Here is a 218344-nt window from a genome sequence, read left to right on the forward strand (position 1 = left end):
GGAGCGGTGGCCGAGTGGTCGAAGGCGCTCGCCTGGAAAGTGAGTATACGTCAAAAGCGTATCGAGGGTTCGAATCCCTCCCGCTCCGCCACCACCTTAGTGAAAAGCCTAGAAGCGAAATGTGATCCTGTTGGACAACCCGTTCTTGCGTGGATTTATCAGGCTGCCCGAGTTACCCTGTCGTTGCCGGACATATCGCGGTCAGGCGCTCTTTTGGGTCCTTGGGGCGCTGCTGGGACGACACGCGTGGTTGCGCTTAATTTCTCGGGCGCCGGATTTCTGTCGGCGATACGGGAATGTATTTCAGGGGTCCGAAGATCCGCCAGCCAGAGGCGTTTGACGACAGCCAGAGCAGCGGCGGCGGCGGACGGACGAACGGCATTGATCCGGATTTCGTTCGTGAACAGCGCGACGATCAGCCGGTCACGGATTTCCTCTGAATGAAAGTCGAATTCAATGCCAAGGCGCCTGCCCGAACGGCGTACAAATCCGCGCAACAGGCCGACGTCCGGTAACACGACCTCGACGCGCTCGCCGACACTCAGCTCCGCCGGTTCAGCAAGCTCCAGCCCAAGACCGGAGATGGAAATGTCGCCCTTGTCTGACCGGATCATCTGCCCCTGCGCGCTCAGGATCGTCACGACCTGTCGCAGCGCGAAGCGCTCCTCACCCCGGACACGCGGCTTTTCCAGGCACATCATGGCAACCAGCAGCAAGATGAACATGTTCACGATCGTCCAGAAAGTCACCATGGGCAGCAGGCCGACCTGCGACACGACCCTATATTCCGGAGTAACATTGATCATCAGGCCAGCGAAACTGAGCGCGAGGAGGCCGAGCGCTACGAACAATATCGTTCTTTCCCATGGATTTCCGCCCGCGTCCGACCCTTTGGGCGTGACCTTGAAGACAAGACCTTTTGGACGGAACAATGTTTGCAGGGCAACCGGCAGAATGCGGAAGGTCTGGAACAACGACAAAATTTGCGCGGCAAGCGGGTAATAGCGCCCCGGTGCCAGAAGCGTGATGCCGCTCAGCATGGCGACGATCAGCGGCAGGACATAGTGAATGACCGCTTCCAGATCGATGCCGACCATCGGAGCCAGATTGAACAACATGAAGCAAATGGGCGTCAGCACGGTGAACATGGATTGGAAGCCCTGCGTGATCCATGCGCTGGGCAGGAACAACAGGCGATAGCGCAGTTTCAATCCTGGCCCCAAAGGGCCTTCTTTCAGATACAGTATCTGGATCGCACCCTGCGCCCAGCGTTGACGCTGAACAAAGAAGGCGGTCGTGCTTTCCGGAGCGAGGCCAAAGGCCAGAGGCTCATTCAGATAGCGAGTGACATAGCCCTGCCGCAAACTGGCCAGCGTCAGCAACATGTCTTCGGTGATCGATCCTTCCGGCAGCCCTCCGCCGATCGATTCAAACAGAGTCCTGCGCGTCACGGAGTTCGATCCGCAGCAAAAGGCGGCGTCCCAGCCGTCTCGCCCCGGCATGATCGCTTCGAAGAAAAATCGCTGATCGTCCGGCATGGCCTGTTGCAGGCCCAGGTTGGTCTGCATGGGATCATGATTGTAGAAGCTGTGCGGAACCTGGACGATGCCGATCCGCTCAGACTCGAAAAAGCCCATGGTCCGTAGCAGGAAGTCTCGGCGTGGCACGAAGTCGGCGTCGAACACCGCCACGAACGGCGCGTCCGTGACCGTCAGCCCGTGATTGATATTGCCGGCCTTCGCGCCCTTGTTGTCCGGCCGGTTAATATAGCCAGCCCCCTTTGCCATGCACAGATCGCGCACCCAGGGTCGTCGGCCATCGTCCAGCACCCATATGCGCGCGTCCGGCCAGTCGAGGGCGAGACAGCCGAGGATGGTTTTTTCCAGCACTTCGCGCGGTTCATTATAGGTGGCTATGAAAACATCCACCGGGGGTAAATTCAGTGGTTCTTCTTCCCATGCAGCGCGCAGCCGTGCCTCGCCCGCATCAGCCTCCGCCGACCGGTCGCGCGGCCGGGAGAGGATCGCCAGCAAGATCGCGCCATCGAATAGCGCGGCGCTTTCCACCAGCAGACAGGTCAGAGGCCACCATAGCTTGCCCGCCCCCTCACCCCAGGGAATCGTTTGTGAGATCCGCCACTGCAGATAATAGACAATGGTGCACCCAATCGTCGCGACCAGCCCGGCGCGCCACGGCCATATCTTGCCGAAAAGCAGCAAGAAGCCCACCAGCAACGCCAGAGGCGCGAAGGGCGCGATGGTGGCGATGCCGGACATGTGCCGTCAGAGCCTGCGGCTGAACCGGACCTCGGCCAAACGCCCAACATCGCATTTGCGCGCGGCATCGACCCGCCGGGGTTCGGGCGCCGGCAATGCGACGTCGACCAGAATTTCTCGATCTTCCGGCAATGAATAGGTGGATGCAGCCAGCAATTCCTCTCTGCGCCGCCCCGCCGCGCCGGTGATGTTCACGACCTGCCCTTTAAGCCACTGATCGGAACCGATCATACGGACGTCTGCGGGCGTGCCGGGACCGATCACTTCAGCCTTCCGTTCTGGAAGGGCGACCTGGACGAAGCGCCGTCGGCAATCGATCAGGTCGAGCACCGGCTCGCCTGCGCGAATGGCGGCGCCGGGACTGGCGGCCGCCGCCCACACCAAAGTTCCCGCCGGGGCACGATAGCCCGCCCGGGCCAGTGCGTCCTTCAATCTCAGACTGGCCTGACGGTAACGGGCAGTCGCGTCGCTCAACGTCTTTTCGACCGCCTGCTTCTGCAAGAGCAGACGATCACCCTGCTGCACCGCATAGGGCGCATCATTATAACTGTCGCCGATAAACACCCCGGCTTCCGCCGCGCTACGCGTAACCTGAATGGCCCGCAGCCTGGCGGCGGCGCTGCTGCAATTGCTGTTCTTGAGCGATGCGGCGGCTTCCGCCTTCTGCACCCCGGCGGGCGATATGAAGCCCCGCGCCGCCAGAACGCGCGTGCGGGCAAGATTGGCGGCCTGCTCTGCGCGTTCGGCCTGGCATCCCGCGAGATCTGCCTGCGCGGAGTCACGATCAGCGGTAAGACGCGTTGCCATCGCGCCGGAAAAAAGCGTCGCGCGCTGTTCCAATCGCTGACCTTGGCCGTTCAGTTCCGCCAATTGCCGTTCGCTGAGCGCCATTTCCGTCTGCGCCATCTCGGCTTGAGCCTTCAATTCGGCGACCTCGCCCGTATCCTGCGACAGGTCCAACAAATGTATTCCGGTGGCTTTGTCGAAATAGTGGCCGTTCGCCGGGAGATTGGCGACTGTCCCATCGGCGGCGGCCGTCAGCCTGATCAGCGGAGCGTTGATCGCGGCCTGGGTGGAAACGTCGTTCAACACATAGGGCGCGAAACCCATGGCCCCGCCCCCGATCAGGGCGGTCGCCAATATGATACGCGTCATCCGCGCGCGCAAAAGATTTTGAATCTCAATCATTTTCGCCGCTAACCCGCTGCCTTTTTAACAATCCTCCGAAGCGTAACATCGGATGGTTAGCGGCGCGTTAATGACATCTCGCAGCGCCCTCTTGCGCCGGTTCGCTCTCAGCACCATCGATTTGCGATCGCTATTGAACCAGTCGAGCCGTCTGGAGGGCTGTGGAGAATAGTTGCAGCAGAGCCGTGGTGATACTGTCATCGGCTGTCACTGTTTGCACCAACGGTGAACCATTGACGCCGGATGACGCGCAACTTTGTAGCGCGGTCAGAACCTGATCGGAGTTCCCGGCGTTCCCAGCCGGATATGGCGAGGGAGGACGCGGCAGAAACGGAGCGATATTCGTCTGCGACCAGCTGTCGCCGGAAAGAGATTCCGGCAGATATTGCGTGTAGAGGATCGCGATCTTGATACCCTTGGCCTTGATGGCCGTGCATTCAGTCAGGTCGCTGCTCCGCATTGGTCCGAAATAACGGCCGCCGCCATTTGGCTGATCCAGCATACCGTCAGTAATAAGGAACAATATCTTTTGCGGCGTCGTTCCGGGAGCACCCGTTCCCGCATTGGGGATGAGGTTTTTCATCGTAGTGAGCATGTTCGTAACTTCGGTCGCTTTATCGTCTATATTGCTCCCACTCGTCGGCATCGAGTTTTTCCACCAATAATCATCCGCCGGAAACAGGGATGTTGCCGAAAACCCGCTGCCGTAGGACGCGACATTGTTCAGACTATTGAGCGTTCGGACGGGCGAAGTATTGCCGGATCGCGTCCAGTCGAATGAAAACATCTGTGCCCGATAAGTGACCTGATATTGCGATGCCTGGTTGGCCGCGAAAGGGATCAACTGCGATGCGGCCGAAACCATGTCGTCCTTGCGCAGGGTAATGCTGGCGGGACTGCCATAGATCCGCCCGTAATTATGTGTGAGCCAATAACCGTCAGCCCAGTATCCCGTGTCGTAGGTAGTAATCGCTGGCGTGCTCGTAGTTGTGGTCACAGTTGTGGTCGAGGTGCCACCGCTGGTCGGCGTGGAAACCACTGTCGTGGTCGTGGTCGGCGTCACTACCTTGTTGACGGTAGACGCGCCGCTGGAACTGGACGTAACGGTATAAGTGGTTACGTTATAAGTACTGACAGTGGTGTCGATGTTCCGCCTATTGCCGTTCGATCCGGCTGTCGTCCGCGTAGGCCCCGTAACCGTCGGTGTCGAGGATGACGTCATGAGATTACCCGCGCTGTCATAGACCAGATTGGCAGATGAATCCCACCTGTAGAAGACATTCTGGGTCGTGGAACCAGACGTATAATATCCTGCCGATAGTAATATATGGCGGGTCTGCTGATCCTTGACGTAAATATTGTCGGTTTTCGGAAGCATCGCATGGCATGCAAAGGCGCAGCCGTTCGCATTTTCGGCCGTCTTGGTGGCCGCGATAATCTTGCTCACTCCATCCGACGTCGCAGGCAGGAGCATTGATGGCGAATTGTCCATCGCAAGGTAAAAATCGACATTGGGCGGTTGCGCGGCGCTAGCGGAGGACGTTCCGCTCACCGTCAGGGTGCCTGCTCCCAGAATACCACCAAATACATTGACCGACTTGGCCGTGTAGCTGACGGTAGCCTTGCGCAGATAGCCCAGTGCGCCGCTGCCGCCGGACGTGCCGTCCGTAATCGTGGGGGTCACCTGAAGGTTCTGGTAACCGCTCAGGAGACTGGCCTGGGCACTGAACATAGTACGCGCGGCAGCAGTCGCGTCGCTGTTCGACTGAAGGATCATGGAGGGTCCGACAGCCGCGAGCGCCGCTGCGTCGGCAGCGGCGTTCAGATGCGTCTGGAGGCTCATGGCGCGGGAATAATCGATGCCAAACCCGGTGACGAAGGTCAACGGGATGAGCGAAAATGCCATGATCATCATGGCCCCGCCTCGCTGATCGGCCTTTAGACGAGCAGCGAGGCTGGCCATCGCAGCCGAAGAACGGAGACAAGAGAGTTTTGTCATCGGTCAAGCACCTAGTAAAGACGAGGAGTCATGTAGATGGTGTGGGTGAGCGCCGTGGTCCGGATAGGTATATAACTGACCGATGGCGTGAAATTGTAAGTGATCTTGCCCATGTACAGCCAGCCGCCGGCAGTGCCGACCTGGGTCTTGTTGGCGACGCCGGGAACAAGATTTTGACAAACATTCGATCCGTCCGGCGACGTCGGCACCATAGTGGAATTGATCATATCTGCCGGGATCGAGATGACGGCGTTAGCCGACTGCGTCTCGACAGTTGGAAGCGTGCCCGCAGTGTGTTCTGAAGTTGTGGGCGTGACGACGCTGCCATCGACATTCTGCGTCTGCGCCTGTGTCCATACGACATAGGCATGCGTGGCGTCGCAGATCCGAAGCAGCGAGACCTGCTCGGTCGCATTGTTGAGCTTGTAAGGCGCCAGGACAACGGCACTGGCGCTGAGATAGGATTTCGCATTGGCGCTCTGCGGCGCGTTATAGATGACCGTGGGGGACATGGTTCGGCTGGTGAGGTCGACCAGCGAACGGGTCGCTATCGTCACCTTGCGATTGCAGGCGATCATGTCCGACAGGCAAACTCCGCCCGTGTACATGAGCACAAGCACCGGCAGACAGATCGCAAATTCCACGATGACTGCGCCGCGCGCATCCTGCCTGAAGCGCTTCAGCATGAGCTTTGCGACGCGTTGCATGAATAATCTTCCGTCGTGAACACCGACGTTGCCACAAGCTGGCGATTGCCATTGGGCTGATTTATCAGGTTCAAGCCTAGCGGCCCTTTTCCTGTCGGCCACAGATACACCAGCTGAAGAACGACGATACGGTTTTTGCCGCTACCGCCCGACTGGTAGATGTAGCCCGTCCCCGTCGAGGTCAGCACGCCATTGCTGTCATAAGTGAATGTCGGCGCGGACGTGCTGCCCACATTATAGCCACTTGCGGTGGCAACGTTGACCGTTAGCCGAGAGCAGGTGAGCATCGCGGGCAGGAGCGATGGAACGCTGACGGCCTGCCCGCTCGAATTGGTGCCGGAGTACCCGTTGCAGATGGCGTCTTTAAAGTCGTCGGATGTCATGCCCATGTGACCATTGGCCAGCTGGGTCGTTTGGGCTGAGCCAGTCAACAGCAGGCGCCCTGCGCTTTGGGCGGCAGTCTCCAGCATCTGTTGCGCCAAATATATCATCATCGTGTACAGGATCGCGAACAGCAGCGCGAGCAAAGCCGGTGCGATGATGGCGAATTCCAGGGCAGCCGTACCCTTCCTGTCTTTCGACAGGTTCGTACCGAAGCGGCGAACCGCTTTCAGTGGGTAAAAGATACTGCGTAAAATCGCCACGCGGCGGCATCCTTAAAGCTATATCAAAGGCTATATCGCCGATCAGCGTTCAAATTTAGTAAACGGCCTAGGCGGGTGGGCGTGATCGAGATCGGCACTCCGGGCGGGCAGCAGCCCTGCATGGCCTGCCTTCACGGAGGGACGATTCCTTCGCGCCACCCATGTGCAGGTGCTGATGCGCTTCGACGATCGAGTTACCGTAGCGGATGCCGACCGGACGGCTGACCCGAGGACAAGGTGAGTTTCTACCCGGTGCGGGTTGAAATAGATGAGACGCAACTTGCGGAACATCCCGAACTGAGGCTGAAGCCCGGCATGCCTGCGAAACTGTTCATTGAAACCGAAAATCGGACGATGATTTCCTACCTGACAAAGCCTTTGAGAGACCAGTTCGCGCGGGCATCCGGGACGAGTGAAGGGTGCGCCAGATGGGCAGGCCAGGTTCAGTCGCCGGGGAAGCGCGGAACGATGCCATTATCCTCGAAGAAGGTGGGCGCCTGGTATAGCGTGGGTCCGGCATAGGCTGGCGCGTCCGGAGAAGCCATCATCCAGGCGACCGTGCGTCCGGTATCGGCGGGCGTATAGCACGGCAATCCGCCGCCAAACCCCTTGGCGGCTTCGCCATACTGCGCCGTCATGGCTTCAGTGATGGTCAGGCCGGGCTGTATGTGGAAGCTCGCAATCCCCTGATCCCGATATTCCAGATCGACAAACTCCGCGAGTTTGCTGAAAGCGGCTTTTCCCGCCGCATATAGCAGGCCCCAGCCTCCCTCGGTCAGCTTTCGTTCGCAGAGCATGCTGCCCGCGCCGCTGGTGATGAAGACGATGCGTCCGCCACCCTGTTTCAGCATGGGTTCAAGCGCGCGCTGCGTGATGTGCAGCTGATTGACCATCATCCCGCGCATGGCCATCTCCGCAGCGTCCGCTTCGATTGCGGAGATGGGCGACATGATGGCGGGCGACTGATAGATGGCGTTGTTGAACAGGCCATCTATCCGGCCCCATTTGGCAAGCACCGCATCCACCGCGGCATCAATGGACGCGCGGTCCAATATGTCCATCGGGATGCCCAGAGCCTCGCCGCCAGCGTCTTCGACCTCATGTACGGTAGCTTCGATGCTGCCGGGTACGGCAATAGCATCCAAAGCCCCTGGACTTGCCAGTCGTCCCTCTCCTTCCCGCCGGGTGCGGCCGGTAACCGCGACCGCGAAACCGCACTTTGCAAGTTCAAGTGCGGCTGCCTTGCCGATCCCGCGCGTCGCGCCCGTTACTATTGCTACCTTGCGCATCCCCAAAGCTCCTGATGATCGTAGGACGTCAGGCTTTTGCCGACCGCCAGCCGCCGTTGTTCCGGGAAATCCACTCCGTCGCAAGCCAGATCATGATGTCTTTCAGCATCGAGCGATGCTCGAAACGGTGCTTTTTTGAAACGCCTCGAACCGGAATTGCTTCTACCACTTGACAAAGGTTGATATTCGTCAACTATTAGGAGCAGATGGCCGGGGTAGGTGTGCCTTAGCAGATGATCTGCCGTGGGCACCGCTGGCCACCGTTTGAAAATGCTAATGAGATAAACCTTAGAGAGAGTATCAGGCTATGGCCCACACGAAGTTCCACCTTGGCTATTTCACGAAGTTCGGCGCGACTTCCTGGCCGGGCGATGGCAAGGAGTTTGGCTCACAGTGGGCGGATGGTTCCTATCACAAGGAACTGGCCAAGATGCTTGAGGCGGCTAAGTTCGACTTTGTCTTCTTCGAAGACAGCCTGATCGTTGGCGATCGCTACGGTGGCTCGATGGAGCTGGACCTCAAGAATGCTACGCTGTCGCCCAAGCTCGACCCCATGCCGCTGCTGCCGGTGATGGCGCAGGAAACATCACACATCGGCCTGATCGCGACGGCTTCGACCACCTTCTATCCGCCCTATATCCTCGCGCGGTTGCTTTCGACGATCGACTCCCTGACCAAGGGGCGTGCGGGCTGGAACATGGTGACGTCGAGCGAGAAGAACGCGGCGTTGAACTTCGGCATGGAGAAGCTGCTGCCGCCGAACGAGCGGTACGACATTGCCGATGAATTCGTCGAGCTGGTCAAGAAACTGTGGGATAGCTGGGAAGAGGGCGCGCTGGTCGCGAACACCGAAACCGGCGTCTATGTCGATCACACCAAGGTTCACACCGTCAATTTCGAGGGCAAGCATTTCCGTTCACGCGGACCGCTGAACACGTTGCGGTCGCCGCAGGGCTATCCGGTTCTGGCACAGGCGGGCGCGTCCGAGCGTGGCCGCCAGTTTTCGTCCAAGAATGCCGAAGTCGTGCTGGGCATGATGACCGGCGGTGTTCCGGGCATGAAAGCCTATCGCCAGGACATTCGGGATCGTGCCGAAGCGCAGGGGCGCAATCCCGACGACATCAAGGTCTTCTTCCTGACGCCGGTGGAAATCTTCCCCGAAGGCGGCGAGCGGCCCGAAATGACCGAGGCCGAAAAGCAGGCTTCTTTCGAGCATAATATCGTCATGGCTTCGTCGTCGCTCGACGTCGACTTCTCGCTTTATGATGTGGACGCGCCCGTGCCCCAGGACATCGTGGCAGGCGGCCACACCAGCGCCCTTGAGTTCATGAAGAAGGCCGGCCGGGAAGAGGGCAAATCCCTCCGCGACCTGTTCTCCGTCGGGAAGGGTGCGAGCGGCATGGACTTCAGTGGCACCGTGGAACAGGTTGCCGAAAAGATGATGGCGGTGATGGACGAAGTGGGCGGCGACGGGTTCCTGATCGAAGGATCGGGCTACAACCATCAGCTTGCCGATCTGGTCAACGGCGTCATCCCTACCCTTCAGAAGGCAGGCGCGGTGCGCACCGAATATGAGGGCACGACGCTGCGCGAAATCCTGCGCGAATTCTGACGCGGTTGGCGTGGAGCGGTTACCCTGCTCCGCGCCTTCCTCAATCTTGAAGCTGGAGCGCGCCCGCACATAGCGGCGCGCTCCAGTTGTTTTGGCATCCCCACCGCGTTGGTTCACGCGGAGCCACAGCCGCGAGCCGCCGTTGGCGCGGCCGCAAAAGGCTCGCTTGGACTGCGGCGCCCCCCGCGTTAGGGCCCCTTCCAGACGGCCAGGAAGTCGTGGGCAGATGGAGAGGACAGCTTGACTGAAACCGACAAGATCGCTGCGACTTTAGCGATATATGCCCTGAAGGCGCGTTACTTCCGGTCCATGGACAATAAGGATTGGGCCGCTCTGGAGGCGGTCTTTGCGCCCAACCTAGTCGCCGATTTCCGCGATGCCGCCGGGGAACGGGACGAGAACATGCTGATCCACGGCGCTGCGCCTTATCTGGCGCGCCTGGCGCCCATGCTGGAGCGGGTCACAACCGTTCACCACGGCCATATGCCCGAGATTCACATCGAAACCGACAGCCAAGCCAGCGGTATCTGGGCGATGGAGGACAAGCTGTGGGTGCAGGAAGGCTCACCCCTGCCCTTCCGCTGGATGCATGGCTATGGCCATTATCACGAACGCTATGTGCGGCTGGCCGATGGCTGGCGCATCAGTGAAATCCGCCTGACACGCCTGCGTATCGATGCGGGCTGACGCCTTATAGCTCCTCCAGCGCCGCGCTCGCTTCGATCCAGCTTTCCTCGATCGTACCCAGCTTCTTTTCGACCGAGGCGCGGCGGACCATGAGGTCGGTCGTGGTCATTTTCGCTTCGGCGCCCGTCGCTGCCTTCGGGTCGAACAGCGCCTGGTCGATGCGGCTGCGTTCGGCCGAGAGCGTCGCCATCTCCTTTTCTGCCTTGCTGATTGCCGATTTCAGGCTCTTCTGCTTTTCGCGCCATTCGGCTGCATTACGCTTTTCCGCCTTGCGGTCCTTGGGCGCGTCACCGCCGCTGTCGGCTTTGCGCAAAATGATGTCGGTATAGTCCTCCAGACTGCCGTCGAAGGGCTGAGCCGTGCCGCCGTCCACCAGGACGAGGCGATCGGCGACCAGTTCGATCATGTGGCGGTCGTGGCTGACAATGACGACCGCGCCGGAATATTCATTGAGCGCCTGCACCAGCGCTTCGCGGCTGTCGACGTCCAGATGGTTGGTCGGTTCGTCGAGGATCAGGAGATGCGGGGCATCACGGGTGATCAGCGCCAGCGCCAGTCGTGCGCGTTCGCCACCGGACATGGAGCCGACCTGCTGCGTTGCACGCTCGCCCGAAAAGCCGAAGCGGCCGAGTTGCGCGCGGACCGCACCCGGCGTCGCGCCCTTCATGACGCGGGTCATATGCTGGAGCGGCGTGTCGGAGATGTCGAGTTCTTCCACCTGATATTGGGTGAAATAGCCGACATTCATCTTGGCCGAGCTGTTCATCGACCCTTCCATCGGCGCCAGCTGCGCCGCGATCAGGCGCGCAAGGGTCGTCTTGCCATTGCCGTTGCGGCCGAGCAGCGCCAGCCGGTCGTCTGGATCGATGCGCAGGTTCACCCGGCGCAGCACTGGCGTGTCGCCATAGCCGACCGCCGCCATGTCCATGGTGATAAGCGGCGGGCGCAGTTCGGGCGGACTGGGGAAGGCGAAGGACAGCGACGGGTCCTCGATCGCGGCGGCGATGGGCTGCATCTTCGCCAACGCCTTGGCGCGCGACTGGGCCTGCTTTGCGGTGGAGGCGCGAGCGGAGTTGCGGGCGACATAGTCCTGCAATTTCTCGCGTTCGGCCTGCTGCTTCACGCGCGCGGCCTCCTGCTGGGCGAGGCGTTCGGCGCGCTGCCGTTCGAACGCATCGTAGCCGCCCGGATAAAGGGTGATCTTCCCGCCTTCCAGATGCAGGATATAATCAACCACGTTATTGAGCAGATCGCGTTCATGGCTGATGACGACCACGGTGCCGCGATAATTTTTGAGGAAGCTTTCCAGCCACATCGTCGCTTCGAGATCGAGGTGGTTGCTGGGTTCGTCGAGCAGCAGCAGGTCAGGTTCGGAAAAGAGCAGCGCGGCGAGCGCGACACGCATTTTCCAGCCCCCCGAATAGCTGTCGAGCGGGCGTCCTTGCATCTCTTCGTCAAAGCCCAGACCGACCAGAATACGCGCGGCGCGGGCGGGCGCGGTATAGGCGTCGATCGCCATCAGCCGCTCGTAAATATGGCCAAGGCGATCGGGGTCATGGGTCGCTTCACTCTCCGCCATCAGGGCGGCGCGTTCCTTGTCGGCGGCCAGCACGGTCTCGAAAGGCGTCGCCGTGCCAGTGGGCGCTTCCTGCGCGATATAGCCCAGGCGCGTGTCGCGCGGCATGTCGCAACCGCCATCGTCGGGATCAAGTTGCCCGATCATGACCTTCATCAGCGTGGACTTGCCCGCGCCGTTGCGGCCGATCAAACCCACGCGGCTGCGCGGCGGCAGTGCGGCACTGGCGCGGTCGATGATGGTACGGCCACCCAGCCGCACGGTGATATCCCTGATATTCAGCATGGGACGCCCTCTAGCAGAGCCGCGCAGGGTGGTGAAGGTGCAGGCAGGGAGTTTTGCAGTCACGCAAGACGTTGCGAAGTTCACACCGTTGTGGCCGACGCATTTGCGCGGGTACGGACGGGTGGCGTCGATTTCGCAATAGGAGAATTTTTGCGAAATGACACCCCGGCCCCATGGGGCGCGGAAGGTTCACGGTGGGAAAGAGCCGATAGCACCATGCCATGGACCAGCCCCTGTAGGAAAGCGCGTTGGTGCGGCGCGGTGCCTGCCCGACCTTCGCCGAGACGGGCTTATCGGGCGGACGCGGGCGTGGCTTCCTCCGCATAGAGGGTGAACTGGCTGTGCAGGCCACCCTCGGACGATTGCCCGAGCCACAGGTCGAACAGGCCGGGTTCCGCAATGATGCGATTGCCCGATCCGACAAATTGCAGGTCGCTGCGGGACAGGGAGAAGCGCACGGTCTTGCTCTCTCCCGGCCCGAGCGTGACGCGTTCGATGCGCTTTAGCTCGCGCACGGGACGGGTGCGGCTTGCCACGCGATCGCGGATGTAGAGTTGCACCACCTCACTGCCGCGCCGGTCCCCCTTGTTGGTGAGCCGGGCCGTCACTTCGATCGCCCGGTCCCAGCGCAAGGCGGTGTCGGACAGCTTTAGATTGTCGAGCGCGAATGTCGTGTAGCTGAGACCATGGCCGAAGGGATAGCGGGCACTGTTGTCCGTGGTCATATAGCGCGCGCGATATTCAGTGCGATTGTCGATCACCGGACGGCCTGTGGACTTACGATCGTAGAAGAAGGGCTCCTGACCCGATTCCCACGGAAAGCTGACCGGCAGCTTGGCGGAAGGGTCGACCCGGCCGAACAGGATGTCGGCGATGGCATGGCCAGCCTCCGATCCCAGGAACCAGGTGGCGAGGACAGCTTGCGCGCTCGCGACGGACCCATGCAGCGCAAGAGCGCGGCCATGGCGCAGTAGCACGATGACAGGCTTGCCCGTGGCCGCCACAGCATCGGCCAGCATCTGCTGGGGCGGCGGCAGTTCGATCACGGTGCGCGACTGCGCCTCCCCCGACATGTCCTGCGATTCGCCAAGCGCGAGCAGGATGATGTCGGCTGCCTTCGCCGCCTTGACCGCCTGAGCGATGCCGCCGTCGATCGGCGTCATGATGTCGCAGCCCTTGGCTATGCTCAGCAGAGCCGGGTCCGGCATAGCGGCACGCAACCCGGCGGCAATGTCCACGCCCTTTCCCTTCTCACCATAAAACGCCCAGGGGCCGTAGATATTGGCGCGGTCCTCACCGAACGGGCCGATCAGCGCGATCTTTTGGCGTTTGGCGGGATCGATCGGCAGGATGCCGCTATTCTGGAGCAGGACGATCGAGCGTCCGGCCGCCTCCCGCGCCAGTGCCCGATGCGCGGGCGTGGCGATGCGGGTCCGCTCCGCCTCTTCGCTGATGGAGCGGTAAGGATTGTCGAACAGGCCGATCGCCATCTTCACATAGAGGATGCGGCGCACGGCAACGTCGATCGTCCCCATCGGCACCGCGCCGCTCTTCACCAGATCGGGCAAATGGCGGATATAGAGGCCGCTTTGCATCGACATGTCGACGCCAGCCAGCACCGCCAGGCGCGCTGCGTCCCGCTCATCCTCCGCAAAGCCATGCGCGATCAGTTCTTCGTCGGCGGTATAGTCGGAGAAGACGAAGCCGCGAAACTTCATCTCGCCGCGCAGCAGGTCGGTCAGCAATTCGCGGTCGGCGGTAGCGGGGACGCCGTTGATCTCGCTGAACGCCGCCATGGTGGTGAGCGCGCCTGCCGCAAAGGCAGAGCCGAAGGGCGGCAGGTGCGTTTCTCGCAATGTTTCGTCGGAGATATCCACGCTACCATATTCAAGGCCCGCCGCGACCGCGCCATAGGCGGCGAAATGCTTCGGGCAGGCAAGGAGCGAGTCATCCCGCCGCAGATCGCGGCCCTGAAATCCCCGGACGCGGGCGGCGGCGAACAGGCTGCCCAGATAGACATCCTCCCCTGCCCCTTCGACCACCCGGCCCCAACGCTGGTCGCGCGCGACATCGACCATGGGCGCGAAGGTCAGATGCAGGCCAGCGGCGCTCGCCTCCTGCGCCATGGCACGGGCCGTACGTTCGGCGAGCGCGGGATCGAAGCTCGCGGCCTCCGCCAATGGCACGGGAAAGATGGTCTTCAGCCCATGGATCACGTCGCCCGCCAGCAGCAAAGGGATACCAAGGCGGCTTTCCTTGACGGCGATCTCCTGCGCACGGCGCGCGCCTGCCACGCCGATGCCGTTGAAGAGGCAGCCTACCCGACCCTTGCGCACCTCTTCCGCCAGCCGCTTTTCATCCTGAATGCCGACTTGCGGATTGGGTGGGTTGTAGGGACGGAAGCTGTCGGTAAGGCATGTCATCTGCCCCGCCTTTTCCTCCACGGTCATGCGGGCGATCAGCGCGTCTACGCGTTCCACTTCGGTCGCGGCGAACGCCCGGCGCGCAAAGGGGAAAGCGAAGGAGCCGGACATGGCGGCAGCCAGAAAGGCGCGACGGTCGATGGTCATTGGACGACAGCGTAACGGATGATTGTTGCCGGGCCAACGCCCTGCTCCGCCATATGTTGCGGGTGCGGGATCAGCCGGGCGCGAACAGCTTCGTGCCCATGACGCCGATGACGATCAGCGCCATGAAACCCGCCTGCACGGGTGCGATGCGGTCGCCGAACAGGATCATGCCGCCGATGATGACGCCAACCGCGCCAAGGCCGGTCCATATCGCATAGGCGGTCCCGGCAGGAATACCCTTCATCGCGAGCGCCAGCAGGCCCATGTTCAGGAAGCTCAAGGCGATCGGCAGGGACGAAGCCTGCCAACTGCCGATGGTCGCCGCCCATTTGAGGCTGAGCGCCCAGCAGATTTCGGTGAATATAGCGATGCCAAGCACGAGCCACGCCATGACGAGCGGTCCTTCTTCAGACGGGCTCGGATGGAAAGCGCGCAGGCCGGAAACCCGAAAGAGGCGGCGCGCCCGCGATGGGGCAAAAGCCCGAAGGCCAAAAGCCCGAAGGGTGGTGGACAGGGCTGGATTCGAACCAGCGTACGGGAAACCCGGGCAGATTTACAGTCTGCTGCCTTTAACCACTCGGCCACCTGTCCAGTGCCCTTACGCGGCAAGCAAAAACTGCCTTTTACCGCGCTGGAGGCGCGCTCAATGGCGAATGGAGGCTTGCCTGTCAATGGCCGGATGTGAAAAGAGCACTTCCATGAAAAAAGGACATCGCAGCGCAAAGCCCAAGGGCAACTTCCCCCGCTTCTACGGGCGGCATGCCGTCATCGCGGCTCTCGCCAATCCGAACCGGGTGGTCCGGAAAATCTGGGGCACCCGCGACGCGCTTAACGCGCTCGACCTGCCGCCAGTGCTGCCCATCGTCTATGCCGATGTGGCGGACCTTGGCCGCATGGTGCCGTCCGATGCTCCCCATCAGGGCATTGTCGCAGAAGTGGAGCCGCTGGATGACGTATGGCTTGGCGACGCACTGGAAGCGGGCCAGGATGACAGGCGGCCCGTGCTGGTACTCGATCAGGTGACCGATCCGCATAATGTGGGCGCGATCCTTCGATCGGCGGCGGCGTTCGACGCGCTGTGCATCGTGACGCAGGACAGGCATGCGCCGCCTGAATCGGGCGTGCTTGCCCGATCCGCATCCGGCGCGCTGGAGATCGTGCCGTGGGTGCGCGTCGTGAACCTTGCCCGCGCGCTCGATGAGATTGCAGAGGCTGGATATTGGCGCATTGGCCTGGATGGCGAGGCGGACACGATATTGGGCGAGGCGATCGGCGAATCGCGCGTCGCGCTGGTGCTGGGCGCGGAGGGTGAAGGCCTTCGCCACAACAGCATGGCCCATTGCGATATTTTGGCTAAACTGCCGATCAGCCCGCGGATGGAGAGCCTGAACGTCTCCAACGCGGCTGCGATCGCCCTGTACGCCGCCGCGAGCCGGTAACGGGGCACAAGGTGCGCCGCCCTCCATCGGCGCATGGGAACGGGGGACGATATGGCCGCAATTCTTCGCACCGCTGGCGCGTTAGCCTGCTGCCTGATGCTGGGCGCCTGTCTGGTGACGCCGGGCAAGTTCGAATCGACCCTCGATATCCGGGCGGATCGGCAGTTCAGCTTCACCTACAAGGGCGAGATATTATCGTCCGACATGAAGGGGCTTGGCTCCTCCTCCGGCACACCCGGCGACAGTCCCGTCGGCGACGGCGCGCCGGAAAAGAAGGATAGCGCCTTGCACAAGACCGCGATGCAGCAGGGCAACGAGGAACGCTTCGATCGGGGCAACGCACCGGGTGACGAGGCGCAGATGCAGGCGATCGCGACGGCCCTGTTGAAGGAGAAGGGGTTCCGGTCAGCCCGTTACATGGGCAATCACAAGTTCGAGATTGACTATGCGATCAGCGGGCGGCTGACCCACAACTTCCTCTTCCCCTTCAACAGCGATGCGGAAATCGTCCTGCCCTTCGTCGCGATCGAGCTGCGCGGCGACGATCGGGTACGAGTGAAGGCTCCGGGCTATTCCAACGGGTTCGACAAGAGCCGGGAACCGATGGGGCAGACCGGATCGGGCGAGGACGCGTCAAAGGCGCTCGACGGCCACTTCACGCTGACTACCAACGCAGAAATCGTCAGCCAGAATCAGGAGGACGGCGCGCAAAGCACCGCGACAAGCAAGCGGATCGTCTGGCGGATCACCCCGCTGACGAGCGAGGCGCCCATGGCGACGCTGCGCGTCAGCCGGTAACGGGCGCCCCGATCGAGAGGATCAGTCTTCCGGCGCGATCGTAACGCGCAGGCCGTCCAGATCGTCGTTCATCACCAGCTGGCACGACAGGCGGCTGCTCTCATTGCGATTATCGGAGCTGTCGAGCAGATCGTTCTCGTCTTCGCCGAGCGCAGGCAGCTTGCTCGCGAAGGCGGGATCGACATAGACATGGCAGGTAGCGCAGGAGCAGCAACCGCCGCACAGCGCCAGAAGCTCGTCGAAACCGTTGTCACGGATGACTTCCATCACGGACAGGCCGCTGTCGCCCTCGACAGCCTGCTCTTCACCCGCACGGTTGACCACTATCAGTTTAGGCATGTACCTCGATCCCAAAATTTTCCACCGCCGCTCATAGGCGGGGGCGCCGATAAATCAAGAGCCGGAAACAAGCAGAGCATGGTCACCACCCCGGAACAGCTGCGCGAAAGCCTGGATGCGATCGCCGTCCTTGAACCCGGTTTTGCCGCCGCATTGGCGCGGGTCGGCTATCCCCTGCCGCGCGTGCGGGAGCCGGGTTATGAGACGCTGCTCCGCACCATCGTCGGTCAGCAGGTGAGCGTCGCGGCGGCTGCCGCCGTCTGGCGCAAGCTGGAGGCGGAACTGGGCGAAGGATGCGCGCCGGAGCAGCTGCTCTCCCGCGATCTCGACGCGCTGCGGGCCTGCGGCCTGTCCCGTCAGAAGCAAGGCTATGCCCGAAGCCTCGCCGAACTGGTCACAAGCGGGCAGGTTGACCTTCACGCCCTGCCCCCGGATGACGAGGAAGCCATCGCCCTTCTCACGCAGATCAAGGGCATTGGCCGCTGGTCAGCCGAAATCTACCTGCTGTTCGCCGAAGGGCGGCCCGACGTCTGGCCTGCGGGTGACCTGGCCGTACAGATCGAGGTGGGCCGCATCCTCGGCCTGCCCGAACGGCCCAGCGAGCGCGAGACGCGGGCGCTTGCCGAACGGTGGCGGCCCCATAGGGGCGCTGCCGCGATCATGGCCTGGCATCATTATAATACGGAGGTACTCTAAACCCATGTCCCTGCCCCATGCCCGCTACATCGTCCTGGAACATGAGGGCGTCTGGAAGATCAATCTCGACAACCGCTATTATGGCCCCTTCGCCACCCGCGAAGCCGCTGTCGAAAACGCGACCGAGACGGCGCGCAAGGCCGGGGATGGTGGCTACCCCGCGAGCGTCCTGCTGATGCAGGGAACCAGGTTCGATACGCTCTGGACGAACCAGCAAGACGCTGCGTCTTCCTGACTTTTTTCAATTTTTGCGGAACCAGATGGCGAACTGGACATTATCGGCTCCAGTTTCGCGGGCAGAGGCATGAATAAGAAGGTTCTAATCGTCGAAGACGAAATTTTCGTCGCACTGGAGATCGAGCAGATCGTGGAGGACGCGGGTTTCGCGGTCAGCGCCATTGCCGCCGACCGTGAAAGCGCCCTTATGGCCGCTAATGACTGCGATATCGCTTTGGTGGATCTGAACCTGCGCGACGGGCCTACCGGGCCGGGCATCGGCATGGAGCTTGCCGCCCGATATGGCGTCCGGGTCATCTACGTGACCGCCAATCCCGCGCAGATCGGTGTCGCGGCCGAAGCCGCGCTGGGGGTCATAACCAAGCCGTTTCGCCCGCACAGCATTGCCGAAACGCTTCGCCTCGCAGCGTCTGAACAAAGGGATTTGGAGACGGCCGATATTTACGGCTTCACGCCATTTCAGCCACGCCCCGGCTCATGGAACGGGATGGAATCCACAGGCTGATCACCAGCCCTTCGGGTCGCCAGTCGCGCTGCATCCTTCCGCCCAGTTGCCGCTCGGCACTTAGCGCCATGAGGCGGCTGCCGAAGCCTTCATGGCTCGACTGCTTCACTGGTGGCCCGCCTTCTTCCCGCCATTCGATGCAGATGTCCGCGTCCTCGTGCCGCACGTCGATATGGACACGCCCCGAAGGCACGGAAAGCGCCCCATATTTGGCCGCATTGGTCGCCAGCTCATGGAAAAGCAGCGCGAGCGGCGTGGCCGAGCGGTCATCTATCGCGGGATCTTCGCCGGAAAACACGATGCGGCTTTCCCCCGCATCCCCATAGGGCGCGAAAATTTGCTCCAATATGCCGCGCAAGCGGCTCTGCCGCAGATATTCGTCGCCCTCCGCACTATGCGGACGGATGAAGTCATGCGCGCGACCCAACGCCATGATCCGGTCGCGCAGATCATCCGCCACTACGCGGATCGCCGGATTCTGACGCGCCGATAGCCCGATCAGCCCCGCGATCACCGAAAAGATATTCTTGATCCGGTGCGACAGTTCATGCGCGATGATCTCGCGCTCTTCCATCATCAGCTTCTGCTCGTGAATTTCCGTGCAGGTGCCGATCCACCGGGTGATCCTGCCTTCATCGTCGCGGATGGGCAGGGCGCGGCCCAGCGTCCAACGATATTCGCCGCTGTGATGGAGCAACCGATATTCTATCTCATACGGATCGCCGGTTTTCAGCGAATGGCGCCAGCACTGCCATGCGCGTTCGCGGTCGTCCGGGTGAAAGTTGCCGTTCCAGCCGTCGCCATCCGTCGAATGTTCGGCCACGCCGGTATATTCATACCAGCGCGCGTTGTAATAGTCATGATAGCCATCGGGCAGCGTGGACCAGACCATTTGCGGCATGGTGTCGGCCAATGTGCGGAAAAGCCTGTCGCTTTCCGCCACCGCCTCGGCATCCTTGACCTGTTGGGCAATGATATCCTGATCGCGACGGCGGCCCTCCAGTTCCATCATCACCTGGCGCGCGAGGAGGGAGAGGCCCTGGCGCTGAAGCGATGTAAGATCATCGCGCGGCTTATCATCGATGATGCACAGGGCGCCGAGCGGCACGCCTTCGCCATTGAGCAAGGGCGCCCCGGCATAGAAACGGATATGCGGCGGGCCGGTCACCAGAGCATTGGTGGCAAAGCGTGGATCGGCGCTGGCGTCGCGCACGACGAAGATCGCTCCATCCTGCATGGCATGCGCGCAGAAGGACAGGTCACGCGGCGTTTCTTCCGCATCCAGCCCGCTGCGAGCCAGGAAGCGCTGGCGTTCGTCCTCGACAATGCTGACCAGAGCGATCGGCGCTTCGCAAAGCGCGGAGGCGAATTCGGTTATCTGGTCCAGCGTGCGAAAGCCGCCGGCATCCAGATCGTAGCGCGCCAGAACGGCCGCGCGATCCGTCTCCAGCCCCCTGCCGTCAGCCATCGCTGACCCGTTCAATGTCCGCGCCCACGGCCGACAATTTTTCCTCCAGCCGCTCATAGCCCCGGTCAAGATGGTAGACGCGGTTGACCTGCGTCTCCCCTTCGGCGGCAAGCCCGGCGAGGATAAGGCTCATCGACGCGCGCAGGTCGGTCGCCATCACCGGCGCGCCCACCAGACGGTCGACGCCCCGCACGACGGCGGTGCGACCATTGACCCCGATGTCCGCGCCCATGCGCGCCAGTTCGGGCACGTGCATGTATCGGTTTTCGAAGATGGTTTCGGTCAGCACGGATGCACCGTCGGCCTTGGTCAGCATGGCCATGAACTGCGCCTGCATATCCGTCGGGAATGCCGGGAAGGGCGCGGTGGACAATGTCAGCGGCTTCAGCTTGCCGTCCGCCGACACCCTGATTCCGTCCTTCAGCTCATCGACCTGCACACCCGCGTCGCGAAGGGCGGCGAGAATAGCGTGCATGTCGTCGGCGCAGGCGCCCGCCAGCTCAAGCGAGCCGCCAGTGATCGCCGCCGCACATGCGTAGCTGCCTGCTTCGATCCGGTCGGGCATGACGCTGTAGGTTGCGCCATGCAGACGGTCGCGGCCGTGGATGATCAGCTTGTCGGTGCCAACACCCTCGATGTCCGCGCCCATCGCGATGAGCAATTTACAGAGATCGACAATCTCCGGCTCGCGCGCGGCATTTTCCAGAATGCAGGTGCCCTTTGCGAGAACGGCGGCCATCAGGGCATTTTCCGTCGCGCCCACGGACACCACGGGGAATGTGTAGATGCCGCCGGGCAGCCCGCCATCGGGAGCAGAGGCGCGCACATAGCCCGCAGTGATCTCTATCACCGCACCGAACGCCTCCAGCGCCTTCAGGTGCAGATCAATCGGCCGATTGCCGATGGCGCAGCCGCCGGGCAGCGAAACCCGCGCTTCACCCGCCCGGGCGAGCAAGGGGCCAAGCACCAGGATGGAGGCCCGCATCTTGCGTACGATGTCGTAGGGCGCTTCGGTCGAGGTGACCCGGCCAGCGCGCAGCGTCATGACGCGGCCGAAATCCTCCGGCCGCGCGCCTTCGATCATGGTGGACACGCCTAGCTGGTTCAGCAGGTGACCGAAGCTGTCGACGTCCGCCAGGCGCGGCAGGTTGCGCAACGTGACCGGCTCATCCGTGAGCAGCGCGCAAGGCAACAGGGTCAACGCAGCGTTCTTGGCGCCGGAGATGGGAAGGCGGCCGCTGAGCTTTTTGCCGCCGCGTATTTGAATGCGGTCCATCGACTGGGTTCTTAACGCTAATTGCGTCTGGCGCAAGGCGCGAGCGATCATTGCGGTTAACGCTACCGTGCTTCCCGGGATACGCTCGCGAAACATTTACACTTTCGGGTCGCCGAAATTGATCGAGTTTAGTGCGCGGCGCGCAAATGCAGCCAAAAGGCGAAAGGGGCGTTTTGCCACCGTAACGACAAAATTTATTAAAGGTGCTGTGGGTGGCGACAGGTTGTTTCGCGGACAGGCTCGCAAAGCACGTGCCCTTGTCCGACGAGGAGAGGAACGCGCTGACCAGACTGGAGGAAAATCCGCGCAAGATAAGGCGCGGAGCGATGATCCAGCGCGTCAATGATACCGTGACCGAATTGTTCGTGTTGCGTGAAGGGCGAGTGATGAGTTTCGTCATCCTGCCCGATGGCAGCCGCCAGATTCTGCGCGTCTATTTCCCTGGCGATTTCATCGGTTCCGCCAGCACGATCTACAACAAGGCGCCCGAATCGCTCGTCGCGCTGTCCGACGCCATTGTCTGCCCGTTCGACAAGCACGCCTTGCGCCGGTTGCTGGAGGAATATCCCCGGGTCGCAGCGCTGCTGTTCCTGCTATCCAGTGCAGAGAAGGTCGCCCTGACGGATCGGCTCGCATCGCTGGGCCGCACATCGGCCAAGGCGCGCGTAGCCTCGTTCCTGCTCGACATTTTCGACCGGCTGCGCGTCACGGATGACGGCGTTACCGACAGTTTTGACCTGAAGCTGACGCAGGAGGAGATTGGCGACGCCATCGGGCTGACGTCCGTCCATGTGAACCGCATGGTGCGGCAGATGGAGCAGGAAGGGCTGATCAGCCGGGCGAACGGCCGCATCACCCTGCTGAACATGGCGAGGCTGGAAGAGATTGGCCATTACACGAATCGCCACAAGGATATGGATCTGGACTGGATTCCCGGCCTCAGCTGAGAGGCTGGCGGATATCAGGCCAGCAGTTCGACATCCCAGTACAGCCAGTCGCGCCAGCTTTCATGCAGATAGTTGGGCGGAAAGGCGCGGCCATGTTCCTGCAACTGCCAGCTTGTCGGCCGGATCGGCGGGACGTGCAGCCGCATGCCCGCTTCCTTCGGCGTGCGCCCGCCCTTCCGCAGATTGCAGGGGGAGCAGGCCGTGGCCACATTCTCCCACGTTGTCCGGCCACCCGCGCGGCGGGGGACGACATGGTCAAAGGTCAGGTCACTGGGCGACCCGCAATATTGGCAGGTGAAACGGTCGCGCAGGAACAGGTTGAACCGGGTGAAGGCGGGATGTTCCGACGGCCTCACATATTGTTTGAGCGCGATCACCGACGGGATCTTCATCTGCAAGCTGGGGCTGTGCACCTCCCGCTCATAGCTGGCGACGATGTCCACCCGTTCCAAAAAAACCGCCTTGATAGCGGTTTGCCAGGGCCAAAGGCTGAGCGGATAATAGCTTAACGGCGTATAGTCCGCGTTCAGGACCAGCGCCGGACAGTTTTCCGGATGTCGTATCAGGTCGGGATGGTACATAAGAACCCTCGAACCCCCATTTGCCCCGTTTCTGATCAATCAGGAACGTGACGGCAACATGACAGCATTAACCACCCCGACCCGTCAAGGGCCTGTATGATCCAATCGCCGCCGCCACAGCATGTGGTAACCCGCTTCGCTCCAAGCCCTACCGGCAGGCTGCATATCGGCCATGGCTGGTCCGCCCTGATGGCCATGGATTTTGCCCGCGCGAATGGGGGCTCGTTTCACCTCCGCATCGAGGATATCGACGGCACCCGCAGCCGCCCCGAGCATGTCGCGGGCATAGTGGAGGACCTCAACTGGTTGGGGGTGGTGTGGGATGGCGAGATCGTCTTCCAGTCCGATCGGCTCGATCATTATGAAACCGTGCTGGAAAGATTGCGGCAGATGGGCCTTCTCTACCCCTGCTTTTGCACCCGCGCCGACATCGCGGCCAGCACAAGCGCGCCGCACGGGCCAGAGGGGCCTGTTTATCCGGGCACCTGCCGCGCATTGCCTCCGTTCGAGCGCGAACGGCGCATCGCGGCGGGCGAACCCCATGCATGGCGGATAGACATGGCGAAGGCGGTTGCGGCCGCCGGGGAACTGCACTGGACGTCTGCTCCCCTCCTCACCTCCGCGCTGCCCCTCTGCGAACAGGTGGTAGAAGCGAGGCCCCAGGCCGCAGGGGATGTGGTCCTTGCCCGCAAGGATGCGCCCGCAAGCTACCATCTTTCCTGCACCCTAGATGATGCCGCGATGGGCGTGACCCATGTGCTGCGTGGGGAAGACCTGTTTGCCGCCACGCATGTACATCGGTTGCTTCAGGCGCTGCTCGGCCTGCCGACACCCCTTTACTGTCACCATCCCCTGCTCGTCGGCGCGGATGGCAAGCGTCTTGCCAAGCGCGATGGCTCGATCGCCCTTGCGGACCTGCGCACGCAAGGCGTCGATCCCGCCACCCTCGCCGCCGATCTGCGCGGCGGGCGCTTTCCGGTTGGCATTTCATTGGCCAGGGCCTAGATTCACCGCATGAACACCGTTCTCGTCATCGCCCTCATCCTTGCCATGGCCGCTACGCTCTTTGCGTTGATCCGGGGCATCATCGCCTTTCTTCAGACGACGAAGGAGCAGCTCAACGCGCCGGACGGCACGCCCAGCCCTTCCAGCCTCAAGCAGAACAAGATGATGATGAACCGCATCCTGTTTCAGGCGGCGGCCATCATCATCGTCGCGATCCTGCTGCTGATGAAGGGCAACGGCTGATCCCCTGATGGTGAAGCTGAACAAGATCTACACCCGCACGGGCGATGCGGGCACGACCGGCCTTGTGGACGGGTCACGCCTGCCCAAACATGCGCCGCGCATGCAGGCGGTGGGCGATGTCGATGAAGCGAACAGCGCGATCGGCCTTGCCATCCTTGCCATTGGCGAACGGCCCGAAGCGGGCTGGCTGACGACGATCCAGAATGATCTGTTCGATCTGGGCGCCGACCTTGCGACGCCAGTGCCGGAGGGGCAGGATGAGCCCTGGGCGTTGCGTATCATCGCCACGCAGGTCAGGCGGCTGGAAGACCAGATCGACGCCATGAACGCCGATCTGCAACCGCTGGACAGCTTCATCCTGCCCGGCGGGTCGCCCGCCGCAGCCGCCGTCCATCTCGCCCGCGCCGTCACGCGCCGGGCCGAACGCAGCGCTACGGCAGCGGCCACGGAAGTTGCGCTCAACCCTCAGGCGCTCGCCTATCTCAATCGGCTGTCCGACCTGCTCTTCGTCCTGGCCCGTCGCCTGAATGGCAATGGGGCGGACGATATCAAATGGGTTCCCGGCGCCTCTCGTTAAGGGGCGTGGGTCAAAGGCGCCGCAGCCTTATTGCACGACCTTAGCCGACCAAGTGGTAATCCAATGCCACGCGCCACGGCATTCGCCCATGGCGCTTGCGGATACCAGCCGGAACCTGACGCCGTCCCAGACATAGCTTTCGCTGCTGCCGCAATCGCCCAGGCCCCGGCCCTTGGCATAGCTTTCCAGCGAAGCACTTTCGGGAGTCCAGGATGCGTTGACCAGCATGGGCTTGGCTGCATTCTCGCTCCATCCCGGTTGGTAATCGAAAGACGCGTAGCGGAAGCTGCGCCGTCCCGGAATGCCGGTCGCGATCACGGGAACAGCGGAAAAATTATAGGCACCCGCACCGCAGGGGACCAGCACCAGCGTCTCGGTTCGGGAAAGGCGGTAAAGTTCCGGCGGGGATGCGTCGCGCATCTCGTCGGCGCAGGCGGTGAACTTGCCGAGCGCCGCCAGTTCCTCGCGCCACAGCGTCACCGGAGCGGCGCCTGCGGGGATGAGCGCCCGGCGTATCGTAACCATCGGCGGCGCGGCACGCACGGCGCTGGCGGCCAATGGACCTGTGGCGACCAGCGCCGCCATCGTGCCCGCGCGCCCCTGCCTCGCATCCATATAGCGCATGGCGGCGGCAGCACCGGCCAACGAGGGGCGCGCGATCAGCGTGCCAGCCGACTTTAGCTCCAGCTTCGATCCCCGTGCCATTGCAATGGCCAGCGCCGACGCCTGCGGTCCTTGCAACCGGGCTTCCCCATCCCTGCTCGCGGCCGTCGCGATTTTCCGGCCATCGACCAGGAAAATGACTTCTTCCTGTCCCCGCGCGTCGCGGCTTATCGAGATTTCCGGTTCGGACGCGCCACCGGCATCCCGTTGAATGCCCAGCATGACCGGCTTGTCCGGCCAGTCGGCCCCTTCCGGCAACAGGGACACAGCTTCGCATCGGCTGCGATTGTCGCAACCGATGGTCCAGTCCTTGTAGGTTTCCAAAGTGCCGGGCCGAGGCGTCTGAGCCGAAAGCGGCGCCGATGCGATGAACGCGCACAGCATCGCTGCCAGCGCGGTTAAGCGTTTGTCCCCCATGGGTTAACTATAACTTAATTCATAGGCGAACGGTAGTAGCTTCCTTCGTGCCGTCAGGACGACCTTTGGCCAACCGCCAGTGTCAGGCCGAACCCCATAATGAAAAAAGGCCGGTGTCCCTCGACACCGGCCTCTTCGATCAAGCCGCCTTGGCGCGCGACATGCGCTTGCGCTCGTTCGGATCGAGATAGCGCTTGCGCAGGCGGATATTCTTGGGCGTCACTTCGACCATTTCATCATCGTCGATATAGGCGATCGCCTGTTCCAGCGTCATGCGCTTGGGCGGGGTCAGGCGGACGGCGTCATCCTTGCCGCTGGCGCGGAAGTTGGTGAGCGCCTTCGACTTCATCGGATTGACTTCAAGGTCTTCGGGCTTGGCATTCTCACCGATCACCATGCCTTCGTACAGCGCTTCGCCCACGCCCACGAACAGGATGCCGCGTTCTTCCAGCGGACCCAGCGCATAGGCATTGGCTTCGCCCGCACCGTTCGAGATCAGAACGCCGTTCTTGCGACCTTCGATCTTGCCCTTGTGGGGGCCATATTTCTCGAACAGGCGATTCATGATGCCGGTGCCCCGCGTGTCGGACAGGAATTCACCATGATAGCCAATCAGGCCGCGTGAAGGCGCCGAGAAGGTGATGCGGGTCTTGCCGCCGCCCGAGGGACGCATGTCGGTCATCTCGGCCTTGCGGATGTTCATCTTGTCCACGACCGTGCCGGAGAATTCATCATCCACGTCGATTACGACGGTTTCATAAGGCTCGGTCTTGTTGCCGTTCTCGTCTTCGCCGAACAGCACGCGCGGACGCGAGATGCCGAGTTCGAAGCCTTCACGGCGCATGGTTTCGATAAGGACGCCCAGCTGCAATTCACCACGGCCAGCGACTTCGAAACTGTCCTTGTCGTCCGATTCCGTCACCTTGATCGCGACGTTCGATTCCGCTTCGCGAGCGAGGCGATCGCGGATCATGCGGCTCGTCACCTTGCTGCCTTCACGGCCCGCCATCGGCGAATCGTTGACAGCAAAGCGCATCGACAGGGTCGGCGGATCGATCGGCTGCGCCTGGATCGGCTCGCTGACCGTGGTGTCGCAGATGGTGTTGGCGACGGTCGCGACAGTGAGGCCCGCGAGGCTGATGATGTCACCCGCCTTGGCTTCATCGACCGGCACGCGGTCGAGGCCCTGGAACGACATGATCTTCGACGCGCGGCCGGTTTCGATGACCTTGCCGTCCATGTCGAGCGCGTGGATCGCCTGGTTCACCTTGACCGTGCCGGACTGGACGCGGCCAGTAAGGATACGGCCGAGGAAGTTGTCGCGGTCGAGCAGCGTCACGAGGAAGCTGAACGGCGCGGCCTGCTCCAGCGACGGCGGCGGCACATGGTCGACGATCTTCTGGAACAGCGGCTCCAGCGTGCCTTCGCGGCGCTGCGGGTCTTCGCTGGCATAACCGTTGCGGCCCGAAGCGTAGAGGACGGGGAAGTCGAGCTGTTCGTCATTGGCTTCGAGCGTCACGAACAGGTCGAACACCTCGTCCAGCACTTCCTGGATGCGCTCGTCGGGACGATCGACCTTGTTGACGACGACGATGGGACGCAGGCCCAGCGCCAGCGCCTTGCCGGTCACGAACTTCGTCTGCGGCATCGCGCCTTCGGAAGAGTCGACCAGCAGGATGACGCCGTCGACCATGGAGAGGATGCGCTCCACCTCGCCGCCGAAGTCGGCGTGGCCGGGGGTGTCGACGATGTTGATGCGAGTGCCGTTCCATTCGACCGAGGTCGGCTTCGCCAGAATGGTGATGCCGCGCTCTTTTTCAAGGTCGTTCGAATCCATAGCCCGTTCTTCGACCCGCTGGTTGTCGCGGAAGGTGCCGGACTGGCGGAAAAGCTGATCGACAAGGGTTGTCTTGCCATGGTCGACGTGCGCGATGATCGCGATATTACGCAGGGACATGCATGTGCCTTTGGGATTTTGGTTTTCCCGGCCGGCACCACGCCTGACCAGATGTATCGCGCGCGCCCCTACAGGAAATGACGCGTTGCGGCAAGGGCGAGGGCCGCATTTGCATCGGCCGGAACGCAAGACCATATTCCACATTGAAGCGCCACTGTTATAGTTACATATAACAGCTTGAAGGAGACGTTATGGCCAGCACCGCGCCCACCACGGCGACCGCCGACACGCTCAACCTGACGCCGCCCGATCCGGTGCCGCCCGTCGCGCCGGAAAAGGCGTCGGGCCTCGTTCCGATCGATGAGGAAAAGCGGACAAAGCTGGACGAGAAGGTCGATGCCTTTATCGACGACCTTGTCGCGCAGGACGCCAATTCCCCCGAATTCGGGCAGCGGGTGGACCAGCTGACCAATATGGGCCGCAAGGAAATCGCCGAAGCGGCGGGCCATTCCAATCGCTTCCTCGACCGGCCCGTCCGCGCGATGGACAGTGATGATAAGGTGGGCGCGGACCTTGCCGAGTTGCGCCGCACTGTCGAGGATCTCGATCCGGGCAAGCGCGGTAGCCTGCTCGCGCCCAAGAAGCTGTTCGGCATCATCCCCTTCGGCAACAAGCTGCGGGACTATTTCGACGGCTATAAAAGCGCGCAGGGCCACATCAATTCGATCCTTGGCTCGCTAGCGAGCGGCAAGGACGTGTTGATCAAGGACAATGCCGCCATCGATGTCGAGCGCCAGAATATGTGGGCGACCATGGGCCGTCTGGAGCAGATGATCCACATCTCCAGGACGCTCGACGCGCGGCTGGAGGCGAAGGCGCTGGAACTCGACTCCGCTGATCCGGCCAAGGCCAAGGCGATCCGGGAAAGCGCGCTCTTCTATATCCGCCAGCGCACGCAGGATTTGCTGACACAGATGGCCGTGACCGTGCAGGGCTATCTCGCGCTCGACCTCGTCAAGAAGAACAATGTCGAGCTGGTGAAGGGCGTCGACCGCGCCAGCACCACCACCGTTGCCGCGCTGCGCACCGCCGTCACCGTGGCGCAGGCGCTGGCGGGCCAGAAGCTGGTGCTCGAACAGATCGCCGCGCTCAACACGACCACCGCGAACATGATCGATTCGACCGGCGAGATGCTGAAGAACCAGACCGCGCAGATTCATGAGCAGGCCGCGTCCAGCACGATCCCCATCGCGACGCTGCAACGCGCCTTCCAGAATATCTACGACACGATGGACAATATCGACACGTTCAAGGCCAAGGCGCTGGAGAATATGAAGACGACGGTCAACACCCTGACGAACGAGGTCGAAAAATCGAAAGGCTACATCGCCCGCGCCGAAGGTCAGGCGCAGGCCGCGCAACAGGCGCGCGCCGACAATCCGCTGCTGAGCGCGATCGAGGCGTAAGCCGTGAGCAGGTCCGACCGTGTCCTTGCCGATGCCGAGGCTGTCCTTCAGCGCCACGGCGACCGTAGGCAGAGCCTGTCGGCCCGGGCGCGGCAAAGGCGCGGCGCCGCGCTGATGCGGAAAGCGAAGTGGGCCTTCTGGTCAGTGCTTGCCATCCTCATCGGCAGCATGGTCGCGGGCTTCTTCATCCCGCTCGGCACGACCGGCGTGATGATCGTGCTGGGCCTGATCATCGCGGCGCTGCTGCTGATCGCCCTTATCCCCTCCGAACCGCGCGTCCGGACGCAGGCGCTCGCAGCCGCCCCCATTTCCGCCCTGCCGCTCCAGACCGAAATCTGGCTCGACAATCAGCGCAAGGCATTGCCCGCCCCCGCCGTTGCTCTGGCCGACAGCATCGGCGTCAAGCTGGAAACGCTCGCGCCCCAGCTTGAACGCCTCACCGATCAGGAACCCGCCGCGCAGGAAATCCGCAAGCTGCTGTCTGATCACCTGCCCGAACTGGTCACTGGCTATGAATCCATTCCCGTCCCACTGCGCCGCCAGGAACGCAACGGCCGCATTCCGGAGCAGCAACTGGTCGAAGGTTTGAACGTCATCGATACCGAGCTTGCGCGGATCAGCGAGACCTTGGCGAGTGGGGACATCGACAAGCTGGCAGTGCAGAATCGCTTCCTGGAACTCAAATATCAGGAAGCAAAGGAACTGGGCCGCTAGGCCAGTGGTCCTTCTGTCATGATCCACCTGACGCTGATCATCGTCGATTTTCTGACCGGCCTGCTGGCCGCTGGTGCCTGGGCGCTGGCGTCCGCCGGCGGCGTCATCGCCGCATTGCTGGGCGGCGGATTGGTCAGCGCATCGCTGTTCCGAAGATGGCGCAAGCGGGGCTGAACCTCAACTTCCGCGAATAAGGGTGTCGATCGCCTCATCGGCCAGGAGCTGGCTGAACTGAATGCCGAAGCGCTTGCCCCGCGCCCACATGACCCGGCCGCTTGTTTCCACGCCAATCGCTTTTATCGCCACATAACTGCCCGCAGCAGGCGGCGTTTCGCAGTGCGCCAACGCTCCCGATGTGGACAGGTCGAGGAAATGACCGCGCATCTCCGCATTGCCGACGCATAGAGTGACAGGGCCGAACATCTTGTGTCGTGCAGTGTGCCGCCGCTGTTCGGCATTGCCCGTCAGGAATTTGCTTTGGTCGATCATACCGAGCTTCTCCCCCCGGCCACTCAATCACAAAAAGGTCAAGGCCATCCACAGAATCATGGTTAACTCGCCATTAGCTACCTTTTCCCCTAGGAAAACCGCTAATTTGTATCAGCCGTGCTTTTGATCGCACAGGGCACGATGCTTTGAGGGGACGGCCGGGCCGTGATTCTGCGAAAGCGGGCAAAATAGCCTCCCGCCGTTGGCTTGGGCACCAGTTCCTCCAGCCGGAAACCAACCGATGCGAGTTCACAGATCAGCAGGCGGGGCGGCGTGCCATGCTGCCCGGTCGGGCGATCCGCATCGACGACGATCAACTCGCCATCCTTCTTGAGCGCGGGGCTAAGGTTCCACAGAAAGGCATAGGGTTCCGCAATCTCATGATACATATGGACCATGAGGATTCGGTCGAAGCTGTTTTCCGGCAGCTTGGGGTCTTCCGGCGCGCCCAGCCGCACGCTGACATTGCGCCAATCCTCCCGCGTGATGCGGCGGGACAGGGCCTCGATCACTTCGGGCATGATGTCTTCGGCCAGCACGCGACCCTTGGCACCCACCCGGTTTGCAAGGCGCACGGTATAATAGCCTTCGCCAGCGCCGATATCCGCGACGGTCATGCCCGGCCGGATGCCCGCGCGGTCCATGATGTCGTCGGCTTCGTTGACGCGATCGCGCGCTTCTTCGCTGGACCAGCGGGTCGAAACGATGGGCGCGACCGGCCGGTCGGCTCGCGGAAAATCGCGCGCGGCGGCGGGCCGGTCATCCTGCTTGGCGGATGACAACAGGCCGCAGCCTGCCAGCAGGAACAATGATCCCGCCAGCGCGCCCCGCATCATCAGTCGACATCCTCCACATCGACCTTCTCGCCCGTCACCTTCTGCGACAGGGCGGCGGCCATGAACGGGTCGAGCGCGCCGTCGAGCACGTCGTCGGGAGAGGTAGAGGTAACGCCGGTGCGCAGGTCCTTCACCAGCTGATAGGGCTGGAGGACATAGGAGCGAATTTGATGGCCCCAGCCGATCTCGGTCTTCGCCTGATATTCGCCAGATGCCGCCGCCTCGCGCTTCTGCAACTCGGCCTCATAGAGGCGCGCCTTCAGCATGTTCATCGCCGTCGCGCGGTTCTTGTGCTGCGACCGGTCATTCTGCGACGCGACGATGATGCCCGACGGAATGTGCGTGATGCGAACGGCGGAGTCGGTCGTGTTGACGTGCTGCCCGCCCGCGCCCGACGCGCGATAGGTGTCGATCTTGAGGTCGCCTTCATTGACCTCGATCTCGATATTGTCGTCGATCACCGGATAGACCCACACGGACGAGAAGCTGGTGTGCCGCCGCGCCGAGCTGTCATAGGGGCTGATCCGCACCAGCCGATGCACGCCGCTCTCCGTCTTGGCATAGCCATAGGCGTTCTCGCCCTTGAACAGGAAAGTCGCGGACTTGATGCCTGCCTGATCACCGGCCTGATAGTCGACCAGTTCGACCTTGTAGCCGCGCCGTTCGGCCCAGCGGCGATACATGCGGCTGAGCATTTCGGCCCAGTCCTGGCTTTCCGTGCCGCCCGCGCCCGCATGGATTTCCAGATAGGTGTCGCTGGCGTCGGCTTCGCCCGCGAGCAGCGCCTTGATCTTGTCCTCGTCCGCGCGATCGGCCAGCGCCTTCAGGGACGCGACGCCTTCATTGACCATGTCCTCATCGCCTTCGGCCTCGGCCATTTCGATGAGTTCGGCGGTGTCGGTCTTTTCGCTATCGATAGCCCGGGTCGCGCCGATCGCGGCTTCCAGCCGCGTGCGTTCGCGCATGACTTCCTGCGCCATCTTCTGATTGTCCCACAGCGTCGGGTCCTCGACGCGCGCGTTCAACTCGTCGAGGCGGCGCAGCGCGCGGTCCCAGTCGAGGAAGCGGCGCAGCAGGTCCAGCGCGGCGTCGATACGGTCGATATATTGCTGCGCTTCGGCGCGCATGGGAACTCTCCAGACAATTCGGGGCGCTCCCCGGCATCGGGCAGGAAACGCACTAAACGCCTGCCCCTATCCGAGGGCAGCGGATTTGGGAAGATTCAATCCTCCAAGCCATGTCCGCGCAGTCTCCCAGGCCAGGCCAAACCTTGTCCCTCCAGACGCTATGCCATACACCCTCTGCCACGCCCAAAAGAGGCGCAAGGAGAGGAACGACATCTTGGCTGAACGACAATCTACCCATCCCGCACCGGCGCAAGCCGTTCTCGTGATACTCGCGCTCGTACCGATTATCGGCATTTTCTACGCCATCGGCTCCGCCCTGGGCGTGGCGAGCTTCCTTTTCTTCGGTTTTATCTTCGTGCTTTATTGGGCGGGTATCAAAGGCATGAATCCTGCGGAGTTCGCACCCGCGCTGTGCGGTTCCCTTGGCGGACTAGGCATGGCATTTCTGCTGCACAGCCTGCCGACGGTTCTGGGCATGGCCGGAATGGCCATCGCGGTGACTGGCGTGGTCGTCGCGATCTATCTACTCATTCGCGGCCAGGCCAGCCTGATCGTCAACAACGCCTTCATGCTGCTGCTGACGCTCGGCAACCCTATCATTTTTGAAAAGGACGCCGATTTCGCCGCTGCGGCGATCGCCATCGTGACAGCAGCAGCCTATGTCGGGGGCCTCGCATTTCTAATGAAGCGCTTCTCCGGCGGATTGCGCGCGAAGCCGCAATAATGGGCCAGCAAAGGCGGGAGGTTAGTAAATCCCGCCTTGATCCTGCAGGAAGTCGCTATCCGTACGCTGCCGCGTCTGCGACCCTGCCTCGCGCCGGGCGGCGGCCTGTTCCTGAGCGGCCACCTCTTCCTTGCGGATCGATCGGCGCGGTTCCGTCTCGGGCTTGAACGCTTCCCAGATCACCGCTGGCTTGGGTTCGTCGGTGGGCCAGACGCCATAGACGCGCTTGCCTGAACGGCGGTCGATCGTGACCATGCGGATGCCCGCGGGGGCGACGAAGGGCGTCTTGGGCATGGTTTCCAGCACGGGCGCCATCGCCGCCTTCCAGATCGGCGCGGCGATGCGGCCGCCCTGCGCCCAACCGCCCAGGCTGCGCGGCTGGTCATAGCCCATATAGACGCCCGCGACGATGTCGGGCGATCCGCCGACGAACCACACATTGGTCGGCCCGTTGGTGGTGCCTGTCTTGCCAAACAGCGGCCGTTTCAGGTCGGCCAGGACCGTCGCGGTGCCGCGCTGGATCACGCCTTCGGCGATATGCACGACCTGATAGGCGGTCATCGGATTCATCACCTGCCGCCCTTCAAAGCCGAAGCGCGGCATGGGTTTTCCATCCCAGTTCGCCATGTTGCAGCCGTCGCAGGCGCGCCAGCGCAGCGGCCAGATCACCTTGCCGCGTCGGTCCTGCACATAATCCATCACCTTGGGCGAAAGCTGGCGGCCCTGATTGGCGAGCATCGCATAGGCGTTCACCATCCGCTCGACCGTGGTTTCGCCCGCGCCCAGAGCGAAGGAGAGATAGGGTTGATAATCGCCGATCCCCATCGCCTTGATGGTGCGCACGACGCGATCCATGCCGGTCTGGCTGGCGGCGCGCACCGTCATCAGGTTGCGCGACTGCTCCACGCCCCAGCGCATCGTCTGCGGCCCCGCGCTGCCGCCGGTGAAGTTACGGAAACATTTCTGCCCCAGCCCCGCACCCTGATAAACGCATAGCGGTCCATCAACGATGATGGAGGCTGGCGTCATCCCGCCGTCAAGCGCGGCGGCATAGACGAACGGCTTGATGGTCGAGCCCGGCTGTCGCATTGCCTGCGTCGCCCGATTATAGGAGGACAGGCGACTGTCGAAGCCACCCTGCATCGCCAGGACGCGTCCGGAATGGACCTGTTCGGCCATCATCCCGCCGGACACTTCAGGCACGTTGCGCAGCGCCCAGGTCGATCCGTTGCGGGCTACCGCGATCAGGTCTCCCGCCTTCATGCCGTTGAAGGCGGGGCCGCCCACGCGGCGATAGGGCATCTGCGCGGCGCTGGCAGGCAGCGTCCCGGTCGATCCGTCGGAAAAGCCGATCTCGGCGCCCGAAGAATTGCGGTCGATAACCGCCGCTATGCGCCAGTCTGCATAATCGATCCCGATATAGCTTGCCGCCAGTTCGCGCTTCCATCCACGGGCCATGTCGATCTTGCCCAACGGACCGGACCAGCCCTTGCCCGCGTCGAAACGTAGCAGGCCGTTGCGCAATGCCGTCGAGACGCCTTCCTGCAACTTGGGGTCATAGGGGCTGCGCACCCAGAGGCCGCCTGCATAGACGCTGTTGGGGCCATCCTCCGCCTTTTCGCCGAACAGGCCGATCAGGCGGCGGCGCACCTCTTCCATATAATAGCCGCCCGCGCGCGCGTCGAAGCTGGACCCATGCGGCGGCACCGTGCCGAGCGGCTGCGCCTGCGCTTCGTCCAATTGTGCCTGGCTGATCCAGCCGTTTTTGAACATTTCGCCCAGCGCCCAGTTGCGCCGGTCGAGCGCGCGTTCGTGGCCGGTCGGGCTTTCGGGGCGATAATTGGCCGGACCCTTGGGCAGGATGGCGAGATAAGCCATCTCGTGCAGCTTCAGATCGCCCACATCCTTGTCGAAATAGGCGCGCGCCGCCGCCTGCACGCCATAGGCGTTCCGGCCGAGGAATATCTGGTTGAAATAGAGTTCGAGGATCTGCTGCTTGGTCAGCACACCTTCCATGCGATAGGCGAGGATCATCTCCTTCACCTTGCGCGTGGGCGAATATTCATCGCCGATCAGCAGGTTCTTGGCGACCTGCTGGGTGATGGTCGACCCGCCCTTTGCGCGCTGGCCCGAGCCGATCTTCGTCACATAGTCGAACACGGCGCCGAAAAAGCCCGGAATATCGACGCCATGATGTTCGAAGAAAGTCTTGTCCTCCGCCGCCAGATAGGCGCGGATCAGCAGTGGCGGATAGTCGCTATATTGCAACTGGACCCGGCGTTCGCGCGCATAGCTGTGCACCGGCTGGCCATCGATGTCGCGCACGATCGTGGGCAGCGGCGGCTCATATTCAAGCAGCGTCGCCGCGTCGGGCAGGCCGCGCGCGAAGATGATCCAGAACAGCAGGAAGGCGAGAAAAAGTCCGCCGAGCGCGATCGCCGCCCAGCGGAACCAGCGCCGCTGCCAAAGCGGGGAAAGCTTTTCCCGGAACGCGCGCCCACCCCCGCGCAAACGGTCGACAAAGGACAAGCGGGCGGTGTGGGGACGGGCCTCTTCCATGACGAGAGGAGGCTCTAAGGTCAAAATGCGGCCAGCGCCAGTGCGGATCGTCGGGCCGCGCGCCGGTCAGCCGCCGCCAAGGGGCAGTCGGCGGGCGAAATATATCTCGACGGCCTTGGCAACGCCCTTCGCTATGCGGCTGCGCCCTTCGGGTGAGGCCAGGAAGGCTGCATCCTGCGCATTGCTGAGATAGCCGGTTTCGAACAGGACCGATGGCGTGTCCGGCGCCTTCAAAACCATGAGTGAGGCATAGCGGTGGAACGTGGTGCGGAACGGCAGGAACGGCGCCCCCTCCCGCTGAAGAAGGCGAGCGAAATTCGCTGATTCCTTCATTGTTTCGCGCTGAGTAAGGTCGATCAGTATAGACGACACCTGATCAGTCTGTGCGCCCAGATTGACGCCGTTCAGAACGTCCGCCCTATTCTCCCGCGCGGCCAGCCGCGCCGCTTCCCGATCCGACGCCACTTCCGACAATGTATAGACCGTCGCGCCCCGCGCCTCATGATTGTCCGCCGAATCGGCATGGACCGAAATGAAGAGGTCCGCATTCATCTTCCGCGCGATGCCATAGCGTTCCTGCAGGACCAGAAAGCGGTCGTCATCCCGTGTCAGCGCGACGCGAAGTCGGCCCGACTTCACCAGCTGATCCCGGATCGCCTGCGCGATCGCGAGCGTCAGATCCTTTTCGCGCTCGCCGGTTTCCGCGTTGATCGCGCCGGGATCATGCCCGCCATGCCCCGCATCGATGACGATCAGCGGACGGGACGCGTCGGTTGATCCTTCCACCCTTGGTAGCGAGAGGCCGCGCGCCACCGGCGGGATCGGCACGGTGATGCTGTGCAACCGCTTGGCCGGACGGGGCGCCATGGAGGCTGGCTTGTCGAAGCTGATGCGCGCCGCCCCCTGAGGACCGGCCAGAAAAGCAGTTGCCAGGGCAAGGGCGTGGAGCATGGCGCGCTTGTGCCCCGCACCGCCCCATGCCGTCCAGCCCCATTTCAGCGGCGGCCATTCGCCGTCGCGTTTACCTTTGCTTCACCATGTTCGGCGATTAGACGCAGGAAGGGCAGCATTCGTCCTGGACCAAACAATTTTGCGGGGGACGTTGCTAGGCTGGCCTTAGGCTGCTACCCATTCACATTCCTGAAAGAAACGCCCACATTAGGCCCGGTTCTTCATCAGGAACTTTCACGGCAGCATCGGCGAGCACCAACCGCTCAGACCCGATGCGACGAACAGGTTGACGCTGCATGAGGCATGATTTCCATTCCACGCTGAGCCCGATAGCGGGCGATGCGGCGTGGATGGAGCGGACCGGCGATTTGCCCGGCCCTGCCGATGCAGCAGAAGCGCAGTTTTTCCTGTCAAACCGGACGATAGCAACACCCGCGCCGCTGGCGGCGCGACTGCGTTCGTCCCCCCACTATCGCGTGGCAGCCCGGCCCAGTGCCGCTGGCAGCCTTCGCCGGAGAATAATAAATGACAATGCGTATGCTGATCGATGCGCGCCACCGGGAAGAGACCCGGGTCGCGGTCGTCAAAGGTAACCGGATCGAGGAGTTTGATTTCGAATCGGCCGAGCACAAGCAGCTCAAAGGCAATATCTACCTCGCCAAGGTTACCCGTGTAGAACCCTCGCTCCAGGCAGCGTTCGTCGATTATGGCGGCAACCGCCACGGCTTCCTGGCGTTCAGCGAAATTCACCCCGACTATTACCAGATTCCGCGCGAAGACCGCGAGGCATTGCTGCGCGAAGAACGCGAGCATGCCGAGGAAGAGGCCGCGCTGCGTGCCGATTTCGAGGATGACGATGATCATCATGGCGACGATGGTCTGGAACTGGTCGAAGCCACGCATCATGAAGAGGATGAGGGCGAGGCCACCGAAAGCAGCGAAGGCCCCGCAAAGGGCGGCCGTCGCAAGCGCGGTGGCGATGAAGCCGCCGACGAACTGCGCCGCAAGCGCATGGCTCTGCGCCGTCGCTACAAGATCCAGGACGTCATCAAGCGCCGCCAGGTGCTGCTGGTCCAGGTCGTCAAGGAAGAGCGCGGCAACAAGGGCGCGGCCCTTACCACCTATCTTTCGTTAGCCGGTCGCTATTGCGTGCTGATGCCGAACACGTCGCATGGCGGCGGGATTTCGCGCAAGATCAGCAACGCCGCCGACCGCAAGCGGCTGAAGACGATCGTCGCGGAGATGAACCTGCCCTCGACCATGGGCTGCATCGTGCGCACGGCCGGGCTCCAGCGCACCAAGCCGGAGATCAAGAGGGACTTCGACTATCTCGCCCGCCTGTGGGACGAGATCCGCGAAAAGACGCTGAAGTCCGAAGCGCCCGCGCTGATCCACAATGACAGCGACCTCATCAAGCGCGCGATCCGCGATATCTACAACAAGGATATCGAAGAGGTCATCGTCGAGGGCGAATATGGCTACAAGGCCGCCAAGGACTTCATGAGGCTGCTGATGCCGAGCCATGCGCGCCGGGTACAGCAATATGCCGACGCCGTATCGCTGTTCCAGCGCGCGGGCGTCGAGGATCAGCTGGCCGCGATGTACAATCCGGTCGTGCAGCTCAAGTCGGGCGGCTATCTGGTCATCAACCCGACCGAGGCTTTGGTGTCGATCGACATCAACTCGGGCCGGTCGACCCGTGAGCATGGCATCGAGCAGACCGCCGTCGCCACCAACCTGGAAGCTGCCCGCGAAATCGCGCGTCAGTTGCGCCTGCGCGACATGGCTGGCCTCGTCGTCATCGACTTTATCGACATGGAGATGAACTCCAACATCCGTAAGGTCGAGAAGGCGATGAAGGAGGCGCTGAAGGACGATCGCGCCCGTATACAGGTCGGCCGCATCTCGGGCTTTGGCCTCATGGAAATGAGCCGCCAGCGCCTGCGCACCGGTGTGCTGGAAGCATCGACCCGCCAGTGCCCGCATTGCGAGGGCACCGGCCTTGTCCGCACGGCATCGTCGGCGGGCCTTTCCGCGCTGCGCATGTTGGAAGAGGAAGCGGCGCGTGGTCGCGGCAACCTGGTCACCCTGCGCGCCAGCCAGGAAGCGGCCTTCTACGTCCTCAACAACAAGCGCCGCGAACTGGACGAGATCGAACAGCGCTATGGCGTCACCATCGCCATCTTGCCGGACGGCGAGGTCGAAGGCGCGCGCATGTCGGTGGAAGCCAGCGGCCCCCGTCCGGAACGGGTGGTGAGCTATGCTCCGATCGTCGAGGAAGAGGATGACCTCGATATCGTCGAGGAGCTGGAAGAAGAGGAAATCGAGGAAGTCGAGGCCGCTGAGCGCGAAGAGCGCGGCGACCGGGGCGAGGATCGCGAAGGTGGCCGCCGCCGTCGTCGTCGCCGCCGTCGTCGTGGCGGCCAGCGTGACGATCACCACGCCGAGGGCGAAGCAGAGGCTACCGACTCCCCGGCCGAGGACGCTGGCGAAGAAGCCGAATCGACTGACGAAGAAACGGAAGAACAGCCTGTCGAGGCCCATGGCGAAGGCGAAGAGGCCAGTCGCCGTCGTGGCCGTCGCGGTCGCCGTGGCGGACGCCGTCGTCGCGAGGGCGAAGCGGTTGCCGACGAAGCTGCGAGCGAAGCCGCTGAGACTTCCGAGCCCGCCGCTGTCGAAGCTGTCGCCGAGACGGTAGCAAAAGCAGCGCCCGAAGCGCCTGCGGAGGAAGAGGCGCCAAAGACGCGCCGTCGCCCCCGTGCTCGCAAGGCAAAGGAAGTCGTAGAAGCGCCCGTGGAGGCCCCCGAGGCTCCGGTCGAAGCCGCAGCCGAGGAAGCGCCCGCCAAGCCCAAGCGCACTCGGCGCAAGAAGGCAGAGGCCGCTCCCGAAGCCCCTGCCGAACCGGCCGTGAGCGTGGAACCGGAAGCCGAGGCACCCGCCAAGCCCAAGCGCACTCGGCGCAAGAAGGTTGAGGCCATTGCCCAGGACGCGGCGGAGGCTCCCGCGATCGCAGGAGCCGTGGCACCGGAAGCTGGCGCAGCAGCGGCAGCAGCTGGTGAGAGCGCGGTCTCGACGGCTGATGGCGAAGAGACGAGCGACGACGATAGCGCACCGCGCCGTGGATGGTGGCAGCGCACTTTCGGTCAGTAAGGACGTCCGCCCGATGAGCAACGCCGCCGCCTTGCCGGTTTTCCGGAAAGGTGGCGGCGTTCTCGCTTCAGGCGGAGTTCATGGCGATGCTGGCAGGCGCGCGGACATGCTGCGTTCGTCCCTGCTCCATGGTGATTGGCCATGATGCGCCGCTGGCTGCGTCCCGCCGCGATTGCCGCTGCGTCGCTGGCATTCATGGTCCAGCCCGCGATAGCGCAGCAGATCCTGCGCGACGCCGAAACCGAAGCCTTCATGGCTGACATGTCCGGCCCGCTGGTCAGCGCAGCGGGGATGGAGCCGCGCAATGTTCAGGTGCTGGTTCTCAACGATCCGGAAATCAACGCCTTCGTCGCAGGCGGCCAATATGTCTGGGTTCATAGCGGCCTGATCGCCGCGGCCGACAATGTGAACCAGCTGCAAGGGGTCGTCGCGCACGAACTCGGCCATATCGAGGGCGGCCATGTCATCCGGTCATCCGAAGGCATGAAAGCCGCGACCGGCATCACCCTGCTCAGCCTGGTCCTGGGCGCCGCCGCGATTGCCGCAGGCGGCGCGGAAGCGGGCATGGGCATATTGGGCGTGGGTCAGCAAGCGGCGATGGGCAAATATCTCGCCTTTTCCCGCGCGCAGGAAAGCTCGGCCGACCTTGCGGGTGCGCGCTATTTGAGCAAGGCGGGCCTGTCGGGCAAGGGTAGCCTGGAATTTTTCAAGAAGTTGCAGAACCAGGAATATCGTCTCGCCATCCCTCAGGAAGATAGCTACGGCCGCACGCATCCGCTGTCCGGCGAACGCATCAATGTCCTGCGGGAAGTGTATACGGTCGATCCCGCGTGGGACAAACCCATCGACCCGAAGCTGGAATCCCGGTTCGAGCGTATCAAGGCCAAGCTGGTCGGCTTCGTTTCCGAACCCACCCAAACATTGCAAAGATATCCCGAGAGCGATCAGTCTCTCCCGGCGCATTATGCGCGCGCCTATGCCTGGCATAAAAGCGCCTATCCCGACAAGGCGATCGCCGAAGTGACCGCCCTTCTGACAGCGCAGCCGCATGACCCTTATTTCCTGGAACTCAAGGGTCAGGTGCTGCTGGAAAGCGGCAAGCCTGCCGACGCCATCCCGCCGCTGCGCGAAGCCGTGAAACTGACGCAGCAGCCCTTGATCGCCACGATGCTGGGCCATGCGCTCATCGCGACGGAGGATGACAAGAACTTCGCCGAGGCCGAACAGGTGCTGCGTAATGCTGTAGCGCGCGACCGGGAAAATCCGTTCGCCTGGTATCAGCTTGGGGTCGTCTATGAACGGCGGGGTGACACGCCCCGCGCGGCGCTGGCCACGGCGGAACGCTATGCCCTGATGGGCGACGACCAGATGGCGCTGCGCAGCGCGGACGCGGCCATGCAGGGATTGAAGCCCGGCACGGTTGACTATCTGCGGGCGCAGGATATCGCCATGGTCTCCCGCGCAGCCGTCGAGCAGAAGCGAAAGAAGAAATGACCGAAACCTCTCGACCCGGCTTTCGCGCCGCCCTTTCCAACAGGACTATCCAGATGACGATCGGCGCCATCGCCTTCATCGCCGCCACTGCCGCTGGCGCGGCTCTAGGCATGCAGAGTAGCGGCAGCGTCGCCGCCGGAGACAAGGCTGCGATCGAGAAGATCGTGCGCGACTATATTCTGGAGCATCCGGAAATCATTCCCGAAGCTGTCGAGCGGCTGCAGGCGAAACGCGTGTCGGACAGCATCGGCGAAAGTCGCAAGGCCATCGAAACGCCCTATGCGGGCGCGTGGGAAGGCGCGACCAACGGGGACGTGACGGTGGTCGAATTCTTCGATTACGCATGCGGCTATTGCCGCGCATCCCTGCCCGACCTTGCCAAGCTGGTGGGCGAGGACAAGGGGGTGAAGGTCGTCTACCGCGAATTGCCCATCCTGTCTGACGAGAGTGCCGATGCGGCCAAGGTGTCGCTGCTGGCGGCAGAAAAAGGCCAGTATATGCCTTTCCATCGGGCGTTGTATGCGAGCGGGCAGGTTACGCGGGAAAGCATTCTGGGCGCCGCCGCCAAGGTCGGTATCGATGGCAAGGCTGCGGAGGCCGCCATGGCCAACAGCAAATATAATGGCGAAATCCAGTCGAACATCGCGCTGGCGCAAAAGCTGCGCGCCACGGGCACGCCGACTTTCGTCGTGGGTGATCAGGTGCTGAACGGCGCGGTCGGTTATGATGCGCTCAAGCAAGCGGTAGCGGCGGTACGGGCGAAGTAAGAGGGGCATCACTCCCTCTCTCCTTCAGGGGAGAGGGGGCGACTACAAGGCGCTCTCACGCCATTTCCCCTCTCCCGCCTTCGCTTACGCTCGGCACCCTCTCCCCTGAAGGGGAGAGGGGACATGGTGAGCATATCCCTCCTCCTCCGCCATTGACTCATCTACAGCTTTTGCCTATCGGACGCCCCCTGACATGCGGTCGCCCATCGGCGGCCCTTTTTTGTCACGCCCGATTTTGACGTTTTGCTTTGAGGAATGAACGATGAAGCGCACCTATCAGCCGAGCAATCTGGTTCGGAAGCGCCGTCACGGTTTCCGCGCTCGCATGGCGACCCCTGGCGGCCGCAATGTGATCCGCGCCCGCCGTTCGCGGGGCCGCAAGAGCCTGAGCGCCTGAACGACGCGCCGCCGGATCGCGCGCCAGCCATGATGCGGCGGCGCGCTGATTTCCTGGCGGCGAATCGTGGGCGGCGCGCGCCGATGCCAGGCTTTGTCCTGCTGGTGCGCGAACGTGGCGATGGCAATCCGGCGATGCGTATCGGCATCACGGTTACGAAAAGGATTGGCGGCGCTGTCATCCGCAACCGGATGAAGCGCCGTTTTCGCGTCTTGGCGCGGGACTTGTTGCCCATCCACGGAGTCGCGGGCGCCGACCATGTGCTGATCGGCCGTTCCGAAGGCATAGAGCGCGACTTCGCCTTGCTCCGGTCGGAACTGGAAAAGGCCCTGGGCAAGGTGATGAGCCGCCCTGCTGGCACCCATCGAGGGCCTCCGCGAAAGAAGCCTTCCCGCGAACAGAGCGCTCAGGAGCAATGATCGCTCGCTTGCTCATCCTGATCGCGCGCTTCTGGCAGCTTGGCCCTTCGCGCATATTGCCCCCCAGCTGCCGCTATGCGCCATCCTGTTCGCAATATGCCATCGAAGCCATCCGCAAATATGGTGCGGTGAAGGGTAGCTGGCTCGCCACGAAGCGGCTAATGCGATGCCACCCTTGGGGCGGTTCGGGTTACGACCCGGTCCCTTGATACGAATTTTCACAAGACACGGCGGAGCCGACAAGCGTGGACGACAAGAAGAATATTGTTCTGGCGGTGCTACTGACCGCGGCGATCCTGTTCGGCTGGCCCTATATTGCCAAGCATTTCTTCCCTGCCGCGAACCCGCCCGCGACGAAGATCGAAGGCGGCAAGACCACGCAGGTGGCGCAGGGATCAAGCCCGGTAGCGAGCAGTCCGTCCGCGATTCGCGATCGCGCTCTGGTTTTGAAAGAAAGCCCGCGCGTCGCGATCCGGACGCCGAAGCTGACGGGCTCCATCAACCTGAAGGGCGCGCGCATCGACGATATCGTGCTGCCCACCTATGGCGAAACGATCGCGAAAAATTCGCCCGCGATCCGGCTCTACAGTCCTTCGGGCACGAACGACGCCTTTTTCGCTGGCTTCGGCTGGCAAGGCGAAGGGTTGAAGGCCCCTGACGCGAGCACCGTCTGGACGGCCGACGCGCAGGAACTGACGCCGACCAGCCCCGTGACCCTGCGGTGGGACAATGGTGCCGGCCAGGCCTTCGAAATCCGCCTGTCGGTCGACGAGAATTACATGATCACCGCGCAGCAGAAGGTCGTGAACAGCGGCACAGGCATGGTCGCGGTGAAGCCTTATGGTTACATCAACCGCACCGGCATCCCCAAGGACCCGGACACCTGGACCATCCATATCGGCCCGATGGGCGTGTTCAACGGCGCTGCCAACTATGATGTGAATTACAAGGATCTGAACAAGGGTCCTTCCAGCCAAAGCTTCCAGTCCACAGGCGGATGGCTCGGCTTTACCGACAAATATTGGCTGTCGGCGCTGGTCCCCGACCAGAAGGCTGCCTTTGAAGGCCAGTTCCGCAAGGGTGCTGGCACGCAGTATCAGGCCGATTACAGCTTGGCTCCGACCATGCTGGCGCCGGGCAAGGCCGTCACCCAGACGGTGCGCCTGTTCGTGGGCGCGAAGGAAGTAAAGACGCTCGAAGCCTATCAGGATACGGGCATTCCGCTGTTCGACCGGGCGATCGACTGGGGCTGGTTCTACTGGTTCGAAAAGCCGATCTTCGCGCTGCTCCACTGGCTGTTCGAGCATATCGGCAATTTCGGCGTCGCCATCATCTGCCTGACCTTCGTGGTCCGCGCGCTGATGTTCCCAGTCGCCCAGCGCCAGTTCGCCAGCATGGCGGCAATGCGGGCGGTGCAGCCCAAGATGAAGGCGCTGCAGGAGAAATATAAGGACGACAAGCCCAAGCTGCAGCAGGAGATGATGGAGCTGTACAAGCGGGAGAAGGTCAATCCACTCGCTGGCTGCCTGCCGATCTTCATCCAGATTCCGATCTTCTTCGCGCTGTACAAGGTGTTGCAGCTGACGATCGAAATGCGTCATCAGCCCTTCGTCCTGTGGATCAAGGATCTGTCCGCACCCGATCCGCTGCATATCCTGAACCTGTTCGGCCTGCTGCCCTTCACCCCGCCGTCCTTCCTGGCGATCGGCGTGCTGGCGCTGCTGCTGGGTATTTCCATGTGGCTGCAGTTCAAGCTGAATCCGGCTCAGATGGACCCGATGCAGCAGCAGATTTTCTCAATCATGCCGTGGATGATGATGTTCATCATGGCGCCGTTCGCAGCGGGCCTGCTGGTCTACTGGATCACCAACAATTGCCTGTCGATGCTGCAGCAGTGGTGGCTCTACAGGCGCCACCCCGTGCTGAACGCGGCTCCGGCGAAATAAGGCGGATATCCAAGTGGACGAGCAGGAACAGGCAGAGCTGATCGAGGAAGCGCGCAAGGTGTTCGCCGGGCCGATCACCTTTCTCAAGTCAGCGCCGGATTTGAAGTTCCTGCCCGACATGTCGGTCAACGAGGTGGCGTTTGCGGGCCGTTCAAACGTCGGCAAATCATCCCTGCTGAACGCGCTGACGGGCCGCAACGGGCTGGCCCGCACGTCGAACACGCCGGGACGGACGCAGGAACTGAACTTTTTCGATGTCGGCGACCCGCTGCGTTTTCGCCTCGTCGACATGCCTGGTTATGGGTATGCGCGCGCGCCCAAGGATATGGTGCGCCAGTGGCGCTTCCTTGTGAACGACTATCTGCGCGGGCGGGCGAAGCTGAAGCGCGCACTCGTGCTGATCGACAGCCGCCATGGCATCAAGGATGTCGATAATGAGATTTTCGACATGCTGGACGCAGCGGCCGTCAGTTACCGCATCGTCCTGACAAAAGCGGACAAGGTAAAGGCCAGCCATCTCGCCGAAGTGATACAGGCGACTGGCGATGCCGTCCGGAAACGGTCCGCTGCCCATCCGGAGATTATTCCGACCTCAAGCGAAAAGGGCATGGGGATAGCGGAACTTCGGGCGGCCGTTCTGGCCAGCGTTACCGAAGGGTGACAAGAGCGGGGCAGTTGACGCTGCCCCCCCTCCGCTGATGCTTTAGAGTCTTTCCGATGTTGAATGAATCGTTGGGGATTTCCAGACGGTTGGAAGTGTGATTCAAGGTGGCCACTGGTGAGGAGGCCAGCATGGATGAGGCCATTATCACAGGATTTGCGGGTTCGGTTTTGTCGGGCTCTGGATCGAGGCATGTCGGCGCGGGGGGCTGCGCGGTTGCTGGAGGTGAGCCCGGCCACGGGGGTTCGCTGGGCGCAGTCATGGCGAACGCGCGGGTCTGTTGAGCCGGGCAAGGTCGGCGGTCACATGCTCCCGTTGCTGGCGCGTGAGCGCGAGTGGTTGCTTGCGCGGATCGAGCAGAAGAAGGACCTGACGCTGCACGAGTTGCTGGCCCAGCTGCGTGAAGAGCGTGGTGTGGTGGTCTGCTGCGACACGCTGTGGCGGTTCATGGGCCGCTTGGGCAAGACGTTTAAAAAAAGACGCTCTTCGCCAAGGAACAGGACCGGCCCGACGTCATCCGACGCCGCAACCGCTGGCGCTGGGTCCAGCGCTGGGTAGATCCCAAGCGCATGGTCTTCATCGACGAGACCTGGGCGAAGACCAACATGACCCGCACCCATGGCTGGCATCACCGGGGCGAGCCGCTGATCGACAAGGTGCCGCATGGCCACTGGAAGACGCTGACCTTCATCGCTGGCCTCAGGCATGATGGCATCGTGGCCCCTTGCGTCCTCGATGGCCCGATAAACGGCGAGAGCTTCACCGCGTGGGTCGAGCAGTTCCTGATCCCCGCGCTGGAACCCGGCAGCATCATCGTGGTCGACAATCTCGGCAGCCACAAAGGCAGCCGCGTGCGCAAATTGCTCAAGGCGGCGGGCATCAGGCTGTTCTTCCTGCCGCCCTACTCGCCCGACCTGAACCCCATCGAGGAGATGTTCTCCAAGCTCAAGCGTCTGCTCCGCAAGGCCAACGAACGCACCGTCGAGGCAACATGGCGACGCATCGGAAAACTGCTCGACCACTTCCCGCCCGCAGAATGCGCCAATTACATCCGTGGAGCCGGATATGCCTCAATCTAAGTCAGAAAGACTCTAAGCTATCACATTCGCCAAATAGCCAAGGCCGGGATCAGAACAGTTCATATTGCCCGTCTCCTTTGAGCGTCCAGGTGCCAAGAATATCGTGCCGTGTGCGGCCCACATGGCTGCAAACCAGGACAAACTGATCGAGCGACCACAGGAAGCCGTCGATACTTTGCTGCGCCGGAGGGCCATCCCTGTAGAATAGCGTCTGGTGCGGGCTGAAGGTCCAGCCGGGGCGCAAGGCCACGCCTGCCCCCCGCATCGCGTCGATGATCGACTTCTGTAATTGATTGAGCAGCGGCAGGGAGCGCGAAGGGCGCAGGGCGGGGGAGCGGTTGCTGAAGCTCAGTCGGTCGAGCCTCATGTCAAAAGGTTCAGCTTCGACCATAGTCCCTGCCCGCAGCAATGCCTTGATCACCGCATAGGGATATTCGACATAGTCGGCGGTCACGGCCAGCGTGACATGCTGATGCTCCGGCCGGATGCGGCGCTCCCCGCCGCCCAGCGTCTCTGCCAAATGATCGGTCTGGCGCGCGATGATCGCCGACGGCTTAAGCGCGAAAAAGAGACGATATTTGGTGTCGGCGCGCATGTCATGGCGCATGGCTGATCCTTTCGAGTCGATATGTTCACTATATGTTCCTATAGCGCTGATAGCGAGTCCCGGGAGCCGATCCCCCATTCGGACGTTGAGCATGGTCTCAACCAAGGAGTGTCCGATGGCCCACCTCACGCTGCCGCAGCTGGCGAAGAAGATGAAGGATATCGACTTCGCGATGCTTTCCACCCGCGCTGAAGGTGGCCAGATCGCCGCACGGCCGATGAGCAACAATCGTGATGTCGATTATGATGGTGACAGCTATTATTTCACCACCGACGACACCGTCATGGTCCACGATATCGAGCGCGACCCGAAGGTTGGCTTGTCCTTTCAGGGCTCGGCCGGGTTGTTGAAACAGCGACCGCTATTCGTGGCGATAGAGGGACGCGCCGATCTTGTCCGTGACAAGGGGGCGTTCAAGGCGCATTGGAACAGCGACCTTGACCGCTGGTTCGACGCAGGCATCGACACGCCGGGGCTGGTGATGATCAAGGTGAGCGCGGAACGGGCGCATTATTGGGATGGAGAGGATGAAGGGGAGGTCCAGCTCTGATCTTGACGGATGGGCGGGCAAGCAAGACCGTGTCCGGACGGCGTCACGCTGGATATTGTCCCTATTTTATCTGATCGCGGGGGTCGCCCATCTCACCCGGCCCGGTGGCTTCATCGCCATCACGCCAAATTGGGTGCCCCACCCCGCTGACATCATCGCACTGACCGGCGTGGCGGAAATTGCGGGCGCTGCGGGATTGCATATCCCTAGACTGCGCAAGGCCGCCGGGATCGGCCTTGCGCTTTATGCGCTGTGCGTGTGGCCCGCCAATCTGAACCATGCGCTCAACGATATTCCATTGAGCGGCGTGCATTTGAGCTGGTGGTATCACGGCCCGCGCCTGCTGTTGCAGCCGGTGATCATATGGTGGGCCTTGTGGTCCAGCACAGCGGTCGAATGGCCGTTCGGGCGGAAACGTGACGTCCCATATCAATGATTGTCTTTGAAATGGGCGGCCCTACTGTGGCGCCCGCATTCCACGAACAAAGATAGAGAGAGTGATGACCCGGCACATCCCCTGGATCCTGACGGCCATAGTCGGGGCGATTGCCTTGTCAGTGGTTGCGATATCCCGGGGCGAGGCGGTCAATGCGCTCTGGATCGTCGTGGCGGCAGTCAGCAGCTTCCTGGTCGCCTATCGCTATTACGCGCTCTACATTGCGCGGCATGTGATGCGGCTTGATCCTGCACGGCCCACGCCCGCGCTAAGGCGAGCCGACGGCCTGGATTATGTCGCAACCGACCGCGTGGTCCTGTTCGGGCATCATTTCGCGGCGATCGCGGGCGCCGGGCCTCTGGTGGGGCCGGTCCTTGCCGCGCAGATGGGGTATCTGCCCGGCACCATCTGGATCATCGCGGGCGTGGTGCTGGCGGGCGCGGTGCAGGATTTCATGGTCCTGTTCATTTCCATGCGCCGCGACGGCAAGTCGCTGGGCGAGCTTATCCGCATGGAGATGGGGCAAGCGGCTGGGACGATCGCGCTGTTCGGCGCCTTCATGATCATGGTGATCATCCTGGCCGTGCTGGCGTTGATCGTGGTGAAGGCGCTGGCGGAAAGTCCATGGGGCATGTTCACCGTTGCCGCCACGGTGCCGCTCGCGCTGCTGATGGGCGCCTACACGCGCTGGATAAGGCCGGGACGAATTGGCGAGGTCTCGCTGATCGGCCTCATCGGCCTGCTGGCGGCGATCATATATGGGCAGTCCATCGCACAGTCGCCGCTATGGGGGCCGGTCTTCACCTTCACGCCGGTGCAATTGTGCTGGATCCTGATAGGCTATGGCGCGGTGGCATCGGTGCTGCCCGTGTGGCTTCTGCTGGCACCGCGCGATTATCTTTCGACCTTTCTCAAGATCGGCGCCATCGCCGCGCTTGCCATCGGCATCGTCATCATGGCGCCACCGCTCAAAATGCATGCCGTGACGCAGTTCGTGAACGGCAATGGTCCGGTCTGGTCGGGAGGGCTCTTCCCCTTCCTGTTCATCACCATCGCTTGCGGGGCGGTGTCGGGATTTCACGCCCTGATCGCCAGCGGCACAACGCCCAAGCTGATCGCGAGCGAGAGCGACGCGCCGCTGATCGGCTATGGCGCGATGTTGATGGAAGCGTTCGTCGCGATCATGGCGCTGGTGGGTGCGTCGATCCTCGATCCCGGCATTTATTTCACGATGAACAGCCCGGCGGCGGTGATTGGCACCGACGCGAGCAGCGCGGCCGCCGCCGTCAGGGCAATGGGCTTTCCCATCACGCCTGACCTTATCGCGCAAACCGCCCGAGATGTGGGCGAACATACTATAATCTCTCGCGCGGGCGGCGCGCCCACTCTGGCCGTGGCCATGGCGGAAATCTTTTCCCATGTGATTGGCGGCCCGGCGATGAAAGCCTTCTGGTATCATTTCGCCATCTTGTTCGAGGCGCTGTTCATCCTGACGGCGGTTGACGCGGGCACGCGCGCGGGCCGTTTTATGTTGCAGGATCTGATCGGACTGGCCGTGCCGCGCTTCAAGGATACAGCGGGTATCGTGCCGGGGCTGGTGGCCACTGCGCTGACGGTTTCGGCCTGGGGCTTCTTCCTTTATCAGGGCGTCACGGACCCGCTGGGCGGCGTGAATACGCTATGGCCGGTGTTCGGCATTTCCAACCAGATGCTGGCGGCGATCGCGTTGATGCTGGCGACGGCGGTATTGTTCCGGATGAAGCGGAACCGCTATGCCTGGGTGACGATGATCCCGACCGCCTGGCTGCTGGTCTGCACATTATCGGCCGGACTGCTGAAGCTGTTTTCGGCCGACGCGAAAGTCGGCTTCCTTGCCCATGCGGCGAAATTTTCGGCAGCGGCGAATGAGGGCAAGTTGCTCAGCCCCGCCAAGTCCATGGTGGAAATGCAGCAGATCATCTTCAACGACCGGGTGGACGCCGGGCTGGTCGCCATTTTCCTGATGGTGGTGCTTTCGCTGCTGTTCTTCACCGTCCGCACCTGCCTTGCCGCGCGGCGGGCCGATGCGCCGACGGCGCGCGAAATCCCCGCGTCTCTGGTGCCAGCAGAATGATCGGCCTGCTCGACAGGATGCGCCGGATGGCGATGATGATGGTCGGTGTCCCCGATTATGAGGGCTATGCCCGGCATATGCACATGCATCATCCCGGCGAGCCGGTCATGACACCCACCGAATTTTTCCGCGATCGGCAGGAGGCGCGCTATGGCGGGAAGAATGGCGGCAAATGCTGTTGAAGACGCCGGTCAACTGCGGGCGTTGAAGCCTGCGATCATGCCCGCTGCGATGGACAAGGCGATCTCAGCCGCGCCAACCGCGCCGATGTCGAGCCCAGCCGGGCCGTCTATTCGCTCAAGTTGCTCTGCGGAAAAGCCCATTGCCGACAGGCGCTCAAGCCGCGCCGCATGGCTCTTTCGCGATCCCAGCGCAGCGACATAGCCGGTCGCGCCGCGCAGGGCAGCGGCCAAAGCCGGATCGTCGATTTTGATATCATGGCTGAGCGTCACGACTGCCGTCGCTTCGCCGGGGCGGCGCGCCCTGATCGCCTCGTCGGGCCAACGATCGTCCAACTCGACGCCGGGAAAGCGTTCCTCCGTCAGGAATCGGCCGCGCGGATCAATCACCACGGGTCTGACGCCCATGGCTTGGGCCAGCGCGCACAAGGACTGAGCGATCTGCACCGCGCCGACAATCAGCAGCTGGCGCGGCGGATCGTAGCGGTTGTGGAATTGACCCTCGATCACTGCCTCGCGGGTGATGCCTGTACCAAGGTCGGTGGAAAGGGTAAGGGAGCGCCCCTCATCGCGGGCATCAGCAATCCGGTCGAATAACTCAGGCGCGAAGCTCCCCTCCTCCACAGGCTGGACCAGCACGCTGATCTCGCCTCCGCAGGGAAGGCCAACGGACCAGGCGTCATCATCGGCAACGCCATAGCGTTCCAGATGCGCCGGGCGGCCCGTGATCACCTCCTCCGCCCGTTGCAGGACATCAGCCTCAACGCAGCCTCCCGAAATGCTGCCTTCGAAACGTCCGTCGCGATGGACGATCATGTGGCTGCCGCGCGGCCGGGGGGCCGATCCCCATGTCGATACGACCGTTGCGAGCGCCATGGGCGCGCCACGCCACTCGATCGCCTTGCGTATCACCGCGTCATTGTCGTTCAATCCCGGCCTCCTTGCCCAACGCACATAGGAGGCCGCCAACGTCTCGCCAAGCTAGGGCCGATACGACATTCAGTTCTGGCGGCCTGCAAATGGCGGTTCTCCGCGCTTCCGGTGCTCACGTACTTTGAGTACGCTGTGCTCCGGGTCACGGAAAACCACCATTTTCGGCTCGCCATCTCCTGAATGTCTATCGGCCCTAGACGAGCCGCCGCCCCGTCCATACGACCCGGCCGACGATCGCCACCAGTGATGGGTCGATGTCCACCCAGTCGGGATAATGGACATTGTCGCTGCGGACACTGAACAATCCTCGGCGTGGCCCCATCGCGATACGCTTCACCATCAGCACACCGTCCAATCGGAGCACATATACCCCATCGCGAAGCCGTATCGCGTCATCATCATGGTCGACCATGATCTCGTCACCATCATTGAGCGTCGGCGCCATCGATTCGCCATCCACCCGGATGATGGAAACTCTTTGAGGCTTCACGCCCAGATGGCGCAACCAATTGGCATCGAAAGCCAGGACGCCCGCCGCCCGCTCATCCTCATCAAGCGAACCCGGTCCGGCCGACGCGCCGAGCGACAGGCGCGGCACAGGCACCACTGCAGGCAGAGGCCGCGATTTCCTTTCCACCGGGGCCTGGCGCCCCGGCCCACCCAGCAGGTCTTCGGCAACGCCAAAATAACGTGCCAGCACCCGCCGGTCCTCCTCATCCAGCTTGCGGGGCGTGCCGCGCTTGATGAATTGCTGAACATAGGCCGGGTTACGCTTCAGCAGGCGGGATAGATCGGCATAATTCTCCCCCCTCTCGGCAATCAGCCGTTCCAGCACCACGCGCGGATCTTCTCCATTACCGACCATGATTCATCCATAATGATAGGAATTTTCCTAGACAAGTAGGAAATAGGAGAAGAAATAGGAAAACACTTAGAGATTCGCAGGGGGCGAATCGCATCGAAGAGGGAGATTGAACCGCATGCTGATTCGCGCCGTAGAGAAGTTCCTGCGGGACAACGGCATTCCGGCAACACGCTTTGGCCGTGAAAGCGTTCGCGATCCCCGTCTGGTGTTCGACCTGCGTCAAGGTCGCGAACCGGGGGAACGGATCAAGAGACGTATAGAACATTTCATGAACACATATCGCAGGAGCGCGGGTCAATGACAAGTCTGGATCATCTCCGCCAAGGCCGGAAACTGGTCGAAAATGAAGGAAGGCGGCTAAGCGGACAGGATCCCCTGCCCCGACTGCTCGCCCAATTGATCGAGCGTGCAGGCGAACCGGCGAGCATCGAAAGCGCCATGAGCCGTCCCTGGGCCAGCGCATTGTTCCAGGGGAGGCAGCACGTCATCACGCTGCGGATTAAGGGGCCGGACGCCAGAGGTCGACGAGCCCGGTTCGTCGAGGGGCTGGAAGAAGTGGAATGGAGGCTGCCCAGACATTTCGTTGCCGACATCATAATTGATGGCGGCAGGTCGGATGCGGATGACGAATGGGTCGAGCTGTCGGCGCTCACCATCGAAGATTGGTGAGCGGCGGTTCTCAGCGCGCCCGATCCGCCATGGCCCGCAATGTGCCAAGCGCCGCGCGCAGCGCCTGATCGACGTCATCCTCGACCCGATCCCGCACCGGGACCGGCTGTTCGGTCGGCATGTCAGCGATGACTCCGTCGGCGGCGGCAGTCCTGGTGCCGCGCACACGATCGGTGAGGCCTTTTTCGAATCGCGCGGTGAGTTCGGCCAGCGAAGGCAGGCTGGGAGTTGGCGGAATGTCGTTGGACAGAGATGCGGGGGCGGGATCGGTGGCAATGACGCTCACCGCTTCAAATTCGGCATCGACCGCTGAATGAATGTCCGGGGCTTCTGCTAGCGTCGGCGCGCCGGGCAAGATTACCGCCTCCGCTTCCGGTTGAGCCGATTCGAACTGTTCACCGCGCGCGGGGCCAATCCGGGGGAAAATCTCCAGGCCGCCAAAGTCGCGGCTCGCAAAGATGGGGGCTCGCGCCGGGGCGTCAGGATGCGCGTCGGCGCGGCGCATCAGCGGACGCGATATTCTGGAGGCTCCCGAGGTCCGGCCGCGAGACAGCCAGTTCAGCTTCGGCAATGCAAAACCCATATCACTCACTCCTGTAACGCCGCGAGAGCGTTGATCCTTTTTCATCGGCACGGGCGTCGCGTTGAAACTTACAAAACCCATCGCCATCAGCGCGCCGAAGCCTGCGACAAGCAGGCGCGCCTTCAACCCCAATGGCGGCGCGGCGGCGGGCAAGGCTTCGCTCAGTCCGCTCGACGCGACCATTGTTTCGACCAGTCCCACGGGCATCGCCAACAGGATCAGCGCGAACGCCAGCCCTGCCAGCACGGCCGGGGTCATCGCCCTATGAAGTCGAACCGCCGCCATGTTTCAGTTCAGGCAGCGGCGCGAATGCGCGCCATCCGCTGCGCCAGTAACCGCTCATAGACAGGCCCATAACGCAGAATATTTGACGACCAGTTACGCTCGCGCTCGACAAAGGCGCGGGCCGTTGCCCGCCGATCGTCCCAGAAACCACGATCAGCGAACATCTCCGCTAAAGCGGCCGCAATGGCCGCCGGATCGCCGGGCGCGAACAGCGTGCCGGTCACGCCATGTTCGATCAGTTCACGATGACCGCCTACATTGGAGGCAGCCACCAGCCGCCCCTGCGCCATCGCCTCCAGCGGTTTGAGCGGGGTCACAAGATCGGTGAGCCGCATCGCCTTGCGCGGGTAGGCGAGGACATCGACCTGCGCATAATAATGCTCGACCTCATCATGAGGGACGCGCCCTACGAAAACGATATGGTCGGCGAAGGGCGAGGCCGTCGCCTGGTCGCGCAGCGCCTGTTCGCGCGGGCCGCCGCCTACCAGCAGCAGCTTGACCTTGGGCCGCGCGCGCACCAGCCGGGGCATCGCGGCGATGAGGTCGTCCAGACCTTCATAATCATAAAAGCTGCCGATGAAGCCGATCACGTCGGCGCCCTCAAGCCCCAGCCTTGCGGTAAGCGCCGGATCGCGGCGCACTGGCGTTCCGAATTGCTCCATATCCACGCCGTTGGGCGAGACGATGATCTTGGCCGGGTCGATCCCGCGCGCAACCAGATCGTCACAAAGTCCTTCGCAGATGACCGCGACGGCATCGGCCGCGCGCACCGCATGGGTTTCCAGCTGCCGGGTCAGCCAATAGCGGGGGCTGCCTTCGGTGCCGGTGCCGTTTCCGACCGCTGCATCCTCCCAGAAGGCGCGGATTTCGTAGATCATGGGAATGTCGTGCCGTTTGGCCGCGCGTTGCGCCGCCATGGCGTTCAACACGGGCGAATGGGCGTGGATTACATCCGGCCGCCACCGAGCGATCAGCGAATCGATGGCATCCGCATGCGCCGCGATGTCTCGCCATTCGCGCAGCAACGGATTGCCGGTTGCCGGTATGCCCGGCGTACGATGAAAATGAAGGCCGTCCACGACCTCTTCTGCTGGACCTTTGGCGCCGTGGCGCAAGCCGGTGATTCCCCGCACGTCCCAGCCCTGCGCCATTTGCGCTCGCAGGATCGCACGCGTGCGGAAGGTGTAGCCGCTATGCATCGGCAGGCTGTGATCGAGCACATGGAGTATCCGAGTCATGACGCTTCTTGTGCCGGAAAAGGTTTAACGGCCCGTCAACTCTGCCGCGCTAGGGAAAGGCCGTGGCCATGGAAGAACCCTTCGCGCGATGATTGACGCCCTGTCCCTGCTGATCAGCCATGGCGTCATCATGCTGGCGGCCTGGCGCCTGCTGCCGCGCGCCGATCTGGATGACGAATCGCAGGTGGAGCGATCGCGCGATGCGTGACCTGTTCTTCCTCGCCTTCCTCGGTGCCTTCTTCCTGCTGGGGCTGCGGCGTCCATTCCTGCTGATCGCCGTCTACGCCTATATCGACATCGTCTCGCCGCAGCGGCTGTCCTATTTCCTGCTGAACCGCATTCCGATTTCCGCGATAGCCTTTGCTCTGGCAGTGGGCGCGTGGCTGCTGGTGGACAAAAAGACGGACTGCCGCTTCTCCATGCGCCAGCTCTTGTTGCTGATCCTGCTGGCCTGGTGCGGCTATACGACCGCGAGCGCCGACTTCCCGCTCAACGCGCATACCAAGTGGGAATGGGTGTGGAAGGCAATGATCTTCGCGATCTTCCTGCCTCTCACCCTGCGAACCCGGCTGCGGCTTGAGGCACTGGCGCTGTTCATGGTGCTGTGTGCAAGCACGATCATCATCAATGGCGGCATGAAGACGGCACTGTCGGGCGGCGGCTATGGCGTGCTCAACCTGATGGTCGATAATAATAGCGGCCTTTATGAAGGCAGCATCATAAGCTGCGTCGCCATCTCGCTAATCCCGCTCATCCTGTGGCTGGCAAAGCATGGGACGATCTTTCCGCCGGACTGGCGCGTGCGCGGCTTCGCCTACGCGCTCTGCCTTGCCTGCCTGCTGATGCCGATCGGGACTGAGGCGCGCACCGGCCTCGTTTGCATCGCCATCCTCGCTGGCATGATGCTGATGCGGTCGAAGCGGCGCTTTATCTACGGCCCGATCATGGCCCTTGCGGCGCTTGCCGCCATCCCCTTCCTGCCCACCAGCTTCACCCAGCGCATGTCGACCATCGAGAATCATCAGGGCGATGAAAGCGCCTCCACGCGCCTTGCCGTATGGAAGTGGACGCTGGACTATGTGAAGGAGCATCCGGGCGGCGGCGGCTTCGACAATTACCTCCAGAACAGCTTCACTTATTCCATGCAGGAACGGGTGATCGACAGCGGCGGATCACGCATGGAGCGGCGGCTCGTCACCGACAAGGGCCGCGCCTACCACAGCGCCTATTTCGAGATGCTGGGCGAACAGGGCTATTTCGGCTTCGCGCTGTGGCTGCTGATCCACCTCATCTGCTTCATCCGCACCGAAGCAATTCGCCGACGCTATCGGGGCCGCGATGGTCCGGGCGAGGCATGGATCGCGCCATTCGCACTCGCGCTTCAACAAGGCCATGTCATTTACATGATCGGGTCGCTGTTCGTGGGCATCGCTTACCAACCCTTCATCTTCATGATGCTATCGCTGCAAATCGGCCTCGACACCTATCTCACGCGCAAGCAGCGGGAGGGTGCGCGAGCCCCGGCCATTCCGTTGCGGCCCTTAAAGCCGATCACAGGGGGAGTATGATGAGCGGAGAACTCCGCATTCTGGGCGTCGCCCATGGCTTGTTGCTGGGACTGGTGCTGGCGTCGCCCATGATCGGCAGGGCATTCCTGCCATGGGGCGTGGAAGCGCTATTCATCATCGCCGCTTTCCAGCTGCGGCTTGCCGACCGGCGATGGGAAACCCGCGCGGGCCTGCGCGGCTGGGTCAGCCATATTCGCATGGCGCCCGAACGCCTCGTCCCCTGGGCCGCCACGGCAGTGGTGGCGGTCATCGCGGGGCCAGAGCAGGCGGCGCTCGCCGGATCGATATTGGCGGCGGTGCTGATGGCGGAGCTGCTGCTTTATCCTGCCGCAGCCTATCTGCTTGGCCGCCTGCCCCGTGCCGGAATCGCGCTCCTCATCCTTCTGCTGCTCATCGGCTGCGGCCTTGCGGGACAGGGTCAGCCTGCCCGGCTCGCCATGGCTTTCGCGCTGGGGGTGAGCGGCTGCATATTCTGGATGCGCGGGCCGGACGGTGAAGCACGGTCCACCATGATCGCCGCAGCCACAGCCCTGGGCTGCTTTGCGATCGCGCTGCTGCTGCCCAATATGGCGATGATCGCCATGCCCGCCGGGATATTGGCCGCGACCCTGACCCTCGCGCATCTATCGGTCATCCGCCGCCATCCAGAGCATTGGCGGTTGCGCAGTAGTGGCACATTTCGTTGGCGCTTGACCGGCTCTCAGCCCGGCCGATCCTGACGCCATGCTTTAAGGCCGGGGAACGCAAGCGCGGTAAGGCGGGTTAATGGCTCTTGAGAAGGAGCCAAATGCCGCAACGCCTCGTCCACGCCAATGACAGCCTGCCGGGAATAGCGCGCCGCCCATTGAAACGGGGATGGGCCTATTTCCTTGCTGACGGCACGCGGATCACCGACCGGGACGAAATCGACAGGCTGAACGCCATCGGCATGCCGCCCGCTTACCGTGATTGCTGGTTCTGCCCGCTGCCGCATGGCCATATCCAGGCGACCGGCTATGACGACAGGGGCCGCAAGCAATATCGCTATCATCCGGAGTTCCGCGCCGCGCGCGAAGCGGAAAAATATGGCGGATGTGCCTTGTTCGGCCGCGCGCTCCCCCGCCTGCGCGCGCGCATAGAGGCGGACCTGTCGATCCGGGGCCTGCGCAAGGAAAGGACCCTGGCCGCGGTCGTGCGCCTGCTCGACCTTGCCAAGGTGCGCGTGGGCAACGAACAATATGCAGCAGCGAACAAGAGCTTCGGCGCCACGACGCTACGCCGCCGCCATGTCGACCTTACCGGGCAGAAGCTGCGGCTGCGCTATCGTGCCAAGTCGGGGCGCGAACATGACCTGACGATCAGCGACCGGCGCCTCCTCCGCTTCGTGCGCGCGATGCAGGACCTGCCGGGGCAGCATCTGTTCCAATATCTGGACGAGGAAGGGATCGCCCGGCCGATCACTTCCGGCGACGTGAACGCCTATATCGCAGAAGCCATGCGCCATGACTTCACGGCCAAGCATTTCCGCACATGGGGCGCTTCGGCCGTCGCGTTCGAAGCGCTAGCCTCCGGCCCCGTATCGCTCGCACAGATGGTCGCGCCCGTGGCCGAAGCGCTGGGCAACACGCCCGCCATCAGCCGTAAAAGCTATATCCATCCAGCGCTGATCGAATTGTGCAAATCGGGACAGGATGAATGGCGGGCAGGGCTTCGCTTGCCGCGCAGTACGCGCTATCTCACCCGCTACGAACGCGGACTGATCGCCTTTCTGGAAGAATGCGGAGCAAGCTCCTCTCTTCCTCTGGCGGCCTGACCGCTTAGATTTTTTCAGGGATCCCCATGGCTGCAAAGAATGAACCTGCCCTCACGGTTCGCGCTCCCAACCTTTCGGAAATGTGGCACGCCACGGCGAACTGGTTTGCCATTCACTCCTTGCAGATAGTGATTGCCGTCGGGACAGGCATAGCCATCTATCTAGCCCTCGCCGCGCTGCGGCAATTCGGAAAGCGGTTCAGGGGCAAGCCGGGCAGCACACTCGGCGTTTCCAACGTCGTTGGCCGTGCCATCGCCCGGACCACCCACTTCTTCATGGCCCTGGTCGCCGCGAGGCTGGTGGTCAGCTACGCCAATCCTCCGCAGATGGTGTTGAAGACGGTGGCCTTCCTCTTCACCATTGCCGCCGTTTTCCAGGCCGCCATCTGGGCGCGCGAGATCATCCTGGGCCTTGTTGAACGCAAGACCGTGGGCGAAGACGCTCATGGCGAAACCCTGGCCAACGCCATGGGGTTGATCCGCGTCCTCGTGACCTTCGGCCTGTTCGCCATCGCCTTGGTCGTCGTACTCGACAATCTGGGCGTCAACGTAACGGGTCTGGTCGCGGGCCTTGGCATCGGCGGCATCGCCATCGGCCTCGCGGCGCAAGGCATCTTCTCGGACCTGTTCGCTGCGCTGTCGATCATCTTCGACAAGCCTTTCCGCCGGGGCGAGGTGATTACCTATGACCAGACCACCGCACGGGTCGAACGCATCGGTCTCAAGAGCACGCGCCTTCGGGCGATGACGGGCGAGAAGAAGGTCATTTCCAACGCCAACCTCCTGCAAAAGGAGATCACCAGCCTTCAAACGCTGGAGCAGCGCCGGGTGACCTTTGCCATCGGCATCATCTACCAGACGCCGGATGAAAAGGCCGATGCCATCCCCACCCTGCTTGAGAAGATCGTAACGGCGGAAGGCATGCACTTCGTCAACGCGGGGCTGGTGCGCTTCGGCGCGAGCTCGCTCGATTACGAACTCAATTTCGATGTGCCCTACCCCGACAAGCATGATTATTTTCAGTCGCGCCATCGCATCGGCCTTGCGATCTGGAAGCGATTCAAGGCGGAAGGCATTGAATTTGCCTATCCCACCCAGACGAGTTTTACCGCAGCGCCGGACGGGCGGACGATCATGCCTTATCCCGATCCCATCCACATCGATCATGAAGGGACTGCGCGGCTCACCTGATCCGGTTTTCGATTCGCTTCACCTTCCCCTTGCTTGCCTCGGCCCTGTCAGCCGGTCAGGCAGCAGCATCGCTGATTGGGGATTGAAGATGATTTCACGCGCCAAACTCGCCGCCGCTGCACTGGCAAGCTTCCTCGCCATCACTCCTGCGGCGCATGCCGAAGGACTTGGAGCCGAAGTCAATTACGGCCGGGCGAATGGTCATTGGGGCACCGAAATCGGCGCTGGCTACGCACTGGACGTGGCGGGTTTCAGCCTGACCCCCGGTGCGGGCGTCTACCTGCGCGATGGTGAGGCAAAGCTGTATGGCCGGGTCGAGGCGACCTACCACCTGCCAGCCTTTGCGACGATCGGCGCGGGCATTCGGTTTAGCGGTGACGACAGCCGACCCTATGCCACCGTCGCGATGCCGATCGTCCCGAAGCTGCGCGTGAAAGGCAATGTCGGTCCCAAATATTATGCCGTGGGCCTGACGCTCGGTTACTGACCCGTGCCCCAAAGCGTGCCCGGCTGCAGCATGCCGTCCCGCAAGGCGAGGGCACCATCCCTGTCCTTGGCCAGCAGCAGGGCACCATCCAGGTCTATCCAGTCGGCGCCCTGCGCGACCAGCGCCGCAGGGGCAATCCCGAGCGACGTGCCGAGCATGCAACCAACCATGATGCGGAAGCCCCGCGCCCGTGCCGCGCGGGCGAGAGCCAGCGCCTCGGTCAAGCCGCCCGCCTTGTCCAGCTTGATATTGACCGCGTCAAAGTCCCCCAGTCGATCAAGGTCCGCGCGCGTGTGGCAACTTTCGTCCGCGCAAAGGGGGAGCGGCGCCTTGACGCCTGCCAGCCTGTCCTCACGCCCGTGAAAAACCGGCTGCTCCACCATTTCCACGCCGAGTTCGGCAAGAGCGCCCGCTTCCGCCGCAATGTCGAGATCATGCCAGCTTTCATTGGCATCAACGATCAGCCGCGCACCGGGCGCCCCGACGCGAACCGCCGCGATCCGTTCCCTGTCCCCCTCACCCGTCAGCTTGCATTTCAACAGGGCAAAGCCCCTGCCCGCTGCAGCACGGGCGTCGGCTTCCATCTGGTCCGGTTCATTCAGGCTGATGGTAAAGGCAGTAGGCAGCGGCGCAGGGGGTTGAACGCCTGCCAGTTGCCAAACGGGAATGCCCGCCTGCCTGGCCTCCAGGTCCCACAACGCGCAGTCAAGCGCGTTGCGCGCCGCGCCTCGGGGCATCGCTTCCAGCAGTGCCTCGCGATCCAGCGGCCCCTGATAGGCGTTGATGGCGGCGGCACAGCCTTCGGCGGTTTCTCCCTCATAATAGATGGGCGTGCCTTCACCCCGGCCCTCATATATTCCGTCGCTCACGGTACAGACGACGACGTCCACGCAGGTTTTGGCGCCCCGGCTGATAATGAATGCGCCTGCTACCGGCCAGCGTTCGATGGTAGCGGAAATTATACGGGTCATCGACGTTTCCTGAGCGGCAAGTTAGGGACCGGACACAGGCTCTATGCGAGAATCGCGGGCCGCCGCATAGTCCCGCCAGATCTTATATAAGGATGGGTGCATCGTGACTTCCCGCGAATTGACCGGCTTTCTTTCCCTGGCCGAACAGGAGGACGGTGCGGCACAACGTCGGCTGTCCGACCTGGCATGGCGCATCGGTTTTGGGGCGATCAGTTGGCCGTGGCTGCTCGCCAGCCTTTCGGGTGGGCGCAAAGCCGACAAACGCGCCCTGATGGATGAGTTGAACCTGCCCCATGATGCGCTTCCCCATCTTGGCAGCTGGAAGGCGGACGTCGGCTTCCTGCGCCATATCGTGCGGGAGATTGCGCGCTTGCGGCCTGCGCAGGTCGTGGAACTGGGCGCAGGCGCTTCCACATTGGTTGCGGCCAAGGCCTTGGCGATGCATGGCGGAGGCCGCCTGACCAGCTTTGACCAGCATGGCGGCTTTGTCGATGCTACCCGCAACTGGCTCTGCGATCATGGTCTGCAAGCCGACCTGCGCCATGCGCCGCTGGCATCGGAGAGCAGCGATTGGCCGGGGCGCTGGTATGCGCTAGACGATCTGCCTGAGCGCATCGACCTGCTGATCATCGATGGGCCGCCATGGTCGGTTCACCCACTGGTGCGAGGCGCAGCGGACAGCCTGTTTGCACGGCTGTCGCCCAATGCCGTTGTCCTGCTGGATGACGCGGCGCGGCCTGGCGAGCGAATCGTGGCGCAACGCTGGCGTCAACGTTGGCCACACATCGACTTTCGGTTGATGCATGACGGCACCAAGGGCACGCTGGTAGGGCGCAGGCGTGACATGTCGATCCCGGTCGCCAACGATAATGAAAGCGGGCGCGGCTGGCAGCATTTGCGCCGGACAGCCTTGATCGCGGGGATGCTAGCGATCGGCTGGGTTGCCCGGGGCGCGCTGGGCGAGTTTCCGCAGGCGGCGCAGGCCAGTCCCTTTCTCGACGAAGCAGCGGCGTCCCACCGCGCCGGGCTGTTGCGGCAAAATATGGCGTCTCAGGTGGAAAGCGCGACGCTCAACAGCGAGGAGATCCGCCGTTCAACCGGGATCATCCTGCCGTCCTTTCCCCGCAGCTGGCGTGTTACCGACGTTCAGCTCTTTCCGACGCCCGACAGCCCGGCCATAGCCATTTCGATCGTTACTCCGGCTGGCGAACAACTCTCCTTCTTTGCGGATAAAGCCGAAACGCCTGCAGAGGGACATCCCCTGATCGCCCGGCGCGCAGCCGACATCATCGCCTATTGGGAAGCTGGCGACATGGCCTACGCGCTGACCGGACGCACGGCCGCACGCCGCATCATGACGCTGGCGGCGGAGATTACACCTTCCAGCTGACGCCGCGCCGCTGATCCTCGTTGAGGCTTGCGCCGGGGGCTGCTAAGCGCGCGCCCATGCAAGATGCGGAAAAGTCCATGCCGCGCGGCGGCGCGCGTTCGTCCCTTGGCAGCCTCGCCATGCTGTGGCGCTTCGCCACGCGCTATCCCGGACGGATCGCCGCCGCGCTCGCCGCGCTCATCGTCTCATCCGCCGCGACACTCGCCATCCCCAGCGGCTTTCGACTCGTCATCGACCGGGGGTTCATGGGCGGCGGGGATATCAGCCGGTGGTTTCAGTATCTGCTGCTGATCGTGCTGATCCTTTCCCTGGCAACGGCCGCACGCTTCTACTTCGTGTCCTGGCTTGGGGAGCGGGTGGTGGCCGATATCCGATCGGCAACGCAGGCCAATCTGCTGCGCCTCGAACCCCGCTTTTTCGAAGAGAACCGACCGTCTGAAATCGCGTCGCGCATGACGGCGGACACCGCCATCATCGACCAGATCGTGGGTTCCACCGTGTCGGTCGCCCTGCGCAACCTCGTCACCGGGGTGGGTGGCCTTATCTACCTCTTCGCGCTCGCGCCCAAGCTCGCGGGCCTTCTGGTGCTTGGCATCCCCATCATTCTGGTCGTGATGATCAGCCTCGGCCGCCGCGTACGGCTTCTCTCCCGCGCCAGTCAGGACAGGCTGGCCGCCGTCGGCAGCGTAACGTCCGAAGTGCTGGGAGCCATGAAGATCGTTCAGGCATTCGGGCAGGAAGCGCGGGAATCCGCTCGGTTCGACACCACGGTGGAAGCAGGATTCGCGACAGCCCGGCGCCGCATCCTCCTCCGCGCGGCGATGACGGCGGTTGTCATCGCTCTGGTCTTTGGATCGATCACCGCCGTGATGTGGCAAGGTGCCCTGGATGTCGCGGCGGGCAGGCTTTCTGGCGGCAGCATCGCGGCATTCGTTCTCACCGGTGGCCTTGTCGCGGGGGCATTTGGCGCGTTGTCCGAAACCTGGGGCGACCTGCTCCGGGGAGCTGGCGCGGCGAGCCGCTTGCATGAGCTTATGACGGCACAGCCGGAAATCCTCGCTCCTGCTTTGGCCAAGCCGATTCCCCAGCTTCCGCATGGCGCGAACCTCCAGTTCGACGAAGTGCATTTCAGCTATCCGACGCGACCGGGCGAAGCCGCGCTTCACGGCATTTCGATCGATATTGCGGCAGGCGAAACCGTGGCAGTCGTCGGGCCGTCAGGCGCGGGCAAATCCACGCTGATACAGCTCGCGCTACGCTTCTATGATCCTGACACCGGGGCCATCCGGCTGAATGGCGTCGATCTGAGGGATGCCGACCCGGCAACCGTTCGGAACATGATGGCGATGGTTCCGCAAGACAGCGTCATCTTTGCTGCATCGGCGCGGGACAATCTGCGCTTTGGCCGCTGGGACGCGTCGGACGAGGAGATTTGGGGAGCAGCGCGTGCAGCCAATGCAGAGACGTTTCTGCGCGCCCTTCCCGAGGGGCTGGATACATTTTTGGGCGAAGGTGGAGCGCGACTGTCCGGCGGACAAAGGCAGCGCCTTTCGATCGCGCGCGCCCTGCTCCGCGATGCGCCGATCCTGCTGCTGGACGAGGCGACCTCTGCTCTTGACGCGGAATCGGAGCGGCTGGTCCAGGACGCACTGGCGCGCCTGATGCAAGGGCGGACGACAATCGTCATTGCTCACCGGCTGGCAACGGTTCGCGCCGCTGACCGGATCATCGTACTCGATAATGGTCGCGTGGTGGAACAGGGCAATCATGCCGCACTGATGACCGAAAAGGGTCTGTACGCGCGTCTGGCGACCCTTCAGTTTCAGGATGCGCCAGCGGCCTGAGGCAAATCCGCCTTCAACGCTATATTATCCGCTGATCCTGACAATATGATCAAGGATGGCGGGGTGTAGGGGCCGTTCGAACCGGCAACCTGCTTCATGGCCCCGTGTCCAGAGAACCTGAGCGCGACGTCCTTCGAATCCAGGCAGCATGACCCAGAGGGAATCACCGGCGGCCAGCTTCATGAAGCTCTGCAGGAGGAAGCCATGAACAGACAAGTCGGCGACGCTGCTCTTGAACCAGCTCTCGCTTGGCCGCCTCACCTTGACGGGCACCTGAATATAGCGCCGATCAGTCTGGCGACCGCGCTTTTGATTCAGGTCCATGTGCAATTCAGCGCCCATGATCAGATGCATTCCTTTGGGCGGAAAATCTCACATTACGGTTAAGGAACCGTTGAGACAGAGACCAAAAAAAGGGCCGCCGAAGCGACCCTTTAGATAGCCAAAAGCTGATTGCGTCACCCCAGCCCGCGCCCGGAAACGGGAAGTCGAACATTCCCGGCCAGACAGCGGCGGCGTAGCCAGCTCTTAGAAGTTTCCATATTGTTCATTGCCCACGAAGCCGAGCTTCGTGACGCCAGCGCGCTTGATCTCGGCCAGAACCTGATCAACGACGACATAGCGGGTCGCGGCATCGGGCTGGAACTGCAATTCGGGTTCGACCGGCAACCGCAGCGACTGCTGCAGATACTGACGCAGGGTCAGAAGGTCGATGGCCGAACCGTTCCAGGTGATGATGCCGCCAGCATCAATCGCAACCTTGTTCTTGACAGGGTCGATGACGCTGTCGGTCGGTGGCGCGTTCTGCGGCAGGTCGATTTTGACCGCGTGGGTTTGGATCGGGATCGTGATGATGAACATGATGAGGAGAACGAGCATGACGTCGATCAACGGCGTCGTGTTCATGTCCATCATCGGCTCGCCATCATCTTTTCCGGCGCTCATTGCCATGGGGCGATACTCCTAAAAACTTAGAGCCGCTGCACCGACGAACCCGGTTCGGGTTCGGAGATGAAGCCGACCTTCGGGAAACCGGCGCGCTGCATCGTGTAGATGGTGCCACCGATGCACCGATAGGGGGTATTGATGTCCCCACGAATGTGTACTTCCGGCAGATCCTCAGGCGTCATGTTTTCGACGCCACCCGCCTTCTTGATGTCCGCCTCGAGCTTCGCGACCGCGCGGTCGAGCAGTTCGTTTGAAGACACCCTGGTCAGGTTCCAATAGACCGCACAGCTGCCATCTTTGGCCTGCGTGATCGATAGCGAAACATTTTCCGGCTTCGTGGTCGTGGGCTCGAAAGCGACCTTGGGGAGCTGCAGCTGAACCGTCTGGACGACGACCGGAATCGCGATGAGGAAGATGATGAGCAACACCAGCATGACGTCGACGAGCGGCGTCGTGTTGATGTCGGACATCGGCTTGTCTTCACCGCCGTCGGAGCCAACACTCATTGCCATTGATAATTTCCTAACATGCGTGTCGATGGCGCCCCGTTATTCGGGACCCATGGCCGGTGGGGAAGCAGCGGTCGCAGCCGTCCACTAACCCCCACACCGGCTCCTTGACCCAATCAGGCCTTGGTCGGAGCAGCAGCCGTCTTGGCGGCAGGCGCAGCCGGGGCAGTCGCGAACGAAGGCTTAACGGCGCCGTTCGACACCAGGTGAGCCAGCAGATCGACGGTGAAGCCATTCAGCTGTTCGGCGATCGACTTGTTGCGACGCTGCAGGAAGTTATAGGCAAGCACGGCGGGAACGGCCACGGCCAGACCCAGCGCAGTCATGATCAGAGCTTCACCGACCGGGCCGGCAACGGCGTCGATCGAGGCCTGACCGGCAGCGCCGATCTTGATGAGCGCACGATAGATACCGATAACCGTACCAAACAGACCGATGAACGGCGAAGTCGCACCGACGGTCGCGAGGAACGCCAGACCACCGCCCAGCTTCGAGTTGATCGAGGCTTCCGAACGGGCGAGCGAACCGTGCAGCCAGTCATGGGCTTCAACCGGATCGGTCAGCTTGGTGTGTTCTTCCTGAGCCTTGATGCCGTCATCGACGATCTGCTTGTAGGCCGAGTTCTTTTCGAGCTTGGCCGAACCTTCCTTGAGGGTCGGGGCACGCCAGAAGGTTGCACGAACCTTCTTGCCCTGATTGAGGACCTTCTGCTGTTCTATCAGCTTGGTGAACAGGATGTAAAATGTGCCCACCGACATGGCGCAAAGGATGAGGAACACGGTCCAGGCGATGGTGCCGCCCTGCTGCAGGGCCTCCATCAGGCCATAAGGGTTCTCCGATTTCGGCGCGGCCGCGGCTGCGAGATACATCAACATTTTCAAGACTTCCCTCTCAAAAGGATCAATAAAAGGGGAAGGCGGCAGCAGCGCCAGCCTTCCCGTTACAATTATTCAGGCAGTCGCCAGGTGATGCGACCATTATAGGTGTCCGACATCGGACCGCCCCCGGCTGCCGTGGCCGGCTTGAACTTCGCACGGCGCGGCAGGAGACGGCAGGTCGCCTCATCGAGATCGGCATGACCGGTCGAAGAGGTGATGGTGCAGCTCGTGACGCGGCCGTCAGGGCCGATCTCAAGCCGGAACCCAGCGGTACCCGAACGTTCCTCGCGCTGCGCGCGGCTCGGATAGTCCGCATCGCTGAGCCAGCTGCCGGGCGAACTGCGCGGCGTAGCGCGCGAAGCAGGCACTGCGGGCGGCGGCGGCGGTGGTGGCGGTGGAGCAGCAACCGGAACCGGATTGAAAACCGGCGGCGGCGTACGCACCGTGGCAATGGCCGGCGCGGGGGCCGGCGTCTGGACGATCGGCGGGGGCGCGACCACTGGCGGCGGCTCGACCGGCTGGTCTGGCGGCGGCGGCGGCGGCTCCTCATCCGGTGGCGGTGGTTCCTCCTTCACGTCGATCACGTTCAGCTGTTCCGCCGCCTTTTTGACATATTTCATGCCAAGGCCGGTAACAAAGGCATAACCCAGAACAGCGTGAATCAGGGCGACGATGACGATCGAGATCGTACGACTCGATCCTTGCGAGTGGTCAGCATAGGCCATTCGGCAACGACACTCCTTAACTCAACTTACCATTGTTATAAGCAAACAAGCCAAAAATAGCCCTAGTTGACCAGGTCGTCCCTGGCCACCTTTGGCCCCCTTCCGCGCATTTGCTACCGCGCAAACTCCTATCGCGGCGCATCGTGGCACGCAAACGCTTTATCGATAGGATCATTTCCGATTAGGATTTTAATACAGAATGACTTGCCTGTGACAACATTGTCACGGATGACTTTAGGCAGGACGAACATGCAAAGAAAATCCTCCATGACCTTCAGAACCGCTGCCGCAACATGCCTCATTTTCGCCGCATCTCCGCTAGTTTCAGCGGCCCAGACGAGTGATGGCACAAAGTCCGCCACCCTTTCCTATGCCGATCTCGCGGATTTAGCAGACGCGGCTCCGCTGGTAGCCGTGACACGCATCAACAGCATAATTGCACTACCCGAAAAAACGGTCCAAAATGTGCCTACCGGTCAAAAACGGGTCTTTGTGGAGGCCGAAGTCACGTCACTGATTCGCGGTGAAGGGGGAATCAGTCCACGCGTCCGCTATCTTTATGATGCGCCATTGAATGCTCGCGGAAAGCTTCCCAAGCTGAAGAAAACGCAGGTCATCCTGTTTGCTCGTCCAGGAGGACGGCCGGGAGAAATCCAGTTGGTGGCGGGCGACGCGCAAATTCCTGCCACGACTGCGGCGGTCGAGCAGGTGAAGGCCATTCTGTCTGAACTGGTAGCTTCCAGCGCACCGCCTCGCATCATCGGACCTGGCGACGCCTTCCACGTGGCAGGCACGGTCGCGGGTGAAGGCGAGACACAGATTTTCCTGCGAACGGCCACGGGGGATCCGGTATCCCTTTCCATCCTGCGCCGCCCAGGGCAGCAACCGAAATGGGCCGTTGCCTTGGGCGAAATCGTCGATGAAGCGGCGCGGCCGCCTGCGCCGGGGAGCCTTCTCTGGTATCGTCTGGCTTGCAGCTTGCCACCCACCCTGCCGGCCTCCTCGGTTCGCGCGCTCGCTCCTGTCGATGCGGAGGCGGCTCGGATCGATTATGCCTTTGTCATCCAGTCACTCGGGAATTGCGGCCGCACCCGTTCCGCGCGTTGAGGCCGTCGAACGCGCCGTCCTTGTCCTTTTTCTTGGACAGCGGCGCGTTGGCGGCTATCAGCGCGGCATAATATCAGCCTGAGGACAGCCACTATCATGACCAATCTTCACCGCCATGCCCCGCTGCGCGTCGCGCTTGTCGGCCTTGGCACGGTGGGCGGTGGCGTGATCCGGCTGTTGCAGACAAATGCGGACCTGATCGCACGGCGCGCAGGCTGTCCGATTCAGATCGTCGCCATTTCCGCGCGTGACCGCAACAAGGACCGGGGCGTGGACCTGTCGCCCTATGAATGGGTGGACGACATGACCACCCTGCCCGGCCGCGACGATATAGATGTCGTGGTGGAACTGATCGGGGGCGCCGACGGCCCAGCGCTCACCCTCGCCCGGCAGTGCCTTTCGGCGGGTAAGCCGTTCGTCACGGCCAACAAGGCCATGCTGGCCCATCACGGCCTTGACCTCGCCACGCTGGCGGAGAAAGCCGGCATCGCCCTCAAATACGAAGCGGCCGTTGCCGGGGGCATTCCGGTCATCAAGGGCCTGCGCGAAGGCGCTGCGGCCAATGAGATCAGCCGGGTTTATGGCATCCTCAATGGCACCTGCAACTACATCCTGACCACGATGGAGAAGGAAGGGCGCGGTTTCGACGATGTGCTCAAGGAAGCGCAGGAACTGGGCTATGCCGAAGCGGACCCGAGCTTCGACATCGACGGTGTCGATGCCGCGCACAAGCTGACAATCCTCGCAAGCCTCTCTTTCGGCACGGAACTGGACTTTGGCAGCGTCGCGGTAACGGGCATCCGCCACGTCATCGCCGCCGACATCGCCGAAGCGGCGGCTATGGGTTATCGCATTCGCCTGGTCGGGATGGCCGAAAATGGGCCGGGTGGGTTGTTCCAGCGCGTTCATCCCATGCTCGTCCCCCTCGACCATCCGCTCGCTCACGTCGATGGCTCACTCAACGCCGTTGTGGCCGAAGGCAATTTCGTCGGCCGCCTCTTCTTCCAGGGCCGGGGGGCAGGCGATGGTCCTACAGCATCGGCCGTGGTCGCAGATCTGATCGATGTCGCGCGCGATGAATATGGCGATGCCCTTGCGATGCCGGTCGCGGCATTGGCACAGCAACCGGCTGCGGACGCAGGCGCGCGGATCGGCCGTAGCTATCTGCGCTTCAAGGTACAGGACCGTCCCGGCGTCCTTGCCGAGATCGCCGCTGCGACGCGCGACGCCGGTGTGTCGATTGAAAGCATGATTCAGCGCGGCGCAAGCCATGATGACAGCGTGCTGATGGCGATCGTCACCCATGCGGGGGAAGAGCGCTGCGTCCTCGATACGCTTCGGCGGCTCGCGGGATCGGACAGCCTGCTCCAGGCCCCGATGGTCATGCATATTCTCGACTGAAAAGGGCTGCCGTTTAACGGGACGCGAAGCTGCGCATCAATGTCTCGCGCAAAGGTTCGCCAAGTTTGAACAGGCGCAGACGGGCTTGCTTGGGGCAACCCATGTTTCCGATTATCCGACAAGGCCGCGCGTCGAAATGATAGGCGCTCATCTTGTTGTCCGCGCGTGTTGCGCTGCCTTCCAACGGCAGGCGGCTCGAAGCAGCAATCAGCGCGGCGATCATCATTTCGCCCCCTTGTCATTGTTGGCGTTTTAGCGCCACAGACGACCTTCCGTTGCATTGGCGCCGCGAAAAGCAGGCTGAGGCGGGGTGGATGGCTCGACAAGGCGGGGATGACCTCCTATCGCGCTGATCACAAAGAGACAGCAGAGGGATTATCATGGTGCAGGCTAGCTCAGTTCTCGATCGTGTCCTGGTGCTTGAGATGGTGCGTGTCACCGAAGCGGCCGCCATCGCCGCCTCGAAGCTGATTGGACGCGGCGACGAAAAGGCGGCTGACGCTGCCGCTGTCGAAGCGATGCGCATGGCATTCAACGACCTCTATATGGACGGCACCGTCGTCATCGGCGAAGGCGAACGCGACGAAGCCCCGATGCTCTACATCGGTGAGAAGGTCGGCAACGCGATCGGATCAGGCCCGAAGATCGACATCGCTCTCGATCCGCTGGAAGGGACGACGATCACGGCCAAGGCCGGTCCCAACGCACTCGCGGTTCTCGCCATTTCGGAAGAGGGCGGCTTGCTGAACGCCCCCGACGTTTACATGGAAAAGCTGGCCGTGGGTCCGGGCTATCCCGATGGCACCATCGACCTCAACCGGCCGGTGAAAGAGAATGTCGAAGCCGTCGCGAAGGCAAAGGGCGTTCATCCCCATGAGATCATCGTCTGCGTTCTCGACCGTCCCCGGCATGAAAAGCTGATCGCTGAACTGCGCGCAATCGGATGCGGCATCATGCTGATCCCTGACGGCGACGTCGCCGGTGTGATCGCGACCACCAATCCGGAAACGAATATCGATATCTATATGGGTTCGGGCGGCGCGCCAGAAGGCGTGCTGGCGTGCGCGGCACTGCGCTGCGTCGGCGGTCAGTTCAAGGGCAAGCTGCTGTTCCGCAATGACGATGAACGCGCGCGCGCGTTCAAGTGGGGCATCACCGATCTCGACAAGGTTTATGACCTTAAGGAGTTGGCCAAGGGTGACTGCATCTTCGCGGCGACTGGCGTCACCGACGGCTCCCTGCTAGCAGGCGTCAAGCGGCTGCCCGGCGGCAAGCTGACCACGGACAGCGTCGTGATGCGTGCCAGCACCGGAACGGTTCGCTGGGTGAAGGGCGATCACCATCTGGACCGGAAGCATTCCTGACCAGAATATAAGCCGATAACGAAAAAAGGGGGCGACAAGCCCCCTTTTCTATGCGCTCCGGTCAGGCCGCCCTATCGTCCAGCCCGGTGATTGAGATCATGCCCCAGGGCCAGCGTCACCACGCCAAACAAGGTGTAAGCGCTTTCCTGCCATCCATGGTCCAGGGTCATGGCACCCGCCATGATGCCCAGACCCAGCGAGCCGACGGCCGCTGGCATCATGAAGCCATGTTCCATGGCCCCCTGCCCCAGCGCCACCGCCCCCAGCAGGATAGCGAGCACGAGCCCAACTTCATGGAAGAGAGGATTCTCAAAAATCCCGCCCGCCGACGCAAGGACGCCAAGCAGGACCGCCGTGCCGATGCAATGCGCGACGCACATGCCCGACAACGCAATCGCGATGCGATCAATGCGGCCGTTTGATAGGCGAGAGCGGATGCTGGTGGACATGGTGGCCACTACATAGGCCAGAGCAGATGAAGTTACAACATATCATCTGACATATTCGCTCGGATCAACGATGCATTTTCTCGAAGCCGACAACCGGTTCAGGCGGCGAGCCGCAAGCAGTTACGCCCGCTATTCTTGGCGCGGTAAAGCGCCTTGTCCGCCGCGTCGAGCAGATCCGCCCTGCTCGCCAGCCCGTCAAGTTCGACAAGTCCCGCGCTGAAGGTAATGGCGATCGATTCGCTGCCGACGGCGCTGATGCGCTGCGCGGACACCATGTTCCGTAATCGTTCGCACACCATGCTCGCGCGCTGGATATCGGTGCCTGTCAGAAGGATCGCAAACTCCTCTCCGCCAAGCCTTCCGATACTGTCCCCGCCGCGCAAGCCCGGACGCAGGCGCTCGACGAAGCTGGAGAGCACCTTGTCCCCTACCCCGTGGCCGTAGCGATCATTGACCGATTTGAAATGATCTATGTCGATCATCAGCAGACAGGCATTTGCCCCTCGCGCCACCCGCTTGATTTCCTGATCGAGCTTTTCGACGAAGGCCCAGCGGCTGTCGGCACCGGTCAGCGTATCCACGGCCGCGACGCGCTGCAACGCCCTCTGCCGCGCCTTGTGCCGCGACATATCTCTGATCGTGCTGATCACTCCGATAGGAAGGCCCTGTTCATCCAGCACGGCACGCGTGACCATCTCGCACCAATCCACCCCATCGGTGAAAGCTGCCGGGCGGAACTCTACTGTCTGCACGTCGCCCGGCCGTGCCAGAGCGCGCTGATGAGCCACGCGAACCTCCCCGCGATCCTTGGGATCAACCATGATGTCCGTCGAGCGGCCGATCAGCACCGCGGGCGCGCAGCCGATCTGCTCGGCCGCTGAAGGCGAAGCATATTGGATGATGCCATCAACGCTGACGTTCAACACCAGGTCGCCACTATGTTCGGTTATGGCCCGATATCGAGCCTCGCTCGCCTGCAGCATCTGGAACAGGCGGCGCCGCCCGTTCAGTTCGGCTGCAACTGGCATGGACAGAAGAAAACAGGAGGCGAGGAAGAACTGGAACAACTGGGTGCGTTCACCCACGCTACTGGCCACCATGTTCACCGGCCCATGGCCCGTCATCGTCGCCGTCCCGCCGATCAGGGCGAGCAGCACAATGGCGGCGGCCGTTCCCAATGAACCGATGCGAAAGGCGATCGCGACCAGCGGCAACAGCAGCAGGAACAGCATCGGATATCGAGCGAAATAGAATAGGTGGACGATCACGGCCGCAAAAATGGCCAGAAGCACCAAAGCCTCCAGCTTCTGCCTACCGGACGTCTCTCGAAGCCATGCGCCAACCTGCCCCTGCAACAGCATCGTCAGGATTGGCGTGCAGACCAGGCCGCCCAGCACATGGCCGCTATACCATTGCAGCCATGAAGGGCCGAAGGACACGGGCGTAAGGGTCGAGGCGACAAGCGCCGCACCGGTGGCCGCGATGATATTCGCAGGGACACAAAGTGCGAGGATGAATACGAGGAGGGAGCGCTTCGATCCGTCACTCAGGTGGACGGGAATGAACCGACGGCACAGGATCGCGACGATCAGCGACTCAGCGATGTTGATGAACGCCATGGGCAGCGCCGCCCAAGGCCCCATACCAAACAGCGTCGTCGATATGATGCTGGCAATACCGCAAGCCACGATTACGCGCGGCCAATAGCTGGTTTCCGATGTCTGCAATTCCGCCATCAGCAACGCGTTGGCGGCCCATACAAAAGCGAGCCCCCCTTCGAACCGCGAGCATAGCATCGCCAGCGTCGCCATCATGAAATAGGCAATGCCAGCAACCAGCGGCGTCAGTCTGGAAGAAGGAGAACGGAGAATGGCAGGCATGACGCCCTCTGCCTAAGCAACCATCCTTAATATATAATAACCATGAGGGGCGCCGGACGACGACAAAAGCATGGCTTTCATCATCTTACAATTTGGGCAGGCTTGCTTTCGGCAGTTCAGGCCTTTTCCAGCGTACATTGAAGCGGATGCTGGTTCTGCCGGGCGAAGTCCATCACCTGGTTCACCTTCGTCTCCGCCACTTCATAGCTGAAAATGCCGCAAACGCCGACGCCGCGTTGGTGCACGTGGAGCATCACGCGGGTGGCCTCTTCCATGTCCATGCGGAAAAACTGCTGAAGGACATGCACGACGAATTCCATCGGCGTGTAGTCGTCGTTCAGCATCAATACCTTGTAGAGAGACGGCTTCTTGGTGCGGGCGCGGGTGCGCGTCGCGATGCCGACATTGGGACCGCCAGGGCCTTCACCCTGATCATCCTGGTCCCGGCCCGCCATCTTCTCCCGATATGTGCTGATGCTGCTCATGACGGGGGAGGATATGGCGATTCCAGCTCTTAAGGCAAGGGGCGCAGATTGCGGGTCATCGCGCAAGGGAGGGCGGCAACCAAGAATAGCGGCTCCCACCCCATGGATGAGAGCCGCCTCATTCTTTCAAGTCTTTTAACCGACGATCAGGCGGCGAGCGACTTTACCTTGTCCGTGACAACGGTAACGCGTGCGGTCAGCGGCTGGGCGACTTCGCCAGCCAGCTTGATCAGCGCTTCGCTGCTCTTCGCGGCTTCCTTGGTCAGCTCGTCAAAGCTGCTCGAGAAAAGCTGGCTCTGCAGCTGGAAGAATTCCGTCGGCGTCTTGACCGTCGAGAAGCTCTTGAGCGAGGCAGTCGCCTTCTCGAAGTTCTTGCGGCTGTAATCGACAGCTTCCTGGCCCAGGGTTTCAATGCCCTTGGCAGCGATCTTGCCCGATTCGACCAGCGCTTCGACATTGCCCTTGGCGATGTCGCTCAGCTCTTCGATGGCCTTGGTCGACTTTTCGACGCCAGCCTTGGCCTTCTCGTTCAGACCGGCATAGGCCGTCTCAAACTTGGCCTTGGTCTCTTCAGCGAACTTCTTTCCGGTTTCGATCACGTCGTTCATCATCTTGGTTCCTTCTGTGGCAGGCAGCATGGTGGGCTCTACCGGCCCGGCCTCGGACGAAAGGCTCTTGGTTTCTTCGACTTCGATGGCTACCTCTTCGACCAGCGGCGCTGGTGCATGAGGGGCAGGTTCAATTGCTGGCGGAGCAGCCGGTTCGGGCGCTGCATCGACCGCCGTGGTGGCGGCGACAATCGCGACCGGATCAGGCTTTGCGGCTTTAACCGCAGCCTTCTTGACCGCCACGGCCTTCCGCGCTGGCGCAGCCTTCGGGCTGACGCTCACCGCTTCTTCCGCAGCCTTCAATGCTTCGGCCGCCGACAATGTCGAGCCGGGCGTCTTGACCGCTGCCTTCCGGCGAGCAGGCTTAGGAGTCACTGGCATAAAAGGTTCTCCGTTGCTGCAGTGCACAATATATAATTCAAAGCGCAAACGCAAGAATTTTTGTGCAGTGCAGCAAAACAAGATTGGCGGAGAAATCGGTCCTTGTTTTACCTGTCTAAAATCAGTGTATTTTGTAAGGCTTAGCGCTCTCTCACATAGCGGCCGGGCGCATCCTCTATGGCCTTCAGGGAACCGGCGCCAGGCATCCGCCCACCGGTTTTGGCAGAGACCATCGAATCACCATGAGAGCGAATCCATTCGATCCAGTCCGGCCACCAGCTTCCCTTCGTCTCCTTCGCGTTCGCCACAAAGTCGGGCAGGCTGGCAGGCAGTTCATCGCAGGACCAATATTGATACTTCCCCGCCGCCGGCGGATTGACCACGCCCGCGATGTGGCCCGATCCAGCCAGCAGGAACCGGATCGGCCCGGCGAAGTGGGATGTGATCTTCCACACGCTTTCGGGAGGGGCGATATGATCTTCCCGTCCAGCCTGAACATAGGCGGGCGTTTTGACCTTGCTCAGATCAAGCGGCGTTCCGTCGATGGTCAGCGCCCCCGGCACCACCAACTTGTTGTCGCGATAAAGCTGCGTCAGGTAATTTTTGTGCCAGCACGCGGGAAGATTGGTGGTGTCGCCATTCCAATATAGCAGGTCGAAGGGCGGATAATCCTGCCCGAGCAGGTAATTATTGACCACATAGTTCCAGATGAGGTCGCGGCCACGCAGCAGGTTGAACGTCGCGGCCATATATCGCCCATCCAGGAAGCCCCCGCTCGAAAGCTGGTCAACCAGTTTCATCTGCTCATCATCGACGAACAGGCCAAGATCGCCTGCCTCGCTGAAGTCCACCTGCGCCGTGAAGAAGGTCGCGCTCGCCACCTTGTCCGCTTCGCCACGTTCAGCAAGATAGGCCAGGGTCGCGGCGAGGGTGGTGCCAGCCACGCAATAGCCGATCGTATGGACGCTCGGCACGCCGAGCAGTTCGCGCACGGTGTCGATCGCATCGATCTGACCCCGGACGATATAATCGTCCCACAGCAGGTCCTTCATCGACGCGTCGGCCGATTTCCAGGACAGCAGGAAGACGCTGATCCCCTGGTCGGTTGCCCATTTGACGAAGCTTTTTTCCGGTGACAGGTCGAGTATGTAGAAGCGGTTGATCCATGCCGGGAAGATGACAAGTGGCGTTTCCAGCACCTTGTCCGTGGTCGGCGCATAGTGGATCAGCTGGTAAAGCGGCGTTTCCTTGATCACCTTGCCGGGGGTGGTCGCGATGTTCCGGCCAAGCTCAAAGACCGCGCCGTCCGTCTGGGTCAGCTGACCTTTTTCCATGTCCGCCAGCATGTGCTGGAGGCCCTTGACCAGATTTTCGCCCCCGCTTTGCAGGGTCTTTTCCATGACGAGGGGGTTGGTCAGCGGAAAGTTGCTGGGCGCCACCGCGTCCAGCATGCCGCTGGTGGCGAAACGCAGCTTTGCCTTTTGCTTGGGATCGACCCCATCCACCGCGTCCGTCAATTTCAGCAGATAGTCCGACATCAGCAGATAGCTTTGCCGGATCAGGTCGTAGAAGGGATGCTTGGTCCAGGCGGGGTCAGCGAAGCGGCGATCCTTGCGCGCTGCAGGGCTTTCGGAAGGCGGAGCGTCTGGCTGGTCGCGAAGCATGCCGCCCGCGTCAAGAAATCGCTGCCACAGGGCCAGACCTTCATTGGCAAAGCCTGTCTGAATGCGCGCCACCGCATCTGGATCGAACGGCATCGCACTGCCAGTCGCACCGGCTGCCTGCTCCAGGATGAGCTGCTGCGCCCGGCCGACGACTTCGGTCCACTGCTGCATCTGTTCCAGTGTCGGCAAATGAGGCTCGTTGAGGTTCTGCGCTTCCATGGCCACCTTCCTCCTCCTGGCATCCTTTATGTCCGCCGCTTTCGCTGGCGTGAGCCAATCTGGCGGGCTATAGCCAGAGCGCATCGCGCGAAAGTGCGTGCAGCACTATTCCCCATGGAGACCTTTCAGGAAAGCCCTATAATGTCCGAAGAATTTTACCGCATGAAGCGCCTGCCACCCTATGTCATCGCTGAAGTCAACGCGATGCGGGCCGCCGCGCGAGCCGCGGGCGAGGACATTATCGACTTGGGCATGGGCAATCCTGATTTGCCGCCACCCGACCATGTCATCGCCAAGCTGTGCGAAGTCGCGCAAAAGCCGAGCGCTCATGGCTATTCCCAGTCGATGGGCATTCCCGGACTGCGCAAGGCGCAGGCCAATTATTATGGCCGCCGCTTCGGCGTAGACCTCGATCCCGAGACCGAGGTCGTCGTGACCATGGGGTCGAAGGAAGGGCTTGCTAGCCTCGCGACCGCGATCACCGCGCCCGGCGACGTCGTTCTGGCGCCCAACCCCAGCTATCCGATTCATATGTTCGGCTTCATCATCGCGGGCGCGACCATTCGCTCGGTCCCGACGACGCCGGACGAAAATTACTGGAAGTCACTGGAACGCGCGATGGCCTTCACCGTGCCGCGTCCCTCTATTCTGGTCGTCGGCTATCCCAGCAATCCTACCGCCGAAACGGTCGATCTTGCCTTTTACGAGCGGCTGGTCGCCTGGGCGAAGGAGAATAAAGTCTGGGTCCTGTCCGACCTTGCTTATTCCGAGCTATATTATGACGGCAACCCGACGCCTTCCATCCTGCAGGTTCCGGGAGCCAAGGATGTCGCGGTAGAATTCACCTCGCTCAGCAAGACCTATTCCATGGCGGGCTGGCGCATCGGCTTTGCGGTCGGCAACCGCAAACTGATCGCGGCGCTCAAGCGGGTGAAGTCCTATCTCGATTATGGCGCATTCACGCCGATCCAGGCCGCGGCCTGCGCGGCGCTGAACGGGCCGCAGGACATCGTCCAGAAGAATCGCGAACTCTATCACAAGCGTCGCGATGTAATGGTCGAGGCGTTTGGCCGCGCTGGCTGGGAAATCCCGGCGCCCAAGGCGTCGATGTTCGCCTGGGCTCCACTGCCCCCCGCGCTCAAGGACATGGGCAGCCTGGAATTTTCCAAGCAGCTGCTCACCCATGCCAAGGTCGCGGTAGCCCCCGGCGTCGGTTATGGCGAGGATGGCGAGGGTTTCGTCCGCATCGCCATGGTGGAAAATGAACAGCGGCTGCGGCAGGCGGCGCGCAACATCAAGCAATATCTGAAGTCCATGGGCATCAACACGCCCGCCAAGGGCGCGGCCTGACGGAAGCGGCGCCGGGTTAGAGGCGTGGCACTCCACTCGACCATCCCCCTGCCCCAGGTTTCGCAGGTCGCGCAGACGATCCAGCTTGCTTTGGCGCCGGTGTTCCTGCTCGCGGGCATCGGCGCCTTCCTCAGCGTCTGTGCGGGGCGCCTTGCCCGGATTATCGACCGCGCCAGGCTGATCGAAGGAAAAATACTGACGTCGCGCGGCAAGGAACATGACCGCATGGTGGGCGAGATCCGCGTGCTGGACCGGCGTATGAACGTGGTCAATGTCGCGATCTTCCTTTCGGTGGCCTCCGCATGCGCGGTTTGCCTGGTCGTCATCCTGCTATTTGCGGGCAACCTGTTCGGCGCGCACCTTGGCACACTCATTGCCATCCTGTTCAGTCTGGCGATGTTGCTTCAGGCGGGCGGTTTTGCGACGTTCATTCAGGAAATCCGCCTGGCATCGCGCACCATCCGCATCCGCAACGAAGTCCTCTATCACCAGGCAGAGGGGGAAGAGGAGGCATGACCAAATTCACGGTCAACGACCGCCCGGTCCAATATCGGATGGACCCCGACACGCCACTCCTCTGGGCGCTGCGCGACGCATCCAACCTGACAGGCACTAAATATGGTTGTGGGACGGGTGATTGCGGCGCGTGCACGGTCGATATCGACGGGCAGGCGGTGCGCTCATGCCAGGTCAGCATTAGGGATACCGAAGGACGCTTCGTCACCACCATAGAGGCGCTTTCCCCCGATCGCGGTCACCCGCTGCAACAGGTCTTTGCGGCCGACAATGTGTCGCAGTGCGGCTATTGCATCCCCGGCGTCCTTATGGCGGCATCGGTTCTGCTGAAGCGCAACAACGATCCGAGTGATGAAGATATCGACGCGGCCATCACCAACATATGCCGTTGCGGCATCTACCCCCGCCTGCGTGGCGCCATCAAGCGCGCCGGGAAAGTGATGCGCGGCGAGGAACAGGTTGAGGCAGCCCCACCCCCCGGCGTGTCGCCCGAAGAGGCTGCCCGCGCCGTTCCGGCACTCCGCCGCCCCTAGCCGAATCGATAGGCCGATACCGGCCACCCGCGCACGGCGTCGTCATAGTCAACCTGCGCGACATCATCGCCGCCGGCGCCCAGCGCCACCATCAGCGGCAGCAGATGCTCTTCACGAGGATGGGCGAAGCGCGCCTCCGGCAGAGTCTCCCACGCGGCAATACGTGCCGATCGCCGCTGCGGGTCCGGGTCCGTCACCGCGTCAGTCAAAGCCTCATGCCACAATAGCGACGGTGTTCGCGCCTGCGAATCGTGAACGCGCATATTGTGGAAACTCATCCCCGACCCGATGATCACGACCCCTTCATCCCGCAATGGTTCAAGCGCTCGGCCCGCCGCGATATGCGCCTGTGGGTCGAGGTCTTTTCTCAGCGACAGTTGAACGACGGGAATGTCGGCCTGCGGCCGCGCGACCTTCATCGGAATGAAGACACCGTGGTCCCAGCCGCGTTCATGCTCTTCCGCGACGGGGAAGCCAGCTTCGCGCAGCAGTTGGGCGGCGCGGCCGGCGACGGCGGGCGCTCCCGGTGCATCCCATTTCAGCGAATAAGTGTGCGGCGGGAAATTATAATAGTCGAACAGAAGGTCCGGACGATCCCCGTTGTGCACGGTAAGGACCGGCTCCTCCCAATGCGCCGACACGATCAACATCGCGCGCGGTCGTTCGGGCAGGCTCTCGACCAGTTGCGTCAGATAATCCTGCATCGTCTGCCACATGGGGTCGCTATAGGGACGATCGGGATCTGCGGGGTCCATGAAGAAGCAAGGACCGCCACCGTGCGGGATATAAAGGCTGGGCTGTTTCATAACCGTTAGATCGCCCGCCGCCCCTGACCATGCAAGTGCGCGGGGTGAAACAGTGCGTTTCGCAGCCCCCTAAGCCTCGCTAACCTCGATAATGGGAGCGATGGCCTGCGCCAGCGTGGCGCCGGAATAGGGCTTCTTCAACAGGGTGATACCGCTGAACCGCTCGGGCAGATCAAGACCATCGCCATAGCCCGTCGCGAACAAAAAGCTGACGCCATTTTCCGCGAGCATGTCGGCGATCGGGAGACTCGTTTCGTTGCCCAGATTGAAATCCAGGACGGCAAAATCGATGGCGTGCAGATCGATGGCTTCACGCGCTCGCCCGACGCTGGCGGCCGTGACGACTTCCGCGCCCAGATCGCGCAGCGCATCCTCACCATCCATCGCGATGATCATATTATCCTCGACCAGAAGGACGTTGCGCCCCTTGAGCAAGCCGGGAGCGGGCGCGGGCGCCGGCTTCGATCTTTCCCCAACGGTAACATCGGGCAGGACCGTCACGATATGCTGGGACGGGATGCAGAAATGCGCCTCCAGCCCGGAAAGACGGTAAGTAATCTCCGCCTTGCCATCCAGATCATAAGGGATCGACCGTTCGATGACGGTGGACCCGAAACCCCGGCGGGTCGGGGCGACGACGGCCGGGCCGCCGCTTTCATTCCAGTCGAGCAGCAGGCTGCCATCCGCATCGACACGCCAGTCGATCGCAACCGTGCCGCCATCCGACAGCGCGCCATATTTTGCGGCGTTGGTCAGAAGCTCATGTATCACCAGTGCCAGCACGGTGAAGGCCGACGGCGTCAACAACACGTTGGGGCCGGTCTGTTTGACCCGGTCACGCCGCTCGCCCAGATAGGCCCCGGCCTCGACCTCGATCAGGTCCTGCAACCGTGCCGGTGCCCAGCGGTCCGCTGTAATCTGGTCATGAGCGCGGGCCAGTGCGTGCACACGGCTTTCCAGCGTGGCGATGAATTCGTCCACCGAACGGGCACTGTCGCGCGTCTGGGACAGCAGCCCGCGGATCAGCGACAATATGTTGCGGACCCGATGGTTCAGCTCGGCAATCAGCAGTTCCTGCTTTTCATGCGCCTTCTGCCGTTCCTCGTTGGCGGAATCGGAAAGGCGCAGAACCACTTCCAGCAGAGCCGTCCGCAATGCCTCAGCGACGCGCAATTCCGCCGGAGTGAAAGGCACCGACGTACCCTTCACCAGTTGCGACCATTCCTCGAAACTCTTGCGCGGGGTCAGGCGCGGCCCATTAGGGCCATATTCGATATGCTTTTCCTGATTGCCCGCCCAGCGCACCGAACGCATCTGCTCCGCGCGGAACAGCACGACATAGTCGCGCGGTCGCCGTGACAGCGGAATGGCGAGCAGGCCCGCAGCGCGATCCGCATAGGCTTCCGCCTCCGGCATCACCCGGCCGAGGCAGTCGGTCGCGAACACCTGGCTTGCCGCCGTCCGATTGAGCATAGAGACGATCGCCGCAAAGGCGGACCTGTCCGGCGTCAAACCGGCCAGCGTCACGTCCCCGTCAATATACACGCCGACGCCATCCGCTGGCACGGTGTCGAAAATGACATCGCCCAGCCAACGGGCGTTGGACAGCAGATCATGATCCTGGGCCACGGCGGACATGAGGCGGTCGGCGACTTGCCGCGCCTTCCCCTCATAATGCGCCGTTTCCGCACGCTCGCGGCTTTCAAGCATCATGGAGAAAATCTGCCCGAACAGCTCAGCCGCGCTACGCTGCGCGAAGGTCGGCAGGCGCGGACCATAATGGTGACAGGCGAACAAGCCCCACAAGCGCCCCTCGACGATGATCGAGATGGAGAGCGAAGCCCCCACGCCCATGTTGCCGAGATATTCGATGTGGATCGGCGAAACCGCGCGCAGCAGGCACAACGACATGTCGAGCGCCGCGCCGGTGGGATCAAGCACTGGGATCACCGGAACCGGCTCTGCCCCAACGTCCGCGATGACGCGGAAGATGTTGCGCAGGTACAGCGCCCGGGCCTGCGTCGGGATGTCCGAAGCAGGGTAATGCAACCCGAAAAAGCTGTCGATGCCGGGCCGCAGCGCTTCGGCCACGACTTCGCCGTCGCCACCGTCGGCAAAGCGGTAAACCATGACGCGGTCGAATCCGGTCAAGGCCCTCACCTGCCTCGCCCCATCGCGCAGGAAGGCGGCCATGCTATCCGTTTGAGCAAGCCGCGCGACCATGGAGCGCACCATGCTGGTCGCCTCGATCTCGTCCGCGAAAGCCGGTTCAGCCTCGATCACCACCAACGAGCCCGAAAAATGAACGGCGATGTCAAAGGGCTGAACGCCATCGATCAGCACCAGCGAGAACATCCGCTCGACCGCGTCGGGGCCACGCAGCAACGTGATCCGGTTCCGCAGCGAATGAATGGCATCATCCCGGAACAGACCGCTGATCGGCTTGCCCAGCATCTGCTCAGGCGTCAGTCCGATGAACTGTTCACAATTGGCCGAGACGCGGGAAACCAGCCAGTCGGCGGTCAGCGCAACCAGAAAGCCGAAAGGCTGTATGGTGCCCGGCACATGAATCGGTTCGCGATCGCAATTGCTGATGTCGACGGCGAAGTCAGCCATCTCCTGTCCATCGCGTTCAGCCATGAGTGCTCACCCGTTCCGCCGCGGCACCTGCCGCGAACAGAGCGAAGGCGGCTTGCGCTCCCTCTATCGCGTTGTCGATCCAATCCTGGCCACCGCCATCCGACGCCTCGTCCAGCGCTTGCTGAAAGGCGATCCAGCTTCCCTGGCCGTGGACAGACTTGAGATAGGCCCTGGGCAACCCGGCAGGCACGCGCCGCTCCAGCATGGCGCCACCCAGCCGCGAACCTTCCAGGGCGTAGAGCGCGCCCCATCGAAACCCTTCGCCCGCATGCGGCGTTGTTTCCAGTGGCTCCGGCAGCGTTTCGCCCAATGATGCAAGGTCTTCCATCAACTGGGGCAAGCGCGGAGAATCGGGCATCGCCAACTGTTCCAGCGGCATCAGCGCGCGTGCATGCGCCTTCAGAAAAGCACCATATCCCGCAGGAGAATCCAACGAAAAGCCGGAAAAAAGATCATCCACCCGCTGATGGTTTTCCATCGTCGCTTTTCTTAAGGCCTGTCGAACTCGGCCGGCGTTGGACGTTCTTTTCACTCGTCGTTCCTAAAGGCTGTCACCAAGGCGCGCACTGATCTAGATCAGCTTTTAAATCCGACGGCGGCGGTTGGTCGATTTTCTACCGAAATAATCGATTTGTGTACGCCAAGTCCAATGACCATCTTTACCCTGTGAGATTCTTTCAAATCGCTGACGAACGAGTTCAGCGTCGCGACATGGCGGCAGACATAAAAGGGAAATCATGCGGGGCATGGCGCCCCTTTTGGAAAGAAAAGACCATGTTGAGGAAAATGATGTTGGCGGGGCTGATGACCGCGACAGTTTTGGGCGGCGTGGCCCCTGCCTATGCGCAACGCGGACAGGACGGATGGCGCGATCGCGGCGGTGAGCAGTCTGGGCGGAACGACGGCCGGGCATCCCGAGGCGGCGGGCAGGATGGCGATCGCGGAAACGTCCGCGTACGTGATCAGGCTTCCACGCAGCGGTGGCAGGAACGCGTGAATGATCGCGCGCGGGTACAGGCCGCTCCGGCACAACCCGATCGCCAGTCGCGTGGTGCGGAATCGCGCCCGGTCGCTCCTCGCGATGCGTGGCGCAACGATGCGCGCGTCAGGGAACGGGCCGTTGGCGATCGTCCGCAGTGGCGGGATGACCGCCGGGACAACAACCAGGCAGAGTGGCGCGGCAATCGCGACGACCGCCGTCAGGACTGGCGTGATGATCGTCGGAATGGACGTCCGGAAGGGCGGCTCGACAGCGGCAACAACTGGCGCGGCAGTCTGGCGGGCAATCGCCGGTTCGACGACCGCACCCGCTGGAACGGCCAGCGCCGTTGGGACAATGATTGGCGGCAGGACCGCCGCTATGACTGGCGCAGCTATCGCTCACGCTATAGCGACCGCTACCGGATGGGCCGTTATTATGCGCCGCGCGGATGGAGCTATGGCTATAGAAGCTTTTCGACAGGCATCTTCCTGAACAGCTTGCTGTTCGCGAACAACTATTGGATCGATGATCCATGGTCCTATCGCCTGCCGCCTGCCTACGGCACGCTGCGTTGGGTGCGCTATTATGACGATGCCCTGCTGGTCGATATCCGGGACGGCTATGTCGTAGACGTGATCCACGACTTCTTCTGGTAAGCGGAGGATCATATCCGCTGATTTCATCTGGGCTTGGCGCCATGTGCGTCAGGCCCTTTTCATTTGCACCGGCGGGACGACGGCGGCAGGAAGCGGGCATGACGGACGTGATTGATGATGGCGGCATCGCTTCGGCCACTCGGGCGAAGATCGGCGATGCGGTGCGCGCAAAGCTGGACCGCAACCCCTTGGTCAGCCGGATCGACGCCGCAAACCTTGAAATCTACGGCCGCCATGACTTCCTTAGCGCCGAGGAATGCAAAGGATTGCGCGCGCTGATCGACGCCGACGCGCAGCCCTCCACGCTGTTTTCCGGCAGCGCGAACGCCGACTACCGCACCAGCCACAGCTGCAACCTTAACCCCTGGGACCCCCTGGTCGATGGCATCAGCCGCCGGATTTGCGCGCTGACCGGCTTGCCGCCCGAAAATGGCGAAACCTTGCAGGGTCAACGTTATGCGGTGGGTCAGGAATATAAGGCGCATTGCGACTATTTCCCGGTCACCGCCAACTATTGGCCCGCGATGATGAAAAAGGGTGGGCAGCGCAGCTGGACGGCGATGATCTATCTGTCGCCCGTCGCGGCGGGCGGGGAGACGCATTTTCCCCATTGCGAGTTCATGGTGCCGCCCGTTGAGGGGATGATCCTCATCTGGAACAACCTGAAGGCCGACGGTTCGCCCAATCCGATGAGCCTGCATGCCGCCCGGCCGGTGGACAGCGGCGTCAAATATGTCGTGACCAAATGGTTTCGGGAGCGACGCTGGGTACACTGACCGCAAGCGCGCTTGTTCATAGCCGTGATACAAGTTGCGACATAAATGACTGATTCCTGACAGTGCCGTTCCCCACAGGTTCAGCGGCCGGAATGCATAACCCCATTGTTGGTCACGGAACCGGTCCAGGGGATGAAAGTTTGATCCCCACCGGTTCAGGCCGCCAAGCTGATGGGAGAAAATATATGCGTAAGTTGATCATCCTCGGCCTTATCGCAGCGACAGCGATGCCAAGCGCGGTCATGGCCCAGTCTCGCGGCGAAGTGCGCGACAGTGCGCGGGACCTTCGTCAGGATCAGCGCGAACTGCGCGACGCGCAACGCCATGGCTCGCGCCATGATGTACGCGAACAGCGCCGCGACGTCCGCGACGCCCGGCAGGAACTGCGCGAAGATTGGCGCGACTATCGCCGTTCGCACCGCGACGTTTATCGCGGCGGCAACTGGCGCGCGCCCTTCCGCTACAATCGCTGGGAAGTCGGGTCTCAATTGCGCCCGGGATTCTATAATTCCCGCTACTATATCAGCGATCCCTATCGCTATCGCCTGCCCCGGCCCGCGAACCGTAACCTGCGCTGGGTAAGGCATTATAATGACGTGCTGCTGGTCAACGTCCGCAGCGGGCGCGTGATGGAGGTCCATCGGGGCTTCTTCTGGTAATAGAGAGTTAAGGACAATGGGCGGCTCCGGACTTCGGTTCGGAGCCGTTTCTCTATTTCTTAGGACACAGAATAGCGGTCACGGTGCGACCCCCGCTACTGCCTCAATTTTGGAAATCCCCTTGGCCGCGCCGCCCGTCTCCGAGCGGGCGCGGCCGATGGTACGCACAGGGCGCACCATCAGTCCGAAAGGGGGTGGACCGGAATAGGAACGCTTAGGGGCGGCTAATGTTCCCCTGCGTCAACCCAGCGCTTCAGCGATCAGGCGGCGGCTGTTTGCCACGCCATACAGGGCGATGAAGCTGCCCATCCGAGGCCCCTGATCGGCCCCCAGCAACGTCTGATACAGCGCCTTGAACCAGTCACGCAGTTCAGCAAAGCCAAAGGCCTCGTCCTTGCCGATCGCATATACGATATTCTGGATATCTTCGGCGGTGGCATCATCGCCCAGCGCCGCCAGTTCCGCGTCCAGCCTGCGCAGCGCCTCGGCTTCGTTGGCTTCCGGCGCGCGACGCTTCAGCGTGGGCGCCACAAAGTCGCGATGATAAGCGAGCGCATGCCCGATCAGCGCATCCAGTTCAGGGTAGGTCTGCGCGCTCGCTTCAGAGACATAATTTTGCAGATATCCCCACACCTGTTCCCGGCTGGCGTCGCCCATCACGCCGACCAGGTTGAGCAACAAGCCGAAGGTCACCGGCAGCTTGCCGTCGGGCAGCTTTCCATCATGGATATGATGCACCGGATTGCCAAGCTGCTGCTCGACCTGCTGGTTGGGATAGTTGACCCGGAACTGCCAATATTCGTCCACCGCGCGCGGGATCACGCCCATGTGCAGCTGCTTGGCCTTCTTCGGCTCACGATAGGCGTAAAAGGCCAGGCTTTCCTGCGGCCCATAGGTCAGCCACTGTTCAAGGCTCAGGCCATTGCCCTTGGACTTGGAGATCTTTTCCCCCTTCTCGTCCAGGAACATCTCATAGTTAAAGCCTTCGGGCGGGCGGGCGCCCAGCGCGCGGCAGATCTTGGACGACTGAGTCACCGAATCGATCAGATCCTTGCCCGCCATCTCATAATCGACGCCCAGCGCTACCCAGCGCATCGCCCAGTCGACCTTCCATTGCAGCTTTGCACCCCCGGACAGGATCGACTGTTCGACAATCTCCCCCTCATCCTCGAACCGGACGAGCCCGGCGTCGGCGTCCAGCACCTCGATCGGCACCTGAAGGACGATGCCACTCTTCGGGCTGATCGGCAGGACCGGTGAATAGGTCGCCTGCCGTTCCTTGCGCAGCGTCGGCAGCATGATGTCCATGATGTCCTGATAATGACGCAGGACATTCTTGAGCGCATCATCGAACGCGCCGGACTTGTACCGGTCGGTCGCGGACACAAACTCATAATCGAACCCGAAGCGGTCCAGAAATTCGCGCAGCATCGCGTTGTTATGATGCGCGAAGCTTTCGAACTTCTCGAACGGATCGGGTACTTGGGTCAGCGGCTTGCCGAGATGCTCGGCCAACATCGCCTGGTTCGGCACATTATCCGGCACCTTGCGCAGCCCGTCCATATCGTCGCTGAACGCGATCAAGCGCGTGGGTATATCGGACAGCGCATGATAGGCGTTGCGCACCATCGTCGTGCGCAACACTTCGTTGAAGGTGCCGATATGGGGCAGGCCGGACGGGCCATAGCCGGTCTCGAACAGGATATAGCCTTTGTCGGGAGCGCCGTTCTGATAGCGCTTCAGCAGCTTGCGCGCTTCTTCATAGGGCCAGGCCTTGGACGCCTGAGCGGCGGTGCGGAGGATATCGGACACGGTCATGATGCACACGCCCCTAGCCTTGGAAGGCCGGAAATGGAACGCCTTTCCGCACAGCCGCGCGCGTACCGGCGGCACTGCCGAGAGATTATGTTTAACCTTGATTAACCTCAATACGGCACATTTATCCTTGATAGCCGCCGGAAAGGGGATAGCGGGCACCATGCAGATACCACGTAGCCGTCAACGCATTGGGGTCGATATCAGCGTTGTCGTCACAACCGTGCTCGACAGCCTGGAGGGGACCATCGTCGATCTGAGCGAAGGAGGTGCCCAGATCCGCGGCTGCACCCTGCCCGCACGAAGCCAGTGCCAGATCGGGTTTGAAGGGCAGATTGTTTTCGGAACGGTGCAATGGTCCGAACCCGACCGCATCGGGGTTCGCTTTCCCTATGAACTGGTCGATGGCCCGCTGTTCGACTTGCTGGAGATGGCGCGCACCCGCCTGTGTCTGCCGCTGGTGCATAAGCATGGCGGGCGCGGCCTCGCCCCGCGCGCCTTTTCCCCGCAGCCAACCGGATTTGGCCGCCGCACAAGCTGAGTTGAGCCTTTTTCCGGTTTCCCTTTTGTTCCCGGTCGCCTAAGCGATTGGAGTGATCGACCCCACTGCCCTGCCCGCCCTTCATGCCAGCCATGGTGGGATCTGGTTGCGCGAGGGTGAAGACACCCGCGCGGTCGCGAAGGGAGCGGCTATCTCCTGCGCCGCAGAGACGCCCACTTTGCTGCTCAATGCGCCGCTGACGGGGCAAAGGCTCGGCTATCCTGAACTCAATGGCCTGGACCTGCTGGAACTCTGGGCTTTCGTCCACCCGGCCCGCTTCCTTGTCCCCACGCCCAAGGGCCTTGCGGAAGCGCTCGGCCTGGGACGGCCGGGCAGCGAAGCGGACATTCCGCAGCTGCTGCAAGCCGCCACCTCCGCGCTGCTGGACATGCTCGGATCGCCTTCATGGACCGAGCGGGAAGGCGGCTGGACTTCCGCCCAGACGCTGCACCGCCTCCGCTGGCCGTGGGCGCCACTCATCGCGCCCCGGATAAGCCGACCGCCCGAAGCAGAGCGCTGGCTTTTCTCCCGCTTGCCCGAATGGGAGGAAACACCGCCGCGTCCAGCGCCGCGCACCATCTCCCTCGATGAAGAGGCGGTGTTGGCGCGGCTGGCGCATCTGACCGGCAGCGCGGCGGAAGCCCGGCCGGGGCAGCGCGCCTATGCGGCGGCAGCCGTGGAAAGCTTCCGTCCGCGCCAGCATCGGGATCAACCCAATATGCTGCTCGCAGAGGCTGGCACCGGGATCGGCAAGACATTGGGCTATCTCGCCCCGGCCTCGCTTTGGGCATCGGAGGCGCAAGGCACGGTATGGATATCGACCTATACCAAAGCGCTCCAACGGCAGCTTGACCGCGAAAGCCTTCGCCTCTTCCCCGATCCGGCAACGGCAGCGCGGCGGATCGTCGTACGCAAAGGGCGCGAAAATTACCTCTGCCTGCTGAACCTTGAGGATGCGTTGCAGGGCGGCTTTTCCGGACGAGCGGCTATCCTCGCCCAACTGGTCGCGCGCTGGGCGGCGTTCAGCAAGGATGGCGACATGGTGGGTGGCGATCTGCCCGGTTGGCTGCCGACATTGTTCCGCCGCAATGGATCGACCGCGCTGACCGATCGCCGGGGCGAATGCATCTACGCGGGCTGTCCGCATTACCGCAAATGCTTCATCGAACGGTCGGCGCGCGCCTCGGCCGACGCGGACATCGTCATCGCCAATCACGCCCTCGTCATGATCAACGCCGCGCGCGGGCGGGAAACAGGCCAGCGACCACAGCGCATCATCTTCGATGAGGGCCATCACCTCTTCGATGCCGCCGACTCCACCTTTTCCGTCGCCTTGTCAGGTCAGGAAGCGATCGAGCTGCGCCGCTGGGTCATGGGGCCTGAAGGCAATTCGCGTGGCCGTCGGCGCGGTCTTGCCGCCCGCCTGTCGGATCTGGCCAGCTATGATGAGGAAGGCGGCCAGGCGATCCGCGCGGCGGCGGACGCCGCGCGCGCTCTGCCAGCCGATGAATGGCTGAAACGGATCGTCGCGGGAGAACCCTTCGGACCACTCGAACAGCTGCTCGCGGCCGTGCGCGGCACGGTCTATGCCCGCGCCGCCGATGTGGGCGAGGCGGACGCAGGCTACGGACTGGAAACGGAAGTGGCTGAACCCGACGGCCCGCTGGTCGAAGCCGCGCAGGAAGCCGCGCTCGCCCTCGACGCTTTGCTGCGGCCGCTGAACCGGCTCAGCAAACGGCTGGAGGCGGTCATCGAGGACGCGCCCGATTGGCTCGACGGCGCAGCCCGCGCACGGATCGAAGGGGCGATTGCCTCGCTCGGCTGGCGGTGCGACCTCATCGCCGCTTGGCTCGCGCTGCTCGCGCGGATTGGCGGCCCGGCTGATGCGGATTTCGTCGATTGGATGACGGTCGATCGCATCGAAGGCCGGGAATTCGACATCGGCATCCATCGCCATTGGCTGGACCCCACCCGCCCGCTCGCTGAAACCGTGCTGAAACCTGCGCAGGGCGTGCTGGTCACATCCGCAACGCTCAAGGGCGGCGGCGACTGGAACAATGCGGAAAGCCGCAGCGGGGCGAGCCATCTCCCGCACGGTGTCCAGCGGTTCGAAGCAGCAAGCCCGTTCGACTATCCCGGCCGCGCCGAGGTGCTGGTCGTCACCGACATCAAACGCGGTGACATTGCAGCACTGTCAGGCGCCTATGGGCGGCTGATCGAGGCGGCGGGCGGCGGGACGCTCGGCCTGTTCACGGCGATACGGCGGTTACGTGCAGTCCATGCGCGCATCGCCGATCGTCTGGCACGGGCAGGCCTGCCCCTCTACGCCCAGCATGTCGATCCAATGGACACCGGCACGCTGATCGACATATTCCGCGACGACCCACGAGCCTCGCTGCTCGGCACCGACGCCTTGCGCGACGGGGTCGATGTGCCGGGCCATTCGCTGCGGCTCGTCGTGATGGAGGGCGTTCCCTGGTCGAAGCCCACGGTGCTGCACGCCGCCCGCCGTCTCGCCGGAGGTGGCGCCGCCTATGACGACAGGCTGATCCGCGCGCGCCTTGCCCAGGCCTTTGGCCGCCTGATCCGCCGCGCCGAAGATCGGGGCAGCTTCGTCATATTGTCGGCGGCGATGCCCAGTCGGCTGCTCAGCGCCTTTCCGCCGGGGACGCCCATTCGCCGCCTTACCCTTGACGAAGCGATCATTGCGGTCAGCGCTCATTCCCACGCTGGCCTTGGCGACGGCATGCCGCTAGGGCAACGAGGACACGAATCCGGCACCCACGACCTGGAGCAAAGATGAAGCGGTTGACCCTGTTGCGCCACGCCAAGTCCGACTGGGACGATCCGGTAGAGCGGGATTTCGACCGGCCGCTGAACCGGCGCGGCGAAAGGGCGGCGCTGCTGATTGGTCAATATGCCCGCAGCCGGCAGATGCAGTTCGACTTTCTCGTCGCTTCTCCCGCAGTCCGGGTCGTGCAGACGCTCGACACCTTTCTGGAAGGCTATGGCCAGCCGCTCGATCCTCATTGGGATCGCCGCATTTATCTGGCGTCCGTGGCAACGCTGCTGGATGTGCTGCGCGATCTGCCAGACACTGCAAGCAACGTGATCCTGGCGGGACATAATCCCGGCCTGGAAGAACTGATCCTGGAACTGGTGCCGGACAATGACACCAGCCCGCTACGCGGCGATGTGGAAGTCAAGTTTCCGACGGCCAGCATCGCGGTTCTGGATATGAATATTGATGCCTGGGTGGACGTCGCACCGAACGCGGGAACGCTGATGAGCTTCACCCGCCCGCGTGATCTGGATCCGGCGCTAGGCCCGGAATCGCGTTAAATCAACTGTTCTAAGTGACCAAGGTCGCTGCTGGCGTAGAGTGAGTTCAACCCGGGCCACCCACCTCCGTTCGGGCTGAGCTTGTCGAGCCCTCTTCTTTTTGAGGGGCAGTAAAGCCTTTCGACAAGCTCAGGGCGAACGGTTTAAATGGCGACACTGAGTTAGAGCACGAAGCACTAAGTAAACACGAGGCGCTGAACTTACTCCCCAATAGCCTCCGCCAAGGCCGCCCGGATCGCTTGGAGCCGATCCAGCAGATCCGCACCCCGCTCAGGCTTGGCCGAAATGACAGGAGCCGGAACAGCGGCAGGCTTTGCCACTGCTATCCCATCGGCAAGCGCCTTTTGCGCGCCCCGCACCGTGAAGCCCTCTTCGTTCAATAACTGATTGATGCGCCTGACCAGCGCCACATCCGCTGGCCTGTAATAGCGGCGATTACCCGACCGTTGGAGAGGCCGTAGCTGGGGAAACCGCGTTTCCCAATAGCGCAGAATATGCTGCGGAAGCCCCAGTTCCCCGGACAGCTCGCTAATCGTCAGGAACGCACCCTCTGCCTTTTCCATGGATCCGATGTTGCACCTGTCAGGGCGCAAAGGTCAACCATGCGCGGGAATAACCGTCGGCTAGAGCGCGCTGCGTTTAATCGGACGCAATCGCGCGCTCTATTTTTTGTTATCGCATCGTTTTAAGCGCAAAACCGGTTCCCACTTTCGCGCACGATGCTCTAGGTCAGCCCATCACGATGCGGCAACGCGGTCCCGCATGGTCTGGCTGGCGCGGAAGGTCAGCACGCGGCGTGGTTCGATCGGCACCTCAACCCCTGTCTTGGGATTACGGCCCATGCGCTGGGTCTTGTCGCGAAGAACGAAGGTGCCAAAGCTCGATATCTTCACATTTTCCCCGCGTTCCAGTGCGGAGGTCATATGTTCCAATATGGACTCGATAAGTGCCGCGGCCTCGGATCGTGAAAGGCCAATATGACGATTGACGCTTTCCGCCAGATCTGCGCGTGTCAGGGTGCCATTGCCAGTCATCGAACGTCCCCACCTTCATCCGCCGGGTCAATGCCGACGACAATGGTAAATTGTGCGATAAGCTGAGTGATTCGGCAAGATGACTCGCCGAAGAAAGTCAAAGAATTCCGGGTAGATGCCTTGGCTTAGACCCGCAGGACGCAAGCGCCCCAGGTAAAGCCCCCGCCCATCGCCTCCAGCACGAGCAGGTCGCCCGACTGAATCCGGCCATCCCGCATGGCCAGGTCAAGCGCCAATGGCACCGAAGCGGCGGACGTATTGGCGTGGCGATCCACCGTCATGACCACGCGATCGGGCGACAGCTTCAGCTTCCGCGCGGTAGCATCCAGGATGCGCGCATTCGCCTGATGAGGGATCAGCCAGTCAATCTTGTCGGTGCCGAGGCCCGCTATTTCCATGACCTCGGTCAGTACCGACGCAAGGTTGACGACCGCATGGCGGAAGACTTCCTGCCCCTTCATGCGCAGCTTGCCAACCGTCTTCGTCGTCGAAGGTCCGCCATCAACATAGAGAAGCTGGTTGTGCCGACCGTCAGCATGCAGCTTTGAAGCCAATATGCCCCGCGCGCCGTCTACGCTGTCCTCCGCGCCCAGTACGATCGCCCCCGCGCCGTCCCCGAACAGGACGCAGGTCGTCCGATCTTCCCAATCGAGGATGCGACTGAACGTCTCCGACCCGATCACCAGCGCCTTCTGCGCGGCCCCTGACCGGATCATGCTGTCCGCCACCGTCACTGCGTACAGAAATCCCGAGCACACAGCCGCGACGTCGAAGGCCACGCAATCATTGATGCCCAGCGCTGCCTGCACAATGGTCGCGCTGGCGGGAAAGGTCTGGTCCGGCGTAGCCGTCGCCAGAATGATGAGGTCGATATCCTGCGCAGCCAGGCCCGCCGCATCCAGTGCCGCGCGAGCAGCATCGGTCGCAAGGCTTGCGGTTGTCTCGCCATCGCCTGCGATATGGCGATTGCGGATGCCGGTGCGTTCGACGATCCATTCGTCGCTCGTGTCCACGGTTTCCGCCAGTTCAGCATTGCTGACCGCGCGAACCGGGAGAGCCGACCCCGTACCCAGAAGAACGGACCTGCGAATCACTTTGCGGCGAGCTCCTGTTTGGACGCCACAGCCGACAGCGCGCTGACGCCCGCCATGTCGGCGGCGATACGCCGCGTGATGTCTTCTTCCAACAGCCGCGCAGCGACATGGACGGCATTGGCAACGCCCTTGTCATTGGCGTTGCCATGACTTTTCACCACGACACCGTTCAGGCCCAGAAACACCGCACCATTATGGTTGTTGGGGTCCAGATGATGCTTGAGCAGGTGCATGGCGGGCTTGGAAATCAGGAAGCCGATCTTGGACCGGATGGAGCTGGTGAAGGCGGTGCGCAGCAGGTCGGTGACGAAACGGGCCGTACCCTCCGCCGTCTTCAACGCCACATTACCGGAAAAACCGTCGCTGACGATCACATCGGCCTCGCCACGTCCGATCTTGTCGCCTTCAGTAAAGCCATCGAACGACAGGGGCAGGCTCGTCGCCGCGCGCAGGATCGCGGCGGCGTCACGGATTTCTTCCGTGCCCTTCATGTCTTCCGTGCCGATGTTCATGATGCGAACGCGCGGGCGTTCAAGATCGAAAGCGATGCGCGCATAGGCCGCGCCCATCACGGCAAATTGCACAAGGTTGCGGGCGTCGCATTCGGTATTGGCGCCCAAGTCCAGCATGACCACGTCATTGTCGCCGAGCGTAGGCAGTAGCGCCGCCAGAGCGGGCCGATCAATGCCCGGCATGGTACGCAGCGCTAGCTTGGCCATCGCCATCAACGCGCCGGTATTGCCGGACGAGACCGCAGCACCCGCCTCGCCCGCCTTAACGGCAGCGATCGCCATGCTCATGGAGCTGGCCTTCTTGCGGATGGCGGCGCTGGGCTTGTCCCCCGCACACACGACATCGCTGGCGTGCACCACTTCGGAAGCGGCCCGCAGATTCGGATGATTGTCGAGGGCGGCCTTGATCCGCGCCTCGTCTCCGAAAAGGGTGAAGCGTAGCCCTTCGTGGCGGTGACGGGCGAGCGCTACACCCGCCATCATCACGCGCACGCCTTCATCCCCGCCCATCGCGTCGATTGCGATTCGCGGTTGGCTGGACACTTCAGGACACCTTTGCAGGAGGGAGTGTGTCGTCAGGCCCCGACGGCAACGACTTCGCGGCCGTTATAGTGGCCGCAGGCGTCGCACAGATTATGCGGGCGCTTGAGTTCACCGCAGTTCGAGCATTCCTGGAACGCTTCAACGCGCAGCGCGTCGTGGCTGCGACGCATGCCGCGACGGGACGGGGAAGTTTTCCTCTTTGGGACAGCCATGTCGGCACCTTATTCCATAATTAGATCTGGTTAAGCGACTGGCCGAAATCCGATGAATATCGACGCCACAGGCGCCGCAGACCCATGCGGCCCGGGTGATCGCGAAGCCCTGCGCCTATAGCGTTTTTTGGCAGGGGCGCAAGTCCTTCCTTGCCCCGAAACGATGGCCACCTATTGTACCGGCAACGTAAGGATAGGGAGAACATGCGATGCTGTTGCCGATTACGCTGACCTTGGCCGCCGCCTGCGCGCTTCTCAACCTGTGGCTCGCATTTCGCTGCGTCCGGATTCGGGTCGGCGGCAAAGTGCTGCATGGCGATGGCGGCGATCCGCTGCTGGCACGGCGGATAAGAGCGCATGCGAACTTCGTCGAATATACGCCGATCATCCTCATCCTCTTCGCCCTGATCGAACTGGCCATAGGATCGCCGCTATGGCTGTGGATAGGCGCGCTCACCTATGTCATCGCGCGCGCGTCGCACGCAATAGGCATGGACGCCGACCGCCCCACCGCCTGGCGCGCGGGCGGCGCCCTCCTCACCTGGGTGGTGACGGCGGCGCTAGCGGTGGCTGCCCTCTATGTTGCCTATCACGCGACCCGCGCGGTGCCTGCGCCGCCAGCCATGGCCGCGCGCTAGGCGTTAGGCGAGAACCGCGTCACCAACGAAGGGATTGGTGCGGCGCTCATGGGCGAAATCGCTCATCGGGCCGTGGCCGGGGACAAAGGCAGTGTCGCCACCCAGCGGCCAAAGCTTGCCCGTTATCGCATCGATCAGCTGCTGGTGATTGCCCATCGGAAAATCCGTGCGGCCGATCGATCCCTGGAACAGCACATCGCCGACGATCGCGAGCTTGCTGGGAGCGTGATGAAAGACCACATGCCCGGGCGTGTGGCCGGGGCAATGATAAACGTCCAGCACCAGATCGCCGACCGTCACCTGATCGCCATCGGCCAGCCAGCGATCGGGCTCGAATATCTTCCCGTTCACGCCATAGTTGCGCCCATCTTCCTCCAGACGGCTGATCCAGAAGCGATCGGCCTCATGCGGCCCTTCGATCGGCACACCGAGTTCCTTGGCCAACGTGCCCGCCTCGCCGCAATGGTCGATATGGCCGTGCGTCACCAATATCTTTTCGATCGTCACGCCCTGCTGCTCGGCAGCAGCTTTCAGCCGGGGCAGATCACCGCCCGGATCGACGAAAGCGCCCCGATTGGTGGCCGTGCACCAGAAGAGCGTGCAATTCTGCTGCAACGGAGTGACGGGAATCAGGGCGGCTTTGAGCGGAGGCGTGGTCATGGCGGAGATGTGGCGAAGCGGGACGCGGCGCGCAAGAGCTAGCCTGCGTCTTCCATCGCCAGCGGTTCGGCCAGGCTGATCCCGTCCAGCACCTTGGCGGTCTCGTCCCGCACGCGCAGCATCACGCGATGCAGCCTGCATTCCGATTCGGGCAGGCAGTTGGTGCAGGTTTCATGGGCGAATCGGCTGGCGCAGGGCGTCAGCGCCAGCGATCCTCGGGTCAGCCGCACGATGTCGCCATAGCTGATGTCGACCGGAGCCAGCGCGAGCCAATAGCCCCCATCCCGCCCCCGCTGCGTCGCCACCAGCCCTTCCCGCGACAGTTCCGACAGGATGACCGTCAGGAACTTCGCCGGAATATTCTGCCGCGTCGCGATTTCGTTCAGCGGCACAGGTCCCTGACGGTAGCGGTCGGCAAGATGCTGGAGAGCGCGGATAGCGTAACGGGTCTTCTGCGAAAGCATATTCCCGTTATTCGCCCCCGCGCCTCATTTGACAAGCCGCCGCGGAGCCGATCAGGCCTTCACCTTGCTCAGCGCTTCTTCATAGGTGGTAGCCTTGAAGCCAACGACGGTCCGACCGCCAACATCCAGGATCGGCCGCTTGATCATGGATGGGTTGGTGCTCATCAGCAGGATCGCCTTTTCCGCGTCAATATGCGCCTTGTCGCCCGCGTCCAGCGCCTTGAAGGTGGTGCCGGAACGGTTGAGGATGGTTTCCCACCCATGCTCCATCACCCATTCCTCCAGCTTGCCCTTGTCCACGCCGGACACCTTATAATCGTGGAAGCTGTAGGAGACGCGCTCATTGTCCAGGAAATTGCGGGCCTTCTTGATCGTGTCGCAATTTTTGATGCCATACATGGTAATCATGGGGTCAGCCTTTGAACGCGGTGACTTCGATCTCGATCTTCATCTCCGGCTTGATGAGGCCGGTGACGACGCAGCTTGCCGCCGGGCGAATCTCACCGAACACGGGCGCGGTCGCTTTGCCAAGGTCGTCCCAATAGGCCGGGTCGGTGATATAATAGGTCACGCGCACGACATCGGCGAAGGAAAAGCCTGCGTCCTCCAGCGCCTTGCCGATGACCTTCAGCGCATTGACGCCTTGATCGACGACGCTTTCCGGCATCGTCTTGGTTTCCGGATCGGTCCCGGTCGTGCCAGCGACGAAGCACCAGTCGCCCTGGACGACTGCGCGTGAATAGCCGACCTGCGCCTCGAAAGGCGAACCCGAGGAGATGAGTTTGCGGGACATGGGATTTCCTTCGAAGGGGTAGCGATGAAAGGGATCGGGCGGCTCTTGCCCCCTGCCGTCTCCCCTGTCCAGCGCCTTTTGGACAGCCATGGAACGGGCGCCCCGGTTGATCGGTTGGGCAGGCAAGGAGACATGCCATGGACCAGCCAAAGGATCAGTCAGACAAGGCCCGCTTTCCCGACGATATCGAGGAAAATGACGAGCAGAGGGAACGGGGATCGCAGGCGCAGGATGTTGCCGACGACGCCCGCGCACGCAGCACCGACCTGTCGGAGGACAGCGAACGGGGCGGAACTCCAAATCGCGCCCAGATCATTCCCGAAGACACGCCGGACCTGGTCGAGCGGATGAAGGAAATGAACCGTTCCGGACGGATCGACAATGACGCCTTCGCGGGCGAACCGCAGATGGATGATGAAGAAGACTATCTTGGCCCCACCGAGGACGAGGAATAGCGGCCGAGGCGCCCCCTGCCATTAGCCGCTAGAGCAGCATGCCTTATATCTGGAGCCTCAACCCCGTTCGGGCTGTCCGAACGAGTCGCTTGCCTCGTCCGAATGTCGAAACCCTCTTCTTTCTAAAAATGAATTGCAGTCCTTTGACAGGCTCGGGACGAATGGCAAAAGGAGGCAGTGCCGATTTAGCGCGCGAAGCCCCAAAATCCCCATAACGGAGGGTAAACGGATCAGCTTCGCCGCGCGCCATCAGCAGCGCGGCCTAGGCTGGCGGGATGATCCGCCTGTGCAAACTAGTTCCGCCCCTCCTCGCCCTCCACCTCCTGCTGATCGGATCGGCGGAGCCTGTCCGGGCGGACAATCCTTCGTCACGCTTCACCCTGTGCCATGGCATGGGCGGGCCGGATTGCGTGGTCGATGGAGATACCTTCTGGCTGGATGGCCTCAAAATCCGCATTGCCGACATCGATACGCCGGAAACCCACGGGCCGCGTTGCACCGCCGAGGACGCGCTGGGCATGCGGGCAACGCAGCGGCTGCTGGCGCTGCTCAATGCGGGCGCCTTTTCCCTTACGCCGGTAGAGCGGGAACGGGATCGTTATGGAAGAACCCTGCGCATCGTGACGCGGCAGGGGCGTTCAATCGGGGCTCGGCTAGTCGCCGAAGGTCTGGCGCGCCCCTGGACAGGAGCGCGCCAGCCATGGTGCCGTAGTTAGCGGCAGTTCAGACCGCCACGGTCGATCTCGCGGCCGAGCAGAGCGCCCGCACCCGCGCCGATCAACACGCCAGCGGTATTGGAATAGCCGCGATCCAGCTGCCCGCCGAGCAACCCGCCCAGCGCCGCGCCGACGATCAAACCAGTCGTGCCGTCCGAACGACGGCAATAATAGCGGTCGTCATAGCCGCGATAGATACGCGTCCCGCGCGTCACGCGGATCGGCTCATAGCCGCTGCGATAATAGCGATCGGCGCGATAACGGCTGCCATAGCGGCGATCCGGACGGTTCCAGTCATAGCTGTAGACGACACCGCCCGGACGGCGCCAACCATTGTGGCGGCCATTGTCATGTCGGCCGTCGCGCTTCCAGTCGCGGTGGTCACGATCGCGCCAGTGGCGATCGCCCCGGTCACCACGGTCATCGCGGTCGCGCCACTCACGATGGTTATCGCGGCCATAGCCCTGCGCCGTGGCGACCGTACCTGTCAGGGCCATCGCACCAAGCGACAGCGCAGCCAGCGTGGATTTGAGGGTAATCTTCATCTTCTGCTCCTTGCCTTATTTTGACAGGCTGTGGAGCTAAACACTTCAACGCGCATGGACGTTGCATGAACGGAACAAAACGGCGCGTTCAGCGAGGGGACAGGTGAATTGCTTTCAGAGCCGACGCGCCCTTCTCCCCGTGAAATTCGATCAGCCCAGTCTATCCGCCGTTAATCTATATGGCCCTCCGAGCGAAGAAGTGCCTCTTCGTCGGGATTCTTGGGCGTATAAGAAACAAATTCCCGATACCCAAATTTGATGCCAAGACGACGCATCACCGACCGGTCATTTTCAGAATACAGGACTGCGATGCCTTTCGGGGCAAGGATATCGCGAGCCCCGCCATTGCGCCGGATACGCTTCATATAATCGTCCTGCGCCGCGACAGCCGCGACTTGCACGCGTGAAACCGGTATACCAATGCAGTTCTCAAAGAGCGCGGCGAGCCTTTTGGTCCCCTTGCCACTCCCCATGATCGCATCACGCTGGCCTTTGCTGATCCGGGACCAGAAATTGGGCGAATAATCGAAATCAGAAACCATCCACCAGATATTAGATCGGCCGGAGGCGGAAATAGAGGTCTTTTGATCTCGATTGATCCCGGCACGGAGATATTCATTGCGCGCACGAACGAGGCCTACCGAACATTTGAAAATATCCTCGTTGACGCGAAGCAGGATACAAAACTGCCCGATCGCTTCGGGCGGGATCATCCACCCAAAACCGCCGCCAGTCGTCGATTTCACATCGACTTCCCGTCCCCCAATCAGCAGGTCCAGCCTGACGCCTTTGGGAACTTGTAACCAGTCACGTAGCAAGATCTCAAATTTTGTACCGAGGTAGGTTTTCTCGGTCTTTTCAAGGTCACTAAAATAGAAGCGACCTGTCCTCGCTGTGTCTATCACCTCATCTATTGCAGAGCGGAAGAAGCCTCTCAACTTTTCCTCAAACCGCTCCCGCCCGCCAACAGCCTTCAGCAGATCCGCTTCCAAAATCAGGAGGTCAGCGCAGTCCGGATGAGATTCCGGCAGCGCGCTGTGCCCGTTGGAAGCGAACAGGTTCACGCTACCGACCGGACGGGGAAATGCTTCCGGACTGACAGGGCAACGCGAAGATTCTGAGCCACCGCTTTGGCAACCGGAGGAGGAAACGCATTTCCCACTTGCCGGTAAGCTGTGGTTTTCCGCCCATAAAATTGCCAGTTGTCCGGAAACCCCTGGATCCGCGCTACCATTCTGACAGTCAGGCGTGGCATTCCAACATAATCCGGGCCGGGCGCTTGTTCTGCCAGTGTACGCCCTTCCACTCCGAGCGACGCCCATGCTTGTCGTGCGCGCGTGGGTCCCAAATCGGGGCCTCCATGCTTTTTCGATCCCCCGACGATGGTAGGAGCAATGTCGTTAGCGCGTTCAGCCCAGCTTCTTGCTCCCGGCCAGCCTTCAGCGGCCATCAGGTCATGCAAGGTTTGACCAACGGTGGGCGGATTATGAGGAAGAGGAGCGGGCCAGTCGAAAACATCATTCAGATCGTCGCGCACTGCCACAATGACCACTCGCGGCCTCAACTGTGGCACGCCAAAGTCTGACGCATTCAGCAATCGCCAATCCGCAGTATATCCAAGCTTTTTGAGCTGGACCTTCAAATGATTGCGGTAGTCATCGAAAACAGCCGAAAGGAATCCTCGAACATTTTCGATCATCACAGCTTTGGGCCGAATCTCGTCAATGAGCCGGATTGCCGCTGGAAAAAGATTGCGTTCGTCCTTCTCCCCAAGCTGCTTGCCTGCCATAGAAAATGGCGGACAAGGCAAACCCGCGGCGAGAATATCAACGCCCTTGTACGCACGTCCATCAAAGACATTCATGTCTGCCGTGCGCACGTCCCAATCCGGTCGGTTGAGCCGCAGCGTCTTCGCGTAATCCGCCTCTATCTCGACCAGCGCCTCGTGCCGGAAACCGGCAAGTTCAAGCCCCAGCGCCTGACCGCCCGCTCCTGCACAAAATTCAATGGAATTCATGGACAACCCCGCCCTAGAGGAAGCTAGAGCATTGCGTTCTTCTTATGTTCTTGTCAACCAGCCTCATTCGTGATGGATGAGGCTGGCACCGACACAATCTACTCCGCCGCGATCCCCGCAGCCTTGAACATGTCCGGATCGCTCGGCTCATCCACATTCGCCGCATCACCAGCCTTGAGCGTCTTCCGCCGGTCAAAAGCGTCCCACACTTCATTCCACTGACCGCGCGTCGCGCCCTTCGAATATTCCGTCGCGCGGGTTTCGAAGAAGTTGGCATGCTCCACGCCGTTCAGCAGCGGGGTCAGCCAGGGGAGCGGGTGCTCGTCGATCATGTAGATGGGCTTTAAACCCAGCTGCCCCAGACGCCAGTCGGCGATGTAGCGGACATATTTCTTAATGTCCTTGGGCGTCATGCCCGGCACAGGCCCCATTTCGAAGACGAGGTCGATGAACGCATCCTCGATCCGCACCGTCTTCTGGCACATGTCCATGATGTCGTCCTTGACCGACGGCGTCAGGCAGTCGCGTTCCTTGGTGAAGGCGTGGAACAGCTTGATGATGCCTTCGCAGTGCAGCGTTTCGTCGCGCACCGACCAGGTGACGATCTGGCCCATGCCCTTCATCTTGTTGAAGCGGGGAAAGTTCATCAGCATCGCGAAGGAAGCGAAGAGCTGGAGCCCTTCCGTAAAGCCGCCGAACATGGCCAGCGTCTTGGCGATATCCTCGTCCGTATCGACGCCGAACTGGCTCAGATAGTCATGCTTATCCTTCATCTCCTTATACTGCATGAAGGCCGAATATTCGGTCTCCGGCATGCCGATCGTGTCGAGGAGATGGCTGTACGCGGCGATATGGACCGTTTCCATGTTGCTGAACGCGGTCAGCATCATCTTCACTTCGGTCGGCTTGAACACGCGGCCATATTTTTCGTGGTAGCAATCCTGCACTTCCACGTCTGCCTGCGTGAAGAAGCGGAAAATCTGGGTCAGCAGGTTGCGTTCGTGATCGGACAGCTTCTGCGCCCAGTCACGGCAATCCTCACCCAGCGGCACTTCCTCGGGCAGCCAGTGCAACTGCTGCTGGCGCTTCCAGAATTCATAGGCCCAGGGATATTCGAAAGGCTTGTAGACCTTGCTGGCTTGAAGAAGGGGCATTGGGTCGGCTCCGCGAATTAATGGACAAGCGCAACCTGCGCGGGCGCGAGACGTTTGGTCCCCGTCATTCCCGGCACAGGAGCAATATGATGGTTGATCTTACCAGCATCAAGGAACATGCTGAGGTTATTGGCGCTGATGGCGTCCATGTTGGCACTGTCGATCATGTCGAGGGTGCAGAAGGACATCAGCGTATCAAGCTGATCAAGGCGGATAGCGGCCAGGGAAGTCACTCCGGGCATCATCATTATATCAGCGAGGGACTGATCGCCGGGGTTGATGAGGATGGCACTGTGCGGCTCTCTGCGACCGGCGCCAACGCCGTTCTCTTTGAAGAAGAACAAGACGAGGGGTGACGGCTCCGGGGGTGATTGTGTGGGCGCGGCCGGTGTCGCCACCGCCGCGCCCATCCCCCCCATTAGCTCATTGGCACGCCAGGCATTCGTCATAGTCTGTGCTTCCCCCGGCCAGCTCGAATTTCGGTGCGTCGATGGTATTGTCGGCCTCCACCCCGCCAGCGAAACCGGCACGCTGCACCGACTTTGACCGCAGATAGTAGAGCGACTTGATACCCAGTTCCCATGCGCGGAAGTGAAGCATCATCAGGTCCCACTTTTCCACGTCCGCCGGAATGAACAGGTTCAGCGACTGCGCCTGATCGATGAAGGGCGTCCGGTCCGCGGCGAGTTCGAGCAGCCAGCGCTGGTCGATTTCGAAGCTGGTCTTGAATGTGTCCTTTTCTTCCTGGCTCAGGAAATCGAGATGCTGGACCGACCCGCCGCGTTCGAGGATCGTGTTCCAGACGTTCGTGCTATCCTTCGACTTGTCGCGCAGGATTTTTTCGAGATAGGGGTTCTTCACCACGAAGCTGCCCGACAGCGTCTTGTGCGTGTAGATGTTCGCCGGGATCGGTTCGATGCAGGCGCTGGTGCCGCCGCAGATGATACTGATCGACGCGGTGGGCGCGATCGCCATCTTGCAGCTGAACCGTTCCATCACGCCCATGTCGGCGGCGTCGGGGCACGGCCCACGCTCGACCGCGAGCTGCATCGAGGCTTCGTTCACCTTCACATTGATATGTTTGAAGATGCGCAGGTTCCAGCTCTTGGCCATCGCGCCTTCGAACGGAAGGCCACGGGCCTGGAGGAAGGAGTGGAACCCCATCACCCCCAGGCCCACTGACCGTTCGCGCTCCGCACTATATTTGGCCCGCGCCATTTCGTCCGGCGCTCGGTCGATATAGTCCTGCAGCACATTGTCGAGGAAGCGCATGACATCCTCAACAAAGACGGGGTCCTTGTTCCATTCGTCCCAGGTTTCCAGATTCAGGGACGAAAGGCAGCAGACCGCCGTCCGGTCATTGCCGAGATGGTCGCGACCCGTCGGCAAAGTGATTTCTGAACAAAGATTGGAAGTCGAAACTTTAAGGCCGAGATCGCGATGATGCTTGGGCATCATGCTGTTCACGGTGTCGGAGAAGACGATATAGGGTTCGCCGGTGGCAAGGCGGGTTTCCACCAGCTTCTGGAACAGGCTGCGCGCATCGACCGTGCCACGGACGGAGCCGTCCTTGGGCGATTTGAGCGAGAACTCAGCGCCGGTGCGGACCGCTTCCATGAACTCGTCGGTCAGCAGCACGCCATGGTGGAGGTTGAGCGCCTTGCGGTTAAAGTCGCCGCTCGGCTTGCGGATTTCCAGGAACTCCTCGATCTCCGGATGAGAGACGTCGAGATAGCAGGCGGCCGAACCACGGCGCAGCGAACCCTGGCTGATGGCGAGGGTGAGCGAATCCATAACGCGGACGAAGGGGATGATGCCGCTGGTCTTGCCATTAAGGCCGACCGGCTCACCAATGCCGCGCACGCTGCCCCAATAGGTGCCGATGCCGCCGCCGCGCGAGGCCAGCCACACATTCTCGTTCCAGGTGTTGACGATGCCTTCCAGGCTGTCATCGACGCTGTTCAGATAGCAGCTGATCGGCAAGCCGCGTCCGGTGCCGCCGTTCGACAGCACGGGCGTCGCGGGCATGAACCAGAGGCGCGAGATATAGTCATAGACACGCTGGGCATGCGCCTGGTCATCGGCATAGGCGGCGGCGACGCGAGCAAACAGGTCCTGGTAATTTTCGCCGGGCAGCAGATAGCGGTCCTTCAGCGTATCCTTGCCGAATTCGGTCAGCAGCGCGTCACGGCTTTCATCCGTCACGACATCGAAGCGCCGTTCCTGGATCGAAGAGGAGGACCGCACCGCCTTGGCGGGCGCAGCCTTCTTTTCCGTCACGGTTTCCACCACATCGTCAATAACCGTCGCCACGTCGCCTGCACCTGCCTGTTCGCTGTCTCGAAAATCCATGCGAGCCCCCGAATGTTCATGTTTCGTTCGATTCGGTCCTTTTCCGGTCAGTTCCGACCAGATGGCCTGCAACCGAGCCGAGCGGGGCACCTTCAGTGGATCGCCATGGACAAAACGCCCCTCGCCCGGAAAATGGTCCGGCCGTTACAATCACAATCTGTTGGGTAACCCCCGTTAACCCGATACAAGGGATAGTGCCACAGCCTTGAATGGTTGCAAGAGGGTAAATGACAGTTCGAGGACTCGTTACGGTTCCCAAGCTGTTCACCCGGCAACAATCCGTCACGCCGCATCGCAGCGACGCGCGGACTTCCCTCACTCTTGCAAAAGACAAGAGGGACAATGTGCGAACGAAAATAAATTTGGCTTGCCTCGGAAATTGCCCGGAACGGGTCAGGGGGCTTGTCCTTTTTACTAAGGATGGTGGTTCATCAAAGACTTATCCACAAGCTGATGTGGATTAACTGTGGATGAGAAAAAGCCCCGCCAGCGTGCTAAAAGCCCCGGTGCGCCTGACATAAGGCCCATGAATGAGAGGCAGCCATGATTCTCTATTATCACCCCCTTTCCTCCTATTGCTGGAAGGTGCTGATCGCCCTTTATGAGAATGACACGCCGTTCGAACGGGCAATGATGGAGGACCCCGGCGTGGCGGAAGCGTGGCTCGCGCTGTGGCCGCTGGGCAAGTTCCCGGTGCTGCGCGACGAGGCGCGGGACCAGACGGTCGCCGAGGCGAGCATCATCATCGAATATCTGGGGCAGCAGTGCCCCGGCCCCTTCCGCCCGATCCCCACCGATCCCGCCCAAGCGCTGGAGGTGCGGCTGATGGATCGGCTGTTCGACAATTATGTGATGACGCCGATGCAGAAGATCGTGGCCGACCGGCTGCGGCCCGACGATGCGCGCGATCCCCATGGCGTGGGCGAGGCGCGCATCCTGCTGGGCAAGGCCTATGCGATGCTGGAGGAGCGGCTCGGGGCGCGGCAATGGGCGGCCGGGGATGAATTCACCCTGGCGGACTGCGCGGCTGCCCCCGCCCTCTTCTATGCCGACAAGGTGGAGCCGATGCGCGGCGGCTTTCCGGCGCTGGCCGCCTATCTCGACCGGCTGGAGGCGCGGGCGAGCTTTGCACGGGTGCTGGAGGAGAAAGAGCCCTGGTGGCACATGTTTCCCTATGCCAACGGATAGTTCGGGATATCTGGACTCTCGGCACAATCCCTATTAGCCGCGCCTGCGAAGACCCGCCGTGCAGGGCCGGGCGCTAATTAGGGACATGAAGGCAAGATGACCGTCATCAAGACCGCCGATCTGATCGAGAGCGTCGCCGACGCGCTCCAGTTCATCAGCTATTATCACCCGATGGATTATATTCGCGCGCTGGGTAAAGCCTATGACGCCGAAGCCAATCCGGCGGCCAAGGACGCCATCGCCCAGATCCTGACCAACAGCCGCATGTGCGCCGAAGGGCACCGCCCGATCTGCCAGGATACCGGCATCGTCAATGTCTTCATCAAATGGGGCATGGACTGCCGCTTTGATGACAACAGCCGGTCGATGCAGGACGTGGTCGATGAGGGGGTGCGCAAGGCTTATCTGAACCCGGAAAACCGCCTGCGCGCCTCGATCCTGCGCAATCCGGCTTTCTCGCGCGTCAATACCAAGGATAACACCCCTTGCGTGCTGAATGTCGAAATGGTGCCGGGTAACAAGGTGACGGTGGACGTCGCGGCCAAGGGCGGCGGGTCGGAGAACAAGACCAAGTTCAAGATGATGAACCCGTCCGATTCGATCGTCGACTGGGTGCTGGAGATGATCCCGCAGATGGGCGCTGGCTGGTGCCCGCCCGGCATGCTGGGCATCGGCATCGGCGGCACGGCGGAAAAGGCCGTGGCGCTGGCCAAGGAATCGCTGATGGAGCCCATCGACATGGGCGAGTTGAAGGCGCGCGGCCCGCAGAATGATATCGAGCGCCTGCGCATCGAGATTTTCGACAAGGTCAATGCGCTCGGCATCGGCGCGCAGGGTCTTGGCGGCCTTTCGACCATCCTCGACGTCAAGATTTACGACTATCCCTGCCATGCGGCGGGCAAGCCGGTCGCGATGATCCCCAACTGCGCCGCCACCCGCCACGCGCATTTCACGCTGGACGGCTCCGGCCCCGCCTATCTGGAAGCGCCCAAGCTTTCCGAATGGCCGCAGGTCGACTGGAAGCCGAGCAAGGAAGCGATCCGCGTCGATCTCGACAATCTGACCCCGGAAGTCGTGCAGAGCTGGAAGCATGGCGACCGCCTGCTGCTGAACGGCAAGATGCTGACCGGCCGCGATGCCGCGCACAAGCGGATCGCCGACATGCTCGCGGCGGGCGAGCAGCTGCCGGTCGATTTCAAGGGCCGCGTCATCTATTATGTCGGCCCGGTCGATCCAGTGCGCGACGAGGTGGTCGGCCCGGCTGGCCCGACCACCGCGACCCGCATGGACAAGTTCATGGACATGATGCTGGAGCAGGGCCTCGCCGCCTGCGTCGGCAAGGCGGAGCGCGGCCCGGCGGCGACGGATTCGATTGCCAAGCATAAGAGCGCCTATCTGATGGCGGTCGGCGGCGCGGCCTATCTCGTCGCCCGCGCGATCAAGGGTGCGAAGGTCGTCGGCTTCGAGGATCTCGGCATGGAAGCTATCTACGAGTTCGACGTGCAGGACATGCCCGTCACCGTCGCCGTGGACAGCGAAGGCCAGAACGTCCACCGCCTCGCCCCGCTGGTGTGGCAGGAAAAGATCAAGAAGGAAGGCCTTCTCGAAAAGGCGTGAGGCATCCAAATCCTCCCCGTCGAAAGACGGGGAGGGGGACCGCTCGCATAGCGAGTGGTGGAGGGGAAATGCCGCGCAGGAAAACGGTCGAGAACGCGCGCGGATTGCGGCGAGAGATGTCGCTGCCGGAAGTCGCGCTGTGGCACTGGCTCAGGCAGCGACCGGATGGACTGAAGTTCCGCCGCCAGCATCCAGTGGGAACTTATGTGCTGGATTTCTACTGCGCTTTGTCTCGGTTAGCGGTTGAGAGATGGAAGCGGGCATGATCACATCGAGCGGGTCACGCATGATGAGCGGCGCGACACTTGGCTGCGGGCGCAAGGGTTCAGGGTTTTGAGGATCAAAGCTGCCGAAGTTCTTACGGATCTGGATAGCGTGAAGCGGCATATCCTGAACAACTTTCGCGCGCTTCCCGTCCACCAGCCGGAGGCTGGTCCCCCTCCCCATCTCATGATGGGGAGGATTAAATGATCACCTCGCCCATCTGGCTCCCGGCCACCCTGTTCGCAGGCGCGCTTCAGGCATGGCGCACGGCGGTGCAGCGGCGGGTCAGCCATAGCCTGTCGATCAATGCGGCGGGGCTGGTCCGCTATCTTTACGGCCTGCCCTTCGCCCTGTTGCTGCTGACCGGCTATGTGCTGATAGCCAAGGTGCCCCTGCCTCACCCCGACTCATCCTTCCTGCTGTTCTGCATCGGTGGTGGCCTGGCGCAGATCATCGCCACCAACCTGCTGATCATGGCCTTCGCCCACCGCAACTTCGTGGTCGGCACAGCCTATTCCAAGACGGAAGCGGTGCAGGGCGCGGCACTGTCCTTCCTGTTGATGGGGGAGCGGCTCAGCCCCCTCGCCTGGGCGGGCATCGGCTGCGGCGTTGCCGGAGTCATGCTGCTATCGACCGGCGGCAAGCGCATGGGACCGGCCGATTTCCTCAAGGCGCTTGGTCAGCCCGCCGCGCTGACCGGAATCGCGTCAGGCTTTTTCTTCGCCCTCACCGCCATCGGCATCAGGCGAGCAACGCAGGAGGTCGGCGGCAGCGACCCGATCCTGGCCGCCCTCATCGTACTAGTGGCCACCGTGTCACTCCAGACGCTGATGCAGGGTGGTTATCTGCTGCTGCGCGAACCGGCGGAGATGCGGAAGGTGTTCGCGAGCTGGCGTATTTCGGGGCAGGTCGGCTTGCTCTCGGCCCTGGGATCGGCCTGCTGGTTCACCGGATTTGCGACCGCGCCCGTGGCGCTGGTGCGCATCGTGGGCCAGGTGGAGGTAGCCTTCACCCTGGGCTTTGGCCACTTCTACCTTGGAGAGCGGATGACCCGCGGCGAGGTGATGGGCCTGTTGCTGGTCGTGAGCGGCGTGGTGCTGGCGCTGGCCGGGTCGCTGTAGCTTCGTGGGGATGGAGGGGAGCGGCCCGGCACCCACGCAAGACCTCGCTCGATCACCATAGCATTGCTTGCCGCTTCGCCCCCATGCGGGGCTACTCTGAAACTATGGCGTCAGCTTCGCGAAGCTGCCTGCGAACCCAAAGACCGACAAACAAAAAGGGCGGCCCCATGGGACCGCCCTCCTGTGTTTCAGATCCGAGAGGGATTAGAAACGGAAACCGATGCCGACAACGCCAGCGTCACGGCCGCCGAAATTGTCTTCATACTCGGTGCGCTGATATTCAGCCGAGATGTAAGCGTTGCTGGTCAGAGCGAATTCCAGACCACCACCGAAGCGGACGCCTTCGAAATTCACGTTGGTGCCGAGCACTTCGAAACGGGTGTCAGCATAGCCAACCTTGGCGAACGCCAGGAACTGCGGGTTCACGACGTAACCCAGACGAACCGAAGCGGCCAGATCGCGGCTCACGTCAACGCCAGGAGCGTCGGTGGTGGTGTCGCCGAGCGAAACTTCCGGGCCGAAGGTGATGTTCTGGGCGACCGGCAGGTCGTAGCCAGCGGTCACGCCGTAGCTGACGCCTTCTTCGTCACCCAGGCTGTCATAGCCAACGGTCACGCCAGCGCGGGGGCCGGTGAAGGGAGCAGCGTCCTGCGCGAAAGCGGGAGCCGAGAAAGCGGCAGCGGCAGCAACAGCTGCGAAAATCACAGTCTTCATAATGTCCTCATGCGGTAAGACGTGCATTATCCAGGAAGCGGATCGCACTCTTGATATATAACAGGCATGGTATCGAAGCATTCAGCTTCGAGCGTCGCTATGAAGTGACCCCTTTACGCCATCCCTGCTTGCCCCGATCTTGCGTCGTAAGCGATGGCGCATATGGCTGTCTTTGATCAATGTTGCAATATCGATATGAAGATTGTCGATGAATGATGCTATTTCGCAACAGTCATCTTTTCTTCACCATCTTATTCCAGCATTATCCGCCACAGCGCGACCTTGTGGCAAGGCCGAGCGCTCCTATCCACAGAGAATGTGGCCAGAAGATGAACCGGCACCTCATTTCGGATACGTTCCGATATGGCTGGCGATTTTTGACGGGACTGATGCAAAAGGGTAACAGCAGAGCGATGGACAGCGGCACCTCCCCCTCTGGCGACAAGGCGCTGCCGGTACTGCGCCACCGCTGGCCGGTGCGGCTGTGGCACTGGATCAACGCCGGACTGCTCTACATCCTCTTCACCAGCGGACTTGGCATCTTCAATGCCCATCCACGCCTCTATTGGGGCCATTATGGCGCGAATTTCGATCAGCCGTGGCTGAAGCTGGAGCGTTTTGGCAAATGGATCACCCTGCCCGCCAATTATGATCTGGCGATGTCGCGGCACTGGCATCTCGCGGCTGCGCCCGTCTTCGCCTTCGTCCTGCTCGCCTATATGCTCTGGGCGTTGCTGAGCCACCATATTGGCCGCGACCTTGCTTTCCGGAAAGGCGAGCTGGCGCCGCTCCATATCTGGCAGGACATGCTCGATCATGCGCGGCTGCGCTTCCCGACGGGTCAGGCGGCACTGCGCTATAATGTCCTGCAGAAGGCGAGCTATATCGCGGTCATCTTCGTCGCCCTGCCACTCATCATTCTCACCGGCCTCACCATGTCGCCGGGCATGAACGCGGCCTGGCCGTGGCTGGTCGATCTGTTCGGTGGGCGGCAATCGGCGCGATCGATCCACTTCATCACCGCCTTCGCGCTCGTCGCCTTCTTCCTTGTCCACTTGACCATGGTGCTGCTGGCAGGCCCGGCGAACGAATTGCGATCGATCATCACCGGGCGCTACCGTTTGCCGGAGGATCGACCATGAGCCTGATCCTCAATCGCCGCACGCTGATGCTCTGCGCGGCGGCTTCGCTGTCGGGCTGCGACCGGCTGGCACGCAACGAACATGTGCGGGACGCGCTGTTCTCCGCGGATAATTTCCACAAATGGGCGCAGCGCAGCCTGATGGCGCGCGACGCGCTGGCGCGGGAGTTCAGGCCCGACCAGATTTCTCCCTTCTTCCGGCCCAACGGAACCGCCAATCCCGACACGCCCGAATATCGGGCTTTGTGGCGGACGGGCTTTGCCGATTGGCGGCTAAAGGTCACCGGGCTGGTCGGCCGCCCTCTTTCGCTGTCCCTTGCCCAGCTGCACAGCCTTCCGCACCGCGAGCAGATCACCCGCCACGATTGCGTCGAAGGATGGAGCGCCATCGGCAAATGGCGCGGCGTGCCCCTCGGCCTTGTCCTCGATGCGGCACGAATGAGCGACCGCGCGCGCTATCTCGTCTTCAAATGCGCTGACTTCATGGGCGACGGGCGGCCCTATTATGAAAGCATCGACATGGTCGACGCCTTTCACCCGCAGACGATCCTCGCCTTCGCGCTCAATGACCAGCCGCTGAGGGTAGCCAATGGCGCGCCACTGCGACTGCGCGTCGAGAGGCAATTGGGCTATAAGCAGGCCAAATATTTGATGGAGATTAAGGCGGTCAACAGCCTATCCGGCATCGGCGGCGGCAAGGGCGGCTATTGGGAAGATCGCGCCAATTATGATTGGTATGCAGGCATTTGACGGCCGCTGCATGACCTGACAATTTGCCGCCCATGAAATTATTCGATCGCGTCATCAAGCGGCTGGTCACACGAGGACAGCTGACCATCATCTATCATGACGGCAGGAAGGTGACGGCAGGCACGCCCGATCCGGCCTTCCCCTCGCTCGCGCTGAAGTTCCGCGACGCGCGCGTGCCCTTCGACATCGTCAAGGACCCGCGCCTGGGCATGGCGGAAGCCTTTATCGACGGACGGGTCACGATTGAGGGCGGCGGGATCATGGAACTGATCTCGCTGATCCGCGCCAACAACAGTTGGGAAAGCGGCAAGTCGATCAGCGACAAGGGGCGGCTGAAACGCGGGTTCAAATCGATCCGCCAGACGCTCTGGCGCGCCAATCACCGCGCGCGGTCAAAGGCCAATGTCGCCCATCATTATGATCTGTCCGGCGCCCTCTACGCCCTCTTCCTCGATCGCGACCGTCAATATAGCTGCGCCTATTTCCCGGACGCGGACAATGAGGCAGGGATCAGCCTGGAACAGGCGCAGGAGGACAAGAAAGCCCATATCGCGGCCAAGCTGCATCTGAAGCCGGGCATGAAGGTGCTGGACATTGGCTGCGGCTGGGGCGGCATGGCCCTATATCTGCACCGCACCTGCGGCGTCGATGTGACCGGCATCACCCTGTCGGAGGAGCAGCTTAAGGTCGCGCGGCAACGGGCGGAGGAAGCAGGCGTCGCCGATCATGTCCGTTTCGAGCTGATCGACTATCGCGATATAGACGGGCCATTCGACCGGATCGTATCGGTCGGCATGTTCGAACATGTCGGCACGGCGCATTACCGCACCTTCTTCGACAAGTGCCGCGATCTTCTGACGCCCGATGGCGTGATGCTGATACATACGATCGGCCGCGTCGATGGACCAGGCATCACCGACGCCTTTACCCAGAAATATATCTTCCCCGGCGGCTATATCCCGGCGCTCTCCGAAATGATCCAGGGCAGCGAGGGCACCCGGCTGATGGTGACGGATGTCGAAGTGCTGCGGCTGCACTACGGCCTCACCATCCGCCAATGGTATGCCCGCGCCATGGCGCGCCGGGCGGATATCATCGCGCTTTATGACGAACGCTTCTTCCGCCTGTGGACCTTCTATCTGGCGGGCGCGGCCACGGTGTTCGAACATGGCAGCATGGTGAACTACCAGGTTCAATATACGCGCAATCGCCGATCCCTGCCGATCACGCGCGACTATATGGTGTCTGCCGAGGACGAACTGCGCGGCAAATAGTCCCCCTGAACGCTGGCTGACAGCGCCGTTCCCGGACGGTTCAGTCAACCAAGTGCATCTTCTCATCCGTAGCCCGCTGAACGCCATGCGTCCGGGGGTGCTAGTGAGGAGAGAGGAAATGAACATCTTCGTGAAGGGCGCGACCGCGCTCGGATTGGCGATTACCGCGCTGGGCGCAACTGCCGCGCCCGCCCAGGCGCAATATCGCGGCGGCTATTATGGCTATGGCGACCGGGACTGGCGTGACGGGCGCCATGACCGCGATTGGGACCGGCGCGACGACCGCCGCTGGCACAACGACCGGCGCTACTGGCGCGATGGACGGCGGCATCATTTCCGCTATCGCCAGCGCTGCTGGACCGAATGGCGCTATGACTATTATCGCGACCGGGACGTCCGGGTGCGTATCTGCCGATAAGACACAGAGAAAAGCCTGGCTAACTGTCTGAATCAGGCACCGAAACACTTCCGCAACCCGATCCCTGATTGAAGCGGGGATCAGGTTGCGGCATCCTTGGTCGCATGAGCGATCCCATGCCCGTCATCCAGAGCCTGCTGTCCGGGCTCCCCATCTTCCTGCTGCACCTCGCCTCCGCAACGCTGGCATGGCTCGCGGCTCTGGCGCTTTATATGTGGATTACGCCGCACGACGAATTCGCCCTGATCCGCGCGGGGAATGAGGCGGCGGCGATATCGCTTGGCGGCGCCGCGATCGGGCTGACCATTCCTCTGGCGCTGTGCCTCGCCGGGTCGGTCAATGTCTGGGACGTGATCATCTGGGGCAGCGTCACGCTGATCCTCCAACTTATCGCCTTCCGCTTCGTGGATTTCCTGCTCGGGTCCCTGTCGGCACGGATCGAGGCGAATGAGCGGTCGGCCGCCATCTTCCTAGCCATGATGAAAGTCGCGATCGCCTGCCTGACGGCGGCGGCCGTGGCGGGCTAAGCCATGGCACGGCGGAGCATCGGCTGCCTCCCGCTGATGCTGGGCGTCATATTGACGATCGCCTGGATCGGCGAGGTGACGCAACCGACGCCGCTCCGGGTCGAAAGCTTCGATCCCCGATCGCCCCGGCGCCCAATGCCGCAATGGAGCGATGAAGCCTTCGTGATCGAGGATCGGGCGGCCGCGCCATCCGACAGCATGGGCACCGCCTTTGCCGTCGATCGGGACGGCGCCTGGCTAACCGCCGAACATGTCACCCATGACTGTTCCCGCATCGGGTTGGAGGACGGTGGCGTCGCCCGCGCCGTGTCCCGCATCGTTGAGAGCCGGGAAGCCGACGCCGCGCTGGTGCGCGACGGCCTGCCCAGCGATCACGCGCTGCCACTGTCGGATCGCGTACCCGCGCCGGGATCGCTCGGTTTCCACATGGGCTTTCCAGCGGGCCACGCGGCGCTTGTCGTATCGGAACTGATCGGCGCGGCCAGCGCCCGGCGCGGACGGACGCAGGAAACCCAGCCGGTACTCGCCTGGGCAGAAGTCGCCCGCCTCCCCGAAAGCGACGACACATTGTCCGGGATCAGTGGTGGCCCCGTCTTTGCCGAGGATGGCCATGTCATTGGCGTCAACAGCGCGGCGACCGACCGGCGCGGCCGCATTCTGACCACCGCACCCGATGCGATGATCCGGCTGGTGCACGCCAGCCGCGCCGTCAATGACCAGCCGGTCGCCTACCCCTTCGCAGGGCTGGCCGATGCAGAAACACGCTTTGCCTCCTGGCTGGAACAGGGGGTGATCCGCCGCATCTTCTGCGACGTGGACGACGCGCCCCGGTTGACGGCGGCGCGGCCAAAAGGCTAGGCGGCGCGAAACGAAGGATCTGAAACAGCCATGAGCGACACGCCTCCCGACCGCCTCTCCACCAACCCGCGCAGCCCCCATTTCGACATGGACGTGCTGCAACGGGGCATCGGCATCCGCTTCAAGGACCGCGTCCGCAACGATGTCGAGGAATATTGCATTTCCGAAGGCTGGATCCGCGTCGCCGCCGGCAAGACCAAGGACCGCCACGGCCAGCCGCTGACGATCAAGCTCACCGGCCCGGTGGAAGCCTGGTTCGAGCGTGGAGCCGAGGGCGAAGAAAATTCGTCACAGCCGGAATCATAAGACCGTTCGCCCTGAGCTTGGCGAGCCGAAGGCCGACGAAGCCAACGGCTTTCCTTCTTTTGAAGAGAAGTGAAGGGCTTCGACATTTAGATGAGACAAGTGGCTCATCCAAACAGCCCGAACGGAATATGTATCTAGAGCATGATCCGATCAGACTGAATCGGATCATGCTCTATTTGTCTTTTGTTTCCCGCATTTTCCGAGCCAGCAGATGATGCCATCTGCTTCGAAAATGCTCTAGCGCAGCCGCGCATCCCGCTTCACATCGGCGATGATGTCGCGCAGCGATCGTCCCGAAGGCGCGGCATCCGCGAACTGGATCGCCCGCATATCCATTTCCAGCTTCGGCTCATGCGCCGCCTTGCGCAAAGATCGGCCAAGGCTCGCAAGGCGCAGAGACGGCTCCTCTCCGTCAGCCTTGATCACCGCCTTTGTCGGCTTCCAATCCTCCGCATCCGCCTTCGCAAGCCGCACACTGGTGCCCAGCGCGGGATCGGGCTCGAACGCATGCAACTGCGGCTTGTCCGGATAGATGAAGCCAAAGGTCGGGTTGGTCCGCGCACCCATCTGCCCCGTCGGGCTGTGCCACACACGCACCTGGCTCCAGTCTCCCGCGTCGGAGACATCCAGCGCCAGCACATCTTCCTCGATCGCGCCAGGCACCGACCAGTTGGCATGGCGAATCAGCACGCGCCGGTCGTCCAGCACCTTGCTGACCACTGCAACATGGCCAAGGGTCATCGGCCCATAGGGACGAAAGGTCATGACGGCGCCGCGCCGGGGCACATGCCCTCGTGCATAGCGGTCCTGCGCCTGATCCCACCATGTCAGCGCATCGCCCCGGATATTCACGCCGGACACGATCCGCGCATAGGGCACGCATTGCAAAGCGGTTGCGCCGAATACCGGCGTGGCGACCAGCGCCGCCAGCAGCCAAGCCGCCCCGCGAACATATCGAAACATTATTTGCGACCTCAAACCACTGAGAATCGCCCCACCGCCGATCACATTATTCGGCGGCTCTTATGAACTGGTTAAACTGTCAGAAAGCAGCGCCAGCGGCGCCAGCGGTCGGGTTCACGCGATCGGCCATGGCGATCTGCACCGGCGCGGCCTCACTGGCATGGCCGGGATAGATGAAGCCCTTGGCGGCGTTCGAGCGCAGGCCAAGGCCACCGATCGGGCCGTACCAGACGCGTACATCGGTCCAGTCGTTGTTCGGCGACACGTCGATGGCGCGCACATTGCGCTCGATGCCGCCGCGATAGGACCAGTTGGCGTGGGTCAGCAACACTTCGCGATCGCTGACCACCTTGCTCACCATGGCGACATGACCGACGGGCATGGAACGGCTGGCGGCGAAAGCCAGGACAGCACCTTCGCGCGGCTCATGACCACGATCATAGCGGCCCTCGGCCTGACCCCACCAGGTATTGGCGTTGCCATAAAGTGCGATGCCGGAGACCTGACGCGCATAGGGTGCGCACTGGAGAACGCCAGCGGCGGCAGGGGTCACGATCAGGGCGCCGAGCGCAAGCACGGCAGTCGCGATAAATGCGCGAAAAGCACCGACCATGTGTGAAACGACCCCCGACTTGTTGTGCGTTATCAACCCCGTGGCGTCTTTAGCGCAGAGCCAGGATGAGTTGAGAAGCGCCAAGCGGTGAATTGTTGCGGAGGCGGGTTAACCTGCGGAACGAAAAAGCTGGCCCGCCGTTACCGTTAACCGTGTTGCTACGCCCAACTCGTTGAAAAGACTATCTTCCGTTCCCGTCATCCACACCTGCCCGCCGGTTTCCCTTAACCGGCCGAACAACGCAGCTCGCCGCGACGGGTCGAGGTGGGCCGCCACTTCATCGAGTAGCAAGACCGGCGGCTGGCCGCGATGGGCGGCGACCAGTGCAGCATGGGCAAGCAGGATCGACAGCAACAGCGCCTTCTGCTCGCCCGTGGAGCAAAGCGCCGCCGCCTGCCCCTTGGCCGCATGGGTGACTGCAAGGTCCTGCCGGTGCGGCCCGGACAGGGTGCGCCCCGCCGCCGCATCCCGCCGCCGCTCCCGCGCCAGCCGCTGGGCAAGCAGCCCCTCGCCCTCCTCCTCTCCGTCAATCGCCAGCAGCGGGCGGGCAAAAGGCTCATCGGGCTGGCCAACAAGTTCCACGCCCAGCCGGGCAACCAGATCGGCACGCGCGGCGGACAATAGCGCGCCATGCTCCTCCATCTGCGCCTCCAGCGCCGCCAGCCATGACGGATCGGCGCGCGGCAGGTCCGACAGCAGCCGATTGCGCGCCCGCATCGCCGCCTCATAACGGGCGCTATGCACCGCATGTCCCGGATGCAGCGCCAGCGTCAGCCGGTCCAGAAACCGCCGCCGACCGCCAGGGCTGTCCATGAACAGCCGGTCCATAGCAGGCGTCAGCCACACAATCGCCAGATGATCCGCCAGCGCGTTGGCCGAGGACGCGACGCCGCCGATCCGCACCTGCCGCCGGTCTGGCGCCTGAGCCGAAGTGCCGGTGCCCAGCACCACCCCGTCCACCTCCGCCGCAATACCGAAGCTGCCCGGCCCACCCTGCCGCGCCATGTCGCGCAACGCCGCGCCACGCAGGCCGCGTCCGGGCGCCAGCATCGACACCGCTTCCAATATGTTGGTCTTCCCCGCACCATTTTCGCCGGTCAGCACGATGAAAGCATGATCGGGCAGGATCAGCGCATCCGCATGATTGCGGAAATCGCTCAAGGTCAGGCGGCCGATCATCGCCCCGCTCTAGCGAGACCTGCACGAAACGGAAAGCGCTTCAGCAGCGCTTGCGCGTCACCGCCGCCCCGTCATTGATGATGGTGAGTTCCCGACCATTAGCCGACGGGCGCAGTTCCAGCTTCTTGGTCCAGCTGTCGCCTTCTCCGGTAAAGGCGGCATCGACCTTCACCTTGCCGCCGGTTCCGGTCGCAACCCCCCTCACCGTCCCGACGCTTTCATGGAAGATCAGGCTGTCCGACGTCACCTTCAATTCCAATTCAGCCGACCGATCGCCGCAACGGTCGTTAAGGCCCGTCCAGCTCCCCTGCAACGCCGCAGGGATTGCGCCAACGCGCGACGCCGTTCCCGTCCTGTCAGCAGCGGCGGAAACAGATTCGTTGTCGCCCGGCTGGGGCGGCGTCTCATTGACTGCTGCCAGCGTTTCATCCTGCGCAGGCGTTTCGTTGCTGACATCATAGGTCGCCTGCTCATCGACGATGTTGGTCGACATGCGGGGCTTTTCCCCGCCCTTGTCGTCGCAGGCAACCAGCAACAGCAATGGCATGGCGAAAAGCAGGCGCATCCGTAATGAACCGGCGGGGCGGTGAAGGGTTCCAGCTACAGGCTTGCCAGCGGCACGGCTTGGGGCCATCACCCTTGCTCTGCCGCAAAGGATGGAGACGGGTGATGATGAAGCGCGCGATGATCGCAATGGCCTTTGCCGCCACCATGTTGGGATCGACCGGCGCAAACGCGGCGCTGTCTGCCGGTGCGAAGGCGCCCGATTTCACCACGCGCGGCGCGCGGGCGGGCAAGACCTTCACCCTCACCCTGTCCCACCAGTTGAAGCGCGGGCCGGTCGTCCTCTACTTTTTCCCCAAGGCGTTCACCCCCGGCTGCTCTGCCGAAGCGCGCGAGTTCGCGACGCATATCGATGATTTCAAAAAAGCGGGCGCGACGGTGATAGGCATGTCGGCTGATCCAGTGGACGACCTTGTCGCCTTCTCGACCAAGGAATGCGCGGGCAAGTTCGCGGTCGCCTCGGCCGGGCCAGACATCATCGCGGGCTATGACGTCGCGCTCAAGATGGCGCCGGGCATAACCGACCGCACCTCTTACGTCATCGCGCCCAACGGCCGGATCGTCTTCGTCCACAGCGAGATGAATTATACCGGCCATGTAAAGAGCACCCTCGCTGCCGTGCAATCGATGAAGGCGAAATAGAGAACGCCTACCCCGTTCGTCCAATCTCCGTTCGCTTCGAGCGAAGTCGAGAAGCGCTGGCGCATCATATGTCTCGACTTCGCTCAACACGAACGGGAAAGCTCATACCCTTCCTCCACCCTTCACATAGCGCCCAAACCACTCCAGCGTAGCCGCCCAGGCCTCCTTCGCCGCCGCCTCATTATAGCTCGGCCGGTAATCCGCCATGAAGCCATGATCAGCCTCCGGATAGACTGTGATCGCATCCGGCGGCGACTTGCCCGCCTTCTTCAGCGCCGCGCGCATCGTCTCGACATCAGCGACGGGTATGCCCTTGTCCAAACCGCCATATTGCCCCAGCACTGGCGCCTTCAACGCGCCCGCCTGCTCCACAACGCTCACCGGCTGCAACGCTGTCTTCTCGCTGACCAGCCTCCCATAGAATGCGACGCCTGCATCCAATTGCGCACTGTGCGCTGCATAAAGCCACACGATCCGCCCGCCCCAGCAAAAGCCTGTAATGCCCCGCCGCGTCGCGTCGCCACCATGCTTGCCCGCCCAGTCATAGGTCGTATCAATGTCGGACAACACCTGCGCATCGGGCGCCTTCGACACGATGCTGCTGATCAGCTGCTGGATATCGGCGATCTTGGTCGCATCGCCATGCCGCGTGAACAGATCGGGCGCGATCGCATAATAGCCTTCTCGCGCAAAGCGGCGGCAGATGTCGCGGATCCATTCATGGACGCCGAAAACCTCGTGCACCACGACGATAACCGGCGCCTTCTTCGCCTTTTCCGGCCGCGCCACATAGGCGGGCATGGCAAAGCCATCACTCGCCGCGATCGAAACCGTCTCCAGGACCAGCCCCTCGCCCGATGTCTGCACGGCGCTGCTCGACACCGGGCGGCATGCGGCGGCGAAACCAGCCGCGAAGGCGCCGGTCATCAGCAGCTTGCGCCGGTCGAGCCCAGTGCTGTCGATCCAGCTGCGGTCTTCGGGCAGGCGATCCATGGGGCCGGGTTCTGCATTCTCACTGCTCATCGCGCTTCCTCTCCGTTGCCCCCCGGCCGCCGCAGATTATCGGCCCGTCCGCCCAGCGCAAGCCGTCAGGCCAACCAAGCGAAGTCAGTCAGGCGAGGAAATCGCCGCTCGCGATTCGCTCCAGCCCCGCGACATCGCGCGCATAAACATAGGTCCATGCACGAACCGCCCCCACGGCGCTGCGCACCTCGATCCACTCCCGCGCAAATTCATGAGACGCGGGAAAATGCGCCGCGCACTCCTCATGCTCGTCAAGGATGGCAAGGATGCCGTCAGGATCAGGCAGCCGGTACAGTTCACCCGTGACAATTCCGTCAGCACCTGGAACGAAGCCGGGATAATAATCGATCCGGTAAAGCGCGCCGCTCGCAATGGCAGCACCCGCAAATTCCGCCACCGATGCCAGCCAGCGAGCCATCTCCCCTGAAAATCCGGGCCGGAGAGACCCGTAGACAAATAGCAAAGGCTGGCTCATTGCGCGTAACCGCTATCAATAAAAAAGCCGCCCTGACAATAGCCGGGCGGCCTTTTTGAAATTCCCCAAAGACGAGGAATGAAGGGGAGCGATTAATCGCTCAGGCGAAAAGCACCGAGTAGAAGGTCAGCATCTGCGCACCGACCGCAACCATCAACGCAACGCCCTGCATAGTGTGCCGCATGTTTCGTTTCCTGCAATTTTTGTTTTGCGCCCTGTTTGGACAAGAGCGCATATGATGGACCACGCCCTTTGCCTCAATCGCAAAGGGCGCGTTCGCAGTTGCAGCAAACGCAACAGTCGCTGTTACTTCAAAGCAACAATCATCCGTTGGGCGGCGGCAGGCGCCCGGATTTTCGCACCGCTGATGAAGAAAACGAAGACATCCCCATCATCCGCCATGCTTTTCGCTCTTTTTTTCCAGCCGTCGATTTCCTCAAGCGAATAGCCGGTCGCTTCCTCCTCCCGCGTGCGCATCAGGCGGCAATAGGAAAAGCCCACATCATGGCCGACGATGGCAGGATACTCGTCATGATCCGCCAGCACCACCGCCGCGCCTGCATCGCGCGCCAGTTGCAGGAAAGCGGGATCATCAAAGCTTTCATGCCGCACCTCCAGCGCATGGCGCAGCGGGACGCCATCGACGCTATCGGGCAGCAGCTTCAGGAAAGCGCCGAAATCTTGCGGCTCGAACTTCTTGGTCGGCATGAATTGCCACAGGATCGGACCCAGCCGATCGCCGAGTTCCGCGATCCCCTGCCCCACGAACTTGCCGATCGATTCCCCGGCCTCCGCCAGCACACGGCGATTGGTGCAGTATCGCGACGCCTTCACCGCGAACTGGAACCCATCCGGCACCGCCTTGGCCCAATTGGCGAAAGTCGCGGGCTTTTGCGTGCTGTAATAGGTGGCGTTGATCTCCGTCGCGGTCAGATGCTGGCCGACATAGGCCAGTTCATCCTTCTGCCGCAGCCCTTCGGGATAGAAGGTGCCGCGCCATGGCTCGAACGTCCATCCTCCAATGCCTACCCTGATGCGTCCCGCCGCCATGGCACTCTCCTTTCAGCGCCCATCCTGACGCCTGAACGCTGCCCGGAACAGAGGAAATGTCAGGAGGCCGCCTTGCGCCGCAGCCCGATCAGCCATGGCTTCACCCCGCGTGTCGGCCGCGCCGTGCCATCCAGCCGCTTTGCGCGAATGATCGTCACCGGCTTCACGATCATCTGCCCCCGCATCGGCCCCGACCCGCAACAGGTCGGCATGGCCAGGATGCGGCGCACGACATCCATGCCAGCGACCACATGGCCGAAAGCGGCATAGCCGATATAATCACCCCGCGCGTCCATATTGGGCGTCGCGCCCGCCGTGATGAAGAAATTGCCCATCGCCGAATTCGGCCGATTGGGTCGCGCCATCGACAGGGTCGCGTCGAGATGCCGGATGCCGGTCTTGCTGGTCGGCTCATGCGGGATCGGCGGCAGGGACCGGCGCGCATCGGTATCGATCCCGCCCTGGATCAGCCCCAGCCTCGCATCGCTCTTGCGCCGCGCCGCCCGGTAAAAGGTGACGCCATCGAACCGGCCATCATCGACATAGGCAAGGAAATTGGCCGAAGTGCGCGGCGCCCGCTTGTTGTCGACCGCCACCACGATGGTGCCAACCGACGTCTCGATCGCCACGCGCGTGTAGCCGGGCGTCGGCCGATTGCCCGGCACTCCCCACACCGCCGCCGGAAATACCATCAACAACAGGACAAGCGCGCGCAACAGGGCAGCAGAAATCGGCGGTCTAACCAAGGATCTATCGTCTCCATTCCAAAGCACGCGGGCAATGATCGCGCTATAGGACGAACCGTGCGCTCGCCAGTGGCCAACGGGACGTCTCCCGTCCCCGATCAGTCCGCTTTACGCTGTCTGTTGAAAAAAGGAGGTGAGCCGGAATAAAAGCGCGACGGCACGCGTAAGCGTCGCACCATGGCAACGCTTCTCCACCTCGACCGCTCGCCCCGCCCGCCGATCGCCGCCCGAGATGCAAAGCGGCCAATGCGGGTCGCCCTATTTTCCGGCAATTATGACTGCGTCCGGGACGGTGCGAATCAGGCGCTCAACCGGCTGGTGGATTATCTTCAGGCGCGCCATGGCGTGCAGGTGCGCATCTACACGCCGCGCGCACCAAAGCCCGCATTCGCCGCCGTTGGCGATATTCAGGCCGTTCGTTCGCTCGGCTTGCCGGGACGGCCCGAATATCGGCTGGCCCTGGGCCTTACATCCGCCGCGCGCGCGGATCTCGACAGCTTCGCCCCCGACATCATCCACCTTTCGGCGCCCGACTGGCTTGGATGGCAGGCACTAGGCTACGCCCGGCAAAATGATCTGCCCGTGATCGCCAGCGTGCACACGCGCTTTGAAACCTATGCGGACTATTATCGCCTGTCCTTCCTGCGCAAGCCGATCGAGCGCTATCTCGACCGCTTTTATGGCCGGTGCGACCGCATATTGGCGCCGACGCTGCCCATCGCCGATGAATTCGCCAGCGCTTATGGAAAGGCAAAGGTTTCGATATGGGGCCGGGGCGTCGATCGCGCGCGCTTCCATCCGTCACTCCGATCGGACGCGGTACGCGCGGCCTATGGCTATGATCGCGACGATGTCGTGCCGCTGTTCTTTGGCCGCCTCGTCCTGGAAAAGGGGCTGGACGTCTTTGCCGAGACGATCGCGCTTCTGCGTCAGCGTCACCATGGGCTGCGTCCTCTGATCGTGGGAGAGGGACCGGCCCGCAGCTGGCTGGCGCAACGCCTGCCCAATGCGACCTTTGCCGGGCATCTGGAGGGGGAAGCCCTCGGCACCGCCATTGCCAGCGCCGACATATTGATCAATCCCAGCGTCACCGAAGCCTTTGGCAACGTCAATCTCGAAGCCATGGCGAGCGGGCTACCCGTCGTGTCGGCAGACGTGCCGAGCGCTTCCGCTCTTGTCACCCATGATGTCACGGGCCTGCTGGTCGAACCGAAAGAAGCGGCCGCCTATGCCGCCGCGGTCGAACATTTGATCGGCGACCCCCGCCGCCGCCGCCGCATGAGCGCGATGGCCAGCGCGGCTGCCGAACGCTATGACTGGGACGATGTCCTTGCGCCTGTTTATCAAGCCTATGCAGATTGCCTCGCGGACGCCCCACCGTCCGCCATGGCCCCGGAACTGATATCATGCGCTGGCTGAAAAGCGGCACCAGCGGCCCGATCGGCGATGACCTCACCGCCATGCGCCGCTATGCCCGTTCGCTCGCGCGCGACGATCAGGACGCCGACGATGTGGTCCAGGATGCGCTGGTGCGCGCGATCGAGCGGCAGGACAGCTTTCAACCCAGTCGCAGCAGGCGCCAATGGCTGCTCGCTATCGTCCACAATGTCTTCATATCGGGCAAACGGCGCGAAGCCGCCGAGGCGCGACGCGACGCGCGCTTTGCCGAAACGGTGATGGCGCATGTCGATGCCGGGCAGGAACATCGGATGCAGCTTGCCCAATTGGGGCAATCCTTCGCCGCGCTGCCGGACCATCATCGATCGGTCCTGCACCTGATCGCTGTCGAAGGCATGACCTATCAGGAAGCGGCCGAGGTGCTGGACGTGCCGGTGGGCACGATCATGTCACGGCTGGCGCGGGCGCGGGCGGGCTTGCGGAACTCTGGCAGCGTCGATGGGCGGGCGACGTTGCGTCTGGTTGGAAGACAGGATGACTGAGGAACCCGCCGATCACGAATTGCACGCCTATATCGACGACGAACTGGACGATGCCGGACGCTTTGCCGTGGAAGCGCATCTTGCCACCCGACCTGACCTAGCGGCGCGGGTGATGGCCGACCTTAGCGCCCGGACGGGACTCCGTCTGCTGGCGCACAGGAAGGAACAGCTCTCCCGCCATTTGCTCGACGATGGGGCGGCGTTCGCGCCTTCCAAAGCCCGGCCTTTCTGGCGCAGGGCAGCGACGGTCGGCGGGACCGGGACAGCGGCCGCGCTGGCATTGCTGCTGGCGACCGGGCCTAGCCCGCCCGATTATGTCGATATGGCCGTCGCCTCTCACCGGGTCGCACTGATCCGCGCGCGCATGGCTTCGCAAATCGAAGGGCAGGCGCTCGACCATCACGAGCTTCTGGCGCGAACCCACATCTTCCTGCCCACATTGCCCGCAGACTGGAACGTGACCGACGTCCAGCTTTTCCCGGCAGGAAAAAGTCCCGCCCTTCTCGTAGCGATCAGAACCGGCGCGGGCGAGCGCCTGTCCATCTTCGCGACACGACAGAAAAGCGACGCCCCCGCCATCCCCGACACGGTACGGGAAGGGAACCAGTCCGTCGCCTACTGGCGACGCGGCGACATGTCCTATGCCCTGACCGGCGAAGGCGATCCCGGCACGATCGACCAGGAGGCGGAACGGCTGAACCAATATTGGTCCTGACTCGGCGTACGCGGGATTCGACCACCTTAGCTCGGTGCTATCAAGAAAACTCCGCCCGTCTGACCGTCAGCCGAATGGAGTGGCGCAGCGTTGACCCAAACTGTTCTATCCTGGGCGGCACTGCCCAGCAGTGATGCCGCCAGGCTGAATGGCTTTCCCGAGGTCAGCAATGCTTCAATGGCATCACTGACCGTTCCTCTATTCGATGCGTCAAACAATGTTGCGAATCTGACGCCGATGATCCTGCTTTCATCAGAGTGGATGAGTGCTGCTAGCGTGCCAGACATTTTGGTCACGACGCCACGAATATTGAAAGCTCCCCGCGCCAGCCCTGGCAGACCGTCAATCAGATTTTCATAGGCGGCGGTGCGTGCATCCTGTTCGCGCAATGTCACCTTGTCGATGATTTCATCAGCCAAAAGTACGAAACCTTTGAGGAGGGGTATTATCCTTACACTGTAGATCAGCGAAGGCTGGTTGGGAGGACTGAGTTCGAGTTCTTCTGGAACGCCAGTATCGCGAACCCTTTCAAGCGTGCGCATGCTGAAATGATGGATGGTGCCATTCAAAATCTGCGCCAGCGGAAGACTCCGAGCCTCCTCCTCGCTGACCTCGATCCGTCTGCGCGCCGCTAGGTTTATGCGCATGAGCTTTAGTTCCTGATCCACCAGGATCACCTGCGTAGGAATCAAATCCAGAAGCACGTCGAGCTTCGCTGCGAGCCTGCTGTCGTCGGGGACCTGCATCTGACCACAGTTTAATTGATGAAACAGTTCCGTGGAGATCAGGGACAGACTGATATTGCCATGGTTCATAATGTGAACGGGCTCATTCAGCGCGCGGCGCGAATGAGCGGCAAAATGCCGGACCAGGTCCGTGGCGGTTACGATCTGGCCAGACGGGATATCGTACACCGCGTGCGCTCCTCTTTCCCAGTCAGTAATCTGATTCTGCAATTTACATTCGGGCGCCCCGAACCGATCGAAACGATATTGCAACGCTATGATTTCTTTCTGTTCAAATCTAGTCCTGCCACATGAAAAATAACGGAAATCCGTCACGGAAAGGTCCTTTTCGTCCTTCAACAGAATACGCATTTTTCGTAATTTCCGGGCCTGCCGCATTGGCACCCCCTTAGGAACATGGACTGCATCTTCTGTGGAGATGTTGGATTCCGGCTTTCGCAATCGATCGCCCCGTCAGGGAGGGTCGAAATGGGAGGGGGACTCACTTCACAGGGGGGAAACATATGAGCTGGAAAGGGTCCGTGACAGGCACGGCGAATTCACGTCAGGCCAAGGACATCCGCTATCGATATGCTCTTGCCATCGCAGCCATCGTCGTCGTCGGCGGGCAAAGCATGGCAGCCCATGCCAATATCGTCAGCGCATGCTCCGGCGTGAGCCTTCCGCAATCCGCGCTGACCGATACGATCGGCAATGTCATCACACCTGTGCTTGCCCCCGTGGAATCGACGCTCGGCGTGCTGACATTTGGAACAGTCGATCTGGGAATCAGCACCGCGCTTTCGAACGCTGCGTCCGGTGCGCCGATCAATTTGGGCGCGCGCGACATCAACGGCAACACGATCGACCTGATGAGCGACCCGGTGTGCGAGACCCAGGCCGACAGCTTCAGCCTGACCACGCCGAAGGGTATTTCGTTCGGCGGCAACAAGATCACGGGCCTGGGCACATCCGGCCTTACTGCAAATGCAGGCGAGCTGGATGCCATTGCCATCGGCGATCTGGCAAGCACGTCGGTGGGTGCCTATGGCGCCATTGCCATCGGGTCCGGCGCCGTCGCATCCCATTCGGGCAGCGTGGCGTTGGGAGCGGGATCGAACGCGAACGGTTCGACGCTCAGTCTTCCCGCCTTTCTTGTCGGCGGTACGGCGAGCGCGGAGGTCAACATTGGCGGACGCCGCATCACTGGCTTGGCCGCTGGAGCCAATCCAACCGATGCCGTGAACGTGGCTCAGTTGCAAGCGGTCAATGACGCACTGGGCACCCTGTCCGGCAACGCCGTGCAATATGACGACAACACACGCGCTGTCGCGACTTTGCAGGGCGCTTCGGGAACGCTGTTGACCAATGTCAGCGCTGGGGCGGTTAACGCGCTCAGCACCGACGCCGTCAACGGCTCCCAGCTCCAGGCCACGAACGATCAGGTCGCGCAGAACAGCGCGGCCATTGCCCAGCTTTCCTATGACTTTTCCGTGCTCAACGAACTGGCCGTCAAATATCAGGATGCGTCCAAATCCACCGTGCTGCTGCAAGGCGCCAGCGGTACGCAGATCGCCAATGTGGCGGCGGGCAGCGCGAGTAGCGATGCGGCCAACGTGTCGCAGCTGGGCGGTTCTACCAACTCAGGCGGCGGTGCCGCCCAAGACGCGCTTCCTTACGATCCTGCCGCCCAAGCCTATAATGCAGTCAGAGGCGGCGTCGATCAGCGGATCACAGGCGTCGCACCCGGTCAGCTCAGCGCCAGTTCGACCGATGCGGTGAACGGCGCGCAGCTTTATGCGACCAATGTGCAGCTGGCCTACAACATGACCGCCATCACCGATCTTGAAGAAGGGCGAGCCGGCTATTTCCAGGTGAACAACAGTTCCGGCTATGCCAAGCCCGTCGCGAGCGGCGCGGACAGTTTGGCGGCCGGAGCCGGGGCCGTCTCGTCGGGTGCGAGCAGCGTAGCGATCGGCACGCAGGCGCAAGCGCAGGCGGATTCGAGTGTTGCCCTGGGCTACGCATCCGTAGCGGACCGAGCCAATACGGTCTCGGTCGGCAGTGCCGGAGCGGAACGGCAGATAACGCATGTCGCAGACGGCATTGCCGCGACCGACGCCGTCAATCTGCAACAGCTTCAGGGCGGGATGGGCCAAGCTGTTACTCTGGCCAATGACTATACAGATCTGCGCTTCAACCAGCTCAATGCGGGCATGCGGGATCTGCGCCGGGATGCCGAAGGAGGCACCGCGGCTTCGATGGCGATGGCCGGCATCCCCCAATTTTCCGAAGCGGGAAGTAGCATGCTGGGTTTTGGCATGAGCACCTGGCAGGGCGAACATGCCGTCGCGATGGGCCTTTCCAAGGTTTCCGATAATGGCAGGCTGATCGTCAAGGCATCCGCCGCTTACAACAGCCGCAATCAAGGAGGCGCCAATGCCGGCTTTGGCATCGCATTTTAAGCGCCCCGCTTGTCTTGCCATCATCGCGCTGGCGATGTTTCCCGCATCCGGAGCGAAGGCAGCCGACCCACGCTTCCTGCCGGAAATCGCTCCGTCGTCAGCCTTTCCCGATCCCCGCCACGCTACCCGCAGGGAAGGCGTATTCCTTCTGCCCGGGACGCTGCGGCTGATCCTTCCAGGTATGACCAAACGTCAGGTCTATGCCCTTGTGGGCGTCCCGCATTTTCACGAAGGATTCTTCGGCGAACATCAGTGGGACTACATCCTCAACTTTTACACCGGGGCCGGGACAGCCTATCGGATTTGCCGCCTGCAACTACGGTGGGACCGGCGGATGCACCTGGAAAACATGGCGTGGAATAGCGCAGATTGCCGATCTGCCGTCTATCCCGTCATGGAAAAGGTCGAAGCCGTCCTTCCGCCTCGCGGTTCTGCTCCGCAGATGCAGCCCCTCTCCGTCTATTTCGATTTCGACAAGGCGGACCTGAGCGAAGCGGCCCGCCGCGACCTGGCTGCGTTGGTCACATCGATAGGTGAGTCGGGTCGTTCCCTGTCCGTGGTCGGCTATACCGATAGCGCGGGGCCGGACGCTCATAATGATCAGCTGAGCCTCATGCGCGCCGACGCGGTCGCCGGAAAGCTGATCGCCCTAGGGATTCCCGCTGCACGCCTTCAGATATCCGGCGCCGGGGAACGATCACCCGCGCTGGACAAAGGAAATGATACAGCTGAGCCGTTGAACAGAAGAGTGATAGTTTTCGACGATAAACCAATAGAAAATTGATGTAGTAATATATTTTAAATCATATTTCCGTATATAAAATATATTACAATTATCATGTGAGAATTTTTATGTATAAACTTGTAAAGTTCTCAACATCAATTTTACTTATGCTTTCAGTTCCGGAAATCGCTTTTGCATCTAGCGCAACGGGAACAATGGGAATATCAGCCACCGTGCTGAGCGCATGCGTTGTGACTTCCAATAGTCTGGCGTTCGGAAACTATAACCCGACATCCGCCAGCCCGACCGACGCAACCAGTACCTTCGATGTCCTCTGCACCGCTGGAACCAGTTACAGCGTGGGCCTGAATGCCGGAACGAAGGCGGGTGCGACCGTTACGACGCGGCAGATGAGCAGCGGCGGGAATGTGCTGAGCTATTCCCTGTACAGCGATTCCTCCCGCAACACGAACTGGGGGAACACGCCTGGAACGGACACGCCTTCGCCGACCACGGCAGGCGTGCTGCCATCGACCTTCACCGTATATGGCCGCATTCCCGCGCAGCAGAATGTGCAGGCGGGAAGCTATGCCGACACGGTCACCATAACGGTCAGCTACTGACGGACCAGAATCATGAAAAAAGAAAAGAAGCGCACGCGCGCTATCATGGGCGCGGCAATAGCGGGATCGTGTATTTGGGCGCTGGCCCAGCCCGCCGTGGCTGGCACGCTGCGCCTTGCGCCGGTGCGGGTGGAGGTTGCAGCGAACAAGCAATTCTGTTCGCTGTCCCTGTCCAATGACGACAAGGAACCAGCCATCGTACAGATACGCGGTTACGGTTGGACCAAGGACAAGGACGGGAACGACCATCTGGACCAGGCAAACCGTCCCGCGGTCAATCCATCCATCGTCAATATCCCGACCGGCGAGACCCGCCTGATCCGTTGCAGCCTTCCGGGCCATGCCGGTCCTGTCGAGGAGAGCTATCGCCTTATCATCGACGAATTGCCCGGCGCCAACCCCGCCCCCGGTACGGTGAAGACGTTGTTGCGGATCAGCCTTCCCGTATTCCGCGCGCCTCTCGGCGCCGCTCCGGTGATCGACTGGTCTGTTGAAAATAACAGCGATGGCGCGACGCGGCTGGTCATCGCCAATCGCGGCAATCGCCACGCCCAGATTTCAGCCGTCATCCTGCACCCTCATGCGCCACAGGCAGCCCCGATCCGTCTGACACAAGGTTTCTACCTGCTCGCCGGAGGCCAGGCCAAATTGCTGCTACCATCTCCGCCACCGGGCGGCGTGGCGGCAGTGGAACTGGAAACGACACAGGGCCGCCTTCCTGCTTCGCCCCTTATGCCGGGCAAGGGCAGCGACTGAGGATCGCTTGCCATGGCTGCCCAGACATGGGGCCATATCAGGCCAGCCAGCCGCATGGGGTTCCTGCCACTTGCCATTGCCCTCTATTCGCCTGGAGCAGCTAGTGCCGGTGAAGCGCCGGAACTCTCTTCATTGCCATCCATGGAAGTCGGCATTGCGGCGAGCTGGCATATGGCCGTCCAGGCACCCCTGCCGGTCAGCGTCATCGTCAACGGAGAGGCCGCGGATGAACCCTGCCTGGTCGCGAGGCGTGAGGGCCGTCTTTTCGCCGCGCATATGGGGGCTACGCTTGCCCGGTGGCATTGGCGCCATTTCCATCAATGGACAGGACTTTACCCCGCTCGATGGCCTTGCCGGACTGTCCGCCCGTCTGGACGACAACGGCGCGATGCTGCTGATCGACGCCGATCCCCGGCTTTTCCCTGCGGTTCATCTGGGACGAACCCGGCGCAGCCCGACCGTCGGGCGCGCGGTGCCTACCCAGTTTGTCGGCTATGACCTTTCGCTCGCGCAATGGGACGGCAGGCTGTCCGCCTCCGCCTTTCTCGACGCGGGCATGTCGGGCAATTGGGGCGTGCTCGGCACGACTGCGACGGTCCAGAGCGAGGGACGCGGCTTTGCCCGGCTCGACAGCAGCTTTCAGCGCGATTTCCCCAGCCAGAGGCTGCGCCTGGTCCTGGGCGATACGCTGACGCGCGGCGGCGACTGGAATCGGCCGATCCGCTTTGGGGGCATCCGGCTGGGCACGGATTTCTCCCTGACACCCGACGACATCACCTATCCTTTGCCCGTCCTCCGGGGCTCGGCCGCGCTGCCCTCCACGGTGGAATTGGCTGCGGCGAACAGCCGACAGAAACTGGATGTCCAGCCGGGCAATTTTGCCATCGATTATCAGCCGGTCTTCACAGGTACGGGCGAAGTCACGATGACGATCCGGGATGCGGGCGGCAATGTGCGCAATGTCACGCGCAGTTTCTACACCAGCCCCCGGCTGTTGCGCGAAGGACTGGACGATTTTTCACTGGAAGCCGGTTTCCTTCGCCAGAATTTTGGCTGGCGCAGCTTTTCCTATGGTCTCGCCTTTGCCGCCGGGTCCTGGCGCCATGGGCTGACCGGCACACTGACACTTTTTGGTCGGGCGGAAGGCAGCGGCAACAGCCAGGCGGCCGGGCTGGGCATGGGGTTGGTCGTCGCGCCTTTGGGAGAGTTCAGCGTTGCCGCAGCCGCCTCCCACAGCAAATGGGGCGGCGGCACCCTTTGGCGCGCGCAATTTCAACGGATCACGCCACTCTATGCCATTACCGCAAGCTATCAGGAAGAAGACGCCGGCTTCATGCAGGTCGGCGATGACTCCCCGCCATCCGGCAAGCGGAGTGAGCTGGCGGTGGCGGGCAGCATCGCGCTGGGCAGGATCGGCAATCTGAGCGCCAGCCATGTGAAGAATGATGAGGGCGGTAGCCAGCGGTTCGCTGCCAGTTCGCTGTCCTACGCGGCCAATATAGGGCCGACCTATCTGTCGTTGGGGGCGCGGCGGACACGCCTTTCGGGAATCCGTGATAACGGCCTGCTCGGGTCCCTCACCCTGCCGTTCGGCCGACGCGCCAATGCCGGGATTTTCATCGACGGCAGCCGGACTGCCGCCACCGTCAACCGGTCGCCGCCGTCCGACCGGGGGCTCGGCTATCGCGTCATGCTGGCGCGTGATCACGATAATGACATGACCCGAATGGAAGGCGGCCTTACCTGGCGCAACGAGGCCGGCGAGATGGAACTGTCAGCCGCGCGCAACGGCACGTCGGTCAGCATGCGCCTGCAGGCCCGTGGTGCTTTGCTGATGGCGGGAGGGGAGATTATAGCTGCTCCTCGCCTCGACTATGCCTTTGCCCTGGTTGATGTGCTGAGCGATGAGGAAGCAAGCCTTAGTTTCGAAAACCGTCCGGTCGCCCGGCGCGCAGGCAATGGCAAACAGGCGATCATCACCGGCCTTCAACCCTATGCCGCGAACCGCATCGGGGTGGATCTGGACGCCTTGCCCATCGACACGCTGGTGGCCTCCCCGGAACAGCTGGCCGTGCCCGGCTATCGCCAGGCCGTCAGGATCACCTTTGGCAGCGCGCCTGTACGGCCAGCCACTTTGCAGCTGGTGGATGGTCATGGAGCCGCAGTCCCCATCGGGCTGACAGTGTCAGGGGCAGAAGGATTGCCAAGCGTGACTGGCCAGGATGGCGAAATCTATCTTCCAGATGCCCATCCCGGGGAACAGGTCATATTGCGGGGAGCTGAAATGCAATGCCAAGCTATTGTTCCGGCTCTACCCCAAGGCGTGGCGCTCCCCCGTCTTGGTCCGGTGCTCTGCGCTGCATTGAAGGAGGAATAAGAGAAAATGACCTTGCGAGCCGGTCTTGCCGCCCTCATTATCAGCCTTGCTGTTCCCTCTCAGGCCGCCGCCTGCACGCTGTGCAGTTGCTCGGCCTCCGCCAGCGGCATCAGCTTTGGCAGCTATGATCCCAGTGCGAGCGGCCCGAACGACACATCAGGCACAGTGACGCTCAACTGCACGGGCGTCGTGTCGCTTATGGGCACGATCGACATTGCGGCCAGTCCGGGCACGTCCGGCGATGCAACGGCGCGTCAACTGGCGCAAGGCGCCGATCGCCTAAACTACAATCTCTATACCGACAGCAGCCGCACCAGCATTTGGGGGACGGGCGCCAACGGCACCAGCACGGTGACTGCCACGCTTAATGGTCTACTCCTCTTCAGCCAGTCCGTGACAGTATATGGGCGCATCCCGGCGCATCAATGGGCGAGGACAGGCGCCTATGCAGACAGCGTGATCGTAACAATAACCTATTGAGTTTGCAGCTAACCCGGTTCGGCAATACGAGGCTCACGTCCCCACGTTGGAGCGTCGCTTTGGGTCGCGCCGCATCTTCGCATCAAGGTTCCAGGCTCATGCGCATTACACATGCTATTGTGAACGCGAACCGCGGCTTAGCGAAGCCAGGATTCGGCCGCGAGCTATTTCCGATGGTGCTACTTCACCTCGATAGGACGCAATCGCCTGCTCAAATTTATCAAGTTCGCGCTGACGCTTGTGCCGCGCTTCCGCGATGTTGGAGGTTCGGAGAGAGACTTGCACCTCTGTTCGGCCGCCAAACAGCACCCGCACATCGTCAGGAACGCCCCTCCGAAAATTCAGACGATCTCCGCGCCGATATATGTAGCGTTCGCCCCGAACCGCCTTCAAACCCAGCCCCTTTTGGTAGCAGATTTTGTAGCAGTTAGCCGCACAGAAACCCCGGTTTCAAGGGTTTTCTAAGCATTGCAACCAGTTGCAGGAGAACTGGCGGAGAGGGAGGGATTCGAACCCTCGGTACCGTTTCCGGCACGCCGCATTTCGAGTGCGGTGCATTCGACCACTCTGCCACCTCTCCGCAGAAGGTCCAGCATGTGCCGTCCCGGTCGAGCGGCGGCCATTAGCGAATGATGACCGGCTTGCCAAGCGGCGAGGACCGTATTTTTCTTGTAACACTCAGCAAGCACCCTAAATTGCTTTTTATGACCGACACCACTGCAATCTTCGGCGCCGATGTCAGCGCGCCACCTGTTGTCCACGCGCATTTCAGCATCGGCGATGTCGTGAAGCACCGCCTTTTCGCCTTCCGTGGCGTGGTGTTCGACATCGATCCCGTCTTCGCCAACAGCGAGGAGTGGTATCAGGCGATTCCCGAACAATCCCGGCCGGACAAGCACCAGCCCTTCTACCATCTGCTCGCCGAAAATGGCGAAACCAGCTATGTTGCCTATGTGAGCCAGCAGAATCTGATGGCCGACGACAGCGGGGAGCCGGTGGATCATCCGGCGATCGCGGGGATGTTCGGGACCTATGCCAACGGCAAATATCAGCTGCGCCCGCTCCATCGCCATTAAGGCGCCGTCCCGCGCACGGGCGTGGTGGCGGGTCGCCGCCGCCCTCGCGCTGCTGCCCGGCCTCGCCGGAATCGCGGCTGCGCAGGCACCGACCGAGCGCCCCGCGCAGGAACCTCGGATCAATGCCGATCCGACCTTCCCCTTCGCCAATGAAGTCGCCGCCTTCGCCAAGGCGAATGAGAGGGATAGCGGCGCGCCCGGCGCCATCCTCTTCCTCGGCAGCTCCAGCATCAGGCTGTGGGACACGAGCGCGGGCTTTCCCGACAGAAGCACCGTCAATCGCGGTTTCGGCGGGGCGACGACACCCGACGTCCTGCGTCACTATGCCCGGCTCTTTCCCAAGGCCGCGCCCCGATCGGTACTCGTCTATATCGGCGAGAACGACCTCGCAGCCGGAGCCAGCCCGGACACCGTGGCGCACAACATACTCACGCTGCTGAAGAAGTTGCGCGCCGATTATCCCAAGGCGCGCATCGCTTATCTGTCGCTGAAACCCTCGCCCATCCGATGGACCCTCTGGCCGAAGATGGCAGCGGTCAACATGACCGTGGCGGCACGTAGCCGAGTCAGCGGCTTTGAATATCTTGACGTCGGCAGCAGCCTGCTCGCCCATGACGGCCTGCCCGACGCATCGCTGTTCGGCCCGGACGGGCTGCACATGAACCCGCGCGGATACAGCCGCTGGAACAGGCTGGTCGACGGCTGGCTCGACCGGGCGGAGATGGCGGCCGCACCGGCATCGCGTTCGGCATCACTTTCCAATTGATCCACGGCCAAGCAACATTATTACCATACATCTGTAAAACACACCCAAAGGGGGACGATGCTGGTGACCACTGATTCGGCCAAGGCCCTGCCCATGCCCGCTCCCATGGCGGAACTGACGTTTCGCGGCGTCATTTTGGGTGCGCTCATCACGCTGCTCTTCACGGCGGCCAACGTCTATCTGGGGCTGAAGATCGGCCTGACCTTCGCAACCTCCATCCCCGCCGCCGTCATCTCCATGGCGGTGCTGCGCCTGTTCGCGACCGGCACCATCCTGGAAAACAACATCGTTCAGACGATCGCGTCGGCGGCAGGCACGCTGTCGGCGATCATCTTCGTCCTGCCCGGCCTCGTCATCATCGGCTGGTGGCACGGCTTTCCCTATTGGCTGTCCGCCTTCACCATCGCGCTCGGCGGCATATTGGGGGTCATGTATTCCGTGCCGCTCCGCCGCGCGCTCGTCACCGGGTCAGACCTTCCCTATCCCGAAGGTGTCGCCGCCGCCGAAGTGCTGAAGGTCGGCGCAGGCTCCCGCGAAGGACTGGAAGAGAATAAGCGCGGCCTCTCTGCCATCCTCTTAAGCGCCCTCGCCGCCGCCGCCTTCTCCATCACCGCAAAGACGAAGCTGATCGCGGAAGAAGCCGCCACCTTCTTCAAATTCGGCGCAGGCGCGACGTCTGTCTCGACCAGCTTTTCCATGGCGCTGATCGGCGTCGGCCATCTGGTCGGCCTCTCCGTAGGCGTCGCGATGTTCGTCGGCCTGCTGATCAGCTGGGTGGGCCTTGTCCCCTGGCTCACCGCGCCCCTGCCAGCCGGAGCCGACATCGCCGAGCTCGTCGGCACCACCTTCCGCATGAAGGCGCGCTTCATTGGCGCGGGTACGATCGGCGTCGCAGCCATCTGGACCCTGCTCAAGATATTGGGTCCGATCATCAGCGGCATCCGATCCGCCATCGCGGCCGCGCAGCGGCGCAAAGCTGGCGACGGTGCCCTGCTCGAACTCACCGAGCGCGACCTGCCCATCGGCATCGTCGGCGGCACCATCCTGGCCTCGCTCGCGCCGATCGCGGTGCTGCTCTGGTATTTTGCGCAAGGTGGGCCGATCGCGGCCAATCCGGTGCCGATCCTCATCCTGACGCTGGCCTACATATTGGTCGCGGGCATCGTGATCGCGTCGGTCTGCGGCTATATGGCGGGCCTGATCGGCGCGTCGAACAGCCCGATCTCCGGCGTCGGCATCCTCGCCGTACTGGGCGCCTCCCTGATCCTCGCCGCCATCTACGGCTCCGGCGGCGATCCGAAACAAGCCCAAGCCCTCATCGCCTATGCCCTGTTCGTCACCGCCATCGTGTTCGGCATCGCCACTATCTCCAACGACAATCTTCAGGACCTGAAGACCGGCCAGTTGGTCGGCGCGACCCCCTGGAAGCAGCAGGTGGCGCTGGTGCTGGGCGTCATCTTTGGCGCCCTCGTCATTCCGCCAGTGCTCGACCTCCTCAACAGCGCCTTCGGCTTCGCAGGCGCGCCGGGAGCCAAGGCAACCGCCCTGCCCGCACCCCAGGCCGCGCTCATCTCCGCGCTGGCGAAGGGCGTGCTGGGCGGCGATCTCGACTGGGGCCTGATCGGCACCGGCGCGCTGATCGGCGCCGTGGTCGTCGCCATCGACGAACTGCTCGGCAAGGCAGGCAAGCTCCGCCTGCCCCCGCTCGCGGTCGGCATGGGCATTTACCTGCCGATGGCGCTAACCCTGCTCATCCCGGTCGGCGCGGTGATCGGCCACCTCTACAATCGCTGGGCGCGCCGCCAATCCAACCCCGATTTCGCCGAACGCATGGGCGTGCTGATGGCGACCGGCTTCATCGTGGGCGAAAGCCTGTTCGGCGTCGCCTTCGCCGGCATCGTGGCGGCGACGAACAGCGACGCCCCGCTCGCGCTGGTGGCGGAAAATGAGTGGGCCGTGCCCGTGGCGCTACTCGTCTTCGCAGGCACCATCGCAGCACTCTATGCGCGGCTGCGGCGCTGGGCGAGCGCACCGCTTGGTTAGGCGGAAGTGACCAGTTTCGACCAAAGCTGGTCATACATCATCCTCGCGCCGCGCCTTAAAGCCGACGCAAGCAGGAAACACCTGATTCCGTGAATTGAGTGTAAAATGAGACTTAATATCATTGACGTTTCTTCTTATAAACGTCAGTCCTAGACGCTATTGGGCTATCTAAAGAACATGATGTTAACCTTGCGCGGAGTTAAGTGTGCATGATGCTTCACCGAACATTGATTGCTAGCCTTCTTTGCGGCATCTTTCTGTCCAGTTGCGGTCAGGCTGGAACTGATGCTGGTATCAGTTCGCAAAGAAAAACTTTTCAGGTGGGATCATCTCAATTTTCTATTCCAATTGGTTCTGACGGCTACGTTCAATCTACCACGAAGGGAGCCAATTGGGGTTTTGACCCGCAAACGTGGGCGCACACGGTGGGAGAAATCGGTGCCGCTGGCGGGAGCAGGCCGTCACCTTACCCTATCGTCGGAAACAGTTCTATTGCAGATCCTAGTGTTAACAGCGTTATCAACAAGGATCATTTGAATAAAGTCGCATCTAAAGATGGAGAGGCTTACCAAAGTTCAGACCCCATCTACAAATACCCTCCGATTTATTTCTTCAAGCAAGATTTGCCAGGCTATGTTGAATGTCCGACAGCAACCACTCAAGGGCGGACACCGGACATGGATAGCTGTATGATCCACATCGTGAAAGATGATGTTCACCATCACTTTTTTCTGACAGCGCAACAGGTCCCCATGGCGGAGGAGACAGCGCGGGTATTCTTGGCCGTCATCACCGTCAAGTGATGTGCTTGCCCTGCCGAATCACATGACTATTGGGTGTGTGACGGGACGTCCTGCTCGCTCGGCGTTCGCCTGAAAGGCACTGCCGATTGCGAAAGTACATTCGGTGTTTTCCGTCACCATCTATTGACTGCTATCGCGCTTTCCGTGTTCGTGAGCCGCCATTCCGCTACCCACCCAAAACCGCCATCCCTCCAGGCCCACAATCAATGAAAAGGGCGGCAAATCACGTCACCGCCCCCCTCCAATCACCTCTTGGCAAACCACGCTGTCAGCGCAGGCTTCAACCGCGCCCGCGTTTCGATCCGCGTCTTGATGGCGGAGATCGACCGATCCACCACCTTGCGCGATTCCGGGGTCAGATACCGGCTCGCATAGGCGTCCAGCTTCGCCGCCATCGCCGGATCAGCCGACCCGCCGCCCAGCCGCGCAATCGCCTGGGACCGCGCCGACACATCGATCAGCGCCTCATATTGCTGCCGGTGCGCCAGCACATAATCCACCGCCAGCATCGGATGCTCCCCACCCACCGACGAGATGATCGCCGCGCTGGTCGTCTTGCCCGGCTCATCCGTCATGGCAAGGTCGAGCGCCTTGCGCGCCAGCCCCTCATCCTTCGCCGAACCGAGCAGCGCAAAGAGCGTGCTCTTGTCGAGGTCGCTCTTCGCGCCATTGGCCATCGCGCGCAGCTTGTCCCATGTCGCGGCACCGGCATTGTGGGCGATGATGCGCAGCCACACATTGCGCAGCGGCCCTTCCATCAACGCAGGCTCGGCAAAACGCCGCCGCGCCTCGGCCACCACGCCCTTGTCGCCCATGCTTCCCAGCGTCGCGATCAGCGCCGACCGCAGCACCGGCACCTGCGCGCCTTCGCCCGGCTTCGCATCATAGCCGACGCCCTTCAGCACCGGCCCCAGCTTGCGCGAGGCATAGGCAGCCACCCGCGCCTGCGCCACCTTGTCGCCCTCCAGCATCGTGTAAGCGCTGTCCAAATAGTCCGGCACTTCGGCCAGCACGGCCGGGCTTGCGCTCGCGGGCACCGCGTCCACCATGTCCAGCGCCAGCCCGATCGGCTGATATCCCCCCAGCCCCAGCTGGAAATTATCCGCCATCAGCCCGATCTGGTCCATCGACGACAGCCGCGTGAAACCCGCCGCCAGCGCCTTCACATTCGCCTCCGGATAGAGCGACCGATAATAGCCCGTCTGCCCCGCATTGATCACATAGGCCCCGCAACCGGGCAGCGTCACCGAAGCCGTCCCATTCAGGATCAGCCGCTGCGGCGCCCCACCCATCACCTGCGCCATCACCGGCACATTCCAGCGGAGCGGCGCCTTGTCCTTCCGATCCCGGCTGAACTCGCCCTGCGACAGCGACAGCAGAGTCGACCCACCCCGGCACTGCGCGCTGTCCACCTTCACCAACGGAATGCCCGGCTGGCTGGTAAAGTCATGCGCGATTGCCACCAGCCCCTTGGCCCCCGCACCTTCAACCGCCTTCCACAGGTCATCCGTCACCGTATTCCCATAGGCATGCGCCTTCATGTAGCCGCGAATACCCTCGCGCCACACATCCTCGCCCGCATAGCCTTCCAGCATGGTGATGACCGCCTCACCCTTTTCATAGGTGATGTCGTCAAAGGCCTGGTTCACCTCATCGACGGTATGGATTTTCTGCACCACCGGATGAGTGGTCACCAGCGCATCAAGCGCCATCGCCCGCTCCCGCCCGCCCACGCGGGTCAGCAGCATTTCCCAATCGGGCTGCAACTTGTCCGAGACCTTGGTCGCCATCCAGCTGGCAAAGCCCTCGTTCAGCCACAGATCGTCCCACCAGGCCATGGTGACCAGATCGCCGAACCATTGATGCGCCATTTCATGCGCGACGATCGAATAGATGGTCCGCTTGGTCCCTTCCGACGTGAATTTCGGATCGACCAGCAGCGCCCGCTCAAAGGTGAAGATCGCGCCCCAATTCTCCATGGCGGAAAAGAACTGGCTCTGCCCCGGCCCCGCGACATTATCCAGCTTGGGCAGCGGAAAAGGCACGCCGAAATAATCATTATACCAGGGCAGGATCGCCGCCGAAGCATCCAGCGCCAGCTGCGCCTTGCCCGTATTGCCCTTGCCGGTGATCACGCCCACCTCGGTCGCGCCCGCCATTTTGGTGGCGCGCTCCAGATCGCCCAGCCCGAAGAACAGCAGATAGGATGACATCTTGGGCGAAGTCCCAAACGTCACCCGCGTCCTGCCGCCGCCCAGATCCTGCGACGCCTTGACCGGCATGTTGCTAACCGCCAGCTGCCCGGTCGGCACGATCGCGGAAAGATCGAACGTCGCCTTGTAGCTCGGTTCGTCAAAGCTCGGCACGAACCGCCGCGCATCGGGCGCCTCGAACTGGGTGAACAGCGCACGCTTCTGCGCGCCCGCATTGTCCTTGTAATCCAGCGCGAACATCCCGTTCGCCTGCGTGTTGATGACGCCGCCATAGGCGATGTCGAGCTTGTAGGCGCCCGGCTGCACAGGCTTGCCAAAATCCAGCGTCACCGTCTGCGCATTGGCATCAACCTTCGCCGAGCCCGTCACCGCCTGGCCCTTAGCAGGGGTCAGCGTGACACTGCCAATGCTCAGATCAGCCGCATTCAACACCAACACCGGCATCGCCTGCGCAACATTCAGGTCGATCGTCACCTTGCCCGTGAATTTGAGGTTCGCCGCATCCGGCGCCACCTCGATGGCATACTGACTGGGCGCCGCCCCACGCGGCAACTGCGTCGTGATCCCCGGCGCAGGCCCGGCGGGCGTTTGAGCGATAGCAGGGTGAACAAGAGCCAGCGGCGCGGCGGCCAGCAATAGGGACGAAATTCTGGATAGAGACATCAGGTTCGCAACTCCGACACGTTGAGAACGGCACGGCCCGGGCGGCCATGTGCCATGATAGTTGCGGGATCGAACCTTTCTCGCCTGCGGTCAAGCGGTTGTCGGAATTTTGTTGTTCGTTTGTTTAACAGGGAGGGCTTGGCGAATGCTGACTAGCACCCCATCGAGATTCTCAATGACCTCATGGTTCCAGAAGCGGATTACCGAATAATCCTGCCCCTCCAGAAAGCGCGTACGCGACAGGTCAGCCTCATCGCTGTGCTGGCCTCCATCGACTTCCACGATCAGGCGATGTTCTGCACAAAGCAGATCAACGACGTACGGACCTATCGTTGCTTGCCGCCGAAACTTGAATCCATCCAGCTGCCGATTGCGCAACGCGGCCCAAAGTTGCTTCTCACACTCCGTCGCGTTCTGCCGCAACATCGCCGCGTTAGGATTGGTGCGCCGTACCACCATAGCTCGCCCCACCCTCACCCAACCCTCTCCCGCCAGCGGGAGAGGGCTTACTCTGACTCCCTTCTCCCGCTGGCGGGAGAAGGATACGCAGCCTTGCCCGCAAGGCGGGCTAGGCGAAGTTGGATGAGGGTGGCCTCAACCCCGCCCGCGATACCCCGGCACATCCTGCGCAGGCAGCCACAGCCCAACAGGCGGCTCGCCCGACTGCCAGAACACATCGATCGGAATCCCCCCGCGCGGATACCAATAACCGCCAATCCGCAGCCACAAAGGCTGCATCTCGGCAAACAGCCGCTCGCCAATCCCCACCGTGCAATCCTCATGGAAAGCGGCATGGTTGCGAAACGCCCCCAGGAACAGCTTCAACGACTTCGATTCGACGATCGTCGCGGCGGGCGCATAATCGATCACCAGATGAGCGAAGTCCGGCTGCCCCGTCACCGGGCACAGCGACGTAAACTCCGGCGCCGTAAAGCGCACCAGATAGGGCTTCCCCGGCCGGGGATTGGGCACATAATCGAGAACCGCCTCCTCCGGGCTCGCAGGCAGCGCACTGCTCTGGCCCAGATGGATCGGTGCCATGCTTTGGGGTATATCTGTCATGACCGGCCATCTACGCCATTGCACGCCTAATGTCACCGCAACCTGATCCCGCCATGCCATTCACCTCCCGTTCAGCGTCATCATTGCCTTGGCTGCATGCCATGGGGATGCGTCCTGCCATCTTGATCGCCTTGCCGCTGCTGCTGGCCACGCCTTCGCTCGCGCAGGAGCAGGGCGGCAGTGATCCCGTCTTCAACCTGCCGCGCACGTCCCAGCCGCCTGCTGATCCCAGCAGACAAGGGCCAGAGCTGGACGTATTCCGTGGCGCGCCGGTGACGCCGCCAGCCAGCACGCCTGTCATCACCGCGCCTCCGCCAGTCGTCGCGCAACCGCAACCCCAACCAGCAGCTCCCACCCAGCCGCAGCGCCCGACCACAACAGCGCCACGCCCGGCCCCCGCTGAACCCACAGCTCCCGCCCGCGAGCCCGAAAGCAGCAGCCCCGCGCCCCAGCCTTCGGCCCCGCAATCCCCGGCACCCCAATCTCTGGCACCTCAGCCCGCGCCAGCGGAACCCGCCGCACCGCAAGCCGCACCCGCCGCACCGCAAGCCGCACCCGCCAGCGAGCCGCCGCTCAGCGCGCCTGCCGATGCCTCTTCCTGGGGCTGGGTCGCAGGAAGCATCGCCTTGCTCGGGGCGATCGTGGCCGCCGCCTGGCTTTTCCTGCGCAGCCGTCCCGAGGAAGAACAGCAACCCTTCATCGAAGACCAGAAGTCCGCTCCGACACCCCTGCCCCCCACGCCCCAGCCCAAGGCGCCACCTGCCGCACCCGCCGCCGCAACCGCCGAGCGGCCATGGATCGACCTCACTCTTGAAGTCCGCAGCGCCCGCCTGTCGCTGATGGGCGCCACCATCGGCTACACTCTGACGCTCCATAATCGCGGCGAACGCAGCGCGGACGACATTCTGATACGCACCTTCATGGCCAATGCGGACGCCAACCAGCAGGCGCAGCTACAGCAGTTCTTCGCCGGAGCCAGCGGACTACCGGCTCATTCCGCCGTCTCGCTCGCACCGGGGCAAAGCCACAGCCTGACGGGCGAGCTACGCCTCCTGCCCGACCAGATCGCGCCCGTGCAGATGGGCGATCGCGCGCTGCTCATCCCGCTCGTCGCTTTCGACGCCCAATATCGCTGGTCCGACGAACCGGACGCTGCGCCCGTTGGATCAGGCCGCACCGGCCGCGCCTTCATCGTCGGACAGGAAAAAACCCCGCCCGCCGACCGCCTCGCCCCCTTCCGCGTCGATCAGGGGCCACGCCAGTTCCGCACCCCCGGCAGCCGCGCCACCGCGCTCCAACTCGCGAGCTAGGTCTCCCAAATCCCGTCATCCCAGCGCAGGCTGGGATCTCAGGCCCGGCCACGCCACGCCATCCCCACCCCACATAGCTCGTCATCCCAGCGCAGGCATCTCAGGCCCCGTCACGCCACCTCTCCCGAGATTCCAGCTTCCGCTGGAATGACGCCCGAACAATAGGCGAGGCTAAAACCCCAACACCCTTCCCACACCCCCATCACCCGCCTAAAAAGGTCGCTACGCACCAACAAAAGAGGCGGCATGGACATCCTCATCTCCACGGACAGGCTCGCAGCAGAACTGGGCCAGGACGACCTCAAGATACTCGACGCCAGCCTGTTCCTGCCCGGCACCCCGCGCGACCCCCGCGCCGAGTTCGAAGCCGCCCACATCCCCGGCGCCGCCTATCTCGACCTCCCCAGCCTTTCCGACGCAGACGACCCGCGCCCCGGCATGTTGCCAAGCGACACCTTCATGACCGAACGCTGCCGCGCGCTCGGCATCAACGCGGACAGCCGCGTCATCCTCTACGACAACAGCCCCACGCACAGCGCCGCCCGCGCTTGGTGGATGATGCGCCTCTATGGCGTGGGCAAATCCGCCGCGATCCTGGACGGCGGCCTGCCAAAGTGGATCGCCGAAGGCTGCCCGACGGAAAGCGGCTGGCCCGTCATCCCGCGCGGAGACGCCACCGCCCGACGCGCGCAGGGCCAAGTCCGTACAAAGGACGACCTGCTCGCCAATCTCGACAGCCATGCCGCGCAGGTCATCGACGCGCGCGGCGCGGCCCGCTTCACCGGCGAGGAAAAGGAACCCCGCCCCGGCATGGCATCGGGCCATATCCCCGACTCCCGCAACATCCCGTCCGCCTCCCTCTTCAACGCCGACAACAGCATGAAGAAGGGCGAGGAACTGCGGCAACTGTTCCTCAACGCGGGCACGGACTTCGCCCGCCCCATCATCACAAGCTGCGGCAGCGGCGTGACGGCGGCGATCCTCCTCGCGGGGCTTGAACTGCTCGGCAAAACGGACGTCACCCTCTATGACGGCAGCTGGTCGGAATGGGGGCTCGATCCCTCGACGCCTAAGGCCACGGGGCCAGCCGCATGAGCAAGGACCGAAAGCCGCTCACCCAATTGGCGCAGGCAGGGCGCAAGCCTGAATGGACCGGCATGCCCGGCCAGCCCGGCGCCATCGTCAACCCGCCGGTCTGGCGCGCCTCCACCATCCTCTATGACGATGTCGCCCATCTGCGCAGCGCCGCCCGCAGCAGCACGCACGAACGGCTCTTTTACGGCCGCAAGGGCACGCCCACAGCCTGGAGCCTCGCCGACGCGCTGACGGAAATGGAACCGGGCGCGGAAGGGACGATGCTCTTCCCCTCGGGCGTCGCCGCGATTGCCTGCGCGTTGCTGTCGGTCCTGAAGCCCGGTGACCAGCTGCTCATGGTCGACAGCGCCTACGATCCCACCCGGAACTTCTGCGAACAGATGCTAAAATGTTACGGTATCGAAACGATATACTATGCCCCCCTCGCCGATTCCGTTTCAATTCGCCAACTCCTTAATGAAAACACCCGCGCCATTTTCCTGGAAAGCCCCGGCAGCCTGACTTTCGAAGTACAGGACATCCCCGCCATCACCGCCCTCGCCAGGGAAAAGGGCATCGTCACTCTCCTCGACAATACCTGGGCCACGCCCTTCTTCTTCCCCGCCCTCGCCCACGGCGTCGACATCACCATCCTCGCCTGCACCAAATATATTGTCGGCCACAGCGACGTCATGCTCGGCTCCGTCACCGCCTCCCCGGAATATTTCCCCAAGCTCCGCCAAACCGCCCACCTTCTCGGCCAAATGGTCAGCCCCGACGACGCTTGGCTCGCCAGCCGCGGCCTCCGCACCCTCGGCGTTCGTCTGAACCAGCATCAGGACAGCGCGCTCCAACTCGCACGCTGGCTCGCCGACCAGCCCGACGTCGCCAGCGTCCTCCACCCCGCGCTGCCAAGCTGCCCCGGCCATGAAAATTGGGCGCGCGACTTTTCCGGTTCCAGCGGCCTGTTCAGCTTTGTCCTCAAGGGCCGCGGCGAAGAAGCCCGCGCAGCCCTCATCGACGGCCTAGAACATTTCGGCATAGGCTATAGCTGGGGCGGTTTCGAAAGCCTGGCCTTGCCCGTCGATCCAGCACGCTACCGCACCGCCACCATATGGCAGGCGGAAGGACCGCTCGTCCGGCTACAGATCGGGCTTGAAGATCCTGCCGACCTCATTACCGACCTCGCCGCTGGCCTCGCCCGTTTCCGCAAGGTTCGGGGATGAGCCGGGGCCTCCCCAACCTGCTGGCCTTGCTGCCCGGAAATCCGGCGATCATTCACCCCCTTGTTGCGCTCACAATAGCGGCGCTTCTGTTCCTGATCGCCGATGGGATCGCCCATATCGCCGCCCCGCGCCTGCGCCGCCGGGCACGACCATTAGGGGAAGCGTTGGCCGGACATTTCCGCCCCATCCTACGCCACAGCCTTGGAAGCGGTCTTTTCGGCCTGGCTGTCATGCTATGGCCGGTCGGCGCGCTCGCCCACCTCATCCTTGGCGGAGCCTTCGCGCTCTCCGTCGCCTTACTCGCGGTCCATATCCTGCGCAGCCTCGCCATTCCGCGCTGGGCTGTCGTTCCGCTCGCCCTGTTGCTGTTCGTCATGATCCTTTCCGGCAGCAGCGGCGGCTTCGCGCCCGTTGCGGACATGCTTGATGGCATTGGCATAGACCTTGGCAAACGGCGGATCACGCTGCTTGGCCTTGTCAGCACCGCCGCGATCTGCGTCCTGCTTTTTGCGCTGGTGCGGCTCGCCAATCGCCTGTTCGCCCGCAGCATCGACCGTGCCAAAGGGCTCGATCCCACGCAAAAGCTGCTAGCCCAAAAGCTTGCCGCCATCGCCGCCGTCGTCGCCGCCTTTTTCATCGGCGTCGATCTGCTCGGCATCGACCTCACTGCTTTTGCCGTCTTTTCCGGCGCGCTGGGCCTGGCAGTCGGCTTCGGCCTGCAAAAAACCTTCGGCAATCTGTTCGCCGGGATCATCCTGCTCATGGACCGCTCGATCAAGCCGGGCGACGTCATCGTTGTCGGCGACAGCTTTGGCTGGGTGAACAAGATCGGTGTTCGCGCCGTCTCCGTCCTGACCCGCGACGGCAAGGAGCATCTGATCCCGAACGAAAATCTGATGACGCAGGAGGTCGAGAACTGGTCCTATTCCGACCGCAATGTCCGCGTCCGCATTCCAGTGGGCATCGGTTACGACAGCGACCTTAAGCTCGCTCAGGAGCTGATGCTACGTGCCGCGCAGGAAAGCCCACGCGTCCTGCGCAATCCCAAGCCCAATGTCTGGTTGACGGGCTTTGGCGAAAACCGCGTCGAACATGACATATTGGTGTGGATCAGCGATCCGGAAGGCGGCGTGGGAAATGTCAAATCGGACGTGCTGAACCGCCTCTGGCTGCTGTTTCGCGAGCATGGGATCACGATCCCCTATCCACAGCGGGTGGTGCATCAGGCTGCGCCGAGCGCTCGGCCTTTTGTTGCAGAGTAGCAACATTCCGGACGTAAAAGACAACCAATAGCAATAATTTCTTGTGCAGCGCGGCATGCGTCGGCATGCCGTGCCTGTTCAGGTCATCCGATCCGGCCCTTCGTGGGAACAGAGAATTCGGGATCCTGACGCAGGCGGGACCATCGCAGAAAACCATCAAGGGGAATCCAATGCGTAAGTCCATTCTCGGCCTCTCGGCCGTTGCTCTCGCTGCTCTGTCCGTCCCGGCGCTCGCCCAGGACGAACCCACTTCCGCAATCACCGTCACCGGCAATGCAGCCGTTGTCAGCGACTATCGCTTCCGTGGCATTTCGCAGACCGACAAGCGTTTCGCGCTGCAGGGCGGCATCACCGTCACCCATGAATCGGGCTTCTATGTCTCGACCTGGGGTTCCTCGATCGATGACTATGTCGCCAACACCAGCGACCAGGAACTCGATCTGATCGCCGGCTATTCGAAGACCATCGGCGCAGCCACCATCGATGCGGGCGTGCTTTATTATTATTATCCGGGCTCGAACGGTGCAAACACCGACTTCTTCGAGCCCTATGCATCGGTCAAGGGCACCTTCGGCCCGGCCACCGCAAAGCTGAGCGCCGCCTATGCTCCCAAGCAGCACGCCCTGTCGTACGGCGTCAACGCGCGCGAAGACAATCTCTATGTTGCCGGCGACCTGTCGGCCAGCATCCCCAACACGCCGGTGGGCTTGTCGGCCCATGTCGGTCACAACTTCAGCCGGAGCTTCATCACCTTTGGCGAGAAGTACACCGACTGGAGCCTTGGCGCGACATACACGTGGAGCCATCTAACCTTCGGCGTGAGCTATGTAGACACAGACAAGAACCTGACCGCTCTGCCGTTCACATCGCGGAATCTATCGAAGGCTGGCGTAGTGGGTTCGATCACCGCCTCCTTCTGATTTCTTCGGTTATTGAATGGGAAGGCCGCGATCCTGGCGATCGCGGCCTTTTCCATGTCCTGAGTTTTACAGGCTCGCGCACCTTCATCCGCGCGCTTATATAGGGCGCCATGTCCGCGTTCCTGCTGCTCCTGACTTTCGCCGCCACCGTCATCGCGATGGAGGGCTTTGCCTATGTCATGCACCGCTGGGTAATGCATGGGCCGGGCTGGTTCCTGCATGCCAGCCATCATCGTCCCCGCAACGGAATGTGGGAAGCGAACGACCTCTATTTCGTCATCTTCGCGCTGCCCTCGATCCTGCTGCTGCTGGGCGGCGTGCAACTGGGCTGGGGCGACTGGGCGACAGCCTGCGGCGGGGGGATCGCGGCTTACGGCCTTATCTATCTCGCCTTTCACGACATCCTCGTCCATCAGCGGATCACCCACCGCCATGTTTCCCGCTCTCCCTATATGAAGCGGATCGTTCAGGCGCACCGGCTGCATCATGCGGTCGAGACGCGCGAGGGCTGCGTCAGCTTCGGCTTCCTGGTCGCGCCGCGGCCGGAGGAGCTCAAAAGGCAACTGGCGCAGGGGAATCGGCGGAAGGGCGTGCGGAAGGCACGCGGGCTCATGGAAGCAGAGTGAGCAATCGGTCGATTTCCGGCCCATTGGCAGCGGCGGCGGCAAGCTGAAATGGCACGCATCGGCCTTCTGGGCGGCTCCTTCAATCCAGCGCATGGCGGCCATCGCGCAATCTCGCTGTTCGCTGCGAAGGCGCTGCGGCTGGACGAAGTCTGGTGGCTGGTCTCGCCGGGCAATCCGCTCAAGCCACGTGCTGGCATGGCGTCCCTCCCCGCGCGGCTAGCCCACGCCCGCCATATCGCTCGACGCGCGGCGATTCGGGCCACCGCGATCGAGCAAGCACTGGGCACCCGATACACCGCCGATTCGCTGAAGGTGATCAGGCACCGCTTCCCCCGCAATCAGTTCATCTGGCTGATGGGCGCGGACAATCTCGCCCAGTTCGGCCAGTGGAAAGATTGGCGCGGCATCGCGCGACAGATGCCCATTGCCGTAATCGCCCGGCCCGGCTATGATGGAGTTGCCCGTGGCTCTGGGGCCATGGCCTGGCTGCGGCGTTTCGTCCGGCCCGCGCGCCAGAGTGCAGACTGGACGGATTGGAGACCGCCGGCGCTTGTGCTTTTGCGCTTTCGCCCTGATCCAAGATCGGCGACCCTGCTGCGGCAGGTGGAACCCCTCTGGCATCGCGAATATGAACATGCACGCGTGCGCGATCCGCTCACGCGCCGGTTGATTGTCTAGAATGGAGCATTTTTGACCAGACCACATCCTGCCAACGATCCGGCTGATGCCGACAGCGTTGCCGCCCTGCACGACCTTGTCCTGAAATCGCTCGACGATGACCAGGCGCAGGAAACCATCTCCATCCCGCTTGAAGGCAAGAGCAGCATTGCCGACCATATGGTGATCGCCAGCGGGCGTTCATCGCGTCAGGTCGCGTCGATGGCGCAGAAGCTTGCCGAGCGCATCAAGCAGGCCACGGGCCGCTCCGCACGCGTAGAGGGACTGCCGGTCGCTGACTGGGTGCTGATCGATGCAGGCGATGTGATCGTCCACCTGTTCCGGCCCGAAGTGCGCAGCTTCTACAATCTGGAACGGATGTGGGGCTTTGTCGATGCGCCGGTGGCGGGCACGGCCTGAAGGCTCTTACGGCATCGGCCTCGCTAGCCGAGGCATGCAGACCTTCGACAAGCGCGCACTGACTCGTTAGGAGCGTGATCCATGCTCCTTCACATCATCGCGCGCGGCAAGATCGGACGTTCGACCGAAGCGGAACTGGTCGAACGTTACGTGAAGCGGCTGACAATGCCGCACAGGATCACCGAACTGCCCGACCGTGGCGGCAAGCTGCCGCCCGCTCCGACTGGCACGATCACCGTGATGCTCGACGAGAAAGGCCGCCAGCTCAGCTCCATGGACTTCGCCAAGCGGCTCGAAGGCTGGCGAGATCAGGGCGCGCGCGAATGCCGCTTCCTGATCGGCGCGGCGGACGGCTTTGACGACGAAGCCCGCGCCGGGGCCGACCTGCTGATCGCCTTTGGCGCGATGACCTGGCCGCACATGATGGCCCGCGCCATGCTGGCCGAACAATTGTGGCGCGCCTGTTCCATCCTTTCGGGCCACCCCTATCATCGCGAAGGCTGATGTCACCACCGCTCGACATGGATGGCCGTTTGCGCCTAGTCAGATATCGCCGGTCGCCAGCAGGACCGGCAGGGGGCAAGGGGTGAAAAGGTCAAAGACCTTCGCGGCGATAATCGGCGGCGCAGCGGTCCTCGCGGCCGCGCGCCTGGCGGCGGCTCCTCAAGCAGGCATCATCCTTGGCGGCACGGGCGAGACCAGCCTGCGTCAGGAACAGGCTGCGCTGAAGGCGGCCCGCATCCAGTCCGAACAAGCACGCGAGCGCTCCCAGCGGTTGGAACAGCAGGCAACGGCCGCGCGGGACGAAGCCGAACAGGCGCGCCGCCGCGCCGCCGCCATGGCTGCCCGTATCCAGCAGGCCGAAGCTGACATTCAAGCGGCCCAAGCGCGTATCGCGATCATAGCCCGCATGCAGCGTTCGCAGGCGGCACGGCTGGCGGCCAAGCAGGAGCCGGTTGTCCGTTTGACTGCCGCCCTTCAGATGATGGCGCGGCGGCCTCTGGCTCTGGCGCTGGTGCAGCCGGGGTCGCTGAGCGATGCCGTCCACATGCGCGCCGTGCTGGGACAGATATTGCCCGTCATTCAAGAGCGCACAGCTGGCTTGCGCGCTGAATTGGAGCGCAGCCGCGCCTTGCGTGAGACCGCCGAGCAGGCCGCCGCTTCACTCGCACAAAGCCAGGCCGACCTCCGCAATAGCCAAGCCGCTTTACGCACGTTGGAAACGCAAAAGCGGCTGGCGGCGAGGGATTATCGCTCCAACGCGAATCTGGAGAGTGACCGGGCTCTCGCCCTGGGCGAAAGAGCCCGCGACATCGTCGATCTGATGGACCGCCTCCAGGCGGCAGGTGATCTGCGGGAGGAACTCGCAGCGCTCCCCGGCCCGCTGCTCAGGCCAGCACGCCCCGACCTCGCCATGGCGCCTGCGCAGGCAAGGCAGCGCAGTACGGGCGGACCTCCACCCTATCGCTTGCCGGTGATGGGCCAGCTGGTCACCGGCATGGGTGAATTGTCGGAAAGCGGCGTCCGATCGCGGGGCCTCACCATCGTCACCCAGTCGGGCGCGCTCGCCGTCGCACCTACGGCGGGGCGCGTCGTCTTCGCGGGGCCTTATCGCGGCTACGGCCAGATCATGATCCTGGATCATGGAGGCGGCTGGACCACGTTGATCACCGGATTGCATCGGCTTTCCGCCGCCGTGGGCGATGATGTGCGACAGGGTGATCCGCTGGGCAACGCCGGAAGCGGGCGTCCGACCATCACGATCGAACTGCGTCGCAATGGCCGTCCGGTCGATATCGTCCCGTTGGTCGGGCTAGGCTGAAAGCGCTAGCGCCGCCACCGCGCCCATATGGCCGTCGGCAGTTCCAGCCCTCTTGCTTCCTCGCGCACGGCCAATTCGCCCGCTTCGACCGTGCCCGGAAGGTCGGCAAAGGCCTGCGTCAGCAATTCCCCAATCGCCAGCGCGGACATGCGCACGGCGTATACGGTCAGGAACAGGAACCGGCTGTCGGCATCCAGCAGACGGCGGCAATCCGCGATCAGCCGAGGCAGATCCTCTTCCAGTCTCCAGATTTCACCGTCCGGCCCACGGCCATATTTAGGCGGGTCGAGCAATATGCCGTCATAGCGCCGCTCTCGCCGAACCTCGCGAGCGACGAACTTCGCGGCATCGTCAACGATCCAGCGCACGGGGCGGTCTTCCATCCCCGATGCGGCGGCATTGGCCCGCGCCTGCGCCACCGACTTCTTCGACGCATCGACATGCACCATCTGCGCGCCAGCCGCCGACATCGCCAATGTGCCGACGCCGGTATAGCCGAACAGGTTCATGATCTGCGGCTGCTCCAGCCCGGCCGTCTGCTCGCGCATCCAGTTCCACACCGGCGCCATGTCGGGGAAGAAGCCGAGATGCCGGAAAGGCGTGCAACTCGCCTGAAACGTCACATCGTTCCAGCTAAGCGGCCAACCTTCAGCAGGCACCGGGCGATCATAAAACCAGCGCCCGCCGCCCTCTTCGTCCGATCCCGGCACGAATTCGCCATCGGCCTGCCAGTCGGCACTCGCAGGCGCCCACATCGCCTGTGGCTCGGGCCGGATAAAGCGATAACGGCCATAGCGTTCCAGCTTGCGGCCATGACCCGAATCGAGCAGGCCATAGTCGGTCCACGGCTCACCAATGAGCGTGTCGAGCTTCATGCTCGCGGCGTAGCGCGCTCCGCGACATAGGCGGTGATCGCCTCAAAGGTCGCGGGCAGCTTGGCATAGGCTTCCTCACGGGCGAACAGGTCACCCATGCGGGCAGGCAGAGGCGGACGAAGCCCGGTGGCGCGCTCCACGGCCTCGCGGAACTTGGCGGGATGCGCCGTCGCCAGCGTGACGATCGGAACGCCTGCCTCGACCTCCATCTCGCGCGCGGCGGCAAGGCCCACGGCGGTATGGGGGTCAATGACCTGACCTGCCCCGTCAAAGGCCCAACGAATCGCCATGTTCATTGCGTCGCCATCGACGCGCGCCGAAGCGAACAGCTTCGCCGCGCCAGCGCGCTGCGCATTGGTGAGCCGCATCGCCCGGCTGGTCTCGAAACCCTTCATCTGCTCGGCCAGCGCCGGGCCGCCACGGCCACCTGCATCGAACAGCAGTCGTTCGAAATTCGAACTGATCTGGATATCCATGCTGGGGGTGGAAGTCTGAACGACCTGGCCCTGGCTATAGTCACCATCCGCCAGCGCGCGGTGCAGAATGTCGTTGACGTTAGTCGCGACCATCAGCTTCGCAACGGGAAGGCCCATTTGCGCTGCGACATATCCAGCGAAGACGTCGCCGAAATTGCCGGTCGGCACTGAAAAGGCGACCTGCCGCTCCGGCGCGCCGAGCCTTACAGCGGCGTAGAAATAATAGACCACCTGCGCCATCAACCGCGCCCAGTTGATGCTGTTGACCGCCGACAGATTGAACTTCGTCGAGAAGGCAGGGTCGTTGAACATCGCCTTCACGAGCGCCTGCGCGTCGTCGAAGCTGCCTTCGATCGCGATATTATGGACGTTGGGCGCGCGCACCGTGGTCATCTGGCGCCGTTGTACGTCGGACACGCGGCCTTCGGGGTGCAGCATGAAGATGTCGATCTTCTCGCGCCCTGCAACGGCGTCGATCGCCGCTGAACCCGTATCGCCCGAAGTCGCACCGACGATCGTCAGATGATCGTCCCGGCGTGACAGAAACCGCTCGAACAACTGTCCCAGCAATTGCAGAGCGACATCCTTGAACGCCAGGGTCGGGCCATGGAAAAGTTCGAGCAGCCAATGCTGGTGGTCCAGTTGAACCAGCGGCGTCACCGCGTTGTGGCTGAACCGGCCATAGGCGGCAGTGCATAGCTCGCGCAGTTCATCTTCGCTGAGCGAACCCGCGACATAGGGCGCCATGACGCGGACGGCGGTTTCCACATAGGAAAGCCCGGCGAGCGCGCGTATGTCTGCCTCCGAAAAGCGCGGCCAGCTTTCCGGAACATAGAGGCCGCCGTCGGACGCCAGCCCGGCCAACGTCACATCCTCGAAACCCAGCGCAGGCGCGCTTCCCCTGGTGCTCACATATTGCATGATGGGGAAGCGCGGTAACGAGGCTGGAGCGTTGGAGCAAGCCTTTACGACGGATCAGCTGGTGGAGGCATCCGCTTGCGAAGCGCAAGAACGTAGATAACCACGGCCACCGCAGCGAAGAAGAACCACTGGATGGCATAAGCGAGGTGATTGTTCGGAACGTCGTTGACGCTCGGCGGGGCGACCGGTTTCAACCCTTCCGGCGCGCGTTCCGCGATCAGCATCGGCCGCAGCGGAAGGACATTGGCCGTAAACCGCGACAACAACGTCCGGTGATCAGGCTCTTCGGATATCCAGCCGGTGACCTGGCCGCCTTTCCAATTTGGCTTCAGGTCCGGCTGCTTGGCGACGCCCAAAGCAACGAGCGCACCAGGCCCTTCCGCCCCCGTGGCGCATTGCGCGATATAGCGGTAGCCGACCCCCCCATCGGCGGCCCTTCCCGCTTCCGTCTGCCAGCCAACGACATTCAGGCAATGAATGGAAGAGCGACGGAACAGCAGCACGGGCGGAACAGGTGGCATTTGCGGGAAGCTGACAGTCGGCTTGGCTGGATTGGCCGACGCGAGGGCCAGCATCGCCTCCTTCTCGCCGCGACGTTGCAATTGCCAAATGCCAAGGGCGATCATGACCAGCACGGCGCCTGCCACGATAATGCTGGCAAAAAGAGGGACGCGCCGCGCGGTCATAGATTGACCGCCGACGATATGGTCGCCCCGGTCAAGGCGGACGGGCCGAGTTGCCGGAAGGCAGGCGCGGCGCTCATATTCGGCAGCCGGACGCCGGGCGGAGAGAAGCAGGACGGCTGGAGAAGCGCAGATGTGGAAAGAAGCATGACGGTAGGCATACTTTTCTTCCGTCTAAAAGAAAACGGCCGGTTATCACCGGCCGTTTTCTTGATGGATAAGACTCAGTCCTTAGCCGCCGTGCATCGGAGCGCCCCAGCCGCCCCATACATAGATGGCGACGAACAGGAACAGCCAGACGACGTCGACAAAGTGCCAGTACCAGGCAGCGGCCTCAAAGCCGAAATGCTGACGGGGAGTGAAGTGCCCCTTATAGACGCGCACCAGATTGACGATCAGGAAGATCGTACCGATCAGAACGTGGAAGCCATGGAAGCCCGTCGCCATGTAGAAGGCCGAGCTGTAGGGGCTGCCGCCGAACGGGAACGGCGCGTGCATATATTCATAGGCCTGGATCGAAGAGAAGAGCAGGCCGAGGATCACCGTCAACCACAGGCCGGTTTTCAGACTCTCACGATCTCCATGAATGAGCGCGTGGTGCGCCCAGGTGACGGTCGTGCCCGAGCAGAGCAGGATCAACGTGTTGAGCAGCGGCAGCTCAAACGCGTTCATCACCTCGATACCCTTGGACGGGAACAACCCTTCGATCGGAGCAAGCTGGCTCGGGAAAAGCGAGAAGTCGAAGAACGCCCAGAACCAGCCAACGAAGAACATGACTTCCGAAGCGATGAACAGGATCATGCCGTAGCGCAGGTGAAGCTGAACCACCGGCGTATGATCACCGGCATGTGCTTCTGCAATCACATTCGCCCACCAGCTATACATGGTGAACAGCACACCCGCGACGCCGATCAGGAATACCCAGCCACCACCGGCAGGCATGGCATCAGGGTGCATCCACATGATCGCGCCGAGCGCCATTACCAGCGCCGACATGGACCCGAATAGCGGCCAGATGCTGGGCGGTAGAATATGATAATCGTGCTGCTTGGCGCCTGCCATGACGTACTCTTCCCTGTTCGCGTTCGCGTTATCGTGGATTGCCTTAGCTCGGCTTCTTGTCCTGCTCAACAGGATAGAAGGTGTAGCTCAGCGTAATTTGCTGCGTGTCCCTATTGTCGGGATCATTCAGTATTTTGGGATCAACATAATAAATCACCGGCATGCGAACCTGCTCGCCCGGCTGCAATGTCTGCTGGGTGAAGCAGAAACACTGGATCTTGGTGAAGTAGGCGCCAGACTGGATCGGCGTCACGTTGAAGCTGGCCGTGCCCGTAACCGGCTTGTCCGACATGTTCTTCGCAATGAAGATCGCCATGTCGCGCGCGCCAACGGTCACCGTATCCGTCCGGTGTTCGGGATAGAATTGCCAGGGCATGCCAGGTTGAACATTGGAATCGAACCGGATCGACATTGTATGGCCGACCGCTGGCTGCAACTTGACATCAGCAGCAGCGCGCTGCGTCGTGCCGCCAAATCCCGTCTGCTGGCAGAATATCCGGTAGAGCGGGACCGATGCGAAACCCAGCCCAAGCATGGCCAATCCTACCCCCGTCATAGTGATGAGGGTGCGGCGGTTCCGGCGATCCCGATCAAATGGCGACGGCGGCAGGCTGGCCATTATTGTCCAGCGCCAATCTTCACGATCGTGATCGCGTAAAAGAGAATGACGAGCGCCCCGAGCAGCAGCCCAGTGACAATGGCGCGCGACTTCTGCCGACTGCGTACCTGCTTTTCCTCCTCGGGCGTCATGCCAGCAACCAACGATCGATGACAACCGCTCCGAACAGAAGGAAAAGATAGAAGATCGAATATTTGAACAGTCGACGTTCAGGACCCATGCGACTGGAATCCATTTCACGGCGCCGGTAGACCTGAAAGGCGAAGATCACGAACAGGCCCGTACCGAACAAGGCGGTGAGGCCGTAGATCAGACCCGTAAGGCGAAGCAGAACAGGAGCCATCGCCGCGGCGGCCATGATCGCGGTGTAGAACCATATCTGACGGCGCGTAGCAACTTCACCTGATACGACGGGCAGCATCGGGATGTTTGCCGCCGCATAGTCAGTCTTTACGAACAGCGCGAGGGCCCAGAAATGCGGCGGCGTCCAGAAGAAAGTGAGCAGGAAAAGCGCCACCGGGAGAGCGCCGACGTCACCTGTGACTGCAGCCCAGCCGATAACAGGAGGAAAAGCCCCCGCAGCACCGCCAATGACGATGTTCTGTGTTGTCCGGGGCTTGAGCCAGATAGTGTAAATGAAAACATAGAAAAGAATTGACACCGCCAGGATGACAGAGGCGAGCCAGTTCGTCGCCACGCCCATCAGCAGGACCGAGAAGAAGGAGAGTCCGACGCCGAAATGAAGAGCCGACTGTCGGTCCATCCGGCCAGCGGGCAGTGGACGGTTGGCGGTCCGCTTCATCTTTGCGTCAATGTCGGCCTCATACCATTGGTTGAGCGCCGCGGCTGCGCCAGCGCCCAGCGCTATGCACAGGATGGCGGTGAAGGCGAGTACGGGATGGATTTGACCGGGCGCCGCGAGCAGCCCGCAAAGACCCGTGAAAACGACCAATGTCATCACGCGCGGCTTGGTCAACGCGACAAAGTCGCGCCAGTGCGCGGGAATTGTGGAAGCGGCGCTCCCAGTCATGAACGGCGAACTTGCCATATGCTCCTCATGCGGCAGCCCGGCACCATCACAGGCGCCGGGGCTGCTAACTGCGGGTCCGCGGCCCGGCATCCTGCTGGATGCATTCTCTTCGCCGATCGTCAGTCGATGACCGGCAATGTTTCGAACTGGTGGAACGGCGGTGGGCTGGGCAGCGTCCATTCCAGCGTCGTCGCGCCTTCGCCCCACGGATTGCCTTCCGCTTTCTTGCCAAAAGCGAGCGACCAGAAGACGTTCACGAAGAAGATCAACACGCCCACGGCCATGATCTCATAGCCATGGCTGGCCACGCTGTTCCAGTAGGCAAAGGCTTCCGGATAATCGGGGTAGCGGCGGGGCATGCCCGAGAGGCCCAGGAAGTGCATCGGGAAGAACAGCAGGTTCACGCCCACGAAGAACACCCAGAAGTGCAGGTGACCGAGGAATTCGCTGTACATGCGGCCCGACATCTTCGGGAACCAATAGTAGAAGCCCGCGAAGAGACCGAAAACGGCGCCCAGCGACAACACATAGTGGAAGTGGGCAACAACATAATAGGTGTCGTGCAGCACGTCATCGACGCCGCCATTTGCCAGGACCACGCCGGTAACGCCGCCCACGGTGAACAGGAAGATGAAGCCCAGCGCCCAGACCATCGGCGTTTTGTAGCTGATGGAACCGCCCCAAATCGTCGCGATCCACGAGAAGATCTTGATGCCGGTGGGAACGGCAATGACCATCGTCGCAGCCGTGAAGTACATCTTCACGTTCACCGACATGCCAGTGGTGAACATATGGTGCGCCCAGACGACGAACCCGACGACGCCAATCGCGACCATGGCATATGCCATGCCGAGATAGCCAAATACTGGCTTACGGCTGAAGGTAGAGATGATCTGGCTGACGATACCAAAACCAGGCAGGATCATGATGTACACTTCGGGGTGCCCGAAGAACCAGAAAAGATGCTGATAGAGTTCCGGATCGCCACCCCCGGCGGCATCGTAGAAAGTGGTGCCGAAGTTACGATCGGTCAGCAGCATGGTGATAGCGGCCGCAAGAACCGGCAGCGCAAGCAGCAGCAGGAACGCGGTGACCAGTACCGACCAGACGAACAACGGCATCTTGTGCAGTGTCATGCCCGGCGCGCGCATATTCAAAATGGTGGTGATGAAGTTGACAGCGCCCAGAATTGAACTGGCGCCCGCGATATGGAGCGACAGGATAGCCATGTCCACTGCTGGCCCCGCAGAACCGCTGGTCGAGAGCGGAGCATAGACCGTCCAGCCCGTGCCCGCGCCATTACCCGTACCGCCAGGAACGAATGTCGAACCGAGCAGCAGAGAAAAAGCGGGGATCAGCAGCCAGAAGCTGATATTGTTCATGCGCGGGAAGGCCATGTCCGGCGCACCGATCATGATCGGCACGAACCAGTTACCAAAGCCACCGATGATGGCGGGCATGACCATGAAAAAGACCATGATCAGACCGTGCGCGGTAATCAGCACGTTCCAGAGGTGATAGGCTTGGTCCATCGTGGCCGAAGGACCATCCGTCATCTGCGCCCAAGTGTGGAGATACTGAATACCAGGCTGCGCTAGCTCAGCACGCATCAGACCCGAAATCGCGCCGCCGATCACACCGGCGAGGATCGCGAAGATCAGATAGAGAGTGCCGATGTCCTTGTGGTTCGTCGACATGAACCAGCGCTGGAAGAAGGCTGGCTTGTGATCGGCGTCATGATGATCATGAGCATGATCGCCGTGATGATCTGCAGTAATCGTGGTCATGGCGTTATGCCCTTACATCAAAGCTTTTCGGCGGGAGCGGCGGCAGGCGCTGCGGGAGCGGCAGCCGTAGCTGCGGCGTCAGCGCCCTGGAGCTTGCCGCCCTGCGAGAGAACCCACTGGTCAAACTGGGCAGGAGGCAGCGCCTCGATCGCGATCGGCATGAACCCGTGACGCGCGCCGCACAGTTCGGAACACTGCCCGTAATAGACGCCCGGCTTCTCAATGGTGAAGGTCTTCTCATTGAGGCGGCCAGGAACAGCATCCATCTTCACCCAGAGCGACGGGACCGCAAAGGCGTGGATCACGTCAGCACCGGTGATGATCAGCTTGATCGGGCGGCCAGCAGGAAGAATCATGCGGTTGTCAGGCGCGAGCAGATAAGGCTCGCCATTCGCCTCGGCCTTTTCCCTGGGAAGCATGTTCGAGACATATTCAGGAATGCCGTTGTCGGGATATTCATAACCCCAATACCACTGATAGCCGGTGACCTTCACGGTCAGCGCATCCTTGGGCGCGGGCTTATACTGGTCCGCCAGCAGGCCGATCGAGGGCACTGCGATCACAAGGAGGATCACCACGGGAACCACGGTCCAGATCACTTCGATCAGCGTATTGTGCGACGTCTTCGACGGCACCGGGTTGGCGCTGCGACGAAAGCGGATCATCACATAAAGCATCAGGAGGGCCACGAAGACCGAAATGATCGTGATGAGCGGCAGAAGCAGCACATCGTGCAACCAGCGAGCGGTATGACCCGTGGGGGTGAACTGTTCCTGCAGGGTGATTTCGCCGGGGCGCGGCATGCCGATGCCTTCGGTCGGCTTCATACGGGCCGGCGCGGCAACCTTGGCCGCAGGCGCAGCCTCGGCAGCCGGAGCGGCCGCATTGGCGCCCGAGTCGGCCGGTGCGGCGGCATTGCCCGCAGCGGCGGCTGCGACGGCGGCATTGTCCTGCGCCAGCGCCTGACTGTTCAACACCGCAGCTGGCGCAAAGGCCAGCAACCCGGCGAGAACGAGCGATTTCACCATTTTCATAAGCGTCTTCTTACCCCGTAACCCCTTGGCGCCGCTGCAACGAAGGCGCGCGCATGCGCATCCCCCTCCGCCCGGTCGGTCTGCCGCGGCTTATAGGCATGCTTTTTTCCTGCCTCAAGCGGGCAGGAGCAGATTTTCTTCGCTGTTGCAACGCTCCGGTCGTCCGCCTATCTCGCACCTCGCGCGCAGGGGCGCGTTCATGGGCGTTACCCATGTTGAAAGTTGATGTGCCGGATGGCCCCGAAATAGGCCTGGGCATATGCTGATGGATCGAAGAATCGGATGACCGACGAGGAAGTACTGGCAGAATTCAGGGCCGCAGGAGCGCTGCTGGAGGGACATTTCATTCTGTCCTCGGGCCGCCGTAGCGCCAATTACCTGCAATGCGCGCGGGTATTGATGAACGCCGAACGCGCAGGCGGGCTCGCGCGCGCAGTCGTGCAGAAGCTGCCCCGCGAACTGCGACAGGAAATCGACCTTGTCGTCTCGCCCGCCATGGGTGGCCTTATCATCGGCCATGAAGTTGGGCGCGCGCTCGACAAGGATGCTGTCTTCCTGGAACGGCCTGAGGGAAAATTCGAGCTGCGGCGCGGCTTCGCCATAACGCCTGGCCAAAAAGTGCTGATGGTCGAAGACGTCGTCACGACCGGGCTGTCGTCGCGCCAGGCGATCGAAGCGGTGGAGGCCGAAGGCGGCATCGTTGTCGCCGAGGTAGCGCTGGTCGATCGATCCGCAGGCGAAGTGGATCTGGGCGTCCCCTTCTACCCGCTCGTCAGCATTAATTTCCCTGTATATGAAGCAGATGATGTACCGCCGGAACTAGCGGCCATCCCCGCGATCAAACCTGGAAGCCGGAAACAATAGGCATCATGCAGCAAACTCCCGCCCACCTGCGCCTGGGTGTCAACATCGACCATGTTGCCACCATCCGGAATGCGCGGGGGGGAGAACATCCTGATCCCGTCAAGGCGGCCTTGCTGGCCGTGAAGGCGGGGGCCGATGGCATCACCGCGCACCTGCGCGAGGATCGGCGGCACATCCGGGACGAGGACATCGCCACGCTGATGGCGGCTCTTACGGTTCCGCTGAACCTTGAAATGGCCGCAACGCGGGAGATGCTGAACATTGCGCTGAAGCACCGGCCGCATGCGGCATGCGTCGTGCCTGAAAAACGCGAGGAGCGGACGACCGAGGGCGGTCTGGATGCCGCCGGGCAGATCGAGACGCTGCGACCGATCGTCGGCGCGCTAGGGGATGCGGGGATTCGCGTCAGCCTTTTCATCGAACCCGATCCGGCGCAAATCGAGGCAGCGATGCGCCTAGGCGCGCCAGTGGTGGAGTTTCACACCGGGCGCTATGCGCATATTTCCGGTACAGCGCGCGCTGAAGAGCTGCGGCGCATCTCTGATGCTGCGGCGCTGGCGGCCAAAAACGGCATCGAACCCCATGCTGGTCATGGCCTCACTTTCGACAATGTAGGCCCGGTGGCAGCAATTCCGCAGGTGGCCGAACTCAACATCGGCCACTTCCTGATTGGCGAGGCCATTTTTAGCGGGTTGGAAAGCAGCATCCGCGAAATGCGGCGGCAGATGGACCTGGCGCGTTGATCATCGGCCTTGGCTCCGACCTATGCAACATTGAGCGGATCCAGAATTCGCTCGATCGCTTTGGCGAACGGTTCGAGCAGCGCGTTTTTACCGAAGTCGAGCGCGCCAAGGCAAACCGCCGCCCGTTCACCAAGGCCGGGACGCTCGCCAAGCGCTTCGCCGCCAAGGAAGCCTTTTCCAAAGCAGTAGGGACGGGCTTTAATCGTGGCGTTTTCATGAAGGACATCGGTGTCGTGAATCACCCAGGCGGCGCACCGACGCTGGAGCTGACCGGCGGCGCGCTCGCACAGCTTCAAACTATGCTGCCCGATGGACACAAGGCGGTCATTCACGTCACGCTAACCGATGATCATCCATGGGCGCAGGCATTCGTCATCATTGAGGCCCTGCCCCAGTGACCACGGCACCACCAGCATCCGAGAAGCCATCCATGACGGCAACCGACATGAGCGAGAACGACCCACTTTTGACAGAAGAACCGGCGGCGGCATCACCCGCCCGAACGGACAAGAGTGCGATCGACTGGTGGCATGAGGTGAAGAGCATCGCGCTTCTGATTCTGGCGGTCCTGGCCTTTCACAGCTTCGTCGCCAAACCCTTCTACATCCCGAGCGAATCCATGATGCCGGTGTTGCTTAAGGGCGACCGGCTGGTGGTCAGCAAATTCCCTTATGGCTGGTCCTATGTTTCGCCGAGTTTCCACCCCCTGCCCTTTCTGAAGGGCCGCATTTTCGGCCGCCTGCCTGAGCGTGGCGACATCGTCATCGTATCGCCGCATAACCGGCGGGAGGACTATATCAAGCGGGTGATCGGCCTGCCGGGCGACATCATCGAGGTCCGGGGCGGACAGGTCATCCTGAACGGCACCGCTGTTCCCCAAAAGGCAATCAAGCCGGTCCTGATCCCGGTCGATGGCAACGCTCCCTGTTCCCCCACCCAGTTCCCCGGCGCCCGCATCACGGGGGCAGACGGGCGGGAATATTGTCAGTTGCCTGTAAGGCAGGAGATTCTGCCCAATGGCAAAAGCTATCTGACGATCGACATGGGGCCGAGCGCGCTGGATTGGTATGGTCCCGTGCGCGTTCCCCGCGACCATGTCTTCCTGATGGGTGACAACAGGGACAATAGCGCCGACAGCCGCGCCCCGCTTGAGGAGAACGGCCTTGGGGGGCCTGTCCCTTGGGAAGCGATTGGCGGACGGGCGGAGTTCATTACTTTTTCGCTCGATGGCAATTCCAGCTGGAACCCCGTGACCTGGATTCACGCGCTGCGTAGTGGCCGGGCGGGGAACAGCTTACGCCCGGAGAGCGTTCCACCCCCGAAATAATACATCTGCAAGGGGCTGCTGATTGAGCGGGAAACATGTCCACATTGAGCAACCGGGTCCAAGTGAACTGCGAAGCCCGCTCGTTCAGCATGAGATAAAACGCGCGGGCGTGTGGATCGCTATGGCGGTCGCCGTCGCACTGCTGGCCTTGGTCGCGCAACCGATCATGCTCATCCTTGGAGCGCTGGTCCTGACCAGTATGATGGACGGCGGCACGCGGCTACTCGGCCGAGTGTTGCCGATCGGCCGAGGCTGGCGCCTTACGATCGTGCTCCTCTCCGCCCTGCTGTTCCTGGCTTATACATTTTACCTGACAGGCGCGAGTTTGGCCGCGCAAGCGCAGGCCATGCGCACGATCGTGGAGACTCAGGTCACCCGCATCGGTGGCTGGATGCAGCAAATGGGCGTGACGACGACACCCAATGATTTCAAGAGCCTGGCGACGCAGGCTTTCAATTCAATCGGTCGGGTCACTGCGGCGGTCGGCACCCTCATGGGCGCCGTGACCAGCGGCGTAATGATGCTGGTGCTGGCGATTTTCATTGCGGTGGAGCCGCGTCTCTACGAGCGGGGCGTCGCATGGATGCTGCCCATGAGCAGCCGTTTAAGCTTCTACAATGTCGTCGACAGGATGGGTTGGACACTGCGGCGTTTGATGTTCGGCCGACTGATCGGCATGGCGGTCGAGGGCGTTGGGACTTGGCTGCTGCTGCTCGCAGGGGGTGTCCCAATGGCTGGCCTGCTGGGTATCCTGACCGGGCTGTTTGCTTTTCTGCCGAACATCGGGTCGATCATATCGGGCGTATTGATCGTGCTCGTCGGATTTTCGGCGGGGGTAGATTCCGGAATCTATACCTTTTTCGTATATCTCGTAGTGCAGATCGTCGATGGTTACCTGATCGTTCCCATGGTGGCGAAGCGGGCAACCGACCTTGCCCCCGCGCTGGTCCTGGCTGCGCAGATATTGTTCGGCGCACTGTTCGGAATAATGGGCCTGTTCCTGGCCGACCCGATCGTGGCGATGATCAAAGTATATCTGGAGGAACGATCCAAGGCGATAAACGATGGCCCAGAACCAAAGGGGATCGTCGTCACCGAATAGAAAAATGGTCCGAAAACCGGACCCTTCTATTCTCTACATTCGGCGATGCGATCAGCGGCCGGGAAGCGGCGAAGGAGCCGCGCCCTGCTGCATCATCTGCTGCATCCGCATGATGTCTGCCTTCGATTTGAAATCGTGCAGTTGAACATCGAAGACCAGCACGGAATTGGCGGGGATAGGTCCAGCCGCCTGCTCGCCATAGCCAAGCTGCGGCGGAATCCACAGACGGTACTTGCCGCCCTTCTTCATCTTCTGCAGACCTTCGGAAAAGCCCGGCACAACGCCATCGACCGGCATCGCGGTCTGGGCATTTTCGTCGAAGACAGTGCCGTCGAGCAAAGTGCCCTTATATCCCACCAGCGCTACGTCCGCTGCGGTGGGGCTGGGACCAGTGCCCTCTTCCAGAACCTTGTACTGGAGGCCCGATTCGGTCGTGACCACACCTTCTTCCCCAGCATTCCGGGCAAGGTAGCTGGCAGGCGAAGGCTCGACCCCGCGCTGCCCGGCCCAAGCCAAGCCACCCGCGGCGATCGCCACGGCGGCAACACCGATCCAGAGACGCGTCAGCGACCCCTTGGCGATGGGACGAAGGGGAACAGCGGTCGTGGACATGGACCTAAGCCTCGCAGATGCGGATGATCAGCAGAAAGAGGCGGAGATACCGCCGCCCCTTAGGAAACGAGCGTCTTAACGAACGCCGTCACGCTCAGCGCGCTTGCGCTCCAGCTTGCGCGCGCGGCGAACCGCGGCGGCCTTTTCACGGGCGCGCTTTTCGGAGGGCTTTTCATAGTGACGGCGCAGCTTCATCTCGCGATACACGCCCTCACGCTGCAGCTTCTTCTTGAGCGCGCGCAAGGCCTGGTCGACATTGTTGTCGCGAACGATGATTTGCATAATCCAGTCAAACTCCAGTCGAAAACGGGCGGTTCGTCAGGAAACTAACCCTTCCCGACGGGCCTACCGAAAGTAATAGCGATGAGTCGTCGCAGGGCAGCCTGCGCCGTGTGGGGCGCGCCCTACCAGCAGAGTCGGCCAAATTCAACCCCAAAGCCGTTTCGCTCGACAGCAGCGCCGCCGGGGAGGATAGTTACGGCGACAGGGCAAAGGAGGACCGCCATGGCAACCGCCATTTCCGCTGATGACATGCCCATCGAAGAATGGAAAGCGCGCCAGCAACTTGCTGCATGCTACCGCATATTTGACCACATGGGATGGTCAGAACTTATCTACAATCATATCACCCTGCGCGTGCCCGATGACGACAGCGCGTTCCTGATCAACCCGTTCGGCTTGCTTTATTCCGAGGTGACGGCGTCCAACCTCGTCAAGATCGACATTGACGGACATATATTGGACGGCAGTCCTTACCCGGTCAACCGTGCCGGTTTTACCCAGCACAGCGTCTTCCACCGCCACCTACCCGACGCCCACTGCGTCATTCATACGCACACCACCGCCGCCATGGCGGTCAGCGCGACAAAGGAGGGGCTGCGTCCGACCAATTTCTATGCCGCCGCCTTTGCCGGGCGCATCGCCTATCACGATTTTGAAGGCATCACTCTGCGCCCTGAAGAAGGCGAGAGGCTGGTCGCCAATCTTGGTGACCGGCGGTTGATGATATTGCGCAACCACGGCACCCTGGTCATGGCAGACACCCTCCCCAAAGCCTTCCTCATGCATTGGATGCTTCAACGCGCCTGCGAGATACAGGTAGCGACGGGTTCGGCAGGCACCCCGATCGACATTCCGGACGAAGTGATTGCCGTACATCAACGCGATATCAGCGGCGTGCAGTTGCCGGTCGGGCCGGGCGTTCCTGATTTTGAGGCAATGGTTCGGTTGATCGATCGGATCGATCCAGGATGGAAAAACTGATGTCCAACTGAACGCGTTTCGCAATCTGGATCAAGGACAGGCGATGAAAAAGAACATACCATGAACTCATGACCGCCCTTTCGATTCCGCAGAAGCTGAAAATCCTCGCCGACGCGGCGAAATATGATGCTTCATGCGCATCATCGGGGACGAAGAAGCGCGATAGTTTGTCAGGGCAGAAGGGCGGTTTGGGTTCGACCGAAGGCATGGGCATCTGCCATGCCTACGCACCTGACGGGCGATGCATATCGCTGCTCAAGATTTTGCTGACAAACAGCTGCATCTTTGATTGCCATTATTGCATCAATCGCCGGTCGAGCGACGTTCGCCGGGCGCGCTTCACGGTTGGCGAAGTGGTCGAACTGACCCTTAGTTTTTACCGGCGCAATTATATCGAGGGACTTTTCCTGTCCTCCGGCATCATACGATCGCCTGACTATACGATGGAGCAGCTGGTGGGCGTTGCGCGAGCTCTGCGGGAAGAGCATGATTTTCGCGGTTATATTCATCTCAAGACAATTCCTGATGCCGATCCGGAACTGACGCATCAGGCGGGTCTTTTCGCTGACCGACTGTCGATCAATGTCGAGATGCCGACCGAGCAGGGGCTTCGGCGACTGGCGCCCGAAAAGGATGGAGCACGGATCGAAGGCGCGATGAGCGGACTGCGCACAGCTATCGAATACACGCGCGATGCCAGAAAGCGCTACCGCCACGCGCCGCGATTCGCCCCTGCGGGACAATCTACGCAGATGATCATAGGCGCCGATGGTGCTGATGACCGTGCAATCATCCGGCGGGCGCGGTCTCTATATGACCGCCATGCTCTGCGACGGGTCTATTACAGCGCCTTTTCGCCCATTCCCTCGCCCAGTAGCGTCCTTCCGTTAAAGCGCCCTCCACTGCTGCGCGAACACCGCCTGTATCAGTCGGACTGGATGATGCGCTTTTATGGCTTTTCAGTGGCTGATCTTGAGCAAGCGACCGACCCCGCAACGGGGCATTTGCCCCTCGACATTGATCCCAAGCTGGCCTGGGCCTTGCGGCACCGGGCCATATTCCCGGTAGACGTGAACCGCGCCCCGCGGGAGATGTTGCTGCGAGTCCCAGGCCTGGGGGTGAAGGCCGTCGATCGCATATTGGCGAGCCGCAGGGTCCGGCGCCTTCGGCTGGACGATGTTGCGCGGGTGACAAATTCGATTACCAAGCTGCGGCCCTTTTTGGTCGCCAGCGATTGGCGCCCGGTCCACCTGACGGACAAGGCCGACCTTCAACGGCAGCTCACCCCTCCCCCTTCGCAACTGGAGCTTTTCGACTGATGGTAGGTTTTCCCTGTTGATAAGTGCCGCGCTTCGTGATTTCTTGCGATTTAATAAAAATCGAGGGGAAGGCGCTGGTGGCAACGGCATTCAACAAGGATTCGGCACGATCTCATGGCGGGCGGTATGCCAAGCGCATGAGCAGCCATCTGGCGATTGCGCTTGTTGTTTTCTGCCTTCTTCAAATTGGCATCGTCGCCAGGATGGGCGGCTCGCTGGTGCTGCACCTCGCCCTGATCATCGCAATCGGCGGCTTTGCAATGGTGGCGAGGGACATGGAACGCCGGTGGGAATTACTGGATGAAAGCGGCCTGTCGATGTCAGGCCTGGACCTCCGCTTTCGCAGGGATGTCGCGCAGGTGTGGCTGACGAGCATCGCCAGCAGCCTGCTGTGGATACCGGTTGCCATCATCTTCCATTTCCTGTTCGGCTGAACCAGCGGACCCAAAGCTCCTCGCCTTTCGTTGTGCCCTCTAAATCAAGAGGAGCACATCATGGCCAATGCCACGATTTTCGACAAACTGAAGCAAGATCACGACGCCCATCGCCAACTGTTTGAGAAAATGGCGGACGCGAAGGACGATAATGATCGGCTGAAGAAGCTGTTCGAGCAGTTCCGTGTGGAAGTCACCGCACATGCGGCCGCGGAGGAAGAAACGTTATATGCAACGATGCTCGCCCGTCCAGACCTGCGCGAAGATGCACAGCATAGCGTAGCCGAGCATAAGGAAATCGACGATTATTTGGAGGAGTTGCAGGAGCGGCCCTTTAACGGCCCCGGATGGCGGGAAACCTTCGCTAATCTGAAGAAGCGCTATCTCCACCATATCGAGGAGGAGGAAGAGGAAATGTTTCCCGATGCGGCAGCGGAGTTGACGGACGAGGAGGAACTGAAGCTCGCCGCCACCTTTGCCCGGCGCAAGCCCGCCGAACTGGAGCGAGCGGAATCGTCGGATTGATCTCTCATGTATCAGGTGCTGCTGAGCAGGCCGGATGATTTCGACGGGTGGCGCGATGCCGCCCGTCGCTTCGCTCTCGAGGGTGTACCTGCTCAGGATATTGATTGGCAGGTCGAAGGAGAAGCCGGGTCGCTGTTGGCCTTCGATCCGCCGCCTTCGGAAAATGGCGGTGGAGCGTTTTCAGTGCCGCGCGCCTTTCTGGAATTGGCCGAAAGCGCAATACTGCATCGGGATGGAGAGCGCTTCGCCTTGCTCTACGCCCTTTTGATCAAAGTGCGGCAAATCCCCGCACGCCTGGACGATAAAGCCGATCCCCTGGTCCGCCGTGTCGAGATGCTGGCAAAAGCGGTTCGGCGCGACATGCATAAGATGCGCGCCTTTGTCAGATTCCGCGAAATGCAGGATGATGACGGAGCCCGATTCGTCGCCTGGTTCGAGCCTGATCATCATATCGTCCGCGCGAATGCAGGGTTTTTCGTGCGGCGTTTCGCCTCAATGCACTGGTCGATCCTGACGCCCGAACTCAGCATCCATTGGGATGGCGAAAGGTTGGAAGAAAGTCCCGGCGCTTCAAAGGCAGATACGCCGGGCGGCGACCCGGTCGAGGAAATCTGGAAAAGCTATTATGCTGCGACATTCAACCCCGCCCGGCTCAAGCAGCGGGCCATGCTGTCCGAGATGCCCAAGAAATACTGGCGCAACCTGCCGGAGGCGGCGCTCATCCCCGACCTTGTTGCCGGGGCACAGGCACGGGAAGCGGCCATGATCGCCACTCCTCCCAAAATCCCTGCCCGCGCCAGCAACGCGCCTGCTGCCTGGACCAGATTGCGAGAGGAGGCGATAGGCTGCACTCGCTGCCCCCTTTATCGCGACGCCACCCAGACTGTGTTCGGCGAAGGCCCCATCGATGCCCCCCTCGTTTTCGTGGGGGAACAGCCGGGCGATCAGGAAGACATTGTCGGGCGCCCCTTCGTAGGCCCGGCGGGCCAGTTGCTCGACCAAGCGTTAGAGGAGGCCCGGATCGATCGCGCGAGCGTCTATGTCACGAACGCCGTCAAGCATTTCAAGCATGAGCGGCGGGGCAAAAGGCGCATCCACCAGACACCTGACACGCCCGAGATCGCTGCCTGCCGCTGGTGGCTGGATCAGGAATTGGACCTCATTCGCCCGCGCGTCGTCGTCGCTCTGGGCGCAACTGCCGCGCGTGCCATATTGGGCAAGGCCGTGACGATCAGCCGCACGCGAGGCGGGCCGATTCCGCTTGAGAATGGCACCGAGGCTTGGGTGACCGTGCACCCCAGTTTCCTGTTGCGCGTTCCCGATGAAGCGCGAAAGGCGACCGAGCGAGCCCGCTTTGTCGAAGATTTGCGAGAGATAGGAGAGCGGGTAAAGACGCTGAGCCGCTGATCATTGCTTGACCGACGATCCTGCCCCGGCAACATCTCGGATGTTCATGCCGGAGGATTTTAGAGCTTCATGTCCATCGCCTATCTCAATGGCCAGTTCTTCCCGCTCGCCGAAGCGCGCGTTTCGGTGCTGGATCGCGGGTTTCTGTTCGCCGAGGCTGTTTATGAGGTGACGGCCGTCATGGACGGGAGGCTGATCGACAGCGCTTCGCACTTGGTGCGGCTTGAACGTTCGGCGACCGCGATAGGGCTTAGCCTTCCCCTCTCCCTTGCCGAGATTGAAGCGGTGCAGAAGGAACTGGCGGCGCGCAATGACCTTGATGAGGGCTTGATCTATCTGCAACTGACGCGGGGCGCTGATGCAGGGCGCGACTTCCTGCCATCGTCGGCTTTGCGGCCAACGCTTGTCATGTTCACGCAGGCCAAGCGCTTTCTCGCTTCTCCCGCTGTGCAGAACGGCATTGCGGTTGTCACGACACCCGACCTGCGGTGGGCGCGGCGCGACATCAAGAGTGTCGGCCTACTGGCTCAAGCGATGGCAAAACAGATTGCGGCCGAAGCGGGCGCACAGGAAGCCTGGATGGTGGAGGACGGCTTCATCACCGAAGGCGCCTCTTCCACCGCCTTTCTGGTTATGGACGAAGGCATCATCACCCGCCCTTATTCACAAGCTGTGCTTGCCGGATGCACCGGCGCCGCGTTGACCGCTCTGGCCGAAGAAAGCGGCCTCAATGTTGTCCATCGCCCCTTTTCCGTGGCGGAAGCGAAGGAAGCCCGCGAAGCCTTCATCACCAGTGCATCGACGCTCTGCCAGGCGGTCGTGCGTATCGACGGGACCAAGATCGGCGATGGCACTCCCGGCCCGGTCGCCACCCGGCTACGCCAGCTCTACATCGATTTCGCACGCCGGACGGCGGTCTGAAGCAACAAGTGGGGATAACAACATCCATTTTGGATGTGTCGCCTCTCCTCCATCGCCTCCCGCCATTTCGGCGAAAAGCCCAACCATTTTGGCGACGACGAGGGCCGAGGCTCATGAAATCAGGCAGGCAGCGGTATTATCGCTCAATGAAGGGAAGCTGGCATGTCCGATCCGGAGGAAAGAGCAGGCGCGCCGCCGCGATATTGCGATAGGTTCGGAACAAAGCAGGGACAGGAGTAACAGGTGGAAATGGATCGCCCCCGGACTGAATTTGGATCCAGCAGCAAGGAAATCTATGGGATGAGAGACCCTCGCGCGGGACTCCTCATTCTGGCTGACGACGTCTTTCTCGACGATATCGCAGGACTTGCAGAGGCCGCCCAGTTCCGGCTCCTCGATATCGTGCCGCTGGATCAAGCGATGCTACGCCTCGACATGCAGGTGGGGTGCGACGTCATCCTGCTCTTCTGCACAAACCCCTCCGCAGTGCTCGAGCGATTGCTGGTGCAGGTGGAGACGCTGGCGGTTCAGAATGACATGTCCGTCATCCTGGTTGCCGGTCTCGACACGATCGACCTTGCCTTCGCCTGCATGCGGAGCGACCGAACGCAACTGCTTTGCACGCCGGATCACACCGACCTCGCCGCCGCCTTGCTGACTGCCGGGGGAACGACGCCGCAGCGCACGGTTCATGAGGTCAATCAGGAAAGCGAGGGCGTCCGCCTGCAACAGCTGAGCGAAGAGGTCAGCCGCCTTGCGCGGACTCTCGAGGCGCTGACATCGCGACCGCGCCACGCGACCCCGTCCTTCGCATTGGGTCCCCGCATTTCGGATAGGGCAAGCGATTATATCGGCATGCCGACTGTGGAGACGATAGGTAATCAGCCAACCGCTGCTGACGAAGCGGCGCTGGGTGCCGCGCAGGTGCGGGACATGCTGCGCGCGCGGCGGCTGCGCGAGGATTTCCTGCCCGGCGAACTGTTTGCCGATCCCGCATGGGACATGCTGCTCGATCTGCTGGCCGCGCGTCTGGAGCAGGAGCGCGTGTCCGTTTCCAGCCTGTGCATTGCGTCGGCAGTGCCGCCCACCACGGCGCTGCGCTGGATTCGGACGCTGACAGACAAGGGCATCGTGCATCGGCAGGCCGATCCGCATGATGGCCGCCGTGTGTTCATCGCCCTTGCGGAAGAGACGGCCCAAGCCCTGACACGCTGGTTCATGGCCAGCCGCCGTTTTCTTTGTGCGTGACTCGTTGATCATCAACGCTTGACCCGCGCGCTGATTGGCCTAGATAGGCGCGCTCCGGCTGCACTGGCATGGATGCGGTATCGGGCGATTAGCTCAGTTGGTAGAGCGTCTCGTTTACACCGAGAATGTCGGCGGTTCGAGCCCGTCATCGCCCACCACCCCTTATGCTGCGAGAAAGCCGTGCCGGATATTGCGGTGCGATGGAGCCGCTGCTAATCGACGCCATCATGATACAGCCGCCTGAAATTCTTCGAGTCACCAAAGCCCGCGTCTCATGCGACGGGTCAGGCGACATTCCCGCCGCTCTGGGTCACCCGCGCGTGTTCCTGGAGATTGATGAACATGGCTATGTCGATTGCGGTTATTGCGACAGGCGCTTCGTCCTGATTGGCGGTCCTGCGGATACACCGGAAGTTGCGGGCCTGCCTGACATCTCGTCCGGCGCGAGCATCTAAAGAGGCGCCCTTCGAATTTGATTGGGCTTGGGCTGTGTCGCTCCTATATCGGGCGGCATGACTGACATCGCTTCCCAGTTCACCGATGCGCGCGGCCTTCTCTACCGGCCGGGCTTGCTTGATCCCGATGGCGCGCAGCGGCTGACGGCGCAGGCGCTCGCCAATTGTGATGATGGCGAACTTTATCTGCAATATCGGGCCAGCGAGAGTTTCGGGTTCGACGATGGAAGGCTGAAGACCGCCGACTATTCGACCGATGCGGGCTTTGGCCTGCGCGGCGTGTCGGGCGAGATGACGGGCTTTGCCCATGCCAATGATATCAGCGAAGCAGCGATCCGCCGGGCGGCCGAAACGCTGACCTTGTTGGACCCGGCCAAGGGCCAACCCGCTCCGCCGCCGCAGCGGACCAACCGCCATCTCTATACAGACGCGAATCCTCTGGACATCGTCCCGTTCGCCGAGAAGGTGACGCTATGCGCTGCCATCGATGCGGCGGCGCGAGCTCGTGATCCTCGCGTAGCGCAGGTTTCGGTCAGTCTGGCCGGGAGCTGGTCGGTCGTGGAAATCGTCCGGGCCGATGGCTTTACCGCTACTGACGTCCGGCCGCTGGTGCGTCTGAACGTCTCGCTGATCCTTGAAGAAAACGGCCGCCGTGAAACCGGCAGTTTCGGTATTGGTGGGCGCTATCTTTACGATCAGGTGATGGATGCCGCGATATGGAACCGGGCCATCGACGAGGCACTGGCTCAGGCGAGAGTGAACATGCGATCCGTCGCTGCGCCTGCGGGCGAAATGACGGTTCTGCTCGGTCCTGGCTGGCCCGGCGTACTGGTGCATGAGGCGATCGGCCATGGCCTTGAGGGTGATTTCAACCGCAAGGGCACCAGCGCTTTTTCAGGACGGATCGGCGAGCGTGTCGCAGCACCTGGGGTCACAGTGGTGGATGACGGATCGATCCTCAGCCGCCGTGGATCGCTCTCGATCGATGACGAAGGCACGCCTACCAAGGAGAATGTCCTTATCGAGAATGGCATCCTTAAAGGCTATATGCAGGATCGCCTCAACGCCCGGCTTATGGGCGTTGAGCCCACGGGCAACGGGCGTCGCGAAAGCTATGCCCATGCGCCGATGCCCCGCATGACCAACACGTTTATCAAAGGCGGTCATGATGACCCGGAGGAATTGCTGTCCCGCATGGGTTCCGGCATTTTCGCCAAGAGTTTTGGCGGAGGCCAGGTCGACATCGTCTCAGGCAAATTCGTCTTTTCCTGCACCGAGGCCTACAAGGTCGAGAATGGAAAGCTGGGCGACCCAATCAAGGGTGCGACGCTGATAGGCGATGGACCGACGGCCCTCACCAAGGTGATCGGCATCGGTAATGACTGGGCTCTGGATGAAGGCGTCGGCATGTGCGGTAAGGGTGGACAGAGCATTCCAGCGGGCGTTGGGCAGCCGACCCTGCTGATCGAAGGGCTAACGGTCGGCGGCACGGCGACCTGATATCCTGGCGCCGTGGGCTGCGGAACCTGCGGCCCACTGCTTCTTTTTCCTTGTATGAACATGCTTACGGATAGCCATGACGCCGTGACCGCCGATTGGGCGGCTGCCCTGCTGGACTTCTGGTTCAATCAGGTTGGGGAAGAGGGCTGGTGGAAGCATGACCCAAGGCTGGACCAACAGTGCGCGGCGCGCTTTTGTCAGTTGTGGGAAGAAAAAGGGACTTTACTGGCCGAAACATTCCTTGATCGGGCTGACGACGCATTGGCGGCAGTCCTGTTATTCGATCAATTGCCGCGTAATATGTTTCGCGGCACCGCCGAGGCTTTTAAAACTGACGAACTCGCTCGAACCGTCGCGCGCGGCGCAATTGCCCATGGCTATGACATCCAGATTGGCGGCGCGGGCCGCAGGTTTTTCTACATGCCGTTCCAGCATAGCGAGGATATCGAAGATCAGAAGCTGTCGCTGAGCCTGTTCGAGGCAGCAGGCGATGCGCGGTCCTTGGAATATGCCCGGCAGCATCATGACGTGATCGCCCGTTTCGGCCGATTCCCGCATCGAAACGCTGCGGTCGGGCGGCCGACTTTGCCGGAGGAAAAAGACGCCGTCCGTATAACGGCCAACTGGTAGGGAAACGCTGCCCAATTTTTGGGCAGCCTAGGCAGACTGCCCAATTTTTTGGCGGACAGCGCATAAGGCCAATTTAAAAAGCCCGCTTTTGAACGGCGCTGATCAATTGGCACGCCTCTTGCTGGAATGTCGCCGCACACCATTAACAGGGGGCGACATGAAACTTGTCATGGCTATCATCAAGCCGTTCAAGCTTGACGATGTCCGCGAGGCACTCTCCTCGCTAGGCATCGCCGGCATGACGGTGTCCGAGGTGAAGGGCTTCGGCCGCCAAAAGGGGCAAACCGAAATCTACCGGGGCGCCGAATATTCGACGAACATGGTTCCGAAAATCAAGATTGAGGTCGTCTGCGATGACGATCTTGCACCGCGCGTAGTCGAAGCGGTCCAGGCGGCTGCCAATTCCGGCGCGATCGGCGATGGCAAGATCTTCGTTCTTGATGTCGGTCAGGCCGTGCGCATCCGCACCGGCGAGACCGGCGAAACCGCGCTGTAAGAAGGGGGGAATAATGACCTTTTCCAAGAAATTCTGCGGCGTGATGGGGGCGGCTGCGCTGACCCTTCTCGCAGCCGCACCGGCGCTCGCCGCGCCGATAAAGGCGCCAGACGCCGCTGCAATGGCCAGCATGGTCAACAAGGGCGACGTCGCCTGGATGCTGATCTCGGCCGCGCTGGTGCTGATGATGTCGATTCCGGGCCTTGCCCTGTTCTATGGCGGCCTGGTCCGCACCAAGAACATGCTGAGCATCCTGATGCAGGTGTTCACGATCGTTTCCGTGGCGGGCCTGGTCTGGACCTGCTGGGGCTATTCAATTGCCTTCACCTCGGGTGGCGACAATCATTTCTTCGGCGGTCTTTCCAAGGCGTTCCTGATGGGCGTCGATGGCACAACCTCGGCCGCGACGTTCAGCAACAACGTCTATCTGCCCGAATTCGTGTTCGTCGTCTTCCAGATGACCTTCGCCATGATCACCCCGGCGCTGATCGTCGGTGCGTTCGCGGAGCGCGTGAAATTCTCCTCGCTGATCGTGTTCGTCGTGCTGTGGCTGACCTTCATCTACTTCCCGATGGCGCACATGGTCTGGTATTGGGCTGGCCCGGACTTCCTGGCTGACGCTCCGACCGACTATGGCATGCTCTGGGGCTGGGGCGCGCTCGACTTCGCGGGCGGCACCGTGGTGCACATCAACGCGGGTATCGCGGGCCTTGTCGGCGCCATCATGATCGGCAAGCGCGTCGGCTTCCCCAAGGAACCCATGCCGCCGCACTCGCTGACCATGACCATGATCGGCGCGAGCCTGCTGTGGGTCGGCTGGTTCGGCTTCAACGCCGGTTCCAACCTGGAAGCCAATGCCGTCACCGGCGTCGCCTTCATCAACACCATGGTCGCCACCTGTGCGGCAGCGGTCAGCTGGTCGCTGGTCGAACAGGTCCACCACGGCAAGGCTTCGCTGCTCGGCGCAGTCACGGGCGCTGTCGCTGGCCTCGTCGCCATCACCCCGGCTGCGGGCTTCGCGGCTCCCATGACCTCCATCGTGCTCGGCTTCGCCGTCTCCCCGATCTGCTACATCTTCGTGGCTTTCGTGAAGGGCAAGGTCGGCTATGACGACAGCCTGGACGTGTTCGGCGTGCACTGCATCGGCGGCATCGTCGGCGCGATCGCGACCGGCATCGTCGCGGCTCCTTCGCTCGGCGGCCAGGGCGTGTTCGACTACACCGTCTTCCCGGCGGCCTTCCACCCGGAAGCCTACAGCATCCCGGGCCAGGTCTGGATCCAGATCAAGGCGGTGGTGTTCACCCTGCTCTTCTCGGGCATCGGCAGCGCGATCCTCTACTTCATCATCGACAAGACCATGGGTCTGCGGCCGAGCCGCGATGCGGAGATGGAAGGTCTGGATCTCGCGAGCCACGGCGAGCGCGCCTACAACTACTGAGACTTCGGCAGGGCGGGCCGGAAAGAACGGCCCGCCCGCCACACGATGTTCCTCCTGCGAACACGCCTCGGGACCGGTACGAAAGTATCGGTCCTTTTTTTGATATCAGGTCTTTGGTCGGGTCCAAAGATGTGCCGGTCGGGGCGTCGATAAAGGCCAGCGGCGAGATCGGGCCACGGTCTGCAACGCCGCCCGGAACACCCAGCCCAGTTTTTCGCTCTTCGGCGTCACCACGCGATCGTCCCAGGCATGACCGCCCCGCCGATCCACTTCCCGAGCGATATCGCCATAAATGCCCGCGGCGGCCAGAACCGCCCAGGCGGAGCGGCTCGGCAAGGCGCCGGTGCCATGCCGCGCGCTCGCCTCATAATCCGCAGCCAGCCCGGCGAGACGCCGCGCCAATATCACTAGCTGCGGACGGAAGCCTGACTCCATATGCCTGCCCGAAGGAATGTGCATCTCCGCCAGCCATTGTTGGGGCAGGTAACAGCGTCCCGCCGCCTGATCCTCACCGATGTCGCGAGCAATGTTGGCGAGCTGAAACGCCAAGCCGAGATCGCACGCGCGATCCAGCGTAGCCTCATCCGCCGGGTCCACCCCCATCAGCACCGCCATCATGCAGCCGACGGCTCCGGCGACGTGATAGCAATAGCGCAGAATGTCCGCTTCGCTCTGAGGTCGCCAATCTTCAGCATCAAGCGCGAAACCTTCGATCAGGTCATGCGCATAGCGGGCCGGGATGGCGCATTCGCGCCTCACCACGCCAAAGCCGTCGAAGGCGGGATCGCCCGTGGGCTCACCACGCAAGGCAGCATCGGTCAGTGCCCTCATATTGGCAAGACGCGCCTGCCCATCGGCCACCCCTCTCATTACGCCACCATGATCCTGCCCGTCGGCGATGTCGTCGCACTTGCGGCACCATGCATAGAGAAGCCAAGCACGCTCACGCGTTTGCCGGTCGAACAGCTTCGATGCCAATGCGAAGGATTTGGAACCCCGGGCGATACTTTCGCGGGCATGGGCGACGAGGGCGGTCCGATCGAGAATGTTCACACTGCGGTCATGCCCGGCACCGATGGTCGCCGCAAGGGTGGCACGAATTACAGCCTGTCGGCCTTCATCGAAAAGATCGGCTCGTGCGCCTTATAAGCTGCCATTTTGTCGAGCAGCGCCTCAATCGAGTCGGCATGGATCAGGATGTCGGCATGTTGCGGGCGGATGAAGCCGGTGTCGATCATATGCCGGTTGAAGGCGATGAGCTGGTCATAGAAGCCAGATGCATTCAGCAAGCCAACGGGCTTGGCGTGATAACCAAGTTGCGCCCAGCTGATCGCCTCCCATAACTCGTCCATGGTGCCAACGCCGCCGGGCAGCGTGATGAAGCCGTCAGACAGGTCGGTGAAGAGTGCCTTGCGCTGATGCATGGTCTGGACGACATGAAGCTCGGTGCAGCCCTGATGCGCGACCTCCGCCCGTACCAGGGCTTCGGGAATGACGCCGATCACCTCGCCTCCCGCCTCGAGCGCGGCATCGGCAACCGCGCCCATTAAACCCAGCCGTCCGCCGCCATAGACGACCCCAATGCCGCGCCCAGCAAGCGTGTGGCCAACTTGGCGAGCGGATTCCACATAGACCGGATCAGCAGGCAAAGCCGATCCGCAATAGACGGCCAGCCGCTTCACAGTAGGTCTTCGAGCATCAGCGCGGCGGTCGCCTTCGCACTGCCCACGACGCCAGGGATGCCCGCCCCCGGATGAGTACCAGCGCCAGTGAGATAGAGATTCGGGATCACGTCATCGCGGTTATGGGCGCGGAACCAGGCGCTTTGCGTCAATAAGGGTTCAAGGCTGAAGGCGCTGCCCAGATGCGCGGACAGGTCGCTCTGGAAATCGGGCGGCGCATAGTGGAACTGCGTGATGATGCGAGAGCGGATGTCGGGGATAAGGCGATGTTCGATCTCGTCAAGGATGCGCTCCGCATAGACCGGGCCAAACTGCTGCCAATCGATCGGCAACTTGCCCATGTGGGGCACCGGAGCGAGCGCATAGAAAGTCGAATGACCATCGGGCGCCATTGACGGATCGGTGACGGTCGGGTGGTGCAGGTAGAGCGAGAAATCCTGTGGCAGCACGCCGTGATCATAGATGTCGGTCAGCAACCCTTCATAGCGGGGACCGAACAGGATCATATGGTGGGGAATGCCCGGCCAGCTGCCCTTGATACCGAAATGAAGCACGAAAAGGCTTGGGGACCAGCGCTTTCTAGCGAGGCTCTCCGCCTGTTTCAGCCCCCTTGGATGATGGCCGAGAAGGTCCCGATAGCTGTGCATGAGGTCGCCGTTCGTGGCGACCGCATCGGCCTCCCCCCGCCATCCCGACGCGGTCGAAACCGCAACCGCGCGGTCGCCGTGGGTCTCGATACGCACGGCCGGGTCGGCGAGGCGCAGCGTACCGCCAAGCCGCTCAAAATGCGTTGCCATACCCTGCACGAGGCGGTTCGTGCCGCCCTTGGCGAACCAGACGCCGCCATCCTTTTCCAGCTTGTGGATCAGCGCATAGATCGCGCTGGTCTGCATCGGATTGCCGCCGACCAGAAGCGTGTGGAAGGACAGCGCCTGCCGCAGTCTTTCGTCCTTCACATAGGAAGAGACGATCGAATAGACCGAGCGCCATGCCTGATGCTTCGCCAGTGCTGGGGCAGCGCGGATCATGGAAGCGAAGTCGAGAAAAGCCACCGAGCCGAGCTTGCGATAGCCTTCCTCATACACGCCGTCAGCATAGTCGAGAAAACGCTGATACCCAGCGACATCCTGCGGGTTCAGCTTTGCGATTTGCGCCCGCAGGCTGTTTTCGTCGTTGGAATAGTCGAAATTGGTGCCGTCGCGCCAGTTCAGCCGGTAAAAGGGGGTGACGGGCACCAGGCTGACATCTTCCGCCATGTCATGGCCGGACAGGCGCCAGAGTTCTGCAAGACAATCGGGATCGGTGATGACGGTGGGGCCTGCGTCGAAGACGAAGCCGTCCTTCTCCCACATATAGGCGCGGCCCCCTGGACGGTCCCGCGCTTCCACCAGCGTCGTGTCGATGCCCGCCGATTGCAGACGGATCGCAAGAGCAAGGCCGCCAAAGCCTGCCCCGATAACTATCGATTTGCGGTTCATCAGGCGGAGGGGGTCAACAATGCGCGCATGGCGCTCCTTATGGGCACCGGCGGGCGTCCACACAAGATGCGGATGCGATCGGCCCAGGTCGATCGGCCCGCATAGAAGCGACCGACCAGATGGGGATTGAGCCGATAGAAACGCTCGAACACGCGCCATCGCTGGTTCGGCCGGGCAGCGCGGAAGAGCATCTTACCGAGCAGCAGGTAATAGCCGCCAGCACGCCAATGCGCCGCAGCGCGGGCGCGGGTCGCGGTGGCCAGATCTTCGAGCGGCTGATCGGCGAGCCAGAGGGCGGTGGCTACGGCGTCGGGGAGCGAATAGCCGGTCATCGGGTGGAACAGTGCGGCGCGAACGCCTGCACGGGCAATGTCATCCTCCGCGGGCCAGAAGCGATCGAAGTCGCCGCCATGGACCACGGGAAGGACGCCGCTTTCCTGATGGATGATCTGTTCGACCTGCCAGCCTTGATCTTCCGCGTAGGCGGCAATCCGGCTGGTGAGCGCCGGGGCATCGAGCGCAGGATCGTCGCTGTAATAGGTGTCCTCGACGAATATGGTGTGATCATCGAAGGGGAGTAGATAGATAAAGCGATAGCCGTCGATCTGGGCGACGGTCGCGTCCATGATCACCGGGCGCTCCAGGCCGTGGGGGTGATTAAGGCGGAGGACCTGTCCGACGAACTTTTGCCAACCGCACTCCAGCGCCGCCATATCCCCGCCGCCGCGCGTATCGAGGACGGCGCGGGCCTGGATAGGGCGGCCGTCGCCAAGGGTGACGCTGGTCGGCGTGATGTGGGCGACGTCGGCGTTGAGCAGGACGCGATCGCCGAGCAATTGGTTGGCGTGGGCGTCAAGCTGAGCGGAGGCGATGCTGTTATAGGCGGTGGGCAGGCGGCGCTGGTAGGCGGGGAAGCGGACCTCGTGGCCTTGGGGCCAGCGGTGGGTGATGAGCGGATCGACCAGCCAGCGATCGGGGGGGCGGACATCGCCGTCGAAGAAGGACCAGAGATGGTTGCCGCCCAGCGAAGAGCCGCGTTCGATCAGGAGCAGGTCGGTGTCGGGGCGGAGTCGGGCGAAGGCTAGTGCAATGAGGGTGCCGGAAAGGCCGCCGCCCAGAATCGCTAGGTCGCAGTCGAACGTCTTGGCCATGCTGTCCTGTTAGGGAGGGCGAATTCATGAAGCAATTGGCGAAAAGAACGGGGTTTGACGAAAATGCCCATATAGGATAGGGGGGTATCCTATGCACGTGATCGAAAACAGGGACAAGCTGCTGGCGCGGGTGCGGCGCATCGCGGGGCAGGTCGGCGCGATCGAGCGGCAGCTGGGCGGGGACGCGGGCTGTTCGGAGACGTTGCAGCTGGTCGCGTCGGTGCGCGGCGCAGTCGGCAGCCTGATGGAAGAACTGATCGAGCAGCATATGCGCGACCATGTCGCCCGCCCCGGCCTGACCGATGAGGAGCGGCAGGCGGCGGCGGAAGAAATGCTGGAGCTGATCCGGCGGTATGGGAAATGACGATGCACGGCCACAGCCACGATCATGACGCAGCAAAGGCCCAAAGCGGGGCGCTGCCCCCCTTCCCCACAAATGGCGATGAGGAAGAAAGCCATTATTTCGACCATATTTACCTGAGCGCAGGCCATGACCAAAATGCCCGGCGGACGATGTGGGTCGTCTGGCTGACCGCCGTCACGATGGTGGTCGAGATCGCCTTTGGCTGGATCACCGGGTCGATGGCCCTGCTGGCCGACGGATTCCACATGGCCACCCACGCGGGCGCGCTGGCCGTGGCGGCGGCGGCCTATGGTTATGCGCGGCGCCATGCCCGCAACCCGCGCTTTACCTTTGGCACGGGGAAGGTCGGCGACCTTTCGGGCTTTGCATCCGCCCTGCTGCTGGGCGTGACGGCGCTGTTCATCCTGGTCGAATCGGTGCTGCGCTTCTTTGAGCCGGTATCGGTGAAGTTTGGCGAGGCGACATTGGTCGCGGTCATTGGCCTAGCCATCAACCTGATCAGCGCGCTGCTGCTGGGGCATGACCATAGCCATGATCACCACGGTCATGATCATGGCCATGAGCACGCCGCAGGCCATGGAGCGGATCACGATCATGGACATGACCATAAAAAGGGTCATGCCGACAATAATCTGCGCGCCGCCTATGTGCATGTGCTGACCGACGCGCTGACGTCCGTGCTGGCGATCGCGGCGCTGCTCGCCGGACGCTATATGGGCTGGTGGTGGCTCGACCCGGCAGTGGGCATATTGGGCGCGGTGGTGATCGCGCGTTGGGCCTGGGGGTTGATGAAGGACACATCGGCCATCCTGCTCGACACCGCCGAACCGGCGTTGATGAAGCGGATCAAGGCGCTGGTGGAGGCAGAGGGCGCGATCATCCATGACCTGCATGTCTGGCGGATCGGGCCGCATGCCCATGCCGCGATCATCAGCCTGGCCCCGGGCGGCGATGTTGGCGCTGTGCGGCAGCGGGTGCGCGCGCTGCCCCGCATGGAGCATGTCACGGTCGAGTGCGGTTGAACGCAAGTCTCGTTTCCATTCAGGCTGAACGGAATTGCCTTTGCGACCAGTGCCCTGTTGCTGAACGGCAAGTGACGGGCATGTTCAGGAAACACTCATCAGCGGCCTAGCATATGGGTCCGATAAGGATCAGTGGAGGCCTGTCATGTTGACCAAGTTCATCATTTCCCTTTCCGTTGCCAGTGCGGCCATTGCAGGCGTCGCAGCCTCGCCCGCCTTCGCGCAAAGCAGCTATCGCTATAGCGAACGCTATGATGGGGACGACGGCAGCTATTATCGCAGCGAAACCTATCAGCGGGACGATCGGGATTATGATCGCGGCTACCGCTATCGCGACTATGATCGTCGGCCGGTGGAATATCGGGAATATCGCGAAGACCATTATCGTGAGGCGCCCCGCCGCTATCGGGCGCGGGCCTATGATGATGGCTGTTCGTCCGGGACGACGGGCGCGGTGGTCGGCGGCGTGCTGGGCGGATTGCTCGGCCGGGAGATTGGCCGTGGCGGACGGTGGAACCGGCCGAGCACGACTGGCCTGATCCTGGGTGCTGGCGCGGGCGCGTTGGCGGGCCGCGAGGTTGAACGCGGGGATTGCCGGTAAGATGAGCGGGCGGCGTGTCGCGGGAGTGATGCGCCGCTTTTTTTGTCTGACCTGGCGGGCTTGCACGGTTGTTCGGCTTGGGGCGCGAGATCCCAGCGTTCGCTGGGATGACGGCTAGAAAAATGCGTCAGTGGCTCGCTGTCATGTAAGCGAAAGATATTTGTCACTGAATTGTCACTGAAAAATCATAATCCGCCTGTCGATCGAGACAGGGGAAATTTTCGTGACAGGTTCCAAGATGAAAAGCATGGCTCTTGCCGTGAGCCTGCTGGCGTTGATGCCGGAAGTGGCGCAGGCGCAGAGCAATGAAGCGTTGCAGCGCCAGATCGACGAGTTGAAGGCGCAGGTTCAGGCGCTGACAAATGCGCTTGCCGCCAACAAGGGAAGTGCCGAGGTCGCCAGCGCGAATGCATCAGCCGCGCCTGCTCCGGCCACGGGTTCGGCGACGGCCCCCGCCCCTGTTCTGGCTGCGGCTCCAACCCAGCCGGTCGTCACGCAGGCGTCCGCGTCCGGGCAGAAGTCGAAGGCCTGGTATGAGCGGCTATCGCTGCGCGGCTATACCCAGATGCGTTACAACGCGTTCCTGTCGGGGGATGACACGGCACCGGCGGGCGAGTCCCGCCTGCGTTCGGTGCATGACAGTTCGATCTCGGATAAGGGGAGCTTCTCGCTGCGCCGGGCGCGGCTGGTTGTTCAGGGCGATATTTCTGATCGCGTCTCGCTCTATCTTCAGTCGGATTTCGCTACGGCGGTGAACAATCAGGCGGGCAGCGAGCGGCGCGAGGGCTTTGTTCAATTGCGCGATGCCTATGCCGATGTTTTTCTGGATAAGGCCAAGAGCTTTCGCCTGCGATTTGGCCAGTCCAAGGTGCCCTATGGTTGGGAGAATATGCAATCCTCCTCCAATCGCCTGACGCTGGACCGGAGCGACGCGATCAACAGCGCGGTGCCGAGCGAGCGCGACCTGGGGATCGTCGGCTATTATACGCCGCCTTCGGTGCAGAAAATCTGGGACCGGCTGGGGCATGACGGCCAGAAGCTGTTCGGCAATTATGGCGCGTTCGGGCTGGGCGTCTTCAATGGTCAGGGGACGAACCGGACAGAGCAGAATCGCGGGCTGATGAAGGTCGCCTTTGCCACCTGGCCGTTCGAGCTTGATGGGCTGGGCGGCATGTTCGAAGATCAGGTTTTCGAAATCGGCGGGTCGGCGATGATGAACGATGTGCAGCCCGAAGTGCGCAGCGGCGGCGTCAGCGCCATTGCCTATGATGATGATCGTGTCGGCATCCATGCGATGCTTTATCCCCAGCCCTTCGGCATTCAGGCCGAATGGAATTGGGGCAAGGGTCCTGAATTCGATCGGATCAGCCAGTCGATCGAGACGAAGAAGCTGAACGGCGGCTATGTCCAGATGATGTATCGCGTTCCCACCGATACGGTCGGCGTGTTGATGCCTTACGGACGGTGGCAGCATTATCGTGGCGGATGGAAGGCCGGGACCAACGCGCCTCGGCTGGAAACCGACGAGTTCGAGCTGGGCATCGAATGGCAGCCGTGGAAGGCACTGGAGTTCACCTTTGCCTATGCCCGCATGAAGCGAGCCGAGGCGGATGAGCGCCGCACGGGCCGGGCGTCGGGTGATTTGATCCGTACGCAGGTGCAGTGGAATTATTGATGAGGCGCGGGCGGTCAGGCTTCGCCGATCGCCTGTCCTGCCGCCCAGCCGCTGGCCCATGCCCATTGAAAATTATAGCCGCCTAGCCAGCCGGTGACATCGACCGCTTCGCCGATGGCATAAAGGCCGGGCATGCGGCGCGCCTCCATCGTGCGGGAGGAGAGTTCGGCGGTCGAGATGCCGCCGACGGTGACTTCGGCCTTGGCAAAGCCTTCGGTGCCGTTGGGGATGAAGGACCAGGCGGCAAGACGGCGCTGCGCATCTTCCAGCTTGCGGTCGGCTATGTTGCCAAGGTCGCCCGGCAGCGCGAGGCGATCGGCAAGGGCATCTGCAAGGCGGGCTGGCAGATCGGTGCGCAGCAGGGTGACGAGCGAGGCGCGTGGCTTGCCGCGCTTGGCTTCCGTCAGCCAGTTGGCGGGCATGTCGGGCAGGAAGTCGATCGTGACTTCGCTGCCATGACGCCAATAGGAGGAGATTTGCAGGATCGCCGGACCGGACAAGCCACGATGGGTGAGGAGCGCGGCTTCGCGGAAGGCCGTCTTGCCATGGCGGGCGATCACGGGCGCCGAAACGCCGGAAAGTTCGCGGAACAGCATGTCCTCGCCGCCGAGGGTGAGCGGGACGAGCGCGGGGCGCGGCTCGACGACCTTCAGGCCGAACTGCCGGGCTAGATCATAAGCAAAGCCGGTTGCGCCCAATTTGGGGATGGAGGGACCGCCGGTTGCGATCACCAGCGCGGGTGCCTGCGCGGTCTTGCCGCCATGGGGTACGCTAAACCGGCCATCGGCATGGGTGATGGGGTCGAGAGCATGGCCGAGGCGGATGGTGACGCCGCCTGCCTCACATTCGGCAAGCAGCATCGCCACGATCTGGCGCGCGGACTGGTCGCAGAAGAGTTGGCCCAGCGTCTTTTCATGCCAGGCGATGCCGTGGCGATCGACCAGCGCGACAAAATCCGTCGCCGTATAGCGGCCCAGCGCGGACTTGGCGAAATGGGGATTGGCCGAGAGGTAGCGATCCGGCGCGGTGTCGATGTTGGTGAAATTGCAGCGGCCGCCACCCGAGATCAGGATTTTTTTCCCCGGCTGATCGGCATGGTCGAGGACGAGGATGCGCTTGCCGCGCTGCCCGGCCGCCGCCGCGCACATGAGGCCCGCTCCGCCAGCGCCGAGGACGATGGCGTCAAATTGATCGACTGTGGTGGACAAGATCAGCCCGCGGAGAGCGCGTCCATGATCTGGCGGATCGGGGTGAGGTCATAGCCTGCCGCTTCCGCCTTTTCGCTCAAGGCGGCGGGGTGATCGCCAGCGCGGGCGCGGGTCAGTGCCCAAAGGAGCGTGCTGCGGGTGCCGGAGCGGCAATAGGCCAGGACCTTGCCTTCGCCTGCTTGGCCCAGTGCCTCGGCCATCCCGTCCAACTGCCAGGGGGCGAAGCCGCCGTGGGCGACGGGGACGGCGGCGTAGGCGAGGCCTGCGGCCTTTGCGGCGGCTTCGATTTCCGCGCCGTTGGTCTGGCCCGGTTCCTCATCATCGGGGCGGTTGTTGATGATGACGGTCACGCCCAAGGCCTTGGCTTCCTCGACCTGATCCACGCTGATCTGGGGGGAGACGTAGAGGTTGGGGGTGATCTGACGGAACATGGGGCGGGACTCCTTCTGCCGCGAGCCATGCGCTTGTGGGGGGCGGGATTCAAGGGGGTTTGCAGCGTTTATGGGTAGCCCTTGCCAGCCATATTAGAGGAAGGGGCGGATCGCGGCGAGGAAGGCGTCGCCATAGGCGTCGAGCTTGCGCTGGCCGATGCCGCTGATGTGGCCGAGTTCGGCTAGGCTCGACGGGCGCTGTTCGGCCATTTCGCGCAGGGTGGAATCGTGGAAGATCACATAGGGCGGCACGCCTTGCTCCTGAGCGAGTTCGCGGCGGCAGGCGCGCAAGGCGTCGAACAGCGGGTCGCCGATGGGGTTTTCCGGATTGCCGTTGCGGGCGCTGCGGCGGCGGCGTTCGCGGCGTGGGGGGAGGATCAGGCTGACCTCTTCCTCGCCGCGCAGGATCGGGCGGGCGCTGGGGCCTAGTTCGAGGCCTCCATGTTCGTTAGTTTGCAAAGCATCTTTTACGAGAAGGGCGCGGGAGACTGGGCGGAGCAGCGCTGTCTCTTCTCCTGACACGATGCCGTAGACGGAAATCTTGTCATGGCCGCGCTCGCGGATGCGGTCGGTGACGGCGCCGGTCAGGACTTGCTCGATATGGCCGGTGCCGAAGCTCTGACCGGTGCGATAGACGGCGGAGAGATATTTGCGCGCGGTTTCGGTCGCATCGATGCTGGGCGGGGGATTGAGGCAATTGTCGCAATTGCCGCAGCTGGCAGGCGGGTGCTCGCCGAAATGGCGAAGCAATATGGCACGGCGACAGGTGCCTGTCTCGACCAGCCCGCCAAGTGCGGTGATGCGGGTGCGTTCCCCCTGCTGGCGGGCGGGGTCGAGTTCCGCGATGCGCTGGCGGGCGCGGGCGAAGTCGTCGGCGCCCCAGAACAGGTGCGCCTCGGCAGGTTCGCCGTCACGGCCTGCGCGGCCGGATTCCTGATAATAGCCCTCGATCGACTTGGGGAGCGCTGCGTGAGCGACGAAGCGGACGTCGGGCTTGTCGATGCCCATGCCGAAGGCGATGGTGGCGACCATGACCATGTCTTCGCTGGCGATGAAGGCGGCCTGGTTCGCCGCGCGGACGGCGGGGTCTAGCCCGGCGTGATAGGCGCGGGTCGGGCGGCCTGTGCGGGTCAGGGTGTCGGCAAGCTTTTCGGTGGCCGCGCGCGTGGGGGCGTAGACGATGCCGGGGCCTTCGCTGGCGGCGATCAGGTCGGAAAGCTGGCGCGGCAGGCCGTCGCGCGGGTGGACGGCGTAGCGGATATTGGGACGGTCGAAGCCCGCGATGATCAAGCCTTCGCGCGGAATGCCGAGCTGGACGAGGATATCATCGCGCGTGTGGTGATCGGCGGTAGCGGTGAGGGCAAGGCGGGGGACGGCGGGAAATTCGTCCAGCAGCGGGCGCAGCAGGCGGTAGTCGGGGCGGAAGTCATGGCCCCATTCGGAGACGCAATGCGCTTCGTCTATGGCGAATAGGGCGATCTTGGCCGAGCGTAACAGGCTGCGGAAGCCTTCGCCGCTGGCGCGTTCGGGGGCGACGTAGAGCAGGTCGAGGTCGCCGCCCCGCAGGCGGTCCTGGGTTTCGCGCCAGTCGGCATCGACGCTGGTCAGGCTGGCGGCGCGGATGCCGACCGCCTGCGCCGCGCGCAACTGGTCGTGCATCAGGGCGATCAGCGGCGAGATGACGACGCAGCAGCCATCGAGCGCGACGGCGGGGAGTTGGTAGCAAAGCGACTTGCCCGCGCCCGTTGGCATGATGGCGAGGGTCGGCTGGCCAGCCATGACGCGTCCGACGACTTGTTCCTGCACGCCGCGGAAGCCGGGAAAGCCGAAAATGTCGTGGAGGAGACTGGGGATGTCCGAACGCATCTGGCGGCTGTAGCGGGTTCGGCTGGGGAGGCAATATTTTGGGTTCACGCGGAGGCGCGGAGACGCGGAGAAGAAAGAGCGCGAAATTTATGCGCGCAGAGGCGCAGAGCTTTTTGAGGCGCTGTACGCGGGGGCGGATTAGTCGATTGGGTCGAGGAGGCAGCCCCAGCCCTTGCGATAACGGGCGGACCTGGAAGCCAGGAGCGGAACGCTGGCTTCGACGCTGCGCGATTCGGGATCGTCGGAAAGGGTGACGAAGGTCATGCCGGGTTCCTTGTCATGCTTGCAGCTGTCCATTGCCCGCCGCTCTACATAACGGCAGGAACAGGTGACGCGCGCGCCGAAACCGGCGCCCACGGCGGCGCGGGCGCGCAGGGCGCTCCAGTTCCATGCCAGCAGCAGGACGAGCAGCGCGACGATGGCGGCGAGCGCATAAATCCATTTCGGGCGTGCGGACATGCTCCCCTTTCCGATGAGCCGTGCTAAGGGCGCGACTTATGAAGCTCGATCGGAAAAGCGTAAAGGCTGTTGGCGCAGGCGCTGCCATTTTGTCGCTGCTGGCGCTGGCAGGGGGCCTCGCCGTGCGCGCCGCCGATCCGGCGACAGATTATCGCGTGTCGGCGGATGCGGGCGTGAATGAAGGGGATTTGCGCGCCGCGATCGATCCGCTGTTCGACGGCGAGGATGATGTCGGTGAGACACGGGCACTGATCGTCATGCATCGGGGCGAGATCGTCGCGGAACGCTATGCACCCGGATTCGGGCCGGAGGCCAAGCTGCTTGGCTGGTCGATGGGCAAGAGCGTGACGGGGGTGCTGGTCGGATTGATGGTCGCTGACGGACGGCTGGCGCTGGATTCGCCGGTGCCGGTCGCGGCATGGGGTCAGCCGGGCGATCCGCGCGGAAAGATTACGCTGCGGCAATTGCTCGCCATGACGTCAGGGCTGGACCATGTCGAGGATGACGAGCCGCTGGCCGAAGCGGACACGGTGCGGATGCTTTTCACCGACGGCGCGCAGGATATGAGCGCCTTTGCCGAGGCTAAACCGCTCGCGCATGTGCCGGGTTCGCGCTTTTCCTATTCGACCGGCAATACGTTGATCCTGGGCGACCTGATGGCGCGTATGCTGACCAGCAATCCCGATCCCGATGCGCGGCGGCAGGCGATGCAGACATTCATCGATGGACGGCTGAAGATTCCGGCGGGGATCAAGAGCCTGACGGTGGAATATGACGCGGCGGGCACGATGATCGGCGGCAGTTTCCTGCATATGACGGCGCGCGATTATGCACGCTTTGGCGAACTGCTGCGCAACCATGGGCGCGGGCCGAACGGACATCAGATCGTGCCGGAAAAATGGGTCGATTTCATGCGCACACCTTCAGGGCGCAATGCGGCCTATGGCGCGCATCTTTGGCTGAACCGCGAAAGCGAGGAAAGCGTGCTGATGCCGGGGGATGCCCCGCGCAGCCTGTTCGGCTGTGTAGGACATGGTGGGCAATATATATTGATATCGCCCGGTCAGGCGCTGACGGTCGTTCGGATCGGGGCTTCGCCGGAAAAGGAGCAGCGGACGGCGGTTAAGCGGGGGTTGGCGCGGTTGATGCGGCTGTTCCCTGCCTGAGATAGATATCGACCGGATGTATGTCCCGGTCACCTTGCGGGAGCTTCATGCCTTGCACTGCCTCGCTCCACCGTTAGCCCCGAGCCTGTCCAGCCGAAGGTCGGCGAAGCCAGCGGCTTCACTTCAAAAAAGAAGGGCTTCGACATCCGAATGAGGCAAGTGACTCTTTCGGACAGCCCGAACGGGGTGAGTGGTTTAGATAGAGGACTCCATGCCCTGCCCTCATGGTGACCAATTCTCTTGATCGCGCGCGTCGGAGGTCGAGGCGTTAGCTAAGGCCAAGGCGTCGAAAGAGCGTTGGCCAGCGGCGCAACGGGCCTTTTGTGGGCCGATCGACCGGCCAAATGCGATGCACGTCGAGCATGTCGAAGCCTGACCGCCTGCCCTCGACCGTCACGCGCATGCCGAGATAGCGCCGCGCCGATCCGGACACGTCGAGTTGCCACATGCCGCCGCCGTCGGTTTCCAACGCGTAACCCCATTGGCGGGCAAGCAATATTCCGGTTTCCACATGCCATGTACCTTTGGGCATCGCGGCTTACCCTCGAACCCGTCGGCGGTGCACCCCTTCGGCGCTGCCTGACGCCGACAGGCGATCGAATATGGCACGTTTGAGCAGCGGGGACGAGTGGATGAGGTGTTGCAGTTCGCGAATGGCGCCATCGACCACGCCCTTGTCATAATCACTGACCGTCCAGCGGCGCGTGGACGGGGACGTTGGATCGACGAAGAAGCATATCGTTTCCTGTTCGCCAATCAGAAGCTCGACATGATGTTGCCTTAGCCGCTCGATCAGCATGTCGGCGACATATTGTTCCCATTTCATATTCATGCCCGTCGTTCCAATCCTGGAATGTCATGTTCTGCCAGCACGGTGGCTGGAGCAAAAAAAGGGCGCGCCGAAATCGACGCGCCCAGTGCATGAGGAGGGTTGGATCAGAAACCGAAGCTGATGCCGCCGCGGACCTGAGCCAGGCTGTTGTGCCCACCGAAGCCGTAGCCGCCGGACAGGAACAGGTTGACGCGCTTGTTCACCGAAGTGTCGATGCCAAGTTCGATCAGGCCATGACCATCGGGGTCGACGCCCTTCAGGTTGAAGGCATTGCCGCCGCCCACATATTGGACGGTGCGATCGCTGCCGATGTTGCCCTGGAAGCTGTACTGCACCTTGGCATAGGGACGGTAAGCCACGCCATCGACATCACCCAGCAGAGCGCCTGCCTTCACACCGATCACCGGCGAGAAGACCGTCTTCGACGCGTCATCGACGTTGAGACCGATGCCTGCGCCACCCTTTTCGGTGAAGCCGTTCATCGACCAGCGACGAAGCGCCAGCTTACCGAAGGGCGTTACGACGAGACCGTTACCGGCCGCGAAGTCATAGCCCAGTTCCAGGCTGGCATCCCACTGCGAACCCTTGAAGTTGCCTTCGATGGTGCGGGCAAGCAGGGTCAGGTCGCGTTCGACTTCAAACTTCGAGAAGCCGTAGGCGAACTGGAAGCTGCCGTAGAAGGGGCCAAAGCCCTGGGTCGCATAGGCACCGATGGTGTAGGTGCGGACCTGCGCTTCTTCCGGCGAACCCTGAGCGGTTACGTCATGCTGACCATAGCCGAAGCCGATGCCGAAGGCGCCGTCTTCCTGATAAGCGACGTCAATACCGAAGGCACCGCCATAGCTGTTGGTCTTGATCTTCGACGCGCCCGAGCGGGTGCCGCCCGTCTTGGCGAAGTTAGCCGAGGGGTTGAACCAGAGCTGGGTGCCCAGAGCCTCTCCATAACCGCGACGTGCCGCCAGACGATTGACCGTGGTGTTGAACACCGCGTTCTGATCCACCGCAGCAAGCGAACCGTAGATCTCCGCCGAGGAAAGCTCGTTGAAGACCTGCGCCGCCTGTGCGCTGTTCAGGCGCCAGTCGAGACCGGCCGCGATGTTGGCGATGTCCTGCGCGTTGGCGATCTCCGTAACCGAAGCAAAGCCGTTTCCGCCAGCAGCGTCCGTCTTCACCCGGGCGATGACGTCAGCCAGAGCGCTGTCGAGACCCACAGCCGCAGCAGCTGCGTTGCGGTTGGTCGCGCCAACTGCATAGCTGTTGCGGGTCGCCTGGATCGACACGGTCTTGGCGGTCGTGTCATGCTTCAGGCCGAAGGTGACGAACTGCGAGCTCAGCGAAGGGGTTGCAGTTGCCGTGACGTCGCCCGTTCCGGTGTAGGTGAACAGCGTGTAGCCGTCGCCCGTGGAATAGAGGCTGTCCTTCGACACGGTCACTGCGACCTTGCCCGCCAGGTTCAGGTTCCCGTCCACCGTCACAGATGACGGGGTCGAGAAGACACCGGCATTGGTCGGGGTGGTGAAGTAGGGAATGCTGACGCCGCCGGTGATCGGCCCCAGAACTTCTGGAGCCGCGCCGCCATTGTTGACGTCAAGGCTGCTGAAGCGGACCAGCGAGGGGTTGACGCCTACGACCGTCGTGCCGTTGGCAGTCTGGGTGTAGTTGCCCTGCTGATAGACTTCGATGCCCTTGATGGCTTCGGGACCCGGCGTGACGATGCTGTTGCCGACCGTCCGGATGAAGGTGGGCGCGCGGCGGCCAAGAACGAGGATCGCATCATTGTTGATGTTGCCCTTGATACCGAAGACCGCGTCGTCCGAACCGGAAACGTCCAGCTGAAGCTCGCCAGCCTGCACGTTGAGGTTGCCAACATCCATCGTCCAGGCTGCGGGCGTGGAGCCGTCCGCCGGGACATATTCGGCGCCTGTCACGACGAAGGTGCCAGCGCCCGTCTTGTTGACGGTGTTGACGCCCAGCACGCGGACGGCCGTCGGGCTGAACAACCCTTGCGCATCTTGCGGCAGGGTCGCGACCGGCGTGAAGTTGGCCGGAGTGGTCGATCCTGCGAGCTTGAGTTCGCTGGCGCCCAGGAAACCGCCGCCGTTCAGGTTTACCGTGGTGTTGGTCAGGTAGGCGCCGCTGTCATCGCGCTGGGCGTCAATGTCGCCGAGCGTGATCGAGCCGTTGTTGAGGTTGATCGTAGCGTTGATGTCAGCCGTCTTGACGGCAGCTTCGCCACCGACGGTCAGGTTGAACGCGGCAGGATCAACCTGTGACGGATCGAGCGGAACGCCTGCACCCGAGACCAGCGACGTCAGTGCAGAAGCGACGTCGTCCTGCGTCGATACCGCGCCAGTGACGGTGAAGCCGCGAGACACGCCGTTTTGGTCAACCGTGTAGGTCTGCGCAGCCGGAGCCGCCGTGACTGTCACGGCCGTCGTGTTGATCGTCGCATCGACAGTGGCCGTGCCGCTGAACGCGGACCCACCGAGCGTCGTGGTGCCCGTCAGGATGCCATTGTTGGTGACAGCGCCGGTGACACCTTCCAACGCCACATCGCCAAAGGCGATGCCGCTGTTGGTGAAGCCGGCGTTGCCGCCGACCGGGGCCGCCGTGATGCTAGCCGCGATGGTACGGGTGCCATCGTCGTCCGGGTTGGTGTCAGTAATGGTGGCCGTGCCGCCCTGTTCCAGCGCGGAAACGCTGAAGACATTGCCTGCGCCAAGCGTACCGAGCGAGCCAGTGTTGACGAGCGAAGCTGAAGTCAGACCTTCAACATCGACATCGCCAAGGACGGTGCCGTTGTTCGTGACCGAAGCCGCGCCGCCGGTGGGCTGACCAGCGAGCGTCGTTACGACGCTGACGGGAGTGACGCCGTCCGCCGCGTAGGTGGTGACTGCTTCTGCGTTTATGTCGAAGCTGACGCTGCTGGCGGACAGGTTGCCAGTTGCAAAGCCGCCATCACCGATGACGCTGTCCTGGCCGATGGTGATCGACGCGCCACCCAAGCCCGAGGCGAAGACATCGCCCGCTACGCTGGGCACGCCCTGCCGCGAGGGAGCGTTCACGACGACTGATGCTTGCCCGCCGACGGAGGTCGAGGCGACAGTCTGCGTGCGGGTGTTCAGGGCGGGAACGCCGCCAGCGACGGTATAGGCGTTAGCTGTCACGCTGCTAGTCACTGAGGTACCGGCAAAAGCGCCTACCGATTGGCCTACCGAGCCGGTGATGTTAACGGTTGCGTTGCCAAAGCTTGCGAAAGCTTCGGCGTCACCTTCGATCCGCCCGGCATTGTTGAGCGTGGCGTTGCCTGCCGCAGCGGGCGCACCCGTCGTGAAGGACGACGTTTCAACAAGCGAGCCGTCACCTGCCGCGTCTTCCACGCGAACAGACGAGAAGGCCGAGGTGGAGGCAGGCGAGAGCGCGCTGCTGACGGACACACTGCCTTCGACTGACGAGTTTGTGCCGATGTCAGCCAGAGCCGATCCGCCAAAGACATTTATTGAACCGCCGACATTGCTGTTGCCAGCAAGTGACACGGAGGCGGCGCCGCCGGTCTGTTCGCTGCTGGATTCGTTGTCCACGGTGTTGGTGAAGCCTTGGAGAACACCCGCGCCATAATTGCCGGTCTGGACTGTCGCAAAGGAGCTTTCGCTGGCGAAGCCCTGGCTCGTGGAACTGATGTCGCCCGCGACTAGCCCACCATTGACGTTGACTGCGCTGCCAGCAAAGCCGTTCGAGTTTACCGAACCGGAAAGTCCGGAATCGCCCGGAGCGACAGTGCCGCTGATATTGACCGTGCTCGTGCCCCCGGTCGTTGCCGACTGGGACGAGGTGGTGGTGCTGCTGACTACCGCACCGGTGCCTGCGCCGTCGCGCGAGTCGGTGTCAACGGTCGTGCTGCTGTTGGCCGACGAAAAGCCAGCCGCCGTGGAGGACACATTGCCGTAGACGCTGCCGCTGACGGTGGCGGTGCTGTTGCCGGCAGTGGCCTGAGTGACGCTGCCGTCATTACCGACGCCGAAATTCAGCGAGCCGTTGATGCCGGCATAGGTGCCGTCGATGGCGCCGCCAACGCTTGCGCTCGAGCTGCTGGACTGGGTCGTCGTGGTGGTGCCTGAGACCGTCGTCGTAGGACCGGTGCTGGTCGAGACCGTGCTGCCGCTCGCCGCGGTGGTCTGGCCGAGGACCTGGCCATTGTTTGCGATGGTGATCGCGCCGGTGTCCGAATCGGCATCGACGTCGCCGCTGATGCGTCCAGCGGCGGCATTGGTGATCGAGATGGCGCCATCGGTGGTCGAGGCCAAGGCGTTGCCGCCCACCGAGCCGCTGTTGGCCAAGGTGATGGAGCCGGTCGTTGCCGTGCCGACAAGGTCGCCATCGACGGAACCGGCGTTGGTGACGGAGACGTTCGCGGTATCAAGGGCTGAGCCGATCAGGCTGCCGCCGACTTCGCCCGCAGGACCGTTGACGAGCGCGACGTCGCCATAGGCCGAGCCGAACACGCTGCTGCCCACCGAACCGTTATTGGTGACCGAAGCCGCGCCGCCGAAGTCCGTTGCGCTGATGCCGCCCGTGACTTCGCCATTGTTGGTGGCCGTGAAGCTGTTCGCGGCGGCAGTGCTGCCGACGCCGCCAAAGGCGATGCCGGTGACCCGGCCATCGTTGGTCAGTGAAACAGCGCCATCGCCCTCGCCAGCCGCGTAGCCGCCCGCGACGAAATCATAGCCGACGCTGCCGCCGCTGATGTCCGCACCCGAGGCGATCGTTACCGTGAGGTCAGGATTTGCAGGAGTGGTGATCGCGGCATCGATGCTGGCGTTCACCGCGGCGCTTGTACCCGCACCGGTGGGCACGTTCACAGTTGCGGGAGCGGCTGAGGCTCCACTGGCGTTGGCGAGGAGCGCCATCGCCGGCATCGAGGCTGACAAGAGCAGCATCCGATGCAGTTTCGAGTTATTTCTCATTCTTTATTCCCCTAGTCATCGTGCAAAGCCGCAAAGCCAGACGGCACAAGGGGACATCCGGGCCGGGACGACACCACCCGACCTGCCGCATCTGATATGCGCGGTGAAATCCCCTTCACCCCCTGCACATTGCCAGACGCACTTCACGTGCGTGTGCGCAACTTGCGCAAATCTCCTATGCGCAATCGCATTCGTTCGCAATCGCTTTTTGCGGCGACGCACACATGTGCGCAAATTTACGAAATGCTTGATAGATTTACAGCCGATTTCCGGGCGGTTTCATGAAAATTCTGGATTTTCGAGTGCGCAAATTGTATGATTGTTCAATACGCACTTGGCAGGTTTGCGGCAGCGGTGTGAACGCTTCTAGAAACAACAACGAACAAAAGGCGACGCAAGATTTGCGATCGTCGTTTCTCCAGGTGGTTGCACGGGTGTGCCAAGAACAGGCGCAGAAGAACATGCCTTTTGATTATGAGTGGGATCAGCAGAAAGCGCGAGGGTTGATCAGCTGCCTGATTGAGGAAACCGGCCTTTCGGCGACGGAAGTGGCGCGCCGATCGGGGCTGGCCCCATCGACGCTGACGCGCATTTATCCGACACCTTCGGTCGGCTATTCCCTTTCGGCGCGCAGCATATCCAAGCTCAAGGAAGCATTCCCCGAGCCATTCGCCATGTGCGAGGCAAGAGGGATCACTGCCACCCCTTCACCGGCGCCCACTCATCTGGTGAAAGATCGGCCCCTGCCCTTTGCGATGCCGAGTGAAAGGACCATACCGGTTTATGCCGCGTCGCTACTGTTCCCAGACGAGGACAGCCTATCGCTGGCCAACGACCTGGAGATGTGGGAGGGCGACTTCACCCAGCCGGCCGCCTTTATCCCCGCGCCATTTGGCCGTGCCGACGCGGCCCGCTATTTCGCGATCTACATCCCCAGCGAAGCGATGGAACCGAGGTTCCGGGCGGGCGAGCGGGTGATATTGGACAGGATCAAGCCTGCGTCCATCGATACCGACGTAATCGTGCAACTGCGCGACGAAGAGGAACGGTCGCTTTGGACGATAGGCAGATTGAGCGCGCGGGATCGCAACCTGATCGGCCTGACCCAGTATAAGGACCGGGTGACCGCCTCCATTCACCGCAGCAAGGTCCGGCATATCTTCCCGATCATCGGGATGCTCGGCGACGAGGCTTGAGGTCTATAGCGCGCTGCGTTTAATCGGACGCAGGGCGCGCGCTCCAGTTTTTTGTTATCGCATCCTTTTAAGCGCAAAATCGGTTCCCGCTTTTGCGCACGATGCTCTGGCGCGGCCCCTGCCGCTGCAAAGCTGGATATCGCTCGCCTAGAGCAGGAACTGGCCCTCTATCACCGTGCGGCAGGCGCCGGTCAGGATGACCCGATCGCTCTCCAGACGGCAGCCAAGGCGGCCTCCACGAGCGGATGCCTGGACGGCGCTGAGCTTTACCTTATCGAGCCGGGACGCCCAGAAAGGTGTAAGCAGGCAATGGGCAGAGCCGGTTGCCGGATCTTCATCCACGCCGCCGCCAGGCACGAAGACGCGGCTGACGATGTCGCTGTCCTCACCGGGCGCGGTGGCAATCAGCATGATGTCACCAAGCGCTCGCAATGCGGCAAAGTCAGGCTGGAGTGCGCGGACGGCGGCAGCATCAGGGAAGAGGAACAGGCTGTATCCGCCGTCGCGCCAATGGGCCTCAAGCGGCTCCCGGCCGAGCCCGGCCGCAAGATCGGGCAGCGCGCGCAGTTCCATGTGCCATGCGGGGAGCGAAAGGGCATAGCCATCCCGGTCACGCATAACCGTCAGCACGCCCGCGTCACGGGTGCGGAAGCGCAGCGCGGTGCGGCCGCCCATCAGCACATGGCCGCTGGCCAGCGTGGCATGGCCGCAAAGCTTCACCTCGACCGTGGGCGTGAACCAGCGCAGCGCATAATCGGCGTCGGGATCATCGGGCGTCGGAACGGTGAAGGCCGTTTCCGACAGGTTGTTTTCAGCCGCGATCGCCTGGAGGGTCGCATCGTCCAGCCAGCGGCCGAGCGGCATCACGGCAGCCGGATTTCCGGTGAAGGGCGCGTCGGCGAATGCGTCAACCTGGGTGAAGGGAAGGCTGGTCATGGATTGGGTTTCCGCTGGCTTGTGAGGCCGATGATGACGCGCGGTGACGCAGGGCGATAGGGCCAGCATGGAGACATTGGTCTGGCGGGCACATCGTCTGGCGTTCGATGCAGGGGTCTGAGATGCCCTAAGTTCACGGAACAAGTGCAACACCTGCTAGGATGGTGTTGCGATGGGAGACGATTACGGCCAGCTCAGCCTTGAGGAGCGGATCGAGATATACCGGCTGCATGCAGGCGGTAAATCTCGAAGAGCCATAGCGGTGCATCTGGGGCGCGCGGCGTCCACGATCAGCCGCGAGCTGCGGCGCAACAGCGTCAGAACAAAGGTTTGGCCTGGTGGCTACGAGCCTGTTCGCGCCCAACATCTTGCCGAGCGGCGGCGGCGCTGGGACTGCCGCTTCAAGCTGGAACGCCAACCGGACCTGCGCGATCTGGTGAGGACCCGCCTTGCGATGGGATGGTCCCCCGAACAGATCGTCGGCCGGCTGACGCGCGAGCATGGTCGCACCCTCATCAGCCATGAGTCAATCTACCGCTTCATCTACCACCGCTCGGCGCAGAAGGATTATTGGCATCGCCTGCTCCCTCGCGCCAAGCACAGGCGCGGTCGCCATGCCCGTTTCGGCGGCAGCATGATCGACATCATCAAGCATCGCCGCCCCTTGAGCGAACGGCCCCTTGAGGCTGATGACCGGCACAGCCCTGGTCATTGGGAAGCCGATTTCATGCTCTTCGCCCAATATGGCCACTCCATCCTGGTCGCTCATGAACGCGCTTCCCGTTTCATCATCATCCACAGGCCACAGGATCGAAAGGCCAGGCGAACCGCCAATCATCTCGCCGACATGCTCGACACACTACCGTGCCCCATGCGGCGGACCATCGCCTTCGACAACGGGCCCGAGTTCGCCCTACATCATCAACTCGCAAGGCAGACCGGCATCCAGACCTTCTTCTGCGATGTCCGGTCACCTGGCAAAAAGGCGGCGTCGAAAATGCCATCGGACGCTTGCGGCGCACTCTGCCCCGCAAAACCAACCTCGACGCCATCGATCACGCCATCATCCGACACGCCGCAGATCGCTACAACCACACCCCAAGAAAATGCCTCGACTTCCTTACTCCCGCCGAGGCATTCTCCCACTTCAAATCAAATGTTGCACTTCAAACGTGAATCTACATTCCAGCTTCCGCTGGCATGACGGGGGCGGATACGAAATGGGCCAGCCATATGGAATGGCTGGCCCGTCTTCGCGGCTTGAGGGGACGTTTTGACCGTCAATCCAATTTTGGCCCGAAGGCCGGTGAGGAATGACGCTCCCCAGGCTTACGCACTGCCGCTCGCCCTCCCGCGGGCGATCGATGCTGACGATGTTAACGCAGATTTACTGAGTCGTCTCGCGCAAACGTCATTTTCAACGGGTAATCGGCTCGTGTCAGCCGGTTATGCGCCGCCGCATTGCGCGCGATGCAGGAGTTTCTGGTCCGCCAGCACCAGCGCCATCATCGCTTCGACGACAGGCACGCCGCGAATCCCTACGCAGGGGTCATGACGACCCTTTGTGATGATGTCGGAAGCTTCGCCATCGCGCGTAATTGTTTCCACGGGGATGAGGATCGAGCTGGTCGGCTTGAAAGCGACGCGTAGCTTCACCGGCTGGCCCGTCGAGATACCCCCGGCGATACCGCCTGCGTGATTGGCAAGAAAGGCTGGCCCCTCTTCGCCCGGCCGCATGGGATCGGCATTGTCCTCGCCACGCAGGCGAGCGGCGGCGAAACCGTCGCCGATTTCCACGCCCTTGACCGCGTTGATGCTCATCATCGCGGCGGCGAGTTCGCTGTCGAGCTTGGCATAGAGGGGCGCGCCCCAGCCGACAGGCACGCCCGACGCGACGCATTCGACCACGGCGCCAAGGGACGAGCCGTCCTTGCGCGCGCCGTCGACCAGTTGCTCCCACCGCTTGGCGGCTTCAGGGTCAGGGCAGAAGAAGGGGTTATTGTCGATTTCCGCGGCATCGAAGCGCGCATAGTCGATCGCGTCGCCGCCTATCTCACTGACATAAGCGAAGATATCAACCTCCGGCAGGACGAGGCGGGCAACCGCTCCCGCAGCCACACGGCTGGCGGTTTCGCGCGCCGACGAACGGCCACCGCCGCGATAATCGCGAAAGCCATATTTGGCGTCATAGGCATAGTCGGCATGACCCGGCCGATACGCCTTGGCGACGTCCGAATAATCTTTCGACCGCTGATCGGTATTCTCGATCATCAGGCTGATCGGCGTGCCGGTCGTCCTGCCTTCGAACACACCGGAGAGGATGCGCACCTCGTCCGGTTCGCGGCGTTGGGTCGTGAATTTCGACGTGCCGGGTTTGCGCTTGTCCAAGAAGGGCTGGATGTCGGCTTCGCTGATCGGCAGGCCGGGAGGGCAGCCATCGACGATCGCGCCGATGGCTGGACCATGGCTTTCGCCCCAGGTGGTGAAGCGAAATAGGCGGCCGAAGGTGTTGAAGCTCATATCCTGTCCCTAGCCCGGATCAGCCCTTGTCGAGAGCGATGTCGGGGGCGTCTTCGGCCTTCATGCCGATGACATTGTAGCCCGCATCGACATGGTGGACTTCGCCGGTGACGCCGGAGGCCAGATCGGACAGGAGGTAGAGGGCGGCGCCGCCCACATCCTCGATCGTCACGTTGCGGCGAAGCGGGCTGTTCAGTTCATTCCACTTCATGATGTAGCGGAAGTCGCCGATGCCGCTGGCGGCGAGCGTCTTGATCGGGCCTGCCGAGATGGCGTTGACGCGGATATTTTCCGGGCCAAGGTCCATCGCCAGATATTTGACGCTGGTTTCCAGCGCCGCCTTCGCAACGCCCATGACGTTGTAATGGGGGATGACCTTTTCGGCGCCATAGTAGGATAGGGTCAGCATGCTGCCACCCTCGGCCATCAACGCGCGGGCGCGTTTGGCGACGGCGACGAAGCTGTAGGCCGAGATGTTCATCGTCATCAGAAAGTTTTCGAGGCTGGTGTCGACATATTTGCCGCGCAGCTCATTCTTGTCCGAAAAGCCGATCGCGTGGACCACGAAATCGAGCTTGCCCCAGCGCGCCTTCACTTCGTCGAAGGCCGCGTCGAGCTTGTCCATGTCCGACACGTCGCAATCGAGCAGGAAGTCCGATCCCAGTTCCTCGGCAAGCGGGCGCACGCGCTTGGCCAGCGCCTCACCCTGATAGGAAAAGGCCAGCTCCGCCCCTTGTGCGCGCAATGCCTTGGAAATGCCCCATGCGAGCGACTTGTCATTCGCCAGGCCCATGATGAGACCCCGTTTTCCCGCCATCAAGCCCGTCATTCTATCGTCCCGTTCCCTTTACTATCCTCCCTGCCACGCTCGATTTCCTCTTCGGGAAATTCGGCAAGCGCCGCATTGAGTTCCGCGCCAATTACCACGCCGAGCCCGACGAGGAAGAAAAAAATGAGCGTGATCATCACGCCAGCCAAGCTGCCATAGGTCCGGTCATAGCCGCCAAGCAGCGAGAGCGTGGGTGGCAGCAGCATGGTGACGCCATACCACCACAGCGCCGTGGCGACCGCGCCGGGCCATTTGGGAAAGCGTTTGTCCTTGTAGGCGCTGGGTGTCAGCGAGAAATAGAGATAATAAAGGGCGACGCACAGGATCAGCATCGGCAGGGCGCGCGTCAGGGTGACGATCTGCATCGCTTGGTCGGCGAAGGGCAGCAGCTGGTGCAGGAACTGGTCGATGCCGGTTATGACGACCTGAAGGGAAAAGGCGAACATCACGGCGAATACGCTGACCAGCGTGATGCCGATGGCGGTCAGGCGATAATGCCAGAAAGGCCGCGTGCTTTTGGTGCCGTAAGCGCGTCGGAGAATGTCGCGGATGGTCTCGATGAGGCTGCCAACCGTCCACAGGCCGACAAGGCCGCCAAGCCACAGCAGCGGTCCGGTGCGGGCAGTGAGCACGTCGATGATCGGTTGTTTCACCACGCTGGCGACGCCGGGCGGCACGGTTTCAAGGAAAGCGCCGACCGCCGCCAGACCATCCTGAGACCGGCCGAAGATACTGGCCACCGCCGCCGCGACGATGAAGAAGGGGAAGAGCGTCATCAGCGACAGATAGGCGAGGTTTCCGGCGTGGATGAACCCATCGCTATAGGTGCCGACGGCCACCCGCTTCATGATTTCGAAGGCGTGGCTGCCGGGTCGGACCTTGGCTATGCCGCGGTTGAGATGCGCACGAGCATCATCCGCGATCCGTTTGCGGCGGGATTCGGGTGAATAGGGTGAAGGCTGCGGCATGCCCTCCTAACGTCCTAGACGCCCAGATGGGCGCGAACGGCGCGGCCATCCTGCCAGCTTTCGACGAGCGACAGGATCGCCGGGTCGTCACCGGGTATGTCGATCAGCAGCCGGACCAGTTGATCGCCCCGTTCGCCCGCCTTGTGCGTAAAGCCCTTGCCACGTAGGCGCAGCGTCTTGCCCGATGTGGTCCCGGCGGGGACGCCGAGCATCACCGGACCATCGACGGTGGGCACTTTCACCTTGCCGCCCTTCACCGCTTCGTCGAGCGTGATGGGGAGGTCGAGCAGCACATTGTCGCCGTCGCGGGTGAAGAATGGGTGCGGTTTCACCTCGATGGTGACGATCGCGTCCCCTGCTCCGGCTGGCCCTGCCTGCCCCTTCCCCGACAGCCGCATCTGCGTGCCGGTTTCGACCCCGGCGGGCAGCTTGAGGTCGATGGTCTTGCCGTCCTGCAGGGTGATGCGCTGCGGCGCGAGCGTGGCCGCATCGACGAAGGCGACGGCGAGGCGGTAGGTGACATTGGCCCCCTTCTGCGGCGCGCCGCCGCGGCCGAAGCCGCCAAATCCGCCGCCACCGCGCCGGGCGCCGCCGCCGCTGAACAATCCTTCGAAGATGTCGCCGAAGTCGGCGCCTTCGTTGAATTCAAAACCGCCGCCGCCACCCGGACGTCCCCGAAAACCGCCGCCGCCAGCGCCGCCAAATCCGAAGGGGGCGGTGGGATTCCCGTCGCCATCGATCTCGCCACGGTCGAAGCGCGCACGCTTGTCCTTATCCGACAGCAGGTCATAGGCGCCCGAAACAGCGGAAAAACGCTCCGCCGCCTTGGGATTGTCCTGGTTCCGATCGGGGTGAAGCTCCTTGGCGAGCTTGCGGTAGGCCGACTTGATCTCTGCCTCGCTCGCGCCGCGCGCGACGCCCAGAGTGGAGTAGGGATCCGCCATTGCCGAGTGTCTATCCTTGTTCGTGAAAGCTGATTTGCACCTTATGTGGCGAAATAGTCACGATCGTTCAAGCGGCGCGGCCATCGACATGAACGGAAACCAGCCGTAGATCAGCAGCATGACCAATCCCTTCACCCTGTTCGACCAATGGTATGGCGAAGCACGCGACGCCGAAATCAACGACAGCAACGCGATGGCGCTGGCAACCGCCGATGCGCGCGGGCGGCCGTCGGTGCGGATGGTGCTGCTGAAAGGGCATGGGCCGGAAGGCTTTGTCTTCTATACGAACTTCGAAGGGCGCAAGGCCGAGGATTTGCTCGCCAATCCGCATGCGGCGCTGTTGTTTCATTGGAAATCGCTGCGGCGCCAGATTCGCATCGAGGGACCGGTCGAGGCGGTCGATGAGGCGACCGCCGACGCCTATTTCGCGACGCGCAGCCGCGACAGCCAGCTGGGCGCATGGGCTTCGGACCAGTCGCGGCCGCTGCCGTCTCGGGATGTTTTCATGGCCCGCTATGACGATGCGGTCGCGCGGTTCGAGGGCGGGCCTGTGCCCCGCCCGCCGCACTGGTCAGGATTTCGCGTGGTGCCGCAGCGGATCGAATTCTGGCAGGACCGCGAGCATCGGCTGCACGAACGGCGGCTGTTCGAGCGGGACGGCGATGGTTGGCGCGAGGGGCTGCTTTATCCTTGAGCCTCTACTCAACTCCACTCCCCGTTCGGGCTGAGCTTGTCGAAGCCCTTCACTTGAAGAGAAGAAAAGCCCTTCGACAGGCTCAGGGCGAACGGAGGATAGAGCAGGTTTTTTCAGGGCGAGGAAAGCCTGTAGTTGTTCTTTCAAGAGGATAGGCGGCCGCTCGGACGCCTGTTAGATGTGCGGGTGAACGGCTAAGAGGGGTTGCATGCGGAATCGACTGACGGCCTTCATCCTTGCTGGCATGATCCTGGGCGTTCTCACCGGCTTTGCGGCCAATTTATGGGTCGGGGCCGACAAGGCCATCGCCAAGGATGTGGCAGGATATTTCCACCTGCTGGCCGACATCTTCCTGCACCTCATCAAGATGATTATCGCGCCGCTGGTCTTTTCCACGCTGGTCGCGGGGATCGCGCATATGGGCGACAGCGCGGCGTTGGGGCGGATCGGTGGCCGGGCGCTGGCCTGGTTCATCATAGCCAGCCTGATTTCGCTGACGCTGGGCCTCTTCTTCGTCAATTTCTTCGCGCCGGGTGAAGGATTGAACCTCGTCCGGTCAGGCGCGCAATCCGGCGTGAACACCGAAGCGCTCAATTTCAGGGATTTCGTCCTGCATGTTTTCCCCACGTCCATGGTGGGCGCGATGGCGGAAAATTCGATCCTCCAGATCGTCGTCTTTTCGCTGTTCGTAGGCGTCGCGCTGACCGCCATTGGCGAAAAGGGCAAGCCGATCGTCATCGTGATCGAGGCGATGGTCGAATTGATGCTGCAAGTGACGGGCTATGTGATGCGCGTCGCCCCCCTTGCCGTGTTCGGGGCACTGGCGTCGGCGATCACGACCGAGGGGCTGGGCGTGCTCAAGACCTTTGGCGAGTTGGTCGGCGAATTCTATCTGTCGCTCTTCGCGCTGTGGCTGCTGCTCTGTGGCGCGGGTGCGATCTTCCTGGGGCGGCGCATGGTCAAGCTGATCAAATATGTGCGCGAGCCGTTGCTGATCGCCTTTTCCACCGCATCATCAGAGGCGGCTTATCCCAAGATGCTGGAGCAACTCGACAGGTTCGGCGTTCCCCGGCGCATCTACAGCTTCGTGCTGCCGCTTGGCTATTCGTTCAACCTCGACGGGTCGATGATGTATTCGACCTTTGCCACGATCTTCATCGCGCAGGCCTATGGCATCGACCTGCCGATTGCGACGCAGATCACCATCCTGCTGGTCCTGATGGTGACGAGCAAGGGCATCGCCGCCGTCCCGCGCGCCTCGCTCGTCGTCGTTGCGGCGACGCTGGGGCAGTTCGACCTGCCGGTCGAGGGCATCGCCTTCATCCTGGCCGTCGATCATTTCATGGACATGGGCCGCACCGCCACCAACGTACTGGGCAACGCCATCGCCACATCGGTCATCACCAAATGGGAAGGCATGTTGGAGGTCGAGGAACCCGAATTTGTGCCGCATCCCAAGGCCCCGGCCCATACGCCCGCGCATGGCCGGGCGGGTTTGGAGCTGGCGTCGGACATGGTGGACGAAGATCCACGAAGCTGACCGCTACCACAATATGCCCCTGACCGGCTGATCTGGTACAGGCGCATCGTCGCCGATCGATTGAAGCAGGTCGATCTCGATCGTGCGGCACATGGCCGACAGCGGCACGTCATGTACGCTGCCCGCGAAAGGATCGACCAGATCATCCCCGATCCGCAACACGGCGAGGAACATGAGGCCCGCCACCGTCGACCCGAGCGGCGTCGCGAGGCCAAGGGTTTCCACCAGCCCGATCGGCAGCAGCACGCAGAAGAGATGCGTGAACAGAGTCGGCAGGAACCGATACTGGATCGGCAGCGGCGTGTTCTTGAGCCGCTCCATGCCCCCTTGGGCGTTCGAAATATCGACCAGCGTCCTTTCCATCTGCGTTTGCTGGACAGTGTCGATCCATCCTTCCCGCCGGGCGATGTCGATCCGCCGCCCGGTGCTGTCCAGCAGACCATTGGCCGGGTTGGTGCGCGCAAGAGCCTGCCCCTTGTCCCGTTCCTCGATAAAGCCGGTGACGCGGTCGTCGAAGGGTTGGCGGCGCAACTGGCATCGCAACGCGTTCACATAGGCGATCTGCCGTTTGATGATCTCTCGCTTCAGGTCCCGCGCTTCGGGATCGGGCAGGAAGTTGCGCGTGGCGCGCGCCAGGCTGCGCGAAGCATTGATCATCGCGCCCCAGAGGATGCGTCCTTCCCACCAGCGTTGATAGGATGAGTTACTGCGAAAGCCGAGGAAGAGCGCCAGCGCCGAGCCGAACAGGGTAAGCGGCAGCGGTGGCGCGCGAAAGGGCAGGATGAAATAGGTGATCGTGACCGCGCAGTCCCAGATGAACAACAGGGCGAGCGGCTTCCACACTTCACTCGCAATCTGGCGGAGGCTGGGCGCGGCATTGACGATCATGCATTTCTCCGGATTTCAGGACAGGAGGGCATAAACAAAGCTGCCGTCCTTTGGATGCGGGCGGGGGGCAATTTACGGGCCGCGCGTTACGCCATTTTTGCAGTGGGGAAAGGTCAACGTGCCGCCTTCGCCGCTTCCGCCCACCAGATGAGGCTGCTCGCGAAACCCGCAAAACCGCGCTCCAGCGCCGCGCCGCCGTCCCCCTGTGGCTGGCCTTGCTCATCAAGCGTCTGGGCGATCTGACCGACGCTCAAACGTTCGGGGATGACGGCCATACCCATGGCGGACAGCGTCACGGTCCAGGCGGCGTGGCTGTTGACCCCGGCATAGCGGCCCGCCGAATAGCTGGCGATCGCGGCAGGACGGCGGTCGAATTCCTTGAGATAGTGATCGACGAGATTTTTGAGGCCGGGTTGAACGCCCCGATTATATTCGCCGGTCACGAAGACGAAGGCATCGGCAGCGGTGAGGCGATCGGCCAGCGCGGCCATGGCTGCGGGGGCCTGGCCGGGCGGGTAGTCACTGTAGCGCTGGTCGAGCATGGGAAGGCCGACCTGCATCGCGTCTATGAGTTCGGGTTTGTGACCGAGTTGCTGGAAGCCGTTGATGAGATAATCGGCGAGGCGGATGCCCATGCGGCCACGCCGGTAGGAGCCGTAGAGGATGAGGAGGTTGAGTGGCATCGCGGCGCTCCCTTGCTGTTAAGGGGAGGTTTGTCGCATCGGCATGAGCGCGCGTCCAGCATATCGGCTCACCCCTTCATTCGTCATGCCAGCGAAGGCTGGCATCTCAGGAGATAGGGCACGGCGTGAGGCCCGAGATGCCAGCTTTCGCTGGCATAACGGGGTTAGGGATCAGGCTTTACCGCAGCTTGGCTATCGAAAGCCCGTCCTGCTTGGCGCGGGCTTTTACCGATTCCTCGCTGCGGGTCAGCGCCTTGGCGATCGCTTTTAGCGCCATGCCCTTTTTGGCAAGCGAGTGAAGCTTTTGCAGCTCATCCGCTGTCCAGGGCTGCTTGTGCCGTTCGAAGCGATCGCCTGCCATGCCGATCAATCCGCGAAGGGATCGCGCACGAGGATGGTGTCCTCGCGCTCGGGGCTGGTGGAAACGAGCGTGACCGGGCAGCCGATCAGTTCCTCGATCCGGCGGATATATTTGATCGCTTGAGCGGGCAAGTCGGCCCAGCTGCGGGCGCCCGCCGTGGTGTCCTGCCAGCCTTCGATATCCTCGTAGATCGGCTCGGCCTTCGCCTGATCCTGCGCATGGGCGGGGAGATAGTCGTAGGTCTGGTCGCCAATCTTGTAGCCGACGCAGATCTTGAGCGTATCGAAGCCGTCCAGCACGTCGAGCTTGGTCAGCGCGATGCCGGTGACGCCCGATACTGCGACCGACTGACGCACCAACACGGCGTCGAACCAGCCGCAGCGGCGCTTGCGGCCGGTGACGGTGCCGAATTCATGGCCGCGTTCGCCCAGACGCTGGCCGGTTTCGTCTTCCAGTTCGGTCGGGAAGGGGCCGGAGCCGACGCGGGTGGTGTAAGCCTTGACAATGCCCAGCACAAAGCCCGCGCCGTTGGGGCCAAGGCCCGTGCCGCTCGCCGCCGTACCTGCGACCGTGTTGGACGAGGTGACGAAGGGATAGGTGCCGTGGTCGATGTCGAGCAGGGTGCCCTGCGCGCCTTCGAACAGGATGCGCTGGCCCGCCGCCTTCGCCTTGTTGAGGGTGAGCCAGACCGGCTTTACGAAGGGCAGAATGAAGCTGGCGATGTCGCGCAGTTCCGCCATCAAGGCATCGCGGTCGATCGGCGCTTCGTTGAAGCCTGCGCGCAGGGCGTCGTGATGGGCGGTCAGGCGGTCGAGCTGCGGGCCGAGATCGTCGAGATGGGCAAGGTCGCAGACGCGGATGGCGCGGCGGCCGACCTTGTCTTCATAGGCGGGGCCAATGCCACGGCGAGTGGTGCCGATCTTGCCTGCGCCCGATGCGTCTTCCCGCAGGCCATCAAGGTCGCGGTGGAAGGGCAGGATCAGTGGGCAGGTTTCGGCGATCTGGAGATTGTCGGGCGTGATCTCGACCCCCTGCCCGCGCAGCTTGGCGACCTCATCGCGGAAGTGCCAGGGATCGAGGACGACGCCATTGCCGATGACCGACAGCGTGCCGCGCACGATGCCCGAGGGGAGCAGGGAGAGCTTATAGACCTTCTCGCCCACGACCAGCGTGTGGCCGGCATTGTGGCCGCCCTGAAAGCGGGCGACGACGTCGGCGCGCTCCGACAGCCAGTCGACGATCTTGCCCTTGCCTTCGTCGCCCCATTGAGCGCCGATCACGGTCACATTTGCCACAGATAAAGTCCTTCCGCCCGCCGCGGTGACCGGCCATGCCCTTCGACGGGACTCGGCATGCCGGTGGGATCGAGTGGGCGTGATCGCCCTATGCGGGGGCGCGTTAGCGGCGCTGCCCCATGTTCGTCAAGTCAGTAAGGGCGCGGTTCGTCGCCATCCAGCCAATGGGTGCAGCGCAGCGCTTCCCCATTTTCCTGGCCTGTAAGGGCTGCGACGGTCTGCCAACCCTGCCCGCGAAGTTGCGCGGCGCGACTTTCGTCATGGTGCAGGGGCAGGAAGAGCCGCTGAGGCGTTTCCGCGCCGAAGCCCGCGTCGATGAGTGGATCGGGATAGAGCGAGAAGCCGATCGCCGGTTCTTCCGAGCCGTCCGCGCGGGTGATGGCGTAGCTGCCACCCCGGCCAATCTCTCCGATAAAGCCTTCCGCGAAGATCGAAAAGCCGAACCAGTTCTGATATTCAAAGCCGTGGCGTTCGGTGGGATCGAGGGTCAGCGTGATGTCCCAGCCGATCGGCCTAGCGATGGCGCGCAGGCCTGCGATTCGGCTGTCGATCGCGCCGCCGAGCTGGGCATTTAGCGCTTCGAGCTTCTCCATCGCGGGGTGAAAGGGGCCGGTCGCTTCCATCAACGGGAGATAGGCTGCGGCGGCGGGGCTGATCGCGGCGAGCGCGCCAGCATCCTTGGCGTCGAGTTCGGCGCGGACGGCTTCGATGTCTTTGCCCGCGAGCGGGAGAGGACCGGCGGCGAGGCTGTCGATCAGGTCGGGCAGCGTGAAATCGATGGTGATGCCGGTGACGCCCGCGGCCTGGAGCGCCTCGATTGCGACATTCACGATCTCGACGGCTGCGGCAACGCTATCGCTGCCGATGAGTTCGGCGCCGACTTGCAGCCGTTCGCGTTCGGGGCGGAGTTGGTTGGCCTTCAGGCGGATCACGGGGCCGCCATAGGACAGGCGTAGCGGGCGCGGCGCGCTGGCGAGACGGGTCGCGGCAATGCGGCCGACCTGAGCGGTCATGTCGGGGCGGAGCGCCAGGCTGCGCTGCGACACTGGATCGACGGCGCGGACGAGATCCTGCGCACGCATGGATTTGAGGCGGCTGACCAGTGTTTCTTCAAATTCGGCGAGCGGCGGCATGACCCGCTCATAACCGTGCGACGCGACCGTATCGAGCACGCGGCGCGCGAGGCGCGCGGAGGCTTCGGCCTGCGGCGGCAGGCGGTCGGACAGTCCTTCGGGCAGGAGGCCGGGGGGGATGCTCATCTTAAGCCCTCCCCCCTCGGGGGGAGGGTGGGGAGAGGGGGACTGCGCGCAACGCTTGTGCAATCACACCCAGCACACCTTCAATATTGCCAATCACATCCGGGTTGCCGAAACGAAGCACGCGATATCCTAGCGATTCCAGAAATTCCGTTCGCCGTGCGTCATAGCGATCTTTGGCGGAATGTGTATCCCCATCGATTTCTATGATGAGCTTTGCCGCTTTGGAGGCGAAGTCTGCGATGTAGGGCGCGACGATCGTCTGGCGGGTGAACTGTTGGTTTTCGAAGCGGTTGGCTCGAAGTGCGAGCCATAGCTTTTGTTCGGCGGGCGTGGGGTTGGCGCGCATTTGTCTCGCGCGTTCCTTGAGCTTTGGGTCGAGACGCACCGTTGCTCCCCCTCTCCCAAACCCTCCCCCCGAGGGGGGAGGGCTTTTCAGAGTTACGCGAAGCGGAGGAGCTTCACCGTCTTCACGCCGGTCAGGTTGCAGATGGCCTTGAGCACATCGTCATTGACCGCACCATCGACCGACAGCAGCAGCACGGCTTCGCCGCCCTGGGTGCGGCGGCCAAGGTGGAAGGTGCCGATGTTGACGCCTGCTTCGCCGAGCGTCGAGCCGAGACGGCCGATGAAGCCGGGCGCGTCCTGGTTGACGATGTAGAGCATATGGCCTTCGAGGTCGGCTTCGACCTTGATGCCGAACAGCTCCACAAGGCGCGGGCTGCCATGGCCGAACAGCGTGCCAGCGACCGACTTGTCGCCTGCTTCGGTCTTCACCGTGACGCGAACGAGGGTCTGGTAGTCACCCTCGCGGTCATGACGCACTTCGCGCACGTCGAGGCCGCGTTCCTTTGCAAGGAAAGGCGCGTTGACCATGTTCACCGTGTCCGAATAGACGCGCATCAGGCCTGCGAGGACCGCTGCGGTGATCGGCTTCTGGTTGAGTTCGGCGGCATGGCCTTCGACCTCGACCGAAACGCCCTGGATGCGGTCGCCTTCGAGCTGGCCGACGAGGCTGCCCAGTTCTTCGGCCAGCGCCATATAGGGCTTGAGCTTGGGGGCTTCTTCAGCGGACAGGCTCGGCACGTTCAGGGCGTTGGTGATGCCGCCGTCGAGCAGATAGTCGCTGAGCTGTTCAGCCACCTGAAGCGCGACATTGACCTGCGCTTCGTCGGTCGATGCGCCCAGATGCGGGGTGCAGATGAAGTTGGGCGTCCCGAACAGCGGCGATTCCTTGGCCGGTTCCTGCACGAACACGTCGAGCGCGGCGCCAGCGACATGGCCCGAATCCATCGATTCCTTGAGCGCGGCTTCATCGACCAGGCCGCCACGGGCGCAATTGATGATGCGCACGCCCTTCTTGGTCTTGGCGAGATTTTCCTTGCTCAGGATATTGCGGGTCTGGTCGGTCAGTGGCGTGTGCAGCGTGATGAAGTCTGCCTTCGCCAGCAGCGTGTCGAGGTCCGCCTTCTCCACGCCCATTTCGACGGCGCGTTCCGGGGTGAGGAAGGGATCGAAGGCGACGACCTTCATCTTGAGACCCAGCGCGCGGCTGGCGACGATCGAGCCGATATTGCCCGCGCCGATGAGGCCCAGCGTCTTGCCGGTGACTTCTACGCCCATAAAGCCGTTCTTCGGCCACAGACCCTGCTGCGTCTGGGTGTTGGCTTCGGGCAGCTGGCGAGCGAGCGCGAACATGAGGGCAATGGCGTGTTCGGCAGTGGTGATCGAGTTGCCGAACGGGGTGTTCATGACGACCACGCCCTTGGCCGATGCGGCGGGGATATCGACATTGTCGACACCGATGCCTGCGCGGCCGATGACCTTGAGGTTGGGCGCGGCGTCGAGGATTTCCTTGGTCACCTTGGTCGAGCTGCGGATGGCGAGGCCGTCATACTGGCCAATGATCGCTTTCAGTTCGTCCGGGGTCTTGCCGGTGATGACGTCGACCTCCAGGCCACGTTCACGGAAGATCGCGGCGGCGCGGGGGTCCATTTTGTCGGAAATGAGTACCTTGGGCATGACGAATTCCTATGTTTCCTCGTCACCCGGACTTGATCCGGGGTCCCGCTTATCTGCGGGCGGACATGAAGAAGAAGCGGGACCCCGGCTCAAGGCCGGGGTGACGCGGTTAAGCTAAATCAGCCAGCCTTGGCCGTTGCGTAGGCCCAGTCGAGCCACGGACCCAGCGCTTCGATGTCGGCGGTCTCCACCGTCGCGCCGCACCAGATGCGCAGGCCAGCCGGGGCGTCGCGGTAACCCGCGACGTCATAGGCGGCGCCTTCCTTTTCGAGCAGGCCAGCCATGCTCTTGATGAATGCTTCGTCCGCACCCTCGACCGTCAGGCAGACGCTGGTGGTGGAGCGGGTGGCAGCGTCAGCAGCGAGGTGGCCAAGCCAGTCGCGTTCCTGCACCAGCTTATCGAGCGCGGCCGCATTGGCGTTGCTGCGCGCGATCAGGCCATTAAGGCCGCCGAGCGACTTGCCCCATTCGAGCGCGAAGATCGCGTCTTCCACCGCCAGCATGGAGGGGGTGTTGATCGTCTCACCCTTGAAAATGCCTTCGGCCAGCTTGCCCTTCGCCATCAGGCGGAAGACCTTGGGCAGCGGCCAGGCGGGGGTGTGGGTTTCAAGGCGCTCGACGGCGCGGGGGCCGAGGATCAGCACGCCATGGCCGCCCTCGCCGCCCAGCACCTTCTGCCAGGAGAAGGTGGCGACGTCGATCTTGGTCCAGTCGATCTCATAAGCGAAGACCGCGCTGGTGGCGTCGGCGAAGGTCAGGCCTTCGCGGTCGGCCGGGATCCAGTCGGCGTTCGGCACGCGCACGCCCGAGGTGGTGCCGTTCCAAGTGAAGAGCACGTCGTGGGCGAAGTTCACACTGTTCAGGTCGGGTAGCTGACCATAGTCGGCGCGGATGATCGTGGGATCGAGCTTCAGCTGCTTGGCAGCGTCCGTCACCCAGCCTTCACCGAAGCTCTCCCAAGCGAGCGTCGTGACGGGGCGGGCACCCAGCATGGTCCACATCGCCATTTCGAAGGCGCCGGTGTCGGAACCGGGGACGATGCCGATGCGATGGGTGTCAGGCAGGTTCAGAAGCTCGCGCATCAGATCGATGCAATAAGCGAGGCGGGTCTTGCCGATCTTGGCGCGGTGCGAGCGGCCGAGGGATTCAGCGCTCAGCTTGTCGGCGCTCCAGCCCGGAGGCTTGGCGCAGGGACCGGAAGAGAAATAGGGGCGTGCCGGCTTCGTAGCGGGCTTGGCGGCAGGCGCAATAGTGGCGTCTGCGGCAGTCACATCAGTCATGTACGCTTCTCCTTGCAGAGAGCTCGCGCGGCGTTGGGACCGCGTGGCCCGCTCGCCGCCCTAAAGACCGGGCGCTAAGAGTCAAGCCGAATATCTGGATGCGACGAACCGTTGCCGTTGTTAACCCACAGCTTCGCGGCGCGTGGTAAATGATTGAGCATGAAAGAGCGGGCATGGGGGAAAGCGGCAATGCGCGGCGTGGGTCAGGCGGCCTTGCTGGCGCTGTGCCTGACACTGGCGTCATGCGGCGGCGATCTGGTGCCACGGGGCCGGGTCGAGCGTCCATCGAAGCCGGTCAAGAGCGCGCGTCCGTCAGCGCCGCCGCCGATGGAATTGCGGCAATGTCTGGTGAAGCTGCAATCGCAATCGGTGCTTTTCACCCCCCTGCCTGATCAGAATTTCGGCGGCGGCTGTTCCGCGATGGGTAGCGTCAAGTTGCTCGACATCGGCGTGCCTGCCACCAATCTGGGCGCGATGACATGCGGGCTGGCGGCCAATTTCGCAGCGTGGGCGCGCTATGGCGTCCAGCCTGCCGCGCGACTGATCCTGGGCGCGGAGATCGAGCGGATCGAGACATTCGGCACCTATAATTGCCGCCCGATCGCTGGCAGCGGCAGGCTGTCCGAACATGCGCACAGCAACGCGGTGGATGTGTCGGCCTTTGTCCTGTCAGACGGGCGGCGGATCACCATCGAGCAGGGATGGAATGGCGACCGGCAGACGCGGCAGTTTCTGGAGGTGGTGCGGGCGAGCGCCTGCAAGCGGTTCCGCACGGTGTTGAGCCCCGACTATAATGTCGCGCATCATGATCATTTTCATTTCGATATGGGTGGAAGAGGTGGCTTTTGCCGCTGAGCTTCCTAAGTTGGGTTGAATGACAAGAAAAGAAATCGAAGAACGCAAATTCCGTCCTGCCCGGCAGGAAGCCGCCGATGCCAAAAAGACCGTCGGCACCCCGCAAACCACCAGCGCCGCCTACCGCCTGGCTTTTCAGGATACCGAATTCCTGCTGCGCGAGGATTTGCGGCCCGTGCGGTTTCAGCTGGAATTGCTGAAGCCACAGCTGCTGATGGACGAAGCGAAGATCGAATCCACTTTCGTCTTTTATGGATCGGCCCGCATCCCGGAGCCGGAACAGGTGCAGGCAAGGATCGACGCCGCCACGACGCCGGACCAGCAGCGGATCGCAGAGAATCTGGGGAAGAAAGCGCGCTATTATGAAGAAGCGCGCAAGCTGGCGCGGATGGCGGCGCAGTATCCGGTGAATGAGGCGGGATGCCGCCACTTCGTGGTGTGTTCGGGCGGCGGGCCTTCCATCATGGAGGCGGCCAATCGCGGCGCGGCGGATGTGGGCGCGCAGACGATCGGGATGAACATCGTGCTGCCGCATGAGCAGGCGCCCAATCGATTCGTGACGCCGGAATTGAGTTTCCAGTTCCATTATTTTGCGCTCAGGAAGATGCATTTCCTTTTGCGGGCGCGGGCTTTGGCTGTGTTTCCGGGCGGGTTCGGCACGTTTGACGAGATGTTCGAGCTGCTGACGCTGATCCAGACGGGGAAGATGAAGCCCATTCCGATATTGCTGTTCGGGCGGGAGTTCTGGACACGGGTCGTGGATTTCGAAGCACTGGCGGATGAGGGGGTGATTTCGCCTTCGGACCTGAATTTGCTGACCTGGGTCGAGACGGCCGAGGATGCGTGGAAGGCTGTGCAGGCTTTTTATCAGGATGGTGAAGTGCCGGGGTGCGGGTAAGTGCAACGTGCTCCTGCGAAGGCAGGAGCCTAGCCGAGAGGACAAAACTGGGCTCCTGCCTTCGCAGGAGCATGGCCTCCTAACTGGTGAGTAGGGCGTATATTACTTCGCTCCCCTTCCCCCTCATCCAACTTCGCCTAAGCCCTTTCGGGCCAAGGCTTCATATCCTTCTCCCCGTGGGGGAGAAGGGTTAGATGTTGCCTCTTGGGGTTGTGAAGACTAGGGCGCGGCCATGCGTGCCGAGCTTGACCATGTCAATTGCTGGATTTTCGATCTGGACAATACGCTGTACCCGGCGAAGGCGGACCTGTTCGCGCTGATCGACGTCAAGATGGGCGAGTTCATTCAAGGGCTGCTGGGCTGCGACCCGGATGTCGCGAAGGCTACGCAGAAGCGCTACTTCATGGAACATGGCACGACGCTATCGGGGCTGATGCACCATCATGGCATCGAGCCGCGTGCCTTCCTGGACTATGTGCATGATATTTCGATGGATCGGCTGGAGGTGGACGAGGCGCTGAATGCGCATATCGCCGCCCTGCCCGGCCGCCGCCTGATCTTCACCAATGGCGATGCGGATTATGCACAGCGCGTGCTGGACAGACTGGGCCTCGGTCAGGCTTTCGAACTGATCCACGACATTCATGCCTGCCAATATGTGCCCAAGCCCGATCCGTCGGGTTATGCCGAGCTGTGCCGTGTCCATGGCGTCGATCCCACCCGCGCCGCTTTCTTCGAGGATATGGCGCGCAACCTGCGGCCCGCCAAGGCGATCGGCATGTCCACCATCTGGGTGAATAATGGCTCCGAAGCGGGCAATCATGAGCATCATCCGGACTATATCGATTTCGAAACCGACCATCTGACGCCATTTTTGGCCGACATCATTGGGGAAAGACCATGAGCCAAGACCTGATCGCCACCATCGACGCTGCCTGGGAAAACCGGGCCAATGTCAGCCTGACCACGCAGGGCGAAGTCCGTCAGGCGGTGGACAAGGCGCTGGCGATGCTGGACAAGGGTGAGCTGCGCGTTGCTGAACCCACGGCGGAGGGCTGGCAGGTCAATCAGTGGGCGAAGAAGGCGGTTCTTCTTTCCTTCCGCCTCAACGACAATGTCATGATCGACAATGGTCCGGGCGCTGGCCATTGGTGGGACAAGGTGCCCAGCAAGTTCGCAGGCTGGGACGAAGGGGCGTTTCGCGCCGCCGGCCTCCGCGCGGTGCCGGGCAGCTTCGCTCGCGCCGGATCGCACATCGCCAAGAATGTCATCCTGATGCCGAGCTTCGTCAACATCGGCGCATTCGTCGATGAAGGCACGATGGTCGATGCCTGGGTGACGGTGGGCAGCTGCGCGCAGATCGGCAAGAATGTCCATCTGTCGGGCGGCGTCGGTATTGGCGGCGTGCTGGAGCCGTTGCAGGCCGATCCGGTGATCATCGAGGATGACTGCTTCATCGGCGCGCGATCGGAAGTCGTGGAAGGCGTGCGCATCGGCAAGGGTTCGGTGCTGTCGATGGGCGTGTTCATCGGTCAGTCCACGAAGATCGTGGATCGCACGACGGGCGAAGTCTTTATGGGCGAAGTGCCGCCCTATTCGGTGATCGTGCCGGGGTCCTTGCCGGGCAAGCCGCTGCCCGATGGCACGCCGGGGCCGAGCCTGTATTGCGCGGTGATCGTGAAGCGCGTGGATGCGCAGACGCGGTCGAAGACCGGGATCAACGAGTTGTTGCGGGATTGATCTGCTACCTGCTCCCCTCCCGCAGGCGGGAGGGGCTTATAAGATGAGCGCCGGTCGCCTACATTCGCCCCATGCCGCCATCCACACCTGACAACACCCCCCTTCCGCCTGTCTGGGCAACGCTGCGGCGGTTTCTTCCGTATCTCTGGCCATCGGACGCCCCAGCACTGCGACGGCGCGTGTCCATTGCCATGCTGCTGGTGGTATTCGCCAAGGTCATCAGCCTGGCGATGCCCTTCGCCTACAAGGCCGCGATCGACCGCATGGCGCCGGGTCTGGAACCCGGCGTGGCGCTCGCCGTAGCCCTGGTCGTCGCCTATGCGGGCGCGCGGTTTGGGAGCGTGCTGTTCGACAATCTGCGCAATGCGGTGTTCGAGCGGGTTGGGCAGGAGGCCGGGCGGCGGCTGTCCGATGATGTCTTCAAGCATCTGCACCGCCTGTCGCTGCGCTTTCACCTCGATCGACGCACGGGCGCGGTCACCAAGATCGTGGAGCGCGGGACCAAGAGCATCGACACGATGCTGTATTTCCTGCTGTTCAACATTGCGCCGACGGTGCTGGAACTGGCGGCGGTCTGCGTCATCTTTTTCGTCAAGTTCGGGCCGGGCCTCGTCGTCGCGACATTGGCGATGGTAGGCCTCTACATCTGGTTTACCCGCACCATCACCGAATGGCGCAATCAGCTGCGCCGCGACATGGTGGACATGGATACCAACGCGGTCGCCCATGCGGTGGACAGCCTGCTGAATTTCGAGACGGTGAAATATTTCGGCGCGGAAAGTCGCGAGGCGGCGCGCTATTCCACGGCAATGCGGCGTTACGCCGATGCCGCCGTCAAATCGGAAAACAGCCTTGCCTGGCTGAATATCGGCCAATCGCTGATCACCAACCTGATGATGGCGGGGGCGATGGGCTATACCGTGTGGGGATGGAGCAAGGGCAGCTTCACGACCGGCGACGTGGTGCTGGTTAACACGTTACTTAGCCAACTATTCAGGCCGCTCGATCTGCTGGGCATGGTTTACCGGACGATCCGGCAGGGTGTGATCGACATGGAGGCGATGTATAAGCTGATCGATACGGAGGCGGAGATTGCCGATGCGCCGGACGCCCCGGCGCTGAACGTTCACGCGGGGGAAGTACGCTTCGATCATGTGCGCTTCGGCTATGATCCCGATCGCGAGATATTGCATGATGTGAGCTTTGCCGTGCCAGCTGGACGGACATTGGCGATCGTCGGACCTTCGGGTGCGGGCAAGTCCACCATCGCGCGCACGCTGTTCCGTTTCTACGACATTCAGGGTGGCCGCATCCTGATCGATGGGCAGGACATTGCGCAGGTTACGCAGGCATCCCTGCGCGCGGCGATCGGCATCGTGCCGCAGGACATGGTGCTGTTCAACGACACGGTCGGCTATAATATCGGCTATGGCCGGGCAGGCGCGACGCAGGCGGAAATCGAGACGGCGGCCAAGGCTGCCTCCATCCACGACTTCATCATGCGGCTGCCGCAGGGCTATGACACGCGCGTGGGCGAGCGCGGGCTGAAGCTGTCCGGCGGCGAGAAGCAGCGCGTGGCGATTGCCCGCACGCTGCTGAAGGACCCGCCCGTGCTGGTGCTGGATGAGGCGACAAGCGCGCTCGACAGCCGCACGGAAACGGAAATTCAGGATGTGTTGCGCAATATTTCCCGCAAGCGCACGACACTGGTAGTGGCGCATCGCCTGTCGACGGTGGTGGACGCGGATGAGATCATCGTGCTGGATCAGGGACGGATCGTGGAACGCGGACGCCATGCTGATCTGGTGCGGGCCGATGGCCTCTATGCCGCGATGTGGACGCGCCAGGCGACAGAGCGAGAGGAGATGCCCTCAAATCCGGTGATCGATGACGGCATCGCTGTCAGGGAAGCATCAATGAGGACGGGGTGAGAATGCGGCAGATGACGGACGCCGGTCGCGGCTGGCGACTGGCACCATGGGCGGCGATCGCGATCATCCTGATGATGCCACTGGTCGCAATGCGGTTCACCGACGAGGTGCGCTGGACCGGCCGTGATTTCCTTGCGGCGGGCGTGCTGCTCACCGGCGCTATGCTGACCTATCAGGTCGGTGCGCGGCTAATTATCGGGCGCGGGCGGCGGTTGCTGTGGGCCGGTGCCATCGTCATCCTGGCCATGTTGCTATGGGCGGAAGGTGCCGTGGGCATCCTTTCCTAAGGTTAGGCAAGCGGCCCCGGTTCAGGACGCGAGGCCGCTTGCCTTTCTATCAGCGGTTGGTGACGGTCGTTGTCGTCTTTTCGACAACCGTGGCACGCGCGGGCGCGGACGTCGTCTTGCGGACGACCTTGCGCTTGACCGGCGCGGCCTTGCGGACGGTCGCCACAGGCGCGCTTTTCACGGTTTCGGTAGTGACGGTGGTGGCGGCCGGGACGGTCGCAGCGGCGGCCCGTGCGGCCCGTGCGTCGGCAGCAGCGGAAGCAGCCGCCCGTTCGGCGGCATCAGCGCGCGCATTGGCGGCGGCGGCGTCCTGCTGCGCGGCGGCGGCGGTGGATGCCTGAACCTCTGCATCGGTCTTGACGCTCACCTGGCTCTGGCCGATTGCGGTGTCGGCAAAGCCCTGCGCCTCAACGGCGGCCTTGATGGCGTCCTGTTCCTTGCCGCTCTTCAGCCGTTCCTGAGCGAGGCGGAGCGAAGTCTGAGCTTTGGCGAGAACGGCCGGGTCGAACCGGCCCGCCTGCAGCTTGGCGGCGGCGTCGATCTTGCC

General features: G+C 62.4%; 228 protein-coding genes, 4 tRNA genes and 1 pseudogene (1 of these 233 running past the window's edge). 125 read left to right on the top strand and 108 right to left on the bottom strand.

Features of this window, described 5'->3' with window-relative positions:
• Nucleotides 1-91, top strand: a tRNA-Ser gene (locus ACZ5YV_RS09320).
• A gap of 67 nt (nucleotides 92-158) precedes the next feature.
• Here the strand turns inward: ACZ5YV_RS09320 and ACZ5YV_RS09325 are convergent.
• The 5 genes from ACZ5YV_RS09325 to ACZ5YV_RS09345 form a co-directional block, all read right to left on the bottom strand.
• Nucleotides 159-2276 carry a glycosyltransferase gene (locus ACZ5YV_RS09325; RefSeq protein ID WP_464787375.1) on the bottom strand — a complete coding sequence of 706 codons (2118 nt, stop codon included), beginning with the start codon at nucleotides 2274-2276 and terminating at the stop codon, nucleotides 159-161.
• A 6-nt stretch (nucleotides 2277-2282) separates the two neighbouring features.
• On the bottom strand, nucleotides 2283-3464 hold the full coding sequence (locus ACZ5YV_RS09330) for an HlyD family secretion protein (RefSeq protein WP_464787376.1): 1182 nt from the start codon (nucleotides 3462-3464) through the stop codon (nucleotides 2283-2285).
• 130 nt (nucleotides 3465-3594) lie between these two features.
• Nucleotides 3595-5379, bottom strand: a complete 1785-nt coding sequence (locus tag ACZ5YV_RS09335; RefSeq protein ID WP_464787377.1) for a pilus assembly protein TadG-related protein — start codon at nucleotides 5377-5379, stop codon at nucleotides 3595-3597.
• Nucleotides 5380-5474: 95 nt separating this feature from the next.
• A complete protein-coding gene (locus tag ACZ5YV_RS09340) occupies nucleotides 5475-6170 on the bottom strand; it encodes a TadE/TadG family type IV pilus assembly protein (RefSeq protein WP_464787378.1) in 696 nt (231 codons plus the stop codon).
• A complete protein-coding gene (locus ACZ5YV_RS09345) occupies nucleotides 6143-6814 on the bottom strand; it encodes a TadE/TadG family type IV pilus assembly protein (protein ID WP_464787379.1) in 672 nt (223 codons plus the stop codon). The genes ACZ5YV_RS09340 and ACZ5YV_RS09345 overlap by 28 nt, the downstream gene beginning before the upstream one ends.
• Before the next feature lie 237 nt (nucleotides 6815-7051).
• On the opposite strand from ACZ5YV_RS09345, the gene ACZ5YV_RS09350 reads away from it, so the two are divergent.
• Nucleotides 7052-7336, top strand: a complete 285-nt coding sequence (locus tag ACZ5YV_RS09350; RefSeq protein ID WP_464787380.1) for a hypothetical protein — start codon at nucleotides 7052-7054, stop codon at nucleotides 7334-7336.
• Here the strand turns inward: ACZ5YV_RS09350 and ACZ5YV_RS09355 are convergent.
• Nucleotides 7258-8103 (bottom strand): SDR family oxidoreductase, encoded by an 846-nt coding sequence (locus ACZ5YV_RS09355; protein ID WP_464787381.1) that lies wholly within the window; start codon nucleotides 8101-8103, stop codon nucleotides 7258-7260. The genes ACZ5YV_RS09350 and ACZ5YV_RS09355 overlap by 79 nt on opposite strands.
• Nucleotides 8104-8131: 28 nt before the next feature.
• The gene (locus ACZ5YV_RS09360; protein WP_464787382.1) at nucleotides 8132-8296 is read right to left on the bottom strand and encodes a hypothetical protein; all 165 of its coding nucleotides are present in this window, start codon (nucleotides 8294-8296) and stop codon (nucleotides 8132-8134) included.
• A gap of 114 nt (nucleotides 8297-8410) precedes the next feature.
• Between ACZ5YV_RS09360 and ACZ5YV_RS09365 the strand changes: the two genes are divergently transcribed.
• Both ACZ5YV_RS09365 and ACZ5YV_RS09370 read left to right on the top strand, forming a co-directional pair.
• Nucleotides 8411-9715, top strand: coding sequence for an NtaA/DmoA family FMN-dependent monooxygenase (locus ACZ5YV_RS09365; RefSeq protein ID WP_464787383.1), 1305 nt, complete (start codon nucleotides 8411-8413; stop codon nucleotides 9713-9715).
• A gap of 240 nt (nucleotides 9716-9955) precedes the next feature.
• A complete protein-coding gene (locus ACZ5YV_RS09370) occupies nucleotides 9956-10402 on the top strand; it encodes a nuclear transport factor 2 family protein (RefSeq protein ID WP_464787384.1) in 447 nt (148 codons plus the stop codon).
• A gap of 4 nt (nucleotides 10403-10406) precedes the next feature.
• Here ACZ5YV_RS09370 and ACZ5YV_RS09375 read toward each other — a convergent pair whose 3' ends face one another.
• The 4 genes from ACZ5YV_RS09375 to ACZ5YV_RS09390 form a co-directional block, all read right to left on the bottom strand.
• The gene (locus ACZ5YV_RS09375) at nucleotides 10407-12263 is read right to left on the bottom strand and encodes an ABC-F family ATP-binding cassette domain-containing protein (protein ID WP_464787385.1); all 1857 of its coding nucleotides are present in this window, start codon (nucleotides 12261-12263) and stop codon (nucleotides 10407-10409) included.
• Between the two features lie 290 nt (nucleotides 12264-12553).
• Nucleotides 12554-14833, bottom strand: coding sequence for a glycoside hydrolase family 3 N-terminal domain-containing protein (locus tag ACZ5YV_RS09380; protein ID WP_464787386.1), 2280 nt, complete (start codon nucleotides 14831-14833; stop codon nucleotides 12554-12556).
• Nucleotides 14834-14903: 70 nt separating this feature from the next.
• On the bottom strand, nucleotides 14904-15224 hold the full coding sequence (locus tag ACZ5YV_RS09385) for a DMT family transporter (RefSeq protein ID WP_464787387.1): 321 nt from the start codon (nucleotides 15222-15224) through the stop codon (nucleotides 14904-14906).
• 113 nt (nucleotides 15225-15337) lie between these two features.
• Nucleotides 15338-15424: transfer RNA gene (locus tag ACZ5YV_RS09390), tRNA-Tyr, on the bottom strand.
• Between the two features lie 107 nt (nucleotides 15425-15531).
• On the opposite strand from ACZ5YV_RS09390, the gene ACZ5YV_RS09395 reads away from it, so the two are divergent.
• Nucleotides 15532-16272, top strand: coding sequence for a TrmH family RNA methyltransferase (locus ACZ5YV_RS09395; RefSeq protein WP_464787388.1), 741 nt, complete (start codon nucleotides 15532-15534; stop codon nucleotides 16270-16272).
• Nucleotides 16273-16323: 51 nt separating this feature from the next.
• Nucleotides 16324-17070, top strand: coding sequence for a hypothetical protein (locus tag ACZ5YV_RS09400; protein WP_464787389.1), 747 nt, complete (start codon nucleotides 16324-16326; stop codon nucleotides 17068-17070).
• 21 nt (nucleotides 17071-17091) lie between these two features.
• On the opposite strand, the gene ACZ5YV_RS09405 is transcribed toward ACZ5YV_RS09400, so the two are convergent.
• Nucleotides 17092-17409, bottom strand: a complete 318-nt coding sequence (locus ACZ5YV_RS09405; protein ID WP_464787390.1) for a 2Fe-2S iron-sulfur cluster-binding protein — start codon at nucleotides 17407-17409, stop codon at nucleotides 17092-17094.
• Between the two features lie 78 nt (nucleotides 17410-17487).
• On the opposite strand from ACZ5YV_RS09405, the gene ACZ5YV_RS09410 reads away from it, so the two are divergent.
• The 3 genes from ACZ5YV_RS09410 (at nucleotide 17488) to ACZ5YV_RS09420 (ending at nucleotide 18847) form a co-directional block, all read left to right on the top strand.
• A complete protein-coding gene (locus ACZ5YV_RS09410; RefSeq protein WP_464787391.1) occupies nucleotides 17488-18105 on the top strand; it encodes a DNA-3-methyladenine glycosylase family protein in 618 nt (205 codons plus the stop codon).
• A 4-nt stretch (nucleotides 18106-18109) separates the two neighbouring features.
• Nucleotides 18110-18340 carry a DUF2188 domain-containing protein gene (locus ACZ5YV_RS09415; RefSeq protein ID WP_464787392.1) on the top strand — a complete coding sequence of 77 codons (231 nt, stop codon included), beginning with the start codon at nucleotides 18110-18112 and terminating at the stop codon, nucleotides 18338-18340.
• 69 nt (nucleotides 18341-18409) lie between these two features.
• On the top strand, nucleotides 18410-18847 hold the full coding sequence (locus tag ACZ5YV_RS09420; protein ID WP_464787393.1) for a response regulator: 438 nt from the start codon (nucleotides 18410-18412) through the stop codon (nucleotides 18845-18847).
• Here ACZ5YV_RS09420 and ACZ5YV_RS09425 read toward each other — a convergent pair.
• Both ACZ5YV_RS09425 and murA read right to left on the bottom strand, forming a co-directional pair.
• Nucleotides 18792-20315: a PAS domain-containing protein gene (locus ACZ5YV_RS09425; RefSeq protein WP_464787394.1), complete on the bottom strand. Its 1524-nt coding sequence runs from the start codon at nucleotides 20313-20315 to the stop codon at nucleotides 18792-18794. The genes ACZ5YV_RS09420 and ACZ5YV_RS09425 overlap by 56 nt on opposite strands.
• Complete coding sequence (murA, locus tag ACZ5YV_RS09430) at nucleotides 20308-21591, bottom strand: UDP-N-acetylglucosamine 1-carboxyvinyltransferase (RefSeq protein ID WP_464787395.1); 1284 nt, start codon at nucleotides 21589-21591, stop codon at nucleotides 20308-20310. The genes ACZ5YV_RS09425 and murA overlap by 8 nt, the downstream gene beginning before the upstream one ends.
• Before the next feature lie 212 nt (nucleotides 21592-21803).
• Between murA and ACZ5YV_RS09435 the strand changes: the two genes are divergently transcribed.
• A complete protein-coding gene (locus ACZ5YV_RS09435) occupies nucleotides 21804-22538 on the top strand; it encodes a Crp/Fnr family transcriptional regulator (protein WP_464789190.1) in 735 nt (244 codons plus the stop codon).
• 14 nt (nucleotides 22539-22552) lie between these two features.
• Here the strand turns inward: ACZ5YV_RS09435 and ACZ5YV_RS09440 are convergent, their stop codons facing one another.
• Nucleotides 22553-23119: an HNH endonuclease gene (locus ACZ5YV_RS09440; RefSeq protein ID WP_464787396.1), complete on the bottom strand. Its 567-nt coding sequence runs from the start codon at nucleotides 23117-23119 to the stop codon at nucleotides 22553-22555.
• Between the two features lie 96 nt (nucleotides 23120-23215).
• Between ACZ5YV_RS09440 and gluQRS the strand changes: the two genes are divergently transcribed.
• From gluQRS to ACZ5YV_RS09455, 3 genes are read left to right on the top strand one after another with little or no spacing between them, the layout of a single operon-like run.
• Nucleotides 23216-24124, top strand: coding sequence for a tRNA glutamyl-Q(34) synthetase GluQRS (gene gluQRS / locus ACZ5YV_RS09445; protein WP_464787397.1), 909 nt, complete (start codon nucleotides 23216-23218; stop codon nucleotides 24122-24124).
• Between the two features lie 9 nt (nucleotides 24125-24133).
• Nucleotides 24134-24367 (top strand): twin transmembrane helix small protein, encoded by a 234-nt coding sequence (locus tag ACZ5YV_RS09450; protein ID WP_464771305.1) that lies wholly within the window; start codon nucleotides 24134-24136, stop codon nucleotides 24365-24367.
• Nucleotides 24368-24374: 7 nt separating this feature from the next.
• Nucleotides 24375-24944: a cob(I)yrinic acid a,c-diamide adenosyltransferase gene (locus tag ACZ5YV_RS09455; protein ID WP_464787398.1), complete on the top strand. Its 570-nt coding sequence runs from the start codon at nucleotides 24375-24377 to the stop codon at nucleotides 24942-24944.
• A gap of 27 nt (nucleotides 24945-24971) precedes the next feature.
• On the opposite strand, the gene ACZ5YV_RS09460 is transcribed toward ACZ5YV_RS09455, so the two are convergent.
• Both ACZ5YV_RS09460 and typA read right to left on the bottom strand, forming a co-directional pair.
• Nucleotides 24972-26024: a DUF1176 domain-containing protein gene (locus ACZ5YV_RS09460; RefSeq protein WP_464787399.1), complete on the bottom strand. Its 1053-nt coding sequence runs from the start codon at nucleotides 26022-26024 to the stop codon at nucleotides 24972-24974.
• Nucleotides 26025-26163: 139 nt separating this feature from the next.
• Nucleotides 26164-27981 carry a translational GTPase TypA gene (gene typA, locus ACZ5YV_RS09465; protein ID WP_464787400.1) on the bottom strand — a complete coding sequence of 606 codons (1818 nt, stop codon included), beginning with the start codon at nucleotides 27979-27981 and terminating at the stop codon, nucleotides 26164-26166.
• A gap of 191 nt (nucleotides 27982-28172) precedes the next feature.
• Here typA and ACZ5YV_RS09470 point away from each other — a divergent pair, with 191 nt between their 5' ends.
• The 3 genes from ACZ5YV_RS09470 to ACZ5YV_RS09480 are packed head-to-tail and all read left to right on the top strand — an operon-like array spanning nucleotide 28173 to nucleotide 30275.
• Complete coding sequence (locus tag ACZ5YV_RS09470; RefSeq protein ID WP_464787401.1) at nucleotides 28173-29387, top strand: toxic anion resistance protein; 1215 nt, start codon at nucleotides 28173-28175, stop codon at nucleotides 29385-29387.
• A gap of 3 nt (nucleotides 29388-29390) precedes the next feature.
• On the top strand, nucleotides 29391-30101 hold the full coding sequence (locus ACZ5YV_RS09475) for a hypothetical protein (protein ID WP_464787402.1): 711 nt from the start codon (nucleotides 29391-29393) through the stop codon (nucleotides 30099-30101).
• 18 nt (nucleotides 30102-30119) lie between these two features.
• The gene (locus tag ACZ5YV_RS09480) at nucleotides 30120-30275 is read left to right on the top strand and encodes a hypothetical protein (protein ID WP_449474146.1); all 156 of its coding nucleotides are present in this window, start codon (nucleotides 30120-30122) and stop codon (nucleotides 30273-30275) included.
• Between the two features lie 3 nt (nucleotides 30276-30278).
• Here ACZ5YV_RS09480 and ACZ5YV_RS09485 read toward each other — a convergent pair whose 3' ends face one another.
• From ACZ5YV_RS09485 to prfB, 3 genes are all read right to left on the bottom strand, one after another.
• Nucleotides 30279-30590: a PilZ domain-containing protein gene (locus tag ACZ5YV_RS09485; RefSeq protein ID WP_464787403.1), complete on the bottom strand. Its 312-nt coding sequence runs from the start codon at nucleotides 30588-30590 to the stop codon at nucleotides 30279-30281.
• 101 nt (nucleotides 30591-30691) lie between these two features.
• Entirely contained in the window at nucleotides 30692-31426 is a 735-nt protein-coding gene (locus ACZ5YV_RS09490; RefSeq protein WP_464787404.1) for a class I SAM-dependent methyltransferase, read from the bottom strand.
• Nucleotides 31426-32553: a peptide chain release factor 2 gene (gene prfB, locus ACZ5YV_RS09495; RefSeq protein ID WP_196224571.1), complete on the bottom strand. Its 1128-nt coding sequence runs from the start codon at nucleotides 32551-32553 to the stop codon at nucleotides 31426-31428. The genes ACZ5YV_RS09490 and prfB overlap by 1 nt, the downstream gene beginning before the upstream one ends.
• Nucleotides 32554-32767: 214 nt before the next feature.
• Here prfB and ACZ5YV_RS09500 point away from each other — a divergent pair, with 214 nt between their 5' ends.
• The gene (locus ACZ5YV_RS09500; protein WP_464787405.1) at nucleotides 32768-33277 is read left to right on the top strand and encodes a hypothetical protein; all 510 of its coding nucleotides are present in this window, start codon (nucleotides 32768-32770) and stop codon (nucleotides 33275-33277) included.
• Nucleotides 33278-33298: 21 nt separating this feature from the next.
• Here the strand turns inward: ACZ5YV_RS09500 and ACZ5YV_RS09505 are convergent, their stop codons facing one another.
• Both ACZ5YV_RS09505 and ACZ5YV_RS09510 read right to left on the bottom strand, forming a co-directional pair.
• Entirely contained in the window at nucleotides 33299-35836 is a 2538-nt protein-coding gene (locus ACZ5YV_RS09505) for a penicillin-binding protein 1A (RefSeq protein ID WP_464787406.1), read from the bottom strand.
• Nucleotides 35837-35902: 66 nt separating this feature from the next.
• The gene (locus ACZ5YV_RS09510; protein WP_464789191.1) at nucleotides 35903-36835 is read right to left on the bottom strand and encodes an N-acetylmuramoyl-L-alanine amidase family protein; all 933 of its coding nucleotides are present in this window, start codon (nucleotides 36833-36835) and stop codon (nucleotides 35903-35905) included.
• Nucleotides 36836-37312: 477 nt separating this feature from the next.
• Here ACZ5YV_RS09510 and ACZ5YV_RS09515 point away from each other — a divergent pair, with 477 nt between their 5' ends.
• The 10 genes from ACZ5YV_RS09515 to ACZ5YV_RS09560 all read left to right on the top strand — a co-directional run bounded on the left by ACZ5YV_RS09515 (nucleotide 37313) and on the right by ACZ5YV_RS09560 (nucleotide 46700).
• A complete protein-coding gene (locus tag ACZ5YV_RS09515; protein ID WP_464787407.1) occupies nucleotides 37313-39937 on the top strand; it encodes an Rne/Rng family ribonuclease in 2625 nt (874 codons plus the stop codon).
• A 13-nt stretch (nucleotides 39938-39950) separates the two neighbouring features.
• On the top strand, nucleotides 39951-40082 hold the full coding sequence (locus ACZ5YV_RS09520; RefSeq protein WP_464787408.1) for a hypothetical protein: 132 nt from the start codon (nucleotides 39951-39953) through the stop codon (nucleotides 40080-40082).
• On the top strand, nucleotides 40082-41431 hold the full coding sequence (locus ACZ5YV_RS09525; RefSeq protein WP_464789192.1) for a M48 family metalloprotease: 1350 nt from the start codon (nucleotides 40082-40084) through the stop codon (nucleotides 41429-41431). The genes ACZ5YV_RS09520 and ACZ5YV_RS09525 overlap by 1 nt, the downstream gene beginning before the upstream one ends.
• Nucleotides 41428-42198, top strand: a complete 771-nt coding sequence (locus tag ACZ5YV_RS09530) for a DsbA family protein (protein ID WP_464787409.1) — start codon at nucleotides 41428-41430, stop codon at nucleotides 42196-42198. Before ACZ5YV_RS09525 ends, ACZ5YV_RS09530 begins: the two co-directional genes overlap by 4 nt.
• Before the next feature lie 262 nt (nucleotides 42199-42460).
• The gene (rpmH, locus tag ACZ5YV_RS09535) at nucleotides 42461-42595 is read left to right on the top strand and encodes a 50S ribosomal protein L34 (protein ID WP_013848777.1); all 135 of its coding nucleotides are present in this window, start codon (nucleotides 42461-42463) and stop codon (nucleotides 42593-42595) included.
• Between the two features lie 32 nt (nucleotides 42596-42627).
• The gene (gene rnpA, locus ACZ5YV_RS09540) at nucleotides 42628-43014 is read left to right on the top strand and encodes a ribonuclease P protein component (RefSeq protein WP_464789193.1); all 387 of its coding nucleotides are present in this window, start codon (nucleotides 42628-42630) and stop codon (nucleotides 43012-43014) included.
• Entirely contained in the window at nucleotides 43011-43223 is a 213-nt protein-coding gene (yidD, locus tag ACZ5YV_RS09545; RefSeq protein ID WP_066526720.1) for a membrane protein insertion efficiency factor YidD, read from the top strand. Before rnpA ends, yidD begins: the two co-directional genes overlap by 4 nt.
• A gap of 36 nt (nucleotides 43224-43259) precedes the next feature.
• On the top strand, nucleotides 43260-44960 hold the full coding sequence (yidC, locus tag ACZ5YV_RS09550; RefSeq protein WP_464787410.1) for a membrane protein insertase YidC: 1701 nt from the start codon (nucleotides 43260-43262) through the stop codon (nucleotides 44958-44960).
• A 13-nt stretch (nucleotides 44961-44973) separates the two neighbouring features.
• On the top strand, nucleotides 44974-45621 hold the full coding sequence (yihA, locus tag ACZ5YV_RS09555; protein WP_464787411.1) for a ribosome biogenesis GTP-binding protein YihA/YsxC: 648 nt from the start codon (nucleotides 44974-44976) through the stop codon (nucleotides 45619-45621).
• Nucleotides 45622-45756: 135 nt separating this feature from the next.
• Nucleotides 45757-46700, top strand: a protein-coding gene (locus ACZ5YV_RS09560; protein ID WP_464786945.1) for an IS630 family transposase whose coding sequence is annotated in 2 segments (ribosomal slippage) — nucleotides 45757-46092 and nucleotides 46095-46700 — 942 coding nt in all. Because the reading frame shifts where the segments join, the coding sequence is not laid out codon by codon here.
• A gap of 49 nt (nucleotides 46701-46749) precedes the next feature.
• On the opposite strand, the gene ACZ5YV_RS09565 is transcribed toward ACZ5YV_RS09560, so the two are convergent.
• Nucleotides 46750-47307, bottom strand: coding sequence for a 2'-5' RNA ligase family protein (locus tag ACZ5YV_RS09565; RefSeq protein WP_464787412.1), 558 nt, complete (start codon nucleotides 47305-47307; stop codon nucleotides 46750-46752).
• Nucleotides 47308-47422: 115 nt separating this feature from the next.
• Here ACZ5YV_RS09565 and ACZ5YV_RS09570 point away from each other — a divergent pair, with 115 nt between their 5' ends.
• From ACZ5YV_RS09570 to ACZ5YV_RS09585, 4 genes are all read left to right on the top strand, one after another.
• A complete protein-coding gene (locus ACZ5YV_RS09570) occupies nucleotides 47423-47857 on the top strand; it encodes a pyridoxamine 5'-phosphate oxidase family protein (protein ID WP_464787413.1) in 435 nt (144 codons plus the stop codon).
• A complete protein-coding gene (locus ACZ5YV_RS09575; protein ID WP_464787414.1) occupies nucleotides 47835-48293 on the top strand; it encodes a DoxX family protein in 459 nt (152 codons plus the stop codon). The genes ACZ5YV_RS09570 and ACZ5YV_RS09575 overlap by 23 nt, the downstream gene beginning before the upstream one ends.
• 64 nt (nucleotides 48294-48357) lie before the next feature.
• A complete protein-coding gene (locus ACZ5YV_RS09580) occupies nucleotides 48358-50406 on the top strand; it encodes a carbon starvation CstA family protein (protein ID WP_464787415.1) in 2049 nt (682 codons plus the stop codon).
• Nucleotides 50403-50588, top strand: coding sequence for a YbdD/YjiX family protein (locus tag ACZ5YV_RS09585; RefSeq protein WP_464787416.1), 186 nt, complete (start codon nucleotides 50403-50405; stop codon nucleotides 50586-50588). Before ACZ5YV_RS09580 ends, ACZ5YV_RS09585 begins: the two co-directional genes overlap by 4 nt.
• A gap of 9 nt (nucleotides 50589-50597) precedes the next feature.
• On the opposite strand, the gene ACZ5YV_RS09590 is transcribed toward ACZ5YV_RS09585, so the two are convergent.
• Both ACZ5YV_RS09590 and ACZ5YV_RS09595 read right to left on the bottom strand, forming a co-directional pair.
• Complete coding sequence (locus tag ACZ5YV_RS09590; RefSeq protein ID WP_464787417.1) at nucleotides 50598-51515, bottom strand: XdhC family protein; 918 nt, start codon at nucleotides 51513-51515, stop codon at nucleotides 50598-50600.
• Between the two features lie 196 nt (nucleotides 51516-51711).
• Entirely contained in the window at nucleotides 51712-52383 is a 672-nt protein-coding gene (locus ACZ5YV_RS09595; protein ID WP_464787418.1) for a S24 family peptidase, read from the bottom strand.
• 115 nt (nucleotides 52384-52498) lie between these two features.
• Between ACZ5YV_RS09595 and ACZ5YV_RS09600 the strand changes: the two genes are divergently transcribed.
• Complete coding sequence (locus tag ACZ5YV_RS09600) at nucleotides 52499-52684, top strand: hypothetical protein (RefSeq protein ID WP_097092364.1); 186 nt, start codon at nucleotides 52499-52501, stop codon at nucleotides 52682-52684.
• Nucleotides 52681-53052 carry a hypothetical protein gene (locus tag ACZ5YV_RS09605; RefSeq protein WP_464787419.1) on the top strand — a complete coding sequence of 124 codons (372 nt, stop codon included), beginning with the start codon at nucleotides 52681-52683 and terminating at the stop codon, nucleotides 53050-53052. The genes ACZ5YV_RS09600 and ACZ5YV_RS09605 overlap by 4 nt, the downstream gene beginning before the upstream one ends.
• A 10-nt stretch (nucleotides 53053-53062) precedes the next feature.
• Here ACZ5YV_RS09605 and ACZ5YV_RS09610 read toward each other — a convergent pair whose 3' ends face one another.
• Both ACZ5YV_RS09610 and ACZ5YV_RS09615 read right to left on the bottom strand, forming a co-directional pair.
• Nucleotides 53063-53920: a hypothetical protein gene (locus tag ACZ5YV_RS09610; protein WP_464787420.1), complete on the bottom strand. Its 858-nt coding sequence runs from the start codon at nucleotides 53918-53920 to the stop codon at nucleotides 53063-53065.
• Nucleotides 53921-53928: 8 nt separating this feature from the next.
• Complete coding sequence (locus ACZ5YV_RS09615; RefSeq protein ID WP_464787421.1) at nucleotides 53929-55158, bottom strand: TIGR04063 family PEP-CTERM/XrtA system glycosyltransferase; 1230 nt, start codon at nucleotides 55156-55158, stop codon at nucleotides 53929-53931.
• Nucleotides 55159-55358: 200 nt separating this feature from the next.
• Between ACZ5YV_RS09615 and ACZ5YV_RS09620 the strand changes: the two genes are divergently transcribed.
• The 5 genes from ACZ5YV_RS09620 (at nucleotide 55359) to ACZ5YV_RS09640 (ending at nucleotide 60195) form a co-directional block, all read left to right on the top strand.
• A complete protein-coding gene (locus ACZ5YV_RS09620) occupies nucleotides 55359-56726 on the top strand; it encodes a putative O-glycosylation ligase, exosortase A system-associated (RefSeq protein ID WP_464787422.1) in 1368 nt (455 codons plus the stop codon).
• Nucleotides 56726-57445 (top strand): hypothetical protein, encoded by a 720-nt coding sequence (locus ACZ5YV_RS09625; protein ID WP_464787423.1) that lies wholly within the window; start codon nucleotides 56726-56728, stop codon nucleotides 57443-57445. Before ACZ5YV_RS09620 ends, ACZ5YV_RS09625 begins: the two co-directional genes overlap by 1 nt.
• Nucleotides 57446-57513: 68 nt before the next feature.
• Nucleotides 57514-58518, top strand: a complete 1005-nt coding sequence (locus ACZ5YV_RS09630) for a DNA topoisomerase IB (RefSeq protein ID WP_464787424.1) — start codon at nucleotides 57514-57516, stop codon at nucleotides 58516-58518.
• A 26-nt stretch (nucleotides 58519-58544) separates the two neighbouring features.
• Nucleotides 58545-59708 carry a mechanosensitive ion channel family protein gene (locus tag ACZ5YV_RS09635; RefSeq protein WP_464787425.1) on the top strand — a complete coding sequence of 388 codons (1164 nt, stop codon included), beginning with the start codon at nucleotides 58545-58547 and terminating at the stop codon, nucleotides 59706-59708.
• An 88-nt stretch (nucleotides 59709-59796) separates the two neighbouring features.
• Nucleotides 59797-60195, top strand: a complete 399-nt coding sequence (locus ACZ5YV_RS09640; protein WP_464787426.1) for a hypothetical protein — start codon at nucleotides 59797-59799, stop codon at nucleotides 60193-60195.
• On the opposite strand, the gene dgcA is transcribed toward ACZ5YV_RS09640, so the two are convergent.
• On the bottom strand, nucleotides 60189-61166 hold the full coding sequence (gene dgcA, locus ACZ5YV_RS09645) for an N-acetyl-D-Glu racemase DgcA (RefSeq protein ID WP_464787427.1): 978 nt from the start codon (nucleotides 61164-61166) through the stop codon (nucleotides 60189-60191). The genes ACZ5YV_RS09640 and dgcA overlap by 7 nt on opposite strands.
• 103 nt (nucleotides 61167-61269) lie before the next feature.
• Here dgcA and ACZ5YV_RS09650 point away from each other — a divergent pair, with 103 nt between their 5' ends.
• Nucleotides 61270-62556 (top strand): class I SAM-dependent methyltransferase, encoded by a 1287-nt coding sequence (locus tag ACZ5YV_RS09650; protein WP_464787428.1) that lies wholly within the window; start codon nucleotides 61270-61272, stop codon nucleotides 62554-62556.
• A 56-nt stretch (nucleotides 62557-62612) separates the two neighbouring features.
• Nucleotides 62613-64400 (top strand): ABC transporter transmembrane domain-containing protein, encoded by a 1788-nt coding sequence (locus tag ACZ5YV_RS09655; protein ID WP_464787429.1) that lies wholly within the window; start codon nucleotides 62613-62615, stop codon nucleotides 64398-64400.
• 24 nt (nucleotides 64401-64424) lie between these two features.
• Here ACZ5YV_RS09655 and ACZ5YV_RS09660 read toward each other — a convergent pair whose 3' ends face one another.
• The 5 genes from ACZ5YV_RS09660 to ACZ5YV_RS09680 form a co-directional block, all read right to left on the bottom strand.
• Nucleotides 64425-64742 (bottom strand): PilZ domain-containing protein, encoded by a 318-nt coding sequence (locus ACZ5YV_RS09660; RefSeq protein WP_464787430.1) that lies wholly within the window; start codon nucleotides 64740-64742, stop codon nucleotides 64425-64427.
• 186 nt (nucleotides 64743-64928) lie between these two features.
• Nucleotides 64929-65351 (bottom strand): ExbD/TolR family protein, encoded by a 423-nt coding sequence (locus ACZ5YV_RS09665; protein ID WP_196224597.1) that lies wholly within the window; start codon nucleotides 65349-65351, stop codon nucleotides 64929-64931.
• Between the two features lie 20 nt (nucleotides 65352-65371).
• Nucleotides 65372-65860 (bottom strand): ExbD/TolR family protein, encoded by a 489-nt coding sequence (locus ACZ5YV_RS09670; protein WP_464787431.1) that lies wholly within the window; start codon nucleotides 65858-65860, stop codon nucleotides 65372-65374.
• Between the two features lie 113 nt (nucleotides 65861-65973).
• Entirely contained in the window at nucleotides 65974-66732 is a 759-nt protein-coding gene (locus ACZ5YV_RS09675; RefSeq protein ID WP_449474194.1) for a MotA/TolQ/ExbB proton channel family protein, read from the bottom strand.
• A 71-nt stretch (nucleotides 66733-66803) separates the two neighbouring features.
• A complete protein-coding gene (locus ACZ5YV_RS09680) occupies nucleotides 66804-67460 on the bottom strand; it encodes an energy transducer TonB (protein WP_464787432.1) in 657 nt (218 codons plus the stop codon).
• Between the two features lie 267 nt (nucleotides 67461-67727).
• Here ACZ5YV_RS09680 and ACZ5YV_RS09685 point away from each other — a divergent pair, with 267 nt between their 5' ends.
• Together ACZ5YV_RS09685 and ACZ5YV_RS09690 are read left to right on the top strand one after the other, a co-directional pair.
• The gene (locus ACZ5YV_RS09685; RefSeq protein WP_464787433.1) at nucleotides 67728-68567 is read left to right on the top strand and encodes a hypothetical protein; all 840 of its coding nucleotides are present in this window, start codon (nucleotides 67728-67730) and stop codon (nucleotides 68565-68567) included.
• 96 nt (nucleotides 68568-68663) lie between these two features.
• Entirely contained in the window at nucleotides 68664-69968 is a 1305-nt protein-coding gene (locus tag ACZ5YV_RS09690; protein WP_464787434.1) for a homoserine dehydrogenase, read from the top strand.
• A gap of 13 nt (nucleotides 69969-69981) precedes the next feature.
• Here the strand turns inward: ACZ5YV_RS09690 and ACZ5YV_RS09695 are convergent, their stop codons facing one another.
• Nucleotides 69982-70194: a hypothetical protein gene (locus ACZ5YV_RS09695; RefSeq protein ID WP_464787435.1), complete on the bottom strand. Its 213-nt coding sequence runs from the start codon at nucleotides 70192-70194 to the stop codon at nucleotides 69982-69984.
• A gap of 154 nt (nucleotides 70195-70348) precedes the next feature.
• Between ACZ5YV_RS09695 and glpX the strand changes: the two genes are divergently transcribed.
• Entirely contained in the window at nucleotides 70349-71332 is a 984-nt protein-coding gene (gene glpX / locus ACZ5YV_RS09700; RefSeq protein WP_464787436.1) for a class II fructose-bisphosphatase, read from the top strand.
• Between the two features lie 71 nt (nucleotides 71333-71403).
• Here the strand turns inward: glpX and ACZ5YV_RS09705 are convergent, their stop codons facing one another.
• From ACZ5YV_RS09705 to ACZ5YV_RS09725, 5 genes are all read right to left on the bottom strand, one after another.
• The gene (locus tag ACZ5YV_RS09705; protein ID WP_464787437.1) at nucleotides 71404-71781 is read right to left on the bottom strand and encodes a MerC domain-containing protein; all 378 of its coding nucleotides are present in this window, start codon (nucleotides 71779-71781) and stop codon (nucleotides 71404-71406) included.
• A gap of 98 nt (nucleotides 71782-71879) precedes the next feature.
• Entirely contained in the window at nucleotides 71880-73661 is a 1782-nt protein-coding gene (locus ACZ5YV_RS09710; protein ID WP_464787438.1) for a sensor domain-containing diguanylate cyclase, read from the bottom strand.
• 116 nt (nucleotides 73662-73777) lie between these two features.
• Nucleotides 73778-74146, bottom strand: a complete 369-nt coding sequence (clpS, locus tag ACZ5YV_RS09715; RefSeq protein ID WP_176502233.1) for an ATP-dependent Clp protease adapter ClpS — start codon at nucleotides 74144-74146, stop codon at nucleotides 73778-73780.
• A gap of 146 nt (nucleotides 74147-74292) precedes the next feature.
• On the bottom strand, nucleotides 74293-75135 hold the full coding sequence (locus ACZ5YV_RS09720) for a phasin family protein (RefSeq protein WP_464787439.1): 843 nt from the start codon (nucleotides 75133-75135) through the stop codon (nucleotides 74293-74295).
• 140 nt (nucleotides 75136-75275) lie between these two features.
• Nucleotides 75276-77018: a PHA/PHB synthase family protein gene (locus ACZ5YV_RS09725; protein ID WP_464789194.1), complete on the bottom strand. Its 1743-nt coding sequence runs from the start codon at nucleotides 77016-77018 to the stop codon at nucleotides 75276-75278.
• Nucleotides 77019-77159: 141 nt separating this feature from the next.
• On the opposite strand from ACZ5YV_RS09725, the gene ACZ5YV_RS09730 reads away from it, so the two are divergent.
• Genes ACZ5YV_RS09730 through ACZ5YV_RS09740 form a run of 3 tightly spaced genes read left to right on the top strand, consistent with a single transcriptional unit; the run spans nucleotide 77160 to nucleotide 79417 of the window.
• Nucleotides 77160-78368 carry an LL-diaminopimelate aminotransferase gene (locus ACZ5YV_RS09730; protein ID WP_464787440.1) on the top strand — a complete coding sequence of 403 codons (1209 nt, stop codon included), beginning with the start codon at nucleotides 77160-77162 and terminating at the stop codon, nucleotides 78366-78368.
• A 24-nt stretch (nucleotides 78369-78392) separates the two neighbouring features.
• Nucleotides 78393-78884, top strand: a complete 492-nt coding sequence (locus ACZ5YV_RS09735) for a DUF2721 domain-containing protein (protein WP_464787441.1) — start codon at nucleotides 78393-78395, stop codon at nucleotides 78882-78884.
• Entirely contained in the window at nucleotides 78881-79417 is a 537-nt protein-coding gene (locus ACZ5YV_RS09740) for a (2Fe-2S)-binding protein (protein WP_464787442.1), read from the top strand. The genes ACZ5YV_RS09735 and ACZ5YV_RS09740 overlap by 4 nt, the downstream gene beginning before the upstream one ends.
• On the opposite strand, the gene ACZ5YV_RS09745 is transcribed toward ACZ5YV_RS09740, so the two are convergent.
• The 3 genes from ACZ5YV_RS09745 to ACZ5YV_RS09755 form a co-directional block, all read right to left on the bottom strand.
• The gene (locus tag ACZ5YV_RS09745; RefSeq protein ID WP_464787443.1) at nucleotides 79414-80223 is read right to left on the bottom strand and encodes a DODA-type extradiol aromatic ring-opening family dioxygenase; all 810 of its coding nucleotides are present in this window, start codon (nucleotides 80221-80223) and stop codon (nucleotides 79414-79416) included. The genes ACZ5YV_RS09740 and ACZ5YV_RS09745 overlap by 4 nt on opposite strands.
• A 69-nt stretch (nucleotides 80224-80292) precedes the next feature.
• A complete protein-coding gene (locus ACZ5YV_RS09750) occupies nucleotides 80293-82863 on the bottom strand; it encodes an HWE histidine kinase domain-containing protein (RefSeq protein ID WP_464787444.1) in 2571 nt (856 codons plus the stop codon).
• Nucleotides 82856-83341, bottom strand: a complete 486-nt coding sequence (locus ACZ5YV_RS09755) for a biliverdin-producing heme oxygenase (protein ID WP_464787445.1) — start codon at nucleotides 83339-83341, stop codon at nucleotides 82856-82858. The genes ACZ5YV_RS09750 and ACZ5YV_RS09755 overlap by 8 nt, the downstream gene beginning before the upstream one ends.
• Before the next feature lie 326 nt (nucleotides 83342-83667).
• On the opposite strand from ACZ5YV_RS09755, the gene ACZ5YV_RS09760 reads away from it, so the two are divergent.
• The 3 genes from ACZ5YV_RS09760 (at nucleotide 83668) to ACZ5YV_RS09770 (ending at nucleotide 85936) form a co-directional block, all read left to right on the top strand.
• On the top strand, nucleotides 83668-84501 hold the full coding sequence (locus ACZ5YV_RS09760; protein WP_464787446.1) for an RcnB family protein: 834 nt from the start codon (nucleotides 83668-83670) through the stop codon (nucleotides 84499-84501).
• Between the two features lie 98 nt (nucleotides 84502-84599).
• Nucleotides 84600-85277, top strand: coding sequence for a 2OG-Fe(II) oxygenase (locus tag ACZ5YV_RS09765; protein WP_464787447.1), 678 nt, complete (start codon nucleotides 84600-84602; stop codon nucleotides 85275-85277).
• A gap of 185 nt (nucleotides 85278-85462) precedes the next feature.
• Entirely contained in the window at nucleotides 85463-85936 is a 474-nt protein-coding gene (locus ACZ5YV_RS09770) for an RcnB family protein (protein ID WP_464787448.1), read from the top strand.
• Nucleotides 85937-86176: 240 nt separating this feature from the next.
• Here the strand turns inward: ACZ5YV_RS09770 and ACZ5YV_RS09775 are convergent, their stop codons facing one another.
• A complete protein-coding gene (locus tag ACZ5YV_RS09775) occupies nucleotides 86177-87754 on the bottom strand; it encodes a lysine--tRNA ligase (protein ID WP_464787449.1) in 1578 nt (525 codons plus the stop codon).
• Nucleotides 87755-87914: 160 nt separating this feature from the next.
• On the opposite strand from ACZ5YV_RS09775, the gene ACZ5YV_RS09780 reads away from it, so the two are divergent.
• From ACZ5YV_RS09780 to ACZ5YV_RS09790, 3 genes are read left to right on the top strand one after another with little or no spacing between them, the layout of a single operon-like run.
• Nucleotides 87915-88292, top strand: a complete 378-nt coding sequence (locus ACZ5YV_RS09780; protein ID WP_464787450.1) for a PilZ domain-containing protein — start codon at nucleotides 87915-87917, stop codon at nucleotides 88290-88292.
• A 52-nt stretch (nucleotides 88293-88344) separates the two neighbouring features.
• Nucleotides 88345-91095 (top strand): ATP-dependent DNA helicase, encoded by a 2751-nt coding sequence (locus ACZ5YV_RS09785; RefSeq protein WP_464787451.1) that lies wholly within the window; start codon nucleotides 88345-88347, stop codon nucleotides 91093-91095.
• A complete protein-coding gene (locus ACZ5YV_RS09790; protein ID WP_464787452.1) occupies nucleotides 91092-91634 on the top strand; it encodes a SixA phosphatase family protein in 543 nt (180 codons plus the stop codon). The genes ACZ5YV_RS09785 and ACZ5YV_RS09790 overlap by 4 nt, the downstream gene beginning before the upstream one ends.
• A 200-nt stretch (nucleotides 91635-91834) precedes the next feature.
• Here the strand turns inward: ACZ5YV_RS09790 and ACZ5YV_RS09795 are convergent, their stop codons facing one another.
• The 5 genes from ACZ5YV_RS09795 to rpmF form a co-directional block, all read right to left on the bottom strand.
• Nucleotides 91835-92197, bottom strand: coding sequence for a MerR family transcriptional regulator (locus ACZ5YV_RS09795; RefSeq protein WP_464787453.1), 363 nt, complete (start codon nucleotides 92195-92197; stop codon nucleotides 91835-91837).
• Between the two features lie 174 nt (nucleotides 92198-92371).
• Nucleotides 92372-92668: an integration host factor subunit alpha gene (gene ihfA / locus ACZ5YV_RS09800; RefSeq protein WP_449474233.1), complete on the bottom strand. Its 297-nt coding sequence runs from the start codon at nucleotides 92666-92668 to the stop codon at nucleotides 92372-92374.
• Nucleotides 92669-92793: 125 nt separating this feature from the next.
• The gene (locus ACZ5YV_RS09805; protein WP_464787454.1) at nucleotides 92794-93762 is read right to left on the bottom strand and encodes a beta-ketoacyl-ACP synthase III; all 969 of its coding nucleotides are present in this window, start codon (nucleotides 93760-93762) and stop codon (nucleotides 92794-92796) included.
• Entirely contained in the window at nucleotides 93759-94784 is a 1026-nt protein-coding gene (plsX, locus tag ACZ5YV_RS09810) for a phosphate acyltransferase PlsX (RefSeq protein WP_464789195.1), read from the bottom strand. The genes ACZ5YV_RS09805 and plsX overlap by 4 nt, the downstream gene beginning before the upstream one ends.
• Before the next feature lie 65 nt (nucleotides 94785-94849).
• A complete protein-coding gene (gene rpmF / locus ACZ5YV_RS09815; protein WP_081570365.1) occupies nucleotides 94850-95029 on the bottom strand; it encodes a 50S ribosomal protein L32 in 180 nt (59 codons plus the stop codon).
• Between the two features lie 209 nt (nucleotides 95030-95238).
• Between rpmF and ACZ5YV_RS09820 the strand changes: the two genes are divergently transcribed.
• Entirely contained in the window at nucleotides 95239-95667 is a 429-nt protein-coding gene (locus ACZ5YV_RS09820; protein WP_464787455.1) for an MAPEG family protein, read from the top strand.
• Nucleotides 95668-95670: 3 nt separating this feature from the next.
• On the opposite strand, the gene ACZ5YV_RS09825 is transcribed toward ACZ5YV_RS09820, so the two are convergent.
• From ACZ5YV_RS09825 to ACZ5YV_RS09840, 4 genes are read right to left on the bottom strand one after another with little or no spacing between them, the layout of a single operon-like run.
• Nucleotides 95671-96327 (bottom strand): MBL fold metallo-hydrolase, encoded by a 657-nt coding sequence (locus tag ACZ5YV_RS09825; protein ID WP_464787456.1) that lies wholly within the window; start codon nucleotides 96325-96327, stop codon nucleotides 95671-95673.
• 38 nt (nucleotides 96328-96365) lie between these two features.
• A complete protein-coding gene (locus ACZ5YV_RS09830; protein ID WP_196224625.1) occupies nucleotides 96366-96791 on the bottom strand; it encodes an RrF2 family transcriptional regulator in 426 nt (141 codons plus the stop codon).
• A 51-nt stretch (nucleotides 96792-96842) separates the two neighbouring features.
• Complete coding sequence (locus ACZ5YV_RS09835) at nucleotides 96843-97199, bottom strand: ArsC family reductase (protein ID WP_196224626.1); 357 nt, start codon at nucleotides 97197-97199, stop codon at nucleotides 96843-96845.
• Nucleotides 97200-97203: 4 nt separating this feature from the next.
• Entirely contained in the window at nucleotides 97204-97584 is a 381-nt protein-coding gene (locus ACZ5YV_RS09840) for a RidA family protein (protein ID WP_464787457.1), read from the bottom strand.
• A gap of 137 nt (nucleotides 97585-97721) precedes the next feature.
• Here ACZ5YV_RS09840 and ACZ5YV_RS09845 point away from each other — a divergent pair, with 137 nt between their 5' ends.
• Together ACZ5YV_RS09845 and ACZ5YV_RS09850 are read left to right on the top strand one after the other, a co-directional pair.
• Nucleotides 97722-98039 (top strand): hypothetical protein, encoded by a 318-nt coding sequence (locus ACZ5YV_RS09845; RefSeq protein ID WP_464787458.1) that lies wholly within the window; start codon nucleotides 97722-97724, stop codon nucleotides 98037-98039.
• A gap of 275 nt (nucleotides 98040-98314) precedes the next feature.
• Nucleotides 98315-98755 carry a thermonuclease family protein gene (locus ACZ5YV_RS09850; protein WP_464787459.1) on the top strand — a complete coding sequence of 147 codons (441 nt, stop codon included), beginning with the start codon at nucleotides 98315-98317 and terminating at the stop codon, nucleotides 98753-98755.
• Here the strand turns inward: ACZ5YV_RS09850 and ACZ5YV_RS09855 are convergent.
• The 4 genes from ACZ5YV_RS09855 to ACZ5YV_RS09870 all read right to left on the bottom strand — a co-directional run bounded on the left by ACZ5YV_RS09855 (nucleotide 98752) and on the right by ACZ5YV_RS09870 (nucleotide 102471).
• On the bottom strand, nucleotides 98752-99300 hold the full coding sequence (locus tag ACZ5YV_RS09855) for a glycine zipper 2TM domain-containing protein (RefSeq protein ID WP_464787460.1): 549 nt from the start codon (nucleotides 99298-99300) through the stop codon (nucleotides 98752-98754). The two genes, ACZ5YV_RS09850 and ACZ5YV_RS09855, sit on opposite strands and share 4 nt — an antisense overlap.
• 170 nt (nucleotides 99301-99470) lie before the next feature.
• Nucleotides 99471-100364 carry a NaeI family type II restriction endonuclease gene (locus tag ACZ5YV_RS09860; protein WP_464787461.1) on the bottom strand — a complete coding sequence of 298 codons (894 nt, stop codon included), beginning with the start codon at nucleotides 100362-100364 and terminating at the stop codon, nucleotides 99471-99473.
• Nucleotides 100361-101317, bottom strand: coding sequence for a DNA cytosine methyltransferase (locus tag ACZ5YV_RS09865; protein ID WP_464787462.1), 957 nt, complete (start codon nucleotides 101315-101317; stop codon nucleotides 100361-100363). The genes ACZ5YV_RS09860 and ACZ5YV_RS09865 overlap by 4 nt, the downstream gene beginning before the upstream one ends.
• A gap of 98 nt (nucleotides 101318-101415) precedes the next feature.
• Nucleotides 101416-102471, bottom strand: a complete 1056-nt coding sequence (locus tag ACZ5YV_RS09870; protein WP_464787463.1) for a ribonucleotide-diphosphate reductase subunit beta — start codon at nucleotides 102469-102471, stop codon at nucleotides 101416-101418.
• Between the two features lie 89 nt (nucleotides 102472-102560).
• Between ACZ5YV_RS09870 and ACZ5YV_RS09875 the strand changes: the two genes are divergently transcribed.
• Nucleotides 102561-102827, top strand: a complete 267-nt coding sequence (locus ACZ5YV_RS09875) for a DUF2171 domain-containing protein (protein WP_464787464.1) — start codon at nucleotides 102561-102563, stop codon at nucleotides 102825-102827.
• Nucleotides 102828-102894: 67 nt separating this feature from the next.
• Here ACZ5YV_RS09875 and ACZ5YV_RS09880 read toward each other — a convergent pair whose 3' ends face one another.
• On the bottom strand, nucleotides 102895-104823 hold the full coding sequence (locus tag ACZ5YV_RS09880; protein ID WP_464787465.1) for a ribonucleoside-diphosphate reductase subunit alpha: 1929 nt from the start codon (nucleotides 104821-104823) through the stop codon (nucleotides 102895-102897).
• Nucleotides 104824-105366: 543 nt separating this feature from the next.
• On the opposite strand from ACZ5YV_RS09880, the gene ACZ5YV_RS09885 reads away from it, so the two are divergent.
• From ACZ5YV_RS09885 to ACZ5YV_RS09905, 5 genes are all read left to right on the top strand, one after another.
• Nucleotides 105367-106011, top strand: a complete 645-nt coding sequence (locus ACZ5YV_RS09885) for a glutathione S-transferase family protein (protein ID WP_464787466.1) — start codon at nucleotides 105367-105369, stop codon at nucleotides 106009-106011.
• 96 nt (nucleotides 106012-106107) lie between these two features.
• The gene (locus tag ACZ5YV_RS09890) at nucleotides 106108-107628 is read left to right on the top strand and encodes a fumarate hydratase (RefSeq protein ID WP_464787467.1); all 1521 of its coding nucleotides are present in this window, start codon (nucleotides 106108-106110) and stop codon (nucleotides 107626-107628) included.
• Nucleotides 107629-107744: 116 nt separating this feature from the next.
• Nucleotides 107745-107894: a DUF559 domain-containing protein gene (locus tag ACZ5YV_RS09895; RefSeq protein ID WP_464789196.1), complete on the top strand. Its 150-nt coding sequence runs from the start codon at nucleotides 107745-107747 to the stop codon at nucleotides 107892-107894.
• The gene (locus tag ACZ5YV_RS09900; RefSeq protein WP_464787468.1) at nucleotides 107872-108099 is read left to right on the top strand and encodes an endonuclease domain-containing protein; all 228 of its coding nucleotides are present in this window, start codon (nucleotides 107872-107874) and stop codon (nucleotides 108097-108099) included. Before ACZ5YV_RS09895 ends, ACZ5YV_RS09900 begins: the two co-directional genes overlap by 23 nt.
• On the top strand, nucleotides 108096-109013 hold the full coding sequence (locus tag ACZ5YV_RS09905) for an EamA family transporter (protein WP_464787469.1): 918 nt from the start codon (nucleotides 108096-108098) through the stop codon (nucleotides 109011-109013). The genes ACZ5YV_RS09900 and ACZ5YV_RS09905 overlap by 4 nt, the downstream gene beginning before the upstream one ends.
• 204 nt (nucleotides 109014-109217) lie before the next feature.
• Here the strand turns inward: ACZ5YV_RS09905 and ACZ5YV_RS09910 are convergent, their stop codons facing one another.
• Complete coding sequence (locus ACZ5YV_RS09910; protein WP_464787470.1) at nucleotides 109218-109727, bottom strand: outer membrane protein; 510 nt, start codon at nucleotides 109725-109727, stop codon at nucleotides 109218-109220.
• Between the two features lie 413 nt (nucleotides 109728-110140).
• Between ACZ5YV_RS09910 and ACZ5YV_RS09915 the strand changes: the two genes are divergently transcribed.
• The 7 genes from ACZ5YV_RS09915 to ACZ5YV_RS09945 all read left to right on the top strand — a co-directional run bounded on the left by ACZ5YV_RS09915 (nucleotide 110141) and on the right by ACZ5YV_RS09945 (nucleotide 115001).
• Nucleotides 110141-110869 (top strand): cytochrome b/b6 domain-containing protein, encoded by a 729-nt coding sequence (locus ACZ5YV_RS09915; RefSeq protein ID WP_464789197.1) that lies wholly within the window; start codon nucleotides 110141-110143, stop codon nucleotides 110867-110869.
• Nucleotides 110866-111618, top strand: a complete 753-nt coding sequence (locus ACZ5YV_RS09920; RefSeq protein ID WP_464787471.1) for a molybdopterin-dependent oxidoreductase — start codon at nucleotides 110866-110868, stop codon at nucleotides 111616-111618. The genes ACZ5YV_RS09915 and ACZ5YV_RS09920 overlap by 4 nt, the downstream gene beginning before the upstream one ends.
• Nucleotides 111619-111650: 32 nt before the next feature.
• Nucleotides 111651-112892 (top strand): class I SAM-dependent methyltransferase, encoded by a 1242-nt coding sequence (locus tag ACZ5YV_RS09925; protein ID WP_464787472.1) that lies wholly within the window; start codon nucleotides 111651-111653, stop codon nucleotides 112890-112892.
• A 118-nt stretch (nucleotides 112893-113010) separates the two neighbouring features.
• Nucleotides 113011-113310: a hypothetical protein gene (locus ACZ5YV_RS09930; protein ID WP_464787473.1), complete on the top strand. Its 300-nt coding sequence runs from the start codon at nucleotides 113011-113013 to the stop codon at nucleotides 113308-113310.
• A gap of 104 nt (nucleotides 113311-113414) precedes the next feature.
• The gene (locus tag ACZ5YV_RS09935) at nucleotides 113415-113837 is read left to right on the top strand and encodes a DUF350 domain-containing protein (RefSeq protein WP_464778238.1); all 423 of its coding nucleotides are present in this window, start codon (nucleotides 113415-113417) and stop codon (nucleotides 113835-113837) included.
• Nucleotides 113838-113840: 3 nt separating this feature from the next.
• The gene (locus tag ACZ5YV_RS09940; protein WP_464787474.1) at nucleotides 113841-114695 is read left to right on the top strand and encodes a S1 family peptidase; all 855 of its coding nucleotides are present in this window, start codon (nucleotides 113841-113843) and stop codon (nucleotides 114693-114695) included.
• Between the two features lie 30 nt (nucleotides 114696-114725).
• Nucleotides 114726-115001, top strand: coding sequence for a DUF3297 family protein (locus ACZ5YV_RS09945; RefSeq protein ID WP_464787475.1), 276 nt, complete (start codon nucleotides 114726-114728; stop codon nucleotides 114999-115001).
• A gap of 237 nt (nucleotides 115002-115238) precedes the next feature.
• Here the strand turns inward: ACZ5YV_RS09945 and ACZ5YV_RS09950 are convergent, their stop codons facing one another.
• The 4 genes from ACZ5YV_RS09950 to ACZ5YV_RS09965 all read right to left on the bottom strand — a co-directional run bounded on the left by ACZ5YV_RS09950 (nucleotide 115239) and on the right by ACZ5YV_RS09965 (nucleotide 118303).
• A complete protein-coding gene (locus tag ACZ5YV_RS09950; protein WP_464787476.1) occupies nucleotides 115239-115964 on the bottom strand; it encodes a CHAP domain-containing protein in 726 nt (241 codons plus the stop codon).
• Nucleotides 115965-116043: 79 nt separating this feature from the next.
• On the bottom strand, nucleotides 116044-116577 hold the full coding sequence (locus tag ACZ5YV_RS09955) for a CHAP domain-containing protein (RefSeq protein ID WP_464789198.1): 534 nt from the start codon (nucleotides 116575-116577) through the stop codon (nucleotides 116044-116046).
• Nucleotides 116578-116685: 108 nt separating this feature from the next.
• Nucleotides 116686-117756, bottom strand: a complete 1071-nt coding sequence (gene recF / locus ACZ5YV_RS09960; protein WP_464787477.1) for a DNA replication/repair protein RecF — start codon at nucleotides 117754-117756, stop codon at nucleotides 116686-116688.
• A gap of 40 nt (nucleotides 117757-117796) precedes the next feature.
• A complete protein-coding gene (locus tag ACZ5YV_RS09965; RefSeq protein ID WP_464787478.1) occupies nucleotides 117797-118303 on the bottom strand; it encodes a hypothetical protein in 507 nt (168 codons plus the stop codon).
• A gap of 125 nt (nucleotides 118304-118428) precedes the next feature.
• Here ACZ5YV_RS09965 and ACZ5YV_RS09970 point away from each other — a divergent pair, with 125 nt between their 5' ends.
• On the top strand, nucleotides 118429-118962 hold the full coding sequence (locus ACZ5YV_RS09970; RefSeq protein ID WP_464789199.1) for a peroxiredoxin: 534 nt from the start codon (nucleotides 118429-118431) through the stop codon (nucleotides 118960-118962).
• A 102-nt stretch (nucleotides 118963-119064) separates the two neighbouring features.
• Here ACZ5YV_RS09970 and ACZ5YV_RS09975 read toward each other — a convergent pair whose 3' ends face one another.
• From ACZ5YV_RS09975 to ACZ5YV_RS09990, 4 genes are all read right to left on the bottom strand, one after another.
• Entirely contained in the window at nucleotides 119065-119985 is a 921-nt protein-coding gene (locus ACZ5YV_RS09975) for a dienelactone hydrolase family protein (RefSeq protein WP_464787479.1), read from the bottom strand.
• Between the two features lie 88 nt (nucleotides 119986-120073).
• Nucleotides 120074-120460: a gamma-glutamylcyclotransferase family protein gene (locus tag ACZ5YV_RS09980; RefSeq protein WP_464787480.1), complete on the bottom strand. Its 387-nt coding sequence runs from the start codon at nucleotides 120458-120460 to the stop codon at nucleotides 120074-120076.
• Nucleotides 120461-120766: 306 nt separating this feature from the next.
• The gene (locus ACZ5YV_RS09985) at nucleotides 120767-121510 is read right to left on the bottom strand and encodes a DUF72 domain-containing protein (RefSeq protein ID WP_464787481.1); all 744 of its coding nucleotides are present in this window, start codon (nucleotides 121508-121510) and stop codon (nucleotides 120767-120769) included.
• Between the two features lie 59 nt (nucleotides 121511-121569).
• On the bottom strand, nucleotides 121570-122202 hold the full coding sequence (locus ACZ5YV_RS09990; protein WP_464789200.1) for a peptidylprolyl isomerase: 633 nt from the start codon (nucleotides 122200-122202) through the stop codon (nucleotides 121570-121572).
• 231 nt (nucleotides 122203-122433) lie between these two features.
• Between ACZ5YV_RS09990 and ACZ5YV_RS09995 the strand changes: the two genes are divergently transcribed.
• Genes ACZ5YV_RS09995 through ACZ5YV_RS10005 form a run of 3 tightly spaced genes read left to right on the top strand, consistent with a single transcriptional unit; the run spans nucleotide 122434 to nucleotide 124911 of the window.
• The gene (locus tag ACZ5YV_RS09995; RefSeq protein WP_464787482.1) at nucleotides 122434-123675 is read left to right on the top strand and encodes a glycosyltransferase family 4 protein; all 1242 of its coding nucleotides are present in this window, start codon (nucleotides 122434-122436) and stop codon (nucleotides 123673-123675) included.
• Nucleotides 123663-124196 carry a sigma-70 family RNA polymerase sigma factor gene (locus ACZ5YV_RS10000; RefSeq protein WP_464787483.1) on the top strand — a complete coding sequence of 178 codons (534 nt, stop codon included), beginning with the start codon at nucleotides 123663-123665 and terminating at the stop codon, nucleotides 124194-124196. The genes ACZ5YV_RS09995 and ACZ5YV_RS10000 overlap by 13 nt, the downstream gene beginning before the upstream one ends.
• Complete coding sequence (locus ACZ5YV_RS10005; RefSeq protein ID WP_464787484.1) at nucleotides 124189-124911, top strand: anti-sigma factor family protein; 723 nt, start codon at nucleotides 124189-124191, stop codon at nucleotides 124909-124911. The genes ACZ5YV_RS10000 and ACZ5YV_RS10005 overlap by 8 nt, the downstream gene beginning before the upstream one ends.
• Nucleotides 124912-124937: 26 nt before the next feature.
• On the opposite strand, the gene ACZ5YV_RS10010 is transcribed toward ACZ5YV_RS10005, so the two are convergent.
• Nucleotides 124938-126035 carry a PAS domain-containing protein gene (locus ACZ5YV_RS10010; protein WP_464787485.1) on the bottom strand — a complete coding sequence of 366 codons (1098 nt, stop codon included), beginning with the start codon at nucleotides 126033-126035 and terminating at the stop codon, nucleotides 124938-124940.
• Between the two features lie 143 nt (nucleotides 126036-126178).
• Here ACZ5YV_RS10010 and ACZ5YV_RS10015 point away from each other — a divergent pair, with 143 nt between their 5' ends.
• From ACZ5YV_RS10015 to ACZ5YV_RS10040, 6 genes are all read left to right on the top strand, one after another.
• Complete coding sequence (locus ACZ5YV_RS10015; protein WP_464787486.1) at nucleotides 126179-128101, top strand: YadA family autotransporter adhesin; 1923 nt, start codon at nucleotides 126179-126181, stop codon at nucleotides 128099-128101.
• Nucleotides 128076-128885 (top strand): OmpA family protein, encoded by an 810-nt coding sequence (locus ACZ5YV_RS10020; protein ID WP_464787487.1) that lies wholly within the window; start codon nucleotides 128076-128078, stop codon nucleotides 128883-128885. Before ACZ5YV_RS10015 ends, ACZ5YV_RS10020 begins: the two co-directional genes overlap by 26 nt.
• A 155-nt stretch (nucleotides 128886-129040) precedes the next feature.
• On the top strand, nucleotides 129041-129448 hold the full coding sequence (locus tag ACZ5YV_RS10025; protein WP_464787488.1) for a Csu type fimbrial protein: 408 nt from the start codon (nucleotides 129041-129043) through the stop codon (nucleotides 129446-129448).
• A gap of 12 nt (nucleotides 129449-129460) precedes the next feature.
• The gene (locus tag ACZ5YV_RS10030) at nucleotides 129461-130204 is read left to right on the top strand and encodes a fimbrial biogenesis chaperone (protein WP_464787489.1); all 744 of its coding nucleotides are present in this window, start codon (nucleotides 129461-129463) and stop codon (nucleotides 130202-130204) included.
• A gap of 289 nt (nucleotides 130205-130493) precedes the next feature.
• On the top strand, nucleotides 130494-132581 hold the full coding sequence (locus ACZ5YV_RS10035; RefSeq protein ID WP_464787490.1) for a fimbria/pilus outer membrane usher protein: 2088 nt from the start codon (nucleotides 130494-130496) through the stop codon (nucleotides 132579-132581).
• A gap of 6 nt (nucleotides 132582-132587) precedes the next feature.
• Nucleotides 132588-133061, top strand: coding sequence for a Csu type fimbrial protein (locus tag ACZ5YV_RS10040; RefSeq protein WP_464787491.1), 474 nt, complete (start codon nucleotides 132588-132590; stop codon nucleotides 133059-133061).
• Between the two features lie 114 nt (nucleotides 133062-133175).
• Here the strand turns inward: ACZ5YV_RS10040 and ACZ5YV_RS10045 are convergent, their stop codons facing one another.
• Complete coding sequence (locus tag ACZ5YV_RS10045) at nucleotides 133176-133454, bottom strand: DUF6538 domain-containing protein (protein ID WP_464787492.1); 279 nt, start codon at nucleotides 133452-133454, stop codon at nucleotides 133176-133178.
• Nucleotides 133455-133551: 97 nt separating this feature from the next.
• Nucleotides 133552-133641 (bottom strand) — tRNA-Ser (locus ACZ5YV_RS10050).
• 124 nt (nucleotides 133642-133765) lie between these two features.
• Between ACZ5YV_RS10050 and hspQ the strand changes: the two genes are divergently transcribed.
• The 4 genes from hspQ to ACZ5YV_RS10070 all read left to right on the top strand — a co-directional run bounded on the left by hspQ (nucleotide 133766) and on the right by ACZ5YV_RS10070 (nucleotide 137749).
• Complete coding sequence (gene hspQ, locus ACZ5YV_RS10055) at nucleotides 133766-134137, top strand: heat shock protein HspQ (RefSeq protein ID WP_196224676.1); 372 nt, start codon at nucleotides 133766-133768, stop codon at nucleotides 134135-134137.
• Entirely contained in the window at nucleotides 134094-134903 is an 810-nt protein-coding gene (locus tag ACZ5YV_RS10060) for a GDSL-type esterase/lipase family protein (RefSeq protein ID WP_464787493.1), read from the top strand. Before hspQ ends, ACZ5YV_RS10060 begins: the two co-directional genes overlap by 44 nt.
• A gap of 105 nt (nucleotides 134904-135008) precedes the next feature.
• Nucleotides 135009-136946, top strand: a complete 1938-nt coding sequence (locus ACZ5YV_RS10065) for an OPT family oligopeptide transporter (protein WP_464789201.1) — start codon at nucleotides 135009-135011, stop codon at nucleotides 136944-136946.
• A gap of 209 nt (nucleotides 136947-137155) precedes the next feature.
• Entirely contained in the window at nucleotides 137156-137749 is a 594-nt protein-coding gene (locus ACZ5YV_RS10070) for a hypothetical protein (RefSeq protein ID WP_464787494.1), read from the top strand.
• Nucleotides 137750-137994: 245 nt separating this feature from the next.
• Here the strand turns inward: ACZ5YV_RS10070 and ACZ5YV_RS10075 are convergent, their stop codons facing one another.
• The 3 genes from ACZ5YV_RS10075 to queF all read right to left on the bottom strand — a co-directional run bounded on the left by ACZ5YV_RS10075 (nucleotide 137995) and on the right by queF (nucleotide 141666).
• Nucleotides 137995-140625 (bottom strand): M1 family metallopeptidase, encoded by a 2631-nt coding sequence (locus ACZ5YV_RS10075; protein ID WP_464787495.1) that lies wholly within the window; start codon nucleotides 140623-140625, stop codon nucleotides 137995-137997.
• A 90-nt stretch (nucleotides 140626-140715) separates the two neighbouring features.
• Nucleotides 140716-141084 carry an endonuclease domain-containing protein gene (locus ACZ5YV_RS10080; RefSeq protein WP_464787496.1) on the bottom strand — a complete coding sequence of 123 codons (369 nt, stop codon included), beginning with the start codon at nucleotides 141082-141084 and terminating at the stop codon, nucleotides 140716-140718.
• Nucleotides 141085-141219: 135 nt separating this feature from the next.
• The gene (gene queF / locus ACZ5YV_RS10085; protein WP_464787497.1) at nucleotides 141220-141666 is read right to left on the bottom strand and encodes a preQ(1) synthase; all 447 of its coding nucleotides are present in this window, start codon (nucleotides 141664-141666) and stop codon (nucleotides 141220-141222) included.
• Nucleotides 141667-141794: 128 nt separating this feature from the next.
• Here queF and ACZ5YV_RS10090 point away from each other — a divergent pair, with 128 nt between their 5' ends.
• From ACZ5YV_RS10090 to ACZ5YV_RS10135, 10 genes are all read left to right on the top strand, one after another.
• On the top strand, nucleotides 141795-142997 hold the full coding sequence (locus ACZ5YV_RS10090) for a hypothetical protein (RefSeq protein ID WP_464787498.1): 1203 nt from the start codon (nucleotides 141795-141797) through the stop codon (nucleotides 142995-142997).
• Between the two features lie 246 nt (nucleotides 142998-143243).
• Nucleotides 143244-144092 (top strand): 3-mercaptopyruvate sulfurtransferase, encoded by an 849-nt coding sequence (gene sseA, locus ACZ5YV_RS10095; protein ID WP_464787499.1) that lies wholly within the window; start codon nucleotides 143244-143246, stop codon nucleotides 144090-144092.
• Entirely contained in the window at nucleotides 144089-145297 is a 1209-nt protein-coding gene (gene metC / locus ACZ5YV_RS10100) for a cystathionine beta-lyase (RefSeq protein WP_464787500.1), read from the top strand. Before sseA ends, metC begins: the two co-directional genes overlap by 4 nt.
• Complete coding sequence (locus ACZ5YV_RS10105; protein ID WP_464787501.1) at nucleotides 145294-146559, top strand: mechanosensitive ion channel family protein; 1266 nt, start codon at nucleotides 145294-145296, stop codon at nucleotides 146557-146559. The genes metC and ACZ5YV_RS10105 overlap by 4 nt, the downstream gene beginning before the upstream one ends.
• Before the next feature lie 170 nt (nucleotides 146560-146729).
• A complete protein-coding gene (locus ACZ5YV_RS10110) occupies nucleotides 146730-147479 on the top strand; it encodes a TorF family putative porin (protein ID WP_464787502.1) in 750 nt (249 codons plus the stop codon).
• Between the two features lie 110 nt (nucleotides 147480-147589).
• A complete protein-coding gene (locus ACZ5YV_RS10115; RefSeq protein WP_464787503.1) occupies nucleotides 147590-148105 on the top strand; it encodes a sterol desaturase family protein in 516 nt (171 codons plus the stop codon).
• A gap of 48 nt (nucleotides 148106-148153) precedes the next feature.
• Entirely contained in the window at nucleotides 148154-148783 is a 630-nt protein-coding gene (locus ACZ5YV_RS10120; protein WP_464787504.1) for a nicotinate-nucleotide adenylyltransferase, read from the top strand.
• A gap of 12 nt (nucleotides 148784-148795) precedes the next feature.
• Nucleotides 148796-149182 carry a ribosome silencing factor gene (gene rsfS, locus ACZ5YV_RS10125; RefSeq protein WP_449474303.1) on the top strand — a complete coding sequence of 129 codons (387 nt, stop codon included), beginning with the start codon at nucleotides 148796-148798 and terminating at the stop codon, nucleotides 149180-149182.
• Between the two features lie 81 nt (nucleotides 149183-149263).
• Nucleotides 149264-149686 carry a 23S rRNA (pseudouridine(1915)-N(3))-methyltransferase RlmH gene (locus ACZ5YV_RS10130; RefSeq protein WP_464787505.1) on the top strand — a complete coding sequence of 141 codons (423 nt, stop codon included), beginning with the start codon at nucleotides 149264-149266 and terminating at the stop codon, nucleotides 149684-149686.
• 82 nt (nucleotides 149687-149768) lie between these two features.
• Entirely contained in the window at nucleotides 149769-151004 is a 1236-nt protein-coding gene (locus ACZ5YV_RS10135) for a murein hydrolase activator EnvC family protein (RefSeq protein WP_464787506.1), read from the top strand.
• Between the two features lie 5 nt (nucleotides 151005-151009).
• Here ACZ5YV_RS10135 and ACZ5YV_RS10140 read toward each other — a convergent pair whose 3' ends face one another.
• From ACZ5YV_RS10140 to coxB, 9 genes are all read right to left on the bottom strand, one after another.
• Nucleotides 151010-151879, bottom strand: a complete 870-nt coding sequence (locus ACZ5YV_RS10140) for a class I SAM-dependent methyltransferase (RefSeq protein WP_464787507.1) — start codon at nucleotides 151877-151879, stop codon at nucleotides 151010-151012.
• A complete protein-coding gene (gene thrC, locus ACZ5YV_RS10145) occupies nucleotides 151876-153276 on the bottom strand; it encodes a threonine synthase (RefSeq protein ID WP_464787508.1) in 1401 nt (466 codons plus the stop codon). Before thrC ends, ACZ5YV_RS10140 begins: the two co-directional genes overlap by 4 nt.
• A 44-nt stretch (nucleotides 153277-153320) precedes the next feature.
• The gene (locus ACZ5YV_RS10150) at nucleotides 153321-153962 is read right to left on the bottom strand and encodes an SURF1 family protein (RefSeq protein WP_464787509.1); all 642 of its coding nucleotides are present in this window, start codon (nucleotides 153960-153962) and stop codon (nucleotides 153321-153323) included.
• A gap of 228 nt (nucleotides 153963-154190) precedes the next feature.
• A complete protein-coding gene (locus ACZ5YV_RS10155; protein ID WP_449474314.1) occupies nucleotides 154191-155021 on the bottom strand; it encodes a cytochrome c oxidase subunit 3 in 831 nt (276 codons plus the stop codon).
• A 43-nt stretch (nucleotides 155022-155064) separates the two neighbouring features.
• A complete protein-coding gene (locus ACZ5YV_RS10160) occupies nucleotides 155065-155640 on the bottom strand; it encodes a cytochrome c oxidase assembly protein (RefSeq protein ID WP_464787510.1) in 576 nt (191 codons plus the stop codon).
• Nucleotides 155640-155771, bottom strand: a complete 132-nt coding sequence (locus ACZ5YV_RS10165; RefSeq protein WP_268934763.1) for a hypothetical protein — start codon at nucleotides 155769-155771, stop codon at nucleotides 155640-155642. Before ACZ5YV_RS10165 ends, ACZ5YV_RS10160 begins: the two co-directional genes overlap by 1 nt.
• Nucleotides 155768-156688 carry a heme o synthase gene (locus ACZ5YV_RS10170; protein ID WP_464787511.1) on the bottom strand — a complete coding sequence of 307 codons (921 nt, stop codon included), beginning with the start codon at nucleotides 156686-156688 and terminating at the stop codon, nucleotides 155768-155770. Before ACZ5YV_RS10170 ends, ACZ5YV_RS10165 begins: the two co-directional genes overlap by 4 nt.
• Before the next feature lie 101 nt (nucleotides 156689-156789).
• Nucleotides 156790-158457, bottom strand: coding sequence for a cytochrome c oxidase subunit I (ctaD, locus tag ACZ5YV_RS10175; protein WP_196224696.1), 1668 nt, complete (start codon nucleotides 158455-158457; stop codon nucleotides 156790-156792).
• Nucleotides 158458-158474: 17 nt separating this feature from the next.
• Nucleotides 158475-159491, bottom strand: a complete 1017-nt coding sequence (gene coxB, locus ACZ5YV_RS10180) for a cytochrome c oxidase subunit II (RefSeq protein ID WP_464787512.1) — start codon at nucleotides 159489-159491, stop codon at nucleotides 158475-158477.
• A gap of 282 nt (nucleotides 159492-159773) precedes the next feature.
• Here coxB and pyrE point away from each other — a divergent pair, with 282 nt between their 5' ends.
• The 5 genes from pyrE to ACZ5YV_RS10205 are packed head-to-tail and all read left to right on the top strand — an operon-like array spanning nucleotide 159774 to nucleotide 163527.
• On the top strand, nucleotides 159774-160355 hold the full coding sequence (gene pyrE, locus ACZ5YV_RS10185) for an orotate phosphoribosyltransferase (RefSeq protein ID WP_464787513.1): 582 nt from the start codon (nucleotides 159774-159776) through the stop codon (nucleotides 160353-160355).
• A 5-nt stretch (nucleotides 160356-160360) separates the two neighbouring features.
• Entirely contained in the window at nucleotides 160361-161098 is a 738-nt protein-coding gene (locus tag ACZ5YV_RS10190) for a pyridoxine 5'-phosphate synthase (protein ID WP_464787514.1), read from the top strand.
• On the top strand, nucleotides 161095-161496 hold the full coding sequence (gene acpS / locus ACZ5YV_RS10195; protein WP_464787515.1) for a holo-ACP synthase: 402 nt from the start codon (nucleotides 161095-161097) through the stop codon (nucleotides 161494-161496). Before ACZ5YV_RS10190 ends, acpS begins: the two co-directional genes overlap by 4 nt.
• A gap of 32 nt (nucleotides 161497-161528) precedes the next feature.
• Nucleotides 161529-162425, top strand: coding sequence for a signal peptidase I (lepB, locus tag ACZ5YV_RS10200; RefSeq protein ID WP_464787516.1), 897 nt, complete (start codon nucleotides 161529-161531; stop codon nucleotides 162423-162425).
• Between the two features lie 22 nt (nucleotides 162426-162447).
• Nucleotides 162448-163527: an AI-2E family transporter gene (locus ACZ5YV_RS10205; protein WP_464787517.1), complete on the top strand. Its 1080-nt coding sequence runs from the start codon at nucleotides 162448-162450 to the stop codon at nucleotides 163525-163527.
• A 51-nt stretch (nucleotides 163528-163578) separates the two neighbouring features.
• Here ACZ5YV_RS10205 and ACZ5YV_RS10210 read toward each other — a convergent pair whose 3' ends face one another.
• Nucleotides 163579-164139 carry an FKBP-type peptidyl-prolyl cis-trans isomerase gene (locus ACZ5YV_RS10210; RefSeq protein ID WP_464787518.1) on the bottom strand — a complete coding sequence of 187 codons (561 nt, stop codon included), beginning with the start codon at nucleotides 164137-164139 and terminating at the stop codon, nucleotides 163579-163581.
• A gap of 75 nt (nucleotides 164140-164214) precedes the next feature.
• Complete coding sequence (rpsU, locus tag ACZ5YV_RS10215) at nucleotides 164215-164421, bottom strand: 30S ribosomal protein S21 (RefSeq protein WP_004208618.1); 207 nt, start codon at nucleotides 164419-164421, stop codon at nucleotides 164215-164217.
• Nucleotides 164422-164643: 222 nt separating this feature from the next.
• Between rpsU and ACZ5YV_RS10220 the strand changes: the two genes are divergently transcribed.
• The 13 genes from ACZ5YV_RS10220 (at nucleotide 164644) to ACZ5YV_RS10280 (ending at nucleotide 175775) form a co-directional block, all read left to right on the top strand.
• Nucleotides 164644-165402, top strand: coding sequence for a class II aldolase/adducin family protein (locus ACZ5YV_RS10220; RefSeq protein ID WP_464787519.1), 759 nt, complete (start codon nucleotides 164644-164646; stop codon nucleotides 165400-165402).
• A gap of 68 nt (nucleotides 165403-165470) precedes the next feature.
• Nucleotides 165471-166721 carry a putative DNA modification/repair radical SAM protein gene (locus ACZ5YV_RS10225; protein ID WP_464787520.1) on the top strand — a complete coding sequence of 417 codons (1251 nt, stop codon included), beginning with the start codon at nucleotides 165471-165473 and terminating at the stop codon, nucleotides 166719-166721.
• 77 nt (nucleotides 166722-166798) lie between these two features.
• Entirely contained in the window at nucleotides 166799-167155 is a 357-nt protein-coding gene (locus ACZ5YV_RS10230) for a hypothetical protein (protein ID WP_443020046.1), read from the top strand.
• Between the two features lie 60 nt (nucleotides 167156-167215).
• On the top strand, nucleotides 167216-167680 hold the full coding sequence (locus tag ACZ5YV_RS10235; RefSeq protein WP_464787521.1) for a hemerythrin domain-containing protein: 465 nt from the start codon (nucleotides 167216-167218) through the stop codon (nucleotides 167678-167680).
• 6 nt (nucleotides 167681-167686) lie between these two features.
• Entirely contained in the window at nucleotides 167687-169087 is a 1401-nt protein-coding gene (locus ACZ5YV_RS10240; protein WP_464787522.1) for a UdgX family uracil-DNA binding protein, read from the top strand.
• 69 nt (nucleotides 169088-169156) lie between these two features.
• Nucleotides 169157-170008, top strand: coding sequence for a D-amino-acid transaminase (locus ACZ5YV_RS10245; protein ID WP_464787523.1), 852 nt, complete (start codon nucleotides 169157-169159; stop codon nucleotides 170006-170008).
• Between the two features lie 300 nt (nucleotides 170009-170308).
• On the top strand, nucleotides 170309-171256 hold the full coding sequence (locus ACZ5YV_RS10250; RefSeq protein ID WP_464787524.1) for a MarR family transcriptional regulator: 948 nt from the start codon (nucleotides 170309-170311) through the stop codon (nucleotides 171254-171256).
• 82 nt (nucleotides 171257-171338) lie between these two features.
• Nucleotides 171339-171414, top strand: a tRNA-Val gene (locus ACZ5YV_RS10255).
• Between the two features lie 69 nt (nucleotides 171415-171483).
• Nucleotides 171484-171711 (top strand): zinc-finger domain-containing protein, encoded by a 228-nt coding sequence (locus ACZ5YV_RS10260; RefSeq protein WP_464789202.1) that lies wholly within the window; start codon nucleotides 171484-171486, stop codon nucleotides 171709-171711.
• Between the two features lie 57 nt (nucleotides 171712-171768).
• Nucleotides 171769-173211: a metalloprotease TldD gene (gene tldD / locus ACZ5YV_RS10265; protein WP_464787525.1), complete on the top strand. Its 1443-nt coding sequence runs from the start codon at nucleotides 171769-171771 to the stop codon at nucleotides 173209-173211.
• Nucleotides 173212-173265: 54 nt separating this feature from the next.
• Nucleotides 173266-173841, top strand: a complete 576-nt coding sequence (locus tag ACZ5YV_RS10270; RefSeq protein WP_464787526.1) for a DUF924 family protein — start codon at nucleotides 173266-173268, stop codon at nucleotides 173839-173841.
• 157 nt (nucleotides 173842-173998) lie between these two features.
• On the top strand, nucleotides 173999-174337 hold the full coding sequence (locus ACZ5YV_RS10275) for a P-II family nitrogen regulator (protein WP_196224712.1): 339 nt from the start codon (nucleotides 173999-174001) through the stop codon (nucleotides 174335-174337).
• 13 nt (nucleotides 174338-174350) lie between these two features.
• The gene (locus ACZ5YV_RS10280; protein ID WP_464787527.1) at nucleotides 174351-175775 is read left to right on the top strand and encodes an ammonium transporter; all 1425 of its coding nucleotides are present in this window, start codon (nucleotides 174351-174353) and stop codon (nucleotides 175773-175775) included.
• 105 nt (nucleotides 175776-175880) lie between these two features.
• Here the strand turns inward: ACZ5YV_RS10280 and ACZ5YV_RS10285 are convergent, their stop codons facing one another.
• The 4 genes from ACZ5YV_RS10285 to crtY all read right to left on the bottom strand — a co-directional run bounded on the left by ACZ5YV_RS10285 (nucleotide 175881) and on the right by crtY (nucleotide 180086).
• Complete coding sequence (locus ACZ5YV_RS10285; protein WP_464789203.1) at nucleotides 175881-176780, bottom strand: phytoene/squalene synthase family protein; 900 nt, start codon at nucleotides 176778-176780, stop codon at nucleotides 175881-175883.
• A 95-nt stretch (nucleotides 176781-176875) separates the two neighbouring features.
• Nucleotides 176876-177457, bottom strand: a complete 582-nt coding sequence (locus tag ACZ5YV_RS10290; RefSeq protein ID WP_464787528.1) for an LOG family protein — start codon at nucleotides 177455-177457, stop codon at nucleotides 176876-176878.
• The gene (locus tag ACZ5YV_RS10295; RefSeq protein ID WP_464787529.1) at nucleotides 177454-178935 is read right to left on the bottom strand and encodes a phytoene desaturase; all 1482 of its coding nucleotides are present in this window, start codon (nucleotides 178933-178935) and stop codon (nucleotides 177454-177456) included. The genes ACZ5YV_RS10290 and ACZ5YV_RS10295 overlap by 4 nt, the downstream gene beginning before the upstream one ends.
• Complete coding sequence (crtY, locus tag ACZ5YV_RS10300) at nucleotides 178935-180086, bottom strand: lycopene beta-cyclase CrtY (RefSeq protein ID WP_464787530.1); 1152 nt, start codon at nucleotides 180084-180086, stop codon at nucleotides 178935-178937. The genes ACZ5YV_RS10295 and crtY overlap by 1 nt, the downstream gene beginning before the upstream one ends.
• A 91-nt stretch (nucleotides 180087-180177) precedes the next feature.
• Between crtY and ACZ5YV_RS10305 the strand changes: the two genes are divergently transcribed.
• The 4 genes from ACZ5YV_RS10305 (at nucleotide 180178) to ACZ5YV_RS10320 (ending at nucleotide 183748) form a co-directional block, all read left to right on the top strand.
• Nucleotides 180178-180450: a metal/formaldehyde-sensitive transcriptional repressor gene (locus ACZ5YV_RS10305; protein WP_196224718.1), complete on the top strand. Its 273-nt coding sequence runs from the start codon at nucleotides 180178-180180 to the stop codon at nucleotides 180448-180450.
• Nucleotides 180447-181472, top strand: coding sequence for a CDF family Co(II)/Ni(II) efflux transporter DmeF (gene dmeF, locus ACZ5YV_RS10310; protein WP_464787531.1), 1026 nt, complete (start codon nucleotides 180447-180449; stop codon nucleotides 181470-181472). The genes ACZ5YV_RS10305 and dmeF overlap by 4 nt, the downstream gene beginning before the upstream one ends.
• Nucleotides 181473-181617: 145 nt before the next feature.
• Complete coding sequence (locus ACZ5YV_RS10315; RefSeq protein ID WP_464787532.1) at nucleotides 181618-182073, top strand: hypothetical protein; 456 nt, start codon at nucleotides 181618-181620, stop codon at nucleotides 182071-182073.
• A gap of 247 nt (nucleotides 182074-182320) precedes the next feature.
• A complete protein-coding gene (locus ACZ5YV_RS10320) occupies nucleotides 182321-183748 on the top strand; it encodes a porin (RefSeq protein WP_464787533.1) in 1428 nt (475 codons plus the stop codon).
• Between the two features lie 14 nt (nucleotides 183749-183762).
• On the opposite strand, the gene ACZ5YV_RS10325 is transcribed toward ACZ5YV_RS10320, so the two are convergent.
• The 4 genes from ACZ5YV_RS10325 to ACZ5YV_RS10340 all read right to left on the bottom strand — a co-directional run bounded on the left by ACZ5YV_RS10325 (nucleotide 183763) and on the right by ACZ5YV_RS10340 (nucleotide 187712).
• Entirely contained in the window at nucleotides 183763-184956 is a 1194-nt protein-coding gene (locus ACZ5YV_RS10325) for a BaiN/RdsA family NAD(P)/FAD-dependent oxidoreductase (protein ID WP_464787534.1), read from the bottom strand.
• Between the two features lie 2 nt (nucleotides 184957-184958).
• Nucleotides 184959-185387: a protein tyrosine phosphatase family protein gene (locus ACZ5YV_RS10330; protein WP_464787535.1), complete on the bottom strand. Its 429-nt coding sequence runs from the start codon at nucleotides 185385-185387 to the stop codon at nucleotides 184959-184961.
• 93 nt (nucleotides 185388-185480) lie between these two features.
• Nucleotides 185481-187253: a DNA helicase RecQ gene (gene recQ, locus ACZ5YV_RS10335; protein ID WP_464787536.1), complete on the bottom strand. Its 1773-nt coding sequence runs from the start codon at nucleotides 187251-187253 to the stop codon at nucleotides 185481-185483.
• A gap of 138 nt (nucleotides 187254-187391) precedes the next feature.
• On the bottom strand, nucleotides 187392-187712 hold the full coding sequence (locus ACZ5YV_RS10340) for a hypothetical protein (RefSeq protein WP_464787537.1): 321 nt from the start codon (nucleotides 187710-187712) through the stop codon (nucleotides 187392-187394).
• 38 nt (nucleotides 187713-187750) lie between these two features.
• Here ACZ5YV_RS10340 and ACZ5YV_RS10345 point away from each other — a divergent pair, with 38 nt between their 5' ends.
• Complete coding sequence (locus ACZ5YV_RS10345; protein WP_464787538.1) at nucleotides 187751-188878, top strand: serine hydrolase domain-containing protein; 1128 nt, start codon at nucleotides 187751-187753, stop codon at nucleotides 188876-188878.
• Nucleotides 188879-189146: 268 nt separating this feature from the next.
• Here ACZ5YV_RS10345 and ACZ5YV_RS10350 read toward each other — a convergent pair whose 3' ends face one another.
• The 3 genes from ACZ5YV_RS10350 to ACZ5YV_RS10360 all read right to left on the bottom strand — a co-directional run bounded on the left by ACZ5YV_RS10350 (nucleotide 189147) and on the right by ACZ5YV_RS10360 (nucleotide 194674).
• A complete protein-coding gene (locus ACZ5YV_RS10350; protein WP_464787539.1) occupies nucleotides 189147-189410 on the bottom strand; it encodes a DUF5818 domain-containing protein in 264 nt (87 codons plus the stop codon).
• Between the two features lie 6 nt (nucleotides 189411-189416).
• Nucleotides 189417-189710 (bottom strand): hypothetical protein, encoded by a 294-nt coding sequence (locus ACZ5YV_RS10355; RefSeq protein ID WP_464787540.1) that lies wholly within the window; start codon nucleotides 189708-189710, stop codon nucleotides 189417-189419.
• A gap of 104 nt (nucleotides 189711-189814) precedes the next feature.
• The gene (locus ACZ5YV_RS10360; RefSeq protein WP_464787541.1) at nucleotides 189815-194674 is read right to left on the bottom strand and encodes an autotransporter domain-containing protein; all 4860 of its coding nucleotides are present in this window, start codon (nucleotides 194672-194674) and stop codon (nucleotides 189815-189817) included.
• A 461-nt stretch (nucleotides 194675-195135) separates the two neighbouring features.
• Between ACZ5YV_RS10360 and ACZ5YV_RS10365 the strand changes: the two genes are divergently transcribed.
• Nucleotides 195136-195870 carry a hypothetical protein gene (locus ACZ5YV_RS10365; RefSeq protein ID WP_464787542.1) on the top strand — a complete coding sequence of 245 codons (735 nt, stop codon included), beginning with the start codon at nucleotides 195136-195138 and terminating at the stop codon, nucleotides 195868-195870.
• Between the two features lie 147 nt (nucleotides 195871-196017).
• On the opposite strand, the gene ACZ5YV_RS10370 is transcribed toward ACZ5YV_RS10365, so the two are convergent.
• On the bottom strand, nucleotides 196018-196806 hold the full coding sequence (locus ACZ5YV_RS10370; RefSeq protein ID WP_464787543.1) for a PhzF family phenazine biosynthesis protein: 789 nt from the start codon (nucleotides 196804-196806) through the stop codon (nucleotides 196018-196020).
• Between the two features lie 172 nt (nucleotides 196807-196978).
• On the opposite strand from ACZ5YV_RS10370, the pseudogene ACZ5YV_RS10375 reads away from it, so the two are divergent.
• A pseudogene (locus ACZ5YV_RS10375) lies at nucleotides 196979-197982 on the top strand (IS30 family transposase).
• 270 nt (nucleotides 197983-198252) lie between these two features.
• Here ACZ5YV_RS10375 and aroC read toward each other — a convergent pair.
• Genes aroC through ACZ5YV_RS10395 form a run of 4 tightly spaced genes read right to left on the bottom strand, consistent with a single transcriptional unit; the run spans nucleotide 198253 to nucleotide 202067 of the window.
• Nucleotides 198253-199326, bottom strand: coding sequence for a chorismate synthase (gene aroC / locus ACZ5YV_RS10380; RefSeq protein ID WP_464787544.1), 1074 nt, complete (start codon nucleotides 199324-199326; stop codon nucleotides 198253-198255).
• Nucleotides 199327-199345: 19 nt separating this feature from the next.
• Nucleotides 199346-200155, bottom strand: coding sequence for an enoyl-ACP reductase FabI (fabI, locus tag ACZ5YV_RS10385; RefSeq protein ID WP_464787545.1), 810 nt, complete (start codon nucleotides 200153-200155; stop codon nucleotides 199346-199348).
• Nucleotides 200152-201123: a YihY/virulence factor BrkB family protein gene (locus tag ACZ5YV_RS10390; RefSeq protein ID WP_464787546.1), complete on the bottom strand. Its 972-nt coding sequence runs from the start codon at nucleotides 201121-201123 to the stop codon at nucleotides 200152-200154. Before ACZ5YV_RS10390 ends, fabI begins: the two co-directional genes overlap by 4 nt.
• 14 nt (nucleotides 201124-201137) lie before the next feature.
• A complete protein-coding gene (locus ACZ5YV_RS10395; protein ID WP_464787547.1) occupies nucleotides 201138-202067 on the bottom strand; it encodes a DnaJ C-terminal domain-containing protein in 930 nt (309 codons plus the stop codon).
• Between the two features lie 118 nt (nucleotides 202068-202185).
• Between ACZ5YV_RS10395 and pdxH the strand changes: the two genes are divergently transcribed.
• Complete coding sequence (gene pdxH / locus ACZ5YV_RS10400) at nucleotides 202186-202761, top strand: pyridoxamine 5'-phosphate oxidase (RefSeq protein WP_464787548.1); 576 nt, start codon at nucleotides 202186-202188, stop codon at nucleotides 202759-202761.
• A 208-nt stretch (nucleotides 202762-202969) separates the two neighbouring features.
• Nucleotides 202970-204301 carry a dicarboxylate/amino acid:cation symporter gene (locus tag ACZ5YV_RS10405; RefSeq protein WP_464787549.1) on the top strand — a complete coding sequence of 444 codons (1332 nt, stop codon included), beginning with the start codon at nucleotides 202970-202972 and terminating at the stop codon, nucleotides 204299-204301.
• Nucleotides 204302-204304: 3 nt separating this feature from the next.
• On the opposite strand, the gene ACZ5YV_RS10410 is transcribed toward ACZ5YV_RS10405, so the two are convergent.
• The 8 genes from ACZ5YV_RS10410 to ACZ5YV_RS10445 form a co-directional block, all read right to left on the bottom strand.
• Nucleotides 204305-205189 carry a bestrophin family protein gene (locus ACZ5YV_RS10410; protein WP_464787550.1) on the bottom strand — a complete coding sequence of 295 codons (885 nt, stop codon included), beginning with the start codon at nucleotides 205187-205189 and terminating at the stop codon, nucleotides 204305-204307.
• 113 nt (nucleotides 205190-205302) lie between these two features.
• The gene (locus tag ACZ5YV_RS10415) at nucleotides 205303-205872 is read right to left on the bottom strand and encodes an NADPH-dependent FMN reductase (protein ID WP_464787551.1); all 570 of its coding nucleotides are present in this window, start codon (nucleotides 205870-205872) and stop codon (nucleotides 205303-205305) included.
• A gap of 178 nt (nucleotides 205873-206050) precedes the next feature.
• Nucleotides 206051-206233 carry a hypothetical protein gene (locus tag ACZ5YV_RS10420; RefSeq protein ID WP_062113188.1) on the bottom strand — a complete coding sequence of 61 codons (183 nt, stop codon included), beginning with the start codon at nucleotides 206231-206233 and terminating at the stop codon, nucleotides 206051-206053.
• A gap of 5 nt (nucleotides 206234-206238) precedes the next feature.
• Nucleotides 206239-207528 (bottom strand): adenylosuccinate synthase, encoded by a 1290-nt coding sequence (locus ACZ5YV_RS10425; protein ID WP_464787552.1) that lies wholly within the window; start codon nucleotides 207526-207528, stop codon nucleotides 206239-206241.
• A 131-nt stretch (nucleotides 207529-207659) separates the two neighbouring features.
• Nucleotides 207660-208787 carry an ATP phosphoribosyltransferase regulatory subunit gene (locus ACZ5YV_RS10430; protein WP_464787553.1) on the bottom strand — a complete coding sequence of 376 codons (1128 nt, stop codon included), beginning with the start codon at nucleotides 208785-208787 and terminating at the stop codon, nucleotides 207660-207662.
• 1 nt (nucleotide 208788) lies between these two features.
• The gene (locus tag ACZ5YV_RS10435; RefSeq protein WP_464787554.1) at nucleotides 208789-209133 is read right to left on the bottom strand and encodes an endonuclease domain-containing protein; all 345 of its coding nucleotides are present in this window, start codon (nucleotides 209131-209133) and stop codon (nucleotides 208789-208791) included.
• Nucleotides 209134-209225: 92 nt separating this feature from the next.
• Nucleotides 209226-210806, bottom strand: a complete 1581-nt coding sequence (gene serA, locus ACZ5YV_RS10440; RefSeq protein WP_464787555.1) for a phosphoglycerate dehydrogenase — start codon at nucleotides 210804-210806, stop codon at nucleotides 209226-209228.
• Nucleotides 210807-210925: 119 nt separating this feature from the next.
• Nucleotides 210926-212086 carry a phosphoserine transaminase gene (locus ACZ5YV_RS10445; protein ID WP_464787556.1) on the bottom strand — a complete coding sequence of 387 codons (1161 nt, stop codon included), beginning with the start codon at nucleotides 212084-212086 and terminating at the stop codon, nucleotides 210926-210928.
• A gap of 159 nt (nucleotides 212087-212245) precedes the next feature.
• Here ACZ5YV_RS10445 and ACZ5YV_RS10450 point away from each other — a divergent pair, with 159 nt between their 5' ends.
• From ACZ5YV_RS10450 to ACZ5YV_RS10475, 6 genes are all read left to right on the top strand, one after another.
• Complete coding sequence (locus ACZ5YV_RS10450) at nucleotides 212246-212941, top strand: extensin family protein (RefSeq protein WP_464787557.1); 696 nt, start codon at nucleotides 212246-212248, stop codon at nucleotides 212939-212941.
• Nucleotides 212942-212960: 19 nt separating this feature from the next.
• Nucleotides 212961-213839, top strand: coding sequence for an LOG family protein (locus ACZ5YV_RS10455; protein WP_464787558.1), 879 nt, complete (start codon nucleotides 212961-212963; stop codon nucleotides 213837-213839).
• Nucleotides 213840-214071: 232 nt separating this feature from the next.
• Nucleotides 214072-214743 (top strand): pyrimidine 5'-nucleotidase, encoded by a 672-nt coding sequence (locus tag ACZ5YV_RS10460; protein ID WP_464787559.1) that lies wholly within the window; start codon nucleotides 214072-214074, stop codon nucleotides 214741-214743.
• On the top strand, nucleotides 214740-215579 hold the full coding sequence (gene dapD / locus ACZ5YV_RS10465) for a 2,3,4,5-tetrahydropyridine-2,6-dicarboxylate N-succinyltransferase (protein ID WP_464787560.1): 840 nt from the start codon (nucleotides 214740-214742) through the stop codon (nucleotides 215577-215579). The genes ACZ5YV_RS10460 and dapD overlap by 4 nt, the downstream gene beginning before the upstream one ends.
• Before the next feature lie 71 nt (nucleotides 215580-215650).
• The gene (locus ACZ5YV_RS10470) at nucleotides 215651-217510 is read left to right on the top strand and encodes an ABCB family ABC transporter ATP-binding protein/permease (RefSeq protein WP_464787561.1); all 1860 of its coding nucleotides are present in this window, start codon (nucleotides 215651-215653) and stop codon (nucleotides 217508-217510) included.
• Nucleotides 217511-217512: 2 nt separating this feature from the next.
• On the top strand, nucleotides 217513-217797 hold the full coding sequence (locus tag ACZ5YV_RS10475; RefSeq protein ID WP_464787562.1) for a hypothetical protein: 285 nt from the start codon (nucleotides 217513-217515) through the stop codon (nucleotides 217795-217797).
• A gap of 49 nt (nucleotides 217798-217846) precedes the next feature.
• Here ACZ5YV_RS10475 and ACZ5YV_RS10480 read toward each other — a convergent pair whose 3' ends face one another.
• Nucleotides 217847-218344: the 3' portion of a hypothetical protein gene (locus tag ACZ5YV_RS10480; RefSeq protein WP_464787563.1), read on the bottom strand. It continues 120 nt past the right edge of the window; the window shows 498 of its 618 coding nt (coding positions 121-618); its start codon lies beyond the right edge, outside the window; its stop codon occupies nucleotides 217847-217849.

The organism is Sphingobium sp. TomTYG46, assembly GCF_055396345.1.

What these genes read in the sequence shown, in the direction of transcription:
- ACZ5YV_RS09525 (WP_464789192.1), top strand. Translation starts at nt 40,082, where the DNA reads ATGCGCCGCTGGCTGCGTCCCGCCGCGATTGCCGCTGCGTCGCTGGCA.
- ACZ5YV_RS09695 (WP_464787435.1), bottom strand. Translation starts at nt 70,194, where the DNA reads ATGATGATCGCCGCGCTGATTGCTGCTTCGAGCCGCCTGCCGTTGGAA.
- ACZ5YV_RS10455 (WP_464787558.1), top strand. Translation starts at nt 212,961, where the DNA reads ATGACAAGAAAAGAAATCGAAGAACGCAAATTCCGTCCTGCCCGGCAG.
- ACZ5YV_RS10080 (WP_464787496.1), bottom strand. Translation starts at nt 141,084, where the DNA reads ATGGTGGTACGGCGCACCAATCCTAACGCGGCGATGTTGCGGCAGAAC.
- ACZ5YV_RS09530 (WP_464787409.1), top strand. Translation starts at nt 41,428, where the DNA reads ATGACCGAAACCTCTCGACCCGGCTTTCGCGCCGCCCTTTCCAACAGG.
- ACZ5YV_RS10260 (WP_464789202.1), top strand. Translation starts at nt 171,484, where the DNA reads ATGATACAGCCGCCTGAAATTCTTCGAGTCACCAAAGCCCGCGTCTCA.
- ACZ5YV_RS09935 (WP_464778238.1), top strand. Translation starts at nt 113,415, where the DNA reads ATGAGCGATCCCATGCCCGTCATCCAGAGCCTGCTGTCCGGGCTCCCC.
- pdxH (WP_464787548.1), top strand. Translation starts at nt 202,186, where the DNA reads ATGACCAATCCCTTCACCCTGTTCGACCAATGGTATGGCGAAGCACGC.
- ACZ5YV_RS10105 (WP_464787501.1), top strand. Translation starts at nt 145,294, where the DNA reads ATGAGCCGGGGCCTCCCCAACCTGCTGGCCTTGCTGCCCGGAAATCCG.
- ACZ5YV_RS10220 (WP_464787519.1), top strand. Translation starts at nt 164,644, where the DNA reads ATGGCAACCGCCATTTCCGCTGATGACATGCCCATCGAAGAATGGAAA.
- ACZ5YV_RS09995 (WP_464787482.1), top strand. Translation starts at nt 122,434, where the DNA reads ATGGCAACGCTTCTCCACCTCGACCGCTCGCCCCGCCCGCCGATCGCC.
- ACZ5YV_RS09765 (WP_464787447.1), top strand. Translation starts at nt 84,600, where the DNA reads ATGACGGACGTGATTGATGATGGCGGCATCGCTTCGGCCACTCGGGCG.
- typA (WP_464787400.1), bottom strand. Translation starts at nt 27,981, where the DNA reads ATGTCCCTGCGTAATATCGCGATCATCGCGCACGTCGACCATGGCAAG.
- ACZ5YV_RS09705 (WP_464787437.1), bottom strand. Translation starts at nt 71,781, where the DNA reads ATGTCCACCAGCATCCGCTCTCGCCTATCAAACGGCCGCATTGATCGC.
- ACZ5YV_RS09405 (WP_464787390.1), bottom strand. Translation starts at nt 17,409, where the DNA reads ATGCCTAAACTGATAGTGGTCAACCGTGCGGGTGAAGAGCAGGCTGTC.
- glpX (WP_464787436.1), top strand. Translation starts at nt 70,349, where the DNA reads ATGGTGCAGGCTAGCTCAGTTCTCGATCGTGTCCTGGTGCTTGAGATG.
- ACZ5YV_RS09940 (WP_464787474.1), top strand. Translation starts at nt 113,841, where the DNA reads ATGGCACGGCGGAGCATCGGCTGCCTCCCGCTGATGCTGGGCGTCATA.
- recF (WP_464787477.1), bottom strand. Translation starts at nt 117,756, where the DNA reads ATGATCGGCCGCCTGACCTTGAGCGATTTCCGCAATCATGCGGATGCG.
- ACZ5YV_RS10240 (WP_464787522.1), top strand. Translation starts at nt 167,687, where the DNA reads ATGTATCAGGTGCTGCTGAGCAGGCCGGATGATTTCGACGGGTGGCGC.
- ACZ5YV_RS09595 (WP_464787418.1), bottom strand. Translation starts at nt 52,383, where the DNA reads ATGGTCGGTAATGGAGAAGATCCGCGCGTGGTGCTGGAACGGCTGATT.
- ACZ5YV_RS09505 (WP_464787406.1), bottom strand. Translation starts at nt 35,836, where the DNA reads ATGGAAGAGGCCCGTCCCCACACCGCCCGCTTGTCCTTTGTCGACCGT.
- ACZ5YV_RS09455 (WP_464787398.1), top strand. Translation starts at nt 24,375, where the DNA reads ATGGTGAAGCTGAACAAGATCTACACCCGCACGGGCGATGCGGGCACG.
- ACZ5YV_RS10170 (WP_464787511.1), bottom strand. Translation starts at nt 156,688, where the DNA reads ATGGCAAGTTCGCCGTTCATGACTGGGAGCGCCGCTTCCACAATTCCC.
- ACZ5YV_RS09335 (WP_464787377.1), bottom strand. Translation starts at nt 5,379, where the DNA reads ATGATGATCATGGCATTTTCGCTCATCCCGTTGACCTTCGTCACCGGG.
- queF (WP_464787497.1), bottom strand. Translation starts at nt 141,666, where the DNA reads ATGGCACCGATCCATCTGGGCCAGAGCAGTGCGCTGCCTGCGAGCCCG.
- ACZ5YV_RS09665 (WP_196224597.1), bottom strand. Translation starts at nt 65,351, where the DNA reads ATGGCAATGAGCGCCGGAAAAGATGATGGCGAGCCGATGATGGACATG.
- ACZ5YV_RS10150 (WP_464787509.1), bottom strand. Translation starts at nt 153,962, where the DNA reads ATGACCGCGCGGCGCGTCCCTCTTTTTGCCAGCATTATCGTGGCAGGC.
- ACZ5YV_RS09420 (WP_464787393.1), top strand. Translation starts at nt 18,410, where the DNA reads ATGAATAAGAAGGTTCTAATCGTCGAAGACGAAATTTTCGTCGCACTG.
- rpsU (WP_004208618.1), bottom strand. Translation starts at nt 164,421, where the DNA reads ATGCAAATCATCGTTCGCGACAACAATGTCGACCAGGCCTTGCGCGCG.
- ACZ5YV_RS09615 (WP_464787421.1), bottom strand. Translation starts at nt 55,158, where the DNA reads ATGACTCGGATACTCCATGTGCTCGATCACAGCCTGCCGATGCATAGC.
- ACZ5YV_RS09685 (WP_464787433.1), top strand. Translation starts at nt 67,728, where the DNA reads ATGACCTTCAGAACCGCTGCCGCAACATGCCTCATTTTCGCCGCATCT.
- ACZ5YV_RS10410 (WP_464787550.1), bottom strand. Translation starts at nt 205,189, where the DNA reads ATGATCGTCAATGCCGCGCCCAGCCTCCGCCAGATTGCGAGTGAAGTG.
- ACZ5YV_RS09760 (WP_464787446.1), top strand. Translation starts at nt 83,668, where the DNA reads ATGACCGCGACAGTTTTGGGCGGCGTGGCCCCTGCCTATGCGCAACGC.
- ACZ5YV_RS10370 (WP_464787543.1), bottom strand. Translation starts at nt 196,806, where the DNA reads ATGACCAGCCTTCCCTTCACCCAGGTTGACGCATTCGCCGACGCGCCC.
- ACZ5YV_RS10275 (WP_196224712.1), top strand. Translation starts at nt 173,999, where the DNA reads ATGAAACTTGTCATGGCTATCATCAAGCCGTTCAAGCTTGACGATGTC.
- ACZ5YV_RS10010 (WP_464787485.1), bottom strand. Translation starts at nt 126,035, where the DNA reads ATGCGGCAGGCCCGGAAATTACGAAAAATGCGTATTCTGTTGAAGGAC.
- ACZ5YV_RS10005 (WP_464787484.1), top strand. Translation starts at nt 124,189, where the DNA reads ATGACTGAGGAACCCGCCGATCACGAATTGCACGCCTATATCGACGAC.
- ACZ5YV_RS09720 (WP_464787439.1), bottom strand. Translation starts at nt 75,135, where the DNA reads ATGCCAGTGACTCCTAAGCCTGCTCGCCGGAAGGCAGCGGTCAAGACG.
- ACZ5YV_RS09855 (WP_464787460.1), bottom strand. Translation starts at nt 99,300, where the DNA reads ATGAAGATTACCCTCAAATCCACGCTGGCTGCGCTGTCGCTTGGTGCG.
- ACZ5YV_RS09630 (WP_464787424.1), top strand. Translation starts at nt 57,514, where the DNA reads ATGCCGCAACGCCTCGTCCACGCCAATGACAGCCTGCCGGGAATAGCG.
- ACZ5YV_RS09865 (WP_464787462.1), bottom strand. Translation starts at nt 101,317, where the DNA reads ATGAATTCCATTGAATTTTGTGCAGGAGCGGGCGGTCAGGCGCTGGGG.
- ACZ5YV_RS10340 (WP_464787537.1), bottom strand. Translation starts at nt 187,712, where the DNA reads ATGTCCGCACGCCCGAAATGGATTTATGCGCTCGCCGCCATCGTCGCG.
- ACZ5YV_RS09565 (WP_464787412.1), bottom strand. Translation starts at nt 47,307, where the DNA reads ATGCGCCATGACATGCGCGCCGACACCAAATATCGTCTCTTTTTCGCG.
- ACZ5YV_RS09955 (WP_464789198.1), bottom strand. Translation starts at nt 116,577, where the DNA reads ATGGTCGGTGCTTTTCGCGCATTTATCGCGACTGCCGTGCTTGCGCTC.
- murA (WP_464787395.1), bottom strand. Translation starts at nt 21,591, where the DNA reads ATGGACCGCATTCAAATACGCGGCGGCAAAAAGCTCAGCGGCCGCCTT.
- ACZ5YV_RS10070 (WP_464787494.1), top strand. Translation starts at nt 137,156, where the DNA reads ATGATGCTTCACCGAACATTGATTGCTAGCCTTCTTTGCGGCATCTTT.
- fabI (WP_464787545.1), bottom strand. Translation starts at nt 200,155, where the DNA reads ATGACGGGCTTGATGGCGGGAAAACGGGGTCTCATCATGGGCCTGGCG.
- ACZ5YV_RS10475 (WP_464787562.1), top strand. Translation starts at nt 217,513, where the DNA reads ATGCGGCAGATGACGGACGCCGGTCGCGGCTGGCGACTGGCACCATGG.
- ACZ5YV_RS09725 (WP_464789194.1), bottom strand. Translation starts at nt 77,018, where the DNA reads ATGGAAGCGCAGAACCTCAACGAGCCTCATTTGCCGACACTGGAACAG.
- ACZ5YV_RS09470 (WP_464787401.1), top strand. Translation starts at nt 28,173, where the DNA reads ATGGCCAGCACCGCGCCCACCACGGCGACCGCCGACACGCTCAACCTG.
- ACZ5YV_RS10000 (WP_464787483.1), top strand. Translation starts at nt 123,663, where the DNA reads ATGCGCTGGCTGAAAAGCGGCACCAGCGGCCCGATCGGCGATGACCTC.
- ACZ5YV_RS10140 (WP_464787507.1), bottom strand. Translation starts at nt 151,879, where the DNA reads ATGAAGCTCGACACGCTCATTGGTGAGCCGTGGACCGACTATGGCCTG.
- ACZ5YV_RS09410 (WP_464787391.1), top strand. Translation starts at nt 17,488, where the DNA reads ATGGTCACCACCCCGGAACAGCTGCGCGAAAGCCTGGATGCGATCGCC.
- prfB (WP_196224571.1), bottom strand. Translation starts at nt 32,553, where the DNA reads ATGCGCGCCGAAGCGCAGCAATATATCGACCGTATCGACGCCGCGCTG.
- ACZ5YV_RS10020 (WP_464787487.1), top strand. Translation starts at nt 128,076, where the DNA reads ATGCCGGCTTTGGCATCGCATTTTAAGCGCCCCGCTTGTCTTGCCATC.
- ACZ5YV_RS09605 (WP_464787419.1), top strand. Translation starts at nt 52,681, where the DNA reads ATGACAAGTCTGGATCATCTCCGCCAAGGCCGGAAACTGGTCGAAAAT.
- ACZ5YV_RS10435 (WP_464787554.1), bottom strand. Translation starts at nt 209,133, where the DNA reads ATGCGCGCCAACCCCACGCCCGCCGAACAAAAGCTATGGCTCGCACTT.
- ACZ5YV_RS09780 (WP_464787450.1), top strand. Translation starts at nt 87,915, where the DNA reads ATGCAGATACCACGTAGCCGTCAACGCATTGGGGTCGATATCAGCGTT.
- ACZ5YV_RS10270 (WP_464787526.1), top strand. Translation starts at nt 173,266, where the DNA reads ATGAACATGCTTACGGATAGCCATGACGCCGTGACCGCCGATTGGGCG.
- ACZ5YV_RS09885 (WP_464787466.1), top strand. Translation starts at nt 105,367, where the DNA reads ATGATTCTCTATTATCACCCCCTTTCCTCCTATTGCTGGAAGGTGCTG.
- ACZ5YV_RS10090 (WP_464787498.1), top strand. Translation starts at nt 141,795, where the DNA reads ATGCGTCCTGCCATCTTGATCGCCTTGCCGCTGCTGCTGGCCACGCCT.
- ACZ5YV_RS09680 (WP_464787432.1), bottom strand. Translation starts at nt 67,460, where the DNA reads ATGGCCTATGCTGACCACTCGCAAGGATCGAGTCGTACGATCTCGATC.
- ACZ5YV_RS09365 (WP_464787383.1), top strand. Translation starts at nt 8,411, where the DNA reads ATGGCCCACACGAAGTTCCACCTTGGCTATTTCACGAAGTTCGGCGCG.
- thrC (WP_464787508.1), bottom strand. Translation starts at nt 153,276, where the DNA reads ATGCAATATGTGAGCACCAGGGGAAGCGCGCCTGCGCTGGGTTTCGAG.
- ACZ5YV_RS09975 (WP_464787479.1), bottom strand. Translation starts at nt 119,985, where the DNA reads ATGAGCAGTGAGAATGCAGAACCCGGCCCCATGGATCGCCTGCCCGAA.
- dmeF (WP_464787531.1), top strand. Translation starts at nt 180,447, where the DNA reads ATGACGATGCACGGCCACAGCCACGATCATGACGCAGCAAAGGCCCAA.
- ACZ5YV_RS09585 (WP_464787416.1), top strand. Translation starts at nt 50,403, where the DNA reads ATGATCGGCCTGCTCGACAGGATGCGCCGGATGGCGATGATGATGGTC.
- serA (WP_464787555.1), bottom strand. Translation starts at nt 210,806, where the DNA reads ATGCCCAAGGTACTCATTTCCGACAAAATGGACCCCCGCGCCGCCGCG.
- ACZ5YV_RS10360 (WP_464787541.1), bottom strand. Translation starts at nt 194,674, where the DNA reads ATGAGAAATAACTCGAAACTGCATCGGATGCTGCTCTTGTCAGCCTCG.
- rnpA (WP_464789193.1), top strand. Translation starts at nt 42,628, where the DNA reads ATGCGGCGGCGCGCTGATTTCCTGGCGGCGAATCGTGGGCGGCGCGCG.
- ACZ5YV_RS09580 (WP_464787415.1), top strand. Translation starts at nt 48,358, where the DNA reads ATGACCCGGCACATCCCCTGGATCCTGACGGCCATAGTCGGGGCGATT.
- ACZ5YV_RS10415 (WP_464787551.1), bottom strand. Translation starts at nt 205,872, where the DNA reads ATGCCACTCAACCTCCTCATCCTCTACGGCTCCTACCGGCGTGGCCGC.
- ACZ5YV_RS10345 (WP_464787538.1), top strand. Translation starts at nt 187,751, where the DNA reads ATGAAGCTCGATCGGAAAAGCGTAAAGGCTGTTGGCGCAGGCGCTGCC.
- ACZ5YV_RS10355 (WP_464787540.1), bottom strand. Translation starts at nt 189,710, where the DNA reads ATGAATATGAAATGGGAACAATATGTCGCCGACATGCTGATCGAGCGG.
- yidD (WP_066526720.1), top strand. Translation starts at nt 43,011, where the DNA reads ATGATCGCTCGCTTGCTCATCCTGATCGCGCGCTTCTGGCAGCTTGGC.
- ACZ5YV_RS09460 (WP_464787399.1), bottom strand. Translation starts at nt 26,024, where the DNA reads ATGGGGGACAAACGCTTAACCGCGCTGGCAGCGATGCTGTGCGCGTTC.
- ACZ5YV_RS10245 (WP_464787523.1), top strand. Translation starts at nt 169,157, where the DNA reads ATGTCCATCGCCTATCTCAATGGCCAGTTCTTCCCGCTCGCCGAAGCG.
- ACZ5YV_RS09635 (WP_464787425.1), top strand. Translation starts at nt 58,545, where the DNA reads ATGGCTGCAAAGAATGAACCTGCCCTCACGGTTCGCGCTCCCAACCTT.
- dapD (WP_464787560.1), top strand. Translation starts at nt 214,740, where the DNA reads ATGAGCCAAGACCTGATCGCCACCATCGACGCTGCCTGGGAAAACCGG.
- ACZ5YV_RS09950 (WP_464787476.1), bottom strand. Translation starts at nt 115,964, where the DNA reads ATGTTTCGATATGTTCGCGGGGCGGCTTGGCTGCTGGCGGCGCTGGTC.
- ACZ5YV_RS09395 (WP_464787388.1), top strand. Translation starts at nt 15,532, where the DNA reads ATGAAAAAAGGACATCGCAGCGCAAAGCCCAAGGGCAACTTCCCCCGC.
- ACZ5YV_RS10065 (WP_464789201.1), top strand. Translation starts at nt 135,009, where the DNA reads ATGGCGGAACTGACGTTTCGCGGCGTCATTTTGGGTGCGCTCATCACG.
- ACZ5YV_RS09985 (WP_464787481.1), bottom strand. Translation starts at nt 121,510, where the DNA reads ATGGCGGCGGGACGCATCAGGGTAGGCATTGGAGGATGGACGTTCGAG.
- ACZ5YV_RS09830 (WP_196224625.1), bottom strand. Translation starts at nt 96,791, where the DNA reads ATGCTTTCGCAGAAGACCCGTTACGCTATCCGCGCTCTCCAGCATCTT.
- ACZ5YV_RS09890 (WP_464787467.1), top strand. Translation starts at nt 106,108, where the DNA reads ATGACCGTCATCAAGACCGCCGATCTGATCGAGAGCGTCGCCGACGCG.
- ACZ5YV_RS10445 (WP_464787556.1), bottom strand. Translation starts at nt 212,086, where the DNA reads ATGACTGATGTGACTGCCGCAGACGCCACTATTGCGCCTGCCGCCAAG.
- ACZ5YV_RS09600 (WP_097092364.1), top strand. Translation starts at nt 52,499, where the DNA reads ATGCTGATTCGCGCCGTAGAGAAGTTCCTGCGGGACAACGGCATTCCG.
- ACZ5YV_RS09925 (WP_464787472.1), top strand. Translation starts at nt 111,651, where the DNA reads ATGAAATTATTCGATCGCGTCATCAAGCGGCTGGTCACACGAGGACAG.
- tldD (WP_464787525.1), top strand. Translation starts at nt 171,769, where the DNA reads ATGACTGACATCGCTTCCCAGTTCACCGATGCGCGCGGCCTTCTCTAC.
- ACZ5YV_RS09450 (WP_464771305.1), top strand. Translation starts at nt 24,134, where the DNA reads ATGAACACCGTTCTCGTCATCGCCCTCATCCTTGCCATGGCCGCTACG.
- ACZ5YV_RS10165 (WP_268934763.1), bottom strand. Translation starts at nt 155,771, where the DNA reads ATGACGCCCGAGGAGGAAAAGCAGGTACGCAGTCGGCAGAAGTCGCGC.
- ACZ5YV_RS09835 (WP_196224626.1), bottom strand. Translation starts at nt 97,199, where the DNA reads ATGATTACCATGTATGGCATCAAAAATTGCGACACGATCAAGAAGGCC.
- ACZ5YV_RS10075 (WP_464787495.1), bottom strand. Translation starts at nt 140,625, where the DNA reads ATGTCTCTATCCAGAATTTCGTCCCTATTGCTGGCCGCCGCGCCGCTG.
- ACZ5YV_RS09575 (WP_464787414.1), top strand. Translation starts at nt 47,835, where the DNA reads ATGAAGGGGAGGTCCAGCTCTGATCTTGACGGATGGGCGGGCAAGCAA.
- ACZ5YV_RS10130 (WP_464787505.1), top strand. Translation starts at nt 149,264, where the DNA reads ATGCTCCTTCACATCATCGCGCGCGGCAAGATCGGACGTTCGACCGAA.
- ACZ5YV_RS09750 (WP_464787444.1), bottom strand. Translation starts at nt 82,863, where the DNA reads ATGGCTGAACGCGATGGACAGGAGATGGCTGACTTCGCCGTCGACATC.
- aroC (WP_464787544.1), bottom strand. Translation starts at nt 199,326, where the DNA reads ATGAGCTTCAACACCTTCGGCCGCCTATTTCGCTTCACCACCTGGGGC.
- ACZ5YV_RS09625 (WP_464787423.1), top strand. Translation starts at nt 56,726, where the DNA reads ATGAGCGGAGAACTCCGCATTCTGGGCGTCGCCCATGGCTTGTTGCTG.
- ACZ5YV_RS09915 (WP_464789197.1), top strand. Translation starts at nt 110,141, where the DNA reads ATGGACAGCGGCACCTCCCCCTCTGGCGACAAGGCGCTGCCGGTACTG.
- ACZ5YV_RS09895 (WP_464789196.1), top strand. Translation starts at nt 107,745, where the DNA reads ATGTCGCTGCCGGAAGTCGCGCTGTGGCACTGGCTCAGGCAGCGACCG.
- ACZ5YV_RS09520 (WP_464787408.1), top strand. Translation starts at nt 39,951, where the DNA reads ATGAGCAACGCCGCCGCCTTGCCGGTTTTCCGGAAAGGTGGCGGCGTT.
- ACZ5YV_RS09845 (WP_464787458.1), top strand. Translation starts at nt 97,722, where the DNA reads ATGGACCAGCCAAAGGATCAGTCAGACAAGGCCCGCTTTCCCGACGAT.
- gluQRS (WP_464787397.1), top strand. Translation starts at nt 23,216, where the DNA reads ATGATCCAATCGCCGCCGCCACAGCATGTGGTAACCCGCTTCGCTCCA.
- ACZ5YV_RS09640 (WP_464787426.1), top strand. Translation starts at nt 59,797, where the DNA reads ATGATTTCACGCGCCAAACTCGCCGCCGCTGCACTGGCAAGCTTCCTC.
- ACZ5YV_RS09775 (WP_464787449.1), bottom strand. Translation starts at nt 87,754, where the DNA reads ATGACCGTGTCCGATATCCTCCGCACCGCCGCTCAGGCGTCCAAGGCC.
- ACZ5YV_RS10225 (WP_464787520.1), top strand. Translation starts at nt 165,471, where the DNA reads ATGACCGCCCTTTCGATTCCGCAGAAGCTGAAAATCCTCGCCGACGCG.
- pyrE (WP_464787513.1), top strand. Translation starts at nt 159,774, where the DNA reads ATGACCGACGAGGAAGTACTGGCAGAATTCAGGGCCGCAGGAGCGCTG.
- hspQ (WP_196224676.1), top strand. Translation starts at nt 133,766, where the DNA reads ATGACCGACACCACTGCAATCTTCGGCGCCGATGTCAGCGCGCCACCT.
- ACZ5YV_RS09870 (WP_464787463.1), bottom strand. Translation starts at nt 102,471, where the DNA reads ATGCCCCTTCTTCAAGCCAGCAAGGTCTACAAGCCTTTCGAATATCCC.
- ACZ5YV_RS09425 (WP_464787394.1), bottom strand. Translation starts at nt 20,315, where the DNA reads ATGGCTGACGGCAGGGGGCTGGAGACGGATCGCGCGGCCGTTCTGGCG.
- ACZ5YV_RS09515 (WP_464787407.1), top strand. Translation starts at nt 37,313, where the DNA reads ATGACAATGCGTATGCTGATCGATGCGCGCCACCGGGAAGAGACCCGG.
- ACZ5YV_RS10395 (WP_464787547.1), bottom strand. Translation starts at nt 202,067, where the DNA reads ATGGCGGATCCCTACTCCACTCTGGGCGTCGCGCGCGGCGCGAGCGAG.
- ACZ5YV_RS09930 (WP_464787473.1), top strand. Translation starts at nt 113,011, where the DNA reads ATGAACATCTTCGTGAAGGGCGCGACCGCGCTCGGATTGGCGATTACC.
- ACZ5YV_RS09880 (WP_464787465.1), bottom strand. Translation starts at nt 104,823, where the DNA reads ATGGATTTTCGAGACAGCGAACAGGCAGGTGCAGGCGACGTGGCGACG.
- ACZ5YV_RS09385 (WP_464787387.1), bottom strand. Translation starts at nt 15,224, where the DNA reads ATGGCGTGGCTCGTGCTTGGCATCGCTATATTCACCGAAATCTGCTGG.
- dgcA (WP_464787427.1), bottom strand. Translation starts at nt 61,166, where the DNA reads ATGACCCGTATAATTTCCGCTACCATCGAACGCTGGCCGGTAGCAGGC.
- ACZ5YV_RS09945 (WP_464787475.1), top strand. Translation starts at nt 114,726, where the DNA reads ATGAGCGACACGCCTCCCGACCGCCTCTCCACCAACCCGCGCAGCCCC.
- coxB (WP_464787512.1), bottom strand. Translation starts at nt 159,491, where the DNA reads ATGAAAATGGTGAAATCGCTCGTTCTCGCCGGGTTGCTGGCCTTTGCG.
- ACZ5YV_RS09490 (WP_464787404.1), bottom strand. Translation starts at nt 31,426, where the DNA reads ATGATGCGGGGCGCGCTGGCGGGATCATTGTTCCTGCTGGCAGGCTGC.
- ACZ5YV_RS09795 (WP_464787453.1), bottom strand. Translation starts at nt 92,197, where the DNA reads ATGGAAAAGGCAGAGGGTGCGTTCCTGACGATTAGCGAGCTGTCCGGG.
- ACZ5YV_RS09325 (WP_464787375.1), bottom strand. Translation starts at nt 2,276, where the DNA reads ATGTCCGGCATCGCCACCATCGCGCCCTTCGCGCCTCTGGCGTTGCTG.
- ACZ5YV_RS09980 (WP_464787480.1), bottom strand. Translation starts at nt 120,460, where the DNA reads ATGAGCCAGCCTTTGCTATTTGTCTACGGGTCTCTCCGGCCCGGATTT.
- ACZ5YV_RS10330 (WP_464787535.1), bottom strand. Translation starts at nt 185,387, where the DNA reads ATGTTCCGTCAGATCACCCCCAACCTCTACGTCTCCCCCCAGATCAGC.
- ACZ5YV_RS09730 (WP_464787440.1), top strand. Translation starts at nt 77,160, where the DNA reads ATGTCCGAAGAATTTTACCGCATGAAGCGCCTGCCACCCTATGTCATC.
- ACZ5YV_RS09655 (WP_464787429.1), top strand. Translation starts at nt 62,613, where the DNA reads ATGCAAGATGCGGAAAAGTCCATGCCGCGCGGCGGCGCGCGTTCGTCC.
- ACZ5YV_RS10210 (WP_464787518.1), bottom strand. Translation starts at nt 164,139, where the DNA reads ATGTCCACGACCGCTGTTCCCCTTCGTCCCATCGCCAAGGGGTCGCTG.
- ACZ5YV_RS09905 (WP_464787469.1), top strand. Translation starts at nt 108,096, where the DNA reads ATGATCACCTCGCCCATCTGGCTCCCGGCCACCCTGTTCGCAGGCGCG.
- ACZ5YV_RS10115 (WP_464787503.1), top strand. Translation starts at nt 147,590, where the DNA reads ATGTCCGCGTTCCTGCTGCTCCTGACTTTCGCCGCCACCGTCATCGCG.
- ACZ5YV_RS09920 (WP_464787471.1), top strand. Translation starts at nt 110,866, where the DNA reads ATGAGCCTGATCCTCAATCGCCGCACGCTGATGCTCTGCGCGGCGGCT.
- ACZ5YV_RS09740 (WP_464787442.1), top strand. Translation starts at nt 78,881, where the DNA reads ATGACCAAATTCACGGTCAACGACCGCCCGGTCCAATATCGGATGGAC.
- ACZ5YV_RS10060 (WP_464787493.1), top strand. Translation starts at nt 134,094, where the DNA reads ATGCCAACGGCAAATATCAGCTGCGCCCGCTCCATCGCCATTAAGGCG.
- ACZ5YV_RS10390 (WP_464787546.1), bottom strand. Translation starts at nt 201,123, where the DNA reads ATGCCGCAGCCTTCACCCTATTCACCCGAATCCCGCCGCAAACGGATC.
- ACZ5YV_RS10420 (WP_062113188.1), bottom strand. Translation starts at nt 206,233, where the DNA reads ATGGCAGGCGATCGCTTCGAACGGCACAAGCAGCCCTGGACAGCGGAT.
- ihfA (WP_449474233.1), bottom strand. Translation starts at nt 92,668, where the DNA reads ATGACTGGCAATGGCACCCTGACACGCGCAGATCTGGCGGAAAGCGTC.
- ACZ5YV_RS09340 (WP_464787378.1), bottom strand. Translation starts at nt 6,170, where the DNA reads ATGCAACGCGTCGCAAAGCTCATGCTGAAGCGCTTCAGGCAGGATGCG.
- ACZ5YV_RS10305 (WP_196224718.1), top strand. Translation starts at nt 180,178, where the DNA reads ATGCACGTGATCGAAAACAGGGACAAGCTGCTGGCGCGGGTGCGGCGC.
- ACZ5YV_RS09820 (WP_464787455.1), top strand. Translation starts at nt 95,239, where the DNA reads ATGCTGTTGCCGATTACGCTGACCTTGGCCGCCGCCTGCGCGCTTCTC.
- ACZ5YV_RS09790 (WP_464787452.1), top strand. Translation starts at nt 91,092, where the DNA reads ATGAAGCGGTTGACCCTGTTGCGCCACGCCAAGTCCGACTGGGACGAT.
- ACZ5YV_RS10190 (WP_464787514.1), top strand. Translation starts at nt 160,361, where the DNA reads ATGCAGCAAACTCCCGCCCACCTGCGCCTGGGTGTCAACATCGACCAT.
- ACZ5YV_RS10110 (WP_464787502.1), top strand. Translation starts at nt 146,730, where the DNA reads ATGCGTAAGTCCATTCTCGGCCTCTCGGCCGTTGCTCTCGCTGCTCTG.
- ACZ5YV_RS09755 (WP_464787445.1), bottom strand. Translation starts at nt 83,341, where the DNA reads ATGGAAAACCATCAGCGGGTGGATGATCTTTTTTCCGGCTTTTCGTTG.
- ACZ5YV_RS09620 (WP_464787422.1), top strand. Translation starts at nt 55,359, where the DNA reads ATGCGTGACCTGTTCTTCCTCGCCTTCCTCGGTGCCTTCTTCCTGCTG.
- ACZ5YV_RS09990 (WP_464789200.1), bottom strand. Translation starts at nt 122,202, where the DNA reads ATGGTATTTCCGGCGGCGGTGTGGGGAGTGCCGGGCAATCGGCCGACG.
- ACZ5YV_RS09375 (WP_464787385.1), bottom strand. Translation starts at nt 12,263, where the DNA reads ATGCTGAATATCAGGGATATCACCGTGCGGCTGGGTGGCCGTACCATC.
- ACZ5YV_RS10160 (WP_464787510.1), bottom strand. Translation starts at nt 155,640, where the DNA reads ATGGCCAGCCTGCCGCCGTCGCCATTTGATCGGGATCGCCGGAACCGC.
- lepB (WP_464787516.1), top strand. Translation starts at nt 161,529, where the DNA reads ATGACGGCAACCGACATGAGCGAGAACGACCCACTTTTGACAGAAGAA.
- recQ (WP_464787536.1), bottom strand. Translation starts at nt 187,253, where the DNA reads ATGCGTTCGGACATCCCCAGTCTCCTCCACGACATTTTCGGCTTTCCC.
- ACZ5YV_RS09400 (WP_464787389.1), top strand. Translation starts at nt 16,324, where the DNA reads ATGGCCGCAATTCTTCGCACCGCTGGCGCGTTAGCCTGCTGCCTGATG.
- ACZ5YV_RS09745 (WP_464787443.1), bottom strand. Translation starts at nt 80,223, where the DNA reads ATGAAACAGCCCAGCCTTTATATCCCGCACGGTGGCGGTCCTTGCTTC.
- ACZ5YV_RS10430 (WP_464787553.1), bottom strand. Translation starts at nt 208,787, where the DNA reads ATGAGCATCCCCCCCGGCCTCCTGCCCGAAGGACTGTCCGACCGCCTG.
- ACZ5YV_RS09480 (WP_449474146.1), top strand. Translation starts at nt 30,120, where the DNA reads ATGATCCACCTGACGCTGATCATCGTCGATTTTCTGACCGGCCTGCTG.
- ctaD (WP_196224696.1), bottom strand. Translation starts at nt 158,457, where the DNA reads ATGACCACGATTACTGCAGATCATCACGGCGATCATGCTCATGATCAT.
- ACZ5YV_RS10235 (WP_464787521.1), top strand. Translation starts at nt 167,216, where the DNA reads ATGGCCAATGCCACGATTTTCGACAAACTGAAGCAAGATCACGACGCC.
- ACZ5YV_RS10470 (WP_464787561.1), top strand. Translation starts at nt 215,651, where the DNA reads ATGCCGCCATCCACACCTGACAACACCCCCCTTCCGCCTGTCTGGGCA.
- ACZ5YV_RS10460 (WP_464787559.1), top strand. Translation starts at nt 214,072, where the DNA reads ATGCGTGCCGAGCTTGACCATGTCAATTGCTGGATTTTCGATCTGGAC.
- sseA (WP_464787499.1), top strand. Translation starts at nt 143,244, where the DNA reads ATGGACATCCTCATCTCCACGGACAGGCTCGCAGCAGAACTGGGCCAG.
- rpmH (WP_013848777.1), top strand. Translation starts at nt 42,461, where the DNA reads ATGAAGCGCACCTATCAGCCGAGCAATCTGGTTCGGAAGCGCCGTCAC.
- ACZ5YV_RS10315 (WP_464787532.1), top strand. Translation starts at nt 181,618, where the DNA reads ATGTTGACCAAGTTCATCATTTCCCTTTCCGTTGCCAGTGCGGCCATT.
- ACZ5YV_RS09970 (WP_464789199.1), top strand. Translation starts at nt 118,429, where the DNA reads ATGAAGCGCGCGATGATCGCAATGGCCTTTGCCGCCACCATGTTGGGA.
- plsX (WP_464789195.1), bottom strand. Translation starts at nt 94,784, where the DNA reads ATGGGCGGGGATGAAGGCGTGCGCGTGATGATGGCGGGTGTAGCGCTC.
- ACZ5YV_RS10320 (WP_464787533.1), top strand. Translation starts at nt 182,321, where the DNA reads ATGGCTCTTGCCGTGAGCCTGCTGGCGTTGATGCCGGAAGTGGCGCAG.
- ACZ5YV_RS10155 (WP_449474314.1), bottom strand. Translation starts at nt 155,021, where the DNA reads ATGGCAGGCGCCAAGCAGCACGATTATCATATTCTACCGCCCAGCATC.
- ACZ5YV_RS10025 (WP_464787488.1), top strand. Translation starts at nt 129,041, where the DNA reads ATGGGAATATCAGCCACCGTGCTGAGCGCATGCGTTGTGACTTCCAAT.
- ACZ5YV_RS09875 (WP_464787464.1), top strand. Translation starts at nt 102,561, where the DNA reads ATGGTTGATCTTACCAGCATCAAGGAACATGCTGAGGTTATTGGCGCT.
- ACZ5YV_RS10030 (WP_464787489.1), top strand. Translation starts at nt 129,461, where the DNA reads ATGAAAAAAGAAAAGAAGCGCACGCGCGCTATCATGGGCGCGGCAATA.
- ACZ5YV_RS09485 (WP_464787403.1), bottom strand. Translation starts at nt 30,590, where the DNA reads ATGATCGACCAAAGCAAATTCCTGACGGGCAATGCCGAACAGCGGCGG.
- crtY (WP_464787530.1), bottom strand. Translation starts at nt 180,086, where the DNA reads ATGGCCAAGACGTTCGACTGCGACCTAGCGATTCTGGGCGGCGGCCTT.
- rpmF (WP_081570365.1), bottom strand. Translation starts at nt 95,029, where the DNA reads ATGGCTGTCCCAAAGAGGAAAACTTCCCCGTCCCGTCGCGGCATGCGT.
- ACZ5YV_RS09690 (WP_464787434.1), top strand. Translation starts at nt 68,664, where the DNA reads ATGACCAATCTTCACCGCCATGCCCCGCTGCGCGTCGCGCTTGTCGGC.
- ACZ5YV_RS09825 (WP_464787456.1), bottom strand. Translation starts at nt 96,327, where the DNA reads ATGACCACGCCTCCGCTCAAAGCCGCCCTGATTCCCGTCACTCCGTTG.
- ACZ5YV_RS09910 (WP_464787470.1), bottom strand. Translation starts at nt 109,727, where the DNA reads ATGAAGACTGTGATTTTCGCAGCTGTTGCTGCCGCTGCCGCTTTCTCG.
- ACZ5YV_RS09380 (WP_464787386.1), bottom strand. Translation starts at nt 14,833, where the DNA reads ATGACCATCGACCGTCGCGCCTTTCTGGCTGCCGCCATGTCCGGCTCC.
- ACZ5YV_RS09330 (WP_464787376.1), bottom strand. Translation starts at nt 3,464, where the DNA reads ATGATTGAGATTCAAAATCTTTTGCGCGCGCGGATGACGCGTATCATA.
- ACZ5YV_RS09840 (WP_464787457.1), bottom strand. Translation starts at nt 97,584, where the DNA reads ATGTCCCGCAAACTCATCTCCTCGGGTTCGCCTTTCGAGGCGCAGGTC.
- ACZ5YV_RS09355 (WP_464787381.1), bottom strand. Translation starts at nt 8,103, where the DNA reads ATGCGCAAGGTAGCAATAGTAACGGGCGCGACGCGCGGGATCGGCAAG.
- ACZ5YV_RS09570 (WP_464787413.1), top strand. Translation starts at nt 47,423, where the DNA reads ATGGCCCACCTCACGCTGCCGCAGCTGGCGAAGAAGATGAAGGATATC.
- ACZ5YV_RS09710 (WP_464787438.1), bottom strand. Translation starts at nt 73,661, where the DNA reads ATGCCTGCCATTCTCCGTTCTCCTTCTTCCAGACTGACGCCGCTGGTT.
- ACZ5YV_RS09965 (WP_464787478.1), bottom strand. Translation starts at nt 118,303, where the DNA reads ATGCCATTGCTGTTGCTGGTTGCCTGCGACGACAAGGGCGGGGAAAAG.
- ACZ5YV_RS09440 (WP_464787396.1), bottom strand. Translation starts at nt 23,119, where the DNA reads ATGTACCATCCCGACCTGATACGACATCCGGAAAACTGTCCGGCGCTG.
- ACZ5YV_RS10280 (WP_464787527.1), top strand. Translation starts at nt 174,351, where the DNA reads ATGACCTTTTCCAAGAAATTCTGCGGCGTGATGGGGGCGGCTGCGCTG.
- ACZ5YV_RS10350 (WP_464787539.1), bottom strand. Translation starts at nt 189,410, where the DNA reads ATGCCCAAAGGTACATGGCATGTGGAAACCGGAATATTGCTTGCCCGC.
- ACZ5YV_RS10250 (WP_464787524.1), top strand. Translation starts at nt 170,309, where the DNA reads ATGAGAGACCCTCGCGCGGGACTCCTCATTCTGGCTGACGACGTCTTT.
- metC (WP_464787500.1), top strand. Translation starts at nt 144,089, where the DNA reads ATGAGCAAGGACCGAAAGCCGCTCACCCAATTGGCGCAGGCAGGGCGC.
- ACZ5YV_RS10295 (WP_464787529.1), bottom strand. Translation starts at nt 178,935, where the DNA reads ATGAACCGCAAATCGATAGTTATCGGGGCAGGCTTTGGCGGCCTTGCT.
- ACZ5YV_RS10365 (WP_464787542.1), top strand. Translation starts at nt 195,136, where the DNA reads ATGCCTTTTGATTATGAGTGGGATCAGCAGAAAGCGCGAGGGTTGATC.
- ACZ5YV_RS10405 (WP_464787549.1), top strand. Translation starts at nt 202,970, where the DNA reads ATGCGGAATCGACTGACGGCCTTCATCCTTGCTGGCATGATCCTGGGC.
- ACZ5YV_RS09610 (WP_464787420.1), bottom strand. Translation starts at nt 53,920, where the DNA reads ATGGCGGCGGTTCGACTTCATAGGGCGATGACCCCGGCCGTGCTGGCA.
- ACZ5YV_RS09850 (WP_464787459.1), top strand. Translation starts at nt 98,315, where the DNA reads ATGATCCGCCTGTGCAAACTAGTTCCGCCCCTCCTCGCCCTCCACCTC.
- ACZ5YV_RS09415 (WP_464787392.1), top strand. Translation starts at nt 18,110, where the DNA reads ATGTCCCTGCCCCATGCCCGCTACATCGTCCTGGAACATGAGGGCGTC.
- ACZ5YV_RS09675 (WP_449474194.1), bottom strand. Translation starts at nt 66,732, where the DNA reads ATGTTGATGTATCTCGCAGCCGCGGCCGCGCCGAAATCGGAGAACCCT.
- ACZ5YV_RS09660 (WP_464787430.1), bottom strand. Translation starts at nt 64,742, where the DNA reads ATGGGCGCTGAATTGCACATGGACCTGAATCAAAAGCGCGGTCGCCAG.
- ACZ5YV_RS10040 (WP_464787491.1), top strand. Translation starts at nt 132,588, where the DNA reads ATGACCTTGCGAGCCGGTCTTGCCGCCCTCATTATCAGCCTTGCTGTT.
- clpS (WP_176502233.1), bottom strand. Translation starts at nt 74,146, where the DNA reads ATGAGCAGCATCAGCACATATCGGGAGAAGATGGCGGGCCGGGACCAG.
- ACZ5YV_RS09670 (WP_464787431.1), bottom strand. Translation starts at nt 65,860, where the DNA reads ATGGCAATGAGTGTTGGCTCCGACGGCGGTGAAGACAAGCCGATGTCC.
- ACZ5YV_RS10120 (WP_464787504.1), top strand. Translation starts at nt 148,154, where the DNA reads ATGGCACGCATCGGCCTTCTGGGCGGCTCCTTCAATCCAGCGCATGGC.
- ACZ5YV_RS09770 (WP_464787448.1), top strand. Translation starts at nt 85,463, where the DNA reads ATGCGTAAGTTGATCATCCTCGGCCTTATCGCAGCGACAGCGATGCCA.
- ACZ5YV_RS10450 (WP_464787557.1), top strand. Translation starts at nt 212,246, where the DNA reads ATGAAAGAGCGGGCATGGGGGAAAGCGGCAATGCGCGGCGTGGGTCAG.